This window comes from Neisseria sp. P0020.S005 (genome assembly GCF_051957055.1).
Taxonomy (GTDB): domain Bacteria; phylum Pseudomonadota; class Gammaproteobacteria; order Burkholderiales; family Neisseriaceae; genus Neisseria; species Neisseria subflava_A.
In genome coordinates this window covers 56,611-228,126 of record NZ_JBQCWV010000001.1, presented here as the reverse complement: position 1 = coordinate 228,126, position 171,516 = coordinate 56,611, and the positions used below count along the sequence as shown (strand labels likewise).

Here is a 171,516-nt window from a genome sequence, read left to right as displayed (position 1 = left end):
TTGTTTTGGTGTGTCCGGGGGACACACTCAGAAATTCGTTGTTTTGGTGTGTCCGGGGGACACACTCAGAAATTCGTTGTTTTGGTGTGTCCGGGGGACACACTCAGAAATTCGTTGTTTTGGTGTGTCCGGGGGACACACTCAGAAATTCGTTGTTTTGGTGTGCATAGTATGCACAGTCTCGGTAATCGGTTTCAGGTGTTCACAGTGTGAACAGCATTTTGCCGCAGCTTCGCCCCTTACCCTTAAAAGCCTTTTATTGTGCGAACTTTAATTACACAGATAATCGACACTTCGGAATCTTTCTTAACCAACCTCCGAAACATGGATTTTCACTATCGGAGGCTCATGGTTTTAACGTGTTTTTTTCTGTTCCAGCATTTTCTGCATATCGCCAATAACTTTTTTGCCATAATCTTTTTCTTTCGGTGCTTCAGACTGCTCTACTGTATTCGGCAATACTCGGTTAGCTGTCATACGTGCTGCTTCAATACGCATATTTCTCACAATGGATGCAAATGAGCAGGTTAAGCCTTCAGGACTAGCAGCCTGTTTACACAAGTGTGTCAGTAAACCCAGCGGACTGTTGACGGGTTTAACCTGTCCGGCAATTTCGTCAAGAATTTCCTGATATTGGTCGTGGCTGCCATTGGGAAAGAACTTGTCAAAGACGTGTCGGCAGTCTGTTTTCAATTTGGACAGCTTGGATGGGTATACCAAACCTTCAAAACGTATCTCGGCATCTCCATTGGAAGGAACAGGAGTATCAACCACCACCACATCACATTCCTGTGAAGTTCCAGTATCTTTGTTTGTTGTAGTTGTAATATCCTCCGTAGGAGGATTGTTGTAATTATTACTATATATATTTTGCCGATTCGTCGCTTCTGATTTTCCCAAATCGTCACTTCTAAACTTCTGACTTTCTCCTTTAGTTACTTCCGAGTTTTCCAATTTGTCACTTCCCAAATCCTTCCTCGTTTGCGTTTTGCTTGCCGTCAATACGCCCAAACGCATTTCTGGCTTCTGGGTGAGTCTGATTTTTTCTTCCAGCATGGACATCAGACGTGCGCCATTGATGTGGCTAAAGATACGGGCGTTCTGCTCGAAATGTTTTTCTACCAACAGACCGGCATTCTTCAACATGGTTCGGGTACGTTGCTGCGGTTTGTAGCCCAACATGGTAGCCTCTTCCCATTCTTTGATGGTGGCCGAGTAATAAAGACGTCGCATCATAAAGGGGTTGTTCAGATTAGCGTGACGGGCGCTTTGGTGCAGGGCGTTCGACAGGATAACGGCTGCATGGATGTCGCCTGTCAGCCATACCAAGTCAAGGTGGTATACGATGGAATCACTGAAATAGTCGCGGATAAAACCTAGTTCCTGTTTGCGCCATTCTTCGATGGTCAGTTGAGTTACATCTGCTAAACCGAAGGATTCGCAGATGGCTTCCGACAGAGCCTTCAAATTCACACGCACAGCTAAACGCGCCCCTTGGCCGATACGGGCAATCTGAATCAGGTTGAGTTCGACCAGTTTATCTTTGCACAGACCCTGTTCGCGTTTGGTCAGACCGGTTTCTTCTTCCGTTTCACCAATGGATTTGAATATCCAACCGTCACGGATTTCGACATTGATACCGACCCGCAGCCAGTAAAGTAATTGTGACAGATAGGCGGCAGTTTTAAGGCTACCGGTAATCTGTATCAGGCTGCGGTGTACCACGATCCGGCGGCCTGACTGCAAACGGCGCCAGCAGGCAACAAGATTGCCGTTGAACTCTTTCGGAGGGAGCAGTTCGTCCATCATGCCTCCCTATACCTGCGTGTTATGAAGATACTGCCATGACAAATCTGCCATGGCTTTATGATTCAGACGGAATACGGTCAGTTCGTACAATGGGTGGCGGCCGGCTTCCAATAATCCGACTTTGGCCAAAGCCTTCATTGAGCGCCGCTGCTCTGCCTCATCCAGCATGGATATGGCTTTTACCTGTTCTTGGGTATAGGGGATCCATTCGCTGAAATCGCCGCGGTTGTCCGGTGTCCGGTACCGTTGTTGTGCCTGCGCCATAAAATAGAACAGCACATCGTTAATTTTGAGACCGGATTTCAGCATGGCTGCCGCACACAGCCGGTCAACTGGAACGGAAGGCATCATGCTGTATGTACTGTCGCCACGCAAAGCGTTATCCTGATCGCGTAAAGCATCGGAGAAGTGCTTCTCGTTCAGGCTATACACAGTATGTACACCGGAACGTTCGGACAGCAGGAACCCTTGCTGTTTCAGCAGACGACGCACGTTGTGCCAACGGCTTTTACCGAAGCCCAAGCCGTCGTGCATATCGGCATCGCTGATGGCGACCGATTGACCGTAAGGACAGCTCCGGACCATCCACGATAAAAAGTAACCGGCATAGGTATCTCCCACCAACTGGCCGTAAGCGGGGACGTACAGAACTGGTTCTTCCATCAGAGAACCCAGTACGCTGGTAATGACTTGGTTCTGTTCGATTTCCGCAAGTTCTGGATATTCGTACAGATTTAATACTTTGTTCATTTCAAATACTCCGAGATGGCAGTATTTAACTGGGAAAGGTCGTAGTCGGGAAAGGCTTTGTGCAGCATTTGATAGCGCGTATAACTGTCTTTCTCCTGTTCGCACAATTTCTCCCAGTAATCTGCAACCGTCAGTTGCTCTTCCAGCTCCAGTGTTTTACGTCTGCCGACTGCTACCGGCAGGTTCATTTCTGATCGCAGTTTCTTGATATCGGCCGATGCCAGCATCGCGCACATATTCAGGATCATGGTATTACTCGCGCCATGAGCAACCAGCCATTCGCATTGCTGCATCTGGCGTTGTCGCTTCTCGTTCTGTTCGCGCTCGATACGCATGATTTCCTGTAAAGTGTTTAGGTCGATACGGACTTCTAATACTCCTGCCAGGCGTTCAGCAATCGTGCTGACTTGTTCCGCTGTTAGTTTGCTCAGATATTCGAATACCTCAGCGTATTTACCGATCATCACAGAATTGGTTATTCGTTCTTGCTTGCATGGAGAACCGGCAGCAAGGATATTCAGAATCTGTGCATAGAGTAGGGCGTTCTTGCCTGTCAGACGCATCTTGTAAGTATCTGAAGCTGGCATCACGACAGGTTCTCGACGTGCCGTATTTCTTAACATTCTCCGTTCTGGAAACATCCTCCGACCTCCTCATCAAACTGGTTTGAACACATCCATTTTCGGCCAGCCACAACGGTGTGCATTAATAACCGCCTGCAGATATTCGAACAAAAGCGGTGACAGTTCTTCATCGCCCGTCATCAGGTAATAGACGTTCAGGTTCAGATTTTCGAAACCGCCTGCTCCCAAGGTGTATTCAACCACGTCTTTAAATAGTTCAGGATCTCGGTAAGCGGCCGCCAGTACAGGATGTCTGCGTTCGTTTGCCAAAAACGGATTGTATTTTTGCAGCATATCTGGCGAACCGAATAGCTCGGATTCGTTGCTGGTCTGCCATAAATAACCAAAGACGACTGAGGCACGCGGATGACGGATGTTCAGACTGCCGTTAATCAGCAGGTTGCCCCGCCATTCGTCACTGGAGAAATCCGGCAAATCCAGCATGTAGCCGTAAGGCATTCTGTCGTCAAATATCAGGAAATCACGGATGTTGGCTGCATTTGTCAGGTTAATCACGGCAGTATGCAGGGCTTTGATTGCCTGATTTTCATCCAAGGCCACTGCTGCGGCAGCTGAAGGCAGGGTTACGGGAGTATGGGCAGAATAGGAAATAGGGGATTCGGCCGCAGATTGAGGAAGAAGGCGGTTACTGGTTTCAGTTTCGCGTATGATTGGCTCGGAAGGCGGTTCGACCACCTTCCGAGCCACGCTGTTGCTCTGCACATCACGCATTACTGTTGTTTCCACTTTTTCCTGTGGCTCAGAATCGGACGCTGTTCCAGTTTCGGCGGCGGAAGCCGCGCCATGGCCGCTTGGAGAAGTTGTCCCAGTTTCCTGTTTGATGCCGTAAACGGCTTCAAACTGCTGTTGCAGGTATACTTGAAGCGCCGGAACATCGAGTTCCGTCTCTTCAATATGTTCACTGTGCCACGTATCTAACGTCGCCTCCCAAAAATCGGCAAACGCTGTCCCAGTTTCATGCTCGGAAGCAAGCTGTCCCAGTAATTCGTTGTATTGTTTGCGGATTTCAGTTGTCTTTGACAATGACAAATCATTACAAAACTTTCCGAGTGCGCTCAAATTGTCGGTAGCAAAGAAAAATAGAGATAACTTAGAAAACGAAATTGAAAGACCATAAGATGAGAACGCATCCACCAACTTGCGCAAACCCAAGGTTTCAGCGGATTTTTCCTGTAACATATCGCGGATTTCCGCATAAGCACAGGCTTTGTCCCAAAAAACCATATCCGCACGCTGTTCGTTTTCAATCAGATGGGCGATTTGGATGTCTTCGTCGTTGGTGTATTCGATATAGATGCACGGAATGCTTGCAAAACGTGCATCGCCGGTTTCCTCATACAGTTCTTTGACGATTTTAAGGCGCGTATTACCGCCTTGTGCCAGTATGTATTTGCTAGAATCGGGACGACGGGTCACATGCACGGGATGCTGTACGCCCGATGCGCGGATAGAGGCTTTGATTTGTCCGTACAATTCCTCGTCGTGTTGGCGGCGGGGATTTTTGTCAAAAAAATCAATGTCGTTGACTGATAAATTGAGGAACATTCCCGACATATTTTGCGTGGCAGTATTCAAATTCATACCGGTTTGTGTCGGATTGGCAACGAGCAGGCTTGAATTGATTAAATCGCCCGTCAGTTTCCGAGTCGGTCTGATGGGTTGGTTGCCGTTTGACATGTTTATTCTCCCGCTGTATCGGTTTCGGATTCATCTGTACCGTATTCGCTGTACAAATCGGCCATATTATTGAAAAAAGTGCCTTTCAACTGCTGATCTTTAATCGGCGGGAAAAGCTCATACACGAGAGAAGTCATTACTGAGAGTGCAGATTCGGACTTGCCTGCATGTTCGCGTTCGTGGCAATGTACCGGAATCCGATAAGTAGAGGCTTCCAAATAGGCTTTAGCATAGGGAATAACCGTATTCAGAATCTGATTTTTACCGTCAATGGAAGTATTGAACTCGGCTTTGATTTCATCAGCAATCAGACGAGCATTACGCGTACGGTCTTGCGCGTAAATCAAGGCACGCAGAGGCGGAACCTCTAAGTTGATGGCTGAACCGAGGCTGAGGCGTTCCAGCAGACCCAACGTACCTTTCAAAAACTCACGCGTGCTGAGAGCGCTCGGATTGATTGGGCTGAGGAGCATGGTTGAAGCATAGACAACAGCATCCTGAACCGGACCGACAGCACCTTGGGTGTCGATAATAACAATATCGTAATTAGTCTGAATGAATGGATGAACCAGCTTCGAACGCAGCAAAACAGCGCGGTCGATACGGTTTTGGACATTGATACGGACATCATCCGACAGGTTGTTTGACAGGATAATGTCTAAATTCGGATAAACCGTATTGGAAACGGTAGATGAAATGGTATTTTCGGAATTGTCTGCCAAAAGCAACTCGACAATACCGTTCGGTGCAACGTAATGCAGCGGATAGTATTTGCTCAAAGATGCTTGAGGGTCGGCATCAATCATTAATACACGGAAGCCCATATCGGCAAGCATGCCGCCGATGTTTGCAGTAACAGTTGTTTTTCCTGTTCCACCTTTGGTCCCCACGATTCCAAGAGTCGTAATAGGCATAGGATGACCTCTGTAAAATTGCGTTAAAAATAAGCCTATACCGTATATCTTGACTGTTTTAAGCCACTTCGAACGCCGGTTTGGAAATTTTACCAAAGGCAGTGTTCTTTAGTTCGCATAATTTATATTATGTTAAATTTATAATGCTAGTATTTTAATTTGCTAATTCCTGTTTTTCTCAGTAGTACAATCACTTACAATATTCAAAAACAAAAAAGGCCGTCTGAAAATTTCAGACGGCCTTTTTGTTTATATTCCTCAGCCTTTTTCTCAACAAATCCCTTATGAGACCTTTGCAAAATTCCCCAAAATCCCCTAAATTCCCACCAAGACATTTAGGGGATTTTCCATGAGTACCTTCTTCCAGCAAACCGCCCAAGCCATGATTGCCAAACACATTGACCGCTTCCCACTATTGAAGTTGGATCAAGTGATTGATTGGCAACCGATCGAACAATACCTGAATCGTCAAAGAACCCGTTACCTCCGAGACCACCGCGGCCGTCCCGCCTATCCCCTGTTGTCCATGTTCAAAGCCATCCTGCTCGGACAATGGCACAGCCTCTCCGATCCCGAACTCGAACACAGCCTCATCACCCGCATCGATTTCAACCTGTTTTGCCGTTTTGACGAACTGAGCATCCCCGATTACAGCACCTTATGCCGTTACCGCAATTGGCTGGCGCAAGATGATACCCTGTCCGAATTGCTGGAACTGATCAACCGCCAACTGACTGAAAAAGGCTTAAAAGTAGAGAAAGCATCCGCCGCCGTCATTGACGCCACCATTATTCAGACCGCCGGCAGCAAACAGCGTCAGGCTATAGAAGTCGATGAGGAAGGACAAGTCAGCGGCCAAACCACACCGAGCAAAGACAAAGATGCTCGTTGGACAAAGAAAAACGGCCTCTACAGACTCGGTTACAAACAACATACCCGCACCGATGCGGAAGGCTATATCGAGAAACTGCATATTACCCCCGCCAATACCCATGAGTGCAAACACCTGTCTCCTTTGTTGGAAGGGATAGCCGAAGGTGAGACCGTCTATGCCAACAAAGGCTATGACAGTGAGGAAAACCAGAAACATCTGAAAGAGCATCAGTTACTGGACGGCATTATGCGCAAAGCCCACCGCAACCGTCCGCTGACGGAAGCGCAAACGAAGCGCAATCGACATCATGCCGCCGCCCGACTGGCCGGTGGTGTAGAGCCGTTTGCCGTCGATGGGTAACTTGGTTTTCAAGTGTTTGATTAGGTTGATAGTGGCATCGAGATAGTTGGACGCGGTGCTGGTATCGTCCATAATAATTTCGTCAAACTCGGGCGCAATCACAAAGCAGGGATGCTGCGCCTGAAATTCGGGTGACGCCCACGCAATCGCGCCGTTGCCCTGATACAGCGGTACTTTGCGCCACATAAACGCGCTCCACCGTGCGCCCCGCCACGCCGTATTGCGACGGCTCAAGCACGGCGGCAGACACATCGGCGCGGTACTTCACCGCCACCGCCACCAGCCGCATCCCGTCGCCAAACACGCAGGTTACGGCGGCGGCCGATTCGACGGCATTATCCAACGCGCCGCCCAACGCAGCGCAGCCGCATATGCTCGAACCCGATACGACTGGGGTGGTATAGGTGCAAGCACCGTCAAACAGTCGCAGATGGGCGCAGTTGCATTGCCGAAAGGGAAAGCACCTGTCGAGGAAAATTTTTCCCAAGCCCAACAAGGACGGTACAGTTATGATTCACCGTACCACTCCCGCACTGTCAGAACGGAATTGGAACAGCGTTACGGCAAACAAAATGTCAAATCCTCGACAGTACCGCCGTCAAACGGCAAAAATGTCAAACTGGCAAACCAAAGCCACCCGAAGACCGGGGTGCCGTTTGACAGCAAAGGATTTCCGAATTTTGAAAAAGACGTAAAATACGATACAAGAATTAATACCAAGGAGTTCAGATTGAAGGATTCGACAGGGCAAATGAGGATGGCGACCAAGGATTTGGCGGAAGCCATTAGGAAAGGGCAGGTTCACAGCTCCAGTTTCAATCCGAAACAGTTAAAAGCAATTGAAAAAGGAGAATCTAAAATACCGGATTATACTTGGCATCATCATCAGGATACCGGACGTATGCAGCTTGTACCTGAAAAATCTCACCATGATACTGGTCATATCGGCTGGGAAGCGATGAATAAAGGAAGATAATTATGTGGAAAATTACGAAAGAGCAAGGTCAAGATTTAAGTTTTGCAACATATTGCTTATTATCGGCAGCAATTAATTTGCAAGAATTTAAATTATGGTTGGATAAGGTTGTCTTAGATATGCCTATTGATAATATACCTTTTTATATTTTTGATTTAATTGATCTTGAAGGAGTAGGAGATATTTATAATATTTTGGATTTTGTTCCGAATTCAGACTTATCTAAAGATCAAGATGACGCATTAACCGGCATTGCCTTCTTAAGGGGGGTAGATGTCTATGACCCTCCCGTTTCAAAAGAAAAAGCATTAAAAGCCTTAAAGAAACATCCTGAAATTTATCAGAGGTTTCAGCATTTCTTTCCATTTGTAGAACTGCCTCCGCTTTAGAGGGTAATGAGGTCGTCTGAAAAACATCAGACGACCTTTGGCATCATCATCAGGATACCGGACGTATGCAGCTTGTACCTGAATGGGAACATTCTAAAACCGGTCACATAGGAGGGACGGTAATGGATAAAGGTAAATGATTATGTGGAAAATTTATAAAGAAAATAGCACCGACTTAAATTTTGCCATAGGCAGTATATATTGCCAAGCAATCAATCTTACCGAATTTAAAATGTGGGTCGAAAAAATCATAAGGGAAGTAGATTTAGATGAAATTCCAAATTATTTTTTTGATTTGATAGATTTTCAATCACTATACGATCTGATTGATATTATAGGATTTGTTCCCGAAAATAACTTATCAAAAAATCAGGATAATGCCTTGACCGGCATTGCCTTCTTAAGGGGTATAGATGTCTATGATCCGCCTATCTCAAAAGAAAAAGCGTTAAAAGCCTTAGAAAAACATCCTGAAATTTATCAGAAGTTTCAGCATTTCTTTCCATTTGTAGAACTGCCTCCGCTTTAGAGGGTAATGAGGTCGTCTGAAAAACATCAGACGACCTTTGGCATCATCATCAAGATACAGGAAGGATGCAATTGATTGGTGAAGACTTGCATCATGATACCGGCCATATTGGTTGGGAAGCGATGAGTAAAGGAAAGTGACTATGTGGAAAATCATAAAAGAAGATAGTTACGATTTAGGATTTGCAATTAAATGCTTATTCTCTCAATCTATTGATTTAAATGAATTCAAGTTATGGATTGAACAAGTAATACGAGATATGCCCATCGAGGACATCCCTTTTTATATTTTTGACTTGGCGGATTTCGATGGGGTAATTGCCGATATTGACAATATTGTAGGTTTTGTTTCGAGTTACAGCCTATCAAAATCGAAAAAAAATGCCTTGACAGGCATTGCCTTCTTAAGGGGTATAGATGTCTATGATCCGCCTATCTCAAAAGAAAAAGCGTTAAAAGCCTTAGAAAAACATCCTGAAATTTATCAGAAGTTTCAGCATTTCTTTCCATTTGTAGAACTGCCTCCGCTTTAGAGGGTAAAAAGGTTGTCTGAAAAACATCAGACGACCTTTCCTTCATTTGAAACGGAATATTGAGAACTGAGTTCTTCAAAAATCCCACACCTGCTCCTTCCACGGCAGCACCTTGGTCAAAACGGCAGACGGCTACAATGAAAGCATCAACAATTGTTTTTGGCGGATTTTTTATTACAGATAATGGAGAACGAATCCAAATTCCTATTTTAGAAAATCCTAACATTAAAGAAATAAATAACTTTTTTTCTGTATCAAATTTTGAAAAAAAAGCCGGAGTCCTTGTTTTCAGAATTATTCCTGAGCCTGAATTTGGCAATAATGAATTAACTGAGACCTTTGCAAAATTCCCCAAAATCCCCTAAATGTCTTGGTGGGAATTTAGGGGATTTTGAGGAATTTTGCAAAGGTCTCGGCCTTCTCTTTATCAATATCCATGAAACCAATTCAGATCACAGTTTTATTCCAAAGCATGATTAAATTTCTTTTATAGAATTTTAGATAGCCCTATTCATTGACTACCACCACTTTCCCAAACCCGTCCGCGCTTTGCAAAAAACGGTGGGCTTCGGGAACTTGTTCCAATGTAAACACGCGTTCAATTAAGATTTTCACATTAAAACTGCCGGATATAGTCAAACATCGCATCCAGCTTGGCTTGCGACACATTGCCCGAATTAAAGGCGGTAAGATAGCTGTTGTTTTTGAGTTCAATAATCGGATCAAAATTGTTCACGTACCATATGTTACCAAGCTGCCCTGTATTGCAGACGATGCCGTGTTCGTTGATGTGGGAGAAAGAATCACGCAAAGTTGCCGGCCCGACCAATTCCAGAATTTTGTCATAGCTTTGGTCAGTTTGTATTTTGCCATCGGCTTCAGTAATCACTTCGTCAAATCCAACCGCCTGCAAACGGGTAGCTTTGGCAGGATTACGCGTTGAACCGTGCAGTACGACATGCGGAAACTGCGCTTTAAGCAACTGTGCAAAGGCTACGCCCACGCCACTGCCTGCACCACGCACCAGCACACGATCTTGCGGCGCGATACGAAGCTGTTGTAATGAGCCAAACGCGGTGTAGTAGGTTTCGGGAATTGCGGCAAGGGTTGTCCAATCCAAGTCGGTATAAACGGGGGAAATTTGCTCGTTGGGCAGCAGCACATATTCGGCGTAACTGCCGTCAAAGGCGCGCCCCATTTCGCCCATAATAGAGACGACCTTTTGTCCGACCGCCAGCGCGGGTGTGGAACTTTGCGCCACTTCGCCTACACATTCAATGCCCAAAATGCGCGGAAATTGGACAGACGGCGATTTGCCTTCACGCGTGAAAATCTCAGAATGGTTGATGCCGAAGCCTTTGATTTTTACCAGTGACCAACTCTCTTTGATATCAGGTGTTGGCACGTCTTGATAAATCAGTTGCTCTGGACCGCCGGCTTGATAGATTTTTACGGCTTTCATAATACCTCCCTAAGAATCTGATGCTTTCAGGTAGCCTACTGCCAATTTTACTTTCCTAACAACCCATTTTTCTCCAAATACTCCCGCGCTACGTTTTCCGCGCTTTCGCCTTGCACTTTCACGCGGTAATTCATCTCGCTCATTTCTTCTTCGCTAATTTTTCCCTCCAGTCGGTTAAGTGCGATCACAATTTGGGGATTTTTTTCGGCAAATTCTGCTTTCATCAATGGTGCCCCCTGGTAAGCAGGAAACAGAGAAATATCGTCTTTCAGCAAGCGCAATCGATATTGTTTCAATTCTGCATCGGTGGAAAAGGCTTCCACTAGGTCGATTTTGTCATTCAACAATGCCGTATAGCGTAAGGCAGGTTCCAAGCTAACAATATGTTTTAGCGTGATACCGGCTGCCTGCATGCCTTTATAGCCATCCGCTCGGTCGATAAATTCCAGTGAGAAACCTGCTCGGATATCAGACGCTACCTGCTTCAAGTCGCTGATTGTCTTCAGTTGGTGCGATGCACCGTAGCTTTCTTTGACCGCCAACGCGTAAGTGTTCTGATAAGACATCGGTGGTAGAAACTCTAGCTGATATTGTTCCGCCAATAATTGTTTGCCCCGTTGATAGGTTTCATCTGGCGACAGATGGCGGTTCTTCTGTTCAGTTGGTACTTGTACTAAGGCTTCCAGCACTGTGCCGGTGAATTCAGGATAAATATCGATTTCGCCACTATTCAGTGCGCTAAACAGGAAAGTAGTTTTGCCAAAATTAGGTTTGACTGTGACTTTCACGTTCGAATTCTCACGTTCAATCAATAATTTATACATGTTAATCAGAATATCCGGCTCACTCCCCATTTTGCCGGCAACCACCACGTTTTTTGTGGCAGGTGTAAATGAAATCTGAGACAGACCGAGTGCGCCGAAGCCCACCGCCAATGCAAGAATAATCGGCAACTTGCGTCGCGATTTCTGCAACAGCCCGATAATGCCGCTTACACCGACAGCCAATAACGCGGAGAGCAATGCGCCGGTAAACGTCATTGTCATGTTGTTGCGGTCAATGCCGAGCAGAATCAGGTTACCCAAGCCACCTGCGCCAATTAACGCCGCCAGAGTTGCCGTGCCGACAATCAGCACCGCCGCCGTGCGAATGCCCGAAATCATGGCAGGCAAAGCCATCGGCAGCTCAATCCGCCATAATGATTGCCAGCGCGATAGTCCGAATGCAGTGTATGCATCTTGAATCGATTGGTCGATTTGGGTCAGCCCCAAATAGGTATTTTGAAAAATAGGCAACAGCGCGTATAGCGTGAGCGCAATCAAGACGGGAGGCGAACCGATACCGACAAACGGAATCAGCAAACCCAGCAGCGCCAAAGACGGAATGGTTTGCAATATATTGGTAAACTGCAATACCGCTTCCGCTACCCGCTGTCTGCGCGCAAACAACACGGCCGCAGGCACCGCAATTGCCACTGCCGCGAGCAAAGCCAGGCCGGAAAGCCATAAATGCGTAAGCAGCATTTGCCAGAGTTCTGCCGGGGTAACATTTAGGGATGAGAACATAGTTTTAATTGTTATGGTTAGTATGTTGAATAATAGATGTTTATGTTTGCTTTACAGCAAGGTATTAGCACCTTGAAAGAGGTTTCAGACGGCCTTCACCATCATAACACTGCCCTTCTCACAGCTTCCTGTCCCTGTTTATCCAACCGTAAGAATTGGTGGATGATGCGTTCGGCATCGGGTGCATCGGCAGTGGAAAACAGCGATTGCACATAATCATTTGCCGGCTGCTTTTTGATTTCTTCAGGTGTGCCGATTTGTACCAGTTTGCCATTATGCATTACACCGATACGGCAAGCGAGTTTGGCGGCTTCCTGCATATCATGGGTAACGAAAACGATAGTGGTGCCAAATTTTTGGTGAATCATGGCAATTTGATCTTGCAGCACGGTGCGTACAAGCGGGTCAAGTGCGGAAAACGGTTCGTCCATCAGCAGAACTTGGGGCTTGGCTGCAATGGCTCGCAAAATACCGATGCGCTGCTGTTCACCGCCGGAAAGTTCATGCGGATAGCGGTCGCGGTAGTGCGCAGGGTCAAGTTCCACCAACTCCAATAATTCATTCACACGCGTTTTGCGTTCGGCTTTCGGCCAGCCCAGTACGTCAGGCATGAGTTCGATATTTTCCGCGACGGTCATGGTGGGAAAAAGCGCGATTTGCTGCAATACGTAACCAATTTGGTGGCGGAGCTGGCGGATGTCGTAGTCTTTAATCCGTTTGCCGTGCAGATAAACGTTGCCATCGGTCGGTTCAATTAGCGCGTTAATCATGCGTAAAGTGGTGGATTTGCCGCTGCCCGAGCCACCTACCAACACGAAAAATTCACCCTGATAAATGGTCAAATCCAAATCGCGCACAGCATATTTGCCGTCATAATGCTTGCCTACGCCGCAAAATTCGATAAACGGAACAAGATTATTTTGCATATTGTGCCTTTACTACGTCTTCAAAACTAAGCGGTGCGCGTCCCAACAACTGAGGCAGGTCGTCTGAAACGGTAGCAAGCTCGCCTTTGGCAATGGCAGTGTAGATAGAAATCCAGGCTTCAATCTGCCAATCGGGCGTGTCAGGATACTCAGCTTTGCGGCTGGCGAAGGCTTCTTCCACAGTTTCATTGTGGTAGCAGTGCGGTTTGCCGGTGATTTCGGTTAAGACGGCGGCTATTTCAGCGAAGTTTAATGATTGGGAACTGGTCAGCGTGTAGGTCTGATTGTCGTGGCAGTGGTTGCCGTATGCGATGTCGGCGATAACGTTTGCCGCTGCTTGGGCGACATCGCGCTGTGAAACGCAGGCAACTCGCCCATCATCAGCAGGACCTGCGATGATGCCGTCTGCGTTGGCAATGGTTGCCATCATCTCGCTGTAAAAATTGTCGCGCAGAAAGGTGTAGCGCATATTTGTTTGCCGGATTGCATTTTCGGTAACCGCATGAGTGCACGCCAGCGTGAAGGTGCTGTCCAACGCCGCTTGAGCAAAAGAGAGATAGACAATACGCTTCACGCCCGCTTCCGAAGCAGCCTGCACCAAAGTCAAATGCTCCTGTTCGCGCATTGGACTTTCGGCGGCGGACACCATAAACAGCACGCCCACCCCGTTTAATGCCTGCTTGGCAAGCTCCAAATCGCCATAGGCAAACCGTCGCGCCTCGCAGTTCGTGAGATTGGGCGCTTTGGCGGGGTTACGCAGCGGCAGAATAAGCGGCAGACCACGTGTGTTCAGATGACAGGCGACCATACCGCCGATGTTGCCGCTGGAGCCAGTGATGGCTAGATTCATGTTGTTTTCCTTATGCGTTTTCTAAAGAGATAGCTTTGCCGTTTACAGGGTTTCTGTAAAACCATGTGCATGCTGCTTTTTGAGTTTCAGGTAGACTGAATAGATTCAAGGGATGGTTTATTGATGGTTATTATTGTAGCAGTTTTCCTACATACGATAAGCCGCGAAAGACTTACTTGATTATTAAGCTGAATAATACCGCAGGGCGATTTTTCAGGTATATTACGACCAAGCAGATAATGGAAAACAGGCAGACCCCGACTATATGCGCTGGCAGCCTGTTGCAGTATGGTATGCCTACCTGCGCTACAAAATCGGCAAAAACCTGACTACCGAACTGGTGGGTAGCAATCTGACCAACCGCTACGACCTCGACCCAATGAGCCGCTCCTATCTGCCCGCACCGGGTAGGACAATACGCATTGGGATAACTGGAAAATGGTGATGATCAATTAATCATTTTGAGAGTAAAAAGCCGTCTCAACATTGGGTTTCAGACGGCTTTTTACATGATGGCTTAGTTATGCCCTACTCTTTCATGTTATATGAAGGTTGAAGCTAAATTGCATAATTTTTATATCTTCTGCTTTGGAAGCAAAAAGGCTGCTTGAAAATAAAAGGTCTATATTTCAGACGGCCTTTACTTTATAGCAAACTCGAAATTTAAGCCACGAAATCCAAACCTATATCCAACGAATGGCTGCTGTGGGTCAGATAGCCGAGAGCGATGCCGTCCACGCCGGTTTGTGCCACGCGTTTCAGGCGGTCGAAGCCGATGCCACCCGATGCTTCGCAATAGACGGTGTGGGGGTGGGCGGTTTGTGTGTGGCAGCGGTTTGCCGCTTCTTTCAAGGTTTCGTCATCCATGTTGTCCAGCAAAATCCGTTCCGCGCCCGCCGCGATGGCTTCGTCCAGTTGTGCCAGCGTGTCCACTTCGATTTCCACGCAGGTCAACGGTCCGACCGCCTGCTTTGCCTGCCGTACGGCTTGGGTGATGCTGTCACAATAGGCAAGATGGTTGTCTTTGATGAGCACGGCATCGTCCAAACCCATGCGGTGGTTCACGCCGCCGCCTGCTCTGACGGCGTATTTTTGCAGGACGCGCAGCAGGGGGATGGTTTTGCGGCTGCACACGATGTCTGTACCGTATTCGGCGACTTCGGCGACGGCACGCGCGGTGGCGGTGGCGATGCCGCTTAAGTGCGTGAGGTAGTTGAGCGCGGTGCGTTCGGCGGCGAGCAGGGCGCGGGCGTTGCCTTCGACGGCAGCAAGCGTCTGACCTGCGCGGACGGTTTGCCCGTCTTGGATTTCGGCTTGGAAGCGGACGGACGGGTCCATCGTCTGAAAGGCGAGGCGCGCCAAGTCCATGCCGGCGATAACGCCGTCTTCGCGGCTGACGAGGAAGAGTTTGGCGGTTTTATCGGGGGCGATAACGGCGGCGGACGTAATGTCGCTACGCCTACCCAAATCTTCGCTCAAGGCTTGTTCCACCATGGGGCGCAACAGGGTGTCGGGCAGGGGGAAGAGGGTGTTTTCAGACGACATGGGGTTTCCTTTGTTGAAAAAGATGGATGTTGCACCGATGGGGTAAAACTTCATTTTATAGTGGATTAACAAAAACCAGTACGGCGTTGCCTCGCCTTAGCTCAAAGAGAACAATTCTCTCCGGCGTCATCTGATTATTTTGAAATTGCCATTTCAATGACTTGCTCAACATAGTTGTTTTCCAAATCAATTACGTCTCCTTTTCTTTGTTTTGATATTTTTAATTCGTCATACGCGTAAAAAATAGCAATTTTTTTTCCCTTCACAAAATAAATGTCTGTCGGATTTATTCATCATATACATACTTTCATTCCTTACGATGCCTTCACCATCTATAAAACTAAAACTATTCGGTATGTTTCTTCTTTCCATTCCTGCCTCATATATTGACGATATTACTCCGGAAACGCTTCTGGTGATAATCTGTCCGGAATCAATATTAGCCCACCATTCATCCGACGCAAACAATCCTTTGTCTTTTTTGATGCCAAAGATACTTTCGTCATTCAATGACAGTAATCTTGTATCTTCAATATGCTCCTTCTTTTTTCTATTTTTCATATCTTTTTTAAAATCATAAACCAAATACATATCATCATCTAAATTTAAATAGCTCATTTTATATCTCTAATTTTTTCAAAATGAATAATCTGTTTCTCAAAAGCTTCTTTGCCGCCAGATTTCCCCAGCCCTGTATTGACTACCCCTTTTCCTTTATTCACATGTGGTTTTCCTTGGCCTTCAAGCTTGAATTGCACTTGTGTTTTTTCAGTCCATCCCTTATTTGTGCGAGGTAAATCTGGAAAAAGTTTGCCTGTGGCTGAGTTGCCTGTGGTGCCAATCTTTTTTAAAACTTCCATAGTTCCTGGTAAGGTGTTCAAACACCAAGTGAATCGGTTCCGTACTATCTGTACTGTCTGCGGCTTCGTCGCCTTGTCCTGATTTTTGTTAATCCACTATAGGTCGTCTGAAAACGGGCTAACGGCTGCCCAGCGGCAGTCCAATGTCCGAAATCAGCCTGTCGGGCAGGACGTCGTCGCGGAAGCGGTAAAGCTGCGCGGGACGGCCTTTGCTGCCCGATACGCCGGTATCCGACGGCTCGATAAGGTTTTGCTGCTGAATCTGGCGGCGGAAGTTTTGCTTGTGCAGCAATCTGCCGCTGATGGCTTCGACGCTGTTTTGCAGTTGCAGCAGTGTAAATTCGGGCGGCATCAGTTCAAAAATCACGGGGCGGTATTTGATTTTGGCGCGTAGGCGGGACAGAGCGGTCGCCAACACGCGGCGGTGGTCGTGGCGCATGGGCTGCCCCGTGAGCGCGAAGTCGAAGTTTGCCTGCGGCTCGGCGGCTTCCGCTATCAGGCCGCTTTCATACAGCATTTCATAGCGTTGCAAAACGTATTCTTCCGACCAGTTTTCCGGCTCGACCCCCCAACACAAATGAATGCGCTTGAGCCGCTTTTGGCGCACTTCCTCCGTGTCCGCCGAGTTTGCCCAAATGCGCAGGCGGCTGACGATGGCGTCGCGCTGCCCGCCGTCGGTACGCAAATCTTCCCACGGAAAATAGCCGTAGCAGTCCTGCCATTTCGCATCCGGGTGCAGGATGCTGTCGGCCGCCTCGCGCACCAGCCCTAGATAGCTGACGTATAAGACAGGCAGGCCTTGTTCGTTTTGGCGGCGCGTATCAACAAACGTATAAAGCTGTTCCACATAGCCCATGGGCTGAGATGTCTGCTTGGCGACCCACATCCTGACTCCTGCTTGCAGAGAGTGGCGAAGCGGTGCAAGCAGGCCATTGGGTAATAGCTCTCCTTTGGCAACTGTCAAAACCCTCAAGCTGCCGTTTGTAATGGCGATCAGTACAGGAACCAGCTCGACGATACTTTGCGTATTGGCTGCTGTTTCAGGATAGGCATCCATGCGTGGCTTTCATTCAAGAGAAAACCTTATTGTAAACCAAAGCGGTTTTCAGACGACCTTGCATATTATACTCAAGTTGAGCATAATATAAAAATATTTCAAAATATAAACGGCAAATCTTTATGCCGTCTGAAAAACCAGCCATAAGGAAGTCTCATGCAAACCGCCGCCCGCCGCTCGTTCGATTACGATATGCCCCTCATCCAAACGCCGACTTCTGCCTGCCAAATCCGTCAGGCGTGGGCGAAGGTTGCCGACACGCCCGACCGCGAGACGGCAGGTCGTCTGAAAGACGAAATCAAGGCCTTGCTGAAGCAAAAAAACGCAGTCTTGGTGGCGCATTATTATGTTGATCCGCTGATTCAGGATTTGGCTTTGGAAACAGGCGGATGCGTGGGCGATTCGCTGGAAATGGCACGCTTCGGCGCGGAACACGAAGCCGATACGCTGGTGGTGGCGGGCGTGCGCTTCATGGGCGAGAGCGCGAAAATCCTCTGCCCTGAAAAAACGGTGCTGATGCCTGATTTGGAGGCGGAATGTTCTTTGGATTTGGGTTGCCCGGAAGAGGCGTTTTCGGCGTTTTGCGACCAACACCCCGACCGCACGGTGGTGGTGTACGCCAACACTTCCGCCGCCGTGAAAGCGCGTGCCGACTGGGTGGTAACGTCTTCGGTAGCGTTGGAAATCGTGTCGTATCTGAAATCGCGCGGCGAGAAGCTGATTTGGGGGCCTGACCGCCACCTCGGCGACTACATCCGCCGCGAAACGGGTGCGGATATGCTGCTGTGGCAGGGTTCGTGCATCGTCCATAACGAATTCAAAGGGCAGGAACTGGCGGCATTGAAGGCGGAACACCCCGACGCGGTGGTGCTGGTTCATCCCGAATCGCCGCAAAGCGTCATCGAACTGGGCGACGTGGTCGGCTCGACCAGCAAACTGCTCAAAGCCGCCGTATCGCGTCCCGAAAAAAAATTCATCGTGGCGACTGATCTGGGCATCCTGCACGAAATGCAAAAGCAGGCGCCCGATAAAGAGTTTATCGCCGCACCGACGGCGGGCAACGGCGGAAGCTGCAAAAGCTGCGCGTTCTGCCCGTGGATGGCGATGAATTCGCTGGGCGGTATCAAATACGCCCTGACAAGCGGACACAACGAAATCCTGTTGGACAGAAAGCTGGGTGAAGCCGCCAAACTGCCTTTGCAGCGTATGCTTGACTTCGCGGCAGGACTGAAGAAAAAAGATGTGTTCAACGGCATGGGCCCCGCCTGATTTGCCGTCCATATTGCCGTTTCAGACGACCCCTCAAACAAGGACAACACCATGCAAACCGATTGCGACGTATTGATTGCCGGAAACGGGCTGGCGGCACTGACGCTCGCCCTGTCGCTGCCTGAATCGTTCCGCATCGTCATTTTGTGCAAAAACCGGCTGGACGACACCGCCAGCCGTCATGCGCAAGGCGGGATTGCGGCGGCCTGGTCGGGAGAGGACGACATCGAAAAACACGTTGCCGATACTTTGGAAGCGGGCGCAGGTTTATGCGACGAAGCCGCCGTCCGCGCCATCCTGTCGCAGGGCAAACCGGCAATCGAATGGCTGCTGGCGCAGGGCGTGGCGTTCGACCGGAATCCTGACGGTCTGCACCTGACGCGCGAAGGCGGGCATACCTGCCGCCGAATCGCCCACATCGCCGACTACACGGGCGAAGCAGTCATGCAGAGCCTGATTGCCCAAATACGCCACCGCCCGAATATCCGCGTTTGCGAGCGGCAGATGGCGTTGGATGTTCAAACCGAATCGGGCTCAGCGTGCGGACTGACCGTCCTCGACCGCCGAACGCAAGAAACCTACAGCATCCGCGCCCGCCACACCGTACTCGCAGGCGGCGGCTTGGGGCAGATTTACGCCGCCACCACCACGCCGCCCGAATGCACGGGCGACGCCATCGCCATGGCGATACGCGCAGGCTGCGCAGTCGAAAACCTCGAATTTATCCAATTCCACCCCACAGGCTTGGCAAGGTCGTCTGAAAACGGACGCACCTTCCTGATTTCCGAAGCCGTGCGCGGCGAAGGCGGCATCCTGACCAACCAATCGGGCGAACGGTTTATGCCGAATTACGACCGCCGCGCCGAACTTGCGCCGCGCGACATCGTTGCCCGCGCCATCGCCGCCGAAATCGCCAAGCAAACGCAAGACTTCGTCTCACTCGATATCAGCCATCAACCTGAAGAATTTGTCCGCCGGCATTTCCCGTCCATCCATCGGCACTGCCTGTCCCAATGCGGTTTGGACATCACGCACCAAGCCATCCCCGTCCGCCCCGTGCAACACTACACCTGCGGCGGCATCCAAACCGACCCCTGTGGCAGAACCTCCCTGCCGCAGCTCTACGCCTTAGGCGAAACCGCCTGCACAGGGCTGCACGGAGCCAACCGCCTTGCCAGCAACTCCCTGCTAGAATGCGTCGTGACCGCCAGGCTTGCCGCCCAAACCATCGCGGACGGACAAGCGTTCCAAACCGAACCATTCCAAAGGCCGTCTGAAAGCCCCCCCGCCGAAACAGACATCTTTTCAGACGGCCTCCAAAACGTATTCAGCCGCCCCACCCTGCAAGCTTTCAACCAACGCCATCTGGGCATCATACGCAACGATACCGACCTACGCCGCACCATCGCCCAACTGCAGTTTTGGAAGCAAAACCAAGCCGAGCCATACACCGCATCCGAATACGAAAACCGCAACCTACTCGAATGCAGCCTCGCCGTCGCCCAAGCCGCATACAGGCGGAGACAGAACATTGGCGCGCATTTTAATAGTGATTGTTAAAACTGATAGAGACCTTTGCAAAATACCCCTCTTCCTTATTTCCCCCATATGGGAAAACCACCTATCATCATTTTCTCATACATGAGATTCAACTATTAACAATGAAATTCCCATTTCTTGCTCTATTTGACTGAAAAAAGATACTGCGATTTTCTTTGCTTCTTGATAATTAATTACCATGGCAATACTCCAAATTGAAAATGTTTGAAGGTAGTAAAATTGACTTCGCCTCCTTTTTGTATTTGCCTATTAATATACCTTTTTGGACAACTGCGCTTTATAGCCCGCACAAGATCGGCACATTAAATAAAGGCCGTCTGAAACGGTTTTTCTGTTTTCAGACGGCCTCTTGGCTCAAACCGTGAGAACCGCATGCGTGCGTTCCGCACACATCCTACTTGTTGAGTTTAGGTTTCATATGGGCCACGGCTTGCTTTCCAAATATGCTTTTATTTCATACATTAGATTATTTATATTAGGGGAAACTACATTTCCTGTTTTTCCTATTACAAGTAGACAATTATATTTTATTGCCCAGTCAATGGTTTTCTGAATAAATTTAGTATAATCAAATCTTAAATCAAGTTCACACTCTATATCATCTGGCCAAACGGTAAGACTATTACCAAAATTATCACAAAACATGATTGCATCTTTATCCCAAGACTCTTTCGATTTAAGCTTTTTTTTTGCTTCATTTATTATTGATAATAATATAAAATCATTATTGATAAAGTAATTTTCAAAACTTTTATTCTCATTAAAATTCTGAAAACCATTAGATCGATACTCATCAAGTATGATATCTTTATTTGCATTAAATTTATTTCTGATAGCAGCTGATGGGATAAGGTAGTACCGATAATTCCAAATTGCCATTTTTATTTACTCCTATAACGAGGTCTATTAACATTACCTGATTCATTCAAGACATCAATAGAATTTTTCCAATTAGTATTAGGAACGGGAAAGTCAACTTTTTTAAATTTTAATTCACGTATCCTTCCAAGCAAGCCGTAGCCCGCATTAAACCTATGCAGGTAAGGTGTGTGCGGTACGCACGCTGGCCTTGAGTGTGATAAAAAAGATCGTCTGAAAAAAGTTTCCAGCTTTCAGACGACCTTTTGTCAAATATTATCGGCAGCGGCTCAATGCCAACTTTAAACCTGCTCCGATTTCTTCAGGACTGTTATCCAATGATAAAATTACATTATCTGCATCAATGGCATCCCACGCTTCCAGCTTGACATGGCGGCTCGGGCTGATTTTCAGGCAGCCGTTGTGCAGCCAAATATCCACGCTCATCATGTTTTTAAATAGGGCGCGTCTGGTTTTATAGCCCAAGTTCCCGCATAGATTGGCAACCCAATCCTCATAACGTGGTTTAAAACTTTCCTGTTTTAAAAAATCAATACGTTCAGCTTCGTTGTCTAACGTCCTGCTGTTCGCCAATGCTTGTAAGACTGTCGTGCCTAAAGTTCCATTGTCGGTATCCAATGGCAGGATATGAGGCGGATATAGGTGGTCTATTGCCGTTAACCCCAAGCCTGAACATGTTTGAACAATCAGAGCTTCTTCATTAGCATAAAAAACTGCCCAATAATTTTGGTCCTGTTTAAAAATCATTATTTGATCTCCGTAATTTTGACTGTAATGTTTCGATTTTTGCCATACTCTACCACACGTTGTAACTGCAATCTTTGCTCCTTATTAGTTTGTGCGGGTATGGCCAGATGGATTTCGCGCTGTTTGATCATGTCGGCCCCTAATGTCATACCCGAAAGGCTATGATGTTCAAAATTTGCCGTCTTAGAGTTGTGTCTACACCGCTTCGGATAATGGTTTTGCTAGCCGTGCTGCCGACATGGGTGTGGCGGTGGACTGCTTTTGTCTGATTGCTGTGGCGGCTTGTTGAAAGAAAGGCCGTCTGAAACCGTAGTTATTGTTTCAGACGGCCTCTTAGCTCAAACCCTGAGAACCGCATGCGTGCGTTCTGCACACATCCTTTTGTCAAGTAATATTAAGTGATAAAGCACATATGCCCAACCAGCCTTGTCAAGAGCTTCCAAAAGGCTGCTTGCGCAGCATGACAAGCTACTGCTTGTTTAATTGAAACTCTCCTGATCTAAGAATTCTAACTCTATTTCCCGGCAAACTATATCTATGATAAAACCGGTCGGAAGATCATACCTACCGCCTATCAATTCCAGCGTACCTCCATAATCCCAGATTTCATCATCCTGCTTTAATTCTCCAAGCTCCAAGGTATTATCGATATTTATATCTTGGTTCTCCGTAGCGTATCCATAGATAAATTTCAGATAGCTGAACTGCTTGAATTTAATTTTTACCCAGTCTGAATAATTGGGCATAGGGATCTCTTGAGGAAAGTCCGGATAATCCACACAATTGACGATAATATGAAATTCATCGTTTTTCAAAGTATAGTTTAATAGAGTGCCCTCATATATATACAGAAATTGATAATCTTTTCTTGGAATAGTATAAGTTGTCATATTATTTTACCTTTTCAAAAACAATGGTTTTAAGGACTGTTGAGTTCAAGTCGCTTCCATCACTCTTCTGAAATTTCAGTTGTTTAAACTCCTCCTTTAACGGACCATTATATTTTAACCTTAATCCCATTCGGGCCAGTTCTGTTTCATTTGGAATTCCTCTTAGATATTTATTGGTTACTGTGCCATTAATCACAATTTCTCCCCCCCTTTTTTGTAATACGTGCTGCTTCAGGAAGATAATCCATTATTGTAAATTTCCCTGCTGGTTTAGGGATATAAGGATTATTTGCGATAACTCTCGCCTGACTGCCTGTCGGTATATTGGGCATAAAGCGTGCATCTCTTGCAACAGCCATCGGATCTGATGGGCTAACTCCTACTGCTCCAGGTATTTGTACCCCTTTGCTGTCTGTAAACAGCTCTACTGTACCATTAGGTCTTATCTTCGGTACAGAGCTATCGGGCTTAGGCAACGCTTTTTGTTCGGTTACTCCGGCATATCTAACAGTTTTTCCATCCGGAAAAGTTGCTACTACACCGTTCTTATCTAATTTCGCAATTGTTCCTACAGGTAATATTTTTCCATTGGACAATACTTGCTGCTGCGTTAATTCGACTTTCTGATTGTTTATAAGAACGCTGCTTTTGAACGAGACCTCTTGACTAAGATCGTTAATCTGTTTGATACGTGGATTTTCTGGTGTGCTCGGATTGGTAATCTTTCCCAATTTGCGTGTAATCAGCGTTTCCAATCCCCATATAGCTAGATTTTTCGCATCAGATACTAACGGCGATTCGTATTCTATTGGTGTACCCAAAGATAGGACAACTTTTTTACCAAAATCGGACTGATAGGTTTCAAACAATTGCCGGCTTCCTTCTGAGGCCTGCGTATAACCACCGGTCATACCTGTCGCCGCAATAAGTCCACCGCCAACACAGCCAAGCCCGGTACTGCACAGACCTACGCCTGCAGCACCCGAACCGACAACAGTCGTTGCACCCAATCCCATATTGCCCGCCCCCTTAATTTTGGTGGCAGCCCGGTCGTAACTGCTGCGTATATCGTTCAGTCTATTCCAGTTTCCATATTCAAATGCACCCGTCCGCATCAATATATTTTTTTCCGCCACAAACTGTTTACCGGCATCTTGGAGGTTTTTCAGTCCCTTATAAAGAGGATCGAAGTCAGGTACGCCTTCCGCGCACCGGGTTAATGCACATGCAGCGGCTTTTAGGCGGTACTGTTCTTCAGCCGATTTACCTTTTGACAGTTTGTTAAGGATTTGTGTTTCTTTCGGATGCAGCTGCCTATTGTTCCAATCGACATTCGCCCCTACTGCCGCCGTGCCGACATTCCCGCCCGCCGCATAGCCGATGGCCGCCCCGCCCAGTGCGTTGACCGCCGCTTTGCCCGCCGGGCCGAGGTTTTCCGCCGCTTTGTCCAAATACGGTGCGGCAAGGGAAGTGCCGCCGCCGGCCAGTATGCCGCCGAGGTTGCCCGTCGTCAGTCCGCCTGCCGCTCCGTGCAGGATACTCCTGCCTATGCCGCCTTCTTTCCAGGTGTCGTAGCGGCTTTGGTTTTCGGCAAGGTAGGCGTTTACTTGACCGAGGGATGTGCGGATAGCGGCTTTTTCGGCTTCGCTGTCCGTATTTTGCAGTTTGGCCTCCAGCAGGGTTTTGGCTGCCTGATACCGTTCGTAACTTTGGGTATTGCCGAGTTTGTCGGAAACGGCTGCTGTGGTTTGGGCGGCGTTTTTGCCGAACTCCTGTGTTACTTCCCTTTGCAGGTTGATTTCTTTGGCCACCGCGTCTTTGTCGAAGCTGTTTTTCAGACGGCCTGAGTGTTGATCCGCAGTTTCGGTGTCGATGCCGGTGTAGATACGCGCTTCGGTTTCTTTGGTAGTCCTGCCTGTTCGGGCAAGTTGTCCCGCTTTGTCGGTGATGTGTATGTTGCGGGTGTTGATGCCGCTGCGGGTGGTGCTGTTTTTGCTGTCTCCGTCGCTGCCGTAGCCTACTGATGAACTTGCGCCGTTTTTATCGGCTACGCTTGTCAGGTGTTTGTCTTGAGGCTTATTTTGTGCGCTCTGCCCCAGTGTTTTGCCGCTTACGGCAACGTTGGCACCCAATCCAAAACTTTCGCCTTCGTATCGGCTGTAGTTTTGAATGTCGCTATGGGTGAGGGTGGCCGTCTGAAAGCGGTTTTTGCCTTCGTCTTCTGCGCTTTGGCCAGACGTGATGATGCCGCCTGTTAGCCGGGTGTGCCCGCCTACTTGCACATCAAAGCCATCATCACCCGCAAACAATCCGCTTTGTTCGCTCACGCTGCGGTGTTCGGCGTTGATTTTGCTTTGGCTGTAATCGCCTGAGGCGGATGCGCCATAGCCTACAGTTACTTGGGCGTTGATGTTTTGTTGGCGGCTGCGGTAGTCGGCGGTGTCTTGTAGGCTTTCTATATTGAAGTTGGTGGCGCGTACGGTGATGCCTTTGCCTGTTACTTGTGCGCCTTTGATGTTGGTGTCGCCACCGCTCACAATAACGGTGGGACTGCCTGCGCTGCCGACATGGCTGTGGCGGTAGGTGGTTTGTTCGGCACAGGTTAAAACCATATCGGCAGATTATTTCAGGCTGCGTAAACTGCTGGATAGACGCATTTATGAGCTATGTGCCAAACATTGCGGGAAGCAAAATGAATGGCACATTTCTCTGGAAATACTGCATAGAAAATCGGGCAGCATGGCAACGCTGCGCCGTTTTAGGCAGGCGATTAAGGAGTTGGTAGTCAGCAATGATTTACCCGATTACCGACTGACTTATGATGATAAGAAAGATATGTTGAAAGTGCGAAATCGGGATTTGTCTAAATTTCTCAAAAAATCACCATAGGCAGCCTGAAAGCATAAATTGAGGTTTTTCAAGCTGCCTAAATGTGTTTTTTAAAGCACCTATTTTTTATGGGTTGTAAATAATGCTGCACGTCCTTTATAAAAATCCAAGTTAAACAAATCAATATTAAAATGTTTGCAATATTCAGCAACCATATCAACCGTTAATCGCTCCTTTTTGATTCTTTTTTCATAACTAGCTAAATCCTCAAATACAAAAGGTTTTCCGCTTTGTTCAAAAGTTGTTTTACTGGTTTCTTTATGCACCATAATCGTTCTACTTTCTACTTCATATTCTGAAATTTTATGTGCGCCATTCTGCCAATGAAACATAACTGCACCAAATTCATCTTTCTTAAAATTTGGAGAAAGATATAAGCTGATATTCTCTACCCCCCATGTTTCGGATAAATAACCGGGTTGGTTAAATACCTCTGTACCTAAAGGCCCATTTTCCATATAGACACACCAATCAGAAACGGTCTCCAAAATAAGATTTTTGTCATGTAAAATCACACAAGGCTCTAACATTTTAATTTTATCTGACAAACTGAGTTCATCAGATAGTTTTTGGTGAGTTACCGTCCACCCCCATATCAAACCAAGCTCTTGTAATCTTTGCTCAAGGCGTAACACCATCTCATTAAATGGAATTTTAAAGAAACACAAATGAGTTGTATGAGGTTTATAATCTTGTAAAAAAAACTGTGGGTTATTCATAATCAATCTAACGTCCTTAAAATAACAATAGCATCTTTATCATTGCTGAATATTCTATCTGCGTGTGGTATTCCGCGCGATGAAGTGCTTCGATCGTACTCAATATACACCCTTTTACCTGATCGAAGGGTTGCTTGCAAATCTGGGCGACATATTCCTACGCGACAAAGATTTCCATTAACTTGTTTAACCTGTTGCTGATTAATCCTAATATCTGTCGCACCTAAATTTCTTAAATAAATTGCATCAGCTTGTACAGCTTGGTTTTGTGTTAAAGTTTTACCAATAGTTCTCCCTTTTAGATTTTTTGCTTCTGTTGGTATAGGATTAACTGCCCTATCCCTTGCAGTTCTCGCAATTGCTGGTCTTTGGTTGGAAGTTAATACGGTACCGCCTTTTGCTAAATGATTAATGACTACTTGGTCTTCTTTGGATAAACCATTTAACGAACTACTTAATGATGGACTACGTGGCGCTGGCAACGCCCTTTGCTCAGTTACCCCAACATAACTAATCTTTGTACCATTAGGCAAAGTTGCTTCCACTCCCTTGCCTGTTAGTAGTGCAATTGTCCCTGCCGGCAGGGTTGTCCCATTAGACAGATTCTGTGCCTGTGTGAGCTTAACGGTTTGATTAGGTATCAACGTTCCACTGGTAAAATCAAATGCTTTTCCATTTGGAACAATTGGTGCTTGTTTTTTTATCTCTGCTGCCAGTTGTGCAGCAGATAACTTACCTGCGCGGTACAGTTTATATTTGTTAGCCAATTTACTAGGGATACGTCCTGCTAGCTCCATTACTGGCAATTGATACCACATTAACCGTTGTTGGGTTGCATGATTGTATTCATATATTCTACCTGCATCGTAATCTCTCCCTTGTAAACGTAGCAGGGCTATACGGTTAGTCTCCATTTGTTGATCGTCTAGTGGACCCACTTCATCACTGGTAGACGAATCATAGACGTATCTCGGCAAGGAAATTATGCCTTTCCCAATTATCTTTGGATCATTATGTGCATCGTTACTGCTATCTTTATAGCCTTGTTCCATCCCTCTTCTAAAATCCGTTGAGGCATTACGGTTTTCAATCTGAATACTATGCAAGAATTTATTTATTTCGTTTTTGTTTTTATCGGTATAGGTACTAAATAATGTTTTTAAATTTCGGTCTTGATCTAAATATTCACGATTAGTAGCTGTAAAGAATTGATGACTTGCACCAAAATTATCTAGATAATGAAATCTAGATGTGTTTTGAGATAAAAACTGTTCTGCAAGTTCATTGCGTCCATGCAGTATTGCCCATTCGCTGTCCACCATCGCGGCAGCTGCGCGGTCTAGCTGAATTTGAGCCTCTCGGGGAGTTAAATTTAATCCTTTGTTTTTTAAATAGTTAATATATTTTTGTAGTGTATCTTTACTGTGTAACCACTTCACTTCATCAGGATGCAACTGGCGATTAAACCAATCCGCATTCGCCCCCGCAACCGCCGCACCCGTGCTTCCACCCGTCAGCGTACCAATCGCTGCGCCTCCTAGGGTGTCTGCCAGTAATTGCCCTGCGCCACCAAATTTGTCGCCTACTTGGTTTAAATAGGGTGCTGCTAGCGATGAGGTGCCTGCTCCTACTGCGCCTTGTGCATCACCTGTTAAGAGTGCTCCTACCCCTGCGTGGAGCGCAGCTCGCCCTAATCCGCCTTCCTTCCATGTGTTATACTCTGTTTGATGGTCGGATAGGTATTGGTCTGCAAGGACGATTTGTTGTTGCAGTTGGGCAATTTGCTCAGGGTTTTGCGCGTCTTTTAATTGCTCTTGTAAATTTGCTTTGGCGATTTGAATGCGCTCGTAGTTCTGTATATTGCCCAGTTTATCTGCTGTCCATGCAACAGTTTGAGCGGCAACGGGGGCAAATTGTTGTGAGACATTGCGCTGCAAATCCAGCTCGCTTTGCACTTTGTCCGCATCAAATCGGTTTTTCAGGCTGCCTGATTGTTGGCCGGCATCCTCGGTGCGGATGTCGGTGTACGCTAGTTGCGCGGCTTTGTCTGTGCCGTAGCCTGTTTTGGCGAGCTGTCCTGCCTCATCGGTGAGGATGATGTTGCGGGTGTTGATGCCGCTTTTTGTGATGTTGCTTTGACTGTCGCTATCGCTGCCGTAGCCTACTGATGAACTTGCGCCGTTTTTATCGGCCACGCTTGTCAGGTGTTTGTTTTGAGGCTTATTTTGTGCTCCCTGTCCCAGTGTTTTGCCGCTTACGGCAACGCTGGCACCCAATCCGAAACTTTCGCCTTTGTAGCGGCTGTGGTTTTGAATGTCGCTGGCAGTGAGGGTGGCCGTCTGAAAGCGGTTTTTGCCTTCGTCTTCTGCGCTTTGGCTAGACGTGATGATGCCGCCTTTGAGGTCTGTATGGTTTCCGACCTTGATTTGATAGCCGTCTTCTCCGGCATAAATACCGCTTTGCTCGGTTACGGAGGCATGGTCTGCTTTGATTTTGCTTTGGCTGTAACTGCCGCCTGCACTGAATCCGTAACCGACGGTAACTTGGACGTTGCCGTTTTGCTGTTTGCTCTGATAGGTTTCAGTATCTTGAACACTTTCTATATGCAGGTTGCGCGTATCTGCCTGTACGCCTTTGCCGATGAGCTGCGCACCTTTGAGGATGGTGGTGCCGCTTTGGATAAGGGTTTGGCTGCCTTTGTCGCCAATATGGCTATGGCGGTGGGTTACACTATCGCCATTGCCGTAGCCTTTGCCGACATTGCCGCCTGCGGTAAAGCCTAATGACCAGCCCCCTTGTCCGAATGATACGGCAGCACCTGCGTTCCAGCCTGCTGATTTGTTTTGGCTGCGTTCGGTGTTGCTTTGTTCGGCGGATTGCAGATGGATTTGCTTATCGGCAATCAGGCCGGTTCCTGCTTTACCTGAAACATCTGAGCCCGTGATGTTGATATTGGATTGTTCGCCTGCACCTTGTCATACAGGCTGGTTACGCTGGCTTTAAGCTTGTTTCATTTGTTCTTCGTAAATTTCTATTTTAGGCAATTGTGTCAGTTCAATAGGGCAAGTTGCTCCCCACCAAAAATGCTCTACATAAAACCAAGGATTATCTGGAAAATATAGCAACATCTCTTCCATATCTGGCCAAATTCTTCTTAATTCATCTACCTGTGTTTTTGGCGAACCAGTTAATATTTTTGGAGGATTTTCACGATAATCGCATAATTCAATAACACCATCTGATAAAAGTTCTTCCAAAAAATCAAAAAATTTAATTTTTAAATTTGGATCTTTGATATCCATATTTAAATAATTTTTATAAACACCAAAAATACTACCTAAATATTCACAATATTCTAAAAGATTATATTTTATCTTCGCATTCATAACGTAACCTTTATCTAAATTTTAACTCTAATCTTTGCCCACGTACTGAAGCAGGTCGATTCCTAAACTCAATTGTCCATTTTGCTCCAGTTTGTTCTCGGCTAGTTGAAAAATTTCTTAAAATGATGGTCGTTCCTTTCCAAGGTCCTGATGTAATAGTCGTAGAAGATAATTGCCCTTTATTCGGAATATTCCTAAAATCAAGCCTCTGACCTGAATATTTTTCATACAAATCAAATATTTCTCTTCTACTTACTTTAGAATATATCGGCATTCCATTTTTGCTGGCAGATGAATTTGGTCTGATCGTTTTCCTGAATGTCGTTCGGCGGTGTCTGTGGTTACGTTTGTATCAATTTCAGCTTTGGTTTGTGCCGCTGTTTTGCCTGTCAGCCGGATTTGTGCGGCTTCGTCTGTGATTTGAATGTTTTGGGTGTTGATGCCGCTTTTCGTGATGCTGCTTTGACTGTCGCTGTCGCTGCCATAACCCACTGATGAACTTGCGCTGTTTTTATCCGCTACGCTTGTCAGGTGTTTGTCTTGAGGTTTATTTTGTGCGCTCTGCCCCAGCGTTTTGCCGCTTACGGCAACGCTGGCACCTAAGCCGAAACTTTCGCCTTCGTAGCGGCTGTGGTTTTGAATGTCACTATGGGTGAGGGTGGCCGTCTGAAAGCGGTTTTTGCCTTTGTCTTCTGCGCTTTGGCTAGACGTGATGATGCCGCCTTTGAGGTCGGTGTGGTTTCCGACCTTGATTTGATAGCCGTCTTCTCCGGCGGAAATACCGCTTTGTGCGCTGATGCTTCGGTGTTCGGCGTTGATTTTGCTTTGGCTGTAACTGCCGCTTGCACTGAATCCGTAGCCTACGGTCACTTGGGCACCGGCGTTTTGTTGTTTGCCCTGATAGGTTTCGCTATCTTGTACACTTTCTATATGCAGGTTACGCGTATCTGCCTGTACGCCTTTGCCGATGAGCTGCGCACCTTTGAGGGTGGTATCCCCGCCGCTTCGGATAATCGTTTTGCCGGCCGTGCTGCCGACATGGGTGTGGCGGCGGGTCGCTTTTGTCTGATTGCTGTGGTGGCTTGTTGAAAGAAAGGTCGTCTGAAACCGTATTTGTTGTTTCAGACAGCCTCTTGGCTCAAACCTTGAGAACTGCATATGTGCGTTCCGCACATCCTACGTATTGAGTTTAGGTTTCATATGGGACACGGCTTGCTGTTGGCTTTATAGTCCTAACAGCTCTAGAAAATATTAAAGAACACATGTTTGATGCATCCTTAAACATAGATTTTATGTGAGATAAATTTCATTAATTATCATTTAAAATATAATCATATTTAATAATTATTTTTTCCATAATATTTTTTATATATCCTTTTTTAAATACTGATTCCTTAATAATATTATTATTTAAATATAACAATTTTTCATTATACTTATCGGATAAATACCAAATATTATCTTTTTCTTCAGGGTTATCAATATATTCTGTTATACAGTATTTCCAATATAAATAAGATTCTTCTTCTGATAATTTCATATTACGATAATGAACAGCATCGTTCAAAAAAATATATGCATTACAATAGTCTAAGTTAAATAAATTAGGACACTCTAGATTATCAATTATTGAAATAAACTGTTGTATGTTACGCAAAGAATTTGGTAAAAAAGTAGACGTATTTGGTAGTTCTTGAGGAATCATGTCTCCATTCACAAAAAATGTAAAAATCCCTTCGGAAAAATTTTCTGAACTCCATTCATCTATCTCCTCAATCCAAATTGCAAATTTATATGGATCCCCAAAAATCATTTAGAACACTCCTTGAATAAAATTTATTTTCCAGGAATACCCAATTTCCTATGCAGTTGGATATTAAGTTTATCAATTCTATTCCTGTTTAAGGTTCCTGCCCAGTGATACAAATTCCTGTTGTTATCAGCACCAACCAGTAAAGGATTGCTGCCGGTAACAGTCAACTTTATGTTTTTCAGATTGTGGACACCTGCAAAAAACGCGAAGAATTCGTGAAGGCTATAGTTTGCTAAAATATATTATAGATTCAATTGAAAAATAACAGATTCAACTGTACCTTTCTTATACCTGATTTCTTTAAAGTTTTTCCCATTATCAAAACTATAAAAAAGTCTCTCTTCCTCACCAGCATATCCCATTTCTAATACTAAACAATCTATTTCACAATTACTCCCTCCACTCATATATGCAGTATCAATAGAAAATATATTGCATAATTCCAGAGAATTATATTTATCTATATCAAATAGTTGCTCTCCAAAATCCAAACCATTGTTTCCACCTGCATAATACTTCTCTTCAAAGGATGATTTCAAACTATTAAAAACTGTATTTAGTGTAAAATACTCATATGGGCATATCTTAGGATATATATTCTCTCCTATTATTATCTGAATTTTTCCATAAATAAAACCATTACATTCAGAGTTTTTTTCCCATAAAATCCCAAATTTTCTTGTTGAATCCATAATAATATTCATATAAATCCTTATTTTAATAACTTATTCTTTTATTGCTCGGGGTATGCTTTTTTAATTCCTGCTTTTTGTTGACTTGTTAAGGACAAGGGATTCTTCTTATCGGATGTAGAACCAGCCCAATGCCAAGGTTCATTTTTCCTATCGCCCCCATATAACGATGAATATGTCCTTTATCATCAATTGCAAATCGCTGTTTACCAATTTGTACTGAACTTTCAATTAATTGAACTGAATTCTTTGGCTCAATACCAGCATCAAACTTAAACCCTAACTGACCAGGAGTATGTTTAGGATTAGATTTATAAGTAGTTTCACTAATCGTTTTATCTGGATTTTTAATTTTTATTGAGATAGCTTGAGGGACAGGTATAGAAGACCCTGCCCCCTGTCCTTTAGACGTACCAAAATCATTCTTTTGATGACTCTTCGACGCCAATGCCGTATCCGGAATCCTGTCCCCCTTCGCAACATTGCCATTTGCAGGAATACGGATATTCCCGACCCCTGCCAATAAGGGATCACTGCCGGTAACGGTCGGCTTGATGTTTCCCAGATTACGGATGCCTGCAAGAATCGGGGCTTTTACCCTCGGATTGGGGTTGACAAAGCTCGTCAGCCAGTCGGTAACGTTCAGCGCAAGCTCTTCGTTTTTCCGCTCTTCCTGCCTGATTTTGGTGTCTTTCGTCCCGCTGTGCAACCAGGTCAGGTTGCGGTATTCGGGTTTGTCCTGTCGGCGGTATTCCTCAAACAGCTTCGGATCGTTGTAGGCTTGCGGATTTCTTGCGCCGTAGTTGCGGTAGTCCCAAGTATAACCCAAGGCTTTGTCTTCGCCTTTCATGCCGATTGTGGAAATAACCGTTTGGTCGGTATAGCCGTCTTGGGAACCTTTATCCACCCAGCGCAGTATCTGCCTGCGGATTCTCATCGCGGCTTCTTGGCTGCTGATTTTTCTGCCTTCGCGTTTTTCAACTTCGCGCTTGAGATCATTGGCATATTTGTCGAACTAAGTTTGATTGGGCGGTTTCAGTGCATAAGGTGATGCAGGCTACTTTTTCTGATTGCTGTGGCAACTTGTCGAAAGAAAGGACGTCTGAAACGTTTTTTCTTTTTTCAGACGGCCTCTTAGCTCAAACCTTGAGAACCGCATACGTGCATTTCTCACACATCCTTGTTGAGTTTAGGTTTCATATGGGCTACGGCTTGCTAGTGGTGGGAAAGCAAGGGCAGCAAAGAATGCGGGCTGCACAAATAACCCTTGTCAGGCAAGGCAAAAAGGTCGTCTGAAAAAACCTGAATTTAGTTTTTTAGACGACCTTTTTCATGAGTCGGCTTCCTTAAATTTTTAAGGTGTGAAAAACGGAAGTTTTCTATTTCAAATTATTATCAATTTTCTAAACGATAATATCGTTTGGAAAAAAATGAATTCGCTTTAACTTCATAGCCTTAAATTAATTACCCAAAGAAGGCTTGACCTGACGATTTAATGTGGCTATGGTTTAATAAAAAATAACAATATCCCACATGCACACCGCAATGCTTTTCCCTCCTCCTTATAGAAAGGATATTGCAATGCCCTGCTTGACCCGTACGTTGCCTCGTCTGACTGTCTTCCTTCTGTCCACCTTCGCAGCATTCTCCGCAGCTGCACACGGAAACCACACACATTGGGGTTACACCGGACACGACTCCCCCGAAAGCTGGGGCGAGCTTTCTGAAGAGTTCCGTTTATGCTCTACAGGCAAAAACCAATCCCCCGTCAACATTACCGAAACCGTCTCCGGCAGACTGCCCGCCATCAAAGTCGATTACAAGCCGAGCGCGGTTAACGTGGAAAACAACGGCCACACCATCCAAGTCAACTACCCGGCAGGTGGCAATACCCTCAGCGTGAACGGACGTACCTACACCCTGAAACAATTCCATTTCCACGTACCCAGTGAAAACCAAATCAAAGGCCGCACCTTCCCGATGGAAGCCCACTTCGTCCACTTAGACGAAAACCGCCAGCCTTTGGTATTGGCAGTATTGTACGAACCTGGCAAAACCAACGACCGTCTGGCTCCGATATGGAACGTGATGCCGATGAAGGAAGGAAAGGTAAACCTTGACAAAGCTTTCGACGCCAGCACCCTGCTGCCGAAACGACTGAAATACTACCGCTTTGCCGGTTCGCTGACCACGCCGCCGTGCAGCGAAGGCGTATCGTGGCTGCTGTTGAAAACCTACGACCACATCGATCAGGCGCAGGCAGAAAAATTTACCCGCGCCATCGGCTCGCATAACAACCGCCCCATCCAGCCGCTTAACGCGCGCGTTGTCATCGAATAAACAGTAAAGCCGTAAATGAAAAGGTCGTCTGAAAACCTAAATTTGGTTTTTCAGACGACCTTTTTTCGCTCTTCATCACAATATTTCCTGAACAAAGTCATCGGCTTGAGTTTCAACTCAAGTCGAGACCTTTGCAAAATTCCCATGAAGACATTTAGGGGATTTGGGGAATTTTGCAAAGGTCTCACAAAGTTCCTACAGAACTAAAATGTAAAGGGCAACCTGCACTCGCATCTATCAACGTGAAGGCTACTTTGTTTTCAGCCTGTCTGAAACGATCAAAAAACAGTATGATTTGTCTGTTTTATGTTTGGAGGAGTCATCCATGATCGCAGCTACCATCACGATCCAAGACCAAAATCTCGCCGGCAAAGTATTGCATGAGCTGTTTTTAAAATTTAGAACCAAGCACATCAGCGCAGCGGAGCTGATTGCCGAACGCGTGCGGCAGGAAGTTGACGCCTACAACAACCGCGCCGCCGATGTCCTGCTACGCCACAGCCTCGTTATCCCCACCGATCGCGGCAACATCGTGATTCGGGAAGCGCACGGCAAAAAAGGCACGCACCCACAACCTGTGGACGTGGAAAAGCAAATCGCCGTCGCTTTGAAAGCTTTTGAGCAAAATTCGTTTTTCATCCTTGCCGACAATCGCCAACTGGAAACGCTGGACGATATGGTGTGCCTGCATGACGGGCTGGTCGTCAATTTCATCAAACTCACGCCGCTAGTAGGCGGATAAGCAGCCTGAAAACCGCCGCGCAACGCTACCTCACCTTTGTAGAAGATGCCCCATACAGCCTGAATAGTGCGGACAAGAAAACCCTTACCGATGTTATCCACCTTTGCAGCGAAATAACCAACACATTGATACGCAAGGACAGTCCTATGAGCCAAAACCAAACCGTGCAGATTTCCGACAGCCACCGTGCCAAGTTCAATCAGCTTCTCAACACACTGGAAAAAGAATGGCTCCAAAGCCGTTCACACGAATACGACACGATAAACCTGAAGCTCTGCCCTAGTTTTGCCGAAGTGGAGAAAGCCGCACCCGGATACCGCGTCGATTTGCTGATCCACTGCATTGATTTGATACGCGGCTGGGGACGGAATAAAATTTTTAAAAACAAAGGCGAGGACAGGATACACAATTACGGCACCATCCGTGTAGCAGTAGCGATGGCTCTGGCGCGTAAAACGTTGCCGATGACGGAGCAGGATGTGCAGCGTATTTTTGCCGCCATGCTTGACGATAACGGGCTGTCCAAGCGGGAGGCAGATTACTATCCACTCAAATATCTGATAAACCAAATCAAAAAACAGTTTCCAAATCCGAGCGAAACGCTTTCAGACGGCCTGAAAAACGCCTGCGACCGTTACCGCGTCTTTGCGGAAAACCTATGGGACAAGAAAGCCGCTACCGCCAACCTTGCCGCCCTGGCAGAACTGGCAGGCGGTTCCGCCGAAGCCTGCTTCCCCGCCCAAGACGACGAGTTTGCCCGATACGCCAATCCGCAACTTGCCGTGCTGCCACCGGAACAGCAGGACATATGGAGCAAAATCATTGCGCTTGCCCTATCCGCCAATGCAGGCAAGCCAAGCGAAAAATACCTGAAAGAATCCAAAACGCTGATCGATGCGTTGGGTGCGGACAGGTTCAAAAAAATGCTGCACGGCTGGATAGAATTTGTCCGCGGCAGCGAAGTGCAGATCGAAACCGTTACGCACGGAACATACAGCTACGATACCCATGTCCTGCCCATTTGCAGCATCAACCAAACCGTGCTCAAAGGGCTGGTGTGGATGTGCAGCCATTTCCACGACAGCGCCACCCTGTCCGCCCTTACCCAACTTGCTCTGCATTCATACGACAAAATCCCCAATCTCGGGGCGCGCTATGCTTCCGTGGGCAACGCCTGTTTCTACGCGCTGTTCCGCTCCAAAGGGCTGGACGGCATCGCCTGCCTCTCACGCCTGCGCCTGCGGATTAAGTTCAGCAACGCGCAGAACGCGATTGCCAACTATCTGGACGAAGCCGCCGCACAGCGGGGTGTATCCCGCAACGAAATCGAAGATATGGCGGTGGATGATTTCGGCTTGCAGGAAGGCTGCTGCGACTACGGCTTCGGCGGCTACACTTGCCGTCTGGCGGTTACGGGCGTAGGAAAATCCGAACTGCGCTGGTTCAAACCCGACGGTTCGCCGCAGAAAACCATGCCCGCCTTCGTGAAAACCGACTACGCCGACAAACTGAAAAAGATTAAAGCCGCACAAAAAAACCTCAACACCACGCTCACCACGCAACGCGACCGCTTGGACCAAATGATGCGCTCCGAACACCACGTACCGCTGGAACACGCCGAACAGTATTACTGGCAACACGGGCTGATGTCCTGCCTCACACGCCCGCTAATATGGCAATTTTTCCGCGACGAAAACGACACACAGGGTCACGCTGCACTGTGGTTGGACGGAACATGGGTGGACGAAACGGGAGCGCAAACCGATGTTTCAAACTGCCTGCAAGTCTGCTTGTGGCATCCCGCGCTTGCCACTCAGCAAAGCATCGCCCGGTGGCGCAAACTGCTGCAGGACAAAGAAATCCGCCAGCCGCTGAAACAGGCATACCGTGAAATCTATCTGCTCACCGAAGCCGAAATCAACACCAAAACATACAGCAACCGTTTTGCCGCCCACATCCTGAAACAACACCAATACATGACGCTTGCCAAAGGACGCGGCTGGAGGGGCTCGCTGGCCGGTGCGTGGGACGGTAGCGACGACGCAACCGTATCGTTGGATTTGCCCGAATACAACCTACGCGCCCAATTTTGGGCAAACGCGGTGGACAGCGAAGAAGCATGGACTGAAAGCTATATCTGGCAGTATGTCAGTACCGACCAAGTGCGCTTTCACCGGTTGGACGACGATTACCATGCCACCGCGCTGGACTTAATTGATATTCCGCCGCGCGTGTTTTCCGAAGTGTTGCGCGACGTGGATTTGTTTGTGGGCGTGGCCAGCGTAGGTAATGACCCAACCTGGGAAGACAACGGTGGAGAGGCGCGTTTTTACAGCTACTGGCAAAGCTATTCCTTCGGTGACTTGGGCGAAGTCGCCAAAACCCGCAAAGCCGTGCTGGAAACCCTACTGCCGCGCCTGAAAATCGCCAAGGTTGCCCACATAGACGGCAATTTCCTCGTCGTGCAGGGCAAGCTGCGCACCTACAAAATCCACATCGGCAGCAGCAACATCCTAATGCTGCCGGACGACCAATACCTCTGCATCGTACCCGACAGCCGCAAAAAAGACGCATCCGACAAGCTGTTTATTCCGTTTGAAGGCGACAACACGCTCTCGGTCATCCTCTCCAAAGCCATGCTGCTGGCGGAAGACGACAAGATTACCGACAGCACGATTACCTCGCAGATTCAGCGGTAAATTGGGATAGCCTGAAAAACGCAAATGCCTCCATCCTTGCGGTTTCAGGCTGTTTGGGAACACAAGACGCGTAGGCAGCACATGTCCTCCCTACGGAAAGAACACAATACATATTTGTACCATAACTATATTACTTTTCATCTGATTTAGATAACCGATAACATCATGAAACCTGCTTTTTGCCTCCCAATATTGCTTTTACTTTCAGCCTGCCGTCCTGAAGCTGAGACAGCCGACACGGCTGCACCAACGGCGCGTAAGCCTTCTTATTACGAGTCTGAAAAGCGTCAAACTGCAGTCACTCCAGTTAAAACACAAGTTCCTGCGTTATCTGCAATCAAAAGCCAAGCCGATTTTGACTTACTTTCGCGTATCTATGAGCAAGGTAGTGAATATGAAATTCCTCATATCCTTTTCCTCATCGATCGTGAAGACGATAACCGTACTGACTATATCAATACTCCCAAATTCCGGCTGCATGAGCATTATCTGGCTACTATCTCGAAACCCATGCTGTCAAAAACTGAATTGAATCAACAATACCGTAGTCCTAATCGGCGTTATCTGTTTGGTACGATCAGTTGGCAGAATAGTACTCAGGAATATGTTTATGAGTTTTGGGAAGGAGACAAAATCACGCCTGAATTGTTGAGATTGGCGGCAGGCCGTCTGAAAGACAGTTTCTACGCTCCGTTGCGTTATAAAACCAATTCTTTATGGCAGGAAACCGTTGCCGAACAAAGCAAAGTTCCTTTTATTACCCAAGAAAGTTTGATTAAAAATTTCCCCTACCTGCCTCTAAACCAAGGCAAAGCGATAGGAACATTACGCGTTATTGCCAAAGAAGATGATCTTTATAATGTCGGTGCCAACGATATTATTATTTTGAAAGAGGTTCCCCTAGAGCTGCCACCTGTGGCGGGGATTATCAGTGAGAAACCATCCACCGCATTGTCCCATGTGAATGTACTGGTACGCGGTTGGGGTATTCCCAATATTTACCTTAAAGACGCAGAAAAAATTCTAGCCCCATATATTGGTCGTCATATCGAATTTGAAGCGACTGCTAAACAATACCGAATTGTCCAAACCAACCGAAACACTACCAGCAAAAGCTTTTCAGACGGCCTTACCCTGCCCCAACCTGATGTTTCCGATTACAGCCTTCGGGCTTTGGCAAACCTGCGCCGTGATGACAGTCGTTACTGCGGCAGTAAGGCTGCCAACCTCGGCCATATCCGCGCCCATATTAAAGGTAGTAATGTACCTGACGGATTCTGTATTCCGTTTGCCTACTATCAAGCCATGATGGATAGGCTGGGTATTAACGCGACAACACTGGCACAAATCGAAACACAAAGTGATGGAGACAACCGCAAGCGCCGCACTGCCTTACTCTCACTGCAGAAAAAAATTACCGATGCCGAAATCCCGTCAGAATGGAAACACAGATGGGCTGAACAATGGCGCAATCAATTAAACAGCAAAGGCGTGTTTGTCCGCAGCTCCTCTAATTCCGAAGACCTACCCAATTTCAGCGGCGCAGGGCTGTACACCACCGTGCCAAATGTTATCGATGAAAACGCGTTAGCCAAAGCAGTGAAGCAATCTTGGGCTTCCGTTTTCAATTACAGCGCATATGAAGCCCGCCGTATTGCCGGATTGCCTCACGATAGCGTGACAATGAGTGTCTTTGTGCAACAAAGCATCAATGCAGATCTCTCCGGCGTATTGGTTACCATCAATCCCTATGATGCCGCTCAGAAAAATAGCGACTACATTGCCGCCAAACGCGGGTTGGGTATTCGTGTCGTTGAGGGCAAACGGGTAGCCGAACAGGTAGTCTATAACCGTCGCAATGATTCTGTACAACGTCTCAGCTCCTCTAATGAAACCACAGCGCTGCAACTGGATAAAAACGGTGGAGTACGGGAGGTGCCTGTACCCAGTGGTAACGTGATGAATCAAGAACAAATACGTCGCCTTGACCAAACCGGCCAACAAATCAAACAGCTATTTGCCAATGGCGAGCAGGATATCGAATGGGCGTTTGACAATGGTAAGCTTGTTATCCTCCAAGCACGACCGTATCTAAACGGCACACGTTAAAGTAAAAGGCCGTCTGAAATTATCGTTTCAGACGGCCTTTGCATCATGAATTAGTTATACCCTATACTTCCCGATCTCCAAGGAACTATGATGTCAAAACAGCTCACTTTTTATTTTATTCGCCATGGCCGTACCCAATGGAACGAACAAGGGCTTTTGCAGGGATCCGGCAATTCACCACTGACCGAACAAGGGATTGCAGGAGCTCTAAAAACCGGCGTAGCGCTACAACAAGTAGAATTTACCGCTGCTTATTCCAGCATTTTACAACGTGCCATTGATACGGCTGGCCATATTATCGGCCAGCGTCCCATCCCTCTTTTTCAGCACTGTGGACTAAATGAGCAATCATTTGGAAGTTGGGAAAGTATGCAGTTCGCTGACTTGCGGAAGCTTACCGAATTCAAACAACTGACCAATGACCCGGCAGCTTATAAAGCATTAAGCAATGGTGGCGAAACCTTTGAACAATTAGCAGTACGTGCAATGGCCGCCCTTTACGATATCATTAAAGTACATCAATCGGGAGCCAATATTTTAGTGGTATCGCATGGCCACACCTTGCGGCTTTTATTATCCTTACTAGGCGGAGCGACTTGGGAAAACCATCGTGATGAGGGTAAATCCGTGTCATTGTTGAATACTTCGATCAGTATTGTGAAATACGATAGTGAAAGCGGTTTTCATATTGAGCAGCTTAACGATGTAGCTCATTTACAATGATCACAATCTATTACCTAATTCACACATCGACACACTGTTAGCTCAAGCCCCAATACGCTCGTTTTAAATCTACTCATTATTTTTTATTTTAAATCTCAACTAAAACAAGGTCTTTTCTGTATTAATGTCTCTACCGTAAATTCTAAAAAACCGTTTGAACTTAAAGATTCAAACGGTTTTTTAGTATCAACTTATTTATATTCATACTTTTAAATACGGTTAAATTTTAAAATTTAATCCTCCTTCAAATCCCTGCTTACCCTATAAAGATCTGCCAGTATTTAAACCGGCTTTGCCGTTTTCCCACAAAGTTTTCAGCAATACTTTCCACGCCGACAATTTAGGATTGGGCTGTTTGCCTTGTCCGATTAAGTCCATTTGCGTCATATACCAGTTCATTTCCAACATTGCACCTGCTTTTTTATCAATGAATGCTACGCCTGTTTTGATGCGGTCGGTTTGCACCGTTTGGTAGGTGCCGTTTTGCATTTGGTTCGCTAAATCAGGGAATAAAGCAAACGGACGAGCGACACCGACTAAATCCAAATGGCCACTGGATAAGGCATCTTCCATTGCGCTTTGTGAACGGAATCCGCCGGTAATAATCAGCGGAGCTTGGCTGACTGCTCGGGCTTTTTCGGCGTAATCGATGAAGAAGGCTTCGCGTTTGAGGGTGCTGTCTTTGGCGGCGAGCATTTGCGGGCTTTCGTAGTTGCCACCGGAAACTTCAATAAAATCAATGCCCATTTCTGACAGTTTTTGCACCACCTGCACCGATTCGCTTTCGTCAAAACCGCCTTTTTGGAAGTCCGCCGAATTGAGTTTTACGCCTACCAAGAAATCTTTACCCACGGCGGCGCGGATGGCGGTGTAGGTTTCCAAAAGGAAGCGCATACGGTTTTCCAAACTGCCGCCCCATTGGTCTTGGCGGCGGTTGTGGTGCGGTGAGAGGAATTGGCTGATGAGATAGCCGTGCGCGGCGTGAATCTGTATGCCTGAAAATCCTGCCTGTTCGGCAATTTTCGCGGTTTGTACGAATTGCTGAATCAGCCCGTTGATTTCATCGGCAGTCAATTCGCGCGGCGGGTTGATAAAGCCGTCCATGCCCACTAACGGCACGGCGCTCGGCGCAAGCGGCGTTTTATTGACCACCGCAGGCGACTGTTTGCCCGCATGGTTGATTTGCATAATGAGCAGCGTGTCATTCTGCGTGCCTGCTTTCGCCCATTTTTTCAGCATCTCAAGGCTGCGGCCGTCTGAAATCACCACATCGTTTATCGAGCCTTTGCCGCTTTCGGCGACCATCACATTGCCCGTAACCAAAACGCCTGCACCGCCTTTTGCCCAAGTGTCGTATAGGCGGACAAGTTTTTCAGACGGTTGGTCGTTTTGGGCAAGTTGTTCTTCCATGGCTGATTTGAAAATACGGTTTTTAGCAGTCTTTCCGTTTGGAAAAGTAAATGGGATAAATAACATAATTCTTTCCTTTTGAGTTTATAAGTTTAAAAATGTAAACGTATTTGGGTAAAAATAAAGGGTTAACGGATAACCCTATTTTGAAAGCGGGCAATTTTGAGCCATCAAATCGGCAAGCTGTTTCAACCTCGCCACCGCATCCACCATGGCAATACTGTAAAACCGCTCTTTGCCGACCTGCTCCACCGCCACCGCCCCGGCTTGCAGCATGATTTTCAAGTGATGCGACACCGCAGGGCGCGACAGATGCAGATGCTCGGTCAGCTCATTCACATTCATCTTGCCGTGTTCCCACAGAACGCGCAGGATTTGATGGCGGTTTTCATCGCTCAACACGGTAAAGATGGGAATGCACTCGCGCATTAAATTCATGGTTTGGTGTGGCATATTCGGTTTCTTGAGTTTATACGTTTAAAAACTTAAACGCATTTTAAAGGGAAAGATGGAGAATGTCAAAGGGGATTTTCAGAAGATGGTTTTAGCGTACAAATCACCGCTTTTCATCAATCATTATCTCAGTCTACAAGCCGTTTCAGACGATCTTTTCGTAATAAAGAGCGGTCAAATTTTTAAGTATTTTGCAAATCATCTTAAAAACTTGACCACTTGCATCATTATCAAGACCGCAGCCGTCTGAAACATTGATAGACCGGTTACTGATGTCCGCTTTCTGCTATTTTTGTCCATTTTGCCAATGTCTGCTTCATCTGTGCCTGAGGGATGAAGCGGGCCATCCGTTCTACTTCCTTGCCTTGATAAAACAGCAGCCATGCAGGTGCGGTCAGTACGTGGAAACGTCCAGCCATTTCGGGTATTTCAGCAATATCGGCTTTTACAGCATACACATTTCCTTCCACCGCCAAAGCTGAGTCAAGCTGGGCTGCCACGACCGTACAAACACCGCAGATTGGGGCTTTGATGTACAGTGATACTAAAGGGTGTGTGGCGATGGCCTGTTCGATGTCTTTCAAAGTGTGCAGTTGTTGCATGCCATGTACTCCTTTGAGCGATTAAGCCCTTTTCTAGTTGTCCAGAAAAGGGGCTTTTAACGAAATGAAAACAAGAAAACGTTTTGAGTCGTCTAGATTTTTTCCACAACCACTTTTGCCCGCGCTTTCAGGCTGTTCAACACTGGCGAGGTGGCGGCGGAGCGGTCGGCGAAATTTTGCAGGGTAGGAAGGTCGGCGTCGGCTTTTACTTTTACGGTTAGCACCAAATTATCCAGTCCGCCGTAGCCATCTTCCATGCCGAACAGTTTGGCCATGTCGATACCGCCGCTTGCGGATATTTCAAACTGTTCCAGTTTCACGCCTGCTTGTGCTGCTTGCAACTCGAAACCTATGGAGCAGCAGCCTGCAGCAGCGCTGATCAGGTATTCCACCGGATTTGGGGCGGCGTTTTCACCGCCCATGTTTTTCGGTTCGTCTGTGGTAAAGGCAGGGAAGCGGCGCACGGAGATTTCGTTCTTCGTGCCGGATACCCAGCGCGAATCGGCGCGTAATGCTGCCTTGCCTTTTGCATGGTCGTTTTCAACCGCTGCCATGGTAGTTCGGAAACGTTCGATATCTAACCCGTTAATCATGTTTTGTCCTTTCATATGATGAATTGCAGATGGTTTTTCGCTACACTTACACGCCCATTTTCCACGCGGAGATGCGTTTCAAATTATCCACCGTGTCGTGATTGACGATGGCGGCGAACGTGCCGTCCAGTTTGGCAATTTCGGCTTTGTCTTCATTACTAAGCGCAAAATCAAAGACGTTCAAGTTTTCCGCCATGCGTTCGGGTTTGGTGGATTTTGCCAATACAATGATGCCACGCTCCACCAGCCAGCAGGTAATCACCTGAGCCACGGATTTGCCATATTTCGTGCCGATTTTGCTTAACACGGGATTGTGGAAAATATCGTTTTTGCCTTCAGCAAACGGCGCTCATGCTTCCACGGCGATGCCTTCAGCCTGCAAAGCGGAAACGGCTTCGTTTTTTTGTTGGAACGAATTGATTTCAATCTGATTAGCATACGGCATCACTTTATTAAACAGCCCCAAATCCACCGCGCGCACGGACGAAAATTTTGAAGTTTTTAAAGTTTGAAAAATGCTTGGGAATTTGACCGCACTTTTTATGTAGAGATAAGGAAAAGGTCGTCTGAAAAACTAAATCCGTTTTCATACGACCTTTTAACAATAAGAGCATGGACGTTTACGCTATCAGTAATAGACTATAATCTACTTTTGGTAAATATTTTTATACATTATAGTTAATCCAATTATTAAAATCTAATATTATAATATTCGCATTATATACAATATCTATATTAGGTATTGGAGAGATTATAGGTGTAAACCAATTTTCAACATTTTGATTACTACACTGATCTTTTAATCCATCAATGAAATTCTCATATGATATCGATGAATACATTAATCTACAGTAACCATCTTTATCTCCTAATGATGACAAATTAGATGCCTCAGTGACAGCTGTACCAATCCATACTTTTTCATTAATTCCAACACCTTTTCGTCCTGTTTTAATGACTAAATCGTACCCTGTGGACATTCCTATTCCAGCCCGAATAGGATCAATCCCTCTTTTCGTTAACATCTTATTAAACATCTTGATAAATGTGTTTGCATAGAAGGTTTTATTGGCACAATTTAGAATATCTTTTTGAAAAGGCGTATTATAAATTGCATAAACACAATCTCCACGAATACCTATCTCAAGCATGAATCCATCATCATCTCTCAGTATTTCAATCAGTTCAGAAATAAATGCTCTGATTACTTTTGCGGTTTCCTCTTGATTCTTGCTTGTAAATAATCTACTTGAATCTCGAATATCTATAAAAATACTGGTTAACCACGTCCTGTATCCATTTTCAAAAGTAAAATTACCATCAGATGGCAATTTTTCCTTTTCTTCTATAATCATATTATTATCTAGAATGCTTTCTACTCGGTTCTTTCCTTGTATATAGTCATACTTTGGCATTATCAACTCCTATTTCTAAAAAATGTAAAGCCACGAAACCAATAAAAAAATAATGCTTATACCACTCATTTTCACTCCCTTGTTATAGTTTTTGAATTTTTGTTCACAAATCTTGGAGTTGATATATATTTGTGAAACTAAATCTTCAATATATTTATTCAAATTAGTCACTTTAAGACACTTCATATAGGCTTGCTGGTTCTTGTGTGATGCAATATGCCCAAAGAAAATATTAGATTTTCTATCTTCGTTATTGATTGTTTTTGCCATCAAAGCCTGGCTTAGAAAGTAAAGTCCAATTATGAAAAATACTGCTGACACCAAAAATACAATTAACACGACATTATCTGTTATATTTCTAGGGTTTGCACATAAGACACTCTTTATAGCTTCTTTTGTGGGCGTTTTTAAAGTAGATAGAATGGTTAGAATTGCACCAAAAAATGAGAACCAAAATGACACTTTTGTATCACAATTTGAAATAAATCCAATAATCCTATCAAGAGTCAAATGCAATTTATCCGTATCGTTCGATAATCTCCATTGTTGCTTATACATTGTTTTACCTTTATCTGTTAAATTTACTCAATTATTTGGGGAATGCGATGATAATTCAATAGTTACTACAAAAATAATTTTCTCAATAGAATAAATTTCGTATCAATGCCCCTGTGGTAGCGGTGGAAGCCGCGTTGTACCCGAAATTAAAGCCGATTTTGAACCAATACCCGAAGAGATGATTGCCGTGTCGATTTCTGAGCCGCTCAAAATGGCGTTGGTCGCCTTACCCAATTATTTGGCGCAACACGGTTCACCAAAAAATATTGATGATCTGCAACAGCACCGCCTTATCGGCATAAAACTCTCCGCTGAACACGGCACGGAGATGCAGTGGGAATTCAAATACAAAAAAGAGCTGATTACGTTCACGCCAAAATCGCAGTTTTCCATCAACAATCATCTGCGTCTGCAAGCCGTTTCAGACGGCCTTGGCATTGCGTGGATAGCACATATGAGCGTAGCGGATGCACTCAATTCGGGGCACCTGGTCGAGCTGTTGCCTGAATACGCAATCACTTACGAACCGTTTTACCTCTATTACCCCAGCCGCCGCGGGCATTCCAATGTATTTAAATTGATTGTGGATGCGTTAAAAGTAAAAGCCGTCTGAAATTTCAGACGGCTTTTTTCATAACAAAGAGAGGCCAAATTTTCCAGTATTTTTACAAATTCTCTTTAAAAGATGACCGCTTATCAATCTAGCCTCACAGTCTCTCCGTCTTCCGGAACGTTCACACGGCTTTCAATGCCTTGACCGCGTATAAATTTACGCATATCGGCGCGGCTGACGGCGGTATGATTCACGGTATCCATGTGTACGGTGATGATTTTGGCTTTAGGCATGACTTGGCTGGCTTTTAATACATCAGCCGTCCCCATAATAATGCCGTCTGAAATGCCTGAAATCAGCGCGTAGCCCGTGTTCATAATCAGATAATCGGGTTTGTAGCGGTTCAATGCTTTGTTTACATCTGCCGTCCACACAGTATCACCCATAATATAAGCGGTTTTATGTCCGCTGCTTTGGAATACCACACCCATTGCATCGCCTAAGATTTCGGCTAGCTGAGGGTTGGCATACATGGCTTCTGTACCGTGTACGCCGCCGGTTTTGCTGATGGTTACGCCGTTGAAGACGGCGCTGCCGTTCAACACGCGTACATCAGTAAAGCCTTGGCTGCGGATTTTTGCCGCGTCGGCTTGGTGCTGCACATATACGGGCAGGTTTTTCGGAATGGAACGTGCGGCGGTTTCGTCCCAATGGTCTTCGTGAGTATGGGTAACGATAACTGCATCCACACCGTCCAAAATTTTATTCACACTCATCGGCAGCCCGACCAGCGGCATTTTGGCTTGGTTATTGAACGTGCCGGCAAAGCCGTTCATGGAATGCTTGGGGGCGAAAAAAGGGTCAATCAAAAACGTCTGTCCTGCATATTCGACTTTGGCAGTAGCGTTACGGATATGTTGGTATGAATCGTCTGCCCAAGCGGAAAAGGCTGTCGCGCCCAAAACAGTGGCAAGAATAAATTGCTTGAATTTCATGATGTTGCTCCTTAAAAAATCATGAAGCGTATTTTAAGCAGCAGGTACATCGGCTAAAATAGGCAATATTGCCAATAAACGTAAGGATAGTGCCAAAATGTCGTCTGAAAACGAGCATAACGAGTTTCGCCAAAATCAAGCTGTCCCCAAAATCGTGCTATATGCTCAATCGGGCATGAATGATTTTGTCTTCAACATTCCCTTTTCTATTTTTCAGACGACCTATCGGGACAATCCGCTCTTTGACCTGAAAATCTGTTCCGATGACAGCAAAGACGCCATCACGGCACTGGGCGCAAGCATTCCCATTCACGGCGGCCTAGATTTGACGGAAGAAGCCGACATCATCGTCATCGCAGGCTGGCGCAACATTGAAGAAACCCCGACGCCGGAACTGGCTGAGAATTTACAGCGGGCAGCGAAACGTGGTGCACATATTGTCGCCCTATGCTACGGCTCTTACGCCCTTGCCTACACAGAACTTTTAGACGGCAGAACCGCCGCGACTCACTGGCTTGCCGAAGACGACTTTGTCCGCCGTTTCCCTAAAATTCATCTGGATACCAACCGCCTATATGCGGAAGACGGCAACTTTTTAACATCGGCAGGTGCGGCGGGCGGGCTGGATTGCTGTCTGTACCTCATCCGCAAAATCCACGGTGCAACCGTTGCCAACGACCTTGCCCGTACCTTGGTTGCGGCACCACACCGCGAAGGCGGGCAGGCGCAGTTTATCCACCGACCTATCGAACGTCGTACCGCCGATGACAAAATCAATCACTTATTGGACGAACTGCGCCAAAACCTTGCAACCCCATACCGCTTGGACGATTTGGCAAAAAAATTAGCCGTTTCCCGTCGTACCTTTATCCGCCATTTTTCTCAAGCCACAGGCATGAATTTCGGTGAGTGGCTCACAACAGAGCGGCTATGGCAGGCGCAGGATTTATTGGAAAATACGGATTTGCCGATAGAACGCATCGCCGAACAAAGCGGCTTCGGCAGCGCGGCAAACCTACGTTTGCAGTTCAAAGCCAAGTTTAAAATCAATCCGAATGCCTGGCGGAAAGTATTTGGCAGATAGCTCGCGTTAGTCAATCCAAAATACTTGAGTGCGGGCTGCTTTGGAGGTCGTCTGAAAACCCAAAAAGCAGCCTGCACTTTTCAGACGGCCTTTTTTCTTTTTCAAAGAGTAGAGAAATTTCAAAGAGTTTTTATAAATCATCTTCAAAATCCAAACGCTTGTTCTATCCTAATCATTTATATTCAAAGATGACAAGCTCAATCTCATCCTCGCCAATATAGATTGCAACTTTTATATGGACACAAAAGGCCGTCTGAAAGTTGAGTTTCAGACGGCCTTTGTGTAATGTGAGCTTTCCTACCATTTTGCATTGCATCGATGAATCATACTTCCTCTACGATGTAAATTATGTAAACACTGTGTTGATGGTTTATCATAGCTAAGCCTGCACCTAGCAATCATACATATCGCAATATGTATAAAATCAAAAACCAATAAGAGAAAAAATGAATAAACAACAACTTGCAGCCAAAATTTGGCAATCTGCGAATAAAATGCGTTCCAAAATTGAAGCGAACGAGTACAAAGACTACATCTTAGGCTTTATTTTTTACAAATTTCTTTCTGATAAATTAGAAAAATTTGCCCTTGAACAAGGCTTAGAAAGATCAAATTTTGCCGATGAGCTTACCGAATCTAACGGCGAGCTTGTCAACCATATCAAAAGAAACCTCGGCTATTTCATCAGCTACGAACATCTGTTTTCAACTTGGTTAGCCCAAGGCTCGGATTTCAATATTGCCAACGTACGCACAGCAATGAGCGCTTTCAGCCGCAATATTGCAGAAAACTACATCTCAGTTTTTGACGGCATTTTCAAAACCTTAGAATCCGGTTTGAGCAAATTGGGCGATACCGCCACCAACCAAACCAATGCGGTGAAAGACCTTTTCGTGCTGATTGCCGATATTCCGATGGACGGTAAACAAGGCTATGACGTATTGGGCTTTATTTATGAATACCTGATTAGTATGTTTGCTGCCAACGCAGGCAAAAAAGCGGGCGAATTTTATACGCCGCACGAAGTATCTTTGCTAATGTCGGAGATCATTGCCGACCATCTCAAAGACCGTGAAGAAATCAGCATTTACGACCCGACCAGCGGATCAGGTTCATTACTGATCAACATCGGCCATAGCGTCGCCAAACATCTCAAAAGCGCCGACAGCATCAAATATTACGCCCAAGAATTAAAAGAAAACACCTACAACCTCACGCGCATGAATCTGGTCATGCGTGGCATTTTGCCGAGCAATATTTTCACCCGCAATGCCGATACATTAGAAGACGACTGGCCGCTGGAAGGCGATCCGCTGTATCTGGATGCCGTAGTGTCGAATCCGCCCTATTCCCAGCCGTGGAATCCCAAAGACAAAGAAGGCGACATCCGCTACAAACGCTTTGGCGTCGCCCCGCAGGCAAAAGCCGATTTTGCCTTTCTATTGCACGACCTCTTCCACTTAAAACCTGACGGCATCATGACCATCGTCTTGCCGCATGGCGTGCTTTTTAGGGGCGGGGAAGAAGAGAAAATCCGAAAAAATCTGATTGAATACAATCATATCGATGCCATTATCGGTCTGCCTGCCAATATCTTTTTTGGTACGGGCATTCCCACCATCATCATCGTTTTGCGCCAAGAGCGCGAACGTAACGACATATTGATGATTGACGCCTCCAAGCATTTCATCAAAGTGGGCAAAAACAACCATTTACAGGCAAGCGACATCAAGCGCATTGTCGATTGTGTGACCCATCGCCGAGAATTGCCTAAATTCTCCCGCATTGTGCCGAAAGCCGAAATTGTGGCAAACGGCTACAACCTCAACATTCCGCGCTATGTCGATTCCGCCGAACCGACGGAGCAATGGGATATTTTCTCCACCATACACGGCGGCATTCCCAAAGCAGAGCTGGCACAATTCGCAGACTACTGGGCAGCCTTTGACGGTTTACAGACGGCCTTATTTACCGATAACGGCACACCTTATGTGCAGCCGAAAACCGACAATCTCAAAGCCGCCATGCAAAGCCACGCCAGCGTGCTGAATTACCAAGCGCAATTTGCCCAAAACTTTGCCGATTTCACTGCCAGCTTGGAAACTCTGCTGATTGAGCCGATGGAAACACTCAATATTTCCCAAACCCAGCAACAACTTGCCGAACTCATTCGGGAAAAAGTGCAGGCCATGCCCTTATTGGATTTCTATACCGCCTATCAAAAACTCGATGACTTATGGCGCGCCGATGTAGCAGGCATTGCTGCCGATTTGGAGATGATCCAAACCGAAGGCAAACGAGCAATTAAGCAGGTTGATCCATTTATGGTGCTGAAAAAAGACAGCAAAACCAAAAAAGAAGCCGAAGTACAAACGGCTGGGTGGGGCATATTCTGCCGTTTGAATTGGTGCAGGCCGTCAAACTGCCGCAGGAATTGGCAAACCTAAAAGCCAAAGAAACCCGCTTGGCGGAAATCGCCGCCGAAATGCAAAGCATTTTGGAAAACCTGAGCGAAGAAGAAAAAGCCTGCCCTGCCGTCAATGATGAAGGCGACGGTTTTATCAACGCCGAAATTCCCAAAGCCTTGCAACAAGAATTGGAAGCCGACGGCGTAGCGATTGCCAAAAAAGCCGACTTAAGCAAAGCCATCGACAAACACACTTTTGCCGAAGAAAGCCTAGGCGCAAAATTGCAGGCTGCCTATAAGCTGCTTGCCGAAGAAAAAACGCTCAAGGCGGAACTCAAAACCCAATCCGCCGAGCTTCACAGCAAAACCAAAGCCACCATTGAAGCCCTGGATGATGCCGAAGCCCTCGATTTGCTCCGCCAAAAATGGTTTGTTCCGCTCAATGCGGCGATGTGCAGGCTGCCTGAAAACATGCTGGCGCAATTCAGCCAAAAACTGACCGCACTTTGCGACAAATATGCCGACACCTATCAGCACATCAGCGAGCGTAAACAAGAAAGCGCCGCCGCACTGGCGCAAATGATGGACGAACTCACCGGCAGCGAGTTTGACTTACAGGGCATTGCCGCATGGCAGGCGATTTTGAAAGGCTAAGGGGGCAAAATGAATAAGCAACAAGAGCCACGTTTGCGGTTTAAGGGTTTTACAGGGGAATGGAAGACGGAAGGTTTTGAAAGCGTTGGAGAGTTTAATCCTAAAGCAGAAATTCCCCAAATTTTCCAGTATGTTGATTTAGAATCTGTTGTTGGTACTCAACTAATTTCATATAGAGAAGAATTTAAGGAAACAGCACCTTCAAGAGCACAAAGATTAGCTAAAAATGGGGATTTATTTTTTCAAGCTGTTCGTCCTTATCAAAAAAACAATTATCTATTTGAGAAAAATAATGAAAATTTTGTATTTTCAACTGGATATATTCAAATTCGTCCACAAAATGATGGTTATTTTTTATTAACGTTGGTGCAGAAAGAAGAATTTGTTCAAGAAGTTCTATTACGTTGCACGGGGACAAGTTACCCAGCAATTAATACGAGTAGTCTACAAAATATAGCAATCTTAATTCCTCAAACTGTTGAAGAACAAACCCATCTCGGTTTGTTTTTCCGTCGCTTAGACAGCCAAATTGCCGAGAGCCGTGCGGTGTTGGAAAAAAGCCGTCAGCTTAAAAAGGCAATGCTGGCAAAAATGTTCCCCGCAAACGGTGAAAAAATACCGGAAATCCGCTTTAAAGGGTTTGATGAGGAGTGGGAATATAGGAAGTTGGGGGAGGTTGCTAGTTCTTATTCAGGAGGAACGCCTAGCGTTGGAAATTCTAAATTTTATGGTGGTAATATTCCTTTTATTCGTTCAGGTGAAATTCATAGCTCAAAAACTGAACTGTTTTTAACTCAAGAAGGTTTAGAAAGCTCATCTGCAAAATTGGTAAAGCAAGGTGATATTCTATATGCGTTGTATGGTGCAACAAGTGGAGAAGTTGAACGAAGTAAAATTAATGGTGCAATCAATCAAGCAATTTTAGCTATCATTCCAAATGAAAATTACGATGCAGAATTTATTTCACAATGGCTAAAAAATAATAAAGAAAATATTGTTAATTTATATCTTCAAGGTGGCCAAGGGAATTTATCAGGTGAAATTGTAAAAAAAATTGAAATATCATTCCCAACAAAAAAAGAACAAACCGCCATCGGTAATTTCTTCCGCCAATTAGATGAAACCATTGCCTTACAGTCGGCAGAGGTCGAAAAATTAAACCAACTCAAAAAAGGGCTGTTGGCGACGATGTTGGTATAGGGCGGCGTTCCTGTCCATGATTGAGGCCGTCTGAAAAAAGGCGTAAGCCCCTTACGGAGAAAAAGAATGTTTAATAAAGAAGCTGATTTTGAAAACGCACTGATTGCCTTGCTGGCCACCAAAAGCTGGGAAAAGGAAGTGTTGCGCTATCCCACCGAAGAAAAGTTGATTGCCAACTGGCAGGATCATTTGAATAAAACCAACCAACATATCGACAAGCTCGATGTACCGTTGATTCGTTCGGAAATGAATCAGATTTTAGAGCAAGTGCAGGCATTGAAAACGCCTTATGCTTTAAACGGTTTTATCAATGGCAAAACGGTGGCCATCAAGCGTGAAAATGAGGCAAGCCGTCATTTCGGCAAGGAAGTGTCGCTGGATATTTTCGACCGTGAGGAAATTTCTGCCGGCAAAAGCCGCTATCAAATTGCCCAGCAGCCCCAATTTACTCCTCGTTCGGATTTATACCCTAAGCAGCGAGGCGATTTGATGCTGTTAATCAACGGCATGCCGATGTTTCATATTGAGTTGAAACGCTCTGGCGTACCCATCAGCCAAGCGACCTATCAAATTGAGCGATACCATAAGGCAGGCGCGTTTTCGGGCATTTTTAGCCTGGTGCAGGTGTTTGTGGCGATGACGCCGGAAGAATGCCGCTATTTTGCCAATACCGGCGGTCAATTAAATCCTGCGTTTTATTTCCGTTGGGCGGATTTCAATAATGTGTATATGAACGATTGGGATAAGGTGGCGACGCATTTCCTCTCGATTCCGATGGCGCACCAGTTTATCGGCGATTACACCATTGCCGATGCGAAAGACGAGCAGCTGAAAGTGTTGCGCAGCTATCAGTATTATGCGGTCAACAAAATTGCCGACACGGTGGCAAAGACAGATTGGACTTCAGGCAATCAGCGCGGCGGCTATATTTGGCATACCACAGGATCGGGCAAAACGATGTCGAGTTTTAAATCGGCGCAGTTAATCAGCCGTCGCAAAGATGCGGATAAGGTGATTTTCTTGCTCGACCGTATTGAGCTAGGCAAGCAATCTCTGGAGGAATATCAGAATTTTGCCGATAGTAAAGATGATGTGCAGGCAACGGAAAACACCGCCATTTTGCTCGCCAAGCTAAAAAGCAAACAAGACCGCGACCGCTTAATCGTTACCTCAATTCAAAAAATGAGTAATATCAAGGCGGAAGAAGGAGTCAATGAGGCTGACATCGAGCAAATCAGTGGTAAACGTTTGGTGTTTATCATTGATGAAGCCCACCGCACCACTTTTGGCGATATGTTGCTCACCATTAAGCACACCTTCCCCAATGCGATTTTCTTTGGCTTTACCGGCACACCGATTGAAGAAGAAAACGCTAAGAAAAATTCAACCACTGCCACGGTTTTCGGCAATGAATTGCACCGCTATTCGATTGCAGACGGCATTCGTGATGAAAATGTGCTGGGCTTTCATCCCTTCCATATCCGCACCTTTAAAGACAGCGATTTACGCAGAACTATCGCTTTGCAAGAAGCCAAAGCAGCAGATGAAAGCGAAGTATTTGCCGATGACCAAAAGAAAAAAATCTACAATCAATTTATGAATAATGTGCCGATGGCGGGAGAATATACTTCAGACGGCAAATATCAAAAAGGCATTGAAGATTATATACCCAATGTGCAATATCAAACGCCGGAACATGTGAATGCAGTGATCGACGACATGCTGGAAAATTGGCCACGCCTCAGCCAAGGCAAAAAATATCATGCCATTTTTGCCACCAGCTCTATTCCCGAAGCGGTCAATTATTATCGCTTAATTAAAGCCAAAATTGCTGAGAAAATCAGAATTGCTGAGGAAGTCGGAAATTCTGAGGAAGCTAAAAAATCCTTGCCGAAACTGACCGCCCTTTTCGATCCGAATATTCTTAACGATGGGCAAGGCAACGATAAGGAAAAATGGATTGCCGAAATTTTGGAAGGTTACAACACCCAGTTCCACACAAATTTCGGCTACGCCACTTATTCCCGATTTAAAACAGATTTGTCGGATAGGTTGTCGCATATCAATGCGTATAAGAGAATCAAGCCCGACGAGCAGCTGGATTTGTTGATTGTGGTCGATCAGATGCTGACAGGCTTCGACAGCAAATGGCTCAATACGCTCTATTTAGACAAAATTTTGGATTACGCCAACTTGATTCAGGCGTTTTCCCGCACTAACCGCGTATGCGACAAAACGGATAAGCCTTTTGGTTTAATCCGCTATTACCGCAAGCCGCATACGATGCAACGCAATATTGAGCGAGCCGTAAAACTTTATTCGGGCGACCGTCCTATGGGGCTGTTTGTCGATAATTTAGATAAAGTTATCGACAAAATGAATGTCTGCTTTGCCGATATTGCCGATATTTTCAAATGGGCAGGATTAGAGGATTTTTCAAAAAACCCTGATGATACAACCTCATGCGCAAAGTTTGTCAAACTATTCAATCAGCTCAATGAGCACTTACAAGCTGCTCGGCTCTTGGGCTTTTCTTGGGAAAAATTAAGCTATGATGTGGTACAGGAAGACGACAGCGTAATCACTGCCACACTTAATTTTGATCAAGAAACCTACGATAAACTGCTGGCTCGTTATAAAGATTTGTTTAAAGAAAGTTCAGGCAATGGTGGCGGTAGCGATGATGTTCCATTTGATTTGCGTTCGCACATCAACGAAATCGAAACCGATAAAATTGATCAAAATTATATGAATGCCCGTTTTGAAAAATGGCTTAAAACCATCGGCGGCATAGAAGAAGCTGCTGCACTTGAGGAGCTACACCACTCTTTTGCTACGCTTTCTAAAGAAGATCAAAAATTTGCTGAGTTGTTTTTACACGATGTGCAATCCGGCGATATCAAGCTTGATCCAAATTTAGCCTTAAGTGATTACATCACCACGTACAAACAAAAAGATGCCAATGATAAGGTGCTAAAAGTAATTAAAGGTTTAGGGCTGGATGGAGATTTGCTACGTGCACTGTTGGCAAGAAAATATACCAGTGAAAATTTGGACTTAGGCAGACTAAATGACCTAAAAGCAACAGTCGATAGGGAAAAAGCCAAAGTTTATTTTAACGAAGAACGTATATTTTATTTAAATATACGGATTGATGAATTTCTAAGAGAACTAATTACAAGATAGTTATTACCTATTGAAAGATACTAAATAATCATCAAGTTAGCATATCCCTACCTGAACATTAGCCCCCTTACTGACCCAACTACAAAGGCTGAGCCAAATCGTTTTCCGTGTTGTAGCTGATAAAATCCTGCTCATGAGGGAAATGGACAACTCGCGCGCGCTGTTGCTGTAGCCAGCCGCGGATGCTGCGCATTCCTGAATAAAGGTATGGCACGGTGCTTTGCAGGATTTGCGGCCGGATAAACATCACGCTGTAATGCGGTCTGGCAGGGGTCTCTACATAAAACGCATTGCACAATGGCGTGCGCCGAGCGATGGTTTCAAATTGGGATACCAAATTTTCCGGCAAACGCGGCATATCGCAAGATACGATGAGCAACCAGTCGGCAGTGGCAATTTGTAAATCGTTGGCGGCAGTACACAAAGCGGCTAAAGGGCCATAATGCTGCCATTGGCGCGCATCAGAGAAAACATGCGCGCTGCGTTGGGCGTAAGACTCAAGGTTGCGGTTGGCACTGATGGCGATATGGCTGACTTGGGGGCGGATTTTTTCGATAACATGATCTATCAAGGCTTTGTTGTGCCATTGCACCAACCCCTTATCGACACCTCCCATCCGGCTTCCCTGCCCGCCGGCCAATATCAGTGCGAAAATTTTCATTTTGGTAGTCCTTTGCGAAGCAGAGTATGGAGTGTGGTTCAAGATGTTGTGTTTATTGGATAAGTTTCAAGGTTTCAGGCCGTCTGAAACCTTATTTTCATGATTTAATTCACTTGAGATGAATTTTATCATAACATGATTTTACATTAAACCCCTGTTTTTTCTTATCATAACCACACAATTATTTTAGACAGGTTGTTTATAGGCCGAAAGAATGATATTTTTATAAGATTATCGGATTAGTTCCCCTGCGTGCTTTATGCGTTTATTCTCCGGATCTTCAGACGGCCTGAGCCTGTCTTCGCGTTTAAAACTGCTGACTTTTTTATGGGTCAGTTCGGCATTTTTGTCGATTGTCTTTACCCTTCTGCTTTCTTGGCGTTTGGAAAACGCGGCTAAAACGATTGAAGATGCAGGCAGTTTGAAAATGCAGGTGTATCGTTTGGCTTATATGGCAAGCGTCCGTACGCCCAATGCGCAAATTGATAACCAAATCAAAGAATTTGAGCGTACGCTGGCCAATGTGACGCAAAGTGATGCCATTCATCCGCTGATTCCGTCTCAAACGCCGTTGGCTTACGACTTGATTCAATCGATGCTGTTGATTGATTGGGAATCCAACATCAAGCCGTCTTTGCAACATTACGAGCGTCCAACCCAAATCGGCCTGTACCGTTTTGCCGGCAACATCGAGCTGTTTTTACAGGCGATGGAAAATGCCAACGAGCAAAATACCTTGTGGCTGCGCCGCTTTCAAATGGCCATGATGCTGATGATTGTTGTGGCTGCTGGTTTGATGATTGTTTGGCATTACTCATGGATTATCCGCCCCTTGGAAAAACTGCGCGATGGCGTAGAAACCATCAGTAAAGGGCATTTCGGCGTTCAAATCGAGACAGACCAGATCCGTGAGTTTGCCCAAGTAAGCAAGGGCTTTAACCAAATGAGCCGCCGTCTGCATACGCTTTATACAGACTTGGAAGGACAAGTTGCCAAACAAACCCAAGACTTGGCGCGGCAAAACCGTGATTTGACCCTGCTCTACCAAACCACGCGCAATCTGCACCAAACCTTTACGCCGCAACAGGCCGCAGAAGAATTTTTGGCTCAGATTCTGCCGGCGTTTTCCGCTTTGGGCGGTACGGTATATCTTTCCGATGAAGAACGCAAACGCTCTGACTTGGCGGCAAGTGTCGGTGAAACCGAAGAGGGAAATCGTGTAGAATTCCCAATCGTTTACCAAGACGAACAGCTCGGTGTATTGGCCCTGTATTTTTCAGACGGCCATATGCCTGATGAGCAAGACGAAAAACTGCTGCATACCTTAAGCGGACAGCTGGGCATTTCCATCGCCAACAACCGCATGGAACAAGAGCGCCGCCTGCTTGCAGTCTTGCAGGAGCGTAACTTGATTGCGCAAGGTTTGCATGACAGCATCGCACAAGCTTTGACCTTTTTGAATTTGCAGGTACAAATGCTGGAAAGCGCGTTTGCTTCAGACCAACGCGAGCAGGCAGAAGAAAATATCGGCTTTATCAAAGATGGCGTGCAGGAATGCTACGAGGACGTACGCGAACTTTTGATGAATTTCCGCACCAAAATCAGTAATAAAGATTTTCCTGAAGCGGTAGAATCGCTGCTGGCGCGTTTTGAACGACAAACCGGTATTCCAGTTGATTTAAAATGGCAGGACGACGGGCAGGCTTTGAATTATGATGAGCATTTGCAGATCATCTTCATTTTGCAGGAAAGCCTGTCCAATATCCGGAAGCACGCGCGTGCGCAACATGTCAGCGTCGAAATTGCCAACCACGGCGATTTTGTCATGACAATTCGGGACGACGGCGCAGGCTTTAATAAAGAACACCTATCAAACCGGCCTTCAGGCGAACATGTCGGCTTGGGCATTATGCAGGAACGTGCCCAACGGATTAACGCACAATTGGCCATTACATCGCAGATTGGGCAAGGTACGGCAGTGATGCTGACTTTGCCGCAACAAATGAGAACAGCATCATGACGATTAAAATTACCCTTATTGACGACCACACCCTGTTTCGCAGCGGCATCAAAGCCCTGCTCTCCCGCCAGCCCGATTTTGAAGTCGTCGGCGAAGCTTCAGACGGCCTGGCCGGCGTAAAAATGGTCGAACAGCTCAAGCCTGACGTAGTTTTGCTGGACTTGGATATGCCGGTCATGAACGGCCGCGAAGCACTGGCTCAAATTCTGAACATCAATCCGCAGCTGACAGTCATCATGCTGACTGTTTCCGAAGATAGCGACGACTTGACCGAATGTATGCGTATGGGTGCAAAAGGCTTTTTGCTGAAAAACATCAACGCCGACTTCCTGTTGGAAAGCATTCGCAAAGCCGTCGATGGCGACAATGTCTTCTCTCCGGAAATGACCAGCCGCTTGGTGCAATCGCTGATTTCTCCTTCTCCTTCCCGCTCCGACCACCTGCTGGCGCAACTGACCCCGCGCGAAATGGAAATCTTGGGCTACCTTGCCGCCGGACACAGCAATAAAATCATTGCCCGCCATTTAAACTTGGCTGAATCTACCGTCAAAGTGCATGTTCAAAACCTGTTGCGCAAGCTGAATCTAAGCAGCCGCGTTCAAGCTGCGGTTTATGCGGTGCAACACAAAGTACCGCAACCGGTATTGTCTTAATCAGGCCGTCTGAAACCTTCTTTTTAAAAGGTTTCAGGAAAAGCGTTTATTCGCTATAATCACGCCGATTTATATGCAGGGTTGTCTGATTCTTTCAGACGGCCTTTTTATTTGATTTCTCACTGATTTAAAACAACATGTCCGAAAACATTCCAGAAAATACACCCGAAAATACCGTTCCTGAAGAACACAAACGCAGCATCCGCAGTTTCGTCTTGCGCCAAGGCCATATGACCGCGGCCCAACAGCGCGCCATCGATACGATGTGGCCGCAATTTGGTGTGGACTTCCAAGAAGCTCCTTTGGATTTGAACCGTGCATTTGGACGGGACAATCCTAAAGTATTGGAAATCGGTTTCGGTATGGGCGTCGCGACAGTGGAAATTGCCAAACGTCTGCCCGATACCGACTTTTTAGCAATTGATGTTCACGGCCCGGGCGTCGGTAATATCTTGAAGCTGATTGAGGAAGAACACATTTCAAATATCCGCGTGATGCGTCATGATGCAGTGGAAGTAGTAGAAAAGATGCTGGAAGACGGTTCTTTAGACGGCATTCATATTTTCTTCCCTGACCCTTGGCACAAAAAGCGCCATAACAAACGCCGCTTGGTACAAGTGCCATTTGTTGAAAAGCTGTTGCCCAAACTCAAAAGCGGCGGCTATGTCCATATGGCGACCGACTGGGAAGAATACGCCGTGCAAATGCTGGAAATTTTGAGCAGTTTCGACGCTTTGCAAAACACGGCTGCCGATTACGCCCCTACGCCCGACTATCGTCCTGAAACCAAATTTGAAGCCCGAGGCAAACGATTGGGTCATGGCGTTTGGGACTTGGTGTTCCGTAAGAAATAAAGCCGAACATAAAACACAAGGCCGTCTGAAAAATTTCAGACGGCCTTTTATCTTACTGATTAAGCCAAGAAAAGTTTATAAGCCGGATTATCGGTTTCTTCTTTATAAACATAACCCAAGCTCTCCAAGAAGTCGGTAAAGGCTTCATTGTCGCTTTCAGGTACATCGATACCGACCAAAATACGACCGTAGTCCGCACCATGGTTGCGATAATGGAACAAGGTAATATTCCATTCGGCACGCATATGGTTCAAGAAACGGGACAACGCACCCGGGCGTTCAGGAAATTCAAAGCTGACCAAGCGTTCGCTGGCTACTTTTTCCGTACGTCCGCCGACCATGTAACGGATATGGATTTTGGCGATTTCATCATTGGTCAGGTCAACATTCGGCAAGCCTGCATCAGCCAGTTGTTTGCTGATAACGGCCAAGTCTTGCGCACCGGCAGTTTGCAAGCCGACAAAAATATGAGCATTATTGTCGTTGCCGTAGCGATAGTTGAACTCGGTAATGTTCCGACTACCCAAGACATTGATAAATTTAAGGAAGCTGCCTTTTTCTTCAGGAATGGTAACGGCAAAAATACCTTCGTTGCCCTCGCCCAGCTCACTGCGTTCAGAAACATGGCGTAGGCGGTGGAAGTTCATGTTGGCGCCGCTGGTAACGGCAACCAGGTTTTGACCTTGAATATTGTTTTTCGCAACGTAAGCCTTCAAGCCGGCAAGCGCCAATGCGCCTGCAGGTTCGGTAATGCTGCGCGTATCGTCAAATATATCTTTAATCGCGCCGCACAACATATCCGTATTGACCGTAATAATTTCGTCCAACAGCTCTTTACACAGGCGGAAAGTTTCCTCGCCCACTACTTTAACCGCCGTGCCGTCTGAAAACAGACCGACATCTTTCAAATGTACGATTTCCCCAGCCTCAACCGATTGCTTCATACAGCAAGAATCATCGGTTTGCACGCCAATGACTTTAATTTGAGGGCAAACCTGTTTGATGAACGCCGCTACGCCTGCTGCCAAACCGCCGCCGCCAATCGGCACAAAAATCGCATTGATATTGCGGTGCTGGCGGAGGATTTCCATGCCGACAGTGCCCTGACCTGCAATCACATCAGGATCATCAAATGGCGCGATATAGGTCAGTTTTTCCTTTTCTGCCAACTCCATCGCATAATCATAGGCGTCGTTGTAAGAAACGCCTTTCAATACCACTTCACCGCCACGGCTCTTTACTGCATCAATTTTGATTTTCGGCGTAGTTTCCGGCATCACGATGACGGCGCGGCAACCCAAATATTGCGCCGATAAAGCCACACCCTGCGCATGGTTGCCCGCGCTCGCAGCAATCACGCCGCAATCCAAGGCTTCTTTAGGCAGCTTCGCCATTTTGTTGTACGCACCGCGAATTTTGAACGAAAACACCGGCTGCAAATCTTCGCGCTTGAGCAAAACCTGATTGTTCAGACGGCCTGACAAACTGCGTGCCAAATCCAAAGGCGTTTCTACGGCTACATCATAAACGGAAGCGGTCAAAATACGGGTTAGATAATCAGAAAGAGGAAGGGAATGGTTCATAGTATTTTTAGTGTTCGGAAATAAATTGCAATTCGGTCAAATCGACCAGAGTAAAAAGTTAAAACCATACCCCTGAGGCCGTCTGAAGGCAAGAAAAATCTTAGCAAAGCCTAAATGAGACGGTATAATGTCCGCTTAATATCTATTTAATATGCCAAACTGTTTACTTTGAAACAGTGTCCACTCATATTCAAATCCACACATAATGATGAAAAAAACGCTACTTAGCTTAATTTTTGCTGCCCTCCTGAATACTCCTGCCCTTGCTGCCGCCCCGGTTGCATCCGCACCTGCCGTACAAAGCGAGGCTCAAACGCAGCCGCTGCTGCGCAGCATCAACAGCCCGACGACACCGCCGGAAATTGCGGCGACTGCCTATATCGTTACCGACCTGCACAGCAAGCAAACCTTGGCATCCAACAATGCCGACACGCCTATCGAGCCTGCCGCGTTGACGCAAATGATGACCGCCTACCTTGCCTTTAAAGCACTGGAAAACGGTACGCTTCAAGCAGATCAGATGCTGACAGTTTCAAACGTCGGCTGGAAAGTCGAAGGTTCACGCATGTTCCTTGATCCGAAAGTTCCTGTCAGTGTCAGCGATTTGATTAAGGGTACAACCATCCAGTCGGCCAACGATGCCGCCATTACCCTTGCCGAAGCCATTGGCAACGACTCTATCGACGAATTTGTCAAACAAATGAACGAAGAAGCCAAACGCTTGGGCATGAAGCACACCCACTTCAACAACCCGACCGGTATTTCTTCTAACGGCCATGTTTCAACCGTTGGCGACCTTGCCATCTTGGCTGCCGCACTCATCAATGACTATCCGAAATATTATCCTTTATTTGCAAACAAATCTTTCAAATACAATAATATCGAGCAGCCCAACCGCAACCTCCTGCTCTATCGCGACAGCAGTATCGACGGTTTGAAAACCGGCTATTCTGAAGGTGCAGGCTATCACCTTGCCGCTTCCAGCAAACGCAACAACCGCCGTATTGTTTCCATCCTTGCCGGTGCCGAATCCACCGAAGCGCGCGCCAGCGAAAGCAGCAAACTGCTCAACTGGTCATTGCAGGCATTTGACACGCCTAAACTTTACAACGGCGGAGAAGTGATTTCCCAAGTCAAAGTTTACAAAGGCAGCACCAAAGCCGTAGATATCGGTTTCTTGGACGATGTTTACATTACCATTCCCCACGATACCGGCAAAAACGTCAAACCTATTTTAGAAACGCTTCAGCCCGTCCTCGCCCCGATTGAAAAAGGCCAAGTATTGGGCAAGCTGAAAGTCATGAAAGACGGCAAAATCATTGCCGAAAAAGACGTCGTCGCCCTGACCGGCGTGGAAGAAGGCAGCTGGCTGCGTCGTATGTGGGATGCGATTGTGTTGTGGTTTAAAGGATTATTCAGTTAATCCTCTTTCTATCAAAACATAAATAAAGGCCGTCTGAAATATTTCAAACGGCTTTTTGTATATCTGTTTTATGGCTTTAATAAAAATTCCTAACAAGAAATTTATCCATTTTAATCTTAGCAGTTTCAGTGATTGACAATATGAAACGCTTCAAAAAAATGCCGTCTGAAAACATAAAGATTTTCAGACGGCATTTCAATACCTTAATAGGTTATCAGTATGGGCTTAAACTAAGCCTTTTTTCTCCAGATAGCTTTCGTAATCGCCCAAGTAGTGTTCATATCCGCCTTTGCCATCCAATTCGATAATTTGGGTAGCCAATGAAGATACAAACTGACGGTCATGCGATACGAAAATCAGCGTGCCGTTGTATTTTTCCAGCGCCATGTTCAAGGATTCGATGCTTTCCATGTCCATGTGGTTGGTCGGTTCGTCCATGACCAAGACATTGGGTTTCAACAGCAACAGTTTGCCGTAAAGCATACGGCCTTTTTCGCCACCAGAGAGAACCTTCACTTTTTTCACGACATCGTTGCTGCCGAAGAGCAAGCGGCCTAAAGTGCCGCGGATGACTTGTTCGTCATCGCCTTCCTGACCCCATTGGCGCATCCATTCGCTCAGGTCCATATCGACGTCGAAGTCGTTTTCATGGTCTTGCGGATAGTAGCCGACACTGGCTTTTTCCGCCCATTTGATGGTGCCTTCGTCCGGCAACAGGCCGTCTGAATATTCGGGGTTGTATGCGCCGGCCAAGAGTTTCAGCAAGGTAGATTTACCTGCGCCGTTCGGGCCGATGATGGCAAGGCGTTGGCCTGCTTCAAGGATGAAGTTCAGGTTTTTAAACAACTGGGTTTCAAAACGTTTGGCCAGTTTTTCAACTTCCACTGCCTGACGGTGCAACTTGGCTTTTTCGTCGGCTTCAAAACGGATATACGGGTTTTGACGGGTAGAAGGTTTGACTTCGACCATTTCCGATTTGATTTTGTCTGCCTGCTTCAGACGGCTGGTTGCCTGACGGGCTTTGGATTTGTTGGCAGAGAAGCGGGCAACAAACTCTTGCAGCTCTTGCAGTTTCTCTTTGGCTTTGGCGTTGTCTTTCAGGGCGCGCTCACGCGACTGGGCGGAAGCGAGCATATAATCGTCGTAGTTGCCCGGATAGATGGTGATGGTGTTGTAGTCCAAATCCGCCATGTGGGTGCAGACTTCGTTCAAAAAGTGACGGTCGTGCGAGATGATGATCATGGTGGAGTCGTATTGGTTCAACACGCCTTCCAGCCAGCGGATGGTATTAATGTCCAAGTTATTGGTCGGTTCGTCCAAGAGCAATACATCTGGTTTGGAGAACAGGGCTTGCGCCAGCAATACGCGCAGTTTGAAGCCCGGGGCAACTTCTGCCATGGTCGCATTGTGCAAATCTTCGGAAATGCCCACGCCGCTCAACAATTCGGCAGCGCGCGCTTCTGCGGTGTAGCCATCGTATTCGGCAAACTTGGCTTCCAGTTCGGCGGCTTTCATGTAGTCGTCTTCGGTGGCTTCAAGGTTGGCGTAAATCGCATCACGCTCGGTCATCGCCGCCCACATTTCGGTGTGACCCATCATCACCACGTCCAGCACGCGCATGTCTTCGTAGGCAAACTGGTCTTGGCGCAATTTACCCAAACGCACGCCGTTTTCAATCGCGACTTCGCCGGCAGTCTGTTCCAAATCGCCGCCGAGGATTTTCATGAAGGTGGACTTGCCTGAGCCGTTGGCGCCGATCAAGCCGTAACGGTTGCCTTCGCCGAATTTGACGGATACGTTTTCAAACAGCGGCTTTGCGCCGAACTGCATGGTGATGCCGTTGGTAGAAATCATTATTCGTAAAACCTTTATAAATAGAATGTTATAATCGGACGCGATTGTAGCATATTTTTGCAAAGACCTCAGGATTGAGGCCATGTCAAGTATGCCCAATACCGATGCAAGATGAAAACAGGCAACGCTTCACGCAAAAATGCGTTGTAGGCAGCCTTTCAGGCCGTCTGAAACGGAGAAACGATATGGAAACGCACAAAATCTATTACGCCGTGATTATTTTGGTATGTGCCGCTTCCATGCTGCTCAGCCCGTTTTTCTATATCCGCCGCACGCGATCTGGCGCCGAATTGCGGCGCGCGCCCAGACAGTGGAAACCTATCCTCTTCGCCAACATCATCATGATTGCGGCTTTAATTGTTTGGTGGAAATGGTTTTAAGGAAAAATAAAAATGAACAAACTTTGGATCAGCACATTACTGCTTGCTTTGACAACTACGGTTTCCGCCGCACCTATTTTTGAATGTACCGATTCTGCCGGCCGCAAAGTCTATACCCAAGCCGGCGGCAAAAACTGCAAAGCCAGCAATATCGGCAAACCGTCCGTATATACTTCTGCGCCTGTTTCAACACCGGCAACGCCGACTTCCCCAAGCAAAACCGAGCAAGCGGAAGAAGCTGTCGCCCCGGTCAATCCGGCTGACGTCGGCGCAGCCAAGCGTGCTTTGGATACTGCCAAGAAAAATTTGGAAGAAGGCAAAAAAGTGCGTTATGGCAATGAACGCAACTATGCCCGCTATCTTGAACGGATCAACGGTTTGGAAAAAGCCGTCCGCTCGGCTCAGGAAAACTATGACGCGGCGCAACACCAGCCTGCATCTCAAGATCCTGTTGCCTATTGATCCTTACCACACCAGCAAGGCCGTCTGAAATTTGGTTTTCAGACGGCCTTTTCATGTCTTCAATATAACAAAATCGTCTTTATACCAAACAAAGCATTCTTTCCAGTTTTCAGACGGCCTTGTTAAAGTAAGCGTGTATTAAATTCTGACGGTTGCCATTATGTTGTTACTCAAAACGCCCTCTGTATTGCCGGGTTTCAAGCTCAGCCTGGGTTTGACGGTTTTGTGCCTGTCGCTTTTGGTAGTTTTGCCGTTTGCGATGATGGCGGCCAAAGCAGCGGAAATCGGCTGGAGCGGATTTTGGAACACGATTACCGAACCCAATGTCTTGGCGGCCGTCTGGCTGAGTTTGCGGATGTCGTTTTATGCGATGTTGACCAATATCGTGTTCGGCACATTGGTCGCTTGGGTATTGGTGCGCTATGAATTTCCAGGCAAAGGATTAGTAAACGCTTTGGTCGATTTGCCGTTTGCGCTGCCGACGGCGGTAACAGGCATTGCGTTGGCAACCCTGTATGCGCCCAATGGCTGGATAGGCCGTTTTTTCGAGCCTTTGGGCATCAAAATCGCGTTTACACCCATCGGCATTTGGATTGCGCTGATCGTCGTCAGCCTGCCCTTTATCGTCCGCGCCGTGCAGCCGGTATTGGAAGAATTGTCGGGCGAGTATGAAGAAGCGGCGGCAACTTTGGGCGCAAGCCGTTGGACTACGTTCCGCCGCGTCCTTTTACCTGAAATCACGCCGGCCCTGTTGACCGGTGCAGGCATGATGTTTGCCCGCTCTACCGGCGAATACGGCTCGGTCATTTTCATCGCAGGCAATATTCCGATGGTGTCTGAAATTCTGCCCTTGATTATTACCGGCAAACTGGAGCAATACGATGCTCAGGGCGCGTCAGCCGTTGCTCTGTTTATGCTGATGATTTCGTTTGTCATCCTGCTGATTTTGAACATTATGCAATGGACTTTGAGCCGCCGCGCCGGAGCGAGGGTTTAACAAACAACAGGCCGTCTGAAACATTAAGCAAACATTTTTCAGACGGCCCAAACGGATACAAGAATAAATCGAGACTTCACTAACATGAAAACCCATTCTACCAATCCAAACCTGAGCGAACCGCGTTGGCTGCGCGTATTGCTGACTGCTACCGCCTTGGGCTTTCTGCTGCTGATGCTGGTCGTGCCTTTGGTTGCCGTATTCTATGAAGCCTTAAAAGGCGGTTGGGATTTGTACCTGCAATCTCTGACCGATCCCGAGGCATGGTCTGCCATCAAATTGACGCTGATTACCGCGCTGATTGTCGTCCCCGTCAATGCCGTCTTGGGCGTAGCGATGGCGTGGCTGCTGACCCGTTTCGACTTCCGCGGCAAGCAGTTGCTGACCACCCTGCTCGATTTGCCGTTTTCCGTATCACCCGTGGTGGCCGGTTTGATGTTCGTCTTATTGTTCGGCGCGCACACGGCATTGGGCGGCTGGCTCGAAGCGCAAGGCATACAGATTATCTTCGCCATCCCCGGCATTATTTTGGCGACCCTGTTCGTTACCTTCCCCTTTGTCGCACGCGAAATCATCCCGCTGATGCAGGCGCAGGGCGACAGCGAAGAACAGGCCGCGCTGATTCTCGGCGCAAGCAGCTGGCAGATGTTTTGGCGCGTTACCCTGCCCAACATCAAATGGGCGCTGCTCTACGGCATCATCCTCACCAACGCCCGCGCGATGGGCGAGTTCGGCGCGGTCAGCGTGGTATCGGGACACATACGCGGCGAAACCAACACCATCCCGCTTTTGGTCGAAATCTTCTACAACGAATACAACTTCACCGGCGCATTCGCCCTCTCCGGCGTATTGGCACTTTTAGCACTGGCGACGCTGGCGGTGCAGAACATCATCACAAAATTACAAGATAAAAAACTCGCCGCCGCCGAAAGGAACGCAGCATGAGCATCACCATCCAAAACCTAAACAAACACTTCGGCAATTTCCACGCGCTGAAAAACATCAACCTCAACGTACCCACCGGCAAACTCGTTTCCCTGCTCGGCCCTTCCGGCTGCGGCAAAACCACGCTCCTGCGCATCATCGCCGGACTGGAAAACGCCGACGGCGGCAATATCCTCTTTGACGGGCAAGACGTAACCGCCAAGCATGTGCGCGAGCGCAAAGTCGGTTTCGTGTTCCAACACTACGCCCTCTTCCGCCACATGAACGTGTTTGACAACGTTGCCTTCGGTTTGACCGTATTGCCCAAATCCGAACGCCCGTCCAAAGAACAAATCCGCGCCAAAGTCGAAGAATTGCTCAAACTCGTGCAACTCTCCCACCTCGCCAAATCCTATCCGCACCAGCTCTCCGGCGGCCAACGCCAGCGCATTGCCCTCGCTCGTGCGCTCGCGGTCGAACCGAAACTCCTGCTTTTGGACGAACCCTTCGGCGCGCTGGATGCCAAAGTGCGCAAAGAATTGCGTACCTGGCTGCGCGACATTCATCATAACCTAGGCGTAACCAGCATTTTGGTCACACACGACCAAGAAGAAGCCCTCGAAGTTTCCGATGAAATCGTTGTCATGAACCACGGAAAAATCGAGCAAACCGGCAGTGCCGAAGCCATTTATCGCAAACCTGAAAACGCCTTCGTTACTGAGTTCCTCGGCGAAACCGACGCATTTGAAGGCAGAATCGAAAAAGGCATCTGGCACTACAACGGCTTCGCGTGGAAATTGGACGCGCACTATAAATGGCAGGAACAAACCGCCATCGGCTATATCCGCCCCCACGAATGGCAGCTTGCCGCCGAACACGAAACACCGATGATTCATGCCAAAATCGAAAAAATCCACGCCGTCGGGGCATTGACGCATATTTTGGTGAAACACGACAAACAAGACGTGCATATCACGCTGGCAGGCAGCGATGCCGCGCGTTACCAAATCGCCGAAGGCAAAGAATTGAGGCTGATTCCGAAACAGGTTTATGTCTTCTCTCAAAACGAGCTGATTGAATATTCGATTTGAGACTAAAGTATAAGGCCGTCTGAAAATCTGCTTTCAGACGGCCTTTCATCTTATTTAAACCTGCCAATCAATCGGCTCTAAACCATGTGCCTGCAAATAAGCGTTTGCCTGCGAAAAATGTTTGCAGCCGAAAAAGCCTCTATAGGCCGACAAGGGAGAAGGATGCGGCGCAGTCAGCACCAAATGACGGCTGCGGTCGATAAACGCGCCTTTCTTCTGCGCATGACTACCCCACAGCATAAAGACCAAATGCTCGCGTTCCTTATCCAATTGTCGGATAACTTCATCGGTAAACGCCTCCCAGCCGAAGGTCGCATGGGAATGCGCCGAGCCGGCACGGACAGTCAATACCGTATTCAACAGCAATACGCCCTGTTCCGCCCAATGCTGCAAATAGCCGTGTTGCGGAATCTGAAAGCCCTCAATATCCGTCGCCAACTCTTTATAAATATTGACCAGTGACGGCGGCACCGCAATTTCAGGTTGCACGGAAAACGCCAAACCATGCGCCTGACCTGCGCCGTGATACGGGTCTTGCCCCAAAATCACTACCTTTACTTGTCCGAATTCAGTCGTCCGAAAGGCATTGAATACGTCGCGTTCAGGCGGATAAACGGTTATCCCCGCCTGCCTTTCATGGCGTACCTTCTCCAAAATCGTTTGAAAATACACCTTTTCTTTTTCCTCACCAATTGCCTCGTGCCAAGTCTGCATTATTTGCCGCTCCGTATTTGAATAGACTTAATTATAACTGAAATAATTTTCAGCCTTAGCCTTTTCATTTTAAGCCCTTGCCATTATGATAAGGATTATCAAAAGATTATTAAAAGGATATGCCGCATGACGATATGGTTTGTTGCCGCCGCCGTTGTTCTGATTGTCGAATTGTTTATCGGAACGGTTTATCTTTTGGTGGTCAGCGTAGCGCTGGCCACCGCCGGAATCATATACGGATTAAGCGGACACTTTTCTGCCGCCGTTTTGACTGCCGCCATCATCAGCGCACTCGGTATCTGGCTGGTACACGGCCGTCTGAAAAACCGCTTGGCTCCCCAAGCGCTCAACGATGATTTGGATATTGGGCAAAACGTCCGTATCCTACGCCACCTGCATGATAATATTTACGAAGTCGCCTACCGCGGTACACATTGGCAAGCACAAGCCGAACGGCCTCAAGATACTTTTCAGACGGCCTCAAGCGCAGTCATTACTGCCAGAAACGGTAATCTACTGATTATCCGCACACTCTCCCAACCATCATCATAAGGAAACATTATGGAATTTCTGCTCAGCCTCCCCGTCCTCATCCTCATCGTCGTTGTTGTTTTTGGTTTCAAATCCTTTATCGTTGTACCGCAACAGGAAGTTTATGTAGTCGAACGATTAGGCCGTTTTCACAAAGCGCTGACTGCAGGCCTGAACATCCTTATCCCATTTATCGACCGTGTCGCCTATCGTCACTCGCTGAAAGAAGTTCCTTTGGATGTTCCCAGCCAAGTCTGTATTACCCGCGACAACACTCAGCTGACTGTGGACGGCATCATCTACTTCCAAGTTACCGATCCTAAACTCGCTTCATATGGTTCCAGCAACTACATCATGGCGATTACCCAGCTTGCGCAAACAACTTTGCGCTCTGTCATCGGCCGCATGGAATTGGATAAAACCTTTGAAGAACGAGACGAAATCAACAGCATTGTTGTTGCTGCTTTGGACGAAGCGGCAGGCGCATGGGGCGTGAAAGTCTTACGTTACGAAATCAAAGACTTGGTTCCGCCGCAAGAAATTCTGCGCTCCATGCAGGCACAAATTACCGCCGAACGTGAAAAACGCGCACGCATTGCCGAATCCGAAGGCCGTAAAATCGAGCAGATCAACCTTGCCAGCGGTCAGCGCGAAGCAGAAATCCAACAATCCGAAGGTGAAGCGCAAGCCGCCATCAACGCGTCAAACGGTGAAAAAATCGCCCGCATCAACCGCGCTCAAGGTGAAGCCGAAGCCCTGCGCCTGGTTGCCGAAGCCAACGCCGACGCCATCCGCAAAATCGCCGAGGCTGTCCGCTCCGAGGGCGGTGCTGAAGCTGTTAACCTAAAAGTTGCCGAGCAATACGTTGCCGCCTTCAGCAATTTGGCTAAAGAAAGCAACACGCTGATTATGCCTGCCAACGTTGCCGACATCGGCAGCTTGGTCTCCGCCGGTTTGAAAATCATCGACGGCAACAAGCCTAAAGCCTCATAATAGCGTTCTGACTCAGGCCGTCTGAAAACCCAATACGGCTTTTCAGACGGCCTTTTTATATCGTTCGATTTTTATATGAATACACAGACCATAAAAACCTATCTTGTCGGCGGCGCCGTCCGCGACCATCTGTTAGGCCTGCCTGTCAAAGACCGCGATTGGGTAGTCGTCGGTGCAGATGCGCAAACCATGTTGGCTCAAGGCTATCAACCTGTCGGCAAGGATTTTCCCGTCTTTCTCCATCCGGACAGCCACGAAGAATACGCCCTCGCCCGTACCGAACGCAAAACCGCCAAAGGCTACGCCGGATTCAGCTTTCATGCCGATAAAGACGTTACGCTGGAACAAGACCTGATGCGCCGCGACCTGACCATCAATGCCATGGCTCAAGATTCAGACGGCACGATCATCGATCCTTTTGGCGGACAACAAGATTTGGCAGCCGGCATCCTGCGCCACGTTTCGCCTGCCTTTGCCGAAGACCCCGTGCGGATTTTGCGTATCGCCCATTTTACCGCGCGTTATGGTTTTCAAATTGCCGATGAAACCATGTCGCTGATGCGGCAAATGGTAGAAAACGGCGAAGCAGATGCCTTGGTTGCCGAACGCGTCTGGCAGGAATTATCCAAAGGTTTAATGGAGAAAAACCCGCGCAAAATGATTGAAGTTTTGCGCGAATGCGGCGCACTTAAAGTCTTGCTGCCCGAACTTGACGCCCTTTTCGGCGTACCGCAACGCGCCGACTATCATCCTGAAATCGACAGCGGTATTCATACGCTGATGGTTGTACAACGAGCCGCCGAGATGAACCTGTCCCTCGCCGAACGCTATGCCGCCTTATTGCACGACTTGGGCAAAGCAAAAACACCGGCCGATATACTGCCGAAACACTACGGACACGACGTCAACGGCGTCGAACCCGTCCGCGAAGTCAATCAACGCCTGCGCGCGCCCAAACACTGCGCCGAGCTTGCCGAACTCATCTGCCGTTGGCACATCATGCTCCATCAAGTCGGGCAGTTCAAAAGCAAAACCATTTTGAATGTTTTAAAACAAACCGACGCATTCCGCCGCCCAGAACGTTTTCAGACGGCCTTAAACGTCTGCATGGCCGACAAACAAGGCCGTCTGAACCTTGAAGATGCCCCCTATCCGCAGCGTGAACACTGGTTGGCTTTACTTGAAGCCGCCAACCAAGTAGATGCAGGCAAAATTGCCACCGAGTGCCGCGCACAAGGGAAAGCCCATTTAATTGCCGAACAAATCGATTATGCCCGCTTGGCGCAAATTAGGCCGCTGCAAAAAGCGTATCAGGCTGAAAAAATAGGAGGCTATTGATGGTATAGACAAGCTTTGAAACAGCCACCACAATATCCGCTATAATCCGCACCTTGACCATCTTATTTCAACAATAAAAATCATGACTATCCAGACCGATTTACTTCACGAAAAAATCAGCAATGAAGATTATCAACGCCTCATTGTCAAACACAGCGAATCTTTCAGCGACGGCGAAATCCGCCTATTGAATGAGATTTTGGAAAAATTTGAGTTTGATGTCGTACAGGAACAAGCATTGGCGCAAGCTGTGATGCAGCAGGTGCGCTTCGATCCAAACGACTACCATATCGACAGCGACGATGAAGACACAACCGGTATCTGTCCGCACTGCATCAATCCGCCCATGCCACCCCTGCGCGATTATTTGGCTTGGCGCGAAACACGCAGCTGAAAATTTTCCTAATCGATTTTGATAAGTTACTAACCATCCGCTATCGAACAAGGCCGTCTGAACAAGTGTCATCGTTACATTTGTTCAGACGGCCTTTTGTAAATAAATGTTCATGACTAGGATAAATCAGTATAATCTGCGCCGTTTGAATTTTCTTCGGAGCTTTTATGAATCAGCTTAAAACGGCGGTAGCCGGTGCGCAGATTTTGTTTGTCGCATTCGGTGCCATGGTGCTTGTGCCGCTTCTGACGGGACTGAACCCGGCTTTGGCATTATTGGGTGCAGGCTTGGGCACTTTGTTGTTCCAATTGGTTACCAAACGTAAAGTGCCGATTTTCCTCGGCTCTTCTTTTGCCTTTATTGCACCGATTATCTACTCCATCGGCGAATGGGGTCTGCCTTCTACCATGTTCGGTCTGTTTGCGGCCGGCTTCATGTACTTTGTTTTTGCCGCGTTGATCAGATGGCGCGGTCTGGATGCGGTACACAAACTGTTGCCGCCCGTGGTTATCGGTCCGGTAATTATGGTAATCGGCTTGTCCGTGGCCGCTGCAGCCAGCAGCATGGCTATGGGTCAGGCGGATGGAAAACAGGTCATCGACTATATCGACTCGCTGATTCTCTCCGGCTTTACCTTTGCGGTAACCGTCATTGTTTCTGTCTTCGGCAGCAAGATGATGAAGCTGATTCCGATTCTGATCGGCGTGGCTTCAGGCTATGTGTTGGCTTTGATCATGGGCTTGGTCGATACCAGCGCCATCATCAACGCTCCTTGGTTTGCCGTCCCTCATTTTGAAACGCCTCAAGTCAATTGGCAGGCTGCCTTGTTTATGTTGCCCGTTGCCATTGCCCCTGCCATCGAACACATCGGCGGCATTATGGCCATCGGTAATGTAACCGGCAAAAACTACACTAAAGACCCGGGCTTGGACAAAACCCTCGCCGGAGACGGCTTGGGCGTATGCGTGGCCGGTTTGATCGGCGGCCCTCCTGTAACCACTTACGGCGAAGTAACCGGCGCGGTGATGATTACCAAAAACAGCAACCCCGTCATCATGACTTGGGCGGCAATTTTTGCGATTTTCATGGCGTTTTTCGGTAAATTCAACGCGTTTTTGGCTTCGATTCCTATGCCGGTTATGGGCGGTATTATGTTGCTGCTGTTCGGCACAATCGCCTCTTTGGGCATCAAAACATTGATTGATGCGAAAGTCGATTTGATGCAGCCGAAAAATCTGGTTATCGTCAGTTCCGTATTGACAACCGGTATCGGCGGCATGATTATCAAAGTAGGTACTTTGAGCTTCGCCGGTGTAGGTTTGTGCGCCGTATTGGCCATTATCCTGAACTGCGTTTTGCCCAATACAAAATCAGAAGAAGCATAAATAGCTGGTTCATAAACTCAAAGGCCGTCTGAAAATGAGATTTCAGACGGCCTTTTTATTACGCTTTATACAATGAAAAATGCCGGAGACTTAACCATCTCCGGCATTTTTGAATAAGGTGGCGAGCCGAACCCCCGGCACTGGCTCATCAGAGTGGGCTGCTGGCTTCCGCCCCTGACCCGGTGTTCCGAATTACCATGCGGGGAGACCCGCCATAGAAGAAACGCATTATAGCGGTTTTACAGAAAAACTCAAGCGATAAAATCTGTCAGGCCGTCTGAAAACCATTTACACGACAAGATTGTAAACAATATTGCCTAGTTGCAAATTATTCCCATTGAAATGTTTATTGTCTTTTCCGTTGAAAAATATCGAAAATTACACTACATTAACACTTTACGCCATCAAGAAGAAATTGCATTTTTCAGACGGCTTTTAATATAAAAACATTACATCCATCAACGGAACACGACCATGACCACGACTACTGCCCCTCAGCGTATTCGAGAAATTCCCTATAACTATACTTCTTATACCGACCGCGAAATCGTCATCCGACTGTTGGGCAACGAAGCGTGGCAAATCCTGCAAGACCTGCGCGGTCAACGCAAAACAGGACGTTCGGCACGAATGCTGTTTGAAGTATTGGGCGATATTTGGGTGGTCGTGCGCAATCCGTATCTGGTCGATGACTTGCTGGAGCACCCAAAACGCCGCGCCGCGTTGGTACGCGAAATGCGCCACCGCTTAAATGAAATCCGCAAACGCCGCGACGATAATCGGCAAGTGGATGTCTTGGTTGTCGCAGCAGAAAAAGCAGTCGAGCGTTTTGATAGCAGTTTTGATGAAACCAGCCAAAAACGCCATCAGATTTTGGAACGCTTAAGCAAAATCACCAAGCCGCACAACATCATGTTTGACGGCTTGGCGCGCGTAACGCACGTTACCGATGCAACCGACTGGCGCGTGGAGTATCCGTTTGTCGTCGTCAATCCTGATACCGAGGCAGAAATTGCGCCTTTGGTGCGCGCCTTAATCGAGTTGGACTTGGTTATTATCCCGCGTGGCGGCGGTACGGGTTATACCGGTGGCGCAGTACCTTTGGACGCAAACAGCGCAGTCATCAATACCGAAAAACTCGACAAGCATCGCGGCGTCGAATACGTTGAGCTGGCAGGCTTGGACGGCAGACATCCGATTATCCATTGCGGCGCAGGCGTAGTAACCCGCCGAGTGGAAGAAACCGCGCATCAGGCAGGTTTGGTGTTCGCCGTTGATCCGACGTCTGCCGACGCATCTTGCGTAGGCGGTAATGTGGCGATGAATGCAGGCGGTAAAAAAGCCGTGCTGTGGGGTACTGCCTTGGACAACCTTGCCTACTGGAACATGGTCAACCCTCAAGGCGAATGGTTGCGTATCGAACGCGTGCGCCACAATTTCGGCAAAATCCACGATGAAGAAATCGCCGTGTTTGACGTACATACGCTGGATTCAGACGGCCTCAATATCGTCAATACCAAACGTTTGGAAATCCCCGGCCACAAATTCCGCAAAGTCGGTTTGGGCAAAGACGTTACCGACAAATTCTTGAGCGGCCTGCCCGGCGTGCAAAAAGAAGGCACAGACGGCATTATCACCAGCGTTGCTTTCGTGTTACATAAAATGCCGAAATACACGCGCACTGTGTGTATGGAATTTTTCGGTACGGTCGCCACCGCTACCCCGTCCATTGTTGAAATCCGCGATTTCCTGCTTACCCATGAAAGCGTACGATTGGCCGGTTTGGAGCATTTAGACTGGCGTTACGTCCGCGCTGTCGGTTATGCCACCAAAGCAGCAGGAAAGGGGCGGCCGAAAATGGTCTTGCTGGCAGACGTGGTTTCCGACGATGAAGCTGCCGTACAGGCAGCCGCCGAACACATCTGCGAACTCGCCCGCGCCCGCGACGGTGAAGGCTTTATCGCCATATCTCCCGAAGCCCGCAAAACCTTCTGGCTTGACCGAAGCCGCACCGCCGCCATCGCCAAACACACCAACGCCTTTAAAATCAATGAAGACGTGGTAATCCCACTCGAAAGACTCGGTGAGTATTCAGACGGCATCGAACGCATCAACATTGAGCTTTCCATCCAAAACAAACTCAAACTCTGTGCCGCTTTGGAACAATATCTGTCCGGAAAACTCCCCATCGACAAAATGGGCACGGACCTGCCAACTGCCGAACTGTTGGGCGAACGCGGCAAACACGCCCTAGCCCACGTTTCCGCTGTCAAAGCGCGTTGGGAATGGCTGCTTGCTAATTTGGATGCGCCACTTGCCGACTATAAGGCTCACTATGGCTCAGCCGTCCACGCCGCTCCCGAAGCCAAAGACAATGAAAGCTGCTTTATTGCCTTCCGCGATTTCCGCCTGCGCGTGTCTGTCAAAGCAGACGTAATGAAACCGCTTTCTGAAATTTTCAGCGGCAAAACCGACACCAAAATTATCCAAGGCTTGGGCAAAATCCACGCCAAAACCGTACGCAGCCGCGTCTTTGTCGCCCTGCATATGCACGCCGGCGACGGTAACGTTCATACCAATATTCCAGTTAACTCAGACGATGCCGAAATGCTTCAGACGGCCTACCGTTCGGTCGAACGCATCATGAAAATCGCCCGTTCGCTCGGCGGCGTAATTTCCGGCGAACACGGCATCGGCATTACCAAGCTCGAATTTTTGACCGATGAAGATTTGCAACCGTTTTGGAACTACAAAAACCAAGTCGATCCGAAACACACCTTCAACCGTCACAAACTGATGAAAGGCTCAGACCTACGCAACGCCTATACGCCGTCCTTCGAGCTTTTGGGTGCGGAATCGCTGATTATGGAAAAATCAGACCTCGGCACCATCGCCGATTCCGTCAAAGACTGCCTGCGTTGCGGCAAATGCAAACCCGTCTGCTCCACCCACGTTCCGCGCGCCAACCTGCTGTACAGCCCCCGCAACAAAATCCTCGGCGTAGGCTTGTTGACCGAAGCCTTCTTATACGAAGAACAAACCCGTCGCGGCGTTTCCGTCAAACATTTTGAAGAACTGATGGACATCGGCGACCACTGCACCGTGTGCCACCGCTGCGTTAAACCTTGCCCTGTCAACATCGACTTCGGCGACGTTACCGTAGCCGTCCGCAACTACCTTGCCGATTCCGGCCACAAACGCTTTGCGCCTGCGGCTTCAATGGGCATGGCATTTTTGAACGCCACCGGCCCGAAAACCATCAAAGCCCTTCGCGCCGCCATGATACAGACCGGCTTCCCTGCGCAAAACTTTGCCTACAAAATCGGCAAGCTTCTTCCAATCGGCACGAAAAAGCAAAAAGCCGAACCGAAAGCTACCGTCGGTACCGCCTCAATCAAAGAACAGGTTATCCACTTCATCAACCGTCCTTTGCCGAAAAGCGTGCCTGCTAAAACTCCACGCTCCATGCTGGGTATAGAAGACGACAAGAGTATTCCTATCATCCGCAATCCGGCTTCTCCGGAAGATGCCGAAGCCGTGTTCTACTTCCCAGGTTGCGGCTCCGAGCGTCTGTTCAGCCAAATCGGACTTGCCGTTCAAGCCATGCTTTGGCATGTCGGTGTACAAACCGTCCTGCCACCCGGCTATATGTGTTGCGGCTATCCGCAAGACGCTGGCGGCAATAAGGCTAAAGCCGAAGAAATGAGCACCAACAACCGCGTGGCTTTCCACCGTATGGCAAACACCCTCAACTACCTCGACATTAAAACCGTCGTCGTCAGTTGCGGCACCTGCTACGACCAACTGGAAAAATACCGTTTTGAGGAAATCTTCCCCGGCTGCCGCATCATCGACATCCACGAATATCTACTTGAAAAAGGCGTGAAACTGAACGGCGTAAAAGGTCAGCAATACCTCTATCACGACCCCTGCCACACGCCCATCAAAACCATGAACGCCACCCAAATGGCAAGTAGCCTCATGGGGCAGAAAGTCGTCTTAAGCGACCGCTGCTGCGGCGAATCCGGCATGTTCGCCGTCAAACGCCCCGACATCGCCACCCAAGTCAAATTCCGCAAGCAGGAAGAAATCGAGAAAAACCTCAAAGAGCTGCCGCAAGGCGAACCCGTCAAAATGCTCACCTCCTGCCCCGCCTGCCTGCAAGGCCTGAGCCGCTACGCCGACGACAACGACATGCCTGCCGACTATATCGTCATCGAAATGGCGAAACACATCCTCGGCGAAAACTGGCTGGACGAGTTTGTGAAAAAAGCCAATAACGGAGGTGTAGAAAAAGTATTGCTCTAAGGGACTTAGACAAAAACTTTTGGCTGTAATAAAGGCCGTCTGAAAATCTTTCAGACGGCCTTTTTATTCAAAAGAATCAAGATAAAATCATCAAATCAAACGCCTTTACAAATAGCGATGCCACACCGGCAGCATTCAATAAAAAATAAAACCTGAGGCCTTTTATTCCTCAGGTTTTATTTAGCAAGCCTTATGCTTTTTCTTTCTGGAGTTTCTCTGCCATCATTTGATGCAGCGTTTTCTTAGCCGGTTTCATCGGAACACGGTTATCCGTCCAACCCAGCTGCTTGCTAGGCGTCAATGCACGGAATTTAGAGGCTGTCCAACCGAATGCACGGTAAGCTTTACTGCCGCTGAAAATACCGTTAAACGTACGCCATGCCAGTTGTTCGCCGAAAGTATGCGATGCGCCTTGACCACGGATAGGATGCGGAACGGTTTCTGTTGGCGAACGTTGCGCTTCAACACGCAGACGTTGCATTTGTTCGGTAATCGGAATGCGTACCGGGCAAACTTCAACACAGGCGCCACACATGGTACACGCAGTCGGCAGATCGCGTGTCGCATCCAAGCCCAACAAATGCGGAGAGATAATCTCGCCAATCGGGCCGGGATAAGTCGTACCGTAGGCCGCGCCACCGATACGGGTATAAACCGGACAGTGGTTCATACACGCACCGCAACGGATACATTGCAAGGTGCGGCGCATTTGATCTTCTGCATAAGCTTGGCTACGGCCGTTATCAAGCAGCACCAAGTGCATTTCTTGAGGGCCGTCCAGCTCTTCGCTACGGCGAGGGCCGGTAATCATATTGAAATAAGTGGTAATGTTCTGACCGATGGCGGAACGCGGCAGCAGACTGTACAAAGGCGGAACATCCGACAGCTTTGCAACCACTTTTTCAATACCGGTAATGGCGATATGCACAGGCGGTACAGTGGTACTCAAGCGGCCGTTGCCTTCGTTTTCGACCAGACACAAAGTGCCTGTTTCCGCAACGGCAAAGTTCACACCGCTCAAACCGACATCGGCAGTGCTGTAAATATCGCGCAAGGCTTTACGCGCAAATCCAGTCAACTGGTCTACATCATCTGTTAATGGAGTACCGAGGTTTTGATGGAAAAGCTCGCTCACCTGCTCTTTGGTCTTGTGAATGGCAGGCATCACGATATGGGTTGGTTTCTCGCCAGCCATTTGAACGATAAACTCGCCCAAGTCGCTCTCAACCGCTTTAATGCCTTGGTCTTGCAGATAATGATTCAGCTCAATCTCTTCGCTGACCATAGATTTGCCTTTCACCATTAGCTTACCGTTTTTATCAGTAATGATGTTGCGAATGATTTGGCAGGCTTCGGCAGGTGTTTCCGCCCAGTGAACTTTAACGCCCAACTTGGTCAGGTTTTCTTCCAATTGTTCCAGCAATGCAGGCAATTTGGACAACGAACGTTGACGGACATGCTCACACAAGTCACGCAGGCTTTGCAGCTCTTCTTCATCTGTCAAAACGGCTTTGCGCTTGGTCATCAGCATATCCATCGCTGTGCGCAAGCTTTTACGCAGAGGCTTGTCTTGCAAAGAAATCGCGGCGTTTTGCTTGAATGTTTCCGGCTTCATATGGAATTTAATGGTTTGGGAACTCATGCTTTTTCCTCCAAATCGTCAGGGGAAATGTGATCAGGCAGAACGGCCAAAACCACCAAATCGCGCGGGCCGTGTGCACCATAGGCCAAAGTCAATTGAATATCGGCAGTCTTAGACGGGCCGGAAATCAAAATAACGTTGGTAGGCATGCCTTTTTCTACCAGTTTTTCGCCTTCAACAGCATTATGGAATTCGTTGTACATTTTGCTGGTGTCAAACAGGCAAAAATGCACAGGCGGCACCAAACTCAGGCTGCGCGGCTCGACAGGGCTGGACTCCAGCATAATCGTACCGGTACGGGCAATACCGCATTTAGAGCCGCTAAAACCAGCCTCAATATCGGTAAAGAATTCGTTTTTCCAGTCGTCGATTTTTCGCTCAAAACCACGCGGTTCAATATCAGTATCGGCCAAAGCTGCACGGGCCAGCTGACCATGTTCTGTTTCCAATGGGAGCAGAATGTTTTTCAAGCCTTTGCCTTCGGCTGCTTGGCGGAATACTTGCGGCCAGTTAGATTTAGTAACCCAATAGATTTCAGTTTTGACGGCACGCATGGCAGCCGCCCAATGTTTCAAGCGTTCGACATCGTTTGCCCAAGAAACACCCATTTCACGGTAATAATCGAAAACCGGCGGTTCTTCCATCGGCAAGGCATCGGCTTTTTTCAATTTCGCTAAAATATTTTCGCGCGCACTCATGCTTTACCTCCGGTGCGTTCCAACAGGAAAGATGCAATATGTTTCGGACGTGGCATATTGGGTTCGTCTTTGGCAATTTTGCCGCCGATATTCATCATGCAGCCGCAGTCCGCGCTGATGATTTCAGTTGCGCCTGTTTCTTTCAGGGCTGCGACTTTGTCGGTTACCATCGCGCCGGAAATATCGGCTTGTTTCACAGAGAATGTACCGCCAAAACCACAACATTCACTTTCATGGTCGTGAACGATACGTTCAACATTTTCCATACCGTCGATCAGCTGCCAGCCTGACACATGGACATTCATCTCACGACGCGCCGCGCAGGAAGTATGAACGGCCACTTTAACCGGCTCGCCTTTATCTTCAGGTTTGTAACCAATCGCCAGCAGGAAGTGGGTGAATTCAATGATACGGTTGGCGCAATCAATGGCTTTTTGCTCGTACTCGGTACCTTTAAACAAAGTCGGCCAGTGGTGTTTCATCATGCCACCGCAAGAACCGGAAGGCACGACAATCGGCCAATTTTCAGGGAATAAATCCAGTTGCGCTTTGGCAACATCAAAGGCTTCTTTAGGATGGCCTGATGAATAGGCTGGTTGGCCACAGCAGCTTTGCTCCATCGGATAATGGATACGGATGCCCTGTTGTTCGATTAAAGTGATGGCATCCATGCCTGCTTCAGGCATGAAAAGGTCGAGAACGCAAGTACCGAAGAAATAAGCATCGGTTGGCTTGCTGTCGAATACGGTGATTTGTGGTGGTTTGATTGCGCTCATTTTTTTGGAACGGGACAACCCGTTTTCTTGTGTAAAAATAAGATGGATACTTTAAGTAATTGCTTGTAATGGGTCAAGTCTAATTTTAAAAAATAATATTAAAAAAGCATGACAAACCAGACAAACACCTTTTCCTTATTAACTTGATAATCTACATAATAACCACTATCAATAAGAAAACTAATGGATTCATTTTTTAATAAATGAAATTCAACCATTCCCTCTCTCTTCAAAACACAATAACTGCCTCTTTATAGAATCTTGATTTACATCAGAAGTCATGAATTTAATCGCTATGACAAGTTTTTAAACAAAATAAGCAAACCCGTGATGCTGTACATATTTTCAGACGGCCATATCTGAATAAAAAGATATCTAAGATAATAAAAATAAAAGTTTTTCTCACAAGACTCAGGTCGTCTGGAAAAATAAGTTCGTCAAAAGGCCACTTTCCATATGCTCAACCTTACTTTTAATCAAAATCAAACACTTGAAAAATCGTCCTTCTTAAGCTTGAAAACCCTATGCACACTCAAGCACTTCCAGTATCATTGAGACAGTTTCTTGACGCAAAATTACAGTCTTAGCCGCCCACAATCGGCATGGATTTGCAAAAGAAGTGAAACCAAGCTTCAAAACAATTTCACCTTAGCTTCGGAGTAGGCATTATGTTGACCCAGACTCAACAGGTTGATTTGACCTTGCATCACCTTAAAGAACGCACCCTATCGATTTATACCCCCGAACAGCGTGCAAGCATCGAGGCATCTGAAGACTGGAAACAGTTTGACAGACGACTTGAGGAACACTTTCCCAAACTGATGCACGAGCTGGACAATGTTTACAACAACAACGAAGCCGTCCTCCCCATGCTGGAGCAACTGATTGCCCAAGCATGGCAAAGCTATTCCCAACGCAACTCATCCTTAAAAGAAATCGATATCGCGCGCGAAAACGATCCTGATTGGATTTTGTCTAACAAACAGGTTGGCGGCGTGTGCTACGTCGATTTGTTCGCAGGCGATCTGCAAGGCTTGAAAGCCAAAATCCCTTATTTCCAAGAATTGGGCCTGACCTATCTGCACCTGATGCCTCTGTTTAAATGCCCTGAAGGCAAAAGCGACGGCGGCTATGCGGTCAGCAGCTACCGCGATGTCAATCCGGCACTGGGTACAATAGACGACTTGCGCGATGTCATTGCCGCCTTGCACGAAGCAGGTATTTCCGCCGTTGTCGATTTCATCTTCAATCACACTTCCAACGAACACGAATGGGCAAAAGGCTGCGCCGCCAGTGATCCGCTCTACGACAACTTCTACTACATCTTCCCCGACCGCTGGATGCCCGACCAATACGACCGCACCCTGCGTGAAATCTTCCCCGACCAACATCCGGGCGGCTTCTCCCAACTGGAAGACGGACGCTGGGTATGGACGACGTTCAACTCCTTCCAATGGGACTTAAATTACAGCAACCCGTGGGTATTCCGCGCCATGGCAGGCGAAATGATGTTTCTTGCCAACTTGGGCGTTGATATTCTGCGCATGGACGCCGTTGCCTTTATTTGGAAGCAAATGGGCACAAGCTGCGAAAACCTGCCTCAGGCACACGCTCTGATTCGCGCGTTTAACTCCGTAATGCGTATCGCAGCGCCAGCCGTGTTCTTCAAATCCGAAGCCATTGTCCACCCCGACCAAGTTGTCCAATACATCAGCCAAGACGAATGCCAAATCGGCTACAACCCTCTGCAAATGGCATTGTTGTGGAACACCCTCGCCACACGCGAAGTCAACCTGCTCCATCAAGCACTGACCTACCGCCACAACCTGCCCGACCACACTGCATGGGTCAACTACGTCCGCAGCCATGACGACATCGGCTGGACATTTGCCGATGAAGACGCATGGCAGTTCGGCATCCACGGCTACGACCACCGACAATTCCTCAACCGCTTCTTCGTCAACCATTTTGACGGCAGTTTCGCGCGCGGTGTACCGTTCCAATACAACCCAAGCACAGGCGACTGCCGTGTCAGCGGTACAGCCGCAGCATTGGTCGGCTTGGCGCAAAACGATCCATATGCCGTTGAGCGCATTAAACTTTTGTACAGCATTGCTTTGAGTACCGGCGGCCTACCGCTGATTTACCTAGGCGACGAAGTCGGTACGCTCAATGACGACGACTGGTCGAACGACAGCAACAAGAGCGATGACAGCCGCTGGGCACACCGTCCTCGTTACAATGAGGAGTTGTACAACCAACGCCATGACAGCTCGACCACTGCCGGTCAAATCTTCCAAGGTTTGCGCCATATGATTGCCATCCGCCAAAGCAATCCGCGCTTTGACGGCGGCAGGTTGGTTACCTTCAATACCAACAACAAACACATCATCGGCTATATGCGCAACAATGCGCTTTTGGCATTCGGCAACTTCAGCGAACATGCGCAAACCATCAGTGCGCACACCCTGCAGGCCATGCCGTTTAAAGCACACGATTTAATCAGCGGTCAAACCATTTCTCTGAATCAGGACTTGGTACTGCAACCCTATCAAGTCATGTGGCTTGAAATTGCATAAGCTGAATTTTTTATACATCATTCAAGGCCGTCTGAACAAATCAGCGTTCAGACTGCCTTTTAAGGCATAAGATGTATTTTGTATTTTGGGCAGTTTCGCTTAGAATGCACGCTTTAATACTAAATGACACACTTAAAGTCAGGAGTAAAAATCCATGTTGAAAAAATTCGTACTTGGCAGCATCGCTGCAGTAGTTTTGGCTGCTTGCGGCGGAGAAGGCAGCAACTCAGCTTCTTCTGCTCCGGCACAATCCGGTGCGGCCTCAGGCTCACTGATTGAGCGTATCAACAACAAAGGTACCATCACTGTCGGTACGGAAGGTACTTACGCACCATTCACCTACCACGACAAAGACGGCAAATTGACCGGCTACGATGTCGAAGTAACCCGCGCAGTTGCCGACAAACTGGGCATCAATGTTGAATTTAAAGAAACACAATGGGACTCCATGATGGCAGGTTTGAAAGCCGGCCGTTTTGACGTAGTCGCCAACCAAGTCGGCCTGACCAGCCCTGAGCGTCAAGCGACTTTTGACAAATCCGAGCCTTACAGCTGGAGCGGTGCCGTATTGGTTGCCCGTAAAGACAGCAATATCAAATCTATCGACGACATCAAAGGTGTGAAAACCGCACAATCCCTGACCAGTAACTATGGCGAAAAAGCCAAAGCTGCAGGCGCAGATTTGGTGGCTGTTGATGGTTTGGCGCAATCTCTGACCCTGATTGAACAAAAACGTGCCGATGCAACCCTGAACGACGAATTGGCGGTATTGGATTACCTGAAGAAAAACCCAAATGCCGGCGTACAAATCGTTTGGTCTGCCCCTGCTGACGAAAAAGTCGGCTCCGGCTTGATTGTCAATAAAGGCAATGATGAAGCATTGGCCAAATTCAGCACAGCCATGACTGAGCTGAAAGCAGACGGCACGCTGAAAAAACTGGGCGAACAATTCTTCGGAAAAGACATCAGTGTTAAATAATTTCCTTGCCTCTCTACCGTTTATGACAGAAACACGCGCTGATATGCTCATCAGCGCGTTTTGGCCCATGGTCAAAGCCGGCTTCGCAGTATCTTTGCCTTTGGCGATCGCTTCTTTCGTTATCGGCATGATTATTGCCGTAGCCGTTGCTTTGGTGCGAATCATGCCCTCCATCGGCATTTTCCAAAAATGCTTGCTGAAGCTGGTGGAATTTTATATTTCCGTCATTCGCGGTACGCCGCTTTTGGTGCAGTTGGTCATCGTATTCTATGGTTTGCCTTCCGTCGGCATCTATATCGACCCGATTCCTGCCGCCATCATCGGCTTTTCGCTCAATGTCGGCGCATACGCTTCCGAAACCATACGCGCGGCAATTTTGTCCGTGCCTAAAGGCCAATGGGAAGCCGGTTTCTCCATCGGCATGACCTATATGCAGACTTTCCGCCGCATTATTGCGCCACAGGCATTCCGCGTTGCCGTACCGCCTCTGAGCAACGAGTTTATCGGCTTGTTCAAAAACACCTCGCTTGCCGCCGTGGTAACGGTAACCGAGCTTTTCCGTGTTGCCCAAGAGACAGCAAACCGTACTTATGACTTTTTGCCCGTTTATATCGAAGCCGCATTGGTTTATTGGTGTTTCTGCAAAGTGCTGTTTTTGATTCAGGCGCGTTTGGAAAAACGTTTTGACCGTTATGTCGCCAAATAAGGAGTTGTCATGATTAAAATCCGCAATATCCATAAGACCTTTGGCGAAAATACCATTTTGCGCGGCATCGATTTGGATGTCGGCAAAGGACAAGTGGTCGTTATCCTAGGCCCGTCCGGCTCAGGCAAAACCACGTTTTTACGCTGTTTAAACGCTTTAGAAATGCCTGAACAAGGTCAAATCGAGTTTGACAATGCACAGCCGTTAAGCATCGATTTTTCCAAAAAACCAAGCAAACACGATATTTTGGCACTGCGCCGCAAGTCCGGCATGGTGTTCCAGCAATACAACCTTTTTCCGCACAAAACTGCGTTGGAAAATGTCATGGAAGGGCCGGTTGCCGTACAAGGCAAGCCTGTCGCCAAAGCCCGTGAAGAGGCTGTCAAATTGCTTAAAAAAGTCGGTTTGGGTGATAAGATTGACCTCTACCCCTACCAGCTTTCCGGCGGTCAACAGCAGCGCGTCGGTATTGCCCGCGCATTGGCGATTCAGCCTGAACTGATGCTGTTTGACGAACCGACTTCCGCGCTTGACCCTGAATTGGTGCAAGATGTTTTGGATACCATGAAAGAATTGGCACAAGAAGGCTGGACCATGGTTGTCGTTACGCATGAAATCAAATTCGCCTTAGAAGTGGCAACCACCGTTGTCGTGATGGACGGCGGCGTTATTGTCGAACAAGGCAGCCCGCAAGATTTGTTCAATCATCCCAAACATGAACGGACACAAAAATTCCTGCGCCAAATCCGTGCGGACAATGGCGATCTTCAAATTTAATTGAAACGACAGACAATTTGAAAGCCTTTCCGACTGTCATTTCATAAAGGCCGTCTGAATAAGTGAAATAGAAATCGTTGATTTCGTTTTCATACTTGTTCAGACGGCCTTTTATATGTCTTTTCAGGTAAAATAACGCCTTTCGTTTTACACCCCCTTGCCTGCCATCATGATAGAAATCAAAAAACTCACCCTGCAACGCGGTTTGAAAGTCCTGCTCGATAAAGCCAATGCCGTAATCAACCCCGGCCAACGCGTTGGATTAATCGGTAAAAACGGTACGGGGAAATCCAGCCTGTTTGCGCTGATAAAAGGTGAAATCACTCAAGATGGCGGCGAAATCCTTATTCCCAAAACATGGCGTCTGGCTTCCGTCTCTCAAGAAACGCCTGATTTAGATATTTCCGCTTTAGACTACGTTTTGCAAGGCGATGCCGAATTACAGGCTTTTCAGACGGCCTTAGCCCAAGCAGAAGCACAGAACGACGGCATGAAACAAGCCGAATATCACGCCAAGCTTGAAGAAATCGATGCCTACACTGCTCCGGCACGTGCCGCCAAACTGCTTAACGGCTTAGGTTTTGCACAAGAAGAACATACCCGCCCCGTCAAATCCTTCTCAGGCGGCTGGCGTATGCGCCTCAACCTTGCCCAAGCGCTGATTTGTCGTGCCGATTTGCTGCTTTTGGACGAACCAACCAACCACTTGGATTTAGAAACCGTGTTGTGGCTGGAAAACCATCTCGCTTCCCTGCCCTGTACACAAATCATCATCTCCCATGACCGCGACTTCTTGAATGCCACCACAACACAAACCATCGAGCTGTCGCAACAAAAACTGACCCAATACGGCGGTAATTACGATTTCTACCAAGCGGAACGTGCCCAACGTCTGGCACAACAACAAGCCGCCTACGTCAAACAGCAGGCGCAAATCAAACATCTGCAATCCTTTATCGACCGTTTCAAAGCCAAAGCCACAAAAGCCGTACAAGCCCAAAGCCGCATGAAGGCATTAGCCAAACTCGAGCGCATCGCCCCCGCACATTTAGATAGCGAATTTTCCTTTGAGTTTGCCAATCCGACACACCTGCCTAATCCATTGTTGAAACTCGACCATGCCGACTTGGGTTATGGCGATAATACCGTTTTGCACGATATCACCCTGTCTCTGGAAAGCGGCGCACGTTACGGCCTGTTGGGTGTTAACGGCAGCGGCAAATCCACATTTATCAAAGCCTTGGCAGGAAAAATCGATTTACTTTCCGGCAGCATCGTCCGCTCCGAAAAGCTCAATATCGGATATTTTGCCCAACACCAACTGGACACATTGCGCGCCGATCAAAGTCCGGTTTGGCATATCCAGCAGCTTTCGCCCGAAGTCCGTGAACAGGAAATCCGCAACTTTTTAGGCGGTTTCAACTTCGTCGGCGATATGGCGGTTCAAAAGACCGAGCCGTTCTCCGGCGGGGAAAAAGCACGGCTCGCCCTTGCCATGATTATCTGGCAAAAACCTAATCTGCTGCTGCTTGACGAACCGACCAACCACCTAGACTTGGATATGCGCCACGCCCTGACACTTGCTCTGCAAAGTTTCCAAGGTGCATTGATTGTCGTTTCGCACGACCGCAGCCTGCTTGAAGCGACTACCGACAGCTTCCTCCTTATTGACAAAGGCCGTCTGAACAACTTCGACGGTGATTTGAACGACTACCGTCAATGGCGGTTGGCACAAGAAAACGCCGCAGCAGCCCCCGCTGCATCTGCCCAAAGCCAAAGCCGCAAGGATACCAAGCGTATCGAGGCACAAATCCGTCAGGAAAAAGCCAAACGCAGCAAACCGATTCAGCAGAAAATCGACAAAGCCGAAAAAGAAATCGCACGATTGACTGATATTCAGACGGCTTGTGAAGCATTTTTGGCACAAGAATCTGCTTATTCAGAAGAAAATAAACCCAAATTGCAAGAGACACTCGCACAATTAACAGAAACTAAAGTAAAATTAACGCAACTGGAAGAAAACTGGCTGCAATGGCAGGAAGAGCTTGAGCAAATCCAAGTTGATGTCGAAGCCGAGTTTTCCCAATAAAAATAGAGCCATCAGGCCGTCTGAAATAAAACACAATACGGAAAAACATGACTTCAACCATCAAACAAGCCGGATACTTCCTCGTATCCTCTTTCGTCTTGGGCATTTCTCTTCACGCAGCTGCCGCAGTCTATTCCTGCGGCAACGGCAGCTATACCTCCGAACCCAAATCCTCCTGCGCACAGGCCCAATTGCCTAAAATCAGCGGCCATCAAGGCAGCGGTTACCACCTCAACATCCGCAGCCTCAATGCCTCTGATGAACGCGCAAGTGCAAAGCCTAAGAAAAAGGCGCGCGCGGAAAAATCCGATAAACAAGAGAAAAAAGCCGACAAACCGAGCAAAAACAAAAACCGTGCAAAAGCTAAGAAACAGCAGCCCATGCCGTCTGAACAAGAATAAAATGCTCAAGTGCAACGAATCAGCCCTACCTGAATCATGAAAAAATATCTGCTTACCCTATCCCTGCTGCCGCTTGCTGTTTTCAACAGCCAAGCCCACGCCGCAAAAATCTATACCTGTGAAGTCAACGGCTCGATTGTCTATACCTCGCGCCCAAGCGGCAACTGCCAAGCTGTCAACGATTTGCCGATTGTCGGCAAATACAGCAGCAGCCGATACGACGTCCCGGTTAACGATGCGCCCACACTCAACGCACCGACAACACAAACGGCTCCAGCAAAAAGCAAAAACACAGCGGCAAAATCCAACCATAAGGCAACGCCCAAACCTGCCCCTGTCCGCATCGCTTCTGAAACGGCTCCTCCTCCGGTTCCCAAATCCTCCGGCGTCAACAGCCGCCGTTCTATTTTGGAAACCGAGTTATCCAATGAACGCGCGGCTTTGGCCGATGCCAAAAAGCAACTGAGCCAAGCGCGGACAGCCAAAGGCGGCAGTGTCAATCAACAGGCCATCAGTACGCTGCAAGGTGCGGTTTTGGATAGAGAGAAAAACATTCAAGCCCTACAACGCGAACTGGGCAGAATGTAAGTCCAAATCAATCAAAACATCAGGCCGTCTGAATAGGTGGAAACGAAATCCAAAATTTTCGTCACGCCAAACAGACGGCCTGAATCCTATAATGATTACGCCCGTTTCAATTTCTTGTGCCTAGTAAATACGGTATAATTTGCCCTTTACGCACATTACCTCCGGTCTTTTCAGACGGCCTTTATCTCATGACTGCAAAATCTTCTAAAACCCAAACAAAAAAACGCGTCTCTACCAAACCGGCAGCCAAACCGACCACACGCAAATCCACCAAAGCACAAACTCAAGCCGACAATAAAGTCTCCCAACGCCTGAAAGCCGCCAAAGAGCTGCAAAGAAACGAAGAAAAAAAAGCGCGCCCCGAGCATGTCGTTAACTTAATTAATGATGCTTTATGGCTGTTTGGCTTGGTTATCACCATTTATCTGGCTATTTCCCTGGCCAGCTTCAGCATGGATGACCCTGCATGGTCGCGCAGCGTTCCCAAAAGCAACGATGTCGCCAATCTCGGCGGCCTCTTTGGCTCCTATCTTTCCGATGTCGGATATTATCTGTTCGGCCTGTCATTTTGGTGGTGGATAGCCACCTCTTGCGTTTTCCTCTACAAAAATTTCCGCCCCATGAAAAAGCAGGAAAACCACAAGCCCTACAATCATGGCGTAGCCGCTTTGGCATTGTTTCTCCTGCTGGTGTGCAGCCCGATTATCGAACATTTCCTGTTTGACAATGCATTGAGCGAATCCCTTCCCGTTGGAGCCGGCGGCTTGGTCGGCTTATTGGCCGGCTCAGGCCTGGCTTGGCTGTTGGGCAAATCAGGCAGCCTGTTGATTATGCTGGTGATGTTGCTGTTGTCCATTTCCCTGTTGGCTCAGGTGTCATGGTTGGAAGTCATGGCCAAATCCGGCAGCCATATGGGCGGTCTGTTTGGCAACCTGATGAAAAAACTGTCTCAGTTCCAAAATAAAAAAGAAGATGTCCACTCCGAAGCTTTGGAAACCCAAAATACGCGCCGCATGGTTAAAGAAGCCAAAACCATTACCGCTACTCCGGTGGCTCCGTTGGCAGGTAGCAGCAGCAACCGTAAAACCGTTGCCGTATCCGTTGCGCCGCCCCCTAAAATCCAAACTTCCCTGTTTGACGATACTGAACCTAAAAACAACGGCGAATACCACAAACCCAACATGAACCTGTTGCGTATGCCGTCTGAAGAACCGGTTGCCGTCAATCCAGATGAATTACAACAGACCGCAGAATTAATCGAGGCCAAGCTGGCTGAATTTGGCATCGGCGTACAGGTTGTTTCCGCCACTTCCGGCCCCGTGATTACCCGCTACGAAATCGAACCGGCACAAGGTGTCAAAGGCAGCCAAATTGTCGCGCTATCCAAAGATTTGGCGCGCTCGATGTCTCTGCAAGCGGTACGTATCGTAGAAACCATTGCCGGTAAAAACACCATGGGCATCGAATTACCCAATGAGAAACGCCAAGACGTGATGTTGAGTGAGATCCTCTCTTCACCCGTGTTTACCGATGCCAAGTCCAAACTGACCGTTGCTTTGGGTAAAGATATTGCAGGTACGCCCGTTGTCGGCGACTTGGCAAAAATGCCGCATCTTTTGGTTGCAGGTATGACCGGATCGGGTAAATCCGTCGGTGTGAACGGCATGATTATGTCCATGCTCTTCAAAGCCACGCCTGACGAAGTCCGCTTCATTATGATTGACCCGAAAATGCTGGAATTGAGCATTTACGACGGCATTCCGCACCTGCTTTGTCCGGTTGTGACCGATATGCGCGAGGCAGGACAAGCGTTGAACTGGTGCGTTGCCGAAATGGAAAAACGTTATCGCCTGCTTTCTCATGCCGGCGTGCGTAATTTGGACGGCTTCAACCAAAAAGTCGAACAAGCCAAAGCAGCAGGCAAACCATTACTCAATCCGTTCAGCTTAAATCCTGACGATCCTGAGCCTCTGGAAAAACTGCCGTTGATTGTGGTCGTTATCGATGAGTTGGCTGACTTGATGATGACCGAACGCAAATCCGTTGAGCAGCAAATCGCACGTCTTGCCCAAAAAGCGCGTGCGGCAGGCATTCACATGATTGTCGCCACCCAGCGCCCGAGTGTCGACGTGGTTACCGGCCTGATTAAAGCCAACATTCCGACACGCATGGCCTTTACCGTACAAAGCAAAATCGACAGCCGCACCATTCTTGACCAAATGGGTGCAGACGAATTGCTCAAATACGGCGACTCGTTATTCCTGCAACCGGGCAGCGCGGAACCGACACGCCTGCAGGGTGCATTTGTTTCTGATGATGAAGTGCATCAGGTCGTCAATTTCGTCAAAGAACAGGCTCCGACCAATTATGTGGAAGGTCTGCTCAGTGGCGAAGCGGCCATCGAAACCACCAATATTGTCAATCCGAACGCAAACAGCGATGAGTTATTTGATCAAGCCGTTGCCTTCGTATTGGAAAGTCGGAAAACTTCCATTTCCGCACTGCAACGCCAATTGCGCATCGGCTACAACCGTGCCGCCAATTTAATAGATGCGCTTGAAAATGCCGGTGTTCTCTCTCCTGCAGACATCAACGGCAGCCGACGGATTCTGGCACAAAAAGACCAGCTGTAAAAAACAACAATATCAAAACACAAAGGCCGTCTGAAAAGAATTTCCCACTTTTCAGACGGCCTTTTTATGTTATTCGTGAAACATTGTGTTATACTAAGCAGCTAAATTTTGACCTTATGCACGCTTCCGAAGTTCTTCGGAATACTGAGCAGAAGGATAACCGTTTAAACACAACAAATTTAAGGGCTTACGATGAGCGTAACTGTTGAAACTTTAGAAAATCTGGAACGCAAAGTAGTATTGTCTCTGCCTTGGTCCAAAATCAACGCAGAAACTGAGAAAAAACTGAAACAAACCCAACGCCGTGCAAAAGTTGACGGCTTCCGTCCGGGTAAAGCACCGTTCAAAATGATTGCCCAAATGTACGGCGCAAGCGCACAAAACGACGTTATCAACGAATTGGTACAACGCGAATTCTACGAAGTTGCCGTTGCTCAAGAATTGAAAGTTGCCGGTTACCCACGCTTTGAAGGCGTTGAAGAACAAGACGATCAAGAGTCTTTCAAAGTTGCCGCTATTTTTGAAGTTTTCCCTGAAGTAACTATTGGCGACCTATCTGCCCAAGAAGTAGAAAAAGTTACTGCGACTGTTGGCGATGCCGAAGTTGACCAAACTGTAGAAATCCTGCGTAAACAACGCACCCGCTTCAACCATGTTGACCGCGAAGCCCAAAACGGCGACCGCGTCATCATCGACTTTGAAGGCAAAATCGACGGCGAACCTTTCGCTGGCGGCGCGTCTAAAAACTACGCTTTCGTATTAGGTGCAGGTCAAATGCTGCCTGAATTCGAAGCCGGTGTTGTCGGCATGAAAGCCGGTGAAAGCAAAGATGTTACCGTAAACTTCCCTGAAGACTACCACGGTAAAGATATTGCCGGTAAATCTGCCGTATTCACCATCACGTTGAACAACGTTTCTGAAGCTACTTTGCCTGAAGTTGACGCAGACTTCGCTAAAGCTCTGGGCATTGAAGACGGCGACGTTGCCAAAATGCGTGAAGAAGTGAAGAAAAACGTTAGTCGCGAAGTTGAGCGCCGCATCGGTGAACAAACCAAAGAATCTGTAATGAACGCCCTGCTCAAAGCAGCCGATTTGCAAGTTCCTGTTGCGTTGGTCAACGAAGAAGCCGCCCGCTTGGCAAACGAAATGAAACAAAACTTCGTTAACCAAGGTATGGCTGACGCTGCCAACTTGGATCTGCCTTTGGATATGTTCAAAGAACAAGCAGAACGCCGCGTTTCTTTGGGTCTGATTTTGGCTAAGTTGGTTGAAGAAAACAAACTTGAGCCAACTGAAGACCAAATCAAAGCCGTTGTTGCCAACTTCGCTGAAAGCTACGAAGATCCTCAAGAAGTTATCGACTGGTATTACGCAGAGCCTTCCCGCCTGCAAGGTCCGACTTCTTTGGCAGTAGAAAGCAACGTTGTTGATTTCGTTCTGAGCAAAGCTAAAGTAACTGAAAAAGCGCTGTCTTTTGACGAAGTAATGGGCGCACAAGCTTAATTGCTCTAAGGCCGTCTAAAACAGACAATCAAAAGCACCGAAGCGCTTTAAATGCTTTGGTGCTTTTCCATCATTAACAGGAGACAAAAATGTCCTTCGATTTCAATAATTACCTTGTCCCTACCGTTATCGAACAAAGCGGTCGCGGCGAGCGCGCATTCGACATCTACTCACGCCTTTTGAAAGAGCGCATCGTTTTCTTGATCGGCCCGGTGACAGACGAATCTGCCAATCTGGTTGTTGCGCAATTACTGTTCTTGGAAAGCGAAAACCCAGATAAAGATATCTTCTTCTATATCAACTCTCCGGGCGGTTCGGTTACTGCCGGTATGTCGATTTACGACACCATGAACTTCATCAAGCCTCATGTCTCTACTTTATGCTTGGGCCAAGCGGCAAGTATGGGCGCATTCCTGTTGTCCGCAGGCGAAAAAGGCAAACGCTTTGCCCTGCCAAACAGCCGCATCATGATTCACCAACCGCTCATCAACGGCGGCTTGGCCGGTCAGGCTTCCGATATTGAAATTCATGCTAAAGAGCTGCTGAAAATCAAAGAGAAACTGAACCGCTTACTTGCTAAACATTGTGACCGCGATTTGGCTGACTTGGAACGCGATACCGACCGCGACAATTATATGTCTGCCGATGAAGCTAAAGAATATGGTTTGATTGACCAAGTTTTGGAAAACCGTGCCTCTCTGCAAGCCTAATCTTTATCGGTTTAAATCAAAGGCCGTCTGAAAAGTATATATTCAGACGGCCTTTCTTCAATCTTACTTCGTGTTTTCTTTGTTATTCACTTGAACCGGATACAACAAAATCAAAGGATTAGCTTTCACTTGACTCCAGAAGCTCTTCAGCAGATTACGCATACTGCCCAAACGCGTACCGCGAGAACGGAGTGCAACAGCCAAAGCCAAAGAAAAGCTGACCACTAAATTTACCATGCCGATTGCCAATACACTTGCCAAGCCAAGCATAAAAGTGAATATATCTGTATGGCCGCTAATCGCAGCATAACCCAAATTTGCTGAAGAGAACGCCACATGGCGAATATCCAGCGGCAAGCCGAAAAGATGGCCAAAATAGCCGGTCATCCCCAAAAGCATACCAAAAATAAAATTGCCCATAAGCGAGCCGTAATGCTTATGAATATAAGCGGCCAAACGGCGGCGCAGCTGCGGACGCATGATTTTTCGTAAAAACGGATTAAAAGGCAGGCGCTGACGCAAGTTCAGATAATCGGAACGGTTGTCGAAAAAGCCTGCAATAATCCCCGAGCAAAACAACCATACTCCGGCAATAGCAGCGTACCATAAGGTCGGCTGAGTAAAAATCTCAATAGATTTAAGTTGATAGGCTGTAACCGCCTCGTCCAATAAAGGCTGGCCATGCGTGTAGGCATAAGCCCAAGCAATCCCCGCTGCCAACAATACGGCAATCGATACATTGCCAAACACGGCAACACTTTGCGAACGGCACACATCAATCAGCAATTTTGCCAATTTATTGTCCACCGCTTTGCTGCCCTCATTTGAATCTACCTGCTCGGCAAAGCTCGCCGCCGTCATGGCAGGCTGCTTAGTCGCAACGGTGCAGTGCAGCATATGAATCAGCATAAAGCCTAAGCCGTAGTTAAGTCCGGCAAGAAATGAAGTAGTAAACTCGCCGAATCCCAAAGACGCAATATGGATTTTATTCAATGCCATCAAAGCAATAATTACGCCGCCACCTGCTGCGGAATAAAACATTTTGAAATATTCGCTACGGTTGCGCGTAATGTAATGCTCACCATGATGACTTTTGTTTTCCGTAATACTGCGTGCCAGCATTCGGATACTGCTTTTACGCAAGTGGCTGGTGCTGTATTGCTCTACCGCCGCGTAAATCATCGCATTCATCAGATTGATGGTTAAGCGGGTACGGCTGCCGGTTTCGATTTGAATATTGGTCAACAGTTTCAGACGGCCTATGGTTTGCTGCAGGCGCTCCAGCAAGTGTGCCACTTTCACTGATGAACCAGACCCTGCTCCTGTACCACGACGACGCAGATACTCAATTTGCTTGTCACACTGGTCAAACATGACCTCCAAGTGTGCCGTATCGTAAGTTTCTTCGCTGTGGCGATAGTGTTCTACCAATTTTGCAATTTCACGTTGTAAAGCGACAAATGCCGAATCTGCCTCCAATAAACGAGGGGCAATTCGTATTAAATCCGGCTCAATCGCTTCGGATGCAATCCAAATAGACAGCATTTCTACCGCTCGTAAACGGGCATCCGCCAACTGTCGGCTGGCCGTCTGAAGCAAAGCAGGATCGGCTTTACCCTGCAACAATTCATACATACTCAACCATTGGCGCAAACTCAGGGTTTGCAACCATTTATCATCGTTTTTAGAGTGAAAAAGATATAAAAATACTTCGCGCAGATTGGAAAAATCTTTATAAGACGGGCTGAAACGTTCGTAAATCCGTATGCCCATCTCCCGAGTAAAACTATGGCGCGAAAAAATACCCAGCTTAATCAGCGCAGGATAGATGTGAACTTTAGACAGCCAGGCATAGAAGCGTAGGCTGAATTGACGGCATAAAGCATCGTCTTGTTTTAAAGTAGATAAAATCAAATCGAAACGTTCGGAAGCCTGTTTTTTACCTCCTCGGCGCAAAAATTTGATTAATGCATTGAGAATAAGAACAAAGTCGGTATCATTTAAGCGTTCCGACAAAATAATGTGAAGATTTTGATTAGTCAGTTTCTGCATTGTAGTATTATTACATAAAATGAGATATTTAGCAAGAACCTCGGTAAACAGGTCGAATTATATCGCATTCTTTATCAACCCATGTCACAAGATTTTCAATTAATATTCTCTAAAATTCAATGAATAATCAAATTACATAATAAATATATGATGTGAATCAATAAGTAAGAAAGGCCGTCTGAATTCTTTCAGACGGCCTTTTACAACAGCATACTACATTGTTTTAACCTTATGCAAACAAGAGCTTACCACCCTCTTCTTTAACATGGATTGTGCTATCAGGTGCATATTTTCCTTCAAGCAATGCTTTTGCCAGCGCATTTTCGATTTCTGACTGGATGGCGCGTTTGAGCGGACGGGCACCATACACAGGATCAAAACCGGCTTCGGCAATCAGATCCAAGGCAGCATCATCGACTTTCAGATGCAGATGTTGTGCTTCCAAACGTTTTTCCAAACCTTTAAGCTGGATTTTCGCAATGCTGCGAATATTGGCCTGATCCAAACCATGGAACACGACTACTTCATCAATACGGTTGATCATTTCAGGACGGAAATGTTCTTTCACATCCTCCATCACAACTTCTTTCACCGCTTCGTAGTCCTGAGTACCCATTTGTTGGATATGTTGGCTACCGATATTGGAAGTCATCACGATAACAGTATTTTTGAAGTCAACAGTTCGACCTTGTCCATCGGTCAAGCGGCCGTCATCCAATACTTGCAGCAAGATATTGAACACGTCTGGATGGGCTTTTTCTACTTCATCCAAAAGAATCACGCTGTACGGTTTGCGGCGGACTTGTTCGGTCAGGTAACCGCCCTCTTCGTAGCCAACATAGCCGGGAGGCGCACCGATTAAGCGGGCAACAGCATGTTTTTCCATGTATTCGGACATATCGATACGAATCAGATGATCTTCGCTGTCAAACAGGAAGCCTGCCAAAGCTTTGCACAACTCGGTTTTACCCACACCGGTCGGGCCTAAGAACAAGAAGCTGCCATAAGGTTTATTCGGATCGGCCAAACCGGAACGGCTGCGGCGGATAGCGTCAGACACGGCACGCACGGCTTCATCTTGGCCGACCACACGGCGATGCAATACTTCTTCCATTTTCAACAGCTTGTCGCGTTCACCTTCCATCATTTTGGACACAGGGATGCCGGTCATGCGCGATACGATTTCGGCCACTTCGTCCGCACCAACTTCGGTACGGAAGAGTTTGTTTTGTTTTTTGCCGTCGGGGTTACTTTCCGCAGCTTGCAACTGTGCGCCCAATTTCGGTAATTCGCCGTATTCGAGTTCAGACGCGCGGGCAAAGTCGCCTTGGCGTTTGGCCTGCTCGATTTTGACTTTGATGTCGTCCATCTGTTTCTTGATGTCGGCAGTGCTGGAAGAGGCGGCTTTCTCGGCTTTCCAGATTTCGTCCAAATCGGCGTATTCTTTTTGCAAGCCGTCGATTTCCTCGTCTATCAGTTCCAAACGTTTTTTGCTGGCGTCATCGCTTTCTTTGGCAACGTGCATTTTTTCCATTTTGAGCTGAATGATGCGGCGGTCGAGTTTGTCCATTTGCTCAGGTTTACTGTCCAGCTCCATTTTGATGCGGCTGGCTGCTTCGTCGATCAAATCAATCGCTTTATCAGGCAGGAAGCGGTCGGTAATATAACGGTCGCTCAACTCCGCTGCGGCAACGATAGCAGGGTCGGTAATATCGATACCGTGGTGGATTTCATAACGCTCTTGCAAACCGCGCAAAATAGCGATGGTATCCTCCACACTTGGCTCACCGACCAATACTTTTTGGAAACGGCGTTCGAGTGCCGCATCTTTCTCGATGTACTGACGGTATTCGTCCAAAGTAGTCGCACCGATACAGTGCAATTCGCCGCGCGCCAAAGCCGGTTTCAACATATTGCCCGCGTCCATTGCGCCGTCGGTTTTGCCTGCACCAACCAAAGTATGGATTTCATCGATGAAAATCAAAGTGTTACCATCATCTTTAGCCAAGTCGTTCAAAACGCCTTTCAAGCGTTCTTCAAATTCTCCACGGTATTTCGCGCCGGCAATCAAAGCCGCCAAATCCAAAACCAGCAGGCGTTTGTTACGCAGGGATTCAGGCACTTCGCCGTTGACGATACGTTGCGCCAAACCTTCAACAATAGCGGTTTTACCCACACCCGGCTCACCAATCAGCACAGGGTTGTTTTTGGTACGGCGTTGCAATACTTGAATCGCACGACGGATTTCATCATCACGACCGATAACAGGGTCGAGCTTACCGTCTCGGGCGCGTTGAGTCAGATCAAGTGTGTATTTTTTCAAAGCATCGCGTTGGTCTTCGGCATTCGCATCGTTCACGTTTTGTCCTCCTCGTACCGCATCAATCGCGGCATTGATATTTTGTTCGGTCGCACCGGCTTCTTTCAGGATTTTGCCAGTCGCATCATTCTGCTGAACCAAAGCCAGCAGGAAAAGTTCGCTGGCGATATAGGCATCACCGCGTTTGGTTGCAGCCTTGTCCATCAAGTTCAATACAGCTTGCAGCTCACGGCTAGGCATAATATCGCCACCTTGACCGGACACTTTCGGCAGGCTGTTTAAATGCTGCTGCAAACGCTGTTTCACTTGAGGCACATTCACACCTGCATGAGCCAGTAACGCAGCAGCACCGCTGTTTTGATCGTCAAGCAACGCTTTTAAGATAAAGCCGGCCTCAAGGTAGCTGCTGTCCGCAGCCAAAGCCAAACTTTGACCTTCTTGCAGAGCTTGCTGAAATTTGGCAGTCAATTTATCAAATCTCATTTTAAGTTCCTCTTCAAATATATTCTGTTAGAGCCTATATAAGCGCAAATGTGGATAACTCAATAGCTATTTACTCCATTAATCAACAAATTTTTATATATTGTTGTTTTATAAAGTTTATTTTTATAATTTTATGTGCATAACTTTTATTATCCAGTTACTCTTTACTCAAAAGGCCGTCTGAAAAATCAAGAATAATCAGGTATAATCGGCACCATATTTATTTTCAGACGGCCTTTGTGCCGAAGGATACTTTCATGAGCAAAAAACGAGTTTTAACAGGCGTTACCACAACAGGTATTCCACACTTGGGCAACTATGTCGGTGCCATCCGCCCGGCTATCCGCGCAGCGCAAGATTCCAATACTGAATCATTCCTCTTTTTGGCCGACTATCACGGCATCATCAAATGTCATGAGCCGGAAATGATTCATCAATCTACTCAAGCTGTTGCCGCCACATGGCTCGCCTGCGGACTCAATCCGGAACAGACCACTTTCTACCGTCAAAGCGATATTCCCGAAGTGATGGAGTTGAACTGGATTCTGACCTGTATCACTGCAAAAGGCCTGATGAACCGCGCCCACGCTTATAAAGCTGCAGTACAGGCAAATACCGAAAACGGTCAGGAAGATCCAGATCACGGCGTGGAAATGGGCCTGTACAGCTACCCTATCCTCATGACTGCCGACATCCTTATGTTCAATGCCCATGAAGTTCCAGTCGGTCGCGACCAAATCCAACACGTTGAAATGGCACGCGATATTGCCGGTCGCTTCAATCACCGCTTCCAAGAACTCTTCACCTTGCCTGAAGTAAAAATTGACGAAAATGTCGAACTCTTGGTCGGCTTGGACGGACGAAAAATGTCCAAATCCTACGGCAATACTATTCCGCTTTGGGAAAACGACAAGAAAACCCAAAAATCGGTCAACAAAATCATCACCAATATGAAAGAACCCGGCGAGCCGAAACAGCCTGATGAAAGTCCTCTGTTTGAAATCTACAAAGCCTTCTCCACGCCGTTTGAAACTGCCGAGTTCACGCAAATGCTGGCCGAAGGCCTTGCTTGGGGTGAGGCTAAGAAACTCTTGGGTGCAAAAATCAATGCCGAGCTCGCAGAGTCGCGTGAGCGTTACAATGAGTTGACAGCCAAACCCTCTCAAATTGAAGACATTTTGCAAGCCGGCGCACAAAAAGCACGTAAAGAAGCACGCGAATTGTTGGATAAAGTACGCGATGCGGTAGGTATTCGTCCGTTGAAATAATAATAAGGCCGTCTGAAAATTTCAGACGGCCATAATATCGTTTATCATTTGAAATATAATCATTTTCTAGGGTTTCTCATATGAAAAAAACCTTCCCCCTTATCTTGCTCAGCCTTTCATTGGCTGCCTGCGGCGGTAAATCTGAAGATACTGCAGCCAATGATATTACTTCAGGCAAAGCACCCAAACCTACCTTCAAAGTTAAATATATCGATGAACAAGCCATAGCCGGTTTGGATTTAGGTACAGCTCAAGAAGGCGAAACCAAAGAAGGTAAAAAACAACGTACCTATCCGATTAACGGCATAGAGGGTGGCGTCATCAATCTGATTGGCAAGCACCCTACCGACTTAGAAATCATCAGCGGCCAATGCATGGAAAAAAATGAAAAAGGCGGTTCAGCCGGCTGGTCAGCCAACGGAGTTTGCCACACAGTCTTTGCAAAAATGGTGGACAATATCGCCCAAGACGGCAGCAAACTGACCGACTATCTGATTTCACACGCTGCTTTGCAGCCTTATACCGAAGGCAAAAGCGGCTATGCCGCCGTACAAAACGGCCGCTATATTTTAGAAATTGATAGCGAAGGCATGTTCTATTTCCGTCGCCGTCATTACTAAACCCCAGACCATCCTATTTTCCCCCTGACACAAGGACTGAATCATGGCTCAAGTTACTTTCCAAGGCTCCCCTATTTCTACAAACGGCAATTTGCCTGCCATCGGCCAAGTTGCACCTGATTTCACATTGGTAGCAGCAGACCTATCTGAGAAATCATTGGCTGACTTTGCAGGCAAACGCAAAGTGCTGAATATTTTCCCTAGCATCGACACCGGCGTATGTGCCCAGTCCGTCCGCACTTTCAACAAACGTGCCTCGTCTTTGGACAATACCGCAGTCTTGTGCATTTCTGCCGATTTACCGTTTGCACAAGCCCGTTTCTGCGGTGCAGAAGGTTTGGAAAATGTAGTGACACTTTCTACATTCCGCAGCAGCTTTTCTAACGATTACGGTGTTACACTGACAGAAAGCCCATTACACGGACTGACTGCTCGCGCAGTGGTGGTTTTGAATGAGCAAAACCAAGTTCTCCACGCTGAGTTGGTTTCTGAAATTGCGAACGAGCCTGACTACGAAGCTGCTTTGACTGTTTTGTAATTAACCAAATAAAATCAGGCCGTCTGAAGCTTTTCAGACGGCCTTTAGATTATCCTCAAAATAAAAACGGTAGCTTAAAATCTACCGTTTTCTGTTTCAAGCCTTATACAGATTTATCTGTTTTGTCTGCTTCTACTGACTCAGCATTCTGAACCTCATTTTGCTCAACAGGTTCAGCAGCTTCAGCAACAGGCGCTTCAGGCTCTTCTACTTTGTCATCACGGACATTGTGGCTGTAATCTTTAGGCGGGCTAGGTTGTTTACCGGCCATAATTTCCAAAACTTGGTCTCGATCGATGGTTTCCCAATCCATAAGTGCTTTGCACATGGTTTCCATCTTATCGCGATTTTCATCCAAGATTTTGTAAGCCACTTGGTATTGCTCATCCAAAATACGGCGGATTTCTGCATCGATATCTTGTTGGGTTTTCTCGGAAATATTTTGAGAACGGGTTACGCTGCGACCCAAGAATACCTCACCTTCGTTCTCAGCATAAACCATCACACCCATTTTGTCGCTCATACCATAACGCGTTACCATCTCGCGTGCCATTTGAGTTGCACGCTCAAAGTCGTTAGATGCACCGGTAGAAATACGGCCGACAAAAATATCTTCAGCAATACGGCCACCAAACAAGATTGAGAGCTGGCTCAGCATTTGGTCTTTGTACATACTGATGCGGTCACGCTCAGGCAGCTGCCAAGTCAAACCCAATGCACGGCCGCGAGGCATAATTGTTACTTTGTGAACCGGATCGGTAAACGGCAGGCTTTCTGCTACGATTGCATGACCGGCCTCATGATAGGCTGTCGCACGTTTTTCATCTTCGTGCATCACCATGCTGCGACGTTCCGGACCCATGTAGATTTTGTCTTTAGCATCTTCAAAGTCGCTTTGATCGACTTTAACTTTATTACGACGACCGGCAAACAAAGCTGCTTCATTGACCAAGTTTGCCAAATCCGCACCTGAAAAACCAGGGGTACCGCGTGCTAAAGAGGTCAAATCTACGGATGCATCCAAAGGTACTTTTTTAGCGTGTACTTTCAAGATTTGCTCACGGCCACGGATATCAGGCAATGGAACAACGACTTGACGGTCAAAACGGCCCGGACGCTGCAACGCTGGGTCAAGTACATCAGGACGGTTGGTTGCTGCGATCACAATAACGGTTTGGTTGCTTTCAAAACCATCCATTTCAACCAACAATTGGTTTAATGTTTGCTCACGCTCATCATTACCACCACCCAAACCAGCACCACGCTGACGGCCAACCGCATCAATTTCATCGATAAAGATGATACATGGCGCGTTTTTCTTGGCCTGCTCGAACATATCGCGGACACGGCTCGCACCGACACCGACAAACATTTCTACGAAGTCAGAACCTGAAATACTGAAGAATGGCACACCGGCCTCACCGGCAATCGCTTTAGCCAGCAATGTTTTACCCGTACCAGGGCTACCGGCCAACAAAATACCGCGAGGTACACGACCACCCAGGCTTTGATAGCGGTTAGGCGATTTCAGGTAATCCACAATTTCTTGTACTTCTTCTTTTGCCTCATCACAACCGGCAACATCGGCAAAAGTAACTTTATTGGAATCTTTGTCCAGTAAACGTGCACGGCTCTTACCAAAAGAGAATGCGCCGCCTTTACCGCCACCGCCGCTTTGCATGCGCATGAAGTAGAACCATGCACCGATCAACAATAAAACAGGCAGCAGGCTGTAAAACAGACTGGCCAGCATGCTTGGTTTTTCTTCCGGAGTCACTTTGACGCGTACTTTGTTGTCCAACAGTGTTTTAACCAAGTTGTCATCCAAAGGCGCATTGGTATAGAAGGCAGTTTTATCGGTGCGCTCACCTTTAATCAGATAGCCGCTGACAACAGATCCTTCAATATTGACATTGGATACTTCGCCACTATTAACTTGCTGAATAAATTGAGAATATTCGATTTGCTGTTTATCTTCCTGCTTATCGCTGAGTGCATTGAATGCTGCTAAAAGCATAGCACCACCCACTACCCAGACTAATATGTTTTTAATGGTATTCCCCACTGAACAGGCTCCATGGTTACAAAATAAATAAAATCAAGGGAAAGAATTTTAAAGCACCCACCCTACATTGTCAGCGTTTATTTTTACCTAATAGGTAAATCTCACTGGAACGATTGCGGGAAGCATCCGGCTTTCGAGTTTGTACACTGGCAAAAATTTCACGCATAGCCGCCGTATACTCTTGATAACCCGCGCCTTGAAACACCTTCACTAAAAAACTGCCTCCGGTTTTCAAATGTTGGGAGGCAAAATCCAAGGCCAGTTCACACAAATAAAAACTGCGTGCCTGGTCTGTTACGGCATTGCCTGACATATTGGGTGCCATATCACAGATTACAAGGTCTAACGGACGATTATCCAATAAAGCTTCAAACTGCTCCAAAACGGCATCTTCCCTAAAGTCACCCTGAATAAACGACACACCATCAATCGCATCCATCGGTAAAATATCCAAAGCAAACACCGCCCCTGTTTTACCGACCAGCTTGGCTGCAACCTGTGACCAACTTCCCGGCGCGCTGCCCAAATCTGCCAAAACCGTACCTGGTTTGATTAATTTATCTTTTTGATTGATTTCCAATAATTTATAAGCCGCTCTGGCACGATATCCGTCCTTTTGTGCCATATGGACATAATGATCGTTGACGTGCTCATGCAGCCATGCTTTTGAAGATTTTGAGCGTACAGCCATCTTGATTTGAAATGCTTAAGTTAAAATCAGCATTGTACGTTATTTCCCCCGTAAATGTTCTAAATCGCGTACAATATAGCCATTATTCTTTTTAATTGGATACTTATTGATATGAGCGACAACAAATTAAGCACCAAAGAAATTTTGGCCTTGAAAGCCCAAGCACATCACCTCCACCCTGTCGTTATGGTTGGCCAACAAGGCTTGACCGACTCAGTCATCAAAGAAACCGATGCCGCATTGACAGCACATGAATTGATTAAAGTCCGTGTTTTTGGCGATGATCGCGCTGAACGTATTGAAATTTGCAATGCCCTGTGTGAAACACTGGGTGCTCAATTGGTGCAACATATTGGCAAATTACTTGTTTTGTGGCGTAAGAAACCGGACGACGAATAATTTAAACTGAATAAACAGCAGAAGTATTTTCTCGACCCACTTTAATCATATCCTTCTGTTGTATTTATGCAGTACGAAATGATTTATTCCATTATTCTAAGCATCAAAATACAAATACGGTTGTCTGTTTTTGTAAATAACCTCAAAATTACAAAATCATAACGGCCGCACTCTGTCGGCCGATTATTTTATTCTTAATCCTTCGCAAAATATAAAAGCAAACCGATGAATGCTCAACAATATGAAGAATCTTTTCTTCTAGCAGAAAAATTGATCACTCAAGACCCTCCTGACTTTGCACGAGCCATCCCATTGCTCTGCGAGGCAGCAGAAGCCGGGCATGTTGAGGCTGCATTTCAACTGGCAGGATACCTGATCGAACACCACGAAAATGCTCAAGATTTAGCAATTGCAGTTGAATATTTAAAGCAAGCTGCAAGAGCTGGTCATCCATACGCCCGCTATAATCTTCTCCAGTTACAAGAAAATAATGGAATAGAAATAGAAAAACTCATTGCAGCCTATCAAGAGCTTGCTGAAGAAGGATTAGCCCCAGCACAACTACGCCTCATGCGTTTATATGCAGATAATGGCAATGACCAAGAAGCAGTCAAATGGGCATTGAAAGCTGCCGAACAGCAAAATCCTCAGGCGCAATACTTCTTAGCCCAACATTACCAATATTCCAGCTCTTCTGATTTGGAATATTCCCATAAACTTTATCAGAAATCCGCTGCACAGGGATTTATTGCAGCACACTGGCAACTCGGTCTCCAATACAAATTGGGGCAAGGTGTCGCACAAAATCCTGAAAAAGCAATCGAACATTTACGTATTGCCGCCGATTACGACATTGTTCCAGCGCAAACTTCTCTTGCGGAACTCTTAGCCGCATCAAATCCTGCTGAAGCATTGGAATGGTTTGAAAAAGCTGCCGCACAAGGTGACAGCAACGCGCATGTAGCACTTGCCGAAATCTATCTGCTAGGCAAAAACACCGAACGAGACCCTCAGAAGGCCTATCAGCACGCTAAATTTGCTGCTGATCAAAATGATCCGGAAGGTTTGCGCCTTTTAGGTGATATCTATCGCTACGGATTGGGACGAGCAGTTGATGCTGACACCGCACGCCAATATTATCAACGCTCGGCTGATTTAGGTAATCTTGCCGCTTACCAAAAACTTCTGTCTGACAGCGCATTGAATAACCAGCAAAACTATGAGCTAACCAAAGAAATCGCCCTCCAACGTCAGGAAGCCGAGCGTCTGTACAAGCTGGCATTTGCAGCGCACTATGGCTTAAAACGCAAACAGAATTACGCTGAAGCACTGGAGTTATACCATCAGTCCGCAGAACGTGGACACAGTAAATCCCAAACCAATCTAGGTATGATGTATTACTGCGGACAAGGCGTACCTGTCGACTACGCCCAAGCTGCAAAATGGTTTGAAGCAGCGGCCAAACAAAGAGACACGATGGCTCAATATAATCTTGCCTGCCTGTATTATCACGGCATGGGTGTAAAAAAAGACATCAACAATGCTTGCTTCTGGTTGCAAGAAGCCATCCAACATGGACATGAACAGCAAGACGTTCTCAAAGAGCTTCTGACTCAATGGAAGCAATTCTCTCAAAAAGGCTCTACTGATAATTAGAGGCCGTCTGAAATTCTAACTTCCTACATAAATGACATGTCAGCGCTAAAGTAGCCTGTACATGTCATTTTTTTCATTTACCCTTCCTCAACAATCGCCATCTTCAAATCCCATTTCTCCTTAATCTCTTTAGAGTCTTCAGACGGCCTATTCTCTTTGTAAAAAACCAGATAATCTAAATTTAATTTTCTATTTACAACAAAATTTGAAAAATATTTTTCATATTCGAATAAACTTTCTCAAATATCTGATGCTTTTTTACTGTATCCACTCAATATCTCGATTTAAAAACAAGCTACATAACTCTTTTAAAAAAATCTTAATTTCAACCTCTAAATCCTATCAATATCTACAGCACAATTTGCCAGTTTGCCCAATTACTGATAGCATTTGCAGGTTAGCTGGTTTGTAAAAAGTTCAATTCTTTCTGATTTTTTATCAACGGTTATAACGTATTGAAAATATTTCAGTAATTAAAACTTTTTTCGAATTTGACTCTAGGAATTTTCGTTTTTAACTCACATTTGTTGATAAACGAAAATATCGGAGTAATACTCCGTCATTGAAAAACACTCAACACAAGGATAGATATTATGTCCACCCAATTACACGATGTTGACCCAATTGAAACCAAAGAATGGTTAGACGCGTTAAGCTCTGTTTTAGAATATGAAGGCAGCGAGCGCGCTCAGTATCTGCTGGAAAGTTTGGTCAAATACAGCCGTGACAAAGGCATCCGTATGCCTCACGGCACCACTACTCCATATTTGAACACCGTTTCCGTAGAAGACGAAAAAGGCATCCCCGGCGACCAAAACATCGAACACCGCATCCGTGCATTCGTTCGTTGGAACGCTGCCGCTATCGTTTTGCGCGCGGGTAAAAAAGATTTGGAATTGGGTGGACACATTGCATCTTTCCAATCAGCCGCCACTATGTACGAAGTCGGCTTCAATCACTTCTGGAAAGCTAAAGGCGAAGGCGAAGAAGGCGATTTGGTATTCTTCCAAGGCCACGTTGCCCCTGGCATCTACGCACGCGCGTTCGTTGAAGGCCGTCTGACTGAAGACCAGCTGAACAACTTCCGTCAAGAAGTTGACGGTAAAGGTCTGCCTTCTTACCCTCACCCTCACCTGTTGCCTGACTTCTGGCAATTCCCAACCGTATCTATGGGTCTTGGCCCATTGATGGCAATTTACCAAGCACGCTTCCTGAAATACTTGGAATCTCGCGGTCTGGCTAAAACCAAAGGCCGTAAAGTATGGGTATTCTGTGGCGACGGTGAAATGGACGAACCTGAAAGCCAAGGTGCTATTGCTCTGGCTTCACGCGAAGGCTTGGACAACTTGGTATTCGTCATCAACTGTAACCTGCAACGTTTGGACGGCCCAGTACGCGGTAACGGCAAAATCATTCAAGAACTGGAAGGCAACTTTGCCGGCGCAGGCTGGAATGTTGTGAAAGTCATTTGGGGTCGTCGCTGGGACCGCCTCTTGGCAAAAGACAAAGATGGCATCCTGCGCAAACGTATGGAAGAGTGCTTGGACGGTGACTACCAAACTTACAAATCCAAAGACGGTGCATACGTTCGCGAACACTTCTTCAATACACCTGAACTGAAAGCATTGGTCGCCGATATGACTGATGACGAAATTTGGGCATTGAACCGTGGTGGTCATGATCCTCAAAAAGTGTACAACGCTTACGACCGCGCAGTGAACCACGCCGACGGCAAACCTACTGTAATCTTGGCGAAAACCATTAAAGGTTACGGTATGGGTGCATCCGGTGAAGGTCAAAACGTTGCCCACCAAGCTAAAAAAATGGACAAAGCGTCTCTGAAACAATTCCGTGACCGCTTTGACATTCCTGTTACCGACGAGCAAATCGACAGCGGCGACCTGCCTTACCTGACTTTTGCTCCTGACAGCGAAGAATACAAATACCTGCATGCACGCCGTGAAGCTTTGGGTGGCTACCTGCCTCAACGCAAACCTACCCAAGAAGTTCTGGAAGTGCCTGAACTGTCTGCATTTGATGCTCAACTGAAATCCAGCGGTGACCGTGAATTCTCAACCACCATGGCTTTCGTCCGCATCCTGTCTACTTTGCTGAAAGACAAAAAAATTGGCAAACGCGTGGTGCCTATCGTTCCAGATGAAAGCCGTACGTTCGGTATGGAAGGCATGTTCCGTCAATACGGTATTTGGAACCCTAAAGGCCAACAATACACTCCTCAAGATAAAGACCAACTGATGTTCTATAAAGAGTCTGTTGACGGTCAAATCTTGCAAGAAGGTATTAACGAACCAGGTGCTATGGCTGACTGGATTGCTGCTGCGACCAGCTACGCAAACAACGACTTTGCCATGATTCCTTTCTACATCTACTACTCTATGTTCGGTTTCCAACGCGTTGGCGACTTGGCATGGGCAGCAGGCGATATGCATGCACGCGGTTTCCTGCTGGGTGGTACTGCCGGCCGTACAACACTGAATGGCGAAGGTCTGCAACACGAAGACGGCCACAGCCATGTTCAAGCAGATTTGATTCCAAACTGCGTTTCTTACGATCCGACATTCCAATACGAAGTAGCCGTTATCGTACACGATGGCTTGCGCCGCATGTATGTTAACCACGAAGACGTGTTCTACTACATCACCCTGATGAACGAGAACTACGCTCATCCGGATATGCCTGAAGGCGTGGAACAAGACATCCTGAAAGGTATGTACTTGCTGAAAGCCGGCGGCAAAGGCGACAAGAAAGTTCAACTGATGGGTTCCGGTACCATCCTGCAAGAAGTCATTGCCGGTGCTGAATTGTTGAAAGCCGACTTCGGCGTGGAAGCAGACATCTGGTCTTGCCCATCTTTCAACCTGTTGCATCGCGACGCTATCGAAGCAGAACGTTTCAACCGCCTGAATCCTTTGGAAACTGCAAAAGTACCGTTTGTTACTTCTCAACTGCAAGGTCATGACGGCCCAGTGATTGCCGCTACCGACTATATCCGTAGCTATGCTGACCGCATCCGTGCCTACATCCCTAACGACTACCACGTTTTAGGTACTGACGGCTTCGGTCGCTCAGACAGCCGTGCCAACCTGCGCAGCTTCTTTGAAGTTGACCGCTACAACGTTGCCGTTGCTGCATTGAGCGCATTGGCCGAGCAAGGCAAAGTCAGCAAAGAAACCGTTCAACAAGCCATTGAAAAATATGGTATCAAAGCCGATTCAGCCCCTAGCTGGAAACGCTAATTGATGTTTCAGACGGCCTGTTTGCTTCATTCAGACATCAGGCCGTCTGAAAACCGAATGCTTGAATGGTTTAAACAAACTGTACCGATGCCGTGTGAAACAGTTTTCAGACGGCATCAAACTGAAAACATTAAAGGAACTCAAATGAGTATCGTAGAAATCAAAGTCCCTGATATCGGCGGTCATGAAAACGTCGACATCATCGCCGTAGAAGTTAAAGTAGGCGACACTATTGCCGTTGACGACACCCTGATTACGTTGGAAACCGACAAAGCCACTATGGATGTACCTGCTGATGCAGCCGGCGTCGTGAAAGAAGTTAAAGTTAAAGTTGGCGATAAAATCTCTGAAGGCGGCGTTATTTTGACCGTTGAAACCGGTGCTGCCGCTGCTGATGCCGCTCCGGCCCCTGCGGCAGAAGCTCCTGCTGCTGCGCCTGCAGCCGCTCCTGCCGGAGGCGCTACTGTACAAGTTGTTGTACCTGATATCGGCGGCCACTCTGACGTAGACGTTATTGCCGTTGAAATTAAAGTGGGCGACACTGTTGCCGTTGACGACACCCTGATTACTTTGGAAACCGACAAAGCTACTATGGACGTACCATGTACCGAAGCCGGTGTGGTTAAAGCCGTATTCCTGAAAGTTGGCGACAAAGTATCCGAAGGCTCTGCCATTATCGAAGTAGAAACTGCCGGCTCTGCCGCAGCAGCCCCTGCTCCTGCCGCTCAAGCTGCCGCACCTGTACCAGCTTCCGCTCCGGCTCCTGCTGCACCAGCCGCTGCGCCTGCGCCAGCTGCACCTGCTCCTGCCAAAATCGACGAAGCTGCGTTTGCCAAAGCTCACGCAGGTCCTTCTGCACGTAAACTGGCGCGCGAATTGGGCGTAGATTTGGGCCAAGTAAAAGGTACCGGTCTGAAAGGCCGTATCATGGGCGAAGACGTTAAAGCCTTCGTTAAATCCGTTATGCAAAGCGGTGCAGGCAAACCTGCTGCTGCCTCTTTGGGCGGTGGTTTGGACTTGTTGCCATGGCCTAAAGTTGACTTCTCTAAATTCGGCAACATCGAAGTTAAAGAACTGTCTCGCATTAAGAAAATTTCCGGTCAAAACCTGTCTCGCAACTGGGTTGTGATTCCTCACGTTACCGTACACGAAGAAGCGGACATGACCGAATTGGAAGAATTCCGCAAACAGCTGAACAAAGAATGGGAACGCGAAGGCGTGAAATTGTCCCCATTGGCCTTCATCATTAAAGCCTCTGTTTCTGCGCTGAAAGCCTTCCCTGAATTCAATGCCTCTTTGGATGGCGACAACTTGGTGCTGAAAAACTACTTCAACATCGGTTTCGCAGCCGACACACCAAACGGCTTGGTTGTTCCAGTAATCAAAGACGTGGATCAAAAAGGCTTGAAACAAATCAGCCAAGAGCTGACCGAATTGTCTAAAAAAGCCCGCGAAGGCAAGCTCAAACCACAAGAAATGCAAGGCGCATGCTTTACCATTTCCAGCTTGGGCGGTATCGGCGGTACAGGCTTCACGCCAATCGTGAATGCTCCTGAAGTTGCCATCTTGGGCGTGTGCAAATCTCAAATCAAACCGGTTTGGAACGGCAAAGAATTCGCTCCTCGCCTGATGTGCCCATTGAGCCTGTCCTTCGACCACCGCGTCATCGACGGTGCCGCCGGTATGCGCTTTACCGTATTCCTGGCTAACCTGTTGAAAGACTTCCGCCGCATTACTCTGTAATACGAGCATTTTCAGACGGCCTTTTTACTCAGGCCGTCTGAAAAAAGAAGTCCAAACATCATTCAGAAAGATTAGACATGAGCTTAGTTGAATTAAAAGTGCCCGACATTGGCGGTCACGAAAACGTAGATATTATTGCGGTTGAAGTAAATGTAGGCGACACCATTGCTGTGGACGATACCCTGATTACTTTGGAAACCGATAAAGCGACTATGGACGTACCTGCCGAAGTTGCAGGTGTCGTTAAAGAAGTTAAAGTTAAAGTGGGTGACAAAATCTCCGAAGGCGGCTTGATTGCAGTCGTTGAAGCCGAAGGTGCGGCTGCCGCTCCTAAAGCCGAAGCACCAGCTGCTCCTGCACAAGAAGCCCCTCCTGCTCCTCAAGCTGCTCAATTTAGCGGTTCTGCCGATGCCGAATACGACGTAGTTGTATTGGGTGGCGGCCCTGGCGGTTATTCTGCTGCATTTGCCGCTGCTGACGAAGGCTTGAAAGTTGCCATCGTCGAGCGTTACAAAACTTTGGGCGGCGTTTGCTTGAACGTCGGCTGTATCCCTTCCAAAGCCCTGTTGCACAACGCTGCCGTTATCGATGAAGTACGTCACTTGGCTGCCAACGGTATCAAATACCCTGAGCCTGAACTCGATATCGACATGCTGCGCGGCTACAAAGACGGCGTGGTTTCCCGTCTGACCACCGGTTTAGCAGGTATGGCCAAAGGCCGTAAAGTAGACGTTATCCAAGGCGACGGCCAATTCTTAGATCCGCACCACTTGGAAGTGTCGCTGACTACCGGCGACGTGTACGAGCAAGCGACTCCTACCGGCGAGAAAAAAATCGTTGCCTTCAAAAACTGTATCATTGCAGCAGGTAGCCGCGTAACCAAACTGCCTTTCATTCCTGAAGATCCACGCATCATCGATTCCAGCGGTGCACTGGCTCTGAAAGAAGTACCGGGCAAACTGTTGATCATCGGCGGCGGTATTATCGGTCTCGAAATGGGTACGGTTTACAGCACTCTGGGTTCTCGCCTGGATGTTGTTGAAATGATGGACGGCCTGATGCAAGGCGCAGACCGCGACTTGGTTAAAGTATGGCAAAAACAAAACGAATACCGTTTTGACAACATCATGATCAACACCAAAACTGTTGCTGTTGAGCCTAAAGAAGACGGTGTTTACGTTACCTTCGAAGGTACAAATGCGCCTAAAGAGCCACAACGTTACGATGCCGTACTGGTAGCTGCCGGTCGTGCGCCTAACGGCAAACTGATCAGCGCTGAGAAAGCCGGTGTTGCCGTAACTGACCGCGGCTTTATCGAAGTGGACAAACAAATGCGCACCAACGTGCCGCACATCTACGCTATCGGCGATATCGTCGGTCAACCGATGTTGGCACACAAAGCCGTTCACGAAGGCCACGTTGCCGCTGAAAACTGTGCCGGCCACAAAGCCTACTTCGACGCGCGCGTTATTCCGGGCGTTGCCTACACTTCTCCTGAAGTGGCATGGGTTGGTGAAACCGAGTTGTCTGCCAAAGCCTCCGGCCGCAAAATCACCAAAGCCAACTTCCCATGGGCTGCTTCTGGCCGTGCAATTGCCAACGGTTGCGACAATGGTTTCACTAAGCTCATTTTTGATGCTGAAACCGGCCGCATCATCGGTGGCGGTATCGTTGGTCCTAACGGTGGCGATATGATTGGCGAAGTCTGCTTGGCGATTGAAATGGGCTGTGATGCAGCCGATATCGGTAAAACCATCCACCCACACCCAACCCTGGGCGAATCCATCGGTATGGCTGCGGAAGTGGCATTGGGCGTATGTACCGACCTGCCGGCTCAGAAAAAGAAATAAGTTCACTCAAATAAAATTTGAACGAACTTGATGGAACAAAGGCCGTCTGAATGTTTCAGACGGCCTTTTCGCAAATAAGGAGACTCAATATGAAAAAAATCGAAGCTATTATCAAACCTTTCAAACTCGACGATGTACGCGAAATCCTGACTGAAATCGGCATTACCGGCATGACTGTTAGCGAAGTGAAAGGCTTTGGCCGCCAAAAAGGCCATACGGAAATTTATCGCGGCGCAGAATACGCGGTTGATTTCCTGCCTAAAGTAAAAATCGAATTGGTATTGGCTGACGATAAAGTCGATCAAGCTGTTGATGCCATTTTAGAAACCGCACATTCCGGCAAAATCGGTGACGGTAAAATCTTTATTTATCCGGTTGAAGAAGCCATCCGTATCCGTACCGGTGAACGCTCGGAAGCAGCGCTTTAATAGAAATCGCAAAATACAGAATACAAATGCCGTCTGAAAAAAGTCATGACTTGTTTTAATCAAGACTTATTTCTCAGACGGCATTATTTTAATAACAACAACCATCCATTTTCTAAAGTCTATCCAAATAAACTGGTTACCGAAAACCTCACGCCATCAAGTATGGAGGAATTCAAGGCAATGCTTCCCTTGACCTTCATGAACGACTTTACCGTATCAAATAACTCTTTCCAAAAAATAAATTACCCAATCCCATACTTAAAAACCTCAACGCCCTACTTCTAAAATCAAATCCCCCATATTTTTCCCTATTCTTAATTGCCGCTTTACTTTTCAGACGACCCCTTTATCCAAACTCCGTTATAATGACGGCTTTAAAATTAATTTATCCAAAGACAGTCTTATCATGAAACACATCCACATTATCGGTATCGGCGGCACATTTATGGGCGGCGTAGCGGCTATTGCCAAAGAAGCAGGTTTTAAAGTCAGCGGTTGCGACGCCAAGATGTATCCGCCGATGAGTACCCAGCTTGAAGCCTTGGGCATTGACGTACACGAAGGCTTTGATGCTGCTCAATTAGACGAATTTAAAGCCGATATTTACGTTATCGGTAATGTTGCCAAACGCGGCATGGATGTGATTGAAGCCATTTTGAACAAAGGCCTGCCTTATACTTCCGGCCCACAATGGCTGGCTGAAAACGTATTGCACCGGCACTGGGTACTCGGCGTGGCAGGGACACACGGCAAAACGACCACAGCCTCCATGCTCGCATGGGTCTTGGAATATGCCGGACTCGCGCCGGGCTTCCTCATCGGCGGCGTACCGGAAAACTTCAGCGTTTCCGCCCGTCTGCCGCAAACGCCGCGCCAAGATCCGAACAGCAAATCTCCGTTTTTCGTTATCGAAGCCGACGAATACGATACCGCCTTTTTTGATAAACGCTCCAAATTCGTACACTACCGTCCGCGTACCGCCATTTTGAACAATCTGGAATTCGACCACGCCGACATTTTTGCCGATTTGGGCGCCATTCAAACCCAATTCCATCATTTGGTACGCACCGTGCCGTCTGAAGGCCTCATCGTCTGCAACGGCCAACAACAAAGCCTGCAAGATACTCTAGACAAAGGCTGCTGGACGCCCGTAGAAAAATTTGGTACCGAACAAGGCTGGCAGGTTGGTACCGTCCATGCCGACGGCTCGTTCGACGTACGCCATCACGGCGAAACAGTCGGACACGTCGCGTGGGAACTGATGGGCGAACACAACCGCATGAACGCACTCGCCGTTATCTCTGCCGCACGTCATGCCGGCGTCGATATTCAGACGGTCTGCGAAGCTTTGAGCGCGTTTAAAAACGTCAAACGCCGTATGGAAATCAAAGGTACGGTAAACGGCATCACTGTTTACGACGACTTTGCCCACCACCCGACCGCCATCGAAACCACCATCGAAGGCCTGCGCCAACGTGTCGGTAATGCCCGCATCCTCGCCGTCCTCGAGCCACGTTCTAACACTATGAAACTCGGCACCATGAAAGCCGCCCTGCCCGCAAGCTTAAACGATGCAAACCAAGTATTCTGCTACGCCGGCGGCGTGGACTGGGACGTCGCCGAAGCCCTCGCGCCTTTAGGTGACAAACTGCACGTAGGCAAAGACTTCGATGCCTTTGTTGCCGAAATCGTGAAAAATGCCGAAGCAGGCGATCATATTTTGGTCATGAGCAACGGCGGTTTCGGCGGAATACACGGAAAGCTGTTAGAAGCCTTGAAATAAGCCTTCTTCAATAGCCAAGGCCGTCTGAAAAGTTTTCAGACGGCCTTTTATCATGTGCCAATTTTAAATCTATATTTACGAAAAATGTTTTGGTAATACCCAAATAACACTCATCTATTATTTGCCCGTACATACTTGCTCAAGACCATTTTCCCATTATGCATTGCCAACCCACCCAAAAATCTGATAATAATGCAGACAACATCTAAGCCGTGCATATATCATGAAACACAAAATAGCCTTTAAGCCCATAGTTCTTAGTATTGCGCTTTCTATCCTTCTGATTACAACAGTTGTATTTTTTGCCCGCAATCACAATTCTATCCTAAGTATTAATACCGATTTCCTACAACAAGAAATTACCGAACCCGAAGAACCATCACCGCAAATCGTACAATCTGCGCGCAACCAAATTGGCAAAACCCTTCGTTACGACCCTGCTTACACCAAGCTCAAATATCCAATGGGCGATGTACCGATGGAAAAAGGCGTTTGCACAGATGTGGTCATCCGTGCATTGCGTGAGCAAAATATCGATTTACAAGAGCTTGTTCATCAAGATATGAGTCGGAATTTTTCCGTCTATCCGAAACGCTGGGGTTTGAAACAACCTGATACCAATATCGACCACCGCCGCGTCCCTAACCTAATGACTTATTTCACGCGTCAAGGCTGGGCCGTTCAAGATGCAGACTATCAAGCCGGAGATATCGTAACTTGGGAACTAAAAGGCAACCGTCCCCATATCGGCATTGTCTCTGACCGCAAAATCGGCGACAGACCCCTGATTATCCATAATATCGGTTCGGGAACCCGTGAAGACGATGTCCTCTATCGCTACACCATCACCGGACATTTCAGACTTCCCGTTCAATAAATCTTAGTGCTAAGTCCTAGATACCTAGTTTTGAATCTGAAAAGCCATAGAGCAATAAAAAAGGCCGTCTGAAAAGTTTTCAGACGGCATTTTTGTTGTGAAGTAATGAGATGGGGAAAAACCGATATTTCCGGCGAATCAGGTTTGGTTATAAACCAAGCCGGATTTGCCGTTTGCCTTTATTTGGATTTTTTGGGCGGCTTGGTGTTTTCGCTTTCTATTGCCTTTCGGTATAGGTCAAACAGGAAGGCGACGCGTTCTGCCTCATCATCGGTGTTTTTGCCTTTTTTGTAGCCGTAGGCTTTATCTACTGCTTTGTCGAGGGTGGCGTGTGCTTTGACGAGGTCGGGATAGCCTGCGTCGGGCGCATAAAGTTCGGCGAGCGTAGGGGGAGGCAGATCGTTAGCAAGCGCATCAGCGCGGTATTTCTCGCGAATGTCAAGGATGGCTTGGGCGGCAGCTTCGATGGCGGAACGGAGGGGATTGTTTTCAGACGGCCTTGGCGTTTTGCCTTTTTTGCCCGAGGTTTCCTGACAGGCAGTTTCGTCATCGTTGGATTTACGGCAGCTTTCTGGGAAGGGAAAGTTGTTGTACACAATGCCACCAGAGTATTGGAAATCACTTTTCAACCTACCAGTAACGGTACGCATAAAAGCATTGTGCATAGTAGAGTTGAGGATACCAAAATGATAAAGCGGCGTATCGCTTGCGAGCATATAAAGTTTGTTGCTGGCAATATTTTCAGAAGATAAGAAACCAATAGGAATAAAACGACGTGTTTCCGATGATACTTCGGGAATAGCAAGATAATTGCCGTCTGAAGGCTGACGGATTTCGTCGAAGAGCCACGGGGTAGCCGCTTTTTTTTGCGTGGCTGCTTTTCTGCTGGCTTCGCGCATGGCTTTGACCGCCTGAATACGGGCTTGGACTTTGGGCATCTGTTTCAGGTCGTGGTTGCGTTTGACGTCGGATACGCCGTGAAACCACAGGCACCAACGGGTTTTGCCGTTGATAAATTCCTCGGCGCCGATAAAGGGGCAGATGTATTGTTCCGCTAATGGTTCGGCGGCAATCAAAGCTTCTTTTTCATCAGTGGAAAGGATAAGGTTGCCACCGTCGGTCGGTTGATTGCCTTTGCACATTTCATTTTCCCTGCTGATTTGGGTTTTGCGCTTGGTAATAATCAAATCGGGCGCATCAATCAGATAAGGATTGATGTTGGCTACGGCGTTTTTTACGGGTTCGCCTTTGATGTCGGGATAGTCGTAGAGGTATTTGGGCAGAGCGGGATTTGCCGAAGCGTTTGCGCCGCCGTTTTCAGACGACGTTTGCGGTTTGCGGCTGAAGCCGACGATGATGCAATGGACGGCGGCTTTGCCTGCGGCTTGGCTCGTCCATTGGAAGGTACGGTGGGCAAAGTTGATTTCGATGCCTTGGTTCAAAAGGCTGCCCCAAAGGATTTCGACCTGCTGGCCTTGGCAGATGGAATTGGTGGAGACAAATGCCGTCTGAACTTGGGGATTCTGCGCCATGATGCCGGCGGCTTTGACATACCAGTTGCAGACGTAATCCAACAGCCCGTAGCCTTTGATATTGCCGCAGATGCTTTCGAGGTCGTTTTTCTGCTCTTTGGTTTGGTAGGTCGAGCCGATAAAGGGCGGATTGCCGAAGATGTAGTCCGCCGCCTGCCAAGGTGTGCGGAGGCTGTTGGCGTGGATGATTTCGGCGGCATCTTCGAGCGGCAGCGTATGGCAGGCGACTTCGCCGTCGAAGCGGATTTGCGTGCGGATGTTGCATTGGTGGTTTTTGAGCCACATGGCGGTACGGGCGATAAGGACGGCGAATTCGTCTATTTCGATGCCGTGGAATTGTTTCAGACGGCATTGGACGGACGGGCTGTCGAATAAGCCGCCTGCTTTGTCTTTGAGCGCTTCGGCGATGATGTCGTCTTCAAGGGCGCGGATGCGGTCGTAGGCGACGATAAGGAAGTTGCCGCAGCCGCAGGCCGGGTCGAGGAATTGCAGGTTTTGGATTTTTTGGTAGAAGGCGGCGAGTTTTTTGGATTTGTCGCGTTTGAGGGCTTTGACGGCTTCAAATTCGGCGCACAGGTTTTCTAAAAAGAGGCCGTTGATGACTTTGTCGATGTTTGCGGCTTCGGTGTAGTGTGCGCCCGCTTCGCGCCGCTCTTGCGCGTCCATGACGGATTGGAAGAGCGTGCCGAAGATTTCGGGACTGATGTTGCGCCAGTCGAAATTGCCGCAGTCGATTAAGGCGCGGTGCTGCTTGGCGGTGAAGTCGAAGGTGCGCAGGCGTTCTTTGAAAAGACCGCCGTTGACGTATTCGAAACCTTTAAATTTTTCGCTTTGGGTCTTGCTGCGCTTTTGGTCGGGTGTGTTGAGAAATTCAAAGAGTTGATTGAGCTTGTCGCCGAGCGTATCGGCCTCTTTGCAGCTTTCTAAAAAGTCTTGAAAGAGGTAGTTGCGCTGGAAAACAGCGCTGTCGTCGGCAAAAAAGAGGAAAAGCAGGCGCGTGATGAAGAGCCTGAGTTCGTGTTCTTCATAAATGCCTTCTTCCTGCAAGGCATCGTGTAGTCTGCCAATCGCCGTCGCCGCTTGAATGTTGGCTTCTTCTTGAATTTGGCGGACTTTGGCTTCGATGCCGAACATAAAGTCAAAAACGCCGCGCGTAATGTATTCGGGCAATTCTTCCAACGGGAATTGCCATTGGTTTTCCGCGCCTTCTTGAGGCTCGCGACGATAAAGGTGGAAATGGGCAAAATCGCTGACGGCGTAATATTCAGGTAAGGCAGACGGCTTGGTGCGCTCGATTTCCTGCAAATAACGCTCCGCCTGTTCTTTGGCTTTGGCTAGGTTTTTGTTGGCGGATTTGTGTTCTGCCAGGAAGATGCCTTCCCAAAAGACATCGACAAATTGGGTGTTGTTGCTCGGGTCTTTAACGGCATATTCGAAGTGGACGACGTTTTTGCGGTCAATGCCGAAAATCGCAAAAAATTCATTCCAAAAGGTGTCTTTTTCACGGCGTTCGTCGGTTTGGTTTTTATAGTGGTCGGCGAAATTTTGTGCGGCGCTTTGGAGTTGGAGCAGGGTTTTCATGACTTTATGGAATGAATGTATTGTGTAAATGGATGGGGCGTTATTATAACGGTTTGCGTTAAAAAGGTCGTCTGAAACCTCTTTTCAGACGACCTTTCTTCTTTCTGGTTATCAATATTTAACCGCAACCGCCGCATTTGCCGCAGCCGCTGCTGCAGTCGCGTTTTTTCGGTTTGAACACGAATTTTCGCAAAAGGAAGAATACGCAGGCGAGCATAATCAAGCCGACGATAATATATTGAGTCATGACGATAGTATCCTTGAAGAAAGTTGGTAAACCACGAATGCGGCAAAATAAGCCATCAGGAACAAATAGCCTGTAATCATAAGCATATTTTTCGTGGATTTGGTTTCGCGTCTAATCACGGTCAAAGTCGCGGCACACATCGGAGCATACACATACCAAGCCAAGAAGGCAAAGGCAGTCGGCAGGCCCCAGTTGTTGTGTATGATAGGAATCAGTGCGTTTTGTACTGCATCTTCAGACGATGCGCTGACGGCATAAACGGTACCCAATGCGGCAACGACCACTTCGCGCGCGGCAATACCCGGAATCATGGCGATACACATTTCCCAAGTAAAGCCCAAAGGTGCAAAAAACGGCTGAATAGCATGACCAAGCGTACCTGCCAAGCTGTAATCGATGGCGGCACCGGTTGCGCCTTCAGGCGGTTGCGGCCAGCTTACCAAGCCCCACAGAACCACGGCCAACGCAAAAATGATGGTACCCGCGCGTTTCAGGAAGGCTTTTACCCTATCCCACAAGCTGGTCATGATGTGTTTGAAGTTAGGCGTACGGAAAGTCGGCAATTCCATCAAAAGTGGGAATTGTTGCACATTGCCTTTCATCCGCGCCAAGCGTTTCATGATATACGCTGCCAATGCAGCCGACAGAATGCCTACGATATAAAGAATAAACAATGTCAGGCCTTGCAGGTTGAAAATCCCACCCACTGTACGGTCAGGAATAACAGCGGCGATAATCAGCGCATACACTGGCAAACGTGCGGAACAAGTCAGCAACGGCGCAACCGCGATGGTAACAAGGCGTTCGCGCGGGTCGTTAATGGTACGCGCCGACATCACGGCAGGAACGGCACAGGCAAAGCTGGACAAAAGGGGAATAAACGAACGGCCGGACAAACCGCTTTTTGCCATGATGTTATCCAGCAGGAAGGCTGCACGCGGCAGATAGCCTGAGTCTTCCAATAGCAGGATAAAGGCAAACAAAATCGTAATCTGCGGCAGGAACACCAACACGCTGCCCAAACCGGCAATGACGCCGTTGACGAGCAAGTCGCTGAGGATGCCCGGCTCCATGTTGGCGCCTATCCATTCGCCCAGCGCGGTAAAGCCACCTTCGATGGCGTCCATAATCGGCGCCGCCCATGTGTAAACCGCTTGGAACACCATAAACAGGATGACCAGCAGCATAATCATGCCCCAGACGGGGTGCAGCACGATGTCGTCGAGTTTTTTGTGCCATGCGGGCAGCGTCATCTGGGTGCGTACCACTTGTGCCAAAATCGATTCGACTTCTTGATAAAGTTTGTCGCTATCCAGCGCATCGAGCGTGCGTTCGGCAGAGGCGGGGTTTGCGGGGAAAGAGCGTTTGCGCGGCAGCTTCGCCACGGCTTCGCGTACAGCCTGTACACCCGACGCGCTCACTGCAACTGTTTCCAAAACAGGTGCATCCAACAACTCGCTCAGTTTGGCCGCGTCGATATTCAAGCCCCTTTTGCGGGCCACGTCGCTCAAATTCAGCGACACCACCATAGGCAGTCCCAGCGTTTTCAGTTCCAAAATCATGCGCAGGGTCATACGCAGGTTGGTCGCGTCGGCAACGGCAATAATGGCATCGGGCGGAATGCCCATCTTGCCTACCATTACATCTTTCGCCACCGCTTCGTCGGGGCTGGTCGTGCGTAGGCTGTATGTGCCCGGCAGGTCGATAATGCGGACGGCCTCGTCGTCGAGGAAGGCGCCCTCGCGCTTATCGACAGTTACGCCCGGATAATTGGCAACCTTGGCATGTGAGCCGGTCAAACCGTTGAACAAAACGGTTTTGCCGCAGTTTGGCGCGCCAATCAAGGCAAAATAGCTTAGTTCCATCATTTTTCCTTATTCTTTCAGACGGCCTTAAACGGCCTCAACGATACGACACATAATCTTCCCGGCCTCTTCCGAACGCAGGGAAAATTGAGATTGGTTACCCAAACGTACCGCAAACGGGCCTCTCCCAAAACCACCCACTGCAATCACTTGCAACGGCATTCCGCTGGAAAAACCCAAATCTGCAAGACGACGGGTTACCAAGGTATCCAAATCACCAAAAACAGGATTGGGAGCAATGGAATCAATATGTACGACTGCGCCTTTTTTCAGGCGCGACAAAGGAACAGCAGACATAAGTCTCTCTTTTCTTTTTGTTTTAAAAATAGATTATTGAAAAAACGTGAGAAGTATGATGAATGTGTAGCACATTTGAAAGATTGTTTACGAATGGCTATTTGCCCCTTCTTTCGATAAGTGCGGTTTGTTTTGAATACTGTTATTGTTTCCCTTAATGATAAGGTATATCAATATAAAAATCAAATGTAACAAGATAAACTAAAAAGGCTAAAATCCTTTTATCATTAGGATTTCAGCCTTTTTATGCACTCAACAAACTAAAGGCCGTCTGAAAGGTTTCAGACGGCCTTCAAAATAAAAAACCGAATCAAATCGGTTTTTTATTCCCATTCAGGGAAAGACTCTAAATTACAGAGCGTCTTTCAATGCTTTACCGGCACGGAATTTAGGAGTTTTAGCAGCAGCAATAGTCAAAGGCTCGCCAGTTTTTGGGTTGCGGCCTTGACGTTCGGCGCGTTCGCCGACGTAGAAAGTACCGAAACCGACCAGAGTAACAGTGTCGCCGTTTTTCAACGCATTGGTTACGGCATTAGTAGTAGCATCCAAAGCTTTTTGCGCAGCAGATTTGGAAATGCCGGCTTCTTGAGCAATTGCTTCGATCAATTCAGACTTGTTCACAATTAGTCCCTTCCTATCGTAAAAAATGATGAAATGCCCGAATACTCGGGGCTTAAGCACTTTTAAAGCACATACGCACTTTATAGCAATTCTGAAATTATCATGTCAAGTAAAAGATGTGGAATTGCCCTATTTTTGTGGCATTCAGGGCAAAACCACATTTTTTGCAACATCAGACGACCAACTTAATGCTTGGTTGCTTTTGTTCTTGACTTCGTCTTAGAAGTTTGCGGAGTTTCGTCAACCGCCAATTCAGCCGCCCATTGCTCAGGCTGAGCTTCCAAACCCAAAGCCAACACTTCATCAATCCATTTGACCGGATGAATGGTCAGACCGGTTTTGACATTTTCAGGGATTTCTTCCAAATCTTTGACGTTGTCTTTTGGAATCAATACATGCTTGATACCGCCGCGCAAAGCAGCCAGCAGTTTTTCCTTCAAACCGCCAATCGGCAAGACTTCGCCACGCAAAGTGATTTCGCCGGTCATCGCCACGTCTGCACGCACCGGAATTTTGGTGAAGGCAGAAACCATCGCCAAAGTCATGGCAATACCTGCGCTCGGACCGTCTTTTGGCGTCGCACCTTCAGGCACATGGACGTGAATGTCTTTCTTCTCGTAAAAATCAGGAGCCAGACCCACTGATTCAGCACGAGAACGGACAACCGACCATGCAGCCGATACCGATTCTTTCATGACATCGCCCAGTTGGCCGGTACATTGAATCGTACCTTTGCCCGGCAAAGCTACTGCCTCAACAGTCAACAACTCGCCACCGACTTCGGTCCAAGCCAGACCGGTTACCTGACCGATGCGGTTCTCGCTTTCGGCCACACCATAGTCGAAACGGCGTACGCCCAGATAGTCATGCAGATTTTTTTCAGTAACTTTAATCGCTTTAGGCTTAGCCTTGCTTACTGTTTTGGATTTGGACGCTTTTTTCTTGTCCTCACTCAAGGTAACCTGCATTACCACTTTGCGGCAAATTTTGGCAATTTCACGATCCAACGAGCGAACACCGGCCTCGCGGGTGTAGTAACGGATAATATCGCGCACCGCACTTTCATCAACCACCAACTCGCCCTCTTTCACACCATTGCGCTTCATTTGTTTCGGCACAAGGTATTGCATGGCGATATTGATTTTTTCGTCTTCCGTATAACCGGACAGACGGATGATTTCCATACGGTCAAGCAGCGGAGTCGGGATATTTAAGCTGTTTGAAGTGGCAATAAACATCACATCGCTCAAATCATAATCGACTTCGGCATAGTGGTCGGCGAACTTGTTGTTTTGCTCAGGATCCAGCACTTCAAGCAATGCACTGGCCGGATCACCGCGGAAATCGCTGCCCATCTTGTCGATTTCATCCAGCAGGAACAATGGATTTTTCACACCCGCTTTCGCCATGTTTTGCAGGATTTTGCCCGGCATAGAGCCGATATAGGTACGGCGGTGGCCTCGGATTTCGCTTTCATCACGCACGCCGCCCAAGGCCATACGCACATATTGGCGACCTGTGGCTTTGGCAATCGACTCACCCAAGGAAGTTTTACCCACCCCCGGAGGACCAACCAGACACAAAATCGGGCCTTTGAGCTTGTCCATACGTTTTTGAACAGCCAAATATTCCAAAATGCGCTCTTTGACTTTTTCCAAACCATAGTGGTCGGCATTCAAAATCAAATCAGCCTTGGCAATATCTTTGCTGACACGGGATTTTTTCTTCCACGGCAGCTCAAGCAAAGTATCGATATAGTTGCGCACGACAGTAGATTCCGCAGACATCGGCGGCATCATTTTCAGTTTTTTCAATTCAGACAGACATTTTTCTTCAGCCTCTTTGCTCATGCCTGCTTCTTTGATTTTGTTTTCCAGCGCATCCAGCTCGTCGCGCTCGTCCTCTTCGCCCAACTCTTTCTGAATCGCTTTCACTTGCTCATTCAAGTAATACTCGCGTTGGGATTTTTCCATTTGACGTTTCACGCGACCACGGATGCGTTTCTCAACCTGCATGATGTCGAGTTCGGCTTCCAACTGCGCCAGTAGAAATTCCAAACGGTCAACAATACCGGCAGTCTCCAGCACATATTGACGCTGCTCCAATTTCAGCTGCAAATGCGCGGCAATAGTATCGGCAAGACGGCTGTTGTCATCGATACTGCTGATGGTGCTGATAACTTCGGCAGGAATTTTTTTGTTCAACTTCGCATATTGCTCAAATTGAGTCAGCAGAGTACGGCGCAAGGCCTCAATTTCAGGATTGTCTTTGTCGCTATTCTCATCAATCGCCTCAACATGAGACAAAAACAATCCGCCTGTTTCATCAACCGTCAACGCGCGCGCACGACGGATACCTTCTACCAATACTTTAACGGTACCGTCAGGCAGCTTCAAAACCTGCAAAACTTGGGCAACCGTACCGGTCTGGTGCAAGTCTTCAGCTTTAGGGTCTTCTGTATTAGGGTCAAGCTGGGCCAACAGGAAAACCGGATCATCATTGGCCATTGCCGCCTCAAGGGCCGCAATCGATTTAGGACGACCGACGAACAGCGGCAATACCATATGCGGATACACCACGACATCGCGTAAAGGCAAGGTAGCCAGCGCACTGTATTCCTCGAAATATTTGTCTTTTGTCGGCATAGTTAGAAATCTCAATCATTGTTAAATCAGAATGTAGCTCAAAATTGGGCTGAAGCGCTGCATTTCAAGACTTGAAAACAGCTTATCCGCACCTATTTTCGAAAACATCATTTTTATAGCCCGATATGGACGTTTACGATAAAATATATCGGATTTCGGGCCGTCTGAAAACTTTTCAGACGGCCCTGGCTAACCAAACAAGGTAGTAAACCATGACAGACTCAACCGAAAAAAAATCATTAATTGAATTCCCTTGCACCTTTCCTGTAAAAGTCATGGGCGCAGTTCATCCCGAATTTGAATCCGCCATCTTGGAAACTGTGCGCAAACATGCTCCCGACACCGAGCCGCACCACATTACTACGCGCCCAAGCAGCAAAGGCAACTACACCAGCGCAACCGTCAAAGTAAATGTTGATAACCAAGAGCAGCTCGACAATATCTACCGCGACCTGACTTCACACGAATTGGTAAAAGTGGTGCTGTAATGAAAATCGTGCACAAAGGCTTGGTCGATTACCTGCCGACTTTCGAAGCCATGAAGGCATTTAATGCCTCGCGTGACGAAAACACCGAAGACGAATTATGGGTGGTCGAACATCCGCCCGTATTCACCCAGGGCTTGGCCGGAAAACCTGAACACCTCCTCATTCGCGACGATATACCCGTTGTCCAAATTGACAGAGGCGGTCAAATTACCTACCACGGTCCCGGCCAATTGGTCGTTTATACGATGATCAATTTCAAACGCCGTAAGACCAGTGTGCGCCATATCGTTTCCGCACTTGAGAACAGCATCATCGCCACCTTGGCAGAATACGGCATCGAAGCAGCAGCCGATCCAAAACGTCCCGGCGTTTATGTCGGCGAGCGTAAAATCGCTTCTCTGGGCTTACGTATCAAAGACGGTTCCGTTTACCACGGCTTGGCGCTTAACGTGAATATGGATTTAAGTCCGTTTACCCATATCAACCCCTGCGGTTATGCCGGTATGGAAATGACCCAAATTGCCGACTTTGTCTCTCCGGCACCCAGTTTGGCAGAAGTTGCAGATAAACTGACCAAGCATTTACAAAAAGAGCTGGCATAAGGCCGTCTGAAAATATTCGACCCCAACACCATCTTTTAACTGCCCCTCTGAACCCACAAGCCCTTAGGTCATAAAGACTACGATAAGCTTTTCAGACGGCCTTTATAACGACAGAAAGAACACATCACCATGAGTGAAGAAGTAAAAAACGACCCCAAACGCGGCATCAAACTGAAAGGTGCAGACAAAACTGCACGTATTCCGATTAAAGTTGTTCCATTGGAACAAAAATTGAAAAAGCCCGAATGGATCCGCGCCAAATTACCGGGCAAGAAATTCTTTGAAATCAAAAATATTCTTCGTGAACAAAAAATGCATACCGTGTGCGAAGAAGCATCTTGTCCAAATATCAGCGAATGCTTTACCAAGGGTACAGCCACATTTATGATCATGGGCGATATTTGTACCCGCCGCTGCCCGTTCTGCGACGTTGGCCATGGTCGTCCCAATATGTTGGATCCTGACGAGCCTAAACACTTGGCAGAATCCGTCAAATCCATGAACCTGCGCTATGTCGTGATTACTTCCGTCGACCGTGACGACCTGCGTGATGGCGGCGCCCAACACTTCGCCGACTGCATTAAAGCTATCCGCGAAACCAGTCCGAATACCAAAATCGAAATCCTTGTTCCCGATTTCCGCGGCCGTCTGGATATCGCACTGGAAATCTTGGCAGAAACACCGCCCGACGTGATGAACCACAACTTGGAAACCCATCCGAGCCTGTATAAAAAAGCCCGTCCGGGTGCCAACTACCAACACTCCCTCGAGCTTCTGCGCCGCTACAAAGAAATGATGCCACATATCCCGACCAAGTCCGGCATCATGGTCGGCTTGGGCGAAACAGACGAGGACGTGCGCGAAATCATGCGCGATATGCGTGCCAACAATATCGAGATGATTACCATCGGCCAATATCTGCAACCTTCAGACGGCCACTTGCCCGTCTTGCGCTATGTAACGCCCGACCAATTCAAAGTTTTTGAAAAAGAAGCATACGAATTGGGCTTTACCAATGCCGCCATCGGCGCAATGGTTCGCTCCAGCTACCACGCTGACGAACAAGCAGCCGAAGCTTTGCGTGAAACCCACGGCGGTTGTAGCCACCACTAAGGTTTAAATTATATAAGGCCGTCTGAAAAATCAGGAAACTGTTTTTCAGACGGCCTTTATTTATGCAAAACTCTTTAGATTTTAAAAAAATGAACCTTAGTCGGGCCCTATTGAGCCAATCTTAAGTAATACACAAAAGCGGCTAAACAGGATAAACACTGTTTGCCGCTTTTTGATTTATTTCTTTATTTTACTTCTTCAACAATTTTGCCGCTTCAATCGCATAGTAAGTCAAAATACCATCGGCACCGGCGCGTTTGAATGCCAATAAGCTTTCCAAAATGGTTTTTTCGCCATCCAGCCAACCGTTTTGAATGGCAGCCTGAAGCATGGCATATTCGCCGGAAACTTGGTAAGCATAAGTCGGTACGCCGAACTCGTCTTTAACTCGACGGACGACATCCAAATATGGCAGACCCGGTTTTACCATGACCATGTCTGCGCCCTCTTGAATATCCAATGCTACTTCGTGCAAGGCTTCATTAGTGTTTGCAGGGTCCATTTGGTAGGTTTTCTTGTCTGCCTTACCCAAATTGCCGGAGCTGCCGACGGCATCGCGGAACGGGCCATAGAACGCTGAAGCATATTTTGCCGAATACGCCATAATGCGCGTATGGATATGTCCAGCATCTTCTAAGGCTTCACGGATGGCAAGAATACGTCCGTCCATCATGTCTGACGGGGCAATGACTTGTGCGCCCGCATCAGCATGACACAAAGCCTGTTTTACCAAAACTTCAATGGTTTCATCGTTGAGGACATAGCCATTTTCATCGGTTAAACCGTCTTGGCCGTGAATGGTATAGGGGTCCAAGGCAACGTCGGTCATGATACCCAACTCTGGGAATTTCTCGCGCAGGGTTCGTACTACTGTCGGCACCAAGCCTTCAGGGTTATAAGCTTCCTCAGCAAACTCGGTTTTGTTTTGCGTTACCACGGGAAACAAAGCTAGCATAGGAATGCCGAGCTTCAGTGCCTCTTCAGCGGTAAACAACAATTTGTCCAAACTTTGGCGTTTGACGCCGGGCATGGATGGGACTGCCTCTTCCTGATTCTGGCCTTCCAATACAAAAACCGGATAGATCAAATCATCTGCAGTCAAAGTATGCTCGCGCATCAGACGACGTGAAAAATCATCTTTACGCATACGGCGCATACGGGTGTTTGAGACATAACGCGGAGGGAAATTCATAACAATTGCCTTTCAATAATGAAGTCTTAAAATCAGTCTTCGACTTGACGTATGGCTTTGACCGAACGTTTGATTTCGCTGAGCGTACCGGTTTTATAACTATTACGTTCCTGTTCGGTCATACCGTTTTGATCCAATTTGGCGATATTTTTCAATGCCTCGGCATACTGGCCGTCTGAAAGTTTTTCCTGTTTGATGCGCCAACGGTTGTTCACTTCGGAAGCCGTCCATAAGCCTACTTTGTTGTAGTAGAACAAAATGCTTGCCGCCAGCGTCTTCATATCGCTGTCGGGTTTGGCACTGCCGATACTGCGGCCGATACGGTTGTTGCGTTGATCGACCGCTTGGTCGGCAAGGTAACGGCTGAAGTAGTCGTCTTTACCTTCACGCAATTCCATATCCGTCAGACGCGCATTACCTGCTTTTTCTGCAATAATGCTGTCGAACTTGGAAGCAATCGCCGCCTGCCACAATGCTTGGCGTACGGCATTGACTTGTGTTCCCCTGCTGTCGCCGTTTGCTTTGTCGTCCAAACCTGAACGCTCGGCAAAACGTGCGGCATTGCTGGTCATATTGATTAAGCCTTCGTCTTCCATACCGATAACTTGGGCGGCTACGGGATGGTTAAGCGCAAATTGAGCCATTTTGCTGCGGCGGCTTTGATCTTCCTGATAAGATTGACAGCCGGACAATACCAGCATGCCGAGGACGGCGCATTGAATGTGTTTTTTAATATGTTTCATGATGTCACTATCGATATTATTGTGTGAGTTCAACTTCTTTGTTTAACATAGAAACGCCCGTAAGCGTAAAATAATTTCCATACGGCCAAATCGGCGCATGAATGGCTATTTTATAATAAAAATAAGGCCGTCTGAAAATTTTCAGACGGCATAAGTATTTTTAACCTACCAAGCTCCGAATTTGCGGCCAATAAAACAGGCAGGCTATCGAGCAAATAGCAATACTGATACCGGCTGCATTAATGCTGCTGATTTTTTCTTTAAACATTGCCGCACCGATCAGCGTACCCAAAACAATCACGCCAATATTCATACCGGCAAAAACCAAGGTCGGATTATCCTTCATGATTTGGTGTGCCGAAATATAGGTAACAATATTCAAAAAGTTCAGACAGCCCAAAATCATACCGCCTACTATGCCCTCTTTGGTCCATTTGTTTCCTTTGGCAAACAGGTAGCCAAACATCAAGATGCCGGCCAAACAAAACGCCACCAGCAAATTACCGGCAAACGCGGTACCACTTTTCGCCACTTGTTTGAACAAAATATCAATGACACCGTAGCCGCACCAAACGCCCAAAAGCAGCATTACTTGCGCACTGAGGCCGCCGGATTTCTTGCCTCCATCGCTTTTCCAAAGCAAGAAAAACAGTGCCGTAAATGCCAATACCAAACCGATTAAACGGCCTTCGGTCAACTGCTCATGGAAAAGCGTGAATGAAGCGACAATCGGCAGAAACAGCGATAAGCGTTGTGCCGCGTCCGATTTGACGATACCTGCCGCATCTACGGATTTGCCCATAATGACAAACACGCTTGGCAGCAATATACCCAAGGCCGCAAAAAGCCACCAAGTCGGCAAAAATACCTGCGGATTGCTCAAATCAGGCTTTAACACCAGCATGGTCAAAGTGACGGCAACGATATAGTTCACTGCTACCGCCTGCTCGATATTGATTTTTTGCTTGCGCGCCACTTTCAGCAGTACGGAAACCAACACGCTGCAAACGATACTTGCCAATAAATATGTCATGCTTTAGAACCATCCTTGATTAGAAACAGGCTTATCTTCATTCAGTTTAATCAATCCGACGACTACACGATAAATGAGCCAAACACCGGTTGCCGCCAAAATCAGCCAACCGATTAAGATAAGTATGGTCAGCATCCCTAAAACCATACCAATCAAAGACACCCAAAATGTCTTAATCAGATAATCAATATGGCTGGCGTAAATGCTGCCTTGCGCTTCATCGCGTTTGATAAACGCCAAAATCACACCGACGACGGGGGTAAACCAAATAAACAAGCCCAACGCATATGTGACATAGGCAATAAAAACATAGTTTTTCACTTCGGATTTGGACGTATTGACCACGTTCGCCGCCGTATTATTGCTCCCTGTATTATAGTTTGCCGTATGATTGGCTGCCGTATCATTGAAGCTATTATCTTTGACTTCCTGACATTCATACTGCATAGCCGCATCATAAGCCAGACGTTTTTCCGGATGAGACAATACTTCAAACGCCTGTCCGATGGCTTTAAACCGCTCCGCATCTTTCTGAATATCCGGATTGGCCACCAATTTACCGTAAGCCTCGCGGATAACGCTGATATCAGCATCCTGAGACACACCCAAGATTTCGTATAAATTTAATTGTTTCATCTTTATTCCTATCCTTTATGCATCCACTGCAACATGAACATCTTGCGGATTGAGCGTCCGCAGGTTTTCAGGTTTCATGCCCACAATAAACCCACGTTTGCCGCCATTGATAAAAATCTCGTCCAAAGCCCAAATGCTTTCTTCCACATAAACCGGCAACGCGGTTTTCATACCGAACGGCGACGTACCGCCGACCAAATATCCTGTCCATTTCGCCGCCTGGTCTGCCGTTGCCGGCTCGATGTGTTTCAAGCCCAGTTCGCGCGCCAGATTGCGGGTAGAAATATGTTTGTCGCCGTGCATTAAAACAACCAAGCCTTTTTTATGCTCATCCTGCAAGACGATCGTTTTGATGACTTGATGCTCGGGCTTGCCCGTGCACTCGGCAAAACGCGCCGTACCGCCGTGTTCTTCATACGCGTAAACATAAGGGACAAAATCGATTTTTTTACTGCGTAAAAAGCGCACCGCCTGCGTAACCGGATATTCTGCTTTACTCATGGGTTGTTTTCCGCCATCCTTTTCAGACGGCCCCTCTTAAATGTGGAACGTAAACAACTGCAATGTTACCATACCTTCTTTTTGAAATCAGGAGACAACATGGACATCCGCTATCTTGGTGCAAGCAAACGCTATTCGGAAGCCGTCGTAGCCAACGGCTTGGTTTTCCTCTCCGGCATGGTTCCCGAAAATCCTGAAGCCGATGCCAAAGCGCAAACTGAAAATGTTTTGACACAAATCGATTCGTGGCTCGCACAATGCCAATCTGACAAGGCTCACATTTTAGAAGCCACCATATATCTGCCCGATATGAACGACTACGCCGCCATGAACGAAGCCTGGGACGCATGGACAGCCCCTGAACGCGCTCCGGCCCGCGCCTGCGTGGAAGCGAAACTGGCTTCGCCCGATTGGAAGGTTGAAATCAAAATCACCGCCCTTCAAATCAAATAAAGCACAAATATCAGGCCGTCTGAAAACGCCGCTTCAACCAAGCAGGCGCAGTTTTTCAGACGGCCTTTATTCTTTTGCGGTACAATACCGCCCTTAAATTTTTCTATTATTTCAAAGCACAAACAGCCATGTCCAAAAAAACCAAGCAAGAATTAGAAAACAACAAACTCAGCAAACGCCTGCGCCACGCCGTCGGCGATGCGATTAACGATTTCAACATGATCGAGCCGGGCGACAAAATCATGGTCTGCCTCTCAGGCGGCAAAGACAGCTACGCCCTTTTAGACATCCTGCGCCAGCTTCAAGCCAGCGCGCCGATTGATTTTGAACTGGTCGCCGTCAATCTCGACCAAAAACAGCCGGGCTTCCCTGAAGAAGTATTGCCGACCTATCTCGAAAGCATCGGCGTTCCCTACAAAATCGTTGAAGAAGACACTTACTCCACCGTTAAACGCGTATTGGACGAAGGCAAAACGACTTGTTCGCTGTGCAGCCGCCTGCGCCGCGGCATCCTCTACCGCACCGCAAAAGAATTGGGCTGCACCAAAATCGCCTTGGGACACCACCGCGACGACATTCTTGCCACTATGTTCCTGAATATGTTCTACGGCGGCAAACTCAAAGCCATGCCGCCCAAACTGGTCAGCGACAACGGCGAACACATCGTCATCCGTCCTCTGGCGTATGTCAAAGAGAAAGACTTAATCAAATACGCCGAACTGAAGCAATTCCCGATTATTCCATGCAACCTCTGCGGCTCTCAGCCCAACCTGCAACGCCAAGTCATCGGCGATATGTTGCGCGATTGGGACAAACGCTTTCCCGGCCGTATCGAGTCTATGTTCTCCGCGCTGCAAAACGTCGTTCCATCACATTTGGCCGATACCGAGCTTTTCGACTTTGTCGGCTTGGAGCGTGGTCAAAGCCTGAAACACGGCGGCGATTTGGCGTTTGATAGCGAAAAAATGCCGGAACGTTTCTCCGACGGCAGCGAAGAAGACGAAAGCGAAATCAAAATCGAACCGCAAAAAACCGAACGCAAAGTCATCAATATTCTGGCAAACAAACCCAAAACCTGCGGTATGTAAACGCGTTTAGACATTCAGACGGCCTTTCGGTAGCTATTTACCGAAAGGCCGTCTGAATATTCATATTTAAAATTTTCTATTCTTTTTTATCTATTCTTTCCCTGACAAACCGTGCAGCAGCAATCCTAATACGTCTTGCGGCAGCTTTTGCGGCGCGGCGGAATAAAGCGCGGCCAGTTGCGGATGGCGCATCAATATATCCGCCTGACGGATGAACAGATCGATGAGTTCCACCGGCAAATCGGGCTGAATCAGGCGGCGTTGTTGCAGGGTGTGGAAGAATCCGCGCATAAAGGCGTATTTTTCTTCGTTCAATTCGTGGAAAAACCGCTCCAGCTCCAAATCGGTGTTCTCTTCGATGTCGCGCAGGAAAGCGGCGGAATAGAGTTCTTCAAACGATTGTCTTTGCAGGGCAAACACAGCCTCGGCGGCTTCGCACAGGCTGCATTGCCGTGCAAGCAGATTTTCAAATTCGGCACGGACGCGGTTTTTCTGCTCGGTAACGATTGCCTGCAAGAGTGCGTTTTTACCGCTGTAATATTTGTAAAAGGTAACGCGGCTGACGGCGGCCTCGGCGCAGATGCTGCCTACGGATACGGCGGAAAAGCCGTGTTCGCGGAACAGACGGCGGGCGGTGTCGATGATGGTTTGTTGTTTACTGGCAGTCATGACGGTAGGAAGGTTTTGATTTTGTTCATAAAGGAGGTTCATTAAAGTTATCCGCAAGTCGGATACCCATCATATAGTGGATTAACTTTAAACCAGTACGGCGTTGCCTCGCCTTAGCTCAAAGAGAACGATTCTCTAAGGTGCTAAAGCATCAAGTGAATCGGTTCCGTACTATCTGTACTGTCTGCGGCTTTGTCGCCTTGTCCTGATTTAAATTTAATCCACTATATTTCCCCTCGGCGGCAATGGCAATACGGCGGGCTTTCAGACGGCCTCGTTCCTTGTTCCTTCACTGCCCTACTGATAGAGGCTGTCGGAGGCTTATCAGGCCAAATTCATGAAGATTACAGAATCTGCCTCCTCCAACCTTCTCCCCCAAATAGGAGAGGGATTTTTTTGGACAATTCACGATAAGAGGGGAAACAAAGTGAATGATAAACACTTGCATTCCTGTTTCTTATTTCTTATACTTTACATTAATAGTTTGTTTTATGTAAATGTGTAAACACAAATATTTGCATACTGACGGAGCAATTGGATTGTCTGATGTTCAATCCGCTCCGACGTATGTCGTCTGAAAGGATAAGGAAATGCAGAAACCTACCCTCCGCCGCCTGCCGCTGCTGCTTGCTGCCGCTTTCGCCTCCGAATGGATTTATGCCGCCGATGCGGCGCAAGATGCGGAACAGGTGCAGTTGGAAGAAGTCGTCGTCACCGGCGAACGCACCAACCGCAGCGGCTTTGAAACCGCCACGTCTAACCACGTTTTCTCCACGCCGAACATCGACCGCATCGGCCACAATCTTTCCGCCACCGACCTGCTGAAACAAACCGTGAATACGGTGGACTTGGGCAGCGGCAACGATTTGCCAACCGTGCGCGGCGTGGACGGCTCCGGCCCCGCCGTCGGCGCGGTGGCGTTTTTTGCGGGCACGCGGCCGCGCCTGAACCTGTCCATAGACGGCCGCTCCGCCACTTACAACGAATACGCCTTCGGCACGCAGTCGCTGTGGGATATGCAGCAAGTGGAAGTCTTGCGCGGGCCGCAAAGCCATGTGCGCGGGCAGAACGCTGTGGCGGGCGCGGTGGTGATGCGTTCCAAAGACCCGACCGACGAATGGGAAGGTGCGCTGCGCTTGGGTTTGGGCAACCAGAAAACGCGCAACATTGCCGGCGTAGTGTCTGGTCCGATTGTGAAAAACAACCTTGCCTTCCGCTTGAGCGCGGAACGGCAGCAGCGCGAAAGCTACGAGCCGTTCGTGTCCTATGAGCCGACCGGCAACCCGCGCCGCGTGGAAAACTCCAACGTGCGCTTCAAACTCCTGCTCACGCCCGAAAACCATCCCGATTTTTACAGCCGCCTGACGCTGAACCACATCCGTTCGCGCACGCCGCAAAATGAAATCATGGGCAACACTGCCAGCCGCCGTTTTTTAAAAGAAAAACCCGTGTTCGTAACCGGATCGACATCGGGCATCTGGGACGTATCGTGGCAGCTTAACGACTATCTGAAACTGGAAAACAAACTGGTTTACGGCCGCTACCACAACGAGCGGCTGCACCTGCCGATGACCGTCAGTCCGCAAGGCGTGCCCGCCGAACTCAAAGGCCGCGAACTGCAATGGGAGCCGGTATTGCATTTTTCCAACAAAGGCCGTCTGAAAGGCCTTGCCGGACTGCACTACTTCCGCAGCAAACAAGACGAATGGGTGGACATCCGCAGCGTCGGCGGCCGCAACACCTTTGACGACCGCAACAGCGTGCGCGCCCTGTTTGCCGAAACCACATACAGCCCCAGCGAAAAATGGGACATCACAGCCGCCGCCCGCATTGAAAAAGAAACGCACAAACGAAGCGGCGGCAGCGGCGCGCTGCACCTTGATTTAGACAAAGGCCAGACCGTGTTCCTGCCCAAAATCGACATCGCTTTCAAACCCACCGACCAATGGGTCAGCGGCATCAAAGCCGCGCGCGGCTACAACCCCGGCGGCGCGAGCATCACCTTCGGCCGCCCCGTCGTAACCTACACTTATGAACCCGAATATGTGAACAACTACGAGTGGTACACCCGCTGGCGCAGCGCAGACCGCCGCCTGCAACTCTCCGGCAACCTGTTCCTGAACCATTACCGCGACATGCAGCTTCCCTTCTATCTCGGCACCAACTCCGTCGTCATCCGCAACGCTAAAAAAGTCCATACCTACGGCGCGGAACTCGCCGCCGACTGGCAGGCGACCGACAGCCTGAAACTCACCACCGGACTGGGGCTGCTCAACACCAAAATTAAAAGCTACCCCGACAGCGGCATCGAAGGCAACAAACTCGGCCGCGCGCCCAAATACACCGCCAACATCGGCGTGAAATACCTGAACGACAAAGGCTGGGAAGCCGGCGGCGACGTGCGCTTCTACGGCGGCTACTACTCCGCCGCCGACAATGCCGAATCAGGCAAAATCAGCGCATACAACCAAGTCAACCTCTACACCGCCTACAACTTCAAACAAGGCCGCGTCTCGCTCTACGCCGACAACGTGTTCAACCGCCGCCAACCCATATTCATTTCCAGCGCCGACCGCCAAGACGCGCTCTACCAACGCCCCAGAAGCGTGGGCGTGAGCGCGGAATGGAAGTTTTAGACGAAGCTGAAATGATGGAGGCCGTCTGAAAAAACATAGGTCGGACATTTATGCCCGACCTACCGTTTATTCCTCCAAAACACCCAAAGGAATCCCATGCATTACTTCACCCCCGCCAAAACCCTGCCCGAAGGCACCATCTACCTGACCGACCTGACCCACGTCGCCGACTTCGCCGACTGGCTGGCCGAATTCGAAACCCTGTTAAACCAAAACCCCCGCTTCGCCACCGTCTGCACCCCGATGCGGCGGCAGGTGAGCGACGAACAGCGCATTGCCGATCGCAAAACTTACATCGAATGGATAAAGGCACATCGGCCGCAACTGTCCGAACGCTGCGCCGCCATGCTCCTTATCGAACCCGACGCAGCGCAACTGGCATTCTTCCGCGAACAATCGTCCAAACTCGGCCCCGCGCTGGGCGTGAACTACATCGTCGAAGCAGATGAAACAACCGCCCTGTTTCGCGCAGAAGAAGCATTGAAGGCCGTCTGAAAAGATACTAAACCTATTTAAATACAAATCAAGTATTGCCACCCAATATGTTCAGACGGCCTTGTCCCTTTATTTGCCTCATCTTCAAAAGAATCATGTGATGTCCGACAATCAGACTTCCCCAAACTCACGCGACTGGCTGCTGCTTATCGGCGGCAGCACTTACAAATTCACGCTAACCGGTTTTTATCTGGTCGCGCTGGTCGCTATTCTGAAAAACCACGGTTACAGCCTGAACCAACTGAGCTGGATTCATTTGATCGGCGGAATCGAAGCGGCGAAGGTATTGTTTGCCGCGCTGATGGAACGGCGGCCGGCGGGGCAGTTCGGACGGTTTCGCGGCTGGCTGCTGACGGCGACGCTGGGGCTTTCGGCGGTGTTCGGGTTGATGGCCTGTACCGACATCACGCAGAACTTCCCGCTACTTCTGGCCTGCTGCGTTTTGCTCTCAGCAATGTCGGCAGTGTACGGCTGCGCGATGCTGGGCTTGTCGTGCATCGTCCTGCCGCACCGCGAACGCGGCTTCGGTGGCGTGATTCAAACAATGGCGGCACGCGGCGGCAAGATGATCGGCGGCGCGCTGGTATTGTGGCTGTATCAGGACTACGGACAGACGGCGGCGGCCGGCTTTATGCTGGCGTTCAGCCTGCTGATGTTGCTGCAACTCTTATACTACCGCGAGCCGGAAAGTCCGACTGCGCAAGGCAATTGGACGGCGTTGGCAGCACGGCTGGTTTGTTTTTGGCAGCAACCTGAAACAGGCTGGCGGTGGCTGGTTTTGCTGTTTGCCGTTGCCGCACCGTATGCGTTTATGGCGGCAACTTTTGTACCCAAACTGGCGGATTTGGACTTCACCCCGAAGCAGACGGGCGGAATTTTGGCGGTAGGTATTCCTGTTGCCTGCCTGATTGTGACGCCGCTGTCGGGTTGGTTTTCGCGCAATTATCCGCGCCGCAAACTCGTGTTCCTGCTCTACGCGCTGCAACTGCCGCTTTTGGCGTCCATGACCGCCATCGATGCGCTCGCCCGCATCCATCCTTGGCTGCCACCCGCGCAAATCATCGCCCTGAGCCTGAGCTACACGCTGCTGCTGCCGGTGATACTGGCGTTGGTGATGGACAAATCAGACCGCGCCACCGCCGCACTCGACAGCAGCCTGCAATTTTCCGTCGTCCTGCTCGGCAGTTACGCGGCCGGTTTCGCCGCCCTGAGGCTGGCAAAGGCTATTGGTTATACAGATGCGTATTGGATTGCAGTGTACTTGGCCGTATTGGTAGGCCTGCTTTTATATTTGAATAGAAATTTATTCAATCATTCAGAGCGTGATTCACAATAATTCGCTCAGATATTTATCCATCGATTTTAATTGAGCGCGCCTCCGGATAATTTTTCATTTTATTGCACAATCTCTCATGAAAATATAACAAAACGTGCCCATAATACTGCCGTTATTACACTCTTACATTCAAAAGGAACCTCATGACTGCTATTCTCATCGTTCTCGGCTTGATTGCTATTGTTGTCGGCATCTTAGGCACTATTTATCCCGCCCTGCCCGGATTGGGTTTGATGTTTGGTGGCGCATGGTTGTTGGGTTATGCCGGCGATTATCAAGTGTTTGGCTCGGGGACGCTGACCTTTTTGGCCATCGTTGCCGTATTCGGTACTGCGATGGACTATGTGGCGGGGGCATTGGGTGCAAAATATACCGGCGCAAGTAAAACTGCGGTTTGGGGTGCGTTTATCGGCGGCATCGTCGGCGCATTCTTCTCTATTCCCGGTCTGTTGCTCGGCCCGTTGGCAGGCGCAGCCATCGGTGAATTTATCGCACGCAAAGACACTTGGCAGGCAGGCAAGGTCGGTATCGGTACGTTTATCGGCTTTATCATCGGCACCGTGGCCAAAATCGGCTGCGCCTTGACCATTGCACTGACCATTCTGTTTGTTTGGTTGGCCTCGTTGTTCTAAGACAAAACATTAAAGGCCGTCTGAATTTCAAGCATTCAGACGGCCTTTTCATTTTACTATTTATTTTTCTTATTTGCCGCAGCAGGCTTTGTATTTTTTACCGCTGCCACACGGACAAGGATCGTTGCGGCCCACTTTTTCGCCTTCGCGGCGGACGGTTTGCGGTTTATTGATGATGGCCTGCCAGTACCAGTAAATATCCAGCAGGACATGCGGCAAATCTGATTCCAACTGGGTCAGCTCTTTTTCATTCAGATGCAAGATGACTTCGCCGTTTTCCTCATCATCATATATGCCGCCCAAAGCCATAATCGGGTAGAACAAATCTTCAAACTCTTCCTGATCGACTGCTTCAAACCAATCGGTAGGCACAATATCCAGTGCGTAAAGATAGGCGTTACACCAAGTGTAGAAATCCGGATTGCCGGCTTCATCTTCATAAAACCATAAATCAGGCAGGATTTTCTCATTGAGCTTCATGCGCATATCGGCGGCCATTGCCATCACCAAACGCTCGATTTCGGTGCGCTCTTTAGCATCAAACAAGGATTCTTCACCCAAAATCTCAGGCAGCCAGTTGGTCGGATTCAAAGCATCCGGACCGCTCAATAAAGCCATCATAAAACCCTGCACTTCATCACAACGCATGGTGTTGTGGGCTTCGGATTTGGCATCCAGCAATTCCATCAATCGGCTGCGTGCCGCTTCATCAAAAGTCAGTATTTGCATTTTCGTTCCTTAAAATAAAATCATATTATGGTTTTCAGACGGCCTGGGCATGGATACGCTGCCGCATTTGTTCAAACAGACAAACCGTTGCCGCCATCGCGACATTCAAGGATTCGGTTTGCCCCAACATGGGGATTTTGACACAGGCTTCAGCCTTCTCTTTTATTCGTTCACTCACACCGCTACCTTCGTTGCCAAACACCCAAGCGCAAGGTTGACTAAGGTCCATTTCATACAAACCGATATTGCGACCGCCCAAGGCAGTTGCCCAAATTTGATGCTGATACGTTTCCATCCAAGCGGATAATTCCACTCGACTGAAAATAGACAACAGAAAATGCGCACCCATCCCCGCTCGCAACACTTTGGGCGACCAGATATCCACGGAATCATTGCTGCACACAATTTGCTTGACTCCTGCCGCCGCCGCGCTGCGTAAAATCGTGCCTGCATTGCCTGGGTCTTGTACCCGCTCCAATACCACGCAATCGCCGTCTGAAGGCAAGCCTGCCTGCTGCGGAATATCAATCCAAGTCATCACATCATCGGCATCGGTCAAACTGGTGATTTTAGACAGCGCTTCGTTACCGACCCAAGTAATCGATCCCTCGTCCAACTGCGCTGTAATTTCTTGAATTTCAGGATGTTGCTGTTTCTTTTCAGGCAGATAAACCTGTTTGGGCGTACCGCCGCTTTGCAAATAAGTTTGCAGCAAATGTACGCCTTCCAATACGGTTTCACCGCTTTCACGCCTTGCTTTGGCCTGCGTCAGCAGACGGAATAAATGTTTGAGCTGTTCGTTTTGAGCAGAGGTAATCAGTTTCATGGAGCGCATTATAACTGTTTTGACTTCGTTGAAGCTATGCTTTCAGACGGCCTGACGTTTTTACTTCGAAAATAAAAAACCCTTGCAATGAAGCAAGGGTTTTGCATGATTTCATTTTTTACTGCACAACAGTCTGCTGCTCATTTTTTTGCTCGGTACGGACAGTCGGACGGTTTTCAATTTTACCGTCTTTTGCCGCATTCGGCACAACAGTCTCGCCAGGCTCTGAAGCTGCTTTATCACTAGGCGTACCGCTTACCGGAATAATATTTTGGGCAGGCTGAATATTAGACTTCTCTGCAACAGGCATAGCGTCACGAGAAGTTTGCGGTGTAAATTGCCATACTGCAACAGCAATCGCACACACGCTGGCAGCGGCCGCAAAGAATTTGAAGAAGCCGCTATTAGCCGCTTCACGCTGAGCATATTTTTCCTGTTTGCCTTCAGCTTCGGCTTGAGGCACTGTAAATGCTTTGCTTTGCATGGTTTCACCGGCAACACTTGCCGCCGCACCCTGACGGATACAGTCGCCGATAATGTGGTACTCATGCCAAGCGCGCAAGGCCTCCTCGTCTGCTAATACGGCATCCAGCATCTCATCAGTCAATGCTTCACCGTCCATCAATGCAGACACATACTCCAATGCTTTATTTGTTTTGTCGTTCATTTTTATTACCACCTTTGATCTTCAGAAGTATCCAACAGCGGCCGCAAATCTTTTGCAATCAGTTCACGCGCTCTGAAAATACGCGAACGTACAGTACCTATCGGACAATCCACTACCCGAGCTATTTCTTCGTAAGACAAGCCATCCATTTCCCTAAGCGTAATGGCTTGACGCATATCGTCTGGCAGTTGCGCGATGCTTGCTTCGACGGTCTGCAAGATTTCCCGATTCATCATTTCAGCTTCCGGCGTATGGTAATCCGCAATCTGATCGGTTAAATCAAGAACATCTCCCTCCTCATTGGCTGCTTCCGAGCTGACAAAAAACTGGCGACCCGAAGTGGTCAGAAAATTCTTTGCCGTATTGATACCGATACGGTACAGCCATGTATAAAATGCACTTTCTCCACGAAAATTTGCCAATGCACGATAAGCCCTAATCATTGCCTCTTGGGTTACATCGTGTACTTCGTGCTCATCCTGAATAAAACGGGAAATCAGTCTGTTTAGCCGACGCTGATACTTGGACATCAGCATCTCGAATGCCTTATGGTCACCTTTCTGTGCGCGCTCCACCAAAACTTGATCTATTTGGCGATCGTTCATATTCAACCTTTAATCGTTTTACTGCTTTAAACCAAAAATAGTAAAGCGTGCTGTGCACAGTAAAGACAGCAACGCTTTGAAATAGTTCCACGAGATTACACTCAATTGCTAAAGTTTATTCGTACAGATACTCTAACATTGACTATATTTCTTGATATACATGGACTTAATAAAAGTAGTTTAATTACTAATAGTTACTAAACTTAGAGTCAGCCACTTTATCTTTTGCTATATATTTGGCTAACTTTTCATGAATAGGTAAATAACCTTGTTCCATTAGAACATCGCTTCCCACCCGAAGATTAACAACAGCAAGGCACTTATTGCCTATACTTAGGATAATCGGCCAATATTTACGGACGAATGGCACAATATGACACTCTTGCAATAGTTTTTCGACTGATTTTTCCCTCCCTCCCGAATGAATCACATCACCTTTGGCCACACTTCTAAGTACCGCCGGCTTCTCCAACTCCTCTTCTGACAAACCTCCCTTAAAGGGTAATAAAACGAAACCATTTTCCAACAAAATATCTTTCAGACGGCCTCGAACTTCCCTGCCATTACACCAAGGCAGTTTTTGAAACTCACTTTCCTGACAAACAAACAGCTTGTCCCGATATGCGACCAGTTCCCCTTCTGGCAAATTCAACTGCGCCTGATCAACGGTTTCCAATACTCGGGCAAAATCGGCAATACTGTGATAAGAAGGCAAGGATTCCGTTTGCTTTCGCAAAAAATACCAAAGCAACCGACGACGCAAAAGCGGCGTACATTGCCGCCACAGACTGATACTGAATATCCCGTTTAGACTGATGCGCTGGTATTCAGACTTAATCAATTCATCTAAAAGCTGCAAATCTTCCTGCAATAATCGAACATTGGCACAAATTTGCTGCTCAAAATTCGGAATACGCTGCTGCCATTGCGGCAAAGCCTGATTTCTCATCCAATTGCGTAAATAGCCGGAGTCTTCATTACTCTCGTCTTCGACAAAAGACAATCCCCATTGTTGCGCATACTCAGCCAGTTCCTGACGGGAAAATGCCAAAAGCGGTCGCCAGATTTGAATCTCTTCATTCAAATCACGCCATACCGGCATGGCCGCCATACCGCGCAATCCCCCCCCGCGCACAGCCGACAACATAAATGTTTCGATTTGATCATTACGGTGATGGGCCAAAACAATGATTTTCTTCAGGCCGTCTGAAAATGCCTGATATCGTGCAGCCCTGGCCGCAGCCTCCAAACCTTTTCCTTGTTTTTCCACATTGACACGGCACACTCGCAAGACAACATTCAGACGCTGACAATAATCCTGACAAAATTTTGCCCAACTGTCGGCATTGGTACTTAAACCATGATGAACATGGACGGCACGCAAATCAAAATGGCGAAACTCGCGCATCCGATGCAAAAGATGCAGCAGGACGACAGAATCCAATCCGCCACTCAAGCCAACTTCAACAACAGTATGGCTCGGCAAATCAGGAAAAGCTGCTTGAAAACTTTTAAATAGGGAATCAGGGGATACTTGCGACATTTCAGACGGCCTGAAATTGTGAATTACTCAAAAATAGAACACAAAAAAAGCAAGCAGCGACATCTGCTTGCTTTTTCAGCAGTCAAACTTATTTATCGGTAAATTTACCGTAAGCCATGATGCGGTCAAAACGGCGAGAAAGCAAGTCAGGCATGGTCATGCTTTGCGCTTCGCTTAATTGCTGTTCCAAAACGGTTTTAACGTTTTTCATCGTGGTTTCAAAATCACGGTGTGCACCGCCTAAAGGCTCATCAATCACTTTGTCGATGACATCCAATTCTTGCAGGCGTTTGGCGGTAATACCCAATGCCTGCGCGGCATCTGCTGCTTTTTCAGCAGTTTTCCAAAGAATAGAGGCACAACCTTCGGGAGAAATCACCGAATAAGTCGAGTATTGCAGCATATTGACGTAGTCGCCGACAGCCACTGCCAACGCGCCACCCGAGCCGCCTTCGCCAATGATGGTGCACAATACCGGCACATGCAGGCGGGTCAGTTCGTACAAATTACGGCCGATGGCTTCAGACTGGCCGCGTTCTTCCGCGCCGATGCCCGGATACGCACCCGGCGTATCGACAAAGGTCATGACCGGAATATTGAATTTTTCGGCAGTCTGCATCAAGCGCAATGCTTTACGGTAACCCTCGGGACGCGGCATACCGAAATTGCGGCGGATTTTTTCTTTGGTATCGCGGCCTTTCTGATGGCCGATGACCATCACGCTTTGGCCGTTGAAACGTGCCAAACCGCCGACAATGGCATGATCGTCAGAATAATGGCGGTCGCCGTGCAACTCTTCAAAATCGGTAAAAATACCGTTGATATAGTCCAAAGTATAAGGACGTTGCGGATGGCGGGACACTTGTGAAATTTGAGCCGGAGTCAGCTTGCTGAAAATCGACTTGGTCAACTCGCTGCTTTTCTTTTTCAGTCTGGCAATCTCGTCGGAAATATCAACGGCAGATTCGTCTTGTACGAATCGCAACTCGTCGATTTTATTGGTTAATTCGGCGATGGGTTGTTCGAAGTCCAAAAAAACGGGTTTCATAAAACAAAGCTCTCGGTAACGGTTGCTGACATGATACGCTAATCAGACGTATTTGACAGCATTTCTCAAAGGGAAACTGCCATCTTTTGCAATAAAAAATCTTTCAGACGGCCTTTAACAAAGAAATAGTATATCTGCACTAAACGAATGAAGTGCCGTATCTTATGATAAACTTCAATTCAGTTCAATCATTTCAAACAGGCTATGAAAAACGATCATGACAATTCGTCCATGCGCTTGGACAAATGGCTGTGGGCCGCGCGCTTTTTCAAGACCCGCGCGCTGGCACAAAAACACATTGAGCTGGGCAGGGTTTTGGTAAACGGCTCAAAGGTGAAAAACAGCAAAAATATTTCTGCCGGCGACACCATCGACATGACTTTGAACTCCCTACCCTACAAATTCAAAGTTGCCGCACTCAATCATCAACGCCGCCCGGCACCGGAAGCGCGTTTACTCTACGAAGAAGACATGAAAACGGCTGCCGAACGCGAAGCTCAAAAACAGCTCGACCAAGCCAGCCGCATCAGTGCTGCTTATCCGGACGGACGCCCAACCAAACGCGACCGCCGCCAACTTGACCGTATGAAGCGCGATAGCTGGTAAAGTGTTTTATCCATTGTTTCAGACGACCCTATATCCATGCCGTCTGAAAACCAAAAACAGGCAGGACATCCTGCCTGTTTTTATTTGTGATGATTAAAATTTATATTCTAACTGACCACGGATAACGTTTACATCCTGCTTATCCGTGCCGACGGTAGGCGTAACCTGTTTGCCGGCCAAATAGAAGCCTTTGAGTTTCCAGTTTTTCCAAGGAATATAGGTCGCACCGATTTGCACGCCTTGGACGTTTTTGCTGTAATCCTCAACGGAAGAGACACCGGACAACGAACCGACACGGCGGTAGTTCAAGAATACGTCGTAAGAATTGCGGACGTTCCAGTCGGCTGATTTATAGCGCACTTCAGTGAACACGCCATCATTTTTGATTTTTTGGCCGGCATCATTATAGGCTTTGATATTGGACTTGCTGACTGCGGCCATCCAATGCCAATCATCATTAAACTTGATGTCCGTACCGATTTCTCCGAAGACCGCATTTTTCTTCGCACCGCGTACATCAATGTCTTTCATGTAGCTGACGGTTGCGCCGACGTTGATATTCTCATTCACAGGCAACATGCTTTGCACCGCGGCAAAATGTCTGCGGCGGCCGCCAATGCCCCATGCGTTGTCGTTCAGATTGCCAGTACGACGACCCGCATAGATTTTGGTAGGCAGGGTTTTATTGTCGAAGAAGATTTCGCCGCCGGTTACTTCGGTATCCCATACGCGGCCGTATGAAGAGAACGCACCAAATTTACCGACACGCGCTTTAATGTTGTTGTACAAAGTACCTTCGGCATACAGTTTATTCACCGGCACATCATGATCGCCGTTGAACTTACCGGTTTCCAAATCGATATTCGGCTCGATTTGCGCAACCAATTTCCAGTCTTTGTACAGTTTCGCGCGCAACCAAAACTCTGCATTGAAGTTGGCATTGGTATCTTCAGGCGTCGGATTGATGCTGCTGTTGTTAGCATTGATGTCTTTGGTATCCGCACGTACGCGCAAGCCACCATTCACAGTCAACAAATCATTGAAAATACTGATTTTATCGTCATCTTTGCGAATGATACTGCCGGAATTGACGTAATCGTTGGTCGTGGCCAAAGCCGCCGCATCACGTCCGCCATCAGCATTCTCTGCCAAAGAATAAGACGATGAAGCCAATAAAATACAGGTTGCAATCAGTTTGGTTTGAAATTTCATGCCGACTCTCCAAAAGAAGGTATTGAAAGTGAAGTATTCGATAAAGCGCACAAATTATGAATTTTGTATAAATTATTCATTTTATTTACTAATTATTTTTATCGTATGTAAATTAGTGTAATCAGTCAAGCAGATTTAAACGCTTTATCCTCTTTCAGACGGCCTCTTGATTCAGGTCAAACGGAAGCCTGCTCATCAGGCTGTTCAAACTGCCATTTCAAGGCATCGGCCAATGCAGTCCTGCGTTTTTGATGGCATCCCACAGCCTGACACAATTCCTCCGCATTTCCCCAAAACACAAAACGTTCACGCGCACGGGTAATAGCTGTGTAAAGCAAAGCCTTATCCAAACCCCGTGCCTCTTCTTCACTCTCCGTCGTTGCAGGCACTGACGGGGGCAACAGCCATACTTCCCTATATTCCGAACCTTGGCTCTTATGCACCGTCATGGCAAAAGCCGATTCAAAATCGGGCAAACGGCTGATGGCAATTTTTTTGAATCCATCTTTCTCAGGAAAATAGGCAGACAAGCCATTCAACGATTCTTCATCTTTCATAATCAGACCGATGTCGCCGTTAAACACTTCCAGCATGTAATCATTGTGGGTAATCATGATGATCTGTCCGGCAAACCAAGGCGTTTCGCCCGAAACCTTGCCTTGCCGTTGCAAATATTTTTGATAAACCTGATTCAAATCATCCGCATCCTGCCGCCAAGCCGCCAATACCACCACATCGGCCGCATGACCATAGGCGAGTGCAACATTATTCTCTGCCACGGCCTGCCAATAATCCTGTTGCTTTTGATACAGCAAGGCAACCTGCTCTTTCAGACGGCCTGATTTCATTTCCAATTCTTTGGGAAACTTGTCAAACTGTTCAACCGCAGTTTGCTTTTCCCCGGAAACCACCGCCCTTGCCAAACAGCCGATACCGCTGTCTGCACCAAAACGGTGGCTGAACGTCAATTTAGCATTGTTTTGCGATAAAGCCTGTGGCTGCCCTTTAATCTCAAAGCCATGATTGGGCAGGTATACTTCCAGCTTTTCAGCAGTTTCTTTATCCAAAGCTGTCGGACGTGACAATGCCGCCAACACGGCTCCCAATCCAACAGACGGCAACTGGTTTTCATCGCCAAGCAACACCAGACGACAGCCAGTAGGCACGGCACGCAACAAATCCAACACCAGCGGCAAATCCAACATTGATGCCTCATCCACCACCAAAACATCCAATGCAAGCGGATATTCATGATTGAACGCAGGGAGCATTTGCGGCGGACGCAGTTTCAACAACCGATGGACAGTCTGCCCTTCCAAGTTTTCCAGATGCGCTTTGACGCTCGGAGACAAATCAAAACCGTCCAAAGCACGCTGCAAAGCCCGTGCCATATGCGCAGCCGCTTTGCCCGTCGGTGCCGCCAACGCGATACGGGGCAGCTTCGTACTGTTATTGCAAATCAAACCCAAAAGCTTTGCTACGGTCGTCGTCTTACCCGTACCCGGCCCGCCGGTAATCAGCATAAAGTTTTGCAGCAATGCCAAAGCCGCAGCATCTCTCTGCTCTTTGCTGTCTTTAGTATCAAACCAATCGCTCAGGCTTTTTGAAGCTGCCATGAAATTCACTTCTTCCGCCTCGGCACTTGCTAGCCGTTTGATTTCGACAGCCAAATCATGCTCCAACTGCCACATCCTCCCCAAAAACAATTTCCGGCCTTGCAGGATAAGCGGTTTATCCGCATTGCCGACCAAATTCGGCAAGTTACTTAAGGCATCAACATCCGCTTTATCCAAGTAAATAAACGAATGCCCGTTTTGCAAAGCTGCAAACAGTCGAACCACATAAGGCTCAATAACGGATGCGCCCTGTACTTCGTGGCGGCGGAAAAACGCTATGGCCGCATCTGCGGCAGAGGAAAGGATAGAGTCGGTCGGATTCATGGCTCAGGATTGATTGATACGGAAAAAAGAAAGGCCGTCTGAAAAACAGTGTTTCCATAAATGAAAACCTATTTTTCAGACGGCCTCTATTATACCGTTCAAAGCATAAAATATTTGCCTGAAATAATAACCTTATTGCAGCACTTGCAGGCTGCCGTCTTTCATGGTCATTACCCGGTCGAAACGCTCAGCCAGCTCGTCATCATGGGTTACCACAATCAGGCTGGTGTTCAATTCGCGTTTCAAATCCAGCATCATGTCCAGCACATTTTGCGCATTTTTACGGTCAAGGTTACCCGTCGGCTCATCTGCCAACAGGCATTTCGGCTCATTAACCAAAGCACGGGCAATCGCCGCACGTTGACGCTCGCCGCCAGAAAGTTCACTCGGACGGTGCAGCATACGCTTATCCAAGCCAACCTTTTTCAGCATATTGACAGCCTTCTCCTCAGCCATCGCCTTGGGCATTTTACCGATTAAAAGCGGCATCATGACATTTTCCAAAGCAGAAAACTCAGGCAATAGATGGTGGAACTGATACACAAAACCCAAATAACGGTTGCGCAATTCGCCCAACTGTTTTTGGCTCAAACCGCCCAAATCCTGATCCATCAGTATTACCTTGCCTTCAGACGGCATATCCAAGCCACCAAGAAGGTGCAGCAACGTAGATTTACCGCTGCCTGACGAACCAATAATACTCACGCTTTCCGCTTCAGCAACTTCAAAATCCAAATGATTCAACACTTGTACATTCAATGCGCCATCATTATAGCTTTTGCCAACGCCGGTACATTTCAAAATTGTCTTACTCATAACGCAAAGCCTCCGCAGGTTGGGTTTTTGCAGCACGCCAGCTCGGATACAGTGTGGCGATAAATGCCAAGCCAAGCGAAATGCAGGCAATAACGACGACATCCTTCAAGTTCACATCGCTAGGCAGGTAATCAATGAAATAAACTTGAGAGTTAATCAAATGCACGCCAAACAGGTCTTCAAAAAACGCGACAATCTTGCCGACATTCCAACCCAGCAATACACCGCATACCACGCCCACAAGCGTACCAAAGAAACCTGCAAATGCACCTTGCACCAAGAAAATTTTCATGACGCCACCTGGAGACAAACCCAAAGTGCGCAAAATCGCAATATCGGCTTGTTTTTCCGTTACCGCCATTACCAAAGACGAGACAAGGTTAAACGCAGCAACCGCGATAATCAGTGTCAAAATAATGAACATCATGCGTTTTTCCAACTCAACAGCTTCAAAATAGCTGCGGTTGTTAAACGTCCAGTCGCGCACCCACACCTCATCTTTTTTAGCATCGGGAATCAACTTGGCAATGAAAGACGGTGCATTCTGAGGATCAGCCAATCGCAAACGCAGCCCACCGACATTTTCCCCCAGTCGATACAAGACTTGCGCATCTTTGATATGCGTCATGGCCAATGTGTTATCGACCTCATATACACCGGTTTTTACCACACCGACCACATTAAACTGCTTCAAGCGCGGCACTACGCCGGCAGGAGTAACATTTCCCTCAGGCGTAATCACTGTAACCTTGCCGCCAATCTCCGTGCCCAATGCCTCAGCAAGCCCTTGACCCAAAATAATATCAAATTCTCCCGGCTTCAAATCGTCAAAACTGCCGGCCGGCATATCCTTACCGTAATCAACGACATTTTTTTCTTCAGACGGCAAAATACCGCGTATCTGCACACCGCGCACTTCCCCGGCATTGGCAAGCAAAGCCTGATCGGAAACATAAGGCGCACTGGCCAATACTTCTTTTTTGCCTTTTACAAATTCGCGCAAACTCTGCCAACCCGGCGCACTGCCGACATCGTAATAGCCGATTTCCGCATGAGGTGCGACGTTCAACAATTGGCCGCGTATCTCTTTCTGAAATCCGTTCATCACTGATAACACCACAATCAGTGCCGTTACGCCCAAGGCGATACCGGCGATTGAAATCATGGTAATAAATGACATAAAGCCGTTGCGTTTTTTCGCACGCAGATAGCGCAGGCCTATCCAAGTTTCTAAAGAAGCCATTCAAAAATGCCTCATTCGTTTGTCAAAAAAGGCTTATTGTACCGTAAAACCGACAGGTCGTCCGATTGCCCGACTGATGTAGCATTCAGGGATAAAGTGTATGTAAAACCATGTATCTTCCCGTAAATTCCGCCGAAAAACTTGCACAATCTGCCAATCGCCCTTATTCTGAAGCTGTGACACACTTTGTCACCATCAAAAAGGAAATACACTAATGAACAGCAAAAAATTCTTGGCCCTCGTATCCGTAGCTGTAGGTTTGTCATTCAGCTTCAATGCATATGCCGCCAAAGAAATCAAAATCAGTTCAAACAATACCGCTTACTCCGACGCCGATGTTCAAAAACTGGCAGCTACTGCTGTCGGCATGGGCGTAAAAGAACCTGTCAGCCTCAACAGCGGAAACGGTGTTGTTACCGTATCCGGCAGCAGCGCAACCAAATGCGCATTTAAAGTTGGCAATGGTGATACGCCTCAAATTCAAGGCGTCAGCTGCAAATAATCTGATTTCATCAATGAAAAGGCCGTCTGAAAGACTTTCAGACGGCCTTTTTATATTGCCATTTAAGATTGGATATTTCTTCTATCGTAAACAGCCTGAGCCAAAGTACCGGCATCTACATATTCCATCTCGCCGCCCAAAGGGATTCCCCTCGCCAACCGGCTGACTTTATAAGGAAGATTTTTAAACAATTCCGCCAATACATACGCTGTCGCGTCGCCTTCGGCTGTGAAGTTGGTTGCAATGATAATTTCCTCAATATCACTCGCCTGCAAACGGGCAACCAGTTTATCTAATGCCACTGCCGAAATATCCATGCCCTGCGCCGGACTGACTTGCCCCATCAGAACAAAATACAGACCATCATGACAATTGGCCGCCTCCATACTAGAGACATCCGCCGGCATATGCACAATCATCAAGCGGCTTTTCTCGCGTTTTTCGTCTGCACAAATTTCACACAAATCGCCTTCGCAAAATGTGTTACACAGCCGACAATGCTGCACCTGTCTCAAGGCAAACTGCAAAGCATCCACCAACTCCTGCGCTTCTTCGCGTTTGTACTGTAAAAGCTGGTAAGCCATGCGTTGTGCGGATTTCGGGCCGACATTGGGCAGGATTTTTAATGCATTAATCAAGCGGACAAAGGCATCAGGATTTTTACTCATGATTTCAGACGGCCTTTAAAAAGATAGCTAAAAATAAGAAAACAGCCGGAATTCATCCGGCTGCCCTACTCAAATACTCTGCTTATTCGGCAGCATTATTAACTTGCTGTGCGCCTTGCTTACGATCGATTTTTTTACCCAAATACTGGAGTAAATTATCGAACACATTGGCAGAAAGCTGCTGAACCAAGGCCTGTTTGGCAGCCGGAATCTGTGAATCGGCATTTTCAGGAGCAGAAACGCTCTGAACTTCCATAATCACCGGTGCAGGCATACCTTCCAACAATGCGTACGCAGGTTTACCGCCGACAGGACGCGCTTTCAACAAAGCTGCATAAGCCTCCGGAGACATGGTTTTGCGTGCATCTTGCGCGCTCAATTGCGAAACAGGCGACCATTGAACGTCGGCAGCTTTACCGGCTTTCAACGCAGCCAAAGTTTCTTGGGCTTTCTTCTCTGCCAGTTTGGCGGCTTCGGAGCGCAGATATGCTGCACGGACAGTGTCTTTCACTTCCGCAAATGGTGCAATTTTCTCTTCGCGCACTTCTTTCGCACGAATGACCCAAACGGTTTCGTTGTTGATGGCAATGACTTCAGAATTGTGTTTTTTCTTCAGTACATCGTCGCTAAACGCAGCATTAATCAATGCTTCAGGCAAACCTGCCTCTTTCGCACCCGCTCTGGTCACCCATTCATCCAAGTTTTCCACTTTCAAACCTGAATTGGCGGCTGCTTTTGCCAAAGAAGATGGATCATTGAAGGCATCTTCACCCAATTTTTCTTTCGCAGCATTAAAGGCAGAAGCTGCTTTTTTCAGTTTCAAGGCTGCTTCGATACGCGCTTTGGCTTGCTCCAAAGTCGGCTCAGCTTCGACATTCAAAACTTTGATAACGTGATAACCCAAAGACGATTTAACGGTATCGCTAACTTCGCCTTTGCCCAATGCAAATGCCGCTTTATCAAATTCCGGCCCAAAACCGCTGCCGCCGCTTTTGCTCAGATAGCCCAAATTGCCGCCTTTATTGCTGCTGGACAAGTCTTTGGAGTACTTGGCCGCTAGCTCGGCGAAAGCATCTGGGTGCGCTTTGAGCTCTGCAGCCATTTTATCTACTTCGGCTTTAATTTCCGCATTGCTTGCTTCATCTCCGTTAGGCATAACCGGAATGAAAATATGCGCAATTTCGGCTCTTGGCGACAAATCTACGCTTTTGCTGTCGTAAGCTTTTTGTACTTCTTCCGCACTGACGGTTTGCTTGTCAGCCAAATCTTTGATGTTCAAAGCCACATATTCCAGCTTAACAGCTTGAGGAATCAAGTAATCTTTCTTATGCGCTTCATAATACTTTTGCAAAGCCGCATCATCTACTTTTACTTGCGCCGCAAATGCTTCAGGGCTGAACGTAAATGAACGGATGGTACGGGTGGCTTGAGTCAGGTTAATCAACTGACGCGCTTGCGCATCACTGGCCAGAGCACCGTTTTGCACCAAATTCAACAGATTTTGCAATTGGAACTGTTCACGGATATCTTCAACGAACTGATCCTCGGTCATCCTGCGTTGATCCAAATATTTCTTGAGCAAATCCTGACTGAATTTACCGGAAGCATCATGGAAATTCGGATCATCCACAATAACTTGCTTGATTTGTTCCTGAGACACAGCGATGCCCATCAGCTTGGCGCCCTGCTTCAGGTAAGCTCTTTGCAATAAAGATTGGAATATCGCATCACGCGAAGGCGCATTATTGCCGGCAGCCTGCTCATTTTGTATCGCAATCTGTAAAGCATGCTCGCTGACCTTCTCATCCCCGACTTTGACAATGTAATCAGAACCCGGCGAAGACAAGTTATTGGCACCGAATCCGATAAAGGTCAGACCGATGATACCTAAAACAATCTGGGCGGGTGTTTTATATTTTTCAACAATATGGAACATATTTATCCGAAAGAAAAGTTTGGCGCGGCAGCCTGAAAATGCTGCCGCAAAAATCTTAAAATCCTGAAAACAGGCTCAAAGCGCGTATTGTAACGTATTTTTTCGAGGCTTGCTTTTTCAGACGGCCTAAAAACCTAAAAATGCCTTATCCGAAAATTTCCTGATACGCTTCTACTGAAAATCCGACATGAACCTGTCCTTCTTTGACCAATACAGGCCGCTTGATGATGCTAGGATTTTCCACCATCAAAGCAATGGCACCTTCTTTTGTAGCGGCAGATTCTTGCGCATCTTTATCCAACTTGCGCCAAGTCGTGCCTCTTTTATTAAGCAAAATTTCCAAAGCTACCTGCTCCAGCCAGCCATCAATCAATTCGGCAGTCGGGGCATTTTTCTTAAAATCTACAAACTCAAACTCGATGCCGTTTTCCGCCAACCAACTGCGCGCTTTTTTAACCGTATCGCAATTGGGAATACTGTATAGTTTTATCATCTTATTTATCCTTAAGTTTATTCATAAAATCACAAATTCAGGCCGTCTGAAACTTTTCAGACGGCCTGAATTGAATGCCACTTATTTCTTAGCAGCTTTCTTCACTTTAATCTTCACGCTTTTGCCTTGCGTGTTATTTTTATGCCCGGCTTTGACGGAAGCTGTTTTCGCCTGCACTTTTTTCTTGCCTGCAGCTTTAGGTTTGCTTGGCTTAGCGGGCTTGGAGGCAGGTTTACTTTTCACCTTGCTCTTCTTTGCCTTCATGGGAGCAGCCAACGCTTCATCAATTTCTTTAGCCGACAGTTTACGCTTACGCTTTTCGACAGACTTGTCAGCAGCTATCGGCTTACTCACAGGTTTTGCTTTTCTACCTCCGCGTTTCTTACCGACTGAACCGCCGCTGATTAAGGTCAAATCAATCTTACTGGTATCCAAATCGGCTCGCGCGACTTTTACAGTGACCGTATCGCCCATGTTGAAATGGACACCGCTGCGTTCGCCCTCAATCGCCATAATTTCAGGACGGAAGTTGAAATAATCCTCTCCCAAATCGCTGATATGAACCAAGCCATCGATATGAATATCGTCCAAGGTTACAAAAATGCCGAAACTGGTCATGCCCGAAATCTTACCACTGAAGACTTCGCCGACTTTGTCGCGCATATAATAAGTTTTCAGCCAGTTTTCCACATCGCGGCTGGCATCATCGGCTCGGCGCTCGCAGAAAGAGGTATGCACGCCCAAAGCCTCCCAGGTTTTATTGGGTTGGTAAGTTTGTCCGTTCAACACCGCCTTAATGGCACGATGGACCGTCAAATCCGGATAACGGCGGATAGGCGATGTAAAGTGTGCATATGCGCTATAAGCCAAACCAAAGTGACCGTCGCAATGCGGCTCATAAACCGCCTGCTGCATAGAACGCAACATCATCACTTGCAACAGCTCCGCGTCCGGACGGTTTTTAAATTGCTCGGCAAGCGTAGCATAGTCTTTCGGCGTCGGATTATCGCCACCACCTAAACTCAACCCCAGCAAACTAAGCTGCTCGCGTAAAGTGGCCAGTTTTTCGGGAGTCGGGCCCAAGTGATTGCGGAATAAAGCCGTATGTTTGTTTTTCAGCAAAAATTCTGCCGCGCAAACATTCGCTGCCAACATACATTCTTCAATCAATTTGTGCGCATCGTTGCGGACAGCGGGAACGATCTTGTCGATCTTACCGTTGTCATCAAAAATCATCTGAGTCTCGACGCTCTCAAACTCAACCGCGCCACGCTCAAAACGTTTTTTCTGCAAGATTTTAAATAACTGATACAGGGTATCGATTTGCTGCTTAAACGGATGATCCTGGCCGTCTGAAATCCAATCCCAAACTTGATTGTAAGTCAGTCGCGCATGAGAACGCATTACTGCCGGATAGAAACGGTATTCCTTGATATTGCCGGCATAGGTAATCACCATATCGCACACCATACACAGGCGTTCGACATCAGGATTGAGCGAGCAGATACCGTTGGACAATTTCTCCGGCAGCATCGGAATCACACGGCGTGGAAAATACACGCTGGTACTACGTTCCTGAGCATCTACATCAATTCCGTCATCAGGACGGACATAATGGCTGACATCGGCAATTGCCACCACCAAACGGTAATTGCGGCCGACTTTTTCAGCAAAAACCGCATCGTCAAAGTCCCGCGCAGTTTCGCCGTCAATGGTTACCAGAGGCAAATCGCGTAAGTCCACGCGCCCTTTCAAGTCGGTTTTACGCACATGATCAGGAATTTTCTTCGCGGCTTTGACACATGCTTCGCTGAATTGATGAGGCAAATGGTGCTTGCGTACAGCGATTTCGATTTCCATACCGCTGTCGGCATAATCGCCCAACACTTCAATCAGCTTAGCCACTGCAGGACGATGCGCTTCAGGATACGTCTCAATTTCAGCCACAATCACTTGGCCGGATTGCGGTTTAAATTTCGCCACGCTTTCAGGTTCCAGCACGATACTTTGGCTCAAACGCTTGTCTTCTGCCTCCAAAATGGCCACGCCGCGATCCATATAAAAACGGCCGACCACTTTAGACTGCGCACGCTCCACCACATCCAAAACCGTACCTTCACGACGGCCTCTTCGGTCGATACCGGCAGGACGAACAGTAACAATATCCCCGTGCATTACACCGCGCATCTGACGCTCATACAAAACGAAATCGCCCTCGCCTGTCGGCGTTAGCGGCACGGCAAAACCAAAGCCGTCTTTATGCGCTTCGACACGGCATTTAACCAATGCCAATTTTTCTGCCGCACACACCGCGCCACGTCTGTTGATCAACACCTGACCATCACGCGCCATCGCTTTCAGACGGCGCTCGAAGAATTCATATTCATCTTCTGTAATCGACAATTCATGTGCCAAAGCTTCGATTTTGGTCGGCACACCTTTTTGTTCCAATAATTCAATGACCCATTCGCGGCTGGGCAACGGATGAGCGTAACGTTGTTTCTCCCGCTCCAAATACGGGTCTTTTTCTCGTAAATTTAAAGATTTAGTATTTTTGTTCATTTTGATAGTTGACATTCTTTTTTTAAAATATATAATAGCTGCTTCTTCGCAGTTCAGGTAGTCAACTGTACCTTAAATTGAAGAATAAAGCAAAGCCCAGGTGGCGGAATTGGTAGACGCGCTAGCTTCAGGTGCTAGTGTCCTCACGGGCGTGGAAGTTCGAGTCTTCTCCTGGGCACCAAATAATTTGGTGCTTCTTTGCTTAAGAAAATTTAAATTGCCCAGGTGGCGGAATTGGTAGACGCGCTAGCTTCAGGTGCTAGTATCCTCACGGGTGTGGAAGTTCGAGTCTTCTCCTGGGCACCACTGATAAATCAATCAGTCAAGTTTTCACATTATTCTGAATAACAAGTCAGGATAATAGTCCACAGAGAGGTGGATGAGTGGTTTAAGTCGCACGCCTGGAAAGCGTGTATACGTGAATAGCGTATCGAGGGTTCGAATCCCTTCCTCTCTGCCAGATACTAAAGACACCAACTAACGGTGTCTTTTTTCATATCCGCCCTTCTTAAAAATATTACACCATACTTTTATTTCTATTACCCTCTAATCATAAACCTGCCACTCATTCTTATCTTATACTAAATTGTAATGATTAAAGGCCGTCTGAAAATTTTCAGACGGCCTCTTTCTTAAAACTTACCAAATTCCAAACCATTGTTTATCAGATTGCTTTTTATTGCCGTTCTGCTGCTCGTGGTTTTGATGGCGAAATTGCCAAGGTGCTTGCGGATTGTCTTTTTTCCATAAACCTTTACGTTTTTCCTTGGCTTGTTTTTGTGCGGCCGAATAGTCGGTGTAAGCGGTTTTACTTTGTTGTTTTTTGGCATAACTTTCATAATGCCATGCGGCGCCATCCCGTATTTGCATCAAATTCAAGTCAATCGTGCCGACTGATACTTGGGCGACTTCGCGCTGGTAACGGTCGGCTTCAAACACGCGAACTTTGGCTTTTTTATTCAATGCGGCATCAATCAGATTGTCTCGTGATTGCGTACCATAGGCCTGATTGATTTCCGGTGCATCAATATAGGCCATACGGATTTTGTGTTTCCGGCCGTCGCTATCGATAATATGCACGGTATCGCCATCATGGATTTTGATGATTTTTCCGTTGTATGTGTAAGTTTGTCGCGATGACTTTTGTTTTTGTTCTTGCTTGGGTTCAGCTTCGGTTTTGGTGTCAGATGTGGCTTTGACGACATTTTCTCCCAGCCATTCATTGACCTTTTCCAAACCGATATTGTCGCCTTGTGCCAATGTTGCAGCAACGCTTACCCCGGTACGAATCAACTCAGTATCGCGTGAGCTGTAACCAAGTGCGCCCAAAACGGATAAAATAACGGGCAACCATTTTATAATTTTACTGATTTGCATATTTTGCCAAATTGAAGGCCGTCTGAAAGACCTGATGCACTTTCAGACGGCCTTTTAAGATTGATTAATCTTCATTAATCCTGACAAGGCAGGATGACTTTTGCGCCTTCTGCCGTACCCAAAACCAACACATCGGCGGCATCGCGGGCAAAAATACCGTTTTCGAGTACGCCGGTGATTTTATTGATTTCATCTTCCATTTTCAGGGCTTGGTCGATATTGAGGCCGTGAACATCGACGATTTGGTTGCCATAGAAAGTAGTATAGCCGACACGCAACTCAGGCTGCCCGCCCATGGCAAGCAGTTTGCGCGACACCAGCGAACGGGCATTTTCAACCACTTCTACCGGCAATGGAAATTTGCCCAAGCGGGAAACATATTTGCTTTCATCGGCGATACAGACAAATTTATCGGATGCGCTGGCCACGATTTTTTCGTTCAAATGCGCACCACCGCCGCCTTTAATCATTTGCAGCGCGTGGTTAACTTCGTCTGCGCCGTCAACATAAACCGCCAAACCCATCACTTCATTCAGTGAAACTTCTGGAATCTCGTATTTCGCCAAAAGCTCGCTGGATTTTTTAGAAGTAGACACGGCACCCTTAATTTTCTTACCGCTTTTACCCAAAGCTTCGATAAAGAAGTTGATGGTAGAGCCGGTACCAATACCGATGTATTCGTTTTCAGGAACAAATTCCACCGCTTTTTCGGCGGCAATGCGTTTAAGTTCGTCTTGAGTTGCCATATTGTCAGTCTTTCAGTTTGAATAATAAAGTAATTTTAAGCTCTTAGGCTTTAATCAGCAATACTGTCGCTTGTGCTTCAATGGCTTCCATACGTCCCAGATAGCCAAGTTTTTCGTTGGTTTTGCCCTTGATGTTCACGCAGTTTTCAGGCAAACCCAAATCTGAGGCAATATTGGCGCGCATTGCCGGAATGTGTGGCGCAAGTTTTGGCTTTTGCGCAATCACGGTCGTATCGACATTAACTACCTTCCAACCCAATGCCTGCACGCTTTGATAAGCCTCGCGCAACAGCACACGGCTGTCTGCATCTTTGAACTCGGCGGCAGTATCAGGAAAATGACTGCCGATATCGCCCAAACCGGCCGCCCCCAACAAGGCATCGGTAATCGCATGCAAAAGCGCATCGGCATCGGAATGACCCAGCAATCCTTTTTCAAACGGAATGTTGACGCCGCCGAGTATCAAATCTCGGCCTTCAACCAACTGATGGACATCGTAGCCCTGTCCGACACGGATATTCATGTTTGTTTCCTTAAATAATGGGTTTTGATTGTTCAGACGGCCTTAAGCAACAATCTGACAATGTATTCGTCTTGCGGCAGCGTCAATTTCAAATTGCGCGTATCGCCTTGCACCAAGCGCGGCCGGATACCCAGTTTTTCAATCGCTGATGCTTCATCCGTAATTTCACTTAAATCATCAACCGATAAAGCACGGTGTAACAAGGCCGTCTGAAAAAGCTGCGGCGTCTGCGCCTGCCATAATCCTGCGCGCGCAACGGTTTCATCAATATGATGATTGCCATCTACCCGCTTGAGCGTATCGGCCACCGGTATGGCCAAAATACCGCCTTCATTGCTCTCGCCCGCCTCATCAAGCAAACGCGTTAACGCTTCAGCAGGTAGGCAACAGCGCGCGGCATCATGAACCAAAATATTGTCTTGCATATCGGCTAAACCTTGTTCTAATAAAGTAGATACGCCGTTGCGTACCGTTTCAGCACGACTTGCGCCGCCTACTCGAAAGACGCGTACTTTCTCAGACAGGGCCGTCTGAAAAACCGAATCTTCCGGTGAAAGAATAACGGCAATTAAATCTATGCGGGGGTGTTGCTCAAAAATTTCTATGGTATGTTGCAATACGGTTTTACCATTGATTTCAACATATTGTTTTGGTCTTCCTGCACCAAATCGCTCCCCGACACCGGCAGCAGGAATCAAAGCGATATTGCGGCGCATCATGCTGACGCTCCGGCATTAGCCTCATCCGGCGTTTCGACCTTGCGCCATACACACGCTTCGCCCAAATCGTCCAAATATTTTTCATGTGCCGCTAGCTCGTCCGCATTGGCTTTGATGACTTTCAACTGCGACGTACGTTTGGTTTCCGCAATAACGGTTTGTTTGACTTCGCCCTCTTCTTCCGCCTCGCCGCCCATCAGATCGAATTGCTGACGCGTCATGGCAAGATAGACTTCACCCAAAAGCTCGCAGTCGATTAACGCGCCGTGCAAAACCCGTTTGCTGCGGTCAACGGAAAAGCGGTTACACAAGGCATCCAAGCTTGCCTTTTGCCCCGGAAACATTTCACGCGCCATGGCCAGCGTGTCGGTGACTTTACAACCCAGTTCCTCAATAGAAGGCAAACCCATGCGGCGGAATTCCATATTCAGGAAGCCGACGTCAAACTTTGCATTATGGATAATCAGCTCTGCGCCACGAATAAAGTCGGCAATCTGTTTACCCACTTGAGCAAACGGTGGCGCATTCTTCGCTTCCAATACTTCAATCGTCAAACCATGCACCCTCGCCGCTTCCTCCGGCATATCGCGCTCGGGGTGGACATATAAATGAAGATTGGAGTCGGTCATTTGGCGGTTGATCATTTCCAAGCCGGCAAATTCGACCAGACGGTCGCCGTTTTCAGGATAAAGACCCGTGGTCTCCGTATCGAGGATAATCTGACGTTGGCTCATGGTTGGTGGTTTCTACAATTATCAAAACGCCCTGAATCATACTGAAGGCCGTCTGAAATGTATAGTCAGCAAAACTTTAGCTGCTTTTGAAATACTCTTTTATAGCTGGATTTTTTCAGACGGCCTTTATTCTTTTTTCATCTATTGGCCAGCTATTACTCCAATTTCGAGTAGAAAACCCAATTTCTACAAAATTTTTTAAATTTAATTTCTTTAATAATTAATATCTTACGTATAAATTAAATAATAGGAACAATTATCATTTGCAAATTTAAAAAATCGCCGTATAATACAACCCATCGAAACAAAACAACCGCACAACAGAATGAAAGGAGAAGAAAATGCCCGAAAGTATTTTTAAGCAAGTCTCCCTTGACATTCTGAGACTGCACCAACAAGCCATCCGCTCTTTGATCGCCACCAAGTGTTGCGACGAATGCGAAGTACACGACGCAGTATTCATTACTTTAGATGGCCGATATTATGTTTGGCTCCCTTGCATGGGCAAATTGCCCCAATCAGAAACCGGCATCCTACTGATTGAAGATGAAGACGGCAATACACGCTTGAGCTGGGTTGCTGGTACACGCGAAGTCAAACAAAAAGACAGTCTGTACAACCGCGTTGTTTCCGCTCTGCAACGAAAAATGCAGCGCACAAAAAACAAATTTATCCAGTCGGCAAACGCCCGATTGCTTGAGCTGACGCCGCAGCAAGGCCGTCTGACGACAAACAGCAAAGATTTCTCGCTTTCACCACATGACTTGATGAAAGCCCTTTATCCGGCAACACATCAAATAGGAGAATTTGCCCTGTAACAGTTTTTGGTAGTGGTTTGTGTTCCTTTTGCGCCCCTTAACATTTTAAAGGGGCGATTTTTTTGCCCCTACTTTTCAGACGGCCTAAACATCGGTTTTCCAGTACAATAAAGGCCGTCTGAACATTTCCTACTTTTCAACCAACCATGCAACTGCTCAAATACATCCAATCACAAGGCCTCGGCAGCCGCAAGCAATGCCAATGGCTGATAGACAATGACTGCATTGCCATTAACGGCGAAATCCATAATCGTGCCAAAGACGATATTGACCCGTCTCAAGTGCACACCCTGTCTGTTGACGGCGAAGAGATTGCCGCCGTACCCATGCCCTATTTCTACATTTTGCTTCATAAGCCTGCAGATTACGAGACTTCGCACAAACCCCAGCAATATCCAAGCATCTTTAGCCTGTTTCCCGACCACATGCGCAATATCGATATGCAGGCAGTCGGCCGCTTGGATGCAGACACAACCGGCATTATTCTGATTACCAACGACGGGCAATTTAACCACCGCGTTACCTCGCCCAAACACAAAGTTCCGAAGCTCTACCGCGTCACTTTGAAACATCCTGCCGACGATACCCTTTGCACTACGCTGAAAAACGGCATCCTCCTGCATGACGATAATGAAACCGTCGCCGCAGCCGAAGCAGTATTGGCCGACCCAACCACATTGATGATGACCATTACCGAGGGTAAATACCATCAGGTCAAACGCATGGTTGCAGCAGCAGGCAACCGTGTCGAACAACTCCACCGTGAGAAATTCGGCGACTGGAATGTCGATGATTTGGCCGCCGGAGAATGGAAATTTATCCAAATCTAAAAAAATTCCAAATTTTTTCGATAAATTTTTAAACAATATGGATTTCTTATATATTTAAAATCAAACATCTAAACCTTATTATTTTTATTTAACAGAATTTAACACTGCAAAGACTGAACTATTGTATAATTCGCCTGTCTGAGTAACACTTGCTTCGAAAGAAGTGAGTAAGTGAGTAAGACGTTTTCCCCGTAATGTGTTTGGCCATCTATACTTTCCCCTTAGTATAGATGGTTTTTTTTATCTAAAATTTGGTAATCAAGCGGGTGTACTTTCAGACGGCCTTTCTCATCTAAAAAAGCCATCATTACTAAACCTCATCTCCCATTCATTAACTTGCCATTATCCCTTTTCTCTTTCTCGTCTCTTTCGCATCAATCTGTGCCGTTCCCATTTCAAACAAATCGTTTTATAGAAAGAAAACCTATCGGCAACTATCCAAGCTAAGGTTACAGAATATTATTAGACAACCTTAGATAAATACCATCTTTGTTGCCGATATACTTGAAAGCACACCTTAGTGCTATCCAATATCCTCGCAACAACCCTTTCCCATATCCCACTTTTCAGATGGCCTTTATCGTTACGGCTCTTGCAATTATTCATATCGCTTCAGACAAATTCTCTGTTTGCAGGTTTCAATACCAAGCAAACCAGATAAATCCACTAAAAATTCTTCATTACATGGTTTTTTTAACTAATTCTCTTTTCAGACTTTAGTCAAGATTCGTTAAATCTTTGCGGTAAAATGTTGTCTTTATTTTTATGCATCTGAGTATTTATGTCTTCCAATCAACCCCGTCAAACCTGGTCCAACCGTTTGACTTACATCCTTACCGTTGCCGGCGCGACTGTCGGCTTTGGCGCAACTTGGCGTTTCCCGTATTTGGTTGGTGAAAACGGCGGCGGCGCATATGTGTTTTTGTTCTGTATTGCCATGTTGGTCATCGGTATTCCGATGATTTTGGTGGAAAACGTCATCGGACGGCGCAAAGGTGTGAACGCGCTGGATGCATTTGGCGGCTCGATGAACGGCAAACCTGTTGCCAAAGTTTGGAAAGCGGTCGGTTGGATGGGTCTGCTCGGCGCATTCGGCATCATGGCCTATTACATGGTGCTCGGCGGCTGGGTTATCAGCTACATCATCAATATCATCGGCGGCAATTTGGACATTTCCAGTCCGGTTTCCGGAGAAGTCACCAAAAGCTTCTTTACCGAACATATCGAAAACAGCCCTTGGGAAATTGCGTTTTACACCTTCCTATTTGTGGTTGTGAACCAATGGATCTTGGTAAAAGGCGTGATCGGCGGTATTGAAAAAGCGGCAAAATACCTGATGCCTTTGCTGTTTTTATTCCTGATTGCCATGGTCGTGCGCAACGTTACCCTGCCGGGCGCAATGGAAGGCATTACCTTCTATCTGAAACCTGACTTCAGCAAAATTACAACCGAACTGTTCGTCTTCGTTTTGGGCCAAGTATTCTTCGCCTTGAGCTTGGGCTTCGGCGTGATGATTACGTTATCCAGCTATCTGGATAAAAACGAAAATCTGGTTCAGACGGCCGTGATTACCGCGATTACCAACACTTTGATTGCCGTGCTGGCCGGCTTTATGATTTTCCCATCCCTCTTCAGCTTTGGCGTTGCCCCTAACTCCGGCCCGACGCTGGTGTTCCAAAGCCTGCCGATCGTGTTCTCCAATATGTGGGCGGGCCCAGTGTTTGCAGTGATTTTCTTCTCCCTGCTTCTGATTGCCGCGCTGACCACCTCTCTGACCATTTATGAAGTGTTGATTACGACCATTCAGGAGAAAACCAAAATCCGCCGCGCAGCCGCGATTACCATCGTACTGGCAGGTATTTTTATCTTCGGCAATATCCCGTCTATCTTGAGCTACGGCCCATGGAAAGATATTTCCGTGTTTGGTAAAAACATTTTCGATGCCTTTGACTATATCAGCGGCAACATCCTGTTTATGCTGACCGCGCTTGGCTCTGCCTTGTTTGTCGGCTTCGTGATGAAAGATGAAGCGAAGGACGAATTGCTCTACAAAGGCAACCATACCACCGTCAATATCTGGTTTGCTTATGTGAAATACCTCGTGCCATTGGTGATTCTGCTGATTTTCATCAGTAACCTGTTCTGATAAGCAAACATATAAAAAGGCCGTCTGAAATATTCAGACGGCCTTATATTTTAACTATGCTTTATTCTGCCCAGTTTTTCTTCTTACTGGTTTTACCGATACCGGGGTTGAAGCTGTTGGTCGGGTCAAGTTTTTTATAGAACTGTTTCAGCTCGGGCTTGGCTTCATACAGATGACCGACATTATGCTCGGCAGGATATTGCGCACCGCGTTGGTCAAGCAGATGGAGCATTTCATGTTCCAAAGCCATACAGTCGTTGCCTTTTTTAATGATGTAGTCCTGATGAAACACATGACACATAAAATGTCCGTAATACAATTTATGGATGATTTTATTGTCGATTTCGGGCGGCAGTGTTTCAAACCAATCACGATCATCACGGCGCAAGGCGATATCGAGTGCAACCAAATCCTCTACTTCATCATCATGTACAGAACGGTAACGGATCGCGGCAGAAGCCACAGCAAAGCGATGCAGCATGGCTGCCTGCGTTTCTTCGGCATTACATTCGAAGAATGCGCCGCCATGGGTTGCAAAATATTCTTTCAAGAAAGCACGCGCTTCTTCTACGCCCTCGCCACCCATTTTTAAAATCAGGTGATGTTCATATTTGTCGCGATAGTTGCGCATAGATTTCGGCAAGTGATCAGGCAAAATTTTACTGATCAGTTGCATGAATTTATCGGAAAAATGCTTAGGCAAGAAGCTGACTTTTTTACCGAATCTATCGACACGCGCTTTAAAATCAAACAATTTCGGCAATTGGTGCGTACCGAATTTCTTAATCACATAGAATGTATCTTTACCATAAACGGCAGCAATATCAAAAGCATGACGATGGATATACTCACCGGAAATAGGCAGGTTTTTAAACTCACTCAAAGCAGCACGACGGATATCGGTCAGCTCATTAATATCATTTGTACCGATATAGAAAACGGCAGTCTGTTTTTCTTGTGGGAACGTATCCAAGCGTACGGCAAACACCATCAGCTTGCCCGCGCAACCTGATGCTTCGTAGTGGCGCGCAGGATCGGCATTAAAACGGGCGGCAGTCGGTTCATTCACTTGGCGGACATGATCGCAATAAGCATGGTCATGCCCTTTGCCGGCATCTTGCGTAATGTCTTTTCGCTGATAATGGAAACCTTGCAAGTTGGTCAAAATTTCTTCAGGGGTTTCACCCAAATCAATGCCTAGATGGTTGACCAGCTCCAGTTTGCCCTCATCGTTGATTTGCGCAAACAGCGCCATTTCCGTATAAGCAGGACCACGCTGTACCAATGCACCGCCGGAGTTATTGCATACGCCACCCAATACAGATGCGCCGATACAGGACGAACCGATCACGGAGTGCGGCTCACGGCCTAAAGGTTTCAGCAGCAGCTCCAATTGATTCAGGGTAGAACCGGGCAGGCAGACAACTTGTTCGTTATTATTAATCGGCTGAATGATGTTCAGACGCATGGTATTCACAATCACGATATCGCGGTCGTAATCATTGCCGTCAGGAGTCGAGCCGCCGGTCAGGCCGGTATTGGCGGCCTGCGTAATCACGATAACATCAGCCTCAACACATGCCTGCAAAATTTGCCACATTTCCAACACCGTACCCGGACGGACAACTGCCAGCGCCTTGCCCTCACCAAAACGGTAGCCTTGACGGTATTGTTCGGTTTTTGCCGGGTCTGTGATGATGTATTTTTCGCCGACGGTTTGTGTCAGCCGGCTGATTAATTGCGTAGCATTCATTGCATACTCCTTGAGAGATTAATATATTTATTAAATTGTAAGCATTGTAGTAATCCGTTCCATCAAAGTAAAGGCGAAACCCGTTTTTTAAACTCATCTTTTAAATAAACAAAAGGCCGTCTGAAATTTTCAGACGGCCTTTTGTTTTAAGCTGGAACAATCAGATTATTCAGCTGCTTTCTCTTCGCGAGCAGGCGCTTCCAGCAAAGCTTTGATAGACAGGCGTACGCGGCCGCGATCGTCTACTTCCAATGCTTTCACGTTCACAACCTGACCTACTTGCAGGTAGTCGCTGACATTGCGTACGCGCTCGTGGGCGATTTGGCTGATGTGTACCAAACCGTCTTTACCCGGCATCACGCTGACAATCGCACCAACGTTGTTGTCGAGGATTTTAACCACAGTACCTTCGTACACTTTGCCCACTTCCACTTCGGCAGTGATTTCTTCGATACGTTTTTTCGCTGCATCGCCTGCTTCTTGAGTAGTCGCAGCGATAGTGATGGTACCGTCTTCAGCGATGTTGATTTCAGTACCGGTTTCAGCAGTAATCGAACGAATAGTTTCACCGCCTTTACCAATCACATCACGGATTTTGTCTTGGTTGATTTTCATGGTGAACAAACGTGGCGCGTGTGCAGACAGTTCTTGCGGGCCTGCAACGGCGGCTTTCATCTGATCCAAGATGTGCAAACGTGCTTCTTTGGCTTGAGCCAAAGCAATTTGCATGATTTCTTTGGTAATACCTTGGATTTTGATGTCCATTTGCAGCGCGGTCACACCTTCAGTTGTACCGGCTACTTTAAAGTCCATATCGCCCAAGTGGTCTTCATCGCCCAAAATGTCGGTCAGAACGGCAAATTTGTTATTGTCCAAAATCAGACCCATGGCGATACCGGCAACGTGTGCTTTCAAAGGCACACCGGCAGACAACAGGCTCAAGCAGCCGCCGCAGACGGAAGCCATAGAGGAAGAGCCGTTGGATTCGGTAATTTCAGAAACCACGCGCATGGTGTAGCTGAAATCTTCAGGTTCTGGCAATACGGCCAACAATGCACGTTTAGCCAAACGGCCGTGACCGATTTCACGACGTTTTGGCGCACCTACGCGACCCACTTCGCCGGTAGAGTATGGAGGGAAGTTGTAGTGCAGCATGAAGCGGTCGGTGTATTCGCCGGACAGCGCATCAATGATTTGCTCGTCGCGTGAAGTGCCCAAAGTTGCAACAGCCAAAGCTTGGGTTTCTCCACGGGTAAACAGTGCAGAACCGTGAGTGCGCGGCAATACGCCGGTTTGAATGTTCAACGGACGAACAGTGCGGGTGTCGCGACCGTCGATACGCGGTTGGCCGTCCAAAATTTGGCTGCGGACAACATCGGCTTCCAAGTGTTTGAAAATGCCTTTGATTTCGTTAGCAGCCAAAGTGTCAGTTTCTTCGGTAATCAACGCTTCTTTTACAGCATTCCAAGCTTCGTCCAATTTGGCAGAACGCGCTTGTTTTTGACGGATTTTGAACGCTTCTTTAATGGTTTCGCCGGCAATTTCGCGTACTTTTGCAACCAATTCTTCATTGGTTTCAGGTGCTTTCCAATCCCAAACTTCCGGGTTGACTTCGTCGGCAAACTCATTGATGGCGTTAATGGCCACTTGCATTTGATCGTGACCGTAAACAACCGCACCCAACATCACTTCTTCAGACAAGATGTCGGCTTCGGATTCCACCATCAACACGGCTTTAGAAGTACCGGCAACAACCAAGTCCAATTGTGATTTAGCCAATTCGGCTTTAGTCGGGTTCAAAACGTACACGCCGTTTACATAACCCACGCGTGCCGCGCCAATCGGACCGGCAAACGGTACGCCGCTCAACACTAGCGCGGCAGATGCACCCAACATTGCAGGAATGTCAGAATCAATTTCAGGATCAACAGACACCACCATCGCTACGATTTGGATGTCGTGGTAGAAACCTTCAGGGAACAGAGGACGAATCGGACGGTCAATCAGACGGCTGGTCAGGATTTCTTTTTCGCTTTGTTTGCCTTCGCGTTTGAAGAAACCGCCGGGGATTTTACCTGCTGCGTAAGTACGCTCGAGGTAATCAACAGTCAGAGGGAAGAAGTCTTGGCCTTCTTTCACTTCTTTGTTGGTAGTAACGGCAACCAAAACAACAGTGTCGCCCATAGATACTTTAACGGCTGCAGCGGCTTGGCGAGCGATTTCGCCGGTTTCCAAAGTAACGGTTTGATTACCGTATTGGAAGGTCTTAACGTGTTTATTGAACATCATTGTTCCTTTCAAAATACCGCACTGCTAAAACACTAATAATGCACACTAAAATCCGAATGTGCATAGTTAGGGTTTCAGACCGTGCGGCAGGTTATAAATAAGCTTTCAGACGGCCTTTCAGTCGCTGAAAACAACTCTCGATTATAAAGGCAACTATCCTTAAAATCCAGTATTTATACAATAAAAAGGCCGTCTGAAACATATCTCTTTCAGACGGCCTTCAAACTTAAAAATTAACCCTGAGTCAGCAAAGTCAATGCTTCCTGATATTTTTCGACTGTTTTTTGAATCACATCGGCAGGCACTTTAGGCGCAGGCGCTTTTTTATTCCAACCGCTTTGCTCCAGCCAGTCGCGGACAAATTGTTTGTCAAAAGACGGTGGATTGGTGCCGACTTTGTATTGGTCGGCAGGCCAAAAACGACTGGAGTCAGGCGTCAACACTTCGTCCATCAAAGTCAGCGTACCTTCCTCATCCAAACCAAATTCAAATTTAGTGTCGCAAATAATAATACCGCGAGATTTGGCATATTCGGCCGCTTCCGTGTAAAGCTGAATCGCCTTAGCGCGCACTTCCGCAGCCAATTCTTTTCCGATAATGCGTTCGCATTCTTCAAAGCTGATGTTTTCATCATGATCGCCAACCTCAGCTTTGGTCGATGGCGTAAAGATCACTTCAGGCAGTTGTTGCGCTTCCTGCATACCTTCAGGCAGTTGAATGCCGCAGACAGAGCCTGTTTTTTGATAATCTTTCCAACCGCTGCCTGCCAGATAACCGCGCACAATAGCCTCTACTTTCACCGGAGTGAGCTTTTTAGCCACAACGGCGCGTTTTTCTAAAACTTTGGCTTCGTTTTCAGGCAAAACGTCGTAAACCGTATGACCGGTAAAGTGGTTAGGCATGATATGAGCCAGTTGTTTAAACCAAAAATTGGAAATCTGCGTCAGAATTTCCCCTTTACCCGGAATCGGGTCATCCAAAATCACATCGAATGCAGACAGGCGGTCGGAAGCAACCATCAACATACGTTTATCGTCAATTTCGTACAAATCGCGTACTTTGCCGGAGTAGATTTTTTTCAAGCTGATTTCAGACATTTTGGGTATCTCTTTGGTAGACAGAAGAATGCGGTATTTTAGCCCAATTTGGAATTTTTCGTCAGATTGTTTACAAAATAAAGGCCGTCTGAAACCTTATAGTTTGGTTTCAGACGGCCTTATCCATTGATTTCAGGGAAGAACCCTGAAAATCACCATCCTATCAGATTACAGAAACTTGAGTCTGATCTTGGATGTGGTTCACAGCAGACAGAGAGTAGTAGTCACCGTGGCCGGTTACTTGGTAAGTGCTACCGTCAGCAAACTTGAAGTTTTCAACTTTGTGATTGTTACCGGTAAACCAGTCGTCGATGGTGATGCTGTCGTTAGTACCGACAGAAACAGTCAGGTTGGCACCTGATTTGCTCAGCAATACGTCGGAAGCTGCAACGCCTTTACCGAACAACAGGGTGTCATTACCGCTTTCCTCACGGATAGTGTCGTGACCATAACCTTTGTCGAAGAAGTAAGTGTCGTTACCGGTACCGCCGATCAGGATGTCGTTGCCGACACCACCGTCGAGGTAGTCGTTACCATCTTTGCCAACCAGGCAGTCGTCACCGGCCAAACCGTACAGATGGTTGTTGCCGCCGTTACCTTCGATGTTGTTGTTCAAAGAGTTACCGGTACCGTTCAGGTTTTGCATACCTTGCAAGAACAGGTTTTCAACGTGATCGGTCAAGGTGTAGTCAATAACGGTACGAACAGTATCGATACCGGCTTGTGCATTGCCGTACTCGATAACTTGGTCGTTGGCATTGTCAACGAAGTAAACGTCGTTACCGTCGCCACCGCGCATGATGTCAGCACCGGAACCACCGTTCAGGTAGTCATTGCCAGCACCACCTTGCAGGTAGTCTTTACCCTCTTCACCGTACAGAGAGTCACCGTCAGCATCACCGTAAATGGTGTCGTTACCAGCACCGGCGTAGATTACGTCTGTGCCGTTGCCACCGTAGATGATATCTTCGCAAGCAGTACCATAAATGGTATCTTTAGCATCAGTACCGCGGATAACGTTACCGTCTTTGCAGTCTTCAGCTCGAATGACATTACCTGGGTTTTTGTCTTCCTGACCGTATGAGTTGTTTTGGTTATGGTCGTCAACACAGTCTTTGCAGTCTGGCTCAGGTTTCGGTTCTGGTTTAGGCTCAGGTTTTGGCTCTGGCTTAGGTTCTGGTTTAGGCTCAGGTTTTGGTTCTGGCTTAGGCTCAGGTTTTGGTTGAGGTTTTGGTTCTGGTTGCGGTTCTGGTTGTGGCTCAGGTTTAGGCTCAGGTTTTGGTTGAGGTTTAGGCTGAGGTCGTGGTTTTGGTTGTGGTTTTGGTGGTGTCGGTTTGATTGGATCACAGTTGTAAGGTGGGCAAACCGGAACACATTTGTAAACGGTGGTTTTTGCTGGTGGGCAGAAAGCCGCAATAGCAGAAACCAAACCAGTTACCGCATTAACTACTGACACGCCGACGCTGGCAATGCTAGCGATGCTGCCGATAGAAACAGAAGATTTTGCTGCAGGAGCGCAGTAGTAAGATGAGAAGGAAGCCTTAGGCGCAGGAGCGCAGTAAGAACTAACCAGGGGTCTAGCATAATACCCCCCGTAACAGTATGCCATAATAATTACTCCCAAAATAGTTAATAAAGATATTGAGCTGACGGAACGAGCAAATTCCGCCCTTGCTCAATTATTATTTTAGTAATATTTTTCAAAATATTTACTCAAAAAT

Annotated in this window: 147 protein-coding genes, 3 tRNA genes, 1 other RNA gene and 12 pseudogenes; 77 read left to right on the top strand and 86 right to left on the bottom strand. The window is 47.5% G+C overall.

Translation table 11 applies throughout. The features are described 5' to 3' along the window. Window positions 1-354 precede the first annotated feature (354 nt). The 5 genes from ACTHTU_RS01125 to ACTHTU_RS01105 are packed head-to-tail and all read right to left on the bottom strand — an operon-like array spanning window position 355 to window position 5,794. Complete coding sequence (locus tag ACTHTU_RS01125) at window positions 355-1,809, bottom strand: hypothetical protein (protein WP_440361492.1); 1,455 nt, start codon at window positions 1,807-1,809, stop codon at window positions 355-357. A gap of 6 nt (window positions 1,810-1,815) precedes the next feature. Next, window positions 1,816-2,559: a hypothetical protein gene (locus tag ACTHTU_RS01120; RefSeq protein WP_440361491.1), complete on the bottom strand. Its 744-nt coding sequence runs from the start codon at window positions 2,557-2,559 to the stop codon at window positions 1,816-1,818. Beyond that, window positions 2,556-3,182 (bottom strand): STY4526/YPO1902 family pathogenicity island replication protein, encoded by a 627-nt coding sequence (locus ACTHTU_RS01115; RefSeq protein ID WP_440361490.1) that lies wholly within the window; start codon window positions 3,180-3,182, stop codon window positions 2,556-2,558. The genes ACTHTU_RS01120 and ACTHTU_RS01115 overlap by 4 nt, the downstream gene beginning before the upstream one ends. Before the next feature lie 33 nt (window positions 3,183-3,215). Next, complete coding sequence (locus ACTHTU_RS01110; protein WP_440361489.1) at window positions 3,216-4,880, bottom strand: ParB family protein; 1,665 nt, start codon at window positions 4,878-4,880, stop codon at window positions 3,216-3,218. A 2-nt stretch (window positions 4,881-4,882) separates the two neighbouring features. Then, window positions 4,883-5,794 (bottom strand): ParA family protein, encoded by a 912-nt coding sequence (locus ACTHTU_RS01105; RefSeq protein WP_440361488.1) that lies wholly within the window; start codon window positions 5,792-5,794, stop codon window positions 4,883-4,885. A gap of 349 nt (window positions 5,795-6,143) precedes the next feature. Here ACTHTU_RS01105 and ACTHTU_RS01100 point away from each other — a divergent pair. Beyond that, window positions 6,144-6,989: pseudogene (locus ACTHTU_RS01100) on the top strand (IS5 family transposase); the annotation flags it as partial. A 121-nt stretch (window positions 6,990-7,110) separates the two neighbouring features. Here the strand turns inward: ACTHTU_RS01100 and ACTHTU_RS01095 are convergent. After that, complete coding sequence (locus ACTHTU_RS01095) at window positions 7,111-7,317, bottom strand: hypothetical protein (RefSeq protein ID WP_234395980.1); 207 nt, start codon at window positions 7,315-7,317, stop codon at window positions 7,111-7,113. Window positions 7,318-7,458: 141 nt separating this feature from the next. Here ACTHTU_RS01095 and ACTHTU_RS01090 point away from each other — a divergent pair, with 141 nt between their 5' ends. The 7 genes and pseudogenes from ACTHTU_RS01090 to ACTHTU_RS01060 all read left to right on the top strand — a co-directional run. Continuing rightward, window positions 7,459-8,004 (top strand): HNH endonuclease, encoded by a 546-nt coding sequence (locus ACTHTU_RS01090; RefSeq protein WP_440361487.1) that lies wholly within the window; start codon window positions 7,459-7,461, stop codon window positions 8,002-8,004. A gap of 2 nt (window positions 8,005-8,006) precedes the next feature. Then, window positions 8,007-8,393, top strand: a complete 387-nt coding sequence (locus ACTHTU_RS01085) for a hypothetical protein (RefSeq protein ID WP_070583431.1) — start codon at window positions 8,007-8,009, stop codon at window positions 8,391-8,393. Between the two features lie 38 nt (window positions 8,394-8,431). Further along, window positions 8,432-8,533, top strand: a pseudogene (locus tag ACTHTU_RS01080) (HNH endonuclease); the annotation flags it as partial. 2 nt (window positions 8,534-8,535) lie between these two features. Beyond that, the gene (locus tag ACTHTU_RS01075) at window positions 8,536-8,922 is read left to right on the top strand and encodes a hypothetical protein (protein WP_002245502.1); all 387 of its coding nucleotides are present in this window, start codon (window positions 8,536-8,538) and stop codon (window positions 8,920-8,922) included. Window positions 8,923-8,960: 38 nt separating this feature from the next. Continuing rightward, a pseudogene (locus ACTHTU_RS01070) lies at window positions 8,961-9,062 on the top strand (HNH endonuclease); the annotation flags it as partial. A gap of 2 nt (window positions 9,063-9,064) precedes the next feature. Beyond that, window positions 9,065-9,454 carry a hypothetical protein gene (locus tag ACTHTU_RS01065; RefSeq protein WP_440361486.1) on the top strand — a complete coding sequence of 130 codons (390 nt, stop codon included), beginning with the start codon at window positions 9,065-9,067 and terminating at the stop codon, window positions 9,452-9,454. A 137-nt stretch (window positions 9,455-9,591) separates the two neighbouring features. After that, a pseudogene (locus ACTHTU_RS01060) lies at window positions 9,592-9,816 on the top strand (DUF6911 family protein); the annotation flags it as partial. Window positions 9,817-9,961: 145 nt separating this feature from the next. On the opposite strand, the gene ACTHTU_RS01055 reads toward ACTHTU_RS01060, so the two are convergent. The 5 genes from ACTHTU_RS01055 to ACTHTU_RS01035 form a co-directional block, all read right to left on the bottom strand. Beyond that, complete coding sequence (locus ACTHTU_RS01055; RefSeq protein WP_440361485.1) at window positions 9,962-10,069, bottom strand: zinc-binding dehydrogenase; 108 nt, start codon at window positions 10,067-10,069, stop codon at window positions 9,962-9,964. A 1-nt stretch (window position 10,070) separates the two neighbouring features. Then, the gene (locus ACTHTU_RS01050) at window positions 10,071-10,916 is read right to left on the bottom strand and encodes an alcohol dehydrogenase catalytic domain-containing protein (protein WP_440361484.1); all 846 of its coding nucleotides are present in this window, start codon (window positions 10,914-10,916) and stop codon (window positions 10,071-10,073) included. A gap of 47 nt (window positions 10,917-10,963) precedes the next feature. Next, entirely contained in the window at window positions 10,964-12,481 is a 1,518-nt protein-coding gene (locus ACTHTU_RS01045; protein WP_440361483.1) for an ABC transporter permease/substrate-binding protein, read from the bottom strand. A gap of 101 nt (window positions 12,482-12,582) precedes the next feature. After that, a complete protein-coding gene (locus tag ACTHTU_RS01040; protein WP_070645209.1) occupies window positions 12,583-13,407 on the bottom strand; it encodes an ABC transporter ATP-binding protein in 825 nt (274 codons plus the stop codon). Beyond that, complete coding sequence (locus tag ACTHTU_RS01035; protein ID WP_070645212.1) at window positions 13,397-14,257, bottom strand: SDR family oxidoreductase; 861 nt, start codon at window positions 14,255-14,257, stop codon at window positions 13,397-13,399. Before ACTHTU_RS01035 ends, ACTHTU_RS01040 begins: the two co-directional genes overlap by 11 nt. Window positions 14,258-14,519: 262 nt before the next feature. On the opposite strand from ACTHTU_RS01035, the pseudogene ACTHTU_RS01030 reads away from it, so the two are divergent. Then, a pseudogene (locus ACTHTU_RS01030) lies at window positions 14,520-14,702 on the top strand (hypothetical protein); the annotation flags it as partial. Between the two features lie 218 nt (window positions 14,703-14,920). Here the strand turns inward: ACTHTU_RS01030 and nadC are convergent. The 4 genes from nadC to ACTHTU_RS01010 form a co-directional block, all read right to left on the bottom strand. Continuing rightward, entirely contained in the window at window positions 14,921-15,802 is an 882-nt protein-coding gene (nadC, locus tag ACTHTU_RS01025) for a carboxylating nicotinate-nucleotide diphosphorylase (protein ID WP_070645217.1), read from the bottom strand. Window positions 15,803-16,030: 228 nt separating this feature from the next. After that, a complete protein-coding gene (locus ACTHTU_RS01020; protein WP_440361482.1) occupies window positions 16,031-16,420 on the bottom strand; it encodes a hypothetical protein in 390 nt (129 codons plus the stop codon). Next, a complete protein-coding gene (locus tag ACTHTU_RS01015; RefSeq protein WP_440361481.1) occupies window positions 16,417-16,662 on the bottom strand; it encodes a hypothetical protein in 246 nt (81 codons plus the stop codon). Before ACTHTU_RS01015 ends, ACTHTU_RS01020 begins: the two co-directional genes overlap by 4 nt. Before the next feature lie 118 nt (window positions 16,663-16,780). Beyond that, a complete protein-coding gene (locus tag ACTHTU_RS01010) occupies window positions 16,781-17,719 on the bottom strand; it encodes an NUDIX hydrolase (RefSeq protein ID WP_440361480.1) in 939 nt (312 codons plus the stop codon). A gap of 156 nt (window positions 17,720-17,875) precedes the next feature. Here ACTHTU_RS01010 and nadA point away from each other — a divergent pair, with 156 nt between their 5' ends. Both nadA and nadB read left to right on the top strand, forming a co-directional pair. Next, window positions 17,876-18,988, top strand: a complete 1,113-nt coding sequence (gene nadA, locus ACTHTU_RS01005; RefSeq protein WP_440361479.1) for a quinolinate synthase NadA — start codon at window positions 17,876-17,878, stop codon at window positions 18,986-18,988. Window positions 18,989-19,039: 51 nt separating this feature from the next. Then, the gene (gene nadB / locus ACTHTU_RS01000; RefSeq protein ID WP_440361478.1) at window positions 19,040-20,548 is read left to right on the top strand and encodes an L-aspartate oxidase; all 1,509 of its coding nucleotides are present in this window, start codon (window positions 19,040-19,042) and stop codon (window positions 20,546-20,548) included. Between the two features lie 414 nt (window positions 20,549-20,962). Here nadB and ACTHTU_RS00995 read toward each other — a convergent pair whose 3' ends face one another. From ACTHTU_RS00995 to ACTHTU_RS00975, 5 genes and pseudogenes are all read right to left on the bottom strand, one after another. Further along, window positions 20,963-21,427, bottom strand: coding sequence for a hypothetical protein (locus ACTHTU_RS00995; protein WP_440361477.1), 465 nt, complete (start codon window positions 21,425-21,427; stop codon window positions 20,963-20,965). 255 nt (window positions 21,428-21,682) lie between these two features. Then, window positions 21,683-22,174, bottom strand: coding sequence for a contact-dependent growth inhibition system immunity protein (locus ACTHTU_RS00990; RefSeq protein ID WP_107792553.1), 492 nt, complete (start codon window positions 22,172-22,174; stop codon window positions 21,683-21,685). After that, on the bottom strand, window positions 22,174-22,305 hold the full coding sequence (locus ACTHTU_RS00985; RefSeq protein WP_349267089.1) for a hypothetical protein: 132 nt from the start codon (window positions 22,303-22,305) through the stop codon (window positions 22,174-22,176). The genes ACTHTU_RS00990 and ACTHTU_RS00985 overlap by 1 nt, the downstream gene beginning before the upstream one ends. A gap of 348 nt (window positions 22,306-22,653) precedes the next feature. After that, window positions 22,654-23,064 carry a hypothetical protein gene (locus ACTHTU_RS00980; protein ID WP_440361476.1) on the bottom strand — a complete coding sequence of 137 codons (411 nt, stop codon included), beginning with the start codon at window positions 23,062-23,064 and terminating at the stop codon, window positions 22,654-22,656. A 188-nt stretch (window positions 23,065-23,252) separates the two neighbouring features. Then, window positions 23,253-25,652 (bottom strand): annotated as a pseudogene (locus tag ACTHTU_RS00975) (hemagglutinin repeat-containing protein); the annotation flags it as partial. Here ACTHTU_RS00975 and ACTHTU_RS00970 point away from each other — a divergent pair. Further along, window positions 25,648-25,953: a replication initiator protein A gene (locus ACTHTU_RS00970; protein ID WP_440361475.1), complete on the top strand. Its 306-nt coding sequence runs from the start codon at window positions 25,648-25,650 to the stop codon at window positions 25,951-25,953. The pseudogene ACTHTU_RS00975 and the gene ACTHTU_RS00970 overlap by 5 nt on opposite strands. A 59-nt stretch (window positions 25,954-26,012) precedes the next feature. Here ACTHTU_RS00970 and ACTHTU_RS00965 read toward each other — a convergent pair whose 3' ends face one another. The 8 genes and pseudogenes from ACTHTU_RS00965 to ACTHTU_RS00930 form a co-directional block, all read right to left on the bottom strand. Next, window positions 26,013-26,672, bottom strand: a complete 660-nt coding sequence (locus ACTHTU_RS00965) for a hypothetical protein (RefSeq protein ID WP_440361474.1) — start codon at window positions 26,670-26,672, stop codon at window positions 26,013-26,015. A 1,979-nt stretch (window positions 26,673-28,651) separates the two neighbouring features. Beyond that, window positions 28,652-29,644: pseudogene (locus tag ACTHTU_RS00960) on the bottom strand (hemagglutinin repeat-containing protein); the annotation flags it as partial. 27 nt (window positions 29,645-29,671) lie between these two features. After that, window positions 29,672-30,058: a DUF596 domain-containing protein gene (locus ACTHTU_RS00955; RefSeq protein WP_440361473.1), complete on the bottom strand. Its 387-nt coding sequence runs from the start codon at window positions 30,056-30,058 to the stop codon at window positions 29,672-29,674. A 10-nt stretch (window positions 30,059-30,068) separates the two neighbouring features. Further along, complete coding sequence (locus ACTHTU_RS00950) at window positions 30,069-30,332, bottom strand: hypothetical protein (RefSeq protein WP_440361472.1); 264 nt, start codon at window positions 30,330-30,332, stop codon at window positions 30,069-30,071. A gap of 38 nt (window positions 30,333-30,370) precedes the next feature. Next, window positions 30,371-31,114: pseudogene (locus ACTHTU_RS00945) on the bottom strand (hemagglutinin repeat-containing protein); the annotation flags it as partial. Between the two features lie 253 nt (window positions 31,115-31,367). Beyond that, window positions 31,368-31,871 (bottom strand): immunity 42 family protein, encoded by a 504-nt coding sequence (locus tag ACTHTU_RS00940; protein ID WP_440361471.1) that lies wholly within the window; start codon window positions 31,869-31,871, stop codon window positions 31,368-31,370. A gap of 242 nt (window positions 31,872-32,113) precedes the next feature. Next, window positions 32,114-32,575, bottom strand: coding sequence for a hypothetical protein (locus ACTHTU_RS00935; RefSeq protein ID WP_070644753.1), 462 nt, complete (start codon window positions 32,573-32,575; stop codon window positions 32,114-32,116). Window positions 32,576-32,604: 29 nt separating this feature from the next. After that, a pseudogene (locus tag ACTHTU_RS00930) lies at window positions 32,605-33,575 on the bottom strand (hemagglutinin repeat-containing protein); the annotation flags it as partial. Window positions 33,576-34,144: 569 nt separating this feature from the next. Between ACTHTU_RS00930 and cah the strand changes: the two are divergent. The 5 genes from cah to ACTHTU_RS00905 all read left to right on the top strand — a co-directional run bounded on the left by cah (window position 34,145) and on the right by ACTHTU_RS00905 (window position 41,176). Next, window positions 34,145-34,903 carry a carbonic anhydrase gene (gene cah, locus ACTHTU_RS00925; RefSeq protein WP_440361470.1) on the top strand — a complete coding sequence of 253 codons (759 nt, stop codon included), beginning with the start codon at window positions 34,145-34,147 and terminating at the stop codon, window positions 34,901-34,903. 325 nt (window positions 34,904-35,228) lie between these two features. Further along, window positions 35,229-35,645: a hypothetical protein gene (locus ACTHTU_RS00920; RefSeq protein ID WP_440361469.1), complete on the top strand. Its 417-nt coding sequence runs from the start codon at window positions 35,229-35,231 to the stop codon at window positions 35,643-35,645. 146 nt (window positions 35,646-35,791) lie between these two features. Continuing rightward, window positions 35,792-38,344 (top strand): DUF4132 domain-containing protein, encoded by a 2,553-nt coding sequence (locus tag ACTHTU_RS00915; RefSeq protein ID WP_440361468.1) that lies wholly within the window; start codon window positions 35,792-35,794, stop codon window positions 38,342-38,344. Between the two features lie 165 nt (window positions 38,345-38,509). After that, a complete protein-coding gene (locus ACTHTU_RS00910) occupies window positions 38,510-40,453 on the top strand; it encodes a PEP/pyruvate-binding domain-containing protein (protein ID WP_440361467.1) in 1,944 nt (647 codons plus the stop codon). 90 nt (window positions 40,454-40,543) lie between these two features. Next, complete coding sequence (locus tag ACTHTU_RS00905; protein WP_440361466.1) at window positions 40,544-41,176, top strand: histidine phosphatase family protein; 633 nt, start codon at window positions 40,544-40,546, stop codon at window positions 41,174-41,176. 261 nt (window positions 41,177-41,437) lie between these two features. On the opposite strand, the gene ACTHTU_RS00900 is transcribed toward ACTHTU_RS00905, so the two are convergent. The 8 genes from ACTHTU_RS00900 to ACTHTU_RS00865 all read right to left on the bottom strand — a co-directional run bounded on the left by ACTHTU_RS00900 (window position 41,438) and on the right by ACTHTU_RS00865 (window position 46,207). Next, a complete protein-coding gene (locus tag ACTHTU_RS00900) occupies window positions 41,438-42,652 on the bottom strand; it encodes an NADH:flavin oxidoreductase/NADH oxidase family protein (protein WP_440361465.1) in 1,215 nt (404 codons plus the stop codon). Between the two features lie 75 nt (window positions 42,653-42,727). Next, the gene (locus ACTHTU_RS00895; RefSeq protein ID WP_440361464.1) at window positions 42,728-43,039 is read right to left on the bottom strand and encodes an ArsR/SmtB family transcription factor; all 312 of its coding nucleotides are present in this window, start codon (window positions 43,037-43,039) and stop codon (window positions 42,728-42,730) included. Between the two features lie 266 nt (window positions 43,040-43,305). Further along, complete coding sequence (locus ACTHTU_RS00890) at window positions 43,306-43,641, bottom strand: thioredoxin family protein (RefSeq protein WP_007241657.1); 336 nt, start codon at window positions 43,639-43,641, stop codon at window positions 43,306-43,308. Between the two features lie 92 nt (window positions 43,642-43,733). Then, window positions 43,734-44,234, bottom strand: a complete 501-nt coding sequence (locus ACTHTU_RS00885) for an OsmC family protein (protein WP_440361463.1) — start codon at window positions 44,232-44,234, stop codon at window positions 43,734-43,736. 46 nt (window positions 44,235-44,280) lie between these two features. Next, a complete protein-coding gene (locus ACTHTU_RS00880) occupies window positions 44,281-44,541 on the bottom strand; it encodes an aldo/keto reductase (RefSeq protein ID WP_440361462.1) in 261 nt (86 codons plus the stop codon). A 42-nt stretch (window positions 44,542-44,583) separates the two neighbouring features. Then, window positions 44,584-44,715 carry a hypothetical protein gene (locus ACTHTU_RS00875; RefSeq protein WP_440361461.1) on the bottom strand — a complete coding sequence of 44 codons (132 nt, stop codon included), beginning with the start codon at window positions 44,713-44,715 and terminating at the stop codon, window positions 44,584-44,586. A 184-nt stretch (window positions 44,716-44,899) separates the two neighbouring features. After that, window positions 44,900-45,649, bottom strand: coding sequence for an adenylate/guanylate cyclase domain-containing protein (locus tag ACTHTU_RS00870; RefSeq protein ID WP_440361460.1), 750 nt, complete (start codon window positions 45,647-45,649; stop codon window positions 44,900-44,902). 15 nt (window positions 45,650-45,664) lie between these two features. Beyond that, the gene (locus tag ACTHTU_RS00865; protein ID WP_440361459.1) at window positions 45,665-46,207 is read right to left on the bottom strand and encodes a Pycsar system effector family protein; all 543 of its coding nucleotides are present in this window, start codon (window positions 46,205-46,207) and stop codon (window positions 45,665-45,667) included. A gap of 178 nt (window positions 46,208-46,385) precedes the next feature. Here ACTHTU_RS00865 and ACTHTU_RS00860 point away from each other — a divergent pair, with 178 nt between their 5' ends. Next, complete coding sequence (locus ACTHTU_RS00860) at window positions 46,386-46,820, top strand: LysR substrate-binding domain-containing protein (RefSeq protein ID WP_440361458.1); 435 nt, start codon at window positions 46,386-46,388, stop codon at window positions 46,818-46,820. Between the two features lie 83 nt (window positions 46,821-46,903). Here the strand turns inward: ACTHTU_RS00860 and ACTHTU_RS00855 are convergent, their stop codons facing one another. Then, window positions 46,904-47,755, bottom strand: a complete 852-nt coding sequence (locus ACTHTU_RS00855; protein ID WP_440361457.1) for an MBL fold metallo-hydrolase — start codon at window positions 47,753-47,755, stop codon at window positions 46,904-46,906. 97 nt (window positions 47,756-47,852) lie between these two features. On the opposite strand from ACTHTU_RS00855, the gene ACTHTU_RS00850 reads away from it, so the two are divergent. After that, the gene (locus ACTHTU_RS00850) at window positions 47,853-48,839 is read left to right on the top strand and encodes a GlxA family transcriptional regulator (RefSeq protein WP_440361456.1); all 987 of its coding nucleotides are present in this window, start codon (window positions 47,853-47,855) and stop codon (window positions 48,837-48,839) included. 6 nt (window positions 48,840-48,845) lie between these two features. Here the strand turns inward: ACTHTU_RS00850 and ACTHTU_RS00845 are convergent, their stop codons facing one another. Beyond that, window positions 48,846-48,980, bottom strand: coding sequence for a hypothetical protein (locus tag ACTHTU_RS00845; protein ID WP_440361455.1), 135 nt, complete (start codon window positions 48,978-48,980; stop codon window positions 48,846-48,848). Window positions 48,981-49,285: 305 nt separating this feature from the next. Between ACTHTU_RS00845 and ACTHTU_RS00840 the strand changes: the two genes are divergently transcribed. The 4 genes from ACTHTU_RS00840 to ACTHTU_RS00825 all read left to right on the top strand — a co-directional run bounded on the left by ACTHTU_RS00840 (window position 49,286) and on the right by ACTHTU_RS00825 (window position 56,286). After that, window positions 49,286-51,286, top strand: coding sequence for a type I restriction-modification system subunit M (locus ACTHTU_RS00840; RefSeq protein WP_440361454.1), 2,001 nt, complete (start codon window positions 49,286-49,288; stop codon window positions 51,284-51,286). Continuing rightward, window positions 51,220-51,900 carry a hypothetical protein gene (locus tag ACTHTU_RS00835; protein ID WP_440361453.1) on the top strand — a complete coding sequence of 227 codons (681 nt, stop codon included), beginning with the start codon at window positions 51,220-51,222 and terminating at the stop codon, window positions 51,898-51,900. The genes ACTHTU_RS00840 and ACTHTU_RS00835 overlap by 67 nt, the downstream gene beginning before the upstream one ends. A 9-nt stretch (window positions 51,901-51,909) precedes the next feature. After that, a complete protein-coding gene (locus ACTHTU_RS00830; protein ID WP_440361452.1) occupies window positions 51,910-53,100 on the top strand; it encodes a restriction endonuclease subunit S in 1,191 nt (396 codons plus the stop codon). 66 nt (window positions 53,101-53,166) lie between these two features. Next, window positions 53,167-56,286, top strand: coding sequence for a type I restriction endonuclease subunit R (locus ACTHTU_RS00825; protein ID WP_440361451.1), 3,120 nt, complete (start codon window positions 53,167-53,169; stop codon window positions 56,284-56,286). Window positions 56,287-56,365: 79 nt separating this feature from the next. Here ACTHTU_RS00825 and mobA read toward each other — a convergent pair whose 3' ends face one another. After that, window positions 56,366-56,947, bottom strand: coding sequence for a molybdenum cofactor guanylyltransferase MobA (mobA, locus tag ACTHTU_RS00820; RefSeq protein ID WP_049328535.1), 582 nt, complete (start codon window positions 56,945-56,947; stop codon window positions 56,366-56,368). 259 nt (window positions 56,948-57,206) lie between these two features. On the opposite strand from mobA, the gene ACTHTU_RS00815 reads away from it, so the two are divergent. The 3 genes from ACTHTU_RS00815 to trmB all read left to right on the top strand — a co-directional run bounded on the left by ACTHTU_RS00815 (window position 57,207) and on the right by trmB (window position 60,474). Further along, window positions 57,207-58,967 carry a histidine kinase gene (locus tag ACTHTU_RS00815; protein ID WP_440361450.1) on the top strand — a complete coding sequence of 587 codons (1,761 nt, stop codon included), beginning with the start codon at window positions 57,207-57,209 and terminating at the stop codon, window positions 58,965-58,967. Continuing rightward, the gene (locus ACTHTU_RS00810; RefSeq protein ID WP_440361449.1) at window positions 58,964-59,620 is read left to right on the top strand and encodes a response regulator; all 657 of its coding nucleotides are present in this window, start codon (window positions 58,964-58,966) and stop codon (window positions 59,618-59,620) included. Before ACTHTU_RS00815 ends, ACTHTU_RS00810 begins: the two co-directional genes overlap by 4 nt. A gap of 137 nt (window positions 59,621-59,757) precedes the next feature. Then, entirely contained in the window at window positions 59,758-60,474 is a 717-nt protein-coding gene (gene trmB / locus ACTHTU_RS00805) for a tRNA (guanosine(46)-N7)-methyltransferase TrmB (RefSeq protein WP_440361448.1), read from the top strand. 59 nt (window positions 60,475-60,533) lie between these two features. Here the strand turns inward: trmB and ilvA are convergent, their stop codons facing one another. Further along, on the bottom strand, window positions 60,534-62,057 hold the full coding sequence (ilvA, locus tag ACTHTU_RS00800) for a threonine ammonia-lyase, biosynthetic (RefSeq protein WP_440361447.1): 1,524 nt from the start codon (window positions 62,055-62,057) through the stop codon (window positions 60,534-60,536). Between the two features lie 205 nt (window positions 62,058-62,262). Between ilvA and ACTHTU_RS00795 the strand changes: the two genes are divergently transcribed. Further along, the gene (locus tag ACTHTU_RS00795) at window positions 62,263-63,480 is read left to right on the top strand and encodes a D-alanyl-D-alanine carboxypeptidase family protein (RefSeq protein ID WP_440361446.1); all 1,218 of its coding nucleotides are present in this window, start codon (window positions 62,263-62,265) and stop codon (window positions 63,478-63,480) included. Between the two features lie 225 nt (window positions 63,481-63,705). On the opposite strand, the gene ACTHTU_RS00790 is transcribed toward ACTHTU_RS00795, so the two are convergent. Beyond that, complete coding sequence (locus ACTHTU_RS00790) at window positions 63,706-65,334, bottom strand: ABC-F family ATPase (RefSeq protein WP_070712944.1); 1,629 nt, start codon at window positions 65,332-65,334, stop codon at window positions 63,706-63,708. A 185-nt stretch (window positions 65,335-65,519) separates the two neighbouring features. On the opposite strand from ACTHTU_RS00790, the gene ACTHTU_RS00785 reads away from it, so the two are divergent. The 5 genes from ACTHTU_RS00785 (at window position 65,520) to ACTHTU_RS00765 (ending at window position 69,188) form a co-directional block, all read left to right on the top strand. Further along, window positions 65,520-65,714, top strand: coding sequence for a hypothetical protein (locus tag ACTHTU_RS00785; protein WP_440361445.1), 195 nt, complete (start codon window positions 65,520-65,522; stop codon window positions 65,712-65,714). Between the two features lie 12 nt (window positions 65,715-65,726). Continuing rightward, window positions 65,727-66,176 carry a DUF4124 domain-containing protein gene (locus ACTHTU_RS00780; protein WP_440361444.1) on the top strand — a complete coding sequence of 150 codons (450 nt, stop codon included), beginning with the start codon at window positions 65,727-65,729 and terminating at the stop codon, window positions 66,174-66,176. 160 nt (window positions 66,177-66,336) lie between these two features. Further along, on the top strand, window positions 66,337-67,173 hold the full coding sequence (gene cysT / locus ACTHTU_RS00775) for a sulfate ABC transporter permease subunit CysT (protein WP_063069002.1): 837 nt from the start codon (window positions 66,337-66,339) through the stop codon (window positions 67,171-67,173). A gap of 84 nt (window positions 67,174-67,257) precedes the next feature. Next, window positions 67,258-68,118 carry a sulfate ABC transporter permease subunit CysW gene (gene cysW / locus ACTHTU_RS00770; protein ID WP_440361443.1) on the top strand — a complete coding sequence of 287 codons (861 nt, stop codon included), beginning with the start codon at window positions 67,258-67,260 and terminating at the stop codon, window positions 68,116-68,118. After that, window positions 68,115-69,188, top strand: coding sequence for a sulfate/molybdate ABC transporter ATP-binding protein (locus tag ACTHTU_RS00765; RefSeq protein ID WP_440361442.1), 1,074 nt, complete (start codon window positions 68,115-68,117; stop codon window positions 69,186-69,188). The genes cysW and ACTHTU_RS00765 overlap by 4 nt, the downstream gene beginning before the upstream one ends. Before the next feature lie 54 nt (window positions 69,189-69,242). Here the strand turns inward: ACTHTU_RS00765 and ung are convergent, their stop codons facing one another. Then, window positions 69,243-69,902 (bottom strand): uracil-DNA glycosylase, encoded by a 660-nt coding sequence (gene ung / locus ACTHTU_RS00760; protein WP_440361441.1) that lies wholly within the window; start codon window positions 69,900-69,902, stop codon window positions 69,243-69,245. 126 nt (window positions 69,903-70,028) lie between these two features. Here ung and ACTHTU_RS00755 point away from each other — a divergent pair, with 126 nt between their 5' ends. From ACTHTU_RS00755 to ACTHTU_RS00735, 5 genes are all read left to right on the top strand, one after another. Then, window positions 70,029-70,454: an NfeD family protein gene (locus tag ACTHTU_RS00755; protein WP_440361440.1), complete on the top strand. Its 426-nt coding sequence runs from the start codon at window positions 70,029-70,031 to the stop codon at window positions 70,452-70,454. A 9-nt stretch (window positions 70,455-70,463) separates the two neighbouring features. Then, on the top strand, window positions 70,464-71,426 hold the full coding sequence (locus ACTHTU_RS00750) for an SPFH domain-containing protein (protein ID WP_039863787.1): 963 nt from the start codon (window positions 70,464-70,466) through the stop codon (window positions 71,424-71,426). Between the two features lie 75 nt (window positions 71,427-71,501). Beyond that, window positions 71,502-72,764: a multifunctional CCA addition/repair protein gene (locus tag ACTHTU_RS00745; protein WP_440361439.1), complete on the top strand. Its 1,263-nt coding sequence runs from the start codon at window positions 71,502-71,504 to the stop codon at window positions 72,762-72,764. An 82-nt stretch (window positions 72,765-72,846) separates the two neighbouring features. Next, window positions 72,847-73,158 (top strand): hypothetical protein, encoded by a 312-nt coding sequence (locus ACTHTU_RS00740; protein ID WP_440361438.1) that lies wholly within the window; start codon window positions 72,847-72,849, stop codon window positions 73,156-73,158. A 167-nt stretch (window positions 73,159-73,325) separates the two neighbouring features. Then, window positions 73,326-74,543: a uracil-xanthine permease family protein gene (locus ACTHTU_RS00735; protein WP_003679234.1), complete on the top strand. Its 1,218-nt coding sequence runs from the start codon at window positions 73,326-73,328 to the stop codon at window positions 74,541-74,543. 117 nt (window positions 74,544-74,660) lie between these two features. On the opposite strand, the gene ffs is transcribed toward ACTHTU_RS00735, so the two are convergent. Continuing rightward, an RNA gene (gene ffs / locus ACTHTU_RS00730) (signal recognition particle sRNA small type) lies at window positions 74,661-74,757 on the bottom strand. A gap of 260 nt (window positions 74,758-75,017) precedes the next feature. Here ffs and ACTHTU_RS00725 point away from each other — a divergent pair. Then, entirely contained in the window at window positions 75,018-78,851 is a 3,834-nt protein-coding gene (locus ACTHTU_RS00725) for a DUF3683 domain-containing protein (protein WP_440361437.1), read from the top strand. A 190-nt stretch (window positions 78,852-79,041) separates the two neighbouring features. Here ACTHTU_RS00725 and ACTHTU_RS00720 read toward each other — a convergent pair whose 3' ends face one another. Genes ACTHTU_RS00720 through ACTHTU_RS00710 form a run of 3 tightly spaced genes read right to left on the bottom strand, consistent with a single transcriptional unit; the run spans window position 79,042 to window position 81,967 of the window. Further along, a complete protein-coding gene (locus ACTHTU_RS00720; RefSeq protein ID WP_440361436.1) occupies window positions 79,042-80,493 on the bottom strand; it encodes a LutB/LldF family L-lactate oxidation iron-sulfur protein in 1,452 nt (483 codons plus the stop codon). Next, window positions 80,490-81,191, bottom strand: a complete 702-nt coding sequence (locus ACTHTU_RS00715; RefSeq protein WP_440361435.1) for a LutC/YkgG family protein — start codon at window positions 81,189-81,191, stop codon at window positions 80,490-80,492. Before ACTHTU_RS00715 ends, ACTHTU_RS00720 begins: the two co-directional genes overlap by 4 nt. Next, a complete protein-coding gene (locus ACTHTU_RS00710; protein WP_070647216.1) occupies window positions 81,188-81,967 on the bottom strand; it encodes a (Fe-S)-binding protein in 780 nt (259 codons plus the stop codon). The genes ACTHTU_RS00715 and ACTHTU_RS00710 overlap by 4 nt, the downstream gene beginning before the upstream one ends. 668 nt (window positions 81,968-82,635) lie before the next feature. Here ACTHTU_RS00710 and ACTHTU_RS00705 point away from each other — a divergent pair. From ACTHTU_RS00705 to clpP, 11 genes and pseudogenes are all read left to right on the top strand, one after another. Next, entirely contained in the window at window positions 82,636-84,546 is a 1,911-nt protein-coding gene (locus ACTHTU_RS00705) for an alpha-amylase family protein (protein ID WP_440361434.1), read from the top strand. A gap of 154 nt (window positions 84,547-84,700) precedes the next feature. After that, entirely contained in the window at window positions 84,701-85,525 is an 825-nt protein-coding gene (locus tag ACTHTU_RS00700) for an amino acid ABC transporter substrate-binding protein (protein ID WP_440361433.1), read from the top strand. After that, the gene (locus tag ACTHTU_RS00695) at window positions 85,515-86,231 is read left to right on the top strand and encodes an amino acid ABC transporter permease (RefSeq protein ID WP_440361432.1); all 717 of its coding nucleotides are present in this window, start codon (window positions 85,515-85,517) and stop codon (window positions 86,229-86,231) included. The genes ACTHTU_RS00700 and ACTHTU_RS00695 overlap by 11 nt, the downstream gene beginning before the upstream one ends. A 9-nt stretch (window positions 86,232-86,240) precedes the next feature. Then, complete coding sequence (locus ACTHTU_RS00690) at window positions 86,241-87,008, top strand: amino acid ABC transporter ATP-binding protein (protein WP_070826255.1); 768 nt, start codon at window positions 86,241-86,243, stop codon at window positions 87,006-87,008. Between the two features lie 169 nt (window positions 87,009-87,177). Beyond that, a complete protein-coding gene (locus tag ACTHTU_RS00685) occupies window positions 87,178-89,097 on the top strand; it encodes an ATP-binding cassette domain-containing protein (protein ID WP_440361431.1) in 1,920 nt (639 codons plus the stop codon). A 47-nt stretch (window positions 89,098-89,144) separates the two neighbouring features. Further along, a complete protein-coding gene (locus ACTHTU_RS00680) occupies window positions 89,145-89,498 on the top strand; it encodes a nucleolar protein (RefSeq protein WP_440361430.1) in 354 nt (117 codons plus the stop codon). A 36-nt stretch (window positions 89,499-89,534) separates the two neighbouring features. Next, window positions 89,535-90,086: a hypothetical protein gene (locus ACTHTU_RS00675; protein WP_440361429.1), complete on the top strand. Its 552-nt coding sequence runs from the start codon at window positions 89,535-89,537 to the stop codon at window positions 90,084-90,086. A 188-nt stretch (window positions 90,087-90,274) separates the two neighbouring features. Then, a pseudogene (locus ACTHTU_RS00670) lies at window positions 90,275-90,977 on the top strand (DNA translocase FtsK 4TM domain-containing protein); the annotation flags it as partial. Window positions 90,978-91,078: 101 nt separating this feature from the next. Next, window positions 91,079-92,719, top strand: a pseudogene (locus ACTHTU_RS00665) (DNA translocase FtsK); the annotation flags it as partial. A 192-nt stretch (window positions 92,720-92,911) separates the two neighbouring features. After that, window positions 92,912-94,222 carry a trigger factor gene (gene tig / locus ACTHTU_RS00660; RefSeq protein ID WP_440361428.1) on the top strand — a complete coding sequence of 437 codons (1,311 nt, stop codon included), beginning with the start codon at window positions 92,912-92,914 and terminating at the stop codon, window positions 94,220-94,222. A gap of 89 nt (window positions 94,223-94,311) precedes the next feature. Further along, entirely contained in the window at window positions 94,312-94,932 is a 621-nt protein-coding gene (gene clpP, locus ACTHTU_RS00655) for an ATP-dependent Clp endopeptidase proteolytic subunit ClpP (RefSeq protein ID WP_070460720.1), read from the top strand. A 63-nt stretch (window positions 94,933-94,995) separates the two neighbouring features. Here the strand turns inward: clpP and ACTHTU_RS00650 are convergent, their stop codons facing one another. Both ACTHTU_RS00650 and clpB read right to left on the bottom strand, forming a co-directional pair. Beyond that, complete coding sequence (locus ACTHTU_RS00650) at window positions 94,996-96,984, bottom strand: site-specific recombinase (RefSeq protein ID WP_440361427.1); 1,989 nt, start codon at window positions 96,982-96,984, stop codon at window positions 94,996-94,998. A gap of 229 nt (window positions 96,985-97,213) precedes the next feature. Beyond that, window positions 97,214-99,787: an ATP-dependent chaperone ClpB gene (clpB, locus tag ACTHTU_RS00645; protein ID WP_440361426.1), complete on the bottom strand. Its 2,574-nt coding sequence runs from the start codon at window positions 99,785-99,787 to the stop codon at window positions 97,214-97,216. Window positions 99,788-100,044: 257 nt separating this feature from the next. Between clpB and trpS the strand changes: the two genes are divergently transcribed. The 3 genes from trpS to tpx all read left to right on the top strand — a co-directional run bounded on the left by trpS (window position 100,045) and on the right by tpx (window position 102,213). Continuing rightward, the gene (gene trpS, locus ACTHTU_RS00640) at window positions 100,045-101,055 is read left to right on the top strand and encodes a tryptophan--tRNA ligase (protein ID WP_440361425.1); all 1,011 of its coding nucleotides are present in this window, start codon (window positions 100,045-100,047) and stop codon (window positions 101,053-101,055) included. 80 nt (window positions 101,056-101,135) lie between these two features. Further along, window positions 101,136-101,675, top strand: a complete 540-nt coding sequence (locus tag ACTHTU_RS00635) for a hypothetical protein (protein WP_296185895.1) — start codon at window positions 101,136-101,138, stop codon at window positions 101,673-101,675. 43 nt (window positions 101,676-101,718) lie between these two features. Further along, window positions 101,719-102,213, top strand: coding sequence for a thiol peroxidase (tpx, locus tag ACTHTU_RS00630; RefSeq protein ID WP_440361424.1), 495 nt, complete (start codon window positions 101,719-101,721; stop codon window positions 102,211-102,213). Window positions 102,214-102,316: 103 nt separating this feature from the next. Here the strand turns inward: tpx and ftsH are convergent, their stop codons facing one another. Beyond that, window positions 102,317-104,278 carry an ATP-dependent zinc metalloprotease FtsH gene (gene ftsH / locus ACTHTU_RS00625; RefSeq protein WP_440361423.1) on the bottom strand — a complete coding sequence of 654 codons (1,962 nt, stop codon included), beginning with the start codon at window positions 104,276-104,278 and terminating at the stop codon, window positions 102,317-102,319. 70 nt (window positions 104,279-104,348) lie between these two features. Then, entirely contained in the window at window positions 104,349-104,969 is a 621-nt protein-coding gene (locus ACTHTU_RS00620; protein ID WP_107723206.1) for an RlmE family RNA methyltransferase, read from the bottom strand. 111 nt (window positions 104,970-105,080) lie between these two features. On the opposite strand from ACTHTU_RS00620, the gene yhbY reads away from it, so the two are divergent. The 8 genes from yhbY (at window position 105,081) to ACTHTU_RS00580 (ending at window position 116,962) form a co-directional block, all read left to right on the top strand. Beyond that, window positions 105,081-105,368, top strand: a complete 288-nt coding sequence (gene yhbY, locus ACTHTU_RS00615; RefSeq protein ID WP_039863504.1) for a ribosome assembly RNA-binding protein YhbY — start codon at window positions 105,081-105,083, stop codon at window positions 105,366-105,368. Between the two features lie 225 nt (window positions 105,369-105,593). After that, entirely contained in the window at window positions 105,594-107,024 is a 1,431-nt protein-coding gene (locus tag ACTHTU_RS00610; protein ID WP_440361422.1) for a tetratricopeptide repeat protein, read from the top strand. A gap of 593 nt (window positions 107,025-107,617) precedes the next feature. Next, complete coding sequence (aceE, locus tag ACTHTU_RS00605) at window positions 107,618-110,281, top strand: pyruvate dehydrogenase (acetyl-transferring), homodimeric type (RefSeq protein WP_440361421.1); 2,664 nt, start codon at window positions 107,618-107,620, stop codon at window positions 110,279-110,281. A gap of 144 nt (window positions 110,282-110,425) precedes the next feature. After that, complete coding sequence (gene aceF / locus ACTHTU_RS00600) at window positions 110,426-112,024, top strand: dihydrolipoyllysine-residue acetyltransferase (protein ID WP_440361420.1); 1,599 nt, start codon at window positions 110,426-110,428, stop codon at window positions 112,022-112,024. Window positions 112,025-112,101: 77 nt separating this feature from the next. Continuing rightward, window positions 112,102-113,874 carry a dihydrolipoyl dehydrogenase gene (gene lpdA / locus ACTHTU_RS00595; protein ID WP_440361419.1) on the top strand — a complete coding sequence of 591 codons (1,773 nt, stop codon included), beginning with the start codon at window positions 112,102-112,104 and terminating at the stop codon, window positions 113,872-113,874. Between the two features lie 89 nt (window positions 113,875-113,963). After that, window positions 113,964-114,302 (top strand): P-II family nitrogen regulator, encoded by a 339-nt coding sequence (locus ACTHTU_RS00590; RefSeq protein ID WP_003683576.1) that lies wholly within the window; start codon window positions 113,964-113,966, stop codon window positions 114,300-114,302. 406 nt (window positions 114,303-114,708) lie between these two features. Then, on the top strand, window positions 114,709-116,085 hold the full coding sequence (gene mpl, locus ACTHTU_RS00585; RefSeq protein WP_440361418.1) for a UDP-N-acetylmuramate:L-alanyl-gamma-D-glutamyl-meso-diaminopimelate ligase: 1,377 nt from the start codon (window positions 114,709-114,711) through the stop codon (window positions 116,083-116,085). Window positions 116,086-116,308: 223 nt separating this feature from the next. Then, window positions 116,309-116,962, top strand: a complete 654-nt coding sequence (locus tag ACTHTU_RS00580) for a DUF1287 domain-containing protein (RefSeq protein WP_254323677.1) — start codon at window positions 116,309-116,311, stop codon at window positions 116,960-116,962. Between the two features lie 179 nt (window positions 116,963-117,141). Here the strand turns inward: ACTHTU_RS00580 and ACTHTU_RS00575 are convergent, their stop codons facing one another. From ACTHTU_RS00575 to lon, 6 genes are all read right to left on the bottom strand, one after another. Further along, entirely contained in the window at window positions 117,142-120,075 is a 2,934-nt protein-coding gene (locus ACTHTU_RS00575) for a class I SAM-dependent DNA methyltransferase (protein WP_440361417.1), read from the bottom strand. Between the two features lie 118 nt (window positions 120,076-120,193). Next, window positions 120,194-120,322 carry a FeoB-associated Cys-rich membrane protein gene (locus ACTHTU_RS00570; protein ID WP_003683546.1) on the bottom strand — a complete coding sequence of 43 codons (129 nt, stop codon included), beginning with the start codon at window positions 120,320-120,322 and terminating at the stop codon, window positions 120,194-120,196. Then, window positions 120,319-122,187: a ferrous iron transporter B gene (gene feoB, locus ACTHTU_RS00565; protein WP_063069033.1), complete on the bottom strand. Its 1,869-nt coding sequence runs from the start codon at window positions 122,185-122,187 to the stop codon at window positions 120,319-120,321. Before feoB ends, ACTHTU_RS00570 begins: the two co-directional genes overlap by 4 nt. Before the next feature lie 27 nt (window positions 122,188-122,214). Beyond that, window positions 122,215-122,484: a FeoA family protein gene (locus tag ACTHTU_RS00560; RefSeq protein ID WP_003746882.1), complete on the bottom strand. Its 270-nt coding sequence runs from the start codon at window positions 122,482-122,484 to the stop codon at window positions 122,215-122,217. Window positions 122,485-122,835: 351 nt separating this feature from the next. Beyond that, window positions 122,836-123,105: an HU family DNA-binding protein gene (locus ACTHTU_RS00555; RefSeq protein ID WP_003683413.1), complete on the bottom strand. Its 270-nt coding sequence runs from the start codon at window positions 123,103-123,105 to the stop codon at window positions 122,836-122,838. A 185-nt stretch (window positions 123,106-123,290) separates the two neighbouring features. Then, on the bottom strand, window positions 123,291-125,750 hold the full coding sequence (gene lon / locus ACTHTU_RS00550) for an endopeptidase La (RefSeq protein ID WP_314765951.1): 2,460 nt from the start codon (window positions 125,748-125,750) through the stop codon (window positions 123,291-123,293). 212 nt (window positions 125,751-125,962) lie between these two features. Between lon and ACTHTU_RS00545 the strand changes: the two genes are divergently transcribed. The 3 genes from ACTHTU_RS00545 (at window position 125,963) to lipA (ending at window position 127,953) form a co-directional block, all read left to right on the top strand. Beyond that, window positions 125,963-126,238: an HP0495 family protein gene (locus ACTHTU_RS00545; protein ID WP_049328369.1), complete on the top strand. Its 276-nt coding sequence runs from the start codon at window positions 125,963-125,965 to the stop codon at window positions 126,236-126,238. Then, window positions 126,238-126,840 (top strand): lipoyl(octanoyl) transferase LipB, encoded by a 603-nt coding sequence (gene lipB, locus ACTHTU_RS00540; protein WP_070843451.1) that lies wholly within the window; start codon window positions 126,238-126,240, stop codon window positions 126,838-126,840. Before ACTHTU_RS00545 ends, lipB begins: the two co-directional genes overlap by 1 nt. 129 nt (window positions 126,841-126,969) lie before the next feature. Continuing rightward, window positions 126,970-127,953, top strand: a complete 984-nt coding sequence (gene lipA / locus ACTHTU_RS00535) for a lipoyl synthase (RefSeq protein ID WP_003683323.1) — start codon at window positions 126,970-126,972, stop codon at window positions 127,951-127,953. Between the two features lie 190 nt (window positions 127,954-128,143). On the opposite strand, the gene hemB is transcribed toward lipA, so the two are convergent. From hemB to ybaK, 5 genes are all read right to left on the bottom strand, one after another. After that, window positions 128,144-129,145 carry a porphobilinogen synthase gene (hemB, locus tag ACTHTU_RS00530; RefSeq protein WP_003683488.1) on the bottom strand — a complete coding sequence of 334 codons (1,002 nt, stop codon included), beginning with the start codon at window positions 129,143-129,145 and terminating at the stop codon, window positions 128,144-128,146. Window positions 129,146-129,177: 32 nt separating this feature from the next. Continuing rightward, entirely contained in the window at window positions 129,178-129,888 is a 711-nt protein-coding gene (locus ACTHTU_RS00525; protein ID WP_440361416.1) for a DUF6973 domain-containing protein, read from the bottom strand. 160 nt (window positions 129,889-130,048) lie between these two features. Beyond that, on the bottom strand, window positions 130,049-130,921 hold the full coding sequence (locus ACTHTU_RS00520) for an EamA/RhaT family transporter (protein ID WP_440361415.1): 873 nt from the start codon (window positions 130,919-130,921) through the stop codon (window positions 130,049-130,051). A gap of 3 nt (window positions 130,922-130,924) precedes the next feature. Then, window positions 130,925-131,557 carry a DnaJ domain-containing protein gene (locus ACTHTU_RS00515; protein ID WP_440361414.1) on the bottom strand — a complete coding sequence of 211 codons (633 nt, stop codon included), beginning with the start codon at window positions 131,555-131,557 and terminating at the stop codon, window positions 130,925-130,927. Between the two features lie 15 nt (window positions 131,558-131,572). After that, a complete protein-coding gene (gene ybaK / locus ACTHTU_RS00510) occupies window positions 131,573-132,058 on the bottom strand; it encodes a Cys-tRNA(Pro) deacylase (protein WP_004519716.1) in 486 nt (161 codons plus the stop codon). A gap of 99 nt (window positions 132,059-132,157) precedes the next feature. Between ybaK and ACTHTU_RS00505 the strand changes: the two genes are divergently transcribed. Together ACTHTU_RS00505 and ttcA are read left to right on the top strand one after the other, a co-directional pair. Further along, window positions 132,158-132,511, top strand: coding sequence for a RidA family protein (locus ACTHTU_RS00505; RefSeq protein WP_440361413.1), 354 nt, complete (start codon window positions 132,158-132,160; stop codon window positions 132,509-132,511). A gap of 128 nt (window positions 132,512-132,639) precedes the next feature. Further along, the gene (ttcA, locus tag ACTHTU_RS00500) at window positions 132,640-133,599 is read left to right on the top strand and encodes a tRNA 2-thiocytidine(32) synthetase TtcA (RefSeq protein WP_440361412.1); all 960 of its coding nucleotides are present in this window, start codon (window positions 132,640-132,642) and stop codon (window positions 133,597-133,599) included. 90 nt (window positions 133,600-133,689) lie between these two features. On the opposite strand, the gene ACTHTU_RS00495 is transcribed toward ttcA, so the two are convergent. Both ACTHTU_RS00495 and ACTHTU_RS00490 read right to left on the bottom strand, forming a co-directional pair. Beyond that, complete coding sequence (locus ACTHTU_RS00495; RefSeq protein ID WP_440361411.1) at window positions 133,690-134,310, bottom strand: TetR/AcrR family transcriptional regulator; 621 nt, start codon at window positions 134,308-134,310, stop codon at window positions 133,690-133,692. Window positions 134,311-134,434: 124 nt separating this feature from the next. Then, window positions 134,435-134,500 (bottom strand): annotated as a pseudogene (locus tag ACTHTU_RS00490) (transposase); the annotation flags it as partial. A 358-nt stretch (window positions 134,501-134,858) separates the two neighbouring features. Here ACTHTU_RS00490 and ACTHTU_RS00485 point away from each other — a divergent pair. The 4 genes from ACTHTU_RS00485 to ACTHTU_RS00470 all read left to right on the top strand — a co-directional run bounded on the left by ACTHTU_RS00485 (window position 134,859) and on the right by ACTHTU_RS00470 (window position 139,367). After that, window positions 134,859-136,904: a TonB-dependent receptor gene (locus ACTHTU_RS00485; RefSeq protein ID WP_440361410.1), complete on the top strand. Its 2,046-nt coding sequence runs from the start codon at window positions 134,859-134,861 to the stop codon at window positions 136,902-136,904. A gap of 96 nt (window positions 136,905-137,000) precedes the next feature. Further along, the gene (locus tag ACTHTU_RS00480) at window positions 137,001-137,399 is read left to right on the top strand and encodes an extensin (protein WP_440361409.1); all 399 of its coding nucleotides are present in this window, start codon (window positions 137,001-137,003) and stop codon (window positions 137,397-137,399) included. A 100-nt stretch (window positions 137,400-137,499) separates the two neighbouring features. Then, a complete protein-coding gene (locus ACTHTU_RS00475) occupies window positions 137,500-138,735 on the top strand; it encodes an MFS transporter (RefSeq protein ID WP_440361408.1) in 1,236 nt (411 codons plus the stop codon). A gap of 143 nt (window positions 138,736-138,878) precedes the next feature. Further along, window positions 138,879-139,367: a DUF456 domain-containing protein gene (locus tag ACTHTU_RS00470; RefSeq protein ID WP_440361407.1), complete on the top strand. Its 489-nt coding sequence runs from the start codon at window positions 138,879-138,881 to the stop codon at window positions 139,365-139,367. A gap of 69 nt (window positions 139,368-139,436) precedes the next feature. On the opposite strand, the gene ACTHTU_RS00465 is transcribed toward ACTHTU_RS00470, so the two are convergent. The 6 genes from ACTHTU_RS00465 to ACTHTU_RS00440 form a co-directional block, all read right to left on the bottom strand. Beyond that, window positions 139,437-140,096: a YecA family protein gene (locus ACTHTU_RS00465; protein WP_049348483.1), complete on the bottom strand. Its 660-nt coding sequence runs from the start codon at window positions 140,094-140,096 to the stop codon at window positions 139,437-139,439. A gap of 34 nt (window positions 140,097-140,130) precedes the next feature. Next, window positions 140,131-140,922 (bottom strand): TrmH family RNA methyltransferase, encoded by a 792-nt coding sequence (locus tag ACTHTU_RS00460; RefSeq protein WP_440361406.1) that lies wholly within the window; start codon window positions 140,920-140,922, stop codon window positions 140,131-140,133. Window positions 140,923-141,040: 118 nt separating this feature from the next. After that, window positions 141,041-141,589 (bottom strand): sigma-E factor negative regulatory protein, encoded by a 549-nt coding sequence (locus tag ACTHTU_RS00455; protein WP_440361405.1) that lies wholly within the window; start codon window positions 141,587-141,589, stop codon window positions 141,041-141,043. A gap of 5 nt (window positions 141,590-141,594) precedes the next feature. Beyond that, the gene (gene rpoE / locus ACTHTU_RS00450; RefSeq protein ID WP_036493687.1) at window positions 141,595-142,194 is read right to left on the bottom strand and encodes an RNA polymerase sigma factor RpoE; all 600 of its coding nucleotides are present in this window, start codon (window positions 142,192-142,194) and stop codon (window positions 141,595-141,597) included. A gap of 187 nt (window positions 142,195-142,381) precedes the next feature. Further along, window positions 142,382-143,737, bottom strand: a complete 1,356-nt coding sequence (tilS, locus tag ACTHTU_RS00445) for a tRNA lysidine(34) synthetase TilS (RefSeq protein WP_440361404.1) — start codon at window positions 143,735-143,737, stop codon at window positions 142,382-142,384. A gap of 88 nt (window positions 143,738-143,825) precedes the next feature. Further along, the gene (locus ACTHTU_RS00440; RefSeq protein ID WP_070814024.1) at window positions 143,826-144,785 is read right to left on the bottom strand and encodes an acetyl-CoA carboxylase carboxyltransferase subunit alpha; all 960 of its coding nucleotides are present in this window, start codon (window positions 144,783-144,785) and stop codon (window positions 143,826-143,828) included. A 204-nt stretch (window positions 144,786-144,989) separates the two neighbouring features. Here ACTHTU_RS00440 and ACTHTU_RS00435 point away from each other — a divergent pair, with 204 nt between their 5' ends. After that, the gene (locus tag ACTHTU_RS00435) at window positions 144,990-145,391 is read left to right on the top strand and encodes an RNA-binding S4 domain-containing protein (RefSeq protein ID WP_003679090.1); all 402 of its coding nucleotides are present in this window, start codon (window positions 144,990-144,992) and stop codon (window positions 145,389-145,391) included. 93 nt (window positions 145,392-145,484) lie between these two features. Here the strand turns inward: ACTHTU_RS00435 and ACTHTU_RS00430 are convergent, their stop codons facing one another. From ACTHTU_RS00430 to ACTHTU_RS00415, 4 genes are all read right to left on the bottom strand, one after another. Beyond that, a complete protein-coding gene (locus ACTHTU_RS00430; protein WP_440361403.1) occupies window positions 145,485-146,603 on the bottom strand; it encodes a hypothetical protein in 1,119 nt (372 codons plus the stop codon). Window positions 146,604-146,779: 176 nt separating this feature from the next. After that, complete coding sequence (recD, locus tag ACTHTU_RS00425) at window positions 146,780-148,543, bottom strand: exodeoxyribonuclease V subunit alpha (RefSeq protein WP_440361402.1); 1,764 nt, start codon at window positions 148,541-148,543, stop codon at window positions 146,780-146,782. 132 nt (window positions 148,544-148,675) lie between these two features. After that, entirely contained in the window at window positions 148,676-149,359 is a 684-nt protein-coding gene (gene lolD / locus ACTHTU_RS00420) for a lipoprotein-releasing ABC transporter ATP-binding protein LolD (RefSeq protein WP_004519733.1), read from the bottom strand. Further along, the gene (locus tag ACTHTU_RS00415; protein ID WP_070712730.1) at window positions 149,352-150,602 is read right to left on the bottom strand and encodes a lipoprotein-releasing ABC transporter permease subunit; all 1,251 of its coding nucleotides are present in this window, start codon (window positions 150,600-150,602) and stop codon (window positions 149,352-149,354) included. The genes lolD and ACTHTU_RS00415 overlap by 8 nt, the downstream gene beginning before the upstream one ends. Before the next feature lie 214 nt (window positions 150,603-150,816). Here ACTHTU_RS00415 and ACTHTU_RS00410 point away from each other — a divergent pair, with 214 nt between their 5' ends. After that, window positions 150,817-151,104 carry a hypothetical protein gene (locus ACTHTU_RS00410; protein WP_003683377.1) on the top strand — a complete coding sequence of 96 codons (288 nt, stop codon included), beginning with the start codon at window positions 150,817-150,819 and terminating at the stop codon, window positions 151,102-151,104. A 62-nt stretch (window positions 151,105-151,166) separates the two neighbouring features. On the opposite strand, the gene recR is transcribed toward ACTHTU_RS00410, so the two are convergent. The 4 genes from recR to rnr form a co-directional block, all read right to left on the bottom strand. Beyond that, the gene (recR, locus tag ACTHTU_RS00405) at window positions 151,167-151,772 is read right to left on the bottom strand and encodes a recombination mediator RecR (RefSeq protein ID WP_314513636.1); all 606 of its coding nucleotides are present in this window, start codon (window positions 151,770-151,772) and stop codon (window positions 151,167-151,169) included. An 82-nt stretch (window positions 151,773-151,854) separates the two neighbouring features. Next, the gene (locus ACTHTU_RS00400) at window positions 151,855-153,708 is read right to left on the bottom strand and encodes a SurA N-terminal domain-containing protein (RefSeq protein WP_440361401.1); all 1,854 of its coding nucleotides are present in this window, start codon (window positions 153,706-153,708) and stop codon (window positions 151,855-151,857) included. A 145-nt stretch (window positions 153,709-153,853) separates the two neighbouring features. After that, on the bottom strand, window positions 153,854-154,201 hold the full coding sequence (locus ACTHTU_RS00395) for an ArsC family reductase (protein WP_440361400.1): 348 nt from the start codon (window positions 154,199-154,201) through the stop codon (window positions 153,854-153,856). 81 nt (window positions 154,202-154,282) lie between these two features. Continuing rightward, entirely contained in the window at window positions 154,283-156,778 is a 2,496-nt protein-coding gene (rnr, locus tag ACTHTU_RS00390) for a ribonuclease R (protein WP_440361399.1), read from the bottom strand. A 79-nt stretch (window positions 156,779-156,857) separates the two neighbouring features. Here rnr and ACTHTU_RS00385 point away from each other — a divergent pair. The 3 genes from ACTHTU_RS00385 (at window position 156,858) to ACTHTU_RS00375 (ending at window position 157,223) form a co-directional block, all read left to right on the top strand. Next, a tRNA-Leu gene (locus ACTHTU_RS00385) sits at window positions 156,858-156,944 on the top strand. 38 nt (window positions 156,945-156,982) lie between these two features. After that, window positions 156,983-157,069 (top strand) — tRNA-Leu (locus tag ACTHTU_RS00380). A gap of 63 nt (window positions 157,070-157,132) precedes the next feature. Then, a tRNA-Ser gene (locus tag ACTHTU_RS00375) sits at window positions 157,133-157,223 on the top strand. Window positions 157,224-157,402: 179 nt separating this feature from the next. On the opposite strand, the gene ACTHTU_RS00370 is transcribed toward ACTHTU_RS00375, so the two are convergent. The 5 genes from ACTHTU_RS00370 to dnaQ all read right to left on the bottom strand — a co-directional run bounded on the left by ACTHTU_RS00370 (window position 157,403) and on the right by dnaQ (window position 160,862). Next, entirely contained in the window at window positions 157,403-158,140 is a 738-nt protein-coding gene (locus ACTHTU_RS00370; RefSeq protein WP_440361398.1) for a thermonuclease family protein, read from the bottom strand. Between the two features lie 74 nt (window positions 158,141-158,214). Continuing rightward, entirely contained in the window at window positions 158,215-158,886 is a 672-nt protein-coding gene (gene rpiA / locus ACTHTU_RS00365) for a ribose-5-phosphate isomerase RpiA (RefSeq protein ID WP_003679072.1), read from the bottom strand. A 43-nt stretch (window positions 158,887-158,929) separates the two neighbouring features. Further along, a complete protein-coding gene (gene ispF, locus ACTHTU_RS00360) occupies window positions 158,930-159,409 on the bottom strand; it encodes a 2-C-methyl-D-erythritol 2,4-cyclodiphosphate synthase (RefSeq protein WP_440361397.1) in 480 nt (159 codons plus the stop codon). Between the two features lie 32 nt (window positions 159,410-159,441). Continuing rightward, on the bottom strand, window positions 159,442-160,128 hold the full coding sequence (gene ispD, locus ACTHTU_RS00355) for a 2-C-methyl-D-erythritol 4-phosphate cytidylyltransferase (RefSeq protein ID WP_440361396.1): 687 nt from the start codon (window positions 160,126-160,128) through the stop codon (window positions 159,442-159,444). Beyond that, entirely contained in the window at window positions 160,125-160,862 is a 738-nt protein-coding gene (gene dnaQ / locus ACTHTU_RS00350; protein WP_440361395.1) for a DNA polymerase III subunit epsilon, read from the bottom strand. Before dnaQ ends, ispD begins: the two co-directional genes overlap by 4 nt. Before the next feature lie 341 nt (window positions 160,863-161,203). Here dnaQ and ACTHTU_RS00345 point away from each other — a divergent pair, with 341 nt between their 5' ends. The 3 genes from ACTHTU_RS00345 to ACTHTU_RS00335 all read left to right on the top strand — a co-directional run bounded on the left by ACTHTU_RS00345 (window position 161,204) and on the right by ACTHTU_RS00335 (window position 164,656). Beyond that, window positions 161,204-161,680 (top strand): hypothetical protein, encoded by a 477-nt coding sequence (locus ACTHTU_RS00345; RefSeq protein ID WP_049322833.1) that lies wholly within the window; start codon window positions 161,204-161,206, stop codon window positions 161,678-161,680. Between the two features lie 146 nt (window positions 161,681-161,826). Continuing rightward, window positions 161,827-162,510, top strand: coding sequence for a 16S rRNA pseudouridine(516) synthase (locus tag ACTHTU_RS00340; RefSeq protein ID WP_440361394.1), 684 nt, complete (start codon window positions 161,827-161,829; stop codon window positions 162,508-162,510). A gap of 781 nt (window positions 162,511-163,291) precedes the next feature. Then, entirely contained in the window at window positions 163,292-164,656 is a 1,365-nt protein-coding gene (locus tag ACTHTU_RS00335; RefSeq protein ID WP_440361393.1) for a sodium-dependent transporter, read from the top strand. Between the two features lie 61 nt (window positions 164,657-164,717). On the opposite strand, the gene dld is transcribed toward ACTHTU_RS00335, so the two are convergent. The 4 genes from dld to ACTHTU_RS00315 form a co-directional block, all read right to left on the bottom strand. Beyond that, window positions 164,718-166,409 (bottom strand): D-lactate dehydrogenase, encoded by a 1,692-nt coding sequence (dld, locus tag ACTHTU_RS00330; protein ID WP_440361392.1) that lies wholly within the window; start codon window positions 166,407-166,409, stop codon window positions 164,718-164,720. Between the two features lie 165 nt (window positions 166,410-166,574). Next, the gene (pnp, locus tag ACTHTU_RS00325) at window positions 166,575-168,698 is read right to left on the bottom strand and encodes a polyribonucleotide nucleotidyltransferase (RefSeq protein WP_107697060.1); all 2,124 of its coding nucleotides are present in this window, start codon (window positions 168,696-168,698) and stop codon (window positions 166,575-166,577) included. A 233-nt stretch (window positions 168,699-168,931) separates the two neighbouring features. After that, window positions 168,932-169,795 (bottom strand): phosphoribosylaminoimidazolesuccinocarboxamide synthase, encoded by an 864-nt coding sequence (locus ACTHTU_RS00320; protein WP_440361391.1) that lies wholly within the window; start codon window positions 169,793-169,795, stop codon window positions 168,932-168,934. 163 nt (window positions 169,796-169,958) lie between these two features. Beyond that, on the bottom strand, window positions 169,959-171,404 hold the full coding sequence (locus ACTHTU_RS00315; RefSeq protein ID WP_440361390.1) for a calcium-binding protein: 1,446 nt from the start codon (window positions 171,402-171,404) through the stop codon (window positions 169,959-169,961). Window positions 171,405-171,516: the final 112 nt, after the last annotated feature.

Bases quoted from the DNA above. Each gene is read 5' to 3' on its own strand.
- ACTHTU_RS01125 (WP_440361492.1), bottom strand. From the start codon at position 1,809: ATGATGGACGAACTGCTCCCTCCGAAAGAGTTCAACGGCAATCTTGTT.
- ACTHTU_RS01120 (WP_440361491.1), bottom strand. From the start codon at position 2,559: ATGAACAAAGTATTAAATCTGTACGAATATCCAGAACTTGCGGAAATC.
- ACTHTU_RS01115 (WP_440361490.1), bottom strand. From the start codon at position 3,182: ATGTTAAGAAATACGGCACGTCGAGAACCTGTCGTGATGCCAGCTTCA.
- ACTHTU_RS01110 (WP_440361489.1), bottom strand. From the start codon at position 4,880: ATGTCAAACGGCAACCAACCCATCAGACCGACTCGGAAACTGACGGGC.
- ACTHTU_RS01105 (WP_440361488.1), bottom strand. From the start codon at position 5,794: ATGCCTATTACGACTCTTGGAATCGTGGGGACCAAAGGTGGAACAGGA.
- ACTHTU_RS01095 (WP_234395980.1), bottom strand. From the start codon at position 7,317: ATGCGGCTGGTGGCGGTGGCGGTGAAGTACCGCGCCGATGTGTCTGCC.
- ACTHTU_RS01090 (WP_440361487.1), top strand. From the start codon at position 7,459: ATGGGCGCAGTTGCATTGCCGAAAGGGAAAGCACCTGTCGAGGAAAAT.
- ACTHTU_RS01085 (WP_070583431.1), top strand. From the start codon at position 8,007: ATGTGGAAAATTACGAAAGAGCAAGGTCAAGATTTAAGTTTTGCAACA.
- ACTHTU_RS01075 (WP_002245502.1), top strand. From the start codon at position 8,536: ATGTGGAAAATTTATAAAGAAAATAGCACCGACTTAAATTTTGCCATA.
- ACTHTU_RS01065 (WP_440361486.1), top strand. From the start codon at position 9,065: ATGTGGAAAATCATAAAAGAAGATAGTTACGATTTAGGATTTGCAATT.
- ACTHTU_RS01050 (WP_440361484.1), bottom strand. From the start codon at position 10,916: ATGAAAGCCGTAAAAATCTATCAAGCCGGCGGTCCAGAGCAACTGATT.
- ACTHTU_RS01045 (WP_440361483.1), bottom strand. From the start codon at position 12,481: ATGTTCTCATCCCTAAATGTTACCCCGGCAGAACTCTGGCAAATGCTG.
- ACTHTU_RS01040 (WP_070645209.1), bottom strand. From the start codon at position 13,407: ATGCAAAATAATCTTGTTCCGTTTATCGAATTTTGCGGCGTAGGCAAG.
- ACTHTU_RS01035 (WP_070645212.1), bottom strand. From the start codon at position 14,257: ATGAATCTAGCCATCACTGGCTCCAGCGGCAACATCGGCGGTATGGTC.
- nadC (WP_070645217.1), bottom strand. From the start codon at position 15,802: ATGTCGTCTGAAAACACCCTCTTCCCCCTGCCCGACACCCTGTTGCGC.
- ACTHTU_RS01020 (WP_440361482.1), bottom strand. From the start codon at position 16,420: ATGAGCTATTTAAATTTAGATGATGATATGTATTTGGTTTATGATTTT.
- ACTHTU_RS01015 (WP_440361481.1), bottom strand. From the start codon at position 16,662: ATGGAAGTTTTAAAAAAGATTGGCACCACAGGCAACTCAGCCACAGGC.
- ACTHTU_RS01010 (WP_440361480.1), bottom strand. From the start codon at position 17,719: ATGGATGCCTATCCTGAAACAGCAGCCAATACGCAAAGTATCGTCGAG.
- nadA (WP_440361479.1), top strand. From the start codon at position 17,876: ATGCAAACCGCCGCCCGCCGCTCGTTCGATTACGATATGCCCCTCATC.
- nadB (WP_440361478.1), top strand. From the start codon at position 19,040: ATGCAAACCGATTGCGACGTATTGATTGCCGGAAACGGGCTGGCGGCA.
- ACTHTU_RS00995 (WP_440361477.1), bottom strand. From the start codon at position 21,427: ATGGCAATTTGGAATTATCGGTACTACCTTATCCCATCAGCTGCTATC.
- ACTHTU_RS00990 (WP_107792553.1), bottom strand. From the start codon at position 22,174: ATGATTTTTAAACAGGACCAAAATTATTGGGCAGTTTTTTATGCTAAT.
- ACTHTU_RS00985 (WP_349267089.1), bottom strand. From the start codon at position 22,305: ATGATCAAACAGCGCGAAATCCATCTGGCCATACCCGCACAAACTAAT.
- ACTHTU_RS00980 (WP_440361476.1), bottom strand. From the start codon at position 23,064: ATGACAACTTATACTATTCCAAGAAAAGATTATCAATTTCTGTATATA.
- ACTHTU_RS00965 (WP_440361474.1), bottom strand. From the start codon at position 26,672: ATGAATAACCCACAGTTTTTTTTACAAGATTATAAACCTCATACAACT.
- ACTHTU_RS00955 (WP_440361473.1), bottom strand. From the start codon at position 30,058: ATGAATGCGAAGATAAAATATAATCTTTTAGAATATTGTGAATATTTA.
- ACTHTU_RS00950 (WP_440361472.1), bottom strand. From the start codon at position 30,332: ATGCCGATATATTCTAAAGTAAGTAGAAGAGAAATATTTGATTTGTAT.
- ACTHTU_RS00940 (WP_440361471.1), bottom strand. From the start codon at position 31,871: ATGATTTTTGGGGATCCATATAAATTTGCAATTTGGATTGAGGAGATA.
- ACTHTU_RS00935 (WP_070644753.1), bottom strand. From the start codon at position 32,575: ATGAATATTATTATGGATTCAACAAGAAAATTTGGGATTTTATGGGAA.
- cah (WP_440361470.1), top strand. From the start codon at position 34,145: ATGCCCTGCTTGACCCGTACGTTGCCTCGTCTGACTGTCTTCCTTCTG.
- ACTHTU_RS00920 (WP_440361469.1), top strand. From the start codon at position 35,229: ATGATCGCAGCTACCATCACGATCCAAGACCAAAATCTCGCCGGCAAA.
- ACTHTU_RS00915 (WP_440361468.1), top strand. From the start codon at position 35,792: ATGAGCCAAAACCAAACCGTGCAGATTTCCGACAGCCACCGTGCCAAG.
- ACTHTU_RS00910 (WP_440361467.1), top strand. From the start codon at position 38,510: ATGAAACCTGCTTTTTGCCTCCCAATATTGCTTTTACTTTCAGCCTGC.
- ACTHTU_RS00905 (WP_440361466.1), top strand. From the start codon at position 40,544: ATGTCAAAACAGCTCACTTTTTATTTTATTCGCCATGGCCGTACCCAA.
- ACTHTU_RS00900 (WP_440361465.1), bottom strand. From the start codon at position 42,652: ATGTTATTTATCCCATTTACTTTTCCAAACGGAAAGACTGCTAAAAAC.
- ACTHTU_RS00895 (WP_440361464.1), bottom strand. From the start codon at position 43,039: ATGCCACACCAAACCATGAATTTAATGCGCGAGTGCATTCCCATCTTT.
- ACTHTU_RS00890 (WP_007241657.1), bottom strand. From the start codon at position 43,641: ATGCAACAACTGCACACTTTGAAAGACATCGAACAGGCCATCGCCACA.
- ACTHTU_RS00885 (WP_440361463.1), bottom strand. From the start codon at position 44,234: ATGATTAACGGGTTAGATATCGAACGTTTCCGAACTACCATGGCAGCG.
- ACTHTU_RS00870 (WP_440361460.1), bottom strand. From the start codon at position 45,649: ATGCCAAAGTATGACTATATACAAGGAAAGAACCGAGTAGAAAGCATT.
- ACTHTU_RS00865 (WP_440361459.1), bottom strand. From the start codon at position 46,207: ATGTATAAGCAACAATGGAGATTATCGAACGATACGGATAAATTGCAT.
- ACTHTU_RS00860 (WP_440361458.1), top strand. From the start codon at position 46,386: ATGATTGCCGTGTCGATTTCTGAGCCGCTCAAAATGGCGTTGGTCGCC.
- ACTHTU_RS00855 (WP_440361457.1), bottom strand. From the start codon at position 47,755: ATGAAATTCAAGCAATTTATTCTTGCCACTGTTTTGGGCGCGACAGCC.
- ACTHTU_RS00850 (WP_440361456.1), top strand. From the start codon at position 47,853: ATGTCGTCTGAAAACGAGCATAACGAGTTTCGCCAAAATCAAGCTGTC.
- ACTHTU_RS00845 (WP_440361455.1), bottom strand. From the start codon at position 48,980: ATGATTTATAAAAACTCTTTGAAATTTCTCTACTCTTTGAAAAAGAAA.
- ACTHTU_RS00840 (WP_440361454.1), top strand. From the start codon at position 49,286: ATGAATAAACAACAACTTGCAGCCAAAATTTGGCAATCTGCGAATAAA.
- ACTHTU_RS00830 (WP_440361452.1), top strand. From the start codon at position 51,910: ATGAATAAGCAACAAGAGCCACGTTTGCGGTTTAAGGGTTTTACAGGG.
- ACTHTU_RS00825 (WP_440361451.1), top strand. From the start codon at position 53,167: ATGTTTAATAAAGAAGCTGATTTTGAAAACGCACTGATTGCCTTGCTG.
- mobA (WP_049328535.1), bottom strand. From the start codon at position 56,947: ATGAAAATTTTCGCACTGATATTGGCCGGCGGGCAGGGAAGCCGGATG.
- ACTHTU_RS00815 (WP_440361450.1), top strand. From the start codon at position 57,207: ATGCGTTTATTCTCCGGATCTTCAGACGGCCTGAGCCTGTCTTCGCGT.
- ACTHTU_RS00810 (WP_440361449.1), top strand. From the start codon at position 58,964: ATGACGATTAAAATTACCCTTATTGACGACCACACCCTGTTTCGCAGC.
- trmB (WP_440361448.1), top strand. From the start codon at position 59,758: ATGTCCGAAAACATTCCAGAAAATACACCCGAAAATACCGTTCCTGAA.
- ilvA (WP_440361447.1), bottom strand. From the start codon at position 62,057: ATGAACCATTCCCTTCCTCTTTCTGATTATCTAACCCGTATTTTGACC.
- ACTHTU_RS00795 (WP_440361446.1), top strand. From the start codon at position 62,263: ATGATGAAAAAAACGCTACTTAGCTTAATTTTTGCTGCCCTCCTGAAT.
- ACTHTU_RS00790 (WP_070712944.1), bottom strand. From the start codon at position 65,334: ATGATTTCTACCAACGGCATCACCATGCAGTTCGGCGCAAAGCCGCTG.
- ACTHTU_RS00785 (WP_440361445.1), top strand. From the start codon at position 65,520: ATGGAAACGCACAAAATCTATTACGCCGTGATTATTTTGGTATGTGCC.
- ACTHTU_RS00780 (WP_440361444.1), top strand. From the start codon at position 65,727: ATGAACAAACTTTGGATCAGCACATTACTGCTTGCTTTGACAACTACG.
- cysT (WP_063069002.1), top strand. From the start codon at position 66,337: ATGTTGTTACTCAAAACGCCCTCTGTATTGCCGGGTTTCAAGCTCAGC.
- cysW (WP_440361443.1), top strand. From the start codon at position 67,258: ATGAAAACCCATTCTACCAATCCAAACCTGAGCGAACCGCGTTGGCTG.
- ACTHTU_RS00765 (WP_440361442.1), top strand. From the start codon at position 68,115: ATGAGCATCACCATCCAAAACCTAAACAAACACTTCGGCAATTTCCAC.
- ung (WP_440361441.1), bottom strand. From the start codon at position 69,902: ATGCAGACTTGGCACGAGGCAATTGGTGAGGAAAAAGAAAAGGTGTAT.
- ACTHTU_RS00755 (WP_440361440.1), top strand. From the start codon at position 70,029: ATGACGATATGGTTTGTTGCCGCCGCCGTTGTTCTGATTGTCGAATTG.
- ACTHTU_RS00750 (WP_039863787.1), top strand. From the start codon at position 70,464: ATGGAATTTCTGCTCAGCCTCCCCGTCCTCATCCTCATCGTCGTTGTT.
- ACTHTU_RS00745 (WP_440361439.1), top strand. From the start codon at position 71,502: ATGAATACACAGACCATAAAAACCTATCTTGTCGGCGGCGCCGTCCGC.
- ACTHTU_RS00740 (WP_440361438.1), top strand. From the start codon at position 72,847: ATGACTATCCAGACCGATTTACTTCACGAAAAAATCAGCAATGAAGAT.
- ACTHTU_RS00735 (WP_003679234.1), top strand. From the start codon at position 73,326: ATGAATCAGCTTAAAACGGCGGTAGCCGGTGCGCAGATTTTGTTTGTC.
- ACTHTU_RS00725 (WP_440361437.1), top strand. From the start codon at position 75,018: ATGACCACGACTACTGCCCCTCAGCGTATTCGAGAAATTCCCTATAAC.
- ACTHTU_RS00720 (WP_440361436.1), bottom strand. From the start codon at position 80,493: ATGAGTTCCCAAACCATTAAATTCCATATGAAGCCGGAAACATTCAAG.
- ACTHTU_RS00715 (WP_440361435.1), bottom strand. From the start codon at position 81,191: ATGAGTGCGCGCGAAAATATTTTAGCGAAATTGAAAAAAGCCGATGCC.
- ACTHTU_RS00710 (WP_070647216.1), bottom strand. From the start codon at position 81,967: ATGAGCGCAATCAAACCACCACAAATCACCGTATTCGACAGCAAGCCA.
- ACTHTU_RS00705 (WP_440361434.1), top strand. From the start codon at position 82,636: ATGTTGACCCAGACTCAACAGGTTGATTTGACCTTGCATCACCTTAAA.
- ACTHTU_RS00700 (WP_440361433.1), top strand. From the start codon at position 84,701: ATGTTGAAAAAATTCGTACTTGGCAGCATCGCTGCAGTAGTTTTGGCT.
- ACTHTU_RS00690 (WP_070826255.1), top strand. From the start codon at position 86,241: ATGATTAAAATCCGCAATATCCATAAGACCTTTGGCGAAAATACCATT.
- ACTHTU_RS00685 (WP_440361431.1), top strand. From the start codon at position 87,178: ATGATAGAAATCAAAAAACTCACCCTGCAACGCGGTTTGAAAGTCCTG.
- ACTHTU_RS00680 (WP_440361430.1), top strand. From the start codon at position 89,145: ATGACTTCAACCATCAAACAAGCCGGATACTTCCTCGTATCCTCTTTC.
- ACTHTU_RS00675 (WP_440361429.1), top strand. From the start codon at position 89,535: ATGAAAAAATATCTGCTTACCCTATCCCTGCTGCCGCTTGCTGTTTTC.
- tig (WP_440361428.1), top strand. From the start codon at position 92,912: ATGAGCGTAACTGTTGAAACTTTAGAAAATCTGGAACGCAAAGTAGTA.
- clpP (WP_070460720.1), top strand. From the start codon at position 94,312: ATGTCCTTCGATTTCAATAATTACCTTGTCCCTACCGTTATCGAACAA.
- ACTHTU_RS00650 (WP_440361427.1), bottom strand. From the start codon at position 96,984: ATGCAGAAACTGACTAATCAAAATCTTCACATTATTTTGTCGGAACGC.
- clpB (WP_440361426.1), bottom strand. From the start codon at position 99,787: ATGAGATTTGATAAATTGACTGCCAAATTTCAGCAAGCTCTGCAAGAA.
- trpS (WP_440361425.1), top strand. From the start codon at position 100,045: ATGAGCAAAAAACGAGTTTTAACAGGCGTTACCACAACAGGTATTCCA.
- ACTHTU_RS00635 (WP_296185895.1), top strand. From the start codon at position 101,136: ATGAAAAAAACCTTCCCCCTTATCTTGCTCAGCCTTTCATTGGCTGCC.
- tpx (WP_440361424.1), top strand. From the start codon at position 101,719: ATGGCTCAAGTTACTTTCCAAGGCTCCCCTATTTCTACAAACGGCAAT.
- ACTHTU_RS00620 (WP_107723206.1), bottom strand. From the start codon at position 104,969: ATGGCTGTACGCTCAAAATCTTCAAAAGCATGGCTGCATGAGCACGTC.
- yhbY (WP_039863504.1), top strand. From the start codon at position 105,081: ATGAGCGACAACAAATTAAGCACCAAAGAAATTTTGGCCTTGAAAGCC.
- ACTHTU_RS00610 (WP_440361422.1), top strand. From the start codon at position 105,594: ATGAATGCTCAACAATATGAAGAATCTTTTCTTCTAGCAGAAAAATTG.
- aceE (WP_440361421.1), top strand. From the start codon at position 107,618: ATGTCCACCCAATTACACGATGTTGACCCAATTGAAACCAAAGAATGG.
- aceF (WP_440361420.1), top strand. From the start codon at position 110,426: ATGAGTATCGTAGAAATCAAAGTCCCTGATATCGGCGGTCATGAAAAC.
- lpdA (WP_440361419.1), top strand. From the start codon at position 112,102: ATGAGCTTAGTTGAATTAAAAGTGCCCGACATTGGCGGTCACGAAAAC.
- ACTHTU_RS00590 (WP_003683576.1), top strand. From the start codon at position 113,964: ATGAAAAAAATCGAAGCTATTATCAAACCTTTCAAACTCGACGATGTA.
- mpl (WP_440361418.1), top strand. From the start codon at position 114,709: ATGAAACACATCCACATTATCGGTATCGGCGGCACATTTATGGGCGGC.
- ACTHTU_RS00580 (WP_254323677.1), top strand. From the start codon at position 116,309: ATGAAACACAAAATAGCCTTTAAGCCCATAGTTCTTAGTATTGCGCTT.
- ACTHTU_RS00575 (WP_440361417.1), bottom strand. From the start codon at position 120,075: ATGAAAACCCTGCTCCAACTCCAAAGCGCCGCACAAAATTTCGCCGAC.
- ACTHTU_RS00570 (WP_003683546.1), bottom strand. From the start codon at position 120,322: ATGACTCAATATATTATCGTCGGCTTGATTATGCTCGCCTGCGTATTC.
- feoB (WP_063069033.1), bottom strand. From the start codon at position 122,187: ATGGAACTAAGCTATTTTGCCTTGATTGGCGCGCCAAACTGCGGCAAA.
- ACTHTU_RS00560 (WP_003746882.1), bottom strand. From the start codon at position 122,484: ATGTCTGCTGTTCCTTTGTCGCGCCTGAAAAAAGGCGCAGTCGTACAT.
- lon (WP_314765951.1), bottom strand. From the start codon at position 125,750: ATGCCGACAAAAGACAAATATTTCGAGGAATACAGTGCGCTGGCTACC.
- ACTHTU_RS00545 (WP_049328369.1), top strand. From the start codon at position 125,963: ATGACAGACTCAACCGAAAAAAAATCATTAATTGAATTCCCTTGCACC.
- lipB (WP_070843451.1), top strand. From the start codon at position 126,238: ATGAAAATCGTGCACAAAGGCTTGGTCGATTACCTGCCGACTTTCGAA.
- lipA (WP_003683323.1), top strand. From the start codon at position 126,970: ATGAGTGAAGAAGTAAAAAACGACCCCAAACGCGGCATCAAACTGAAA.
- hemB (WP_003683488.1), bottom strand. From the start codon at position 129,145: ATGAATTTCCCTCCGCGTTATGTCTCAAACACCCGTATGCGCCGTATG.
- ACTHTU_RS00525 (WP_440361416.1), bottom strand. From the start codon at position 129,888: ATGAAACATATTAAAAAACACATTCAATGCGCCGTCCTCGGCATGCTG.
- ACTHTU_RS00520 (WP_440361415.1), bottom strand. From the start codon at position 130,921: ATGACATATTTATTGGCAAGTATCGTTTGCAGCGTGTTGGTTTCCGTA.
- ACTHTU_RS00515 (WP_440361414.1), bottom strand. From the start codon at position 131,557: ATGAAACAATTAAATTTATACGAAATCTTGGGTGTGTCTCAGGATGCT.
- ybaK (WP_004519716.1), bottom strand. From the start codon at position 132,058: ATGAGTAAAGCAGAATATCCGGTTACGCAGGCGGTGCGCTTTTTACGC.
- ACTHTU_RS00505 (WP_440361413.1), top strand. From the start codon at position 132,158: ATGGACATCCGCTATCTTGGTGCAAGCAAACGCTATTCGGAAGCCGTC.
- ttcA (WP_440361412.1), top strand. From the start codon at position 132,640: ATGTCCAAAAAAACCAAGCAAGAATTAGAAAACAACAAACTCAGCAAA.
- ACTHTU_RS00495 (WP_440361411.1), bottom strand. From the start codon at position 134,310: ATGAACCTCCTTTATGAACAAAATCAAAACCTTCCTACCGTCATGACT.
- ACTHTU_RS00485 (WP_440361410.1), top strand. From the start codon at position 134,859: ATGCAGAAACCTACCCTCCGCCGCCTGCCGCTGCTGCTTGCTGCCGCT.
- ACTHTU_RS00480 (WP_440361409.1), top strand. From the start codon at position 137,001: ATGCATTACTTCACCCCCGCCAAAACCCTGCCCGAAGGCACCATCTAC.
- ACTHTU_RS00475 (WP_440361408.1), top strand. From the start codon at position 137,500: ATGTCCGACAATCAGACTTCCCCAAACTCACGCGACTGGCTGCTGCTT.
- ACTHTU_RS00470 (WP_440361407.1), top strand. From the start codon at position 138,879: ATGACTGCTATTCTCATCGTTCTCGGCTTGATTGCTATTGTTGTCGGC.
- ACTHTU_RS00465 (WP_049348483.1), bottom strand. From the start codon at position 140,096: ATGCAAATACTGACTTTTGATGAAGCGGCACGCAGCCGATTGATGGAA.
- ACTHTU_RS00460 (WP_440361406.1), bottom strand. From the start codon at position 140,922: ATGAAACTGATTACCTCTGCTCAAAACGAACAGCTCAAACATTTATTC.
- ACTHTU_RS00455 (WP_440361405.1), bottom strand. From the start codon at position 141,589: ATGAACGACAAAACAAATAAAGCATTGGAGTATGTGTCTGCATTGATG.
- rpoE (WP_036493687.1), bottom strand. From the start codon at position 142,194: ATGAACGATCGCCAAATAGATCAAGTTTTGGTGGAGCGCGCACAGAAA.
- tilS (WP_440361404.1), bottom strand. From the start codon at position 143,737: ATGTCGCAAGTATCCCCTGATTCCCTATTTAAAAGTTTTCAAGCAGCT.
- ACTHTU_RS00440 (WP_070814024.1), bottom strand. From the start codon at position 144,785: ATGAAACCCGTTTTTTTGGACTTCGAACAACCCATCGCCGAATTAACC.
- ACTHTU_RS00435 (WP_003679090.1), top strand. From the start codon at position 144,990: ATGAAAAACGATCATGACAATTCGTCCATGCGCTTGGACAAATGGCTG.
- ACTHTU_RS00430 (WP_440361403.1), bottom strand. From the start codon at position 146,603: ATGAAATTTCAAACCAAACTGATTGCAACCTGTATTTTATTGGCTTCA.
- recD (WP_440361402.1), bottom strand. From the start codon at position 148,543: ATGAATCCGACCGACTCTATCCTTTCCTCTGCCGCAGATGCGGCCATA.
- lolD (WP_004519733.1), bottom strand. From the start codon at position 149,359: ATGAGTAAGACAATTTTGAAATGTACCGGCGTTGGCAAAAGCTATAAT.
- ACTHTU_RS00415 (WP_070712730.1), bottom strand. From the start codon at position 150,602: ATGGCTTCTTTAGAAACTTGGATAGGCCTGCGCTATCTGCGTGCGAAA.
- ACTHTU_RS00410 (WP_003683377.1), top strand. From the start codon at position 150,817: ATGAACAGCAAAAAATTCTTGGCCCTCGTATCCGTAGCTGTAGGTTTG.
- recR (WP_314513636.1), bottom strand. From the start codon at position 151,772: ATGAGTAAAAATCCTGATGCCTTTGTCCGCTTGATTAATGCATTAAAA.
- ACTHTU_RS00400 (WP_440361401.1), bottom strand. From the start codon at position 153,708: ATGTTCCATATTGTTGAAAAATATAAAACACCCGCCCAGATTGTTTTA.
- ACTHTU_RS00395 (WP_440361400.1), bottom strand. From the start codon at position 154,201: ATGATAAAACTATACAGTATTCCCAATTGCGATACGGTTAAAAAAGCG.
- rnr (WP_440361399.1), bottom strand. From the start codon at position 156,778: ATGTCAACTATCAAAATGAACAAAAATACTAAATCTTTAAATTTACGA.
- ACTHTU_RS00370 (WP_440361398.1), bottom strand. From the start codon at position 158,140: ATGCAAATCAGTAAAATTATAAAATGGTTGCCCGTTATTTTATCCGTT.
- rpiA (WP_003679072.1), bottom strand. From the start codon at position 158,886: ATGGCAACTCAAGACGAACTTAAACGCATTGCCGCCGAAAAAGCGGTG.
- ispF (WP_440361397.1), bottom strand. From the start codon at position 159,409: ATGAATATCCGTGTCGGACAGGGCTACGATGTCCATCAGTTGGTTGAA.
- ispD (WP_440361396.1), bottom strand. From the start codon at position 160,128: ATGATGCGCCGCAATATCGCTTTGATTCCTGCTGCCGGTGTCGGGGAG.
- dnaQ (WP_440361395.1), bottom strand. From the start codon at position 160,862: ATGAGCCAACGTCAGATTATCCTCGATACGGAGACCACGGGTCTTTAT.
- ACTHTU_RS00345 (WP_049322833.1), top strand. From the start codon at position 161,204: ATGCCCGAAAGTATTTTTAAGCAAGTCTCCCTTGACATTCTGAGACTG.
- ACTHTU_RS00340 (WP_440361394.1), top strand. From the start codon at position 161,827: ATGCAACTGCTCAAATACATCCAATCACAAGGCCTCGGCAGCCGCAAG.
- ACTHTU_RS00335 (WP_440361393.1), top strand. From the start codon at position 163,292: ATGTCTTCCAATCAACCCCGTCAAACCTGGTCCAACCGTTTGACTTAC.
- dld (WP_440361392.1), bottom strand. From the start codon at position 166,409: ATGAATGCTACGCAATTAATCAGCCGGCTGACACAAACCGTCGGCGAA.
- pnp (WP_107697060.1), bottom strand. From the start codon at position 168,698: ATGATGTTCAATAAACACGTTAAGACCTTCCAATACGGTAATCAAACC.
- ACTHTU_RS00320 (WP_440361391.1), bottom strand. From the start codon at position 169,795: ATGTCTGAAATCAGCTTGAAAAAAATCTACTCCGGCAAAGTACGCGAT.
- ACTHTU_RS00315 (WP_440361390.1), bottom strand. From the start codon at position 171,404: ATGGCATACTGTTACGGGGGGTATTATGCTAGACCCCTGGTTAGTTCT.